This is a genomic window from Lentzea albida (genome assembly GCF_900111005.1).
GTDB classification, from domain to species: domain Bacteria; phylum Actinomycetota; class Actinomycetes; order Mycobacteriales; family Pseudonocardiaceae; genus Lentzea; species Lentzea albida.
The window spans coordinates 169,176-395,791 of sequence record NZ_FOFV01000003.1 but is presented as its reverse complement, the minus strand read 5'-3'; the positions used below and the strand labels follow the sequence as shown (position 1 = coordinate 395,791).

Genomic DNA, 226,616 nt, shown 5'->3' with positions numbered 1-226,616 from the left:
CCGCGGCGGAGTAGTAGGCGTTGGCCCAGCCCGAGTCCCCCAGCCGCCACAGGTACAGCGCGCCGGTCGCGATCAGCAGGACCGCCAGCGCCAGGCGTTCTCGTCTCATGCGGACGAGCCTCGCGGCCTAGCCTGGGTCGGTCGTGTGCCCCTGCTGTGAACGAGCTGTGTGCAGGGTGACGGTGAACGTGGTGTGGCCGGGACGGCTCGCGACGGACACCTCGCCGTCGTGCGCGCCGACCACGGCGGCCACGATCGACAGGCCGAGGCCCGTGCTGCCCGCGGCCCGCGAGCGCGAGGAGTCGCCGCGCGCGAACCGTTCGAACACCTCCAGGCCCTGCGGGACGCCGGGGCCGTCGTCGGTGACGGTGAGGTCGACGCGTCCGTTGTGGACGGACAGGCCGGTGGTGACCGTGGTGCCCGGCGGGGTGTGCGCGCGGGCGTTGGACAGCAGGTTGCCGATGACCTGGTGGAGTCGTTGCACGTCACCGGGAACCGTGACGGGGTCCTCCGGCAGCGCGAGCCTCCAGCTGTGGCCGGGGCCCGCGATCCTGGCGTCGCCGACCACGTCCAGCACGAGCCGGGACAGGTCGACGTCGGCCGTCTCCAGCGGCCTGCCCGCGTCCAGGCGGGCGAGCAGCAGCAGGTCCTCGACCAGCGACGTCATCCGCAACGCCTCGGACTCCACCCGGCCCATCGCGTGGGTGACCTCGGGCGGCAGGTCCGCGCCGGTGCGGCGGGTCAGCTCGGCGTAGCCGCGGATGGCGGCCAGAGGGGTTCGCAGCTCGTGCGAGGCGTCGGCGACGAACTGCCGGACCCGTGTTTCGCTGTCGTGCCGGGCTTTCAGGGCCTCGTCGACGTGGCCGAGCATCGTGTTGAGCGCCAGGCCGACCTTGCCGACCTCGGTGGCCGGATCGGTGTCCTCCTCCGGCACGCGTTCGGCCAGCGCGACCTCGCCCTCGTGCAGCGGGAGCTCGGAGACGCGCGTGGCGGTCTCGGCGACTCGGTCGAGCGGCACGAGCGCGCGCCGGACGATCACTCGTCCCGCCAGCGCCACGGCCGCGACGCCCGCGGCGAGCAGACCCACGAGGATCCAGACCATCTGCCACACGATGTCCGTGACGTTCGAGAGCGGCAGGCCCTTGATCCCCATCCGGTCGGTGGACACGCGGAACTCGCCCGCCTCGCCCAGGTCGACGGTCCGCAGACCCGACGGGGTCGCCGCCAGCACGGCGATCTCGTCGTCGGTGAGCAGCCGCGGCGCCTGCCAGCCGGGCAGCTCGATCGTGCCGTTGATGGTGCCGTCGGGGAAGATCCGCGCGTTGACACCGGGGGGACCGTACTGCTGGCCGGGCGGCCCGGGGCGCAGGGTCGTGACCTCGCGGTCGAGGTTGTTCATCAGGAACGCGTGCAGCGCGAGCACCGACACCCCGCCGATCACCAGGATCAGCGCGGTGAGCAGGACGATCTGGCCCGAGACGAGCTGGGCGCGCAGCGTTCTAGGACGCAGGCTTGAGGACATATCCGGCGCCTCGCATCGTGTGGATCATCGGAGTGCGCCCGGCGTCGATCTTCTTGCGCAGGTACGAGATGTAGAGCTCGACGATGTTGGCCTGACCGCCGAAGTCGTAGCTCCACACGCGGTCCAGGATCTGGGCCTTGCTCAGCACTCGCTTCGGGTTGCGCATCAGGTAGCGCAGCAGCTCGAACTCCGTGGCCGTCAGGTCGATCGACGTGCCGCCGCGCTCGACCTCGCGCGTCTCCTCGTTCAGCGACAGGTCGCCGACGACGAGCCGGGTGCCCGCGTCCGAGTCGGTCACGCCGGTGCGCCGCAGCAGTGCGCGCAGCCGCAACACGACCTCCTCCAACGAGAACGGCTTCGTCACGTAGTCGTCGCCGCCCGCGGTGAGGCCGGCGATGCGGTCCTCCACCGCGTCCTTCGCCGTCAGGAACAGCACGGGCAGGATCGGCGCCTCGGCCCGCATCTTGCGCAGCACCTCGAACCCGTCGAAGTCGGGCAGCATCACGTCGAGCACCACCACGTCCGGGCGGAACTCGCGCGCGGTCCGCACCGCCGTCGCGCCGTCGAGGGCCGTGCGCACGTCCCACTTCTCCATGCGCAGCGCCATCGACATCAGTTCGGCCAGAGTGGACTCGTCGTCGACCACGAGCACTCGCACCGGCTGCCCGTCCGGCCTGCGGAGTTCGGTCTTCATCGCGCGCATGGCTCCCATCGTGAACGCGGATCCTGTGTACCAGCTGTGAGCGATGCCCACAGCTCACGCCTACGGCGTACACAGGTCCGGCACAGCCACCGCCACCACGGTGGCTCCCATGACCGAACAGCAGGCCCCGGAGTGGGGCGCACCCCAGCCGACCGAACCGGCGGCACGCCCGGCGTGGACCGCGAAGAAGACGATGGCGGCCGTGGCCATCGCCGTCGCGATCGCCGGAGCCGGTGGCGTCGCCATCTACGCCGCGAGCGGCACGAACGAGCAGACCGGGGCGATGGGACCTGGTGGCATGGGCGGGGGCATGCCACCGGACGGCATGGGCGGTGGCATGCGCGGTGGCTTCGGCCTCGGCACCGGCGACACGACGCACGGCGAGTTCCAGACCGGTGAGGTCACCGCGATCAGCGACTCGTCCGTGGAGGTGAAGTCGACCGACGGCTACACCAAGACGTACGTGATCGACGCCGACACCGTGGCCGAAGGTGTCGAGAAAGGCGACACCGTGACGGTGATCGCCACCACAGAAGACGGCAAGTCCGTCGCCTCCAGCGTCGTCGAACCTGGTCAGCGCGGCCAGCGGAACGGGCAGGCCCCTCCCACGAGGTGATTTGGGGTCAAGTGTGAGCGGTTATGGTCGGGTGATCGGCCCGACCACAACCGGAGGTGAGCGTGCGCACGTTCACCCTGACGGTGATGGGGTCCACAGACCTGCACGGCAACCTGTTCAACTGGGACTACTACCTCGACCGCGAGTTCGACGACTACGCGCACGACGACGTCGGGATCGCGAAGATCTCGACACTGGTGAACGACGTGCGTGCGGCCGTGGGGCGCCATCGGACGTTGCTGCTCGACGCCGGTGACACCATCCAGGGCACACCGCTCGCCTACTACTACGCGAAGGTCGAGCCGATCACGCGGGGCGCGCACGTGCACCCGATGGCCGCCGCGATGAACGCCATCGGCTACACCGCCGCCGCGCTGGGCAACCACGAGTTCAACTACGGGCTGCCGGTGCTGCGGACGTTCGAACGGCAGCTCGAGTTCCCGCTGCTGGCGGCGAACGCGCTGGACGTGGGGACCGGGCTGCCGGCCTTCGAGCCGTACGTGGTGAAGACGGTGTGGCGCACGGGCGGGCCGCCGTTGCGCGTCGGCATCCTCGGGCTGACGAACCCCGGCATCGCCGTGTGGGACCGGGCGCACGTCGACGGCGTGCTGACGTTCCCGGGCCTCGTGGAGCAGGCGCTGCACTGGGTGCCGGAGATCCGCCGCCGGTCCGACCTCGTGGTCGTGGTCGCGCACTCCGGGGCGGACCTGTCGTCGTCGCTGGGCGACCAGGTGCCGTTCCCGGAGAACTGCTCCGAGCTGCTGGCGGAGACCGTGCCGGGGATCGACGCGATCCTGGTCGGGCACGCGCACGTGGAGATCCCCTCGCGAATCGTCACGAACAAGGTGACCGGGCGGCCGGTGCTGCTGACCGAGCCGCTGTACTGGGGCAAGCGGTTGTCCGTGATGGAGTTCGACCTGCGCCACGACGGGCAGTGGGAACTGGAGGCGTCGCGGTCGTCCGTGCTGTCGTCGGCGACGGTGCGGGAGGACCCGCGGATCGTGCGGTTGCTGCGGCACGACCACGAGCGGGTCGTCTCGTACGTCAACGCGCGGATCGGGACGTGTGCCGCGGCGATGTCGGCGTCCCGCTCGCGGTTCGAGGACACGCCCGCGTTGCGGTTCATCAACCACGTGCAGGCGCTGGAGATCGCGAAGTCGACGTCGCTGCCGGTGGTGTCGTTGTGCGCGCCCTTCAACCGCGCGGCGGCGATCCCGGCGGGCGAGGTGTCCCTCCGCGACGTCGCGGGGCTGTACATCTTCGACAACACGCTGGTGGGCGTGCGGATGACCGGCGGGCAGCTGCGCGACTTCCTGGAGGAGTCGGCGCGGTACTTCCGGCAGGTGAGCGGTCCCGGGCCGTTCTCCGCCGAGCAGGTGTCGGCGGACGTGCCCGACTACAACTTCGACATCGCCCACGGGCTGTCCGCGCCGCTGACGTACGACGTGGACATCGCGCGGCCGGTGGGGTCGCGGATCGTGGGGCTCTCCTACGACGGTGCGCCGGTCTCCGACTCGGCCGAGTTCGCCGTGGCCGTGAACAACTACCGGCAGGCCGGTGGCGGCGACTTCCCGCACATCGCGTCGGCGCCCGTGCTGCACAACCAGCAGCAGGAGATCCGGCAGCTGCTGATCGACTGGGTGAAGGCGGCGGGCGTGCTGGACCCCGCGGCGTTCACCGGGACGGACTGGCGTCTGGTGGCGGAGGGCGAGCCCGTGGTCGTGTCCACGAACGAGTGAATTGAGGCGGCCCGTCCTGGGCGTTTCCGCTCGGGTGGTGGCAGCCGATCAGCCGAATGAGATAGTCCAAGCGCGTGCAGTTGACGCAACGCGTTGCCGTCGGTGCGCTCGTCGTGCCGGCGTTGCTCGCGTCCCTGGGTCTCGCGGCGCACCCCGCTCCGGAGGGCCACCTCGTGCTGGCGGTGCGGTCGTCGGAGATCGTCCTGGCCGGCACCGCGCTGTCCGGCGAGGAGCGCCAGGAGGTCGTGGACGCGGTGCGCGCGCTGACCGCCCTCCGGGTCACGGACGTGATCACCGCCGACGCCGGTGAACGCCTGCCCGTGTCCGCCGCCGTGACCGCGGCGCTGCTCGGCGCGGTGCTGGCCCACGACGTCACCGAGTTCACCGGTGTCGTCCACGGAGGGCGCCTGACCGCGTCGGCGCGCGTCGCGGACCCCGCCCGCGCGGGCTCCCTGAGCGACGCCCTGCGCTCGGCCGCGCCCGGCCTGCGCGTCGACGAGGACTTCACGACCACGAGCTAGGAGCTGTGCGGTGTTCGGGTTCTTCTTCCAGATGTTCCTGCTGTGCGCGGGCGCGTTCCTCGCCGGCGTCCTGCTGACGTGGCTCACCATGCGCTCGCGCGAGACCGCCGCCGCCGAGGCGCAGCCGCTGTCCATCATGGAGGAGGCGGCAGGCCCTGCCCCCGCGATCAAGGCCAACTCGCGCACGATGATGTTCCACACCCCCGAGTCGCCGTACTACAAGCGCATGAAGGGGGACGCGTTCTTCCACTCGCCGGAGGACGCGCGCCGGGCGGGCTACACGATGTGGACGCCGCGCCCGCGGGTGCCGGCGGGGGCCTGAGCCGTCAGCCACGCGTCGAGCGCGAGGTAGTCGGCGTCGGTGAGGCCGTGGCGCGGGTCGACCCGGTGCAGCAGGGCCTGACCGTGGTGGTCCGCCACCCAGGCGCGGTCCGCCTCGCCGATCTCGTCGTCGACCCAGGCGAACGGCCGCGGCCCGGCGAGCGCGACGAGCCCGCGCGTCTTCCAGTGCAGGCCCCGTTCGTGCTCGTCCTCGTCCGGCCAGGTGGCCACCGGCAGGCTCGGCAGGCCGAGCAGGGGTGCCAGGTGCGTGTTGGCCTCGTCCATCCAGGTCGTGGCCCAGATCAGCTCGCACGGCAGGGCCTTCGACCACGGTCCGTGTGCCGGGTCGAGGCGGGCGAGGCCGGGGGTGCCGGGCACGCCGTCGCCGAACGGGAGCAGCGGGCCGTCGACGTCGAGGAAGAGGATCGGGAGACCGGTCACCGCACCACCGTAGGCTTGGGCGCGTGATTGGCGACGTGATCAAGCCCGGCCTCGACGTGCTCTTCTGCGGCATCAACCCCGGGCTCGTGTCGGAGGCGACCGGGCACCACTTCGCGCGGCCCGGAAACCGGTTCTGGCCCGCTCTGCATTTGTCCGGGTTCACGCCGCACCAGTTCGCGCCCTCCGAGCAGGAGAAGCTGCTCGAACTGGGGCTCGGCATCACGAACGTCGTCGCGCGGCCCAGTGCGCGGGCCGACGAATTAACAATTGACGAAATGCGGGAAGGTGCGACCGTTCTCGCGGAAAAGGTCGAGAGGTATTCACCGAAGGTTCTCGCGATCCTCGGTGTGACCGTCTACCGGGCTGCCTTCGGGCGCAAGAAGGCGCAGGTCGGCGCGCAGCAGGACACCGTGGGCGGGGCCCGGTTGTGGATCCTGCCGAATCCGAGCGGGCTGAACGCGCACTGGCAGTTGCCGGCGTTGGCCGAGGAGTTCGGACGGCTCAAAGCGAGCATCTAGAACGAGAACAACACTTCACATTCATGCCCACTGGAAGTGGGCTGGACGGAGTGGGGTCTGGTCTGGTTGCATCCAGATCTGCGTCCGTTCGAGTGCATTCACCCAGAAGTGGAACCTCTGCAGGTCCGGCTGCGTCAAAATCCGACAATGCCGTGCGGAAATTGGTGAATCTTCAACACCGGTGGGGGCGCAGTGGAGGTCAGGATTCTCGGCCCGGTCGAACCGCCGGTGCCGCCGAAGCCCGCGCAGATACTGGCCGTGCTGGCGGTCGAGTGCGGCAAGGTCGTGCCGGTCGAGCGGCTCATCGACCTCATCTGGGGCGAGGAGCCGCCACCGCAGGCGCGCAAGTCGCTGCAGGTCCACATCTCCAGCCTGCGCCGCGCCGGGTTGCCGGTCGAGCACCGGGCGGCGGGGTACGTGCTCAACGCCGAACCCGGGGACGTCGACCTGCACGCGTTCCGCGGGCTGGTGGCCTCCGCCGCCGACGAGGCCGACCTGAAGGTCAGGGCCGACACCCTGGACCGGGCACTGCAGCTCTGGCGCGGCACGCCCGTGGTGTTCGCGCAGACCCTCGACGTGCAACGGCTCGCGGCCGCCGAGGCGTGGGTCGACGCCGAGCTGGCGCTGGGGCGGCACGCCGAGCTGGTCGACCGGCTCGGGGCGTTCGTCGCCGAGTACCCGCTGGCCGAACGGCTGCGCGGGCAGCTCATGACCGCCCTCGCGCGGGCCGGGCGGCGCGCGGACGCCATGCGGGTGTTCCGCGAGACGCGCAAGGTGCTCGTCGACGAGCTGGGGGTCGAGCCCGGCGAGCAGTTGCAGCAGCTCTACCGCGACGTGCTGGAGGGCTCGCGGGACAGCCGGCGCAACTACCTGCCGCGCGACGCGGGCGACTTCACCGGGCGCGACCGGGAGCTGGGCAGGCTCCTCGACAGCGACGGCGGCGTCTGGTGGGTCGAGGGCCCGGCCGGGGTCGGCAAGTCCGCGTTGGCCGTGCACGCGGCGCACCGGCTCGCCGACCGGTACCCGGACGGGCAGCTGTTCGTGGACCTGCACTCGCCGTCCGGGGCGCTGGACGCGTTGCTGCGCGCGATGGACGTGCCGAGCGAACGCATCCCGGAGTCCGCCGAGGAACGCGCGGCGCTGTGGCGGGCCACGGTCAGCGGGCGGCGCGTGGTGATCGTGCTGGACGGCGTCACGAGCGTGTCGCAGGTCCGGCCGCTGCTGCCGGGTAGTCCCGGCTGCCTGACGCTGATCACCAGCCGCAGCAGGCTGTGCGGGCTGGAGGGCGTGCGCCGCATCCCGTTGGACGTGCTGAGCAGCGACGAGGCCGTCACGTTGCTCAAGCGCATCCTCGGGGACGACCGGGTCGCGGCGGAACCCGACCAGGCCCAGGAGGTCGCGCGGCTGTGCGGGTACCTGCCGCTCGCGGTGCGGATCACCGGCGCGCGGCTCGCCGGGCGCGCGCACTGGCCGGTGTCGAAGCTCGTCCGGCGGCTCTCCGACGAACGGTCCCGGCTCGACGAGCTCGTCGCGGACGACCTCGCGGTGCGGGCCGGTCTGGAGCTCACCTACCGGGCGCTCGACGAGAACGTCCGCCGCGCGTACCGGATCTTCGGGTTCCTCGGGCTGCCCGAGGTGCCGAGCTTCCTGTGGGCGCACCTGCTCGACGAGGACGTGCTCGACCAGCTCGTCGACGCCCGGCTGCTCGACGTGATCGGCAGTGCGCGGTACCGGATGCACGAGCTGGTGCGGCTGCACGCCCGTGAACTGGCCGAGGCCGAGGACGCGCGGCAGGAACGCGAGGACGTGGTGCGCAGGGCCGTGGTCGCCGCGCTGTCCACTGTGGACGGCTTGACCGAGCAGCTCTTCCTGGCGGTGCCGCGGATGCAGGACACGCTGGGCGTCGTCACCTCGGCGGCACGACCGACGGACAAGGACGCCTGGTTCGCGCGCGAGGAGCCGTTGCTCACGAGGCTGGTGGAACGCGCCGCGGAACTCGGTCTCGCGGAGATGGCGTCGCAGCTGGCCGAGGTGCTGGTGTTCGCGTGGTTCGGGCTCAGGAACCGTTACGAGGCCTGGGAACGCACGCACACGGCGGCGCTGGAGTCCGTGTGGAGGGCGGGAGACCTGCGCCTGGAGGCGGTGCTGCGGTGCAGCCTCGGGCAGATGCACTACAAGCGCGACAACCTGGTCGAGGCGCGGTCGTGGTTCGAGACGGCGCAGACGTTGTTCGTGAACCTGGGCGACGTGCGCGGTGAGGCCGTCGCGATGAACGGCATCGGCATGGTGTGCCGTGACCTGGGCCAGTACCCGTGCGCGCTGGAGGCGCTGGAGAGGGCCCGCGACCTGTTGGAGGGCACGGATCCCGAGGGCGAGGCGCACGCGCTGTACGGACTCGGCTCCATCCGGCGGGAACTCGGTGACGACGAGGGGGCGTTCGGCACCCTCCGCCTCGCGGAGGCGGTCTACCGCCAGGCCAGCAGCCGTCGTGGCGAGGCGCTGGCGGCCCGGGGAATAGGGCTCGTCCACCGCGCCCGCGGTGAGCTCGACCTCGCCGAGGACCACATCCGCCGCGCCCACGAGATGGTGGAGGGCACCGGCGACGAGCTGCTCGGCTGCTACACCGCCCAGGCCTGGGCGAAGGTGTTGCTGCGCAAAGGTTTGCTGGACCCCGCCGAGGAGCTGATCCAGCAGGCGCTGGACGGGTGCCGCGACGTCGGGGACCGGTTCGGTGAGGCCCTGGTGCGCCGCACGCTGGGGGAGTGGCGACTCGCGGCGGGCGACCACGCCGGCGCGCGGATCGTGCTGACCGACCTGTTGCCGGTGTGGAACGACCTGAGCCTGCCGCTGTGGCGCGCCCGCACGCTCCGGGACCTCGGAGCGGTCCACGCCCGTCTGGGGGACGTCGCGGGCGCGGACCGCTCCTGGGACGAGGCCGCCGTCCTGTTCGCACGACTGGGCACGAGAGAGCAGGGAGAGGTGCACCAGTGGCGTTCGCAGTGGGGCCTCGCGCCCCTCAGGGTCAGCCGGTGATCTTCTTGTACTTCCACGGCGCGTAGCCGCCGCTCTTCAGCGACGAGATGGTCACGGTCTCGTGGTCCATGTCCGTCGCGGTGCTGCCCTCCTCGTAGATCCACGCGGACGTCTTGGCGGAGTTCGCCCACTTCTCGAACAGCTTCACGTGGCCGTTGCGCAGGATCATGTCGCCCGGCTTGAGGTTCGCCCAGGAGATCTTGGTGGCGACCTCGTCCAGGTTGCGCGTGTTGCGGCTGGTCGTGAGCTTCCACGTCATGGAGACGAAGCCCGAGCAGTCCGTGCGGTACTTCTTGCCCTTGTTGATGTCCCACGCGTACGCGGACTGGCTGTACGGAACCTTGCGGTCCCACCAGTCCTTGGCGCGCTTGATGACCTCGGTGCGGCTGATGGAACCGCCGTATCCGGCCGCCGCCTGGACCTGCGAGAGGGAGACCTCCTGCTCGGCAGGACCCTCCGGCGCGGCCTGGGCGATGCCGCTCATGCCGCCGAGCAGCCCCAGCGAGATGGCGGTCGCCGCGAGAGCGTGGCGAATGCGCATGCTTGTTGCTCCGATCGACTTGCAGTTGGTGATGACCGGAACTGTCCACTGAGGCGCCAAAGATCGGCCTAAGGCCGTTTTAGGCCTTCCTTTACCGCTCCTTCCTAGGTTTCCGGCCACCTTGGGCTTAAGGAGAGGGAGCACATGTTCGTTCGCACGATCGCAGCCGTGGTCGCGATGTTCGCCGCTCTGGTCATGGGCGCGTCCGTCGCGTCGGCGGCCCCGGCGAAGTACACGCACGCACAGGCGACCGCACAGCTGCGTGCGGCCGGCATCGCCTGGGACTCGAGTGGCGACTGCAGTGACCGCAACCGGCCGAACTGCACGTCGTTCGAGCAGATCAACCAGACGACCATCGCGGGCGCCAAGACGTTCAAGAGCGCGTCGGGCTGTGCGCTGACCATCACCGGCGGCACGGAGACCGGCCACGCGTCGGGCACCTACTCGCACTGGAACGGCTACAAGGTGGACTACCGGCTGTCCAGCTGCATCACCAACTACATCAAGGGCACGTTCTCGTCCATCGGCGGCAACAAGTGGAAGTCCGGCGCGGGGAACATCTACTACCTCGAGTCGAACCACTGGGACGTCACCTACTACAACTGCGGCGGCTGCTGAGCTGTTGCTGAACCGGGGGTGGGGCCGGTAGTACTGGACGGGTGACCACACTCGGCGCCGTCTACCGGCCCCAGCTCCCTCCCGAGAACCTGCGCTCCGTCGTCCTCGCCGCGGAGGAGTCCGGTGTGGACTCGTTGTGGCTGTGGGAGGACTGCTTCCTCGAGAGCGGCATCGCGTGCGCTTCCGCCGCCCTGGCCTGGACTTCGCGGTTGAAGGTCGGCGTCGGCCTGCTGCCGGTGCCGCTGCGCAACGTCGCGATCACCGCGATGGAGGCCGCGACGCTCGAGCGGCTGTTCCCTGGTCGCGTCACGATCGGTGTCGGGCACGGCGTGCAGGACTGGATGGGTCAGGTCGGCGCGCGCGTGGCGTCCCCGCTGACGTTGCTGCGGGAGTACACCGGCGCGTTGAAGGCGCTGCTGGCCGGCGACCGCGTCACCGTGCAGGGCCGGTACGTGCAGCTCGACGGCGTGGCGCTCGACTGGCCGCCGTCCGCGCCGATGCCGATCTACGTGGGCGGGCTCGGCATGAAGACGCTGGACCTCGCGGGCGAGATCGGCGACGGCACGATCCTCGACGCGTCCGCGGACCTCGCGAGGGTCAAGGCCATCAGCTCGACCCGTGAGCACCCCGTGGTCGTCTACGTCGAGACGGACTCGCGGGACTCCGCGTTCGTCACGGACCTGGTGGCCCAGGTGGCCGAGGCGGGCGCGACCAGCGTGATCCTGCAGCAGTCCGCCACGAGCGAGGACCCCGAAGGGTTCGTGCGTTTCGTGGGATCACTCGATGGGGTGAGCGCGTAGCGCCGGGGATAACGGCGGATTCCTCCTTGCGATGGAGAGGGGCATGGGCCTTTCGTCGCTGATCGGGGAGGTGGGCATGCTCGGTCGCAGAGAACGCGGGACCGCTCAGCCGGACTGGGTCGTCGAACGCGTGGCCGTCGCCGACCACCAGGCGCGGCTCGACCTCCTCCACGACGAGATGAAGGCCCTGATCAAGACCGGTGCGGCCGTGGAGGGTGGCGGGCAGGCCACCTACAACGGATCGGACGCGACCGGGCGCAGGCTGGTCGAGGACTGGTCTGCGCTGATGCTGCGCTCGTACAACTGCGAGGCCGAGAACTGCCTGCAGATGCTGCGAGCCGGCGGCTTGGACGCGGCGAGGAGGCGGCTCGATCGCGCGGCGTCGGCGATCGAGCGCCTCAGCGGGACCGTCGGTCTCCGCCTCTCGCCGCGCTACCAGGCGCTGCGCATCCGCGAGCTGGAGCTCACCGCCGACCACCTGCGGCGCAAGGCCGAAAGCCGCCGCCCCCGCCGGATTGCCTCCTGATCGTCCGTTCGGGTGGGTTTGCCCGATTGGTCTAACGGCTTCGGCATGCTCCGCGATGACGCCGGTACACGTCGTCGCGTCGAAGGGGCCCACCGATGTTCGGCAGCAAGCAGAAGAAGATCGTTTCGCTTGAGCAAGCTGCGGGCGGGCTTCAGCAGCAGGTCAACCAGTTGAGCGGCTACCTGCAGCAGATCGGCGGTCTCGACCACGCCCAGCTGCGTGAGGAGATCGACCGGATGCGAGCCGAACTCGCCGGCCTGCGCCAGGCTCACGCCGGTGAGAGACAGGCACACCAGCAGGCCATGGCGGGTGAGAGGCAGGCTCACGAGCGAACGCTGGCGGCCGAGCGCCAGGCGCAGGACGAGGCGCTGGCGTTGCGGAAGCAGGGGTTCGAGCAGGGACTGACCCGGTTGCGTGCCGAGTTGGAGACCGCGAAGGCGGCGCTCGTGCCGTTCACCGACGAGTTGCTGTTCCAGGAAGCCGGTGTGTTCCGCTACCACCACCCGCTCGAGAACGCCGAGGCGTACAAGCGCGAACTCGATCGCGTGCAGGACGCTATGAAGCAGATGATCCGGGACAAGACGGCGGTCACCGGCAGCAGCAACTTCACCTTCAACGGATCGAGCAGGGAAGGCGCCAAGATGGTCGCCGACTGGTGCAAGCTCATGCTGCGTTCGTACAACGCGGAGGCGGAGAACAGCCTGCGGGTGATGAAGGCGGGGTCTGTCGAGGCGGCCAAGAAACGGCTGGTCCGCGCGGCCGAGGCCATCGAGAAGCTCGGCAAGATGCTCAGCATCACCATCGACGACCGCTACGAGGCGTTGCGCATGCGCGAGCTCGAACTCACGGCGGACTACCTGCAGAAGAAGCAGGAGGAGAAGGAGAGCGAACGCGCCGAGCGCGAGCGGTTGCGCGAGGAGGCCAAGGCCCAGGCCGAGTTCCGCCGCGAGCTCGAGAAGCTCGAAAAGGAGCGCAAGCACCTGGAGAACGTTCGCAAGGCGTTGCTGGACAAGGGGGATCTCGCGGCTGCGGAGGAGCTCCAGTCCGAGTTGGACAAGGTCGTCTCCGGGATTGAGGGTGTCCACCAGCGCGAGGCCAACATCCGTGCCGGCTACGTGTACGTGATCAGCAACCTGGGTGCGTTCGGGCCGAAGATGGTCAAGATCGGCATGACTCGGCGGTTGCACCCGGAGGAGCGCGTGCTCGAACTCGGTGACGCGTCGGTGCCGTTCCGCTATGACACGCACATCCTGCACTACTCGGCCGACGCGGTCTCACTGGAGACCAAACTGCACCAGGAGCTGTCCGACCGCCGGGTCAACCGGGTCAACATGCGCCGCGAGTTCTTCTACGCCACGCCTGAGGACGTGCGCGAACTGCTGAAGAAGCACTCCGGCCAGATGCTCGAGTACGTCCTCGAACCGGAGGCCGCCGAGTACCGGCAGAGCGTGGCTTCCTGATTTGCGGGTATCTCCACTGCATGGCTGAGGTCGCACTGAACGTCGAAGCGCCCGTGGACGCCGTCTGGGCGGTGCTCGCCGACGGCTGGTCGTACGCGGGATGGGTGGTCGGCGCGTCGCACATCCGTGACGTGGACGAGGGCTGGCCGGAGCCGGGCACGCGCATCCACCACAGCGTGGGGCCGTGGCCGCTCGTCATCAGCGACACCACCGAGGTGGTCCGCTGCGAGCCCCGCGAGCTGCTCGAGCTCGATGCGCGGCTGTGGCCGGTCGGGGCCGCGCGGATCACGTTCACGCTGCACGCGCTCGGGGAGTCGCGGACGGAGGTGCGCATGGCCGAGCGGGTGGTGCGCGGGCCGTCGACCCTGATGCCCAAGGTCGTGCAGGACGTCCTGCTGACGCCCCGCAACAAGGAGACCCTGCAGCGCTTGGACGACCTGGCCAAGGGTCGTCAGTAGATCGCCTTCTGCAGGCCCTGCACCACCGTCCGGTAGAGCTCGCCCGCCGCACCCCAGCGGGCGAGCGCCGCCCGTGCCGCGTTCGCGCCCGCCGCGCCGTGCACGCCGCCGCCCGGCCACGCCGACGAGCCCGTCAGGTAGAGGCGGTCGAACGGGGTGTCCGCCCGGCCGAGGCCGGGCACGGGCCGGAAGACGAGCTGCTGGTGGATCGCCGCCGTGCCGCCGTTGACCGAGCCGATGTCGTCGGGGCCGAGCACGGACCGGGCCTGGATGAGCGAGCGGAAGCCGGGTGCGCGTTCCTCGATCATCAGCTCCAGGCGGTCGGCGCGGCGCTTCAGGCGGTCCGGCGTCCAGGCCCCGCCCAGCGGCACGTGGGTGTAGGCCCAGGCGGCCTCGGTGCCGGCCGGGGAACGGGTCGGGTCGGTCGTCGTCATCTGGCCCAGGATCATGAACGGGTTGCGCGGCACCTTGCCGCACGCCAGCTCGTGCGCGACGGTCGCGAGCCCGTTGACGTCGCCGCCGAGGTGGACGGTGCCCGCCTGCGAGGCCTCCGCGTTGCGCCAGGGGATCGGGCCCGACAGCGCCCAGTCGACCTTGATCGTGTCGCCGTCCCACTGGAACCGCTTCAGGTCCTCCGCGAGCTTCGCCGGCAGCGCGTCGCCGCCGATCAGGTCGAGGTAGAGCCGGGGCGCGGGCACGTCGGCGAGCACCGCGCGCCGTGCGCGCACGACGGAGCCGTCTTCCAGACGCACACCCACGGCGACACCGCGCGCGTGCAGCACCTCGGTGACCTTCGAACCGGTCTCGATCCGTCCGCCGAACCGGCGGACCAGCGAGGCGGCCAGCTCTCCCGCGCCGCCGCGGGGGACCGGGTTGCCGACGTCCTGGGCGAGCATCGCGAGCAGCCAGCCGAAGCCCGCGCCGCCGGCCTGGTCCGGGCCGAGGTCCGAGTGCATCGTGTTGCCCGCGAGCAGCACCCGTGCGCCCTCGCCGGAGAAGAGCTCCTCGCCGAGGCGCCGCACGGGCTGGGTCAGCAGGCGCGTCAGCCGCAGCGTGTCGCCCAGGCCCAGCGTGCGCAGCAACGACAGGCCGCCGCGGACGGGCGGGAACGGCCGCAGCAGGCTCTCCAGCACGCTGTCGCGGACCCGCCGCCACTGGGCGAACGCGGCGTGCCACGCCTCGGCGTCCGAGTCGGCGAACGTGCCGACGGACTTCGCGGTGACGTCGACGTCACGGGACAGGAGCGCGACCCGGTCGTCCGGCAGCACGTGGGCCAGCACGGCAGGTGCGTGCTCCCACTGCACGTCCAGGTTCAACGCGCCGATGACCGGCGAGCCGAGACCGAGAGGGTAGAACGCGCTGTAGACGTCGTTCGTGAAGCCCGGAGCGGTGGTCTCGGCCGATGTCACGGCACCGCCCGGTGTGTCGCGCTGCTCCAGGACGAGCACGTCCCAGCCCGCGTCCGCCAGCAGGGTGGCGGCGACCAGTCCGTTCGGACCGGAGCCGATGACGACCGCGTCGACCTCGTTCACGCACGTCCTCCCATTGCCGTCATGACCTCGCGCAGCACATCGCGCGCGTCGTGTTCGGGCCACCATTTCAGATCTTCACGTGCTCGTGTGGTGTTCACGAGCGGCGCCTGGTCGGCCATCCGGACCCATTCCGGGGTCAGGGGCTGCAGTCCGAGGCGCGACGTCGCGCCCGCGAGCGTCTCGATCACGGGGTACGGCACCGGCAACCGGCCGGCGCCCACGCGGCCCGCGATCATCGGTGCCGTCAGCACCGGTTCGGACGCGAGGTTGAAGGCGCCCAACGCCTTGCGCTCCACTATCGCCACGATCGCGCGCGCTACGTCGTCCGCGTGCACGAGTTGCAGGCGCAGGTCGTTCCACAACGGGACCGGCAGGTACGGCAGCAGCCTCGGCGGGAGCAGCGGGCTCATCAGCCAGCGGCGGATCTTCTCGGCGGCGGACGCCTGGGCGATGCCGCACGGCCGGATCACGCTGCACGGCAGCGGGTAGCGGCCGACCAGCTCCTCCAGCCGCACCTTGTGCGCGCTGTAGGTGTTGTCCGCGATGCCCGTCAGCGTCCACGACTCGTCGACCCTCGACCAGCGTTCCGCCGGGGCGTAGGCCGCGACCGAGGAGGCGACGACCAGGTGCCCGACGTCCTCCTTCACGCACGCGGCGAGCACGTGTTCGGTGCCGTCGACGTTGGTCTGGCGATTCGTGGGCTTGATCGCGAACGCCAGGTGCACCACGACGTCGGCACCGCGGAAGGAGTCGCGCAGTGACGACAGGGTCCGCACGTCGACACCGGCGTCGGTGAAGTCCAGGTGGCGGCGCAGCGCGCTGCCGACGTTGCCGGACGCACCGGTGACGACGATTTTCACCCTGTCCGGATACCCGCGATGTGACCGATCACGCGTATCTCATTTCGTTCGGTACCGAAGAGCTAGCACACTCCGTAACCAAGTGGAAGTTACTTGAACCTTACGGCGCTGTGTTCCGTAACACATAAGGGGGCATTATGCGGGCCTCCACCCAATACTGAGCTACCGCTTAGTATGCCTCGATCATTTGGACAAGGACCTCTGCATGCCCCTCCGCCGCGTACTGCCCTCCGCCGCCTTGGCGTTAGCCGTCCTCGTGGCCGGCTGTGGCGCAAAGGAAGACGCGAAGGCCCAGGTCAAGACCGGGCCGGGCGTTACCGACGACACGATCTCGCTCGGCATCCTCACGGACATGACAGGGCCGTTCAAAGCGTCGGCGCTCACCCGCATGAAGGGTTACGAGCTGTACTTGAAGCAGGTCAACGACCGCGGAGGCATCTGCGGTCGCAAGGTCGAGCTCAAGCAGAAGGACCACGCGTACGACGTCCAGAAGGCCCTCGACGCCTACTTCGACCTGGAGCCGCAGGTCCTCGGCCTGCTGGAACTCGCGGGCACGCCGATGACGGCCGCGATCGAGCCCGACATCATGCAGACCCGGACGCTCACCGCGCCCGCGTCCTGGGCCGCGTCGCTGCTCGGCAACCCGCACATGATGATCGTCGGCACCACGTACGACCTCGACGTCATCAACGGACTCGATCACTACAAGCGCCGTGGTGTGATCAAGGACGGCGACACCGTCGGCCACGTGTACGCCCAGGGCAGCTACGGCGACAACGCCGTCGAGGGCAGCCGGTTCGTCGGCACGCAGTGGAACATGAAGATCGCCGAGCAGCCGATCAGCGAGACCACCGCCGACCTCACGCAGCAGATCGCCGCGCTGAAGGCCGCGGGCGCGAAGGCCGTCGTGCTCAGCACCACGCCCGCCCAGACCGCCGCCGCCGTCGGGGTGGCCGCGGCGCTGAAGTGGGAGGTGCCGTTCATGGTCAACGTGGTCGGCTTCGACACCGCGATCCTCGACTCCCCGGTCGGCCCGGCCGTGGAGAAGCAGGTGTCCGTGGTGACGTCGGTGGCGCCGTTCAGCGGCAGCCAGCCCGGCCCGCGCGAGGTCGCTGCGGCGTTCAACAAGTACTACCCCAACGACAAGCCCGCGATCTACGTCGACCACGGCTACACGGTCGCGAAGGTGTTCCTCTCCGTCATCGAGAAGGCCTGCCAGAACGGCGACCTCTCGCGCGACGGCGTGCTGGACGCGTTCCACAACACCAACGGCCTCGACACCCAGGGCCTGACCAGCGCGTTGCACTACTCGCTGGTGGGACGGCCCTCGGCCACCCAGTCCTACGTCACGAAGGTCGACTCGAAGGCGCCCGGCGGTCTCACCACCGTCGAGGAGCTGTTCGAGTCGGAGCTCGTGAAGCTCAAGGGCACGCGCGCCAAGTAGTCGCCAAATGAGAAACGGCCCCTCCGGGTGGAGGGGCCGTTTCTGTTGACTTACTTGCCGAACCCGGCCTTGCGGAGCGCGTCCGCCATCGAGCCGTTCGCCGGCGGCGCGGAGGTGCGCTGCTGGCCGCCGCGCTGCTGCCCACCGCGCTGCTGCGGACGGCCGCCGCGGTCACGGCCACCGCCGCCGCCCTGCTTCGGAGCGGGCTTGCCCGGCTCGTCGGTCAGGCGCAGCGTGAGGCCGATGCGCTTGCGGGCCTCGTCGACCTCCAGCACCTTCACCCGCACCACGTCACCGGACTTCACGACGTCGCGCGGGTCCTTCACGTAGGTGTTGGACAGGGCCGAGATGTGCACGAGACCGTCCTGGTGCACGCCGATGTCGACGAACGCGCCGAACGCGGCCACGTTCGTCACGACGCCCTCCAGCACCATGCCGGGCTTGAGGTCGGCGATCTTCTCGACGCCGTCCGCGAAGGTCGCCGTCTTGAACGCCGGACGCGGGTCGCGGCCCGGCTTCTCGAGCTCCTTCAGGATGTCCGTGACGGTCGGCAGACCGAACTGCTCGTCCACGAACTGCTCGGGCCGGATCTTCGTCAGCACCGCCGTGTTGCCGATCAGCTCGGCACCCGCGGCCTCCTGGATGCGGCGCACGACCGGGTACGCCTCGGGGTGCACCGAGGAGGCGTCGAGCGGCTCGTCGCCCCCGCGGATCTTGAGGAAGCCCGCGCACTGCTCGAACGCCTTCGGGCCCAGGCGCGCGACGTCCATCAACGCCTTGCGGGTCCTGAACGGGCCGTTCGAGTCGCGGTGCAGCACGATGTTCTCCGCGAGACCGGCGGTGATGCCGGAGACGCGGGTCAACAGCGGCACGGACGCGGTGTTGAGGTCGACGCCGACCGCGTTCACGCAGTCCTCGACCACCGCGTCCAGGGACCGCGACAGCTTGGACTCCGCCAGGTCGTGCTGGTACTGGCCGACGCCGATCGACTTCGGGTCGATCTTCACGAGCTCGGCCAGCGGGTCCTGCAGGCGGCGCGCGATCGAGACGGCGCCGCGGATCGACACGTCGAGGCCCGGCAGTTCGGACGAGGCGTAGGCCGACGCCGAGTACACCGACGCGCCCGCCTCCGACACCACGATCTTGGTGAGGCCCAGGTCCGGGTGGCGCTTGATCAGGTCGGCGGCCAGCTTGTCGGTCTCGCGCGAGGCCGTGCCATTGCCGATGGCGATCAGGTCGACGTTGTACTGCTTCGCCCACGCGGCGAGCTTCGCGATCGACTCGTCCCAGCGGTTCGCGGGCACGTGCGGCTGGATGACGCCGTGCGCGACGACCTTGCCGGTCGCGTCGACGACCGCGACCTTCACGCCGGTGCGGTAACCGGGGTCGAGGCCCATCGTGGCGCGCGTGCCGGCCGGGGCGGCCAGCAGCAGGTCGCGCAGGTTCGAGGCGAACACCTTGACGGCCTCGTCCTCGGCGAACGAGCGCAGCCGGCCGCGCAGGTCGATGCCGAGGTGCACGAGGATGCGCGTGCGCCACGCCCAGCGGACGGTGTCGGTGAGCCACTTGTCGCCGGGACGGCCCTGGTCGTCGATGCCGAAGCGGGAGGCGATGCGCGCCTCGAACGTCGAGGGGCCCTCCTCGCGCGGCTCCTCCGGCTCCAGGACGAGGTCGAGGACCTCCTCCTTCTCGCCGCGGAACAGCGCCAGGATGCGGTGCGACGGCAGCTTGGCGAACGGCTCGTCGAACTCGAAGTAGTCGGAGAACTTGGCGCCCTCGGTCTCCTTGCCCTCGCGGACCTTGGAGACGACGCGGCCGCGCGTCCACATCTGCTCGCGCAGCTCGCCGATCAGGTCGCCGTCCTCGCCGAACCGCTCGACCAGGATGGCCCGCGCGCCCTGCAGGGCGGCCGCGGCGTCCGCGACCTCCTTGGCGGGGTCGACGAACTTCGCGGCTTCTTCCTGCGGGTTCAGGCCGGGGTCACCCAGAAGTGCGTCGGCGAGCGGTTCCAGGCCCGCTTCCTTCGCGATCTGGGCCTTGGTGCGGCGCTTCTGCTTGTACGGCAGGTAGAGGTCCTCGAGCCGCGCCTTCGAGTCGGCGGCGAGGATCTGCGCTTCGAGGGCGTCGTTCAGCTTGCCCTGCTCGCGGATGGAGTTGAGGACGGCCGCCCGGCGCTCCTCCAGTTCGCGCAGGTAGCCGAGGCGTTCCTCGAGCGTGCGCAGCTGGGCGTCGTCGAGACCGCCGGTCGCCTCCTTGCGGTAGCGGGCGACGAACGGGACGGTCGCGCCACCGTCGAGCAGTTCGACAGCAGAGCCGACCTGGCCTGCGGCCACGCCGAGCTCGTCAGCGATCTTCTGGTGGATGAGCGTTGTCACAGCGCGCCATTCTGCCCGCTGCCGGATTCGACGTGGCACGGTGTCCTTCATGACCATCGCCGCGGTCGTCCCCTCACTGCTGTCGGGCCTGGGAGTTCCGGGCGCCGACAACACGCTCGGCCTGCCACCGGCCCGGCGTGTCGTCCTGCTGCTCGTCGACGGCCTCGGCCACGAGCTGTTGCGCGCGCACGCCTCGCACGCGCCGTTCCTCGCGGGGCTCCCCGGCCGGGAGATCTCCGCCGGTTTCCCGTCGTCGACGGCCACGAGCCTCGCGTCGGTCGGCACCGGGCTGCTCTCGGGCGAGCACGGCATCGTCGGCTACACGTTCGCGGTCGGTGACGAGGTGCTGAACTCGCTGACCTGGGCGCGGGCGGGCGACCACCGCCACGACCTGCGCAAGGCGCTCGTGCCCGAGGTCGTGCAGCCGCACCCGACGCTGTTCGAACGGGCCGCGGCGGCCGGGGTCGCGGTCAGCGCCGTCGCACCGCTGCTGCACCGCGGCAGCGGACTGACGCGGGCGGTGCTGCGCGGGTCGTGGTTCCGCGGCACGGCCGGGTTCGGCGACCTCGCACTGGGGGCGGTCGCGGCGGTGCGGCAGGACCGCTCGTTCTGCTACGCCTACCACGCCGACCTCGACACGATCGGGCACCTCTACGGGCCGGGTTCCGAGGAGTGGTTGCTGCAACTGGAGTTCGTGGACTCGCTGGCCGCGCGGATCGCGTCGAGGCTGCCCGCCGACTCGCTGCTCGTCGTGACGGCCGACCACGGCATGGTGACCGCGGGCGAGCGGATCGACTTCGACACGGAACCGCTGCTGTGGCAGGGGGTGCGCGTGATCGCCGGTGAGCCGCGGGTGCGTTATCTGCACACCGAGACCGACGAGGTGCTGTCCGTGTGGCGGGAGTTCCTCGGCGACCGGGCCGACGTGCTGACGCGGGAGGAGGCCGTGGAGGCCGGGTGGTTCGGTCCGGTCAGCCCGCTCGCGGCCGACCGGATCGGGGATGTCGTCGTGGCGATGAAGGACTCCGCGGTGCTGCTGCGCAGCCAGGCCGAACCCAGCTGGAACGCCCTGACGGGGTTCCACGGCGCGCGCACCCGCGAGGAGATGGCGATCCCGCTTCTCATCCACTCAGTGACTTCAGTCTAGACCGAACCCAGCCTTCGTCGCTGGTCAGCTCTAGGATTACCGGACGTGACGATCGAACTGCCTGGACCAGTCGCCTTCGTGCTCGGAGGCGGGGGAAGCCTCGGTGCCGCGCAGGTCGGCATGCTGCGCGCGCTGCGGGAGCACGGCGTGCGGCCCGACCTGGTCGTCGGCACGTCGGTCGGGTCGGTCAACGGCTCGCTGCTCGCCCTGGACCCGGACAAGGCGGCGGAACGGCTCGCGGTGCTGTGGGAGGGCATGACGCGGCAGCGGGTGTTCCCCGGCGGGCCGATCGCGCAGCTGAGGTCGTTGCGCACCAACAAGACCTACCTCTTCCCGAACACCGGGCTGGCCTCGGTGCTGGCGGACGGGCTCGACGGGGCGGCGTCCTTCGCCGAGCTGACGCTGCCGTTCGGGGCGGTGTCGGTGAACGGCGTGACCGGTGAGGCCGTGAACATCACCGAGGGCGAGCTGGTCCCCGCGATCCTCGCCAGCGCGGCGATCCCGGGCGTGTACCCGCCGGTGCGCATCGGCGACCAGGTGCTCTACGACGGCGGTGTGCTGGCGAACGTGCCGATCCGCCAGGCCCTCGCGATGGGCGCGAAGTCGTTGGTGGTGCTCGACTGCGCGTTCCCCGGGCACCTGCCGGCCGTGCCGGAGACGCTCGCCGAGACGTTGCTGTTCTGGGCGACGCTGGGCATGCGCAACCAGGCCGTGCTGGAGGTGGAGCTCGCGTCGCAGAGCGCGCCGGTGCTGTACCTGCCCGGTCCGCCCGTGCAGGCCGTGACGCCGCTGGACTTCTCGCACACCGCGGAACTGGTCGAGGCATCCTACCAGGCCTCGACCGCGTTCCTCACGGCGCTGGAGTTCACCGGTGCGGGGCTGTACGGGCACCCGTCACACGGGTAGCGCGAGGCCCGGGACACCACGACTCCGGCATTCCGCGCGTCCCGGCCGAGGGCGTCCACGTGCCGGGGCGTGGTCTGAACAGGTGAACGTTCGCCTCACGGCTAACGACCGCCCTGTTGCTTCTGACTAACCCTGCACACCAGATCGCGCTTGGCGGACGCGGTCGCGGCAGAGGAGTGCGCGCGACATGACGCCAGTGGAGATGGAGCTGTTCAACGCCATCGAACGCCTGGGCCGGGCCGAGTTCGTCGGCGCGGGCCGCGAGGTGGGCGCCGAGTTCCTGTCCGGACAACTGCTGCGTGTGCACGGCACCCGTCCGCGCAAGCTGACCCTGTCCGACGTGGTCGTGGTGGGCGAGCTCGACCTGGAGGCCGGGGAGGTCGGTTTCCCGGTCGAGTTCGAGCGATGCACGTTCGAGTACGCGCCGAACTTCGAGCAGGCGACCGTGGCGGGTCTCTACTTCGCGGACTGCCGGCTGCCAGGACTGCGTGCTTCCCAGGTCCGGCTTCAGGACGGACTGGCGTTGCGCGGGTGCATCATCAACGGGCGCGTGCAGCTCACCGGCGCCCATGTGGCAGGTCAGCTGGACATGGACGACTGCGTGATCGACGGCCCGCGGGACGGTGCGTTCAAGGCGGACGGCCTGAAGGTGGAGCAGGACGTCTACTGCTCAGGGAGATTCGCGGTGAATGGGCTGACGCACATGGTCGGTGCTCACATCGGTGGCCAGTTCATCTGCGAAGGCTCGACCTTCCGAAACCCGGGTGAGGACAGGACGCTGGAGTTGAGCGGTCTCGTTGTGGACGAGCACGTCTTCTGGCGCAACGGGTTCGTGGCCGAGGGCGAGGTGAACCTCATCGGTGCCCGTATCGGCGGCCGGTTCATCTGCGAAGGGGCGCGGTTCCACAGTCCTGGCAGGACGGCGTTGTGCGTGGGCGGGATGGCGGTCGGACAGCAGGTGGAGTTCTCCGGGGGCTGCGTTGTCAACGGAGAGCTGAACATGGTCGGCGGCCACTTCGGCGCCTGGGTGAAGCTCACCGGCGCGGAGTTCTCCAATCCCGGCGGTGTGGCGGTCGACCTCACGCGCTCGGTCACCACGCTCAATCTCGTCCTGCGCAAAGGCACGACCGTGCAAGGTGAACTCCGCATGATCGGAGCAAGGGTCGACGGGCTGGTGGGTGCGCAGGGAGCGCACCTCTCGAACGCGAGCGGCATCGCGCTCAACGCTTCGGGGCTGCAGGTGAACAGTGATCTGGTCTTGGGCGTTCAGGCTGACGTGCGGTTCCACGCTCAGGGCGTCGTGGTGCTCGCCGATGCGCAGGTCGGAGGCAACTTCGACTGCAGCGGTGGGCTGTTCGAGAACGAGGACGGCGACGCGCTGGTCGCTCGTGGGATCAAAGTGGGCATGGACGCGGTCCTGGGCGCGCAGTTCACCGCGCGAGGGCGGGTGGACTTCGCGCGTGCCAGGATCGACGGCAAGCTCGACTTCACCGGTGCCAGGTTGAAGAACGAGGGTGACGCGGTGCGGTGCGACAGCGTGCGTGTCGGTCACGCCGCGGTGTTCGACGATGCGCTTGTCACCGGGTGCGTGCGGATGTGTGATGCGAGGATCGGGTCCGAGATCAGTTTCGTGGGTGCGGTCCTCAAAGGCGTACCGGCGGTCAAGCTCAAGGGCACACAGGTCCGAGGCGTGCTGCGGCTGAGGTTCGCCGAAAGACCCGCCGGTTGGCTGGACCTCCGCCGAGTGCAGGCCGGGTCGCTGGCGGACAGCCAGGGGGACTGGTCCAGGGGCAGTCGTCTCGACGAGTTCGTTTACGGCGCACTGCTCGGCAACTCGATGCCCTTGCACCAGCGCCTGCGGTGGCTGCGGGACGAGGACGACGTTGTCCCGCAGGTCTACCTGCAGCTCTCGTCCGTCTACGCAAAGGCCGGCCTGCACGACAAAGCCACCGATGTGCTGATGGCCAAGGAGGACGCCAAGCGCCGGAAGTTGAAGGGATTCACGGGCCGCCTGCACCGCACGGTGTGGTGGGTGCTCAACCCGACGGTCGGATACGGGTATCGGCCCTTGCGCATCCTCTGGTGTCTGGGCGTGCTCACGGTGGCGGGCGGCCTGATCTTCCACTGGCTCAGGCAAGACAAGCAAAATTTCGCCGTCGCCAGGCCCGTGCTCGATGTCGCCTGGTTCGACCCGTGGCTTTACACGATCGACCTGCTCCTGCCGATCATGAGCCTCGAACACAGCCAGCTGTGGGTGCCGCTGCACGGCGCGAGATGGGCGTCGCTGGCGTTCACCGTCCTCGGCTGGGTGCTCGCGGTCTGCCTCGTCACCGGGATCGGCCGGCTCTTCAAGCGAGACGAGCGTTAACAGGCCAGCACGCGCCCGACGTTGTGCTCCGCGATCGCCCGCATGGCCTCGCGGTGCGGGAAACCGCCGTCCAGCAACCGGAGCGGGCCCTCCACGAGGGACAGGTGCTGGGCGGGGCGGTAGAACGACATCCGGGCCTGGTCGAGGCCCGCGACCGGGCGGTGGTGGGAGCCGAAGCGCAGTTCCAGGAACACGTGTTCCCACTCGACGTCGAAGAACATCGCGCCCTCGATGTCGATCAGCACCGGCCTGCCGTCCGCCACGAGCACGTGGTCGGGGCCCAGTTCGCCGTGGATCAGCGAGTACGTGGTGCGCGGGGCGAGCACGGCGTGTCGTTGGCGCAGCTGGGTTTCCAGGCGGTCCCGTTCGGCGGCGATCCTCGGGACGCGCGCGCAGCAGGCTTCCAGGTGGCCGAGGGCGCGGTGCAGCACGACGTCGGGCACCGCGGGCGCGTCCAAGGGTTGGAGTGCGCTCGGGCGGCCGTAGCGCGGGCTGGTGTGGCGGTGCACGGCGGCGAGGTCGTCCCACAGGCGGTCCAGGACCTCGGTGTCGAGCGACTGTTCCAGGAAATCGCTTCCCAGGTCCTCGACCACGACCACGTCGGGGGTTGTCAGCACCAGCCCCGGCACGGACGCGCCCGACTCGGTGAGCGCGGTGTGGGCCGTGAGGAACAGGTCGCGCCCGCTCGCGTGGCCGAACAACGGGTCGTGGTCGTGTTCCGGCCAGTAGTCCTCGGAGGCGCGCCACACGTACGCGATGCCCGTCGTGCCGTCGTCGAGCGTGAGGCGGTAGACGCCCTTCTTGCTGCCGCCGCTGAGGCGGGTCACGTCGTGCAGTTCACGGCCGTACGCTGACTGCGCGATGCCCGCGAGATCGGCCACCCCCAGATGTGCCACGCTCCGCAACGCTAGTGATCGGCGCGGTGCCAACACTTCCGGGGTGGGCGGACACGTACGGGTATGACAACCGAAGACGACCGCGAGTTGTGGTCGCGGGCCGCCGGGGGCGGTGCGCGGGCCTTCGGGGCGCTGTTCGACCGGCACGCCAAGGCCGTCTACAACCACTGCTTCCGGTTGACCGCCTCGTGGGCCGAGGCCGAGGACCACCTGCAGGCGACGTTCCTGCTGGCCTGGCGCAAGCGCGGCGACGTGCGGCTCGAACGCGATTCAGCGTTGCCGTGGCTGCTCGCCGTGGCGACGAACGTCGTGCGCAACGAGCAGCGCTCGCTGACCCGGCGGCTGCGGAACCTGCGGCGGGTCGGGGAGGAGCGCGCGGTGCCCGACCACGCGGACCTGGTGGCGGAACGGCTCGACGACCAACGGCGGATGAAGGAGCTGCTCGACGCCGTGGCGGAGTTGCCGCGCAACGAACGTGAGGCGCTCGCGCTGTGCGTGTGGTCCGAGGTGTCGTACGCGGACGCGGCGGCGGTGCTCGGCATCACCGAGGGCAGCGTGCGGGCGCGCGTCAGCAAGGCGAAGTCGAAGCTCCAGCAGCACCGCGAGCTCGTGCACACCGAGGAGGTCCGATGACCAGCACGCTCCCACCCCCGCGGGACCTGCCGCCGGGCCGCCACACCCAGATCCGCGCCGAGCTCGAACAGGCGGTCGCGGGTCGCCGGTTGCTCTTCCCGGTCCTCGCCGGGGTTGCCGCGGTCGCCGCCGTGGTCGTCAGCGTCGTGACCCTCCGGCCGGTCGCGCTCCCGCCGGAGCCCGCCGTTCCCGTCACCAGCCCGCCGCCCACGACGTCCGGCCCCGACGTGCCGCGCGCGACGGCCGAGGCGATCGAGAAGGGGTGCATGCACGCCAGCGGGCAGATCGGGAAGGCGGAGCTGCGGCAGCTGTTCGACGAACAGACGCGGTGGGCCCTGCTCCACGACGAGCAGGGGGTGCTGCTGTGCGCTCTCGGCGAAGGGGCCAGGCCGTACACCTCCGATTACGCGCGGCGCGCCGTGCGCCTCCTGCCGGGGCACCTCTCCGTCGACGTCACGACCGCGACCAGCGGCGGCGATCACCGGGGCACGTGGTTCGAGGGCAAGCCCGGCCACCGGACGGTGGCCGGGCGGATCGACCCGGCGGTCGCGCGGGTGTCGGTCACCGCGGACGGCGTGACGGCCGACGCCAAGATCGTCAACGGCACGTACGCCGTCCGCCTGTACCACCCGCCGTCCTGGACGGTCCCGGAAGGCGCACCCGAACCGCTCGTCCGCGCCTACGACGCGAGCGGCGAGGTGCTCGGCACGAGCCAGGACGAGCGGACAGCGTGCTTCTACGACCCGAAGACCCTCGAAATCGTCTACGGTGACCCGCTCCTGAGGGACCAGTGCCGACCGGCGTCGCCCTGGCGGTGACGAACGGCGGCTACCGACCGGTCGGTTCAAGCGACATACTGGTTGGTATGACGACTGTGGCGAACTTCGGCGGCACCAGCCACCACGCTGACCTCGGCGGGCCCGTGCACTGGGTCGACTTCGGCGGACCGGAGGACGGTCCGCGCGTCGTGCTCGTGCACGGGCTCGGCGGGTCGCACCTCAACTGGGTGCTGCTGGCGCCGTTGCTCGCGCGGAGGGCCCGCGTCACGGCCGTCGACCTCGCCGGGCACGGCCTGACGCACCCGGAGGGGCGGCAGACGACCGTCCAGGCCAACACGCGGCTGCTGGGCCGGTTCCTGCGGGAGGTCGTGCGGGAACCGGCGGTCCTCGTCGGCAACTCGATGGGCGGGCTGATCTCGCTCTTCCAGACCGCCCACGACCCCGAGCAGGTGAAGGGACTGGTGCTGGTCGACCCCGCGCTGCCGATGGTGCTGGGCACCCGGCCGGACCCGGCGGTGCTCGCCACGTTCTTCCTGTACTCGGTGCCGGGGCTGGGGGAGCGGTTCCTGGCGAGGTCGAGGACCGCGCCGGCACGAGCGCAGGTCGACCGGCTGCTGAAACTGGTCTGCGCGGACCCGTCGGGCATCCCCGAGGAGCTCAAGCTCGCCAGCGAACACCTGATCGGCGAGCGCGCGAAGGTCGAGGGGCTCGACAAGGCGTTCCTCGAAGCCGCGCGCAGCGTCGTGTCCGCGCTCTCGAAGCGCGGGGCCTACCACGCGGCGATGGCGAAGGTGCGCGTGCCGGTGTTCCTGATGAGCGGTGACCGCGACAGGCTCGTCAACGTCGCCTCCGCCCGGGCCGCGGCCCGCCGGTTCCCGCACTGGCGCTACGACGAGCTGGCGAACGTCGGTCACGTGCCCCAGCTGGAGGTCCCCGAGGTCGTGTCCGAGCGGGTCCTCGAGTGGATGGACGCCAACCGCCTGACCACGTCCGCGAGCTGACCGAACGTGAGCCGCTCCCGCAGCACGGGGGCGGCCCCGGTCAGCACGAAGTGGTCCGCGTGCTGCTCGACGCCCGTCAGCTCGACGCCGCGCGGCAGCTCCGGCACCGCGAACACCCGCGCCGGCAGCCACCTGTGCAGCCGCACGTGCAGCTCGGAGCCGACCAACCGGACGGTCAACGGGAACCAACTGACCGGTTGCAACTCCGGGATGTCCGCGAAGTCCACTTCCACGCGGAACTCGACCGGTGACGCCACCAGCACGGCGGGCGGGTTCACGTGCACGTCGCGGCACACGACGGTGGCGCGGCGGGCACGCCAGCGCGACCACCGCACGTCCTCCAGGTCGACGCGGACGTCGTCGACCTGGCCGAGAGCCAGCCCGAGGGCGCCCAGCCGCGCGTCGAGTCCCACCACGGTCAGGTGCAGGTCGTGCTCGCCCGCCTGGACCGTCAGCGCGTGCCTCAGGCCGTCGGCTCCGGCTTCGTGCGCACGGCACGCGGCTTCGCGGCGGACTTCTTCGCCGCGGAGCTCTCCGCGGCCTCGGCGGCCAGCGCGACCATCTCGTCGAAGCCCGCGCGGATGCCGTCCGCGAGGATCTGGACGTCCGGCACGCCGTCGAAGTCGGCGTTGATGCCGAAGGTGAACCGGTCGAGGTAGGAGAAGATGCCGACGGTGATCCGGATCGTCGAGGCGACCGGCACGTACGGGAACATCTCCACGAGCGGGCGGCCGAGCATGTAGAGCGGCACGCGCGGGCCGGGCACGTTCGTGGTGACGGTCTGCAGGATCTGCTGCGGGAACCGCATCGCGGTCCGCGAGCCCAGCGCCATCAGCGTCGGCGCGGCGAAGTTCGACAGGTTCGTCAGCACGTTCGCGCCCGCGGCCTGACGCGAGCCCTTCAGGTCGTCCATCTGCTCGCGGATCGACGCGAGGCGCTTCACCGGGTCCGCCTCGCCCACGGGCAGGTTGACCAGCACGGCGCTGACGCGGTTGTTCAACTCGTTGTGCTGGTCCGCCTTGCGCATCGACACGGGGACCATGGTGCGCACGACCATGCCCTCGGTCAGCTCGCCGCGCTTCTCCAGCAGGTCGCGGAAACCCCGCGTGATCGCGGTCAGGATGACGTCGTTGACGGTGCCGCCCGCCGCGGTGCGGATCTGCTTGATCTCGGCCAGGCTCGCGCGCGCCCACACCCAGCGGCGGTGCGGCCCGATGGGACCGTTCAACGACGTCGCCGCCCGCGTCACCAGACGCCTCGCCGTGCTGGGAAGAGAACCGAGGACGGACTTGCCGAAGTCCAGGATCTCGCTGAGGGAACGGACGTTGCGCGCGACGGCGGGCAACGCGGACAGGTGCTGCACCGGCGTCACCACGGCGTCGCGGACGCCGTCGACCACCAGGTCGAGCGTCGAGGGCTGCGGCTGCGGCTTCCACTCCTTCGGCTCCGGCAGCACGCTGTCCTGCCGGAAGTCGAGCGTCAGCTGCAGCATGTCCGAACCGGACACTCCGTCGATCATGCAGTGGTGGACCTTGGAGATGATCGCCCAGCGGCCGCCCTCGAGGCCCTCGACGAGCCACGCCTCCCACAGCGGCTTCGAGTCGTCGAGCTTCTGCGCGAAGATCCGGCCGGCGAGGTTGCGCAGCTGGTCCTCCCCGCCCGGCGACGGCACCGCGGTGTGGCGCACGTGGTAGAGGATGTTGAAGTGGTCGTCGTCGACCCAGACCGGACGCCCCACGTGGAACGGCAGCGCCTTCACCTTCTGCCGGTAGCGCGGCACCTGGTCCATGCGCGACAGGAAGAGCCGGATCACGTCGCCGTAGGACGGGGCCGGCCCGTCGAAGACCAGGACGGAACCGACGTGCATCGGCACGTTCTCGTCCTCGATGAAGTAGAAGCTCGCGTCCAAACTGCTCATCCGATCCACTCGAAAAAGACTAGAGGAGCGGTGCGTCTCAATCGACGTCCATGCAGGTGAGAGGCACTGCACAGCTGTGAGGTTGCCGACGCGTTACATCTTCGTGGCGAATCGAGACTCGAAAGTGCTGGCGAAAAGATCGTTCACGAAACATCATGGACTCACCGGGCGACGCGGCCCGGGGCGCCGGCTCGGGGTTGTCGACGTGTGGGGAGGCTCCTATGTCCGCCGTACCTTCGGACGAAGTCTTCGAAGCTCCTGCGACCTCGCCGCTGCACCTCGTCAGAGGCAGCGCTCCCGGCCTGTTCTGGTACCTCACCGAGCCCACCCGCTGCGCGCTCGACGTCGGCGAGTTCGTGGCCACGCGGGCGATGCTGCGCGGCGCGCCGTCCGGTGACGGCCACCCGGTCCTCGTGTTCCCCGGCCTCGGCGCCGCGGACTCGTCCACGGTGATGCTGCGCCGTTTCCTGTCGGGGCTCGGCTACGAGGTCAACCCCTGGGGCCTCGGCCGCAACATCGGGCCGACGCGCAAGGCCGTCGACGGCATGCACGCGTTGGTGAAGAAGGTCTCGGATGCCTACGGCGGGCCGGTGTCGATCGTCGGCTGGTCGCTGGGCGGGATCTTCGCGCGCGAGATGGCGCGCGACCACCCCCACCGCGTCCGCCAGGTGATCACGCTCGGATCGCCTTACAACATGAGCGATCCGGTGCAGTCGCGGGCGATGCCGGCGTTCTCGTTGTTGTCGCGCCTGCACATCCCGAAGGACGAGTTCCCGCCGCTCGAGTCGACGAGGCCGCCGATCCCGGTGCCCGCCACGTCGGTCTACTCCAAAACGGACGGCATCGTCTCGTGGGAGTCGTGCGTCGAGGAACCGGGGCCGCGCAGGGAGAACATCCAGGTGTCGTCCTCACACCTGGGCTACGGCTTCAACTCCAGCGTGCTGTGGGTCGTCGCGGACCGGCTGGCGCAGGCGGAGGGCACGTGGGCGCCCTTCGCCGCTCCTCCCGGTATGGCCCGCCTGTACCCGCGGGCGGCCTGAAACCCTTGGGACGCCCGGAAAGCGGGTGGGACTTCGGTCCCCACCCGCTCACCAGGTGATGGCCTCAGCCGATCAGTCGTCCACCACCTCGCTCAGGCTCGCCGCCACCGCGTCGCCGCCGTGGCCACCGTGGCCGGTGTTGCCGCCGTGGGTGTTGCTGTTGTTGGTCGCGTTGCCGGTGTCGCCCGTGCCCGTCCAGCCGGAGTCGCCCGAGTCCGTGTCGGTCACACACGTCGAGTGCACGCACATGACCATCGCGGAGTTGTCGCCGGTGTCGCCGGAATCGCCGCTGTCGCCCGAGTCGCCGGACGTGGCGATGTTGGTGCTGTCGGCGTCGCCGCCGGCACCGGAGTTCCCGCCGTTGCCGGCCACCGCGGCCGCACTGGCGTCGGACTCGTCGTTCCCGGCGTTCTCGTCGTCGTCCCACTCGGTCGCGGTGGAGCTGTCCGCTGCCGCGTCGGCGTCGCCGCCGTTGCCGCCACTGCCCGTGTTGCCGCCGTGGGTGTTGCTGTTGTTGGCGGCGTCGCCGGTGTCGCCCGTGCCCGTCCAGCCGGAGTCACCCGAGTCGGTGCCCGTCAGGCAGACCGAGTGCACGCACATGACCATGGCGGAGTTGTGCCCGGAGTCGCCGGAGTCACCGCTGTCGCCCGAGTCGCCGGTCGTGGCCTCGTTGGTGCTGTCGGCGTCGCCGCCCTCACCGGAGTTCCCGCCGTCGCCCGCTTCGGCGGCAGCGGCCGAGGAGTCGGAGTCACCGTGGCCGTAGCCGTGGTCCCCGCCCTTGCCCTCGTCCTCGTCGCCTTCCTCGTCCGAGTCCTCGTCCCAGGTGGTCGTGGCCGAGTCCGCCTCGGCCACGGCGTCGCCGCCGTCGCCCCCGCTGCCGGTGTCGCCGCCCTCGGTGTTGCTGTTGTTGGCGGCGTGACCGGTGTCGCCGGTCGACGTGTCCTCGTCGCCGGAGTCGTCGGAATCATCGAAGTAGCCGTGGTCGTCGGAGTCGCCGAAATAGCCGTGGTGGTCGGAGTCCCCGGAGTCGTCGGATTCTTCGACATCGCCGGAGTCGCCGGTGGTGGCGGTGTTGGAGCTGGTGGCGTCGCCGCCGTCACCGGAGTTCCCGCCGAACCCGCCCTCGGCCCACGTCCACACCTGATGGTCGGACCAGTACTCGTTCGTCAGATGTTCTGAGCCACCGAAGTCGTAGGGGTGCAACGCGCTGCTGTCAGCGCCGGCGGAAGGTCCGCCCGCCAGCACGAGGCCTGTGGCCGCGATCGCGGCCAGAAGGCCGGTTGTGACGTTCTTGCGCATGTTCTTCCTCTCTAGACGACTACATCTCGTTCATGCGAGGTGGTTTCGGTGGCTGGAGCCCGTGCGTGCACCACGGCCCGGAGTCACGCCGGCATCCGGTCCGCGGGACGTCGATCTGGGGAAGAGGGCCTGCCACCGCCGCACCGGCGTTCCGAGCACTTCACCTCCCCTGAACGGAACACCTGGTTGCGCCGTCTGGAGTAGCCGCGTTCGAGCCCGAAAAACCTGCGGAACGCGCGCCACCTGAACGAGCGACCGCCGCCATGCCTGCGACGCCCACCGGACGGATGAACCGTCACGCGCAGGGGCGCGGGTCCGCGTAGATCACCAGCGTCTGGCTCGGCTGCTCGGCGAGGTGGAACGCCGTGTACGCGTAGTCGAGGGCGCCCAAGCGCTGGTGGCGCAGGCGTTTGCGCCCTCCGCTCTGCGCCTGCACCTCCTGGTGCGGCCACCAGGCCCGCACCTCCCGGCTCGCCTCGCGCAGCTCCTCGAACAGCCGCGTGAACCGCTCGTCACCGGGGTGCCGCGCGGCGAGCGTGCGCAGCCGGGCGAGCAGGCCGCGCGCCTCCTGCTCCCAGTCGAGGACGACCTCTCGTGCCGTCTCGTCGGTGAACGTCCACCGCGCGAGGTTCGGCGCGGGTGTGCGCAGCACGGGGAAGAGGTCCGCGGCGGCCTCGTTGTGACTGAGGACGTCGTAGGTGGCACCGATGACGTACGCCGGGTTCGGCTGCAGCAGGTGCGGCACGGCGGCGGCTTCGGCCGTCAGCGGTTCGACCTCGGCCTCGGGCGCGGGCGCGTGGCCCGCGAGGTGGAACAGGTGGTCCCTCTCGGGCCGGTCGAGCCCCAGTGCCGCGGCGAGGGAGGTGAGGACCTGGTCGGACGCGCGCACGTCACGGCCCTGTTCGAGGTAGGTGTACCAGGTGGCGCTGATGCCGGCGAGCACCGCGATCTCCTCGCGCCGCAGACCCGGCGTGCGGCGCCGCGCGGTGGTCGGCAGACCGGCCTCGGCGGGCGTGATCCGTTCCCTGCGGCTGCGCAGGAACACACCCAGCTCTCGCCTGCGGTCCGCGGTCATGGCACCTCCGGTACCAGAATAAACTGGCTCTGGATACCAGGCTGAGCCCGTCGCAGGCTGGGGTCATGAGTGGTGAGGGAAAGGTCGTGGCGATCACCGGTGCCAGCAGCGGGATCGGTGAGGCGACCGCGTTGTTGCTGGCGGAACGGGGCGCACGGCTCGTGCTCGGAGCACGTCGTACGGACCGTCTCGAGGACTTGGTGGACAGGATCGAGCGTGCGGGCGGCACGGCGGTGAGCGCGCGTGTGGACGTGACCCGCCGGGAGGACCTGCACGCGTTGGTGGCGTTGGCCCGCGAACGGTTCGGGCGGCTCGACGTGCTGGTCGGCAACGCGGGCGTGGGACCGATCTCGCCGTTGGACGACCTGCGCGTCGACGAGTGGGACGAGATGGTCGACGTGAACATCAAGGGCGTGCTGCACGGGATCGCGGCCGCGCTGCCGGTGTTCCGCGAGCAGCGGGCCGGGCACTTCGTGACCACCTCGTCGACGGCCGCGTTCACCGTCGCGCCCGCGATGGCGGTCTACGCGGGCACGAAGGTGGCGGTGCGGGCGATCTGCGAGGGCCTGCGCCAGGAGGCCGGTCCGACCGTGCGCGTCACCACGGTGTTCCCGGGGTTCGTGCACACCGGTTTCGCGGAGGCCTCGTCGAACCCCGTTGTGCGGGAACGCATCGCGGGCATGAGGGACGAGATCGCGATCTCGCCGGACTCGATCGCCCGCGCCATCGCGTTCGCGATCGAGGAGCCGGCCGAGGTGGACGTGAACGAGGTCGTCGTCCGGCCGGCTGCCCAGAGTTAGGTCAGCGGAAGGAGTTGCGCGTGTAGGTCAGGCTGAAGTCGCCCTTGTTGGAGAAGTACCTGTCGACCAGCAGGGCCGGGTCGGTGGCCATGTAGCCGCGGTAGACCGGGCCGTCGTTCTGGTCGTCCCAGCCCCACGGTGCGTTGGCGGCGTTGTCCTTGCCGTTGTCACCGCGGAAGGTGCCGAACGACGCGAAGGTCTCCGTGTTGTTGCGGCGGGCCCACATGCCGTTGGCGTCCAACGTGTTCACCAGGCGGTAGCCGACGCTGCGGTCGTTGCCGCCCGACGGCACCTCGCCGGTCGCGGACGGCTGGTAGACCACGCCGTCACCGCCGGGGAACTCGGCGCCGTTCCAGCGGAACAGGCCGTGGCCCTTGGCCTCCTGGAACGTGGTGGGGCGGCCGTTCACCAGCAGCAGGGTGCCGTCGATGGTCTCCGCGCCGTTCTGGTACGGCGACCCGGCGGGCACGTAGGAGTAGAAGTCGCTGTGCGCCACCGTGACGGCGGCTTCGAGCCTGCCGTACTGCGAGCCGTCCTTGCGGACCGCGAACAGCGCGCCCTCCAGGTCGTTCTCGTGGGTGCGCTGGCCGAACGGGTCGGGCTGGTCGTCCCAGTCGCGCGGGTGGAAGAAGCCGTAGACGAGGAACCAGTGCGTGCCCGTCTCGACGACGGAGTAGTAGGCGGCACCGGTGAGTTTGCTCGTCTGGGGCTGGTTCTCCCAGTTGTTCAGCGTGTTCCAGTCGCCGTCGAAGTCCACTGTGGACAGGTAGTCGGCGTCCGCGTCGGACGAGTCGGTGTCCTGGTGGTGGACCGGGGCCCAGTGGAACGCCAGGTCGTGGTCGGAGACGGCCGCCTCGGCGGGCGCGGCGAGGGTCGTCGTGAAGAGGGCGACGGCCAGCAGGGAGGCGCGGATCGTTTTCACGCCGCCGGAGGTTAGCTGTAGATGGTGACCGTCAGGCGGGGGTTCGAGCGAAAATCAGTCGACTCGTAGGCGACGCGCGCGAGTGGCATCGAGCCGGCGGCGGCCGTCAGCGTCGTCTCGATCTCGTGCCGCTCGTCCTCGGTCAGGTACGACCAGAACGAGCTGTGCCAGATCACCGTGTACGTGGTGCGGTCCTCCGGCGGCACGAGGTTCTCGCGAAGCCACCGCCCGGCGGGGGAGCGCGCGACCTTCACGCCGACCCTGGCGGCGAGCTCGATGGCGTCGTCGAGGTCCCAGCGCAGCGCGTCGTGCTCGGGCGGGATGAACGACTGCAGGATCATCGCGTGCTTGGGGTCGGCGGGGTCGCGCGGCTGCAGGTCGCAGCCGGCCCGGTCGACGATCCGCAGGTTCGGCGGCTGCGGACCGGCCGCGGCGAGCCGCACCGGCGAGTCCTTGTCGCCCCACTCCCAGCCGAGGCCGAACCAGCGGTAGTGGTCGAGGATCAGGTTCAGCCCCGCGCACGCGCCGAGCTCGAGCAGCCGGACCTTCGGCGCCCCGATCATGGTGAGCCCCCGGAGCAGGAACCCGGCCGTCTTCGGCTGGTGTTGCTGCACCGTGCGGTCGAGCGCCGCGAGGATCTCGCCGGGGTTCTCGATGATCGCGCTGCGCGCGGCGAGCCACGTCAGCAGCGCCGCCGAGTCGGACTCCCCGGCCATCGCCGCCGCGTGCGCGCTGGTGAACCGCTCGGTGAGCTCCGGCGCCCTGCCCGACAGCATCAGCAACCGCACCCCCGCCAGCGCCTGCACCCCGAACAACGGGCTGTGCACGGCGCTGTGCGAGCACAGCAGGTCCGCCACCGGCCCGCCCTTGTCGAGCTCGCTCGCGAGCTCCGACAGGATGCGCGCGGACACCGGCGCGGTGGTGCGCAACCGCGCCGCGAACGTGCGCAACGTGGACGCACCCATTGCAGCCGCGGTCACGGGTCCTCCTGTCTTCGGCCAGAGGACCTTACAAGGGCGCCGGTATCGTCCGACGGGTGAGCGAGTTCCTGGAGTTGTCCGCGGCCGGTCCGGTCGCCACGTTGACGATCAACCGACCGGCCAAGCGCAACGCCATGAGCTACGAGATGTGGTCGGCCCTGCCGGGGCTGCTGGGTCGCGTTTCCGCAGATGAGAACGTGCGGGTGCTCGTCATCCGGGGCGGGGAGCACTTCTCCGCGGGCGCCGACATCGCCGAGTTCTCGACTCTCCGGCGCGGCGCGGAGGGTGCCGCCCACTACGGCGAGGCGGTGCACGCCGGCGAGCGCGCCATCGCCCAGCTGGACAAGCCGACGATCGCCGCGGTCTCCGGTTTCTGCGTCGGGGGCGGCTGCGAGATCGCCCTGGCGTGCGACCTGCGGGTGGCGTCGGTGGACGCCCGCTTCGGCATCACCCCGGCGAAGCTCGGCATCGTCTACAACTTCACGTCCACCAAGGCGCTGGTCGACGCCGTCGGCCCGGCGTGGGCGAAGCAGATCCTGTTCTCGGCCGACCTGATCGACTCGGCCACCGCGTTGCGGATTGGCCTGGTCAACGAGGTGGCTGAGTCGCTGGACGCGCGCGTGAAGGAGCTGTCCGAGCAGATCGCCGGGCGCGCGCAGGTCTCGGTGCGCGGGGCCAAGAAGATCATCAACTCGATCACGGACGGCGGGCACGAGGACGACTTCGTGCGCGCGCTGTACGCGGAGGCCGCCTCCAGCGCCGACTACGCCGAGGGCGTGACGGCGTTCCTGGAGAAGCGGCCTCCGCGGTTCTAGCTAGAACACCTCGGCGGCGATGGTCGTGTCGTCGCCGTGGCCCGTGTGCACCACGGTCTCGCCGGGCAGCGTCAGCAGCTTCTCCCGGATCGACTGCTCGATCGTCGGCCGGTCCGAGAACGACCGGCCGGTCGCGCCCGGCCCGCCCTGGAACAGCGTGTCGCCCGTGAAGACCGCGCCCAGTGACGGCACGTAGAAGCACACGGCGCCGGGCGAGTGGCCCGGCGTGTGCAGCACGTGGATCTCCTCGCCGGCCACGGTCAGCACCTGGCCGTCCTCCAGCGCCTGGTGCGGGAGGACGCCGGTGTGCGTCAGGTTCCACACCACGTGGTCGGCCTGGTGCAGGGCGAGCGGCGCGCCCGTCGCGTGCGCCAGGTCCGGCGCGACGCGGACGTGGTCATCGTGCGCGTGTGTCAGGAGGATCGCCACGACCTTGCGGCCGTTCACGACCTTCAGGATCGCGTCCACGTCGTGCGGGGCGTCGATCACCACGCACTCGGAGTCGTCGCCGATGACCCAGACGTTGTTGTCGACGTCGAAGGTCTCGCCGTCCAGCGAGAACGTGCCGGAGGTGACGGCGTGGTCCACGCGGAGTGCCATCAGAACACCACGACCGATCGCAGCACGTCGCCGTGGTGCATCTTCTCGAACGCGCCCTCGACGCCGTCGAGCGGGATCTCCTCGGTGACGAACGCGTCGAGGTCGAAGCGGCCCTGCTGGTACAGGTCGACGAGCATCGGGAAGTCGCGCGTGGGCAGGCAGTCGCCGTACCACGAGGACTTGAGCGCGCCGCCGCGGCTGAAGAAGTCGATCAGCGGCATCTCCAGCTTCATGTCCGGCGTCGGAACACCCACCAGGACAACGGTTCCGGCGAGGTCGCGGGCGTAGAACGCCTGCTTCCACGTCTCCGGGCGGCCGACCGCGTCGATCACGACGTCCGCGCCGAACGAGTCCGTCAGGTCCTGGATCGCGGTGACGACGTCGTCGACCTCACGCGCGTTGATGGTGTGCGTGGCGCCGAAACCCTTGGCCCACTCCAGCTTCCGCGGGTCCGTGTCGACGGCGATGATCTTCGCGGCACCGGCGAGGCGGGCGCCCGCGATGGCGCCGTCACCGACACCGCCGCAGCCGATCACGGCCACCGAGTCGCCGCGGCCGACGCCGCCGGTGTTCACGGCGGCACCGACACCCGCCATCACACCGCAGCCGAGCAGGCCGACGGCCGCGGCGCGCGCGGACGGGTCGACCTTCGTGCACTGTCCTGAGTGGACGAGCGTCTTCTCCGCGAACGCGCCGATGCCCAGCGCGGGGGAGAGCTTCGTGCCGTCGGTCAGCGTCATCGGCTGCGAGGCGTTGAACGTCGAGAAGCAGTACCACGGCTTGCCCCGGCGACACGCGCGGCACGTGCCGCAGACCGCGCGCCAGTTCAGCACGACGAAGTCGCCGGGCTCCAGGTCCGTGACGCCCTCGCCGACCGACTCCACGACACCCGCGGCCTCGTGGCCCAGCAGGAACGGGAAGTCGTCGTTGATCCCGCCCTCGCGGTAGTGCAGGTCGGTGTGGCAGACGCCGCACGCCTGGACCTTCACCACCGCCTCGCCCGGGCCGGGATCGGGCACCAGGATCGAGGTCAGTTCGACGGGTTGACCTTTGCCCCGGGCGACGATGCCCTTGACCTCTTGCGCCACTGCGACTCCGTCCTCAGTTGATCAGTGTCGTGCCTTCGAACTCGCCGAGTTCTTCCCGGTAGAACTCAATCCCTACACCGTTGGGGTCGCGGATGTACAGGCTGTCCTCGACGCCCCGGTCGGGCCCCAGGTACTCGATCCCGGCCGCGTCCAGCTTGGACTTGATCTCGTCGAACCGCTCCGGCGACGTCGAGAGGGCGAGGTGCTGGACGGCACCGATCGTCTCGGAGAACGCCGGGTGGTCGTGACCCGGGAAGTCGAAGAACCCCAGCAGGTTCTTGCTGCCGAGGTCGAAGAAGAAGTGGCTCGAGCCGTTGTAGTCGCGGTTCTCGACGAGCTCGACCAGCGGGAAGCCGAGGAACTCCTGGTAGAACCGGATGGTCTCCTCGACGTCCTTGCAGATCAGCGCGATGTGGTGCACGCCCTTCGTCGGCGAGCCGCCGCGTTCGGCGAGAGGCTTCACGTACCGTTCGCGCAGCTCATCGCGCTTGGCGCGGATGGCGGCGAGCTCTTCACCCTCTGGCTGTGGCATGCCGCCAGGGTAGTTGATCGTTCAAACGTTCGCAGGCTCAACGCCCGGCCCGCCGCGGGCCGGGCGCTCGTGGAGACCTGTCAGTCTTCCTCGTCGCCGGGCCACTCGCCCGTGAGCTTCTGGAAGCCCTTGGCGCCGCCGCGGTCGATCGCGGCCTTGACCAGGCCGAAGATCGCGCCCTGGATGGCCGCGGCCAGCAGCACCTCGGTCCAGGCGCGGTTGCGCATCGTGGCGCTGGGCGCTTCCTTGTCGCCGGCGATGAGCTTCCAGATCTGGCCGAAGATCGCGGTGGCGAGGAAACCTCCCAGCGCGCCGAACAGCATTCCGAGGGGACGGTAGAGCAGCTTCATCGGTTCCTCCGTGAGATCGCCCAGATCGCGAGGACGAGCGCGATCAACGCCGCGGCGATCGCGCCGGGGTGCCGGCGCGCCTTCTCGACCTGCGCCGCGACGGGGTCGGGCAGCGAGTCGACGGCCTGGTTGGTCGCGGCGGTCATCCGCACGACCGCGTCCTGCGCCTGGCCCTTCACCCGCTCGGCCGTCTCGTGCGCCTGCTCCTTCACGCGGGCGGGCACGTCGACCTTGTGCGCCAACGCTTCCACGGTCTCGCCGAGCTCACGACGGGTGCGCTCGACGTCGCGCTGCAACTGCTCCTTGGGGTCGCTCATCGGTGCGCACTCTCCTTGATCGTCGCGATGTCCCGCTGGACGTTGTCCATCGCCTGCCTCGGGACCGGCGGAGCGGCCTGCTTCACCTGGCCCTTGCCCACGAGCGCGAAAACGCCCGCGAACAGCAGAAGGGCGGCCGCGACGATCAGAGCGGCCGCCCACGGCGGAACTACGAGTGCCAGCAGCAGGATCAGGCCCGCGACGACGCTGAGCCCGCCCCACCACGCGAACACGCCGGCCGCGCCGAACATCCCGGCGCCGACACCGGCGTGCTTGCCCTTGTCCTTCAGCTCGGCGACGGCGAGACGGATCTCATCGCGCGCGAGCCTGCTCACCTGCTCGGACAGCTGGTTCACCAGCTGCGCGGTCGACGTGTCGGTGTTCATGCACGTCGATTACCCACAGGCGGGTTGAGCCAATCAGTCCCGCCGAGCAGTCCTGCCGAGGCGATCAGCCCTGCTGGGCCTGGGCCTCCGCGACCTTCGCGTGGACCTCTTCCATGTTCACGTCGCGCGCCTGCTGGATCAGGTCGTTCAGCGCGGGAGCGGGCAGCGCGCCCGGCTGCGAGAACAGCACGACACCCTCGCGCACGATCATGAGCGTCGGGATGGAACGGATGCCGAACGTGGCCGCGAGCTCCTGCTGCGCCTCCGTGTCGACCTTGCCGAAGACAATGTCCTCGTTGTTGTCCGACGCCGCTTCGTAGGTGGGCCCGAACGCGCGGCACGGCCCGCACCACTCGGCCCAGAAGTCGACCAGGACGATGCCGGAGCCGTCGGAGCCACCGACCACCTCGTCGAAGTTCTCCTTGGTCAGCTCGACCGTCGCCATGTTGGTCCTCCTCGTTTTCTGGGGGCATCCGGACCAACGAACCGGAGCGCGGTGGAATTCCCCAGGTGCGCCCGGTCACGTCGGTGGGAGGGTGCGGGGGCGCCCGCCAGGACGCCGCGATCGCGGCGGCACCCGGACGAGGTGGCGGCCACGAGGCGCTGGCGGCCGCGAGGCGGTGGCGGCACGCCCGCCGACTGTCGTCGCCACCAGCCGCCACACACCGGCCACGCACCTGCCGCCAAGCCACCTGCCACCCTCACCGCCGCCTACTGCCACGCCACTCGCCCCTGCTGCCGCTCGGCACCGCCGCGACGCCGTCTGTCGCCCGCCCCTGCCGTCCGTGCCGCCGCGGCCGCCACCGCCCCTCGCATCTGTCACCTCCCTCGGCCACCTGCCGCCCCTGCCGCGCCACTCGCACCTGCCCCCTGCCCCCTGCCGCCACCCGCCACCTGCTGCCCGCCACCTGCAGCCACACACCCGCCCACCCATCGGCCGCCCCACCGGCAGCCACCTCAACTTTTTGTGGACGCCTTCAACACCCTGTTTGCGCAGCTCCCGCCGCCCACAACCCGCACCACGCCGATCCGCCGGAAATGGTTGGTTCAACTTTTTGTGGACGGCTTCAACTCGGCGTTGTACGGTCCCCGCCATGATGCCGCGCCTGCTCGTGACCTCGCTGCTCGTGTTGGGGCTCGCCGCCTGCGGGTCCACGTCCGACCCCGCCCAGACGTCCACGCCCCCGTCGTCCGACCTCGGGTCGGTCAAGAAGGACGACGCGCTCGCCGCGCTGCTGCCGCCCGAGATCGCCTCGGCCGGCACGTTGAAGGTCGGGTCGAACATCCAGAACCCGCCGAACAACTTCTACGACCAGGACGGCAAGACCCCGATGGGGTCCGAGGTCGACCTGATCAAGGCGATCGCCGCCAAGCTCGGGCTCAAGGCCGAGCACAGCGACATGGCGTTCAGCTCGCTGATCACCAGCCTCGAGACCGGCCGCGTCGACGTGACGATGGCCGCGATGAACGACACCGCCGAGCGCCAGCAGAAGATCGACTTCGTCGACTACTTCACCTCCGGCATCACGATCATGGTGCAGAAGGGGAACCCGCAGGGCGTCAAGAGCCCGGACGACCTGTGCGGCAAGGGCATCGCGGTGAACCTGGGCAGCTCGCAGGAGCAGTTCGGCAAGGAGCAGAGCGAGAAGTGCAAGGCCGCGGGCAAGCCCGAGGTCACGCTCAGCGTCACCGACAGCGACACCGGCAACCAGAACCAGCTGCGCACCGGCCGCGTCGCCGCGATCCTCAACGACCTGCCGACCGCCGTCTACGTCGCGAAGACCGCCGGGGACGGCCAGTACTTCGAGGTCGTGCCGCTCGCGCCGATCAACGGCGGCCCGTACGGCATCGGCGTCGCGAAGAAGAACGCCAAGCTGTCCGAGGCGATCAAGGGCGCGCTGCAGTCGCTGATCGACGACGGCACCTACGAGAAGATCGTCACCACCTGGGACATCAAGCAGGGTGCGATCACGAAGGCCACCATCAATGGCAAGTGACACCCGCATGAACGACGTGCGTGAAGAACTGGTCGTCGTGCCGCTGCGCCACCCCTGGCGGTGGATCAGCGGCGCGGTGGTCGTGCTGGTCATCGCGGGACTGGGCTGGGCGATGTCCGAGGCCCAGATCCAGTGGGAGGACGTGCCGGGGTTCTTCACGCACCCCGTGATGCTCGAAGGCCTGCTCAACACCATCGTGCTCGCCGTCGCCGCGCAGGGCGGCGCGATCGTGCTCGGTGTGGTCGTGGCTCTGATGAGGCTGTCGGCGAACCCCGTCGCGCGGTGGTTCGCGGTCGGTTACATCTGGCTGTTCCGCGGGCTGCCGGTGCTGCTGCAGATCCTGATCTGGTTCAACCTCGCGCTGGTCTTCCAGAACATCAGCATCCCCGGGCTGTTCTCGGTGCCCACCAACGTGGTCATGACGGCGTTCGTCGCGGCGCTGCTCGGCCTGGGGCTCAACGAGAGCGCGTACATGGCGGAGATCGTCCGCGCGGGTCTGAGCAGTGTCGACGAGGGGCAGACCGAGGCGGCCAAGTCGATCGGCATGACGCCGTTGACGACACTGCGGCGCGTGGTGCTGCCGCAGGCGATGCGGGTGATCATCCCGCCGACGGGCAACAACTTCATCAACATGATCAAGGGCACGTCGATGGCGTCGGTGATCGCCTTCACGGAGCTCATCCACGCCGCGAACAACATCTCGTCGCGGAACCTGGAGATCATGGAAACCCTGTTCGCCGCCGCGGCCTGGTACCTCGTGATGGTGTCCCTCGCGTCGATCGGGCAGCACTACCTGGAGCGTGCTTATGGCCCTCGTTGAGGCGGTCGGTGTCCGCAAGTCGTTCGGGCACACCGAGGTGCTCAAGGGCATCGACCTGGAGGTCGAACGCGGCGAGGTCGTGTGCCTGCTCGGCCCGTCGGGCGCGGGCAAGTCGACGTTCCTGCGGTGCGTGAACCACCTGGAGACCATCGACGCCGGCCGCATCTGGGTCGACGGCGTGCCGGTCGGGTTCCGTTCGGCCGGCGGCAAGCTCTACGAGCTGCGCGAACGCGAGGCCGCCCACCAGCGCCGGGACGTCGGGATGGTGTTCCAGCGGTTCAACCTGTTCCCGCACCGCACGGCGCTCGAGAACATCATGGAGGGCCCGGTCCAGGTGCTGGGACGCCGCAAGGCCGAGGTGGGCGCGGAGGCGCTGGCGCTGCTGGAACGGGTGGGGCTGGCCGAGAAGGCCGGTGCGTACCCGGCCCAGTTGTCGGGTGGTCAGCAGCAGCGTGTTGCGATCGCCCGCGCTCTGGCGATGAAGCCCAAGCTGATGCTGTTCGACGAGCCCACGTCCGCGTTGGACCCGGAGCTGGTCGGCGAGGTGCTCGACGTCATGACCTCGCTGGCCCGCGACGGCATGACGATGATCGTGGTGACCCACGAGATCGGCTTCGCCCGCTCGGTCGCCGACCGCGTGGTGTTCCTCGTCGACGGCGCGGTGGTGGAGACCGGCACACCGTCCGACGTGCTGGACAATCCGCAGCAGCCGCGCACGCAACAGTTCCTCGCAAAGGTGCTCTGAGTTGATCGACGCCTCGTACCTCGCCCAGTTCCGCGAGCCGGAGGGGTATCTCGACTTCGCCCGCTTCGGCCCGCCGTCGCTGGCGGTCGTCACGGCCACCTCCCGCCTGCTGGAGCAGGCCTCGCTCGCCGGGCCGTCCACTGTGGACACCCTGATGCGCGAGGAGCAGCGGGTGAAGGCCGCCGTCGCACGCCTCTGCCGCACGGACACCGACCACGTCGCCCTGGTGCCCAACACGTCGATCGGCCTGTTCCAGGCGGCCTTCGGGCTGTCCGGCACCGTCATGTACTCGGCCGCGGAGTTCCCGTCCAACACCTACCCGTGGGTGCGGGCGGGCCTCCCGTCCGTCGTGCTCGACGGCCCGGTGCACCCGGCGGCCGTCGCCGTCGGTCTGACGCCCGAGGTCTCGGCGCTGTCGGTGTCCGCTGTGGACTTCCGCACCGGCTACCGCGCGGACCTCGCGGCGTTGCGCGAGGCGGTGGGCGACCGCCTGCTGGTCGTGGACGGCATCCAGGGCTTCGGCGTGGTCGACGAGCCGTGGGAACTCGCCGACGTGCTCGTGGTCGGCGGCCAGAAGTGGCTGCGCGCGGGCTGGAGCACCGGTTTCGTGGTGCTGTCCGACCGAGCCCTGGAACGCCTCTCCCCGGTGCTGTCGGGCTGGACCGGTGCCGTGGACGCGGGCCTGTTCGACGACTCGGTGCACGCCGCCGCCCCGGACGCCGCCTCCTGGAACATCACGAACCTCTCGCCGATCGTCTCCGGCGCCTTCGCGGAGGCCCTGGAACTCGTCGAACGGGCCGGCGTCCCGGCGTTGGACGCGGCGGTCGCCGAGATCGTCGCCGAGACGGAGGAGATCGTGCTGTCGGCCGGTGGCAAGGTCGTGTCGGCACGAGAACGCCGAGCTGGAATCCTCGCGTTCACGATGCCCGAGGCGGCCTCGGTGGTGGGGGAGGCCCTGAACTCTTTCGGGATCACCGCCACCGTCCGCCCGGAGCACGTCCGCCTGTCCCCGCACGCCACCACCTCGCGCGGCACGTTGGAGCGTCTGCGCGCCGCCCTGAAGTCGTTGTCCGGCCCGGCTTCCTCCCCGATCCCGGCAGCCTTGTCGGCGCTGGTGCCCACCATCGACAGCCTGGCGTCCGCCCTGGGCCCGGACACCGAGGTCGTCGTGCACGACCTGTCCAGGTTGCCCAACTCGATCATCGCCATCGCGGGCTCCCTGACCGGCCGCCAGGTGGGCGGCCCGATGACGGACCTGCTGCTGGGCCTCGTGCGACGGGGCACCACCACCGACATGCCCGGCTACGAGACCTACGCCCCGGACGGCCGCGCGATCTGGTCGTCGACGACCTTCGTCCGCGACGCGGCCGGCGTCGCCGTGGGCTGCCTGTGCGTCAACAAACTCGCGGCCCACGAGGCGTCGGGCCCGGTGGAGTCGTTCCCGCAGGACGTCGACACGCTGCAGCGCTCACTGGTCGAGAAGGCCATCGCCGACGTGGGCGTGCCCGTCGAGCTGATGAAGAAGGTGCACAAGTCGCAGGTCGTCCGGGTGCTGGACGAGGCGGGCTTCTTCCTCATCCGCGACTCTGTCGACCACCTGGCGGGCGTCCTCGAGGTCACCCGCTACACGATCTACAACTACCTCAACGAGAACCGAGGGACCTGAGCAGGCTCTGCCAGGCGGGGACCGAGAACGCGAGCACGTCGCCGCTCGCGTTCTTCGAGTCCCGGACGAGGGCGTCGTGGGAGAGCGAGACTTCGACGCACTCACCTTCCTCGGTGCCGTCGCTGTGGCTGCTCTTGCGCCAGGTGCGGTCCTGAGTCATCGAAGTCCTCTCGCGGTCGGCTGACGTACTCCGCCAGCTTGCTCCGCGATTGTTCCGCACTCAAGGCAACCTCATCCAAGCGGTCGAAGAGGAGTCTGGTCCGCGCGATCGCCCCCGGATCTTGGACGAAGACCTTCGCGAGGTTGGTCTCGCTGAAGACGATCGGCCGGGACTTCTCGTACTCCCACAGCACACAGCCCGTGGCGGCCACCGGCGCATCGGCGGACACGATCCGGATGGTGTGCGTGTCGAACAGCAACCGGGCGTACTGGTCCTCCATGATCGCGCTGCTTCCGACCTGGAGCTGGAGCGCATGCTCATGGATGTAGAACAAGCAAGTCGGCCGATCGTGTCGGCGGAGAATCGTTTGGCGGTCGGTTCGGAACTGGACGAGGGCTGGGATGCGCTCTTCCGTCACGACTCCGGTCATCCGGTAAAGCCCATCGGCGTACTCCGGGATCTGCACCAGGCCCGGTATCGACTGCGGTGAGTAGCTCGTGATCGCCATGGCGGTGGACTCCGCCATCGCGACCGTCCGCAGGTTGCCGGACACCTGCACGATGTACTCGTCGAACGCGTACTGGTAGCGGCGCCGGAAGTCGTTCACGAAGTCGATGTCTTTGCCGCACATGGACAAGTACTGGATCAGATCGATCTCGCTGGCGCGTGCCTTGCCGTGCTCGACGGTGGAAACCTTGCTCGGGTCCCAGCCCAGCTTCTCGGCGAGCTTGTTGCCGCTCAGGCCCGTGCAGGTCTCGCGGAGGCGCCGGAGCTCGTCACCCAGGTCCCGGCTGTACGCGGTGGATGCAGTCATGCACCGACGCTATGGGTTGTATTCACTTCAAGCCGCTGCTCGTTCGGGTGAAAACAAACTCGTACCGGGAAGCTTTCGTGAAACTTTCATCTTCCGCAACCGTCATCTCCGCTTTACCGTTCCAGGTGTGAGAGCGCTCTCAAAGGTGAGATGGCGGCGTGGACTTGCCGCCGTAGCGATTGCCCTGTCGTCATTGGCGACGGTCGAGGCCGCGTACGCGGCCGACGACTACACGCAGAACGTGACCGCGATCGACGCGACTCAGGCCCGGATCAACTTCACGCCGACGACCCCTGCCGCCTACGTCGACGTGCACTACCTGATCTCCGGCCAGGCACAGCAGAACTTCCGCATGACCAACAACGCCGGGACCTGGCAGAAGACCGTCGGGTCGCTGTCGTCCGGCACGGTCGTCGACTACTGGTTCACCTACGAGAAGAGCGGTCCGCAGTACGACACGCCGCACTTCACGTACACCCACCAGGGTGCGGTGCAGCCGGTGGCGACGCCGACCTTCAGCCCGCCCGGTGGCACGTACTCGACCGCGCAGACGGTCACGATCTCGACGTCCACCAGCGGCGCGACGATCCGGTACACCACCGACGGTTCCACGCCCACCGCCAGCAGTCCTGTGTACAGCGGGCCGATCTCGGTGCCCAGCAACAGGACCGTCAACGCGATCGGCATCAAGTCCGGTCAGCCGAACTCGGCGGTCGGCAGCGCGCAGTACGTGATCGGCACGCCGGTCGCGACGCCGACGTTCAGCCCGCCCGGTGGTGCCTACGCGTCCGCGCAGACGGTGACGATCTCGACATCCACGTCCGGCGCGACCATCCGGTACACAGTGGACGGATCGACGCCGACCGCCAGCAGTCCTGTGTACAGCGGGCCGATCTCCGTGCCCAGCAACAGGACCATCAGCGCGATCGGCATCAAGTCGGGGCTCGTGAACTCCGCGGTGGCCAGCGCGACGTACACGATCGGGACGCAGCAGGGGTGTCTGCAGTCCGACAACCCCAACTTCGGGCCGAACACGCGCGTTTTCGACCCGAGCATGTCGGCGACGAGCATCCAGACGCAGCTCGACATCGACTTCAACAACCAGAAGGACACCCTGACCGCGCAGATGGCGCCGCGGCGGGTCGCGCACCTGTTCAAGCCCGGTACGTACAGCGGCATCCACGACGACGTCGGTTACTACACGTCCGTGTCGGGGCTGGGCAAGAACCCCGGTGACGTCGTGATCAACGGTGACATCACCGTGGACGCGTTCAACGAGTCCGACAAGGGTGTGGCGCTGCAGAACTTCTGGCGCTCCGCCGAGAACATGACGGTCGTCCCCAGCAGCGGCACCAACCGCTGGGCCGTCGCGCAGGCCGCTCCGTTCCGGCGCATGGACGTCCGCGGCAACCTGGCGCTCTACCCGGCCAGCTACGGGTTCGCGTCCGGCGGCTACACGGCCGACACCCGCGTGTCCGGTCAGACCGCGTCGGTCTCGCAGCAGCAGTGGTACACGCGCGACTCCAACTACGGCAGCTGGAACGGCGGCGTGTGGAACATGGTGTTCTCCGGAACGCCGGGCGCGCCCGCGACCACGTTCCCGAACCCGCCGTCGACCAACCTGGCGACGACGCCGATCTCGCGCGACGTGCCGTACCTCTACTTCGAGAACGGCAAGTACCGGGTGTTCCTGCCCTCCCTGCGCACCAACGCCTCCGGTGCGTCGTGGGTGAACGGTGGCACGCCGGGCAGTTCGCTGCCGATGAGCGACTTCTACGTCGTGAAGTCCGGTGACACCGCCGCGACGATCAACGCGGCGCTCGGCAACGGCTGCAACCTGTTCTTCACGCCCGGCATCTACAACGTCAACCAGACGATCAACATCACGCGGCCGAACACCGTCGTGCTGGGCATCGGCTACGCGACGATCGTGCCGCAGAACGGCGTCACCGCGATGCAGGTCGCGGACGTCGACGGCGTGCGGATCAAGGGCGTCCTGTTCGACGCCGGCACCACGCTGTCGAACTCGCTGCTGACCGTGGGCCCGGCCGGCTCGTCGGCCTCGCACGCGTCCAACCCGACCACGCTGCAGGACGTGTTCTTCCGCGTCGGCGGCGCGATCGCGGGCAAGGCGACGAACAGCCTGGTGATCAACAGCCACAACACGATCATCGACCACACCTGGATCTGGCGCGCCGACCACGGCAACGCCGGCACCTGGGGCTGGGACGAGGCGATCGGGGACACCGGTCTGGTCGTGAACGGCAACGACGTGCTGGCCACCGGCCTGTTCGTCGAGCACTACCAGAAGTACCAGGTGATCTGGAACGGCGAGCGCGGCCGGACGATCTTCTTCCAGAACGAGATGCCGTACGACGTGCCGAACCAGGCGACCTGGAACAGGCCGAACGGGCAGGCCGGATACGCGGCCTACAAGGTCGGCGACAACGTCACCACGCACGAGGCGTGGGGACTCGGCAGCTACTGCTTCTTCAACGTCAACCCGTCCGTGCGGGCCGAGAACGCGTTCGAGGTGCCCAACCGGTCCGGCGTGAGGTTGCACAACCTGCTGACCGTGTCGCTCAACTACCAGGGAACGATCACCCACGTGGTGAACGACGTGGGCGGGGTGACACCGCCGGGCACCGTGCCGGTGAACGTCGTCAGCTACCCGTAGCACCGCCCTGAGATGCGGCCCGTCACCGAGGTGGCGGGCCGTATTCTCGTTCGGTGAGCAGAACGACGACGATCGACGTCGACGGCCGCTACTTCTGGACGCTCGACGACGTCTTCGCCGTGTGGCTCGAGCACATGATCGAGCAGTTCGAAGCGGGCGCGCCGGACCCGTGGCTGCTGCTGCACGGCCTCGGCACCGCGGCCAGGCAACGCGCCGTCGAGGCCGGTGACGTGCCCCGGGACTTCACCAGGACCGGCGAGGACGTCGTGACGCTCCCGCGCGTGCTGGAGGTCGCGGACGGCTTCCTGGGGCTGCTCGACGGCACGTTCCCCGCCGACCCCCGCAACGGCTGGTGGTTCCTCGGCACCGGGCAGGGCCGGCAGGTGATCGAGCGCAGGTCCTGAGCCTGCCGATTTCGCGTCACGGGCCCCGCATTGCGATGATGCGGGGCATGTCGATAGAGCGCGGTCCCGAGTTCACCGAGTTCTGGGCGGAACGCCACCTGTGCACGATGTCCACCGTTCGTCCGGACGGGACCGTGCAGGTGGTTCCGGTCGGGGTCACGCTCGACCAGGAGACCGGGATCGCGCGGATCATCACCGACGGCGGGTCCTGGAAGGTCAAGCACGCCCGCAAGGCCGGGTACGCGGCGGTGTGCCAGGTGGACGGTCGGCGTTGGTCCACGTTGGAGGGTCCTGCCGTCGTGCGCGACGACGTGGAATCCGTCAGGGACGCCGAGCAGCGGTATGCGGCGCGCTACAAGCAGCCGCGCGTCAACCCGACGCGCGTGGTGATCGAGATCCAGGTCAAGCGTGTCTCCGGCAGCGTCTGACGTCGTGGTCGTCGGCATCGGCGCCGACGGCTGGGACGGGCTTTCTCCCGCGGCTCAACAGGCTGTTTCCAGCTCGCGTGTGCTGATGGGCTCGCAGCGTCAGCTCGACCTCGTGCCGGGGGAGTTCGAGCGGGTCGCGTGGCCGTCGCCGCTGGTACCGGCTTTGCCCGCGTTGTTCGAGAAGTACCGGGACGTGTGCGTTCTGGCGTCGGGTGACCCGATGTTCCACGGAATCGGGACCACTTTGGTCCGGTTGCTGGGGGAACGGGTGCGCGTGGTCCCGCACCCGTCGTCGGTGTCGCTGGCCTGCGCGCGGCTCGGGTGGGCGTTGAACGAGGTCGAGGTCGTGTCGCTGGTGGCGCGCCCGGCCGACCTGCTACGCCCCGTGCTGACGCCGGGACGGCGCGTGCTCGTGCTGGGCGGTGACCCGGCGACTGTCGCGGAGATCGCCGGACCGATCACCGTGCTCGAACAGCTAGGTGGTGCCGCCGAGCGGGTTTACCCTTGGTCTGGGCAGGACGCGGACCCGCTGTGCGTGATCGCGATCGAGTACGGCGGGAGCGCTCTCTCCAGGGTTCCCGGCCTGCCCGATGACGTGTACGACTCCGATGGCCAGCTGACGAAGCGAGAGGTGCGGGCTATTTCGCTGTCGAGATTGGCGCCGCTGCCCGGGCAGCTGCTGTGGGACGTCGGCGCGGGATCGGGTTCCATCGCTATCGAGTGGGCGCGCACGCACCCGACGTGCCGTGCGATCGCCATCGAGCAGTCGGACGAACGCGCAGAGCGAATCCGGGGTAACGCTGCGTCTCTGGGCGTGCCCGGTGTGGAGGTCCACATCGGACGGGCGCCGGAGGCGTTGGAGGGGCTGGAGAAGCCCGACGCGATCTTCATCGGCGGCGGGGTGACCGTGCCCGGCGTGCTGCAGTCCTGCTGGGACGCGCTGGCCGCGGGTGGTCGTTTGGTCGTCAACGCGGTGACGCTCGAGTCCGAGGCCGTGGTGGCGCAGTGGTACGCGCGGCTCGGCGGCGACCTGGTGCGGATCGCGGTGAACCGCGGCTCGTCGGTCGGCAAGTTCACCGGCTGGCGGCCGCACATGCCCGTGACGACGTGGAGCGTGACGAAGTGACCGTGCACTTCATCGGGGCCGGGCCCGGAGCGGCCGACCTGATCACGGTGCGGGGGCGGTCGCTGATCGAGTCGTCGTCCGTCTGCCTCTACGCCGGTGCGCTGGTGCCGGAGGAGCTGCTGGACTTCTGCCCCGCCAGCGCGCGGAAGGTCGACACGGCCGAGCTGACGCTCGACGAGATCGTCGCCGAGCTCGTCGCGGCCTCGGAGCAGGGGCTGGACGTGGCGCGGCTGCACTCCGGCGACCCGTCGGTGTTCAGCGCGATGGCCGAGCAGATGCGCCGGTTGGACGCGCTGGGCATCGACTACGACGTGACGCCCGGGGTACCGGCCTACGCGGCCGCGGCGGCGTCGTTGCAGCGCGAGCTGACGGTGCCCGGCGTCGGGCAGACGGTGATCCTCACGCGGACCTCGCAGCGCGCCACGCCGATGCCCGAGGGCGAGGACCTGGACACGCTGGGACGCAGCCACGCGACCCTCGTGCTGCACCTCGCCGTGCAGCGGATCTCGGACGTGGTGGCGGAGCTGGTGCCGAACTACGGGTGGGACTGCCCGGTCGCGGTCGTCGCGTACGCGTCCCGGGAGGACGAGGTCGTGCTGCGGGGGACGCTGGACGACATCGCCGCGCAGGTCGAGGCCGCCGGGATCAGGCGGACCGCGGTGATCATCGTCGGCCAGGTGCTGGGGGCGACGCAGTTCCCGGACAGCCACCTGTACTCGGCCACGCGCGTTCGATGATCCTGATCCTCGGGGGGACGGGGGAGGCGCGGGAGCTCGCGCGGCGAGTGGTGGCTGAGGTGGGCGCGGAGGTGGGCGCCACCGCACGCCCGGACGCCGCCACCCCGGGCCTGTCCACTTCTGCCGTTCCGCGCGGCCCGGTCGTCTCCTCCCTGGCGGGCAGGGTCAGCAACCCCGCCCTCCCTGCCGGCGAGGTCCGCATCGGCGGCTTCGGCGGGGTGGCCGGGCTCGCGCAGTGGTTGCGCGACAACGATGTCCGGGCCGTCGTCGACGCGACCCACCCCTTCGCCCAGCGGATCACCGCCAACGCCTTCGAGGCCTGCACGCAGGTCGGCGTGCCGTTGCTGGTCCTGCGGCGGCCCGGCTTCACGCCGCAGCCGGGCTGGCACTGGGTGGACGGCGTGGCCGGGGCCGCGCGGGACCTGCCGGGGGAGCGGGTCTTCCTGACGACCGGGCGGCAGGACCTCGCGGAGTTCGCCGGGTGCCCGCAGTGGTTCCTCGCGCGGATGGTCGAGCCGCCGGAACCGCCGCTGCCGCGGCGGATCGAGGTGCTGCTGTCACGCGGACCGTTCACAGTGGACGGTGAGCTGGAGCTGATGCGGTCGCGCGGGATCGACGTGCTCGTCACCAAGGACAGCGGTGGGTCGATGACGTCGGCGAAGCTGGAGGCCGCGCGTCAGCTCGGCGTGCCGGTCGTGGTCGTGCGCCGGCCACCGCTCCCGCCCGTGGACACGGTGGCCGACGTCGACGCCGCCGTCAGGTGGTTGGGTACCGCCGGGGCGTGAAGACGACTCCCGCGCCGGTCACGACCGTCTGCGACGAACCGATGATCAGCAGGCAGCGCATGTCGATCGTGGCCGGGTCGAGGGCGCCGAGCGTGAGCACGCGGATCTCCTCCTCCGGGCCGCCGACGTCGCGTCCGACGACGACCGGGGTCTCCGGGGAGCGGTGCCGGAGCAGCAGGTCGCGCATGTCCGCCACCTGGTGAGTGCGGGCCTTGGACGCCGGGTTGTAGATCGCGATCACCAGGTCGGCCTTGGCGGTGGCCTCCAGGCGTTCGGCGATGACGTCCCACGGCTTGAGCCTGTCGCTCAACGAGATCACCGCGTAGTCGTGGCCGAGCGGCGCGCCCGCCTTGGCCGCCACGGCGTTCGCGGCCGTGACGCCGGGGAGGACCCGGACCGGGACGTCGGCCGTCTCCGCGGCGACCTCCAGCACCGCGGTGGCCATCGCGAACACGCCGGGGTCACCCGACGACACGACGGCGACGCGGGCGCCCTTGCGGGCCAGGTCCAGCGCGAACGCGGCGCGTTCCGACTCGACCTGGTTGTGCGACAGGTGCCGCTTCTGGCCGGGGCGCAGGGGAACCCGGTTGAGGTAGGTGCTGTAGCCGACCAGTTCGTCGGCGGCCTCCAGCTCCTGGCGGGCCTCCGGGGTGAGCCAGTCCCGGGAGCCCGGGCCGAGGCCGACGACCACGACCTCGCCCTTCGGCTTGGCGGGCCTGGACTGGCTCGGCAGCACGGCGATCGAGAAGTACGGCACGGTCTCGGGGTCGACGTCGGCGAGCGGCGACATCTTCTGCCGGCCGGTCGTGGCGCGCTCGACGTACCAGGCGCCGTCGAGCCGTCCGGACGCCTCCAGGGCAGCGCGGACGTTGCCGAAGGTGCGGCCCAGCTTGAGGATCGCGGCGCTGTCGGTGTCGGCGAGGCGGGTCGCGAGCTCGGCGGGCGGCAGCGTGCCGGGCAGGATCGTGAGCACCTCGTCGCGTTCGACGAGCGGGGTGCCGAGCACGGCGCTCGCCCCGCTCACCGACGTGACGCCGGGAACGACCTCCCACTCGTAGCGGTCTTTGAGGCGCTTGTGCATGTGCATGTACGAGCCGTAGAAGAACGGGTCTCCGGCGGCCAGCACGACGACGTCGCGCCCGGCGTCGAGGTGCGCGGCCAGCTTGGCGGCGGCCTCCTCGTAGAAGGTGTCGATCTCGCCCTGGTAGTCGTCCGTGTCCTCGGTGGTGACCGGGTAGACGAGCTGTTCCATGATCTGGCCGTCGCGGAAGTACGGCGCCGCAACGGTCTTCGCGTTGCTGCGGCCGTGGCGGGCGCTGTGGAACGCGATCACGTCGGCGTCGTGGATGAGCCGTGCGGCCTTCACCGTCACGAGTTCCGGGTCGCCGGGACCCACGCCGACGCCGTAGAGCTTGCCCGTCATCACTCTTCCTCGCTCGCGATCGCGTTGATGGCCGCCGCCGTCATGGCACTGCCGCCGCGCCGGCCGCGCACCACGAGGTGCTCCAGATCCGTTGCGGCCAAGGCTTCCTTGGACTCCACCGCCCCGATGAACCCGACGGGGATGCCGAGGACCGCCGCGGGCCGCGGGGCGCCGGCGGCGATCAGGTCGAGGAGGTGGAACAACGCGGTGGGCGCGTTGCCGATCGCGATCACGGCCCCGTCGAACCGGTCCGCGAGCAGTTCCAGAGCCGCGGCGCTGCGCGTGTTGCCGATGCTCTTCGCGAGGTCGGGTGTGCGCGGGTCCTGCAGGTAGCACAGGACTTCGTTGTCCGCGGGCAGCCGCCGGCGGGTCACGCCGGACGAAACCATGGTGGCGTCGCACAGGATCGGCGCGCCGGCGCGGAGTGCCGCGCGGGCGTTCCGGACGACGTTCGGCGAGAACGCGACGTCCTGGGGCAGGTCGGTCATGCCGCACGCGTGGATCATGCGGACGACGACCTTCGCGACGTCGTCGGGGAACCCGGTGAGGTCCGACTCCGCGCGGATGGTGGCGAAGGACTGGCGGTAGATCTCCGCCCCGTCCTTGATGTACTGCGTCAACGGATCTCCTCGTAGCCGTCGCCGGTCGCGACGAACTCGATCACATCGCCGGCGGGACGGCCGCAGCGGCGGGCACAGCCCGACCAGTGGACCGGCCGGCTGTCAGACCTGCTCCCTAGAATTGAAATCGGGGGTACCCGGCCCGGCGCGTGTGTGTGGTGGGCCGTATCGGTGCGTGCGGCGCCGTCGAGCCATGCGTGTACGTCAGCGCGGACGTCCGAGAGCGATTTGGCGCAGCCGGGGCGCCCGGTGCAGGCGCTGACACCGTGCCACGGCGAGTCCGGGTCGGTGATCAGGCCGGACGTGTCGGTGCCGGCGGGCACGACCAGACCGCGCCACGGCGTCAGGCGGAGGGCGACGCCCGGAAGCTGGTGCGCGTCGAGGCGGCCGAGTGGAACGCCTGGGGTCAACGGTGAAGGTGCGACAGGAGTCACAGCAGGGGTGATGCGCGGGGCGTCCGTCGTGCCGAAGTGAGCGGTGATCTTTCGCACACCGTCGTCCACTTCGGACAGGCGCCAGGCCGGGCCGCGCAACCGCTGGAAGAGGCGGGCGGCGGTGAGGACGGCGTCGGCGGGGTCGGTGACGCGCACGCCGGTGTCACGGCCGGCAAGCAGCAGGGCAAAGGTGCCCTCCGAGGCGCTGACCAGGCCGAAGTCCCCGCCCAGCCCGCTCACCGACGCCCCCACCGTGAGCAGGAAACGGCCTGGCAGATCCGCCAGTTCCGGGTCCGCGCACAACGCCGCGTCGATCTCGTCGACCAGCCCCTGGTTGTCCGCCAGCGGCGCCGCGATGATGTTGCGCATCCGTTCGTGCGTGGCCGACGGCAGCAGGCCCGCCGCGGCCAGTCGCGCACCCAGCTCCACGCCGTCCCGCAGGCCTCTGATCTGGAGGTTCGCCCGCGAGGTCAGTTCCACTGAACCGTTTCCGAGCTCGCGCGCCGCCACCCGCACGACGTCCCACTGAGCAGCGGAAAGCGTGCCGCCCGGCACCCGGATGCGCGCCAGCCCGCCGTCGGCCGCGGCGTGCAGCTCGACGGCGCCGGGGCAGGCATCCGGGTGACTACGCATAGGTCGGACTGTAACCCGCCGGTTAGGGTGAGCCCGAACGACGAAGCGCAGGAGGAAGCCGGTGTGAATCCGGCGCGGTCCCGCCACTGTGACCAGCACACCGCTGGGAGTCAGGAACTCTGCTTCGCCAGTCACCCGCAACCTGGGGCGAGGACCCCACGAGGGATGGAGCCCGCGTGATCCTGCTGTTGTCGACCTCCGACACCGACCTGCTGTCGGCGCGTGCGAGCGGTGCCGAGTACCGGCTCGGCAACCCGTCGCGCACCACCGTGGACGACCTCCCCGCGCTGGTGGACGGCGTCGACCTGGTCCTCGTGCGCATCCTCGGCGGTCGCCGGATGTGGGAGGAAGGGCTCGACTGGCTCCTCGCGAGCGGGCTGCCGGTGGTCGTGCTCGGGGGCGAGATGCAGCCCGACGCGGCGCTCATGGAGCTGTCGACGGTGGCAGGTGGCGTGTGCGCGGAGGCGCACCTCTACCTCGCGCACGGCGGCCCGGCGAACCTCACCGAGCTGCACAAGTTCCTCTCCGACACCGTGCTGCTGACCGGCCACGGCTTCGCGGCCCCGGCCGCCACGCCCACGTGGGGTGTGCTGGAGCGGGAGAGCACGCCGGAGACCGGTCCCACGGTCGCCGTGCTCTACTACCGCGCGCACCACGTCGCCGGGAACACGGCGTTCATCCACGCGCTCTGCGACGCGATCGAGGCCAAGGGCGGCAAGCCGCTGCCGGTCTACTGCTCCTCGCTGCGCACCGCCGAACCCGAGCTGCTCGACACGCTCCGGCAGGCCGACGCGCTGGTCGTCACGGTGCTCGCCGCGGGAGGCACGAACCCCGCCAAGGCGTCCGCCGGTGGTGACGACGACGCGTGGGACGTCGGTGCGCTGGCCGCGCTCGACGTGCCGATCCTGCAGGGCCTGTGCCTCACTTCGAGCCGCGACACGTGGGATGAGAACGACGACGGACTGTCTCCTTTGGACACCGCGACGCAGGTCGCGATCCCGGAGTTCGACGGCCGGATCATCACGGTCCCGTTCTCCTTCAAGGAGATCGACGAAGACGGTCTCACCGTCTACGTCGCCGACCCCGAACGGGCGCTGCGCGTCGCGGGCATCGCCGTGCGGCACGGGCGGTTGCGCCACATCCCGGTCGCCGAGCGCAAGGTCGTCGTGATGCTGTCGGCGTACCCGACGAAGCACTCGCGCATCGGCAACGCGGTCGGGCTCGACACGCCCGCGTCGACCGTGCGGCTGCTCAAGGCCATGAAGGAACACGGGTACGACATCGGCGACGAGCTGCCGGGCGTCGACGAGCTCGACGGTGACAAGCTGATCCACGCGCTGATCGCCGCCGGTGGCCAGGACGCCGACTGGCTCACGCAGGAGCAGTTCGAGAGCAACCCGATCCGCATCGCCGCGGCCGACTACCGCGAGTTCCACGAGACGCTGCCGGAGGACTTCCGCGAGTCGATGCGCGAGCACTGGGGCGAGGCGCCCGGCTCGTTGTTCGTCGACTTCTCCAAGTCGCGCGAGGGGGAGATCGTGCTGGCCGCGCTGCGGTCCGGCAACGTCGCGGTGATCGTCCAGCCGCCGCGCGGGTTCGGCGAGAACCCGATCGCGATCTACCACGACCCGGACCTGCCGCCGTCGCACCACTACCTCGCCGCCTACCGGTGGATCGAGTCGAACTTCGGCGCGGACGCCGTGGTGCACGTCGGCAAACACGGCAACCTGGAGTGGTTGCCGGGCAAGACCGTCGGCATGTCGGCGTCCTGCGGCACGGACGCGGCGCTCGGTGACCTGCCGCTGATCTACCCGTTCCTCGTCAACGACCCGGGCGAGGGCACGCAGGCCAAGCGCCGTGCGCACGCCACGCTGGTCGACCACCTCGTGCCGCCGATGGCCCGCGCCGACAGCTACGGCGACATCGCGCGCCTGGAGCAGCTGCTCGACGAGTACGGGAACATCTCCGCGATGGACCCGGCCAAGGTGCCGGCGATCCGCGCGCAGATCTGGACGCTGATCAAGGCCGCGAAGCTCGACCACGACCTGGGTCTCGACGACCGGCCGCACGACGCGGAGTTCGACGAGTTCATCCTGCACGTCGACGGCTGGCTGTGCGAGGTCAAGGACGTCCAGATCCGCGACGGCCTGCACGTCCTCGGCGAGGCGCCCACCGGTTCCGTTCGCGTGAACCTCGTGCTCGCGATGTTGCAGGCGCGGCAGATGTGGGGTGGTCAGGTCGCCGCGCTGCCGGGTCTGCGTGAGGCACTCGGGCTCACGAGCACCGCACGTGAAGACGTGGACGCGATCGAGGAAGAGGCCCGCGCGCTCGTCCAGGCGATGGAGGACGCGGGCTGGGACCGTTCCGCCGCGGCGGGTCTGCACCCCTCGGCGGACGTGCAGAAGATCCTGGAGTTCGCGGCCGTCGAGGTCGTCCCGAGGCTCGCGCGCACCACGGACGAGATGACGAACGTCCTGCACGCGCTGGACGGCGGCTACATCCCGGCCGGCCCGTCGGGTTCTCCGTTGCGCGGCCTGGTGAACGTGCTGCCGACCGGCCGCAACTTCTACTCGGTCGACCCGAAGGCCATCCCGTCGCGGCTCGCGTGGGAGACCGGCCAGGCGATGGCCGACTCGCTGCTGGAGCGCTACCGGTCCGAGAACGACGGCGAGTGGCCGCCCTCGGTCGGCCTGTCGGTCTGGGGCACGTCCGCGATGCGCACGGCGGGCGACGACATCGCCGAGGTGTTCGCGCTCCTCGGCGTCCGGCCGGTGTGGGACGACCAGTCGCGCCGCGTCACCGGGCTGGAAGTCGTGTCGCTGGAGGAACTGGAGCGCCCGCGCATCGACGTCACGGTCCGCATCTCCGGCTTCTTCCGCGACGCCTTCCCGCACGTCGTGTCCATGTTGGACGACGCCGTGCAGCTGGTGGCCGCGCTCGACGAGCCCGCGGAGCAGAACTTCGTGCGCGCGCACATGCTGCGGGACCTGGAAGAGCACGGCGACCAGCGCAGGGCGACGTTGCGCGTCTTCGGTTCGAAGCCGGGCGCGTACGGCGCGGGTGTGCTGCCGTTGATCGACAGCCGCAACTGGCGCGACTCGTCCGACATCGCCGAGGTGTACGCGGTGTGGGGCGGCTACGCCTACGGCCGCGGTGTCGACGGTGTCGAAGCACGCGCGGACATGGAGTCGGCGTACCGGCGGATCGCGGTGGCGGCCAAGAACATCGACACCCGCGAGCACGACATCGCCGACTCCGACGACTACTTCCAGTACCACGGCGGCATGGTCACGATGGTGAAGGCGTTGACGGGCAAGGCGCCCGCCGCGTACGTGGGCGACAGCACGCGCCCGGAGGCCGTGCGCACCCGCACCCTGACCGAGGAGACGTCGCGGATCTTCCGCGCCCGCGTGGTGAACCCGCGCTGGATCGGCGCGATGCGCAACCACGGCTACAAGGGAGCGTTCGAACTGCAGGCGACGGTCGAGTACCTGTTCGGCTACGACGCCACGACCGGTGTCGTCGCGGACTGGATGTACGAGAAGCTCACCGAGAGCTACGTGCTCGACCCGGAGACGCGGAAGTTCCTGCAGACGTCGAACCCCTGGGCGCTGCACGGCATCGCGGAGCGGCTGCTGGAGGCGGCCGAGCGCAAGATGTGGGAGCACCCGGAGGAGTCCACTCTGGACGCGCTGCGGTCGGCCTACCTGGAGACCGAGGGCGAGCTGGAGGACGGCGCCTGACCGAGCCCGGCGGCGGGTCGAGGCGGGCGTCCGCCTCGACCCTCCCGGAGCTCAGGCGGTCCGGACCGGCCCGAACACGTAGGAACCGGCGGCGTCCGGGTCGTCACCGGCCCAGAACTCGGCCCACAGCGTCGTGAACTCGTTGCGCGACAACCTGCCGTCGCCGTCGAGGTCGAGGACGGTGAAGTCGGTGCGGCCCTCGCGGCCGAGCCAGGCCTCGATCATCACCCGGTACTCGTCCTCGGAGACGTAGTCGTCGCCGTCGGAGTCCACGGCGCCGAACATCGCGTCGGCGGTCCCGAGCACCGGCTCGATGTTGCCGGGCAACACGTCGACGACGTTCAGCACGTCGTCCAGCGTCACCCTCTCGGCTCCGCCCGCGGCCAGCTGCAGGGTGTTCCACCAGCCCAGCATCACGGTGGACAGCAGCTCCTCGTCGCTGCCGCGCAGCGACGCCCACCGCCCGGCGAGCAGGCGGAAGTCCTCCTCCGTCAGATATCCGTCGCCGGTGACGTCCATCGCGCCGAACACCAGATCCACCTTGCTGCGCTGAAATTCGCTCGCCATGGGCAGGACGATAGGCCGGACGACCTAACCGGATCATCGGCCGAACGGGTCCGAACTAGTCCACGAACAGAGCATCCGCCAGGTGCAAACGGCCCCCCACGCCCAATTTCCGGTAGATCGCCGAGAGCGTCCCTTCGACGTCGGAGACGGGCATGAGCAGCGTGGACGCGATCTCGTCATCCGAACGGCCGCGTGCCGCCAGTTCCGCCACCTGGTGCTCCACCGGGGTGAGCGCGGTCGGGCCCGTCTGCCGCATCCGCCGAGGCCCGGCGCTCGTCGCCACCAGTTCGGAGTAGGCACGCGCGGCCATCGCCGACGACCCGCACTTCTGTGCGAGGTCCACCGCGTCGCGCAGGCACGTGCGGGCGAAGGCCTTGTCGTCCTGGCGGCGTGCCACCACGCCGAGGTCGACCAACGCGCGCGCCAGTTCCAGGCGGGCGGGGGAGCCGCGCAGCACGCGCACGGCCTCCTCCAGCACCGTTCGCCCGGCCGCGCCCGCCGTCACGCGGCCCTCCGCGCGCAACGCCATGCCCAACGCCCTCGGCGCGCCCCAGACGCGGGCCAGTTCGACCTCCTCCCTGGCGATCGCGCGGGCCCGTTCGCCGTCGCCCAGTGCCGCGTACGCCACGGCCGCGCCCGAACGCCACGCCAGCGGTGCCGGGTTGCGGTACGGCCACGCGGCGCAGTGGCGACCGGCGGCCAGGAACGCTTCCAGGGCCTCGTAGTCGTCGCCCCGCGCGGTCAGCAGCCGTCCGCGCACGGTCAGCACGCCGCCGAACGACCAGGTGCGCCGCGCCTCGTCCGTCGAGGCCTCGGCGATCACGTCGGCGGCCTCGTCCAGGCGTCCCTCCTCCAGCAGGATGTCGCCGAGCAGCGTCGCGTGCCACGTCGAGACCGCGTGCCAGCGGCGGTCCTGCCTGAGGTGGTCGGCGGCCACGGCCAGGTCGGCGTGCGCGGAGGTGAGATCTCCCTTGCGGCGCTGGACGTTCGCGCGCATCACGTTCGTCAGCGCCCGCAACGCCGGGGCCTGCGCGCGGTCCACCTCGTCGAGCACGGCGAGCGCCTCGTCCAGGTTGTCGGCCAGGTTCAGGACCATCGCGGACGTCAGCGACGACAGGACGTCCGACGTGGACACCCGCGCCACGGCCTCGGTGCAGCTGATGTCGCCCACCATGACGTGGTGCAGCACCCCGGCGGGCGTGTCGAGCGAGACCGACGACGGCACGGCCTCGTGCCACGCGAGCCCGTGCACGGCGAGATGTGCCTGCGCCTGCGGGGAATCGCCCAGCACCGACCGGATCTCGGCCGGGGTGCCGTCGGCGTGCAGGGCGTACGACAGCGCCACGGCCGACTCCACGTCGTCCACATCGGACTGGAAGGCCTCGCGCAACCGGGCCGTCGCACCGGGCAGGTTGCCGACCAGTTCGGCGATCCCCAGCATCCGCAGCGCCCGCGACGGGTTCGCCACCGGTTCCCGCAGCGCCCGCCACAGCAGCCGCGCGGCACCGGCCGTGTCGCCGCGGGTCACGGCCTCCTGCGCGGCCCGGTCGAGCACCTCGCCCGCCCACGGCTCCAGGCCGGGCGAGGTCTCCAGCAGGTGGTCGGCGACGACCCGGTCCGCGGCGCCGTGCGCGCGCAGCGACCGCGCTGCCCGGAAGTACAACGCGGCCCGCGCCGGAGCGGACATGTCGTCGAGCACCGCGGGTCCGGCCACGCCGAGCAGTTCGACGGTCCGGACCGCCTCGGCGAGCTCGACCGGACTCAGCCGGGTCAGGTCGGCCAGCACCCCGGGATGGGGCGACGGCCCCAGCACGGCCAGGCAGTGCGCCGTCGTCACGACCGCGACGGGACGGCGGCGCAGCCGGGCGGCCATGATCTCGCCGGCCACCTCCGCGCCGCGCGCGGCCACCCGCCAGGCGGCGCCGGCGGTGGGCGCGACCTCGTCCTCCGCCAGGACGCGGGCCAGGCGCGTCACGGCGAGCGGGTTGCCGCCGGTCGCGTCGAAGCAGGCCTTCGAGAACTCCGGCGCGGCCTCACCGAGCACCGACGAGACGAGGCGGTGCGTCTCGGGATAGGTCAGGACGTCCAGCGCGATGCGGTGGCACGCCGCCATGATCTCGCCGTAGGACGGGTCGTCGCACCGCTCGCCCAGGCCGACCGCCAGCACCACGGCGATGGGCTGGCGCCGCACGCGCAACGCCAGGTACGCGAGCCAGCGCAGTGACGCGGAGTCGGCCCAGTGCGCGTCGTCCACGACGACGAGCAGGTCACCGCGCGCGGCCAGGCCGGCCGCCAGCCGGTAGACGCCGTGCAGCACGGGGAAGTCGGCGGCCGTGGCGGTGAGCTGCAACGCGCTGATCGCCTCGGCGGGCACGAGATCGGTGTCGACCAGGTCGAAGAGCTGGGCGACGATCCCGAACGGCAGGTCGCCCTCCAGCGCGCTGCCGCGGGCCCGCACGACCTGCCCGCCGGCGGCCTCCCAGCGTGCGGCGACGTCGTCGAGCACCGCCGTCTTGCCCGTGCCGGGGGCGCCCTCCACCACCGTGGTCGTGCCCCGCGCCACCTGATCGCTGAATCCGGCGCACCACGCTTTCAGCCGGTTTTCCAAGATCTCTCCACAATCCGCCGCTGAAAGATCAGCAGAATTGATGCTAGGAGAAACAGCTCCACTTGCCCAGGTAAAGCTTCCCGCGCTACGGGCGTCTCAACAGGAGGGGCTGCACGTATGATCCCGCGGGCAACTACTCGAATGGGTAGCGGCAGCCTGGCGGTGGCCTCACTCGCCATCCGAAGGGCCTGGGGGAGGCCGGTCGGGGGGTGGTCACGGTGCGATCACTGTGGTATTGCAGCGCTTGTTCTCCGCCGCCGCGGAGCGAAAGGAAAATGGGTGTCGGGGAATCGGGACGGGGTGTTCCGCGGCCGTGGGGGAGAACGGGAGCTCCTCTGCGGCGTGCTGAACGCGGGCACCGGTGTGGTGCTGGTCGACGGGGCGGCCGGCACCGGCAAGACGCGGCTGCTGGCCGAGATCTCCGCCGTCGCCGCGAGCCGCGGTGTCGAGGTCGTGACCGCGCAGGACGAGCTCGACCTGCCGTTCCTGGTGGCCCGCCTGGCAGAACGCCGCCCGGACGGCCCCGCGCTCGTCGTGCTGGACGATCTCCACCTGGCCGAACCCGGCACCCTGGCCACCCTGCGCGCGCTCCTCTCCGCCGCCGCGCACGAGAAGGTCGTGTGGCTGCTCGCCCGCCGCCGCGAGGGCGCCGACCGGTTGTTCGCCGCCGCCGCGCAACGCGGTGCCACCAGGATCGACCTGCGGCCGCTGGCGGACGACGTGGTCGCGGACCTCGTCACGGACCTCACCGGCGCCGTTCCCGACGACGGCCTGAAAGCGCTTGCTTCCACCGCACAGGGCAATCCCGCCGCCCTGATCGGCCTCCTCGAAGCCCTGCGGGACGACGACCTGGTGGTGGTGAACGACGGGTGCGCTTCGCTCCGCGACGAACCGGCGCTCGCCACCGGGGCGTTGCTGCGCGGCCACGTGAGTGCGTTGAGCGGCAAGGCGAGGCACCTGCTGCAGGTCGCCTCCGTGTTCGGGCCGAGCTTCGAACCCGGTGACGTGGCCGAGATGCTGGCGTCGAGCACCGCGATCCTGTTGCCCGCCCTGGACGAGGTCATCACGGCGGGCGTCGTGACGTCGCTCGACGAGAGGCTGGCGTTCCGCCACGAGCTGCTCTGGCGCCTGGTCGCCGAGTCCGTGCCCCCGCCCGTGCGGCGCGCGCTGCACCGCGAGGCCGGCGAGATGTTGCTGGGCCGCGGCGACAGCGCCGTCGTCGCCGCGAAACACCTGCTGCACGGCGCCCAGCGCGGCGACGCCCGGTCGATCGACGGACTCGTCACGGCCGCGAAAGCCGTGCTGTGGAACGCACCCGAGGCCGCCGCCGAACTCGCGGTGCGCGCGTTGGAGCTGACCGACCAAGCGTCTGCTTCGCTGGTCCACCGCACGGTGATGGCGGTGCGGGCGCTCACCGCGGCGGGCAGGCTCGACGCCGCGCACTCGCTCGCGCGGGAGGCGTTGTCCCGCCAGGTCCCGCCGGACCCCGCGGCGAAGCTCCGGCACTGCGTGGCCACCACGGCGTTGCTGCGCGCCCGGCACGCCGAGTCGGTGGAGATCTCCGAGGCGTTGCTGCGCGAACCCGACCTGGCGCCGGAACTGGCGCCGTGGGTGGAGATCACCAGGCTGATGGCGTTGCTCGGCCATGACCGGGACCGCGCGGAGGAGCTCGCCGAGGCCGTCGTGCACACCCGCCAGGCGGCGCCGGACGACGTGCTGGCCACGGCGCTGGCCGTGCTGGCGGCGATCGCCCGCGACACCGGACGTCCCGGCGCCGCACTGGAACTGGCCCGCGAGGGCGCGCGGTGCGTCACCTCCCACGACCTCAGTGCGTACCCGCAGCTCCTGCTCGCATCCCTGCTCTCGGGCCTGCGGGAGTTCGCCGACGCCGACGGCGTGGTGCGGCGGGTCCGCAGCGGACCGTCCGCCGTGGTGACCCGTCAGGTCATGACGGCGGTCGTGCAGGCCCGGATCCTGTTGCAGGCGGGACGGATCGAGGAGGCCGCCGCCGAGGCGCGCTCGGCTTTGGCGGTGGCGGAGGAGACCGGTCACCAGACGGTGGTGGCGCCCGCGCTGGCGGTGCTCGCGATGGTCGCGGTCCACACCGGCGACCTGCCGGCCGCGGTCGAGCACGTCGCGCGCTACCGCGACCAGGTCCCCGCCGACGCGATCATCTTCTCGGCTGCCTACTACCGGTGGGCCGAGGTGCTGGTCGCCCACGTCGACTCCGGGCTCGAGAAGGCGCTGCCGCTGCTCACCCCGGAACTGGTGGCGTCGGGGCTCTTCGCCGAGGAACCGCGTGCCGCGGGGTGGTTCGTGCGGCGCGCGCTCGAGGCGGGCGACGAGGGACTGGCCAAGGCCGTGGTGGACCGGGTGGAACGGCTGGCGGAGGAGCACCCCGGGTTCGGCGCGGTGACGGCCGCGGCGGTGCACGCGCGAGGACTGCTCGACTCCGACGCGGCGTTGCTCGACCTGGCCGCGCGGGAGCAGTGCGACCCGTGGGCGCGGGCGAACGCGGCCGAGGACCTCGGTGTGCTGCTCACGGACTCACAGCGGGCGGAGTCGGTGAAGGCGCTGGAGAACGCGCTCGCGCTCTACCGGGAGATCGGCGCGTCCCGCGACAGCGCACGGGTGCTGGGCCGGCTGCGCAAGCTCGGCCGGCGCCGCCGTGCCGCCCCCGCGCGACCCGCGTCCGGATGGTCCAGTCTGGACGACACCGAACGGGCCATCGCCAACCTGGTCGCGAAGGGGCAGACCAACCGGCAGATCTCGACGCAGCTGTTCATGTCGCCGCACACCGTGAACTTCCACCTGCGCAAGATCTTCCGGAAGCTCGAGATCAGCTCTCGCGTCGAGCTGGTGATGCGGTCGCGGGACGATCAGTGATCCGCTTGGCCTGACGGCGCAGCTGCAGGATGCGGGCCGCGCCGACGACCGCGACCAGCAGCGCGCCGCCGATCGCGCCGAACAGCAGCGCCACACCCAGGGGAAGGCTGAACTGGCCCCACAGGAAGTGGATCGTCGCGGTGTCGCCGTTCTGCAGGATGAAGACCAGCAGGAAGATCAGCACGACGATCGCCACCAGCACGGCGATCCAGGTGCCGCTGATCCGGGTGGGCCGCAGCTTCTTCGGTGCGGCCGCCGGGGCGGGCGGTGAGGGGGGAACGGTCCGCGGAGCGCTCGGGATCGGTTCCGTGACCGGCGTCTTCGGGGTCTCGTCGCTGGAGGTCGCCACGGGAGAATTATCGGCGACCAGGCGTGATCCCGCGCGCTGGCGAACGGGCTACAACCGGCGCAACCCCGACAGCACGCGCTCGAGCAGAGCCATGTTCGGCTTGTCGCCCGGCTCGTGCACGGCGACCAGGTTCAGCGTGATCAGGTCGCTCAGCAGCACCCGCGTGACGCCGAGCGGGATCTTCATGAGCGCGGAGATCTCGGCGACCGACCGCGGCTGCAGGCACAGCCGCATCATCGCCGCCTGGTCGTTGTTCGCGCGGTGGAGGCGCTCCTCGTCGGTGGAGAGCAGCGTCTCCAGCCGGAGGTCGTGGCGGGCCGTCGTGCGGCCGCCGGTGCGGGCGTAGGGACGGATCAGCGAACTGTCCCTGGCGGGGGTCTGGGGACGTTCTTCTTCTTGCACAGGCCACTCCGGTGGCGGTTCCGGTGGGCGTTGGCGCAACGGTTGCTGACGGGGCAGTTGTTGCGTCTCCGCGCCGTTGAAGTCTCCACTTCTCTCGGCGTGCAGCCGTCTGCGGGTCGCCGGAGACCCGAATCGAGCCCCCGTGTAACCGATTTCCGTCGCTTCCTCGTCGTGCACGTGCTCAAGCTATAACGAAAGCGACCGAATGTGAGTGGATCACGTTGTCTTTTTGTCAGTCAGGTCGAATCTGACTTGGATTGCGGTGCCCTTTGACGTCGTTTGGGTGCGCACGAGGTCCGCCAAACGGTTGACAAGCAACAGACCGCGACCGCCTGGTTCGTTTGCGTGAACAGGGGTGCGGCCGGCCAGAACATCGGTGATGTGCCCGTTGTCGTTGACTTGGCAAACAATACTTCGGCTTTCGGCCCAGACGCGGACCGTGCTCTCGCCCCCGCCGTGCCGCACGCTGTTCGTCGCGAGCTCGGTGACCGCGAGCGCGAAGTCGTCGACCCGGTCCTGCGCGAGCCCGTGCTGCACGGCCTGTTCGCGCGCGAACGCCCGCACCGCCGCCATCGCGCCCGCGCCGACGGACGTGCTCGCCGCGTCGGACGGGATGGTCAGCGGCAGCGAGTGGGCGGCGACGACCACCCGTGCCGGGTGGAAGTGGTCACTGGGGCGGTGGCCGCCCGCGTCGATCACGACCGGGTGGGTCTTCTCGGCGTCGGCCAGGATGTCGTGGGTCAGGGTGGTGGTGCTGTACGGACAAAGGATGCTCAGGTCGCGGCCGCTGAACGCGTAGTTGACCAACGCCTCGTGCAGCGTGCACGCCGGGTACTCGACGTCGGTGCGCAGGTCCCACACCGGTTCGCTGACGATGCGGACGGCCCCGCGGTGCCGGTCGGCGAACGCGCGGAGCTCCGGGATGATCCGGCCGGGGTTGCGGCCGGTGTCCTCCATGTCGATGAAGGTGACGAGGTGGGCGAACCCGCTGAGCGCCTCCCTGAGCAGCTCGAGGTTCCTGCTCGGCACCGCCACGGCGACCGGCTCGGCGCTCACGAGACCTTCCACGACGAACGGGACGGTCCCGTCGATGTAGGACTCCTCGTCGGAGTAGAACAGCGCGGGATGTGCGAACGTCATGTGCCACCTCTCGTCAACGTCCCAGGATCCCCACCCGGAGCGCCGCTCAAACCATCATTTCTTGACCCTGACACCGTGTCAGCCCCTACACAGGAGCAGTCATGTTCACCATCGGAGACTTCGCCCATCTGGGGCGCGTGTCGGTGCGGATGCTGCGCCATTACGACGCGGTCGGGTTGCTCCCGCCGGCACACGTCGACCCGTCCAGCGGCTACCGCTTCTACACCGCCTCCCAGCTGCAACGCCTCAACCGCCTCGTCGCGCTGAAGGACCTCGGCCTGACGCTCGACCAGGTGCGCGTGGTGCTCGACGAAAAGCTTTCCGTCGAACAGCTGCACGGCATGTTGTCGTTGCGGCGGGCCGAGCTGCGGCAGCAGATCCTCGCGGACGAGTCGCGGCTGCGGCGGGTCGAGGCACGTCTCCGGGTCATAGAGAGGGAGGGCGCCATGCCCACCGACGAGATCGTCGTGAAGTCCGTTCCCGCCGTCCGCGTCGCCCGGCTCACCGCCACCGCGCCGTCGTACGAGCCCGAGGACATCGGCCCGGTCATCCAGCCGATGTACCCGGAGCTCTTCGAACGGCTGGGCCGCGCGGGCGTCGCGCCCGCCGGTCACGGCATCGCGACCTACGAGCCCGCCGAGGGCGAGGCGGTCGTCGTGCACGCGGGTGTGACCGTGGCCGTCGACCCGTCCCCGGCCTACGACTTCGAGGTCGTGGACCTGCCGGCGCTGGCCGAGGCCGCGACGATCGTGCACCGCGGCACGATGGACGACGTCGACACGTCGTACCAGGCCGTGGCGGCGTGGATCGAGGCCCACGGGTACAAGCAGAACGGGTTCGCCCGCGAGGTGTACGTCCGCTACGGCGAGGGCGACCCGGCCGACTGGGAGACCGAGCTGCAGCTCGAGATCACCAAGCCGTGAGGGCGATCACGGCGGCCAGCCCGAGCAGGCCGACCGGCAGCGAGGCGACCGAGGCGAGCCCGCCCACCAGGAGCGGGCCGCCCGCGTCGCCGAGCTCGCGGCCCACCTCGGCGCTGCCCATCGTCTGACCGAGGCGTTCCTCCGAAGTGGACTTCGCGAGCGCCGCGAACGCCAGCGGCGTCACGGCTCCCGAGCCCGCTCCGATGAGGACGGCCGCGACGAGCGTGCCGGCGAGCCCGGGAACCACCGCCGCGGCCAGGAAACCCGCCGCCGCCAGGAGCAGACCGACCCGGACGCCCGTGCGCGTGCTGACCCGCCGGGAGTCCAAGGCCTTGCCCACGCGCGGCTGCACCAGGGCGGCGGTGATCGCGAGGAGGCTCACCGCCGCGCCGGTGACGACCGGGCCGTGCGCGGCGGCCTTCACCGGCAGGAACCCGATCGCGGTCGCCAGCGCGGCGGTGGACGCGGCGAGCGCGGCCGTCGGCCTGAGGAAGTCGGTGTGGGACAGGCGCTTCACGAGGTCGCGGACGGTCTGCCGCCGGCGCGGCAGGGGGTCGAGGCGCGGCACGGTCAGGCACCACAGCGCGACGGCCACCGCCAGCGCGGCCATCGTGAGGAACAACAGCTCGAAGTCGCCGAAGTGGATCAGCACCCCGCCGAGCAGCGGCCCGGCCGTGTACCCGATGCCCTTCCACGCGCCGTAACGCCCGAACGCCTTGCCGCGCGCCGACTCCGGGGTCAGCCGCGCCACCATCGCGCTCGCCGCCGGGGAGAACGCCGCCGCGGCCACCCCCTGCCCGAACCGGGCGACGGCGACGTTGTCGACCAGCACGAACGCGCTGGAGGCGAGGGCGAACGCGGCGAGCCCGCCGAGCAGCACGGGACGGGCGCCGACGCGGTCGGCGAGCGTGCCGAACACCGGTTTGAGCAGCACCTCGGCGCCGTCGTAGATCGCGAGCAGGAGGCCGAGGGCCAGCAGGTCCGACTGCAGGAAGCCCAGGCCGGAGGCGACGCCGTGGGCGCCGAACGCCGTGACGAACCCCGCCGCGCACAGCGGCAGGACGGGTCTCACACGTCGTCCCGGTGGATGCGCCGGTGCAGCGACTCCATCCGGTCGTCGAGCTGGGCCGCGATCATCGCCGTCGACATCAGTTCGCCCACGAAGTCGGCCGGCGGGTGGTCGTCGTACTTGTAGAAGAGCTTGTGCTCGAGCGTCGCCCAGAAGTCCATCGCGATGGTGCGCAGCTGCACCTCGACCTTCACGTGCTCGACCCGGTCGGACAGGAACACCGGGATCCGCACGATCAGGTGCAGGCTGCGGTAGCCGTTCGGCTTCGGCTGCGCGATGTAGTCCTTGGTGCGCAGGATCTCGACGTCGTGCTGGCGCGCCAGCATCTCCTTCACGCGGTAGACGTCCGAGACGAACGGGCAGACCACGCGCACACCGGCGACGTCGTCGAGCCAGTCGCCGAACGAGTCGAGGTCGAGCGGAAAGCCCTTGCGGCGCAGCTTCTCCAGGATGCCTTCCGGCTTCTTCACCCGGTTGGAGATGTGCTCGATCGGGTCGTGCTGGTGGACCGAGTCGAACTCCTCGCTCAGGATCCGGAGCTTCGTCATCAGCTCCTCGATCGCGAACTTGTAGACGAGCAGCCGCCGTTCGAGATCGCGGAGCACACCCAGGTCGTCGGCCAGATCGGTCACGCCGTCCAGGGTACTGATCACGTTCACCGGAACCGCGCGACCGCCTCGGGCGCGTACCCGTAGAAGCCAGGAAGACCACCTGTGTGGAGGAACACGACCGGCACGTCGCCGCGCGGGGCGATCTCGCGGAACTTCACCGCGGCCTTGCCCGTGTAGACCGGGTCGAGGACGACGCCCTCGGTCTCGGCGAACAGCTTCAGCACGTCCCACATCTCCGGCGTCGGCACGCCGTAGCCCGGCCCGATCGTGTCGTCGGTGACGGTGACGTGCGCGAGCTTCGGAGCAGGCTCCCCGAGCAGGGCGGCGGCCTCGGTGGCGAGGGCGTGCAGCTCCTGCTCGGCGTCCTGCGCGGTGTGCGACACGCTCGCGGCGTGCACTTTCCCCGGCCAGCCGAGCAGCTCGGTGCCGAGCGCGACGCCCGCCGCGGTGGCGCCGCTGCCGTCCGGCACGACGATGGTGGCGTCGTCGATGCCGCGCTCGTCCAGCTGCCCGACCAGTTCGACGGCCGCGGCGACGTAACCGAGCGCGCCCAGGCCGTTCGAGCCGCCGACGGGCAGGGTGACGGCCTTGTCGTGGTTGATCCGCTCGTAGGCGGCGGCGGTCTCGTCGGCATCGGCGCAGACGTGCACGGTCGCGCCGAACATGTGGTCCAGGACCACGTTGCCGGACCTCTCGTACGCGTCACCCGCCATCGGCACCTTGGCCGTGAGGACGAGTTCGCACTTCAGGCCGAGCTTCGCGCAGGCCGCCGCCGTCTGGCGCCCGTGGTTGGTCTGCAACGCGCCGAACGTGATGATCGTGTCGGCGCCGTCCTCGATCGCCCGGCCGAGCAGGAACTCGAGCTTGCGCAGCTTGTTGCCGCCCGCGCCGAGGCCGTTGACGTCGTCGCGCTTGATCAGGACCGGAGGGCTGCCGAGCGCCGCCGCGAGCCTCGGGGCGTCCTCCAGAGGGGTCGGCCAGCTGCCCAGTGCGACTCGGGGGAACGCGCTCAGGTCCATGGGGCGAGCCTAGTGGCCTCGGTGTCGTCGGGAACCGGGCCGACACCGTGCAGGACGTGGGCGAGGACCTCGATGCCGCGCACGACCCGCGGGCCGGGGCGGTTGAAGTACGACGGTCCGTCGAGGACCCACGTCTCGGGGAGCTCTTCGTCCGGAAGTTCCCGCATGGTGCGTTCGGGCGGGAAGCCGCACGGCATGAGCAGCACCACGTCCGGCTTCGCGTCGTGGACGGCCTGCCAGGTGATCGGCCTCGTGTGCTCGCCCTTCTCCGCGAGCAGCGGGACGCCGCCTGCCTTCGCGATCTGCTCCGGGACCCAGTGCCCGGCCGGCCAGACCGGGTCGAGCCACTCGATCGGGGCGACCCGCGGGCGGGGGAGGTGCCTCGTCCGCCGTTCGACCTCGTCGATTCGGTGCCTGAGGGCGGCGATCTTGTCCGCGCTGTCGACGCCCAAGACGTCGCCGACGGTTTTGAGGCAGTCGAGCACCTCGTCCAAAGTGGAGGGTTCGAGGCTCAGGACCGTGGGACCGGCGTCCATCATCCGGACCGCTTCGGTGACCTTGCGGTAGGAGATCGCGCAGACGTCGCAGAGGTCCTGGGTGAGGACGACGTCCGGCTTCAGGTCGTTGAGCAGGTCCGCGTCGAGCCCGTAGAGCGACGAGCCGCGGTGCACGGTCGTGTTGATCTCCCTGCTGCTGAGGGTGAACTGGTCGACGCCGGTGCTCGTGACGACGGGGACGCTCTCGATCCCCGCGGGCCAGTCGCACTCGTGGGTGCGTCCGACCAGGTGCTGCGCGAGGCCGAGTTCGGCCACGACGTCGGTGGCCGCGGGCAGCAGCGAGACGATCCGCATCAGACCTCCCGGCCGAACTCGGCGTACCGCGTGGAACCGCTCTCCAGGGCGGCGACGGCGAGGGTGAGCCTGCGATGCAGCGACGGGTAGATCCTCGGCGCGGCCTCGTCGAGCGCCAGGTAGGTCACGCCCTCCAGTTCGGGGTCGCACGCCACGGCGCCGTCCACCACACCACCGTCGAACACGAACTGGTGGCAGTCGCGCCACACCCCGTTGCGCGGCGTCCAGTCCACGACCAGCAGACGTCCCAGCGGCACGGTGAGGCCGAGCTCCTCGCGGACCTCGCGCAGCGCCGCGGCCCTCGGCGACTCGTCGTCCTCGGTCATGCCGCCGGGGATGTCCAGCACCGCCTTGTAGGTGGGCACGACGAAGAGGACACGTCCGGCCGAGTCGCGGATCAGCGCGCCGCCCGCGCTCGTCTTGGTGGGACGCCGGGACGCCACCCCGGGGACGTGCTCGCGCTCCGGCGGGCCTTCGGCGAGGACGTCGGCGGCGAACGTGGCGGGGTCACCCGAGTGCAGAGCGGACACGGGGTTGATCATCACACCGGCGGGTGAATCGCGCACGCGCCGTGCACCGGCTTTGCGCTGGTGGTGATTCGGGCGCAGGTGACGGTCTGCGACCAAACGACCCAGGAGTACGCTGGGCGCTGTAACTCCGTGCGATCAATCGCCGATGTCCACGGCAACATCGGTGGAGGTGACGCCAATGGGGGCAAGTGCCGCCCAGCGAAGACATGATGGCAGGTCGGCCCCGTGGTCGGTGGTCGGACTGACCGTCGTGTTCGTCGTGGTGGCCCAGGTCCAGTTCGCCATCGCGGTCGCGGAATCGGTCTGGTGGCCGGCCGTGGTCGGGGTGTTGCTGCTGGGCGCGGCGGTCGTGTTCGTGAAGACGGCGCGCAGGCTGCGTTGGGAAGACAGCGACTCGTACACCGCACCGCCCGAGGTGGCCCAGCCGCTTCCGGCAGAGCACTACGAGAGCCACGTCGACGCCGACGGGAGCCTGGCACGCGCGGTCGGCGAAGTCGTCCACGCGTCACGGCGCTGGCGGGCCTGACCGCCTCGTACCGCGGAGACCGGGTCAGGCGGTGACCCGGTCATGTCGGCGTGTTCGCCGACGATGAGGCCGGTGCTCAGCTCCGGAACGGGTTGGGCAGGTAGGCCCATGCCTTCGTGCCTGGGTCGAGCCGCATCAACGTGAGCGGTTTGGCGGGCAGCGGGTCGTGCAGCAGCGCGTGCCGGTCCGGGGTGTCCGGGACGGTCTTCGCGACGACGTCCCACAGTTCGGCGTCCGGGGCGTCGAGCGTGCCTATCAAGCCGGTCAGCGCGGTGGCGAAGAACGTCGCGAACGTCTTGGCGCGCAACGCCTCCGGGCTCGCGTGCAGGCGGGTGGGCAGGCCTGGGCGCGGGCTGACGCGGATGTCGGCCAGGTCGCGGTAGACCACCCGGCTCGGCCGTCCGTCCACGAGGCCCACCACCAGGTTCTGCTCGTGGGCCTCCAGCGCCACCCCGCGCGCGAGCAGCGTCATCAGCGGTGGCACGGTCAGTTCGGCGAACTCGCGCAGCCACGCGCCCGGGTCGGGGACGTGGTGGGCTCTCAGCGCGGCCAGGGGCAGCAGGGTCTCGCCCTCGCGCGGCACGGGCTTGTCGCGCAGGATCACGCCGAGCCTGCGGTCCGGTTCGCCGTCGGTCAGCACGGCGGCCGAGGCCCGGTTGGCCTGCAGCTCGATGCCTTCGACCGCGGTGCTCAGGAAGTCCGAGACCGTCGTCGCCGTCGCGATCGAGTCGCCGGAGATGTCCCGCACGGCCGAGGTGATCTGGGCGCTCAGCGTCGTCTTGACGTGCCAGTCGCCCGCCGAGAGGGTCCGCAACGCCATCAGCGGGTATGCGGTGAGGGTGCCGGTCGTGGGCACGCCCAGCCGGTCGGCCTGCCACGGGTGGACGGGGAGGAGGATCCGGTCGCCGTCGCGGAGTTCGCCGGGCCAGTCGCCGAACACCACGTGGTCCTTCGCGGGGTGCAGTCCCAGTGCGACGACCGGGCGGTGTTCGGGGCCGTACGCGAGGTGGTCGAGTGCGGTGAAACCGGTGCGGTTGCGGCAGCACGGGTGCAGCGGGTGGCCGTCGACGACGCTCTGCTCGTGCTCCTCCAGCGAGCGGCTGAGGAACGGGGTCGTCAGCGGGCTCGTCGTGCGGGACAGGGCCAGTCCGGCGACGCTGTGGGAGACCTCCGTGACGAGGCTCTCAGAGCGTGGCCAGCGCAGTGCGGTGAGGAGGTCGACCGGGTGGCTGAAGGCTCTCGGATCCACGCTGACCTGCGGCAACGGTTCGACGGCGAGAGCCCGGCGCAGGCGTGCGAGGATCGCCGCACGGGCTCCCGGCAACTCCGCGGTGAACCTTTCGGCGCGATCTTCGTCCAGAGCCGCGGCGAAGGCGGACTCGACCGGTGTCTGCGTCAGAATGATCTGATCCTGGCACATCGCGCGAGGGAAGCGGACACCGGTGGAAGCGATCACTGATCCCGACGGCACCACCTCCACGGCGCTGCTGAACTGCCTGCGCCGCGAGGTGGGGGAGTGGCGGGACGGCGTGCTGCGCCTGCCCCGCACGGGCACGTTGCTGCGCGCGCGGGAGGGCCGCTGGCTGTCGGACCCGGAGGTGTTCACCGGATCGTGGCAAGCGTTGTCCTGGCACGAACTCGCTGTGCTCGTCACGAAGGAGCTGGGCGACCCGCCGGTCGGGTTCCTGGACGAGATCGCGGGCTCCCGGTCGGCCATCGCCGCCGTGCTCGACGCCCGTGCCACCCCGCCCGCCGACCTCTACCAGCGCTCCGAGCAGGCGCTGGTCGCAGGCCACCGCTACCACCCCGCGCCGAAGGGCCGAGGAGGCGTTCCCGCGTCGGAATGGCTGCCGTACGCACCCGAGGTGCACGCGAGCTTCTCGTTGGCACAGCTGGAAGGTGACTTCGTCGACGACGGTGAGGTGCCGTTGCCTCCCGGCGTGCTGCCCGCCCACCCGTGGCAGCTGTCGTTGCTGGGCCTGCGCGGGGAGGCGACCGGCCACGAGGTGTGGCCGACGTCCTCGGTGCGCACGGTCTACGACCCGGCCGAGGACCTGTTCTACAAGTTCAGCCTCGACGTGCAGATCACCAACGACGTGCGCCGCCTGTGGGCGCACGACCTGCGCTGGATCCCGCCGCTCGCGCGCCTGCTGGGACCGGTGTTCGCCGACATCGCCTCGGTCTTCCCGGGCGCGACGTTCCTGATCGACCGCGGCTACCGGACGGCCCCCGACGCCTTCGAGGGCCTCGCCGTCGTGGTGCGGGACGGCATCCGGCAGCACACCCTGCCCGGCGCGACCCCGTTGCTGGCGGCGGGGATCAGCGAGGGTTTCGACGGAAACCCGTTGGACGGCCTGGGTTCCGCCGACACCCTGCGGTGGTTCCGGCAGTACGTCTCGGTCGTCGTCCCCCCGGTGCTGCACGCGTTCTTCGCCCACGGCGTCGTGATGGAGTGCCACCTGCAGAACGTCGTCGTCGGCGTGGACGCCGCGGGCATGCCGGTGCAGGCGATCTACCGCGACCCCGAGGGCATGCGCCTGCTGCCCCGGCACGCCGACCTGCTGTCCTCAGTGGACGGAGAGGGCGGGGCGCGCGGCGTGTCCGAGGCGAAGGGCTGGGAGCGCCTGCGGTACTGCCTCGTCGTCAACCACCTGATCGAGATCGCCGGCGCGGTGCTGGAGCGGCACCCCGGCCTGGACGTGTGGGCCGAGGCGCGCGCTGTCTTCGTGGCGTACGCGGAAGAACACGGCTGCGAGCAGGTCATGTCGTTGCTGGAGGACCGGTTCGTGCCCGCGAAGGCGAACCTGCTGCTGCGGTGGACGCGCGCGGAGGGTGCCGCCGGCCGGTACGTGGACGTCCCGAACCCGTTGTACCGCGGCTGAAGCACCCCCGTCAGAGCAGGCGCTTGATCTCTCCCCTCGCGCGGTAGAAGCCGCCGCTCGCCGACGTGTGGATCTCCGTCACCAGGTAGCGGGCGCCGGGCACGCGGATGTCCTTGGGGAACTGGACGGCACGCGTGCGGTCGTAGCCGTCGGAGATGACGTGCACGCGCAGGCGGCCCGCCTCCTGCACGCACTCCACCACGACGCCGCCGGCCGGGACCGCGCTCGCCACCACGGTCTCCACCTCGGTGGTCGCCTCGACGCGCTGCCAGTGGTCGGCCTTGATGTCGCTGCGCTGCGGCAGGTCGCCCTGCTCGGCCGCGTGGATGGCGGCCGGGCTCGCGTCGATGCACGCCAGCGAGCCGTCCGTGGTGACGATGTAGAGGCGCTCGTCGCGGTACTGCATGGAGAACGCGGAACCGCAGCCGGTGCCGAGCTTCCACAGGCGGGTGCCGTCGGCGGCGAAGCAGTAGACGGACGAGTGGTTGTCGCCCGCGAAGACGTAGTCGCCGCCCGGTGAGGTGGCGCACGAGAACACCGCCGCGTCGCAGCGGTAGCGGCCCGTCTCCGCGCCGGTCGCGCGCGCCAGCCGGTGCACGTACCCGCGGCTCGTGCCCGCGAACACCTCGGCGGGCTCCTGCCAGCCGAACAGCACCGCGCCGACGGTCTCGGCGTGCCAGACGGGATCGCCGCTGCGCGCCGCGTAGTGCGTGACGCCGTCGGAGTGCCCGTGGAACACGCCTTCCGGCGCGCACCGCACCATCCACGCGCTGTCGCCCCTGCTGCGGCGCGACCACTGGAACTCGTCCTCGTGGTCGACGATCGTGATGCCGCCCTGCCGGTCGGACACGCCGAGCACGCCGTCGTCGATGTCGAGCCAGTAGATGTCGACGTCGGTGGCGATCTCGTACGCGACGCGCGGGACCTTGCCGCCCAGGTCGTACACGCGGCCGTCGTCACAGCCCGCGTAGATCCAGAAGTCGTCGGCCACGATGCACTTCACGCCGTCCGGCAGGCCGTAGCGGCCCGTGACCCGGCCGTCGTGGGCGAGCGTGAAGACGTCGCCGTTCTCGTTGCCGACCCAGGCCTCGTCCTCGCCGATGAAGATGCCGAACGCGGGCGCCCCCGAGGCGAACCGCCACAGCACGGGAGCCTGCCGGGCGCTCGACCGCACGCTCGTGATCTCGCGCCGAGTGATCGCCCGCCGCTGCCGCTGCCCCTTGACCGCCGGCGCGTAGCCCTTGCGCACCTTCTCGCCGATCTTCTTCTCGGCGGCGCTCACGGCCTTCGCCTCGTCGGCGAACGTCGACGTGCGCGTGGAGCCCCGCTCACCGATGCGGCCGAACGTGATGCTCACCGTCGTGCCGTCGACGACCACCTCGTAGAACTTGTGCGCACTCCCGGCGGACTCGGACAGCTCCAGGTACGTGGTGGCAGCGGCCACGGTCTTCCCCCTCGTGTTGATCAGCTGGATCGGACCGTAGCAAGCGGGTCCGACAATTCCCGTCGCGTGTGGTCAGGGACCCGGCGGACGCGCTGCGCGCCCGCTCGTGGAAAGCTGGACCGGCGGGACGGAGGTGTGATGACCGAGGCGGAGAGGCCGTCGATCCGCATGCGCGTCCTCGACGCCATCACGGACCCGGCGCTCAAGGAGCTCGACCTCGACAAGGTGCTCGAGGTCCTGCTGGAGCGCTCCCGCGCCCTCTTCGCGGTCGACACCGTCACCGTCCTGCTGGTCGACCGCGGTGGCGAGAGGCTCGTGGCGCGCGCGAGCTCCGGGCTCGACGAGGAGGTCTTCCAGGGGCGTGCGGGTGCCCGTCGGCAAGGGCTTCGCGGGCAGCGTCGCCCAGCGCAGGCAGGCCGTGCAGGTCGAGCACGTCGACGAGTCCACTGTGGTCAACCCGCTGTTGTGGGAGCACGGGCTGCGCGTGCTGCTGGGCGTGCCGGTGATCGCTGAAGGCGAGCTGATCGGCGTCCTGCACGTCGGCAGCACCACGGCCCGCCGCTTCACCGACGAGGAGGTCGAGGCGCTGCAGGTCGTCGCCGACCGCCTGGCCTTCGCGGTCTACGTGGACAGGACGCGGTCCGAGCGCGCCGCCGCCGCGATGCTGCAGGAGAGTCTGCTGCCGTCGAGCCTGCCGAGCGCCGACGGCTGGGAGCTGGCGGCCCGGTACGTCCCCGGCGCGGAGAGCGGCGTCGGCGGCGACTGGTACGACGTGTTCGCACTGCCCGGCGACCGCATCGGCGTGGTGATCGGCGACGTCGTCGGCAGCGGCCTGCGCGCCGCCGTCGTGATGGGACGGTTGAGGAGCGCGTTGCGCGCCTACGCCCTGGAGTACCTCGACCCCGCGCAGGTGCTGGGCAAGCTCGACCGCAAGGCCAGCTACTTCGAGCACAACACCATGGCCACAGTGGCCTACGCGATCATCGACACGACGACCCACCGCATGAGCCTCGCCGTGGCGGGGCACCTGCAGCCGGTCGTCGCCGTGCCGGGGGAGCCCGCCCGGTTCGCGGGCGCCCCCGTCGGGCCGCCCGTCGGGTTCGACCTCGGCACCACCGGTCGTCGCAGCGTCAGCGTCGACGTGCCGCCGGGCAGCCTCGTCGTGCTGTACACGGACGGTCTGGTCGAGCGCCGGGGCCAGGACCTGGACGCCGGCCTGGAACGGCTGCGCGGCGCCGTCGGCCCGATGGAGGCGGAGGCGGCCTGCAGCCGCATCATGGCAACGTTGGTCGGCGACCAGCAGGCGACCGACGACATCGCGCTGGTCGCCATCCGCCACAGCGGCGGAACGTCCTGATCACAAGCCTGTCGGAATTGTCGGTCTCGCGACGTAAGCTCCCCGGCGACGAACTGGGACGCCTCTGGGAGAACTCGCCTTGAGAAAGAAGCTGAGATCGTTGTGCCTGGCCGTGGCCGGGATCGCCGCGACCGCGTCGGTCGTGACCACCGGCGCGGCGGCCGCCGCCGAACCCACCTGCGGGCCGGTGGCGCACATCTTCACCATGCAGGCCGACGGCGACCTGTGGCTCTACGAGCACTCGGCGCCCGCGACCGGCGGGTTCGAGTGGGCAGGCGCGAAGCAGATCGGCTCGGGCTGGGGCGGCAAGACGTTCGCCGGCCCCGACGGCCGCGTCTACAACATCACCACGGGCGGTGAGCTGCGCCGGCTGCGGTACAACGGCACAGGCTGGGACACCTACCCCGGCGGCGGCCAGTACCAGACCATCGGGTGGGGCTGGCAGGCCTACGTCCAGGCGGCGAACCGCGGCAAGATCACCGTGGACGCCGACGGCTCGATCTACACGCTCGAAGGCGACCAGCTGCGGTGGTGGCGCTACGACGAGCAGGCCGGCGCGTGGGCTCCCGGCAGCGGCCGCGTGCTCGACACCGGCTGGGGCGACTTCGACCTGATCGCCGCGAGCGGCAAGGGCGGCCTGCAGGCGCAGGACCCGGCCCACGCCCTGCACCGCTACCGCTACCACGCCGAGACCGAGCAGTTCCTCGTGCGCGACGTCGTCCCCGAGGCCGGCTGGGAACGCTACGGCAACCTCTTCTCGCCCGGTGGCGACCTCTACTACTCGGTGCGGCCCGACAACGGCGAACTGCGCTGGAACCGGTTCACCGACGACCCCGGCTGGCAGAGCGTCCTCGGTTCCACGATCGGCTCGGGCTGGGGCACCGACATCGACGTCACGGCGACCACGAACGACTGCTCGATCACGCTCCCCGGCCCGGCCGGGAGCTAGGTGACGGCCGCACCACGACAGTGACAGACCGACTGGGGGAACGATCGATGAAGAAGAAGCTGAGATCTCTCGTGCTGTCCGCGGCGCTCGCCGCGGGCGCGGTGACGGTCACCACGGCCGTCACCGTGGGCACGGCGTCCGCCGCGGAGTGCGCGGCCACCGCGAACATCTTCACGATGCAGGCGGACGGCGACCTGTGGCTCTACCGGCACGCGAGCCCGTCCGGCGGTGAGTTCAGCTGGGCGGGCGCCCAGCAGGTCGGCTCGGGCTGGGGCGGCAAGACGTTCGCCGGCCCCGACGGCTGGCTGTTCAACATCACGACCGGCGGTGAGCTGCGCCGGCTGCGGTACAACGGCGGCGGCTGGGACATCATGCCCGGCGGGGGCCAGTTCCAGGCGATCGGCTCGGGCTGGCAGGCCTACGTGCAGGCGGCGAACCGCGGCAAGATCACCGCGGACGCCGACGGCTCGATCTACACGCTCGAAGGCGACCGGGTGCGGTGGTGGTCGTTCGACCACGGCGCCGGCGCGTGGGCGCCGGACAGCGGCCGCGTGCTCGACGTGGGCTGGAGCCGGTTCGACCAGATCACCGCGAGCGGCAGCGGTGGCCTGCAGGCGCGCGACGCCTCCGGGGTGCTGCACCGGTTCCGCTACCACCGCGACACCGGGCGGTTCATCGTCCACGACCTGGGCGCGGCGGGCTGGACGAACCACAGCAGGCTGTTCTCCGCGGGCGGCGACGTCTACTACGCGGTGCGTCCCGGCACCGGGGAACTGCTGTGGAACCGGTTCGAGGAGTACGTCGACAACGGGGCGTGGCAGTCCGGGAGCGGTTCGGTGATCGGCACCGACTGGGGCACCGACGTCGACATCACCGCGACCACGAACGGCTGCTCGGTGGCGGACCTGAGCGAGCCGCCGACCTGGGTGCGCGTCACCGACGAGAACAGCGTGCCGCCCGTGGTCGTCACGCCCGCGTCGGGCGGCACGCACCTGGTGGACACGAACTTCGACAACGAGATCATCGACACCCACTCGACGGGACCGCAGTGGGGGACCCGTGTCGTCGCGGGCAGGTACAGCGGCGTCTCGGGCCCGGTGCTCGACGACGAGGCCGGCACCGCGATGATCGGCGCCACCGAGTTCGGGACGGGCGACGTCGAGCTGTTCACGCTCAGGGACGGCCAGTGGCAGGCACCGCTGTCCCTGGGCGGCCGGATGGAGTGGACCCCCGCCGCCGTGCGGAGGTCGGACGGCACGCTGGCGGTGTACGCCATGGGTTCCCTTGGGCCGTACGGCCCGTCACAACGTCAGCTCGTCTACTACACCGAGCAGTTGCCCGGTGGCGAGTTCCTCGCCTGGCGCCAGTTCGGCGACAGGCACACCAAGTACTTCGGTGCACCAGAGGTGGTCAGCGACGGCGACGAGACGACGATCGTCCTCTTCACCTCCGGCCTGGCGGAGTGGTTCCGGCACACGCCCGGCAGCCCGCCCGTGCGCAAGGGCACGCTGAACGGCGGTGGCAGGGTCTCGCTGACCGGTGACGGGCAGGGCGGGATCATCGTCGTCGGGCACCACATGTCGAACGGGAAGCAGGAGATCGGCCTGCTCCGCGAGAAGGCGGACCGGTCGGGCTTCGAGGAGAACTGGGAGCTCGTCGGCGGTGAGATCCCGGCGGGCACGGAGGGCGTGCCGCCGTTCGCCCGGGTGTTGCCGAATGGCTCGGTGGCCGTGACGGTGATCGGCGACTTCCGCCGGCCGCTCGTGACGACGTCGACGGTGTCCGGCGCCCGCGGGTTCCACCCGTGGGCGGCGGTCGCACCGGACCTGGAACACGTCTTCCTCGACGCGCCGAGCCTCGGCCTGACGAGGTCGGGTGACGTCGTGCTCACCGAGCGGCGCGGCGACCAGATCCACCACTGGCGTGCCTCGGTGCCCGGCGACCCGGCGGCACCGCTGCAGTTCACCGGCGGCCGCATCAGCTGACCGTTCGGCACCGCGACGCCCCGGCACCTCGACGAGGTGCCGGGGCGTTTCCCTTTGCCCGAAAAAGCGTTGCCGCATTTCTTCCGCGGCGGTTCTGAGCATCGCCGATTCACCATTCCTATGTAGCTCTTTCGGGTGAATTGCCTGATCAGGAGCGCGCTGGAAGGCCTTCTCCATCGTTGCGCGAAGCCCGAACGTTTCCGTTTCGCCGTGGCCAGTTTTTGTCGCCTTTTCCGCCTAACGCTCGGCGCGGTGTGAGCGATGAGACGTCCGAACGGCGCAGCGGAGGAGGTGCGGGGGAGCACGATGGGCGAGATCAGGACCGGTGTCACCACGCATCCCGGCGTGGTGCGGGACGTCAACGAGGACAACGCGATCGCGGGCAGGCGCGTCTTCGCGGTGGCCGACGGGGTGGGCGGGCACGCGGCGGGCGAGGTCGCCAGCGCGTTGCTCGTCGAGCGGCTGCACGAGCTCGACCGGCTTCCCGCGGCGGGCCCGGAGGACGTCCGCGCGACGCTCGCCGCCGCGGGCCGGTCCCTCGAGGAGGCCGGGCACGCCGGCATGACGACGGTCGCGGGCATCGCGCTCGTCACCGTCTCCGAACGGCCGCACTGGGTCGTGTTCAACGTCGGCGACTCGCGCGTCTACCGGTTCGACGGCACGGTGCTGACGCAGCTCACCGTCGACCACTCCGAGGCGCAGGAACTCGTCGCGGCGGGCCTGCTGACGGCCGACGAGGTCAGGACCTACCCGCGCCGCCACGTCGTCACCCGCGTGCTGGGCAGGGCCGGCATGTCCGACCCGGACCTGTGGCTGTTCCCGCCGCGTGCCGGGGAACGGTTCGTGATCTGCACCGACGGCCTGAGCAACGAGGTCGCGGACACCGAGATCGACGAGGTGCTCCGCTCCCACCCCGACGCACGCGAGGCGGCCGCCGCCCTGGTCGACCGGGCCCTCGCCGCGGGTGCGCGCGACAACGTGACGGCCCTCGTGGCCGACTACGCCGTCGTCGCGGACGCCAGCTGTGACACGGCGCCGCGGAGCCCGCGATGAGCGCCGTCGAGTACGTGCCGGGCACGTGGGTCGCGGTGGTGGGGGAGCGGACGTGGCTCCTGCTGGCCGTGGCGCCCGAGTCCGGTCTGGTGCGCCGCTGCTGGGACCTCGTGCGGACCGACGAGCCCCTCGACGAGGTGCTGGCCGAGATCGTCCACGAGGGGTTCCGCGCGGTCAGCGGGTTCGCGCTCGTCCGGCTGGCACCCGGCGAGGAGCGCGCGGTGGTGCGGGGCGCGGCACGGCTGCAGTTCGCCGACGCCTCCGGTGCGGTCGACGAGATCAACGCGGCGGGCGTCGGCACGTGGGTCGACCGCAACCTCGGTGACGTGGCACGGATGCGCATCGCGACGGGTGCGGCCGGGCCTGCCCTGCCGGTGCGCGGCGGGGTGGTGCTCGCGGGCGAGCTGGCGGTGTCGCTGTCGGACGTGCCGCAGGAAAACTTTGCGGGACAGGAGGAAGCGGTGGAGCTGACGGTCGTGCGGGACGAGCCGCGGACCGCACCGCAGGTTCCCACCGCACCCCCACCCCAGCCCGCACCACCGCTCCAGCCCGCACCCCACCTGTCCGCCGTGCCGCAGCCCCTGCCCATCCCGTCCGCGCCACAGCCCGCACCGCAGCCCACCCAGATCACCGGCGTCATCCAGTCCCTCGACTGGGCGCCCCCGGCACCCGCCGCTCCTCGCCCCGAACCGGTCGCCGTCGTACAGGCCGAGCCGGTCACCGACACGGTGCTGCGGACGAACGTCCTGTCCCCCAACGAAACGCGCATGCTGCACCCCGGCAGCACCAGCGGTCCGCAGCTGGTGCGGGCCAAGAAGTGCCCGGCGGGTCACCTCAGCTCGGACTACGCCGTGCACTGCCGCGTGTGCGAGGTGCCGCTGCCCGAGCAGGACGCCGCCATGCTGCCGATGCCGGTGCTCGGCCTGCTGCGGCTGTCCAACGGAGACACGATCACCCTCGACCGCAACGTCGTCATGGGCCGCGACCCCAGCGGTGACCGCAGGGGCGTCAACCTCGTGCAGGTCGGCCGGGAGAACGACACCGAGATCTCGCGCACGCACGTCGAAGTGCGGCTGGAGGGCTGGGACGTGCTGGTGCGCGACCTCGGTTCGATGAACGGCACCTCCGTCGCCCGCCCGGGCTGCCCGCCGCAGAAGCTCGCCGCGCACATCGAGGAGTTCCTCTACCCCGGCACGCGCGTGGTGCTCGGCGACCAGTTCTCGTTCACCTTCGAGGTGAACGGATGACGGAGAAGCCACCGGAGATCCCGCACTTCGAGTACCGCGGCGACATCGGCGGCGGCGGTTTCGCCATGGTGCACCGCTACTACCACCGCAAGCTCAAGCGCGACGTCGCCGTGAAGGTGCCCAAGGCGACCGGCCTGTCCGACGCGGTGCGGGAGCGGTTCATCGCCGAGGGCGAGTCGATGGCGGAGCTCGGCAACCACCGCAACGTCGTCACCGTCTACGACACGGACACCGCCGCCGACGGCCGCCCGTACCTGGTGATGGAGTACTGCCCCGGTGGCGACCTCGCGAAGCTCTCCGGCCGCACCCCGTTGTCCGTCAAAGAGGTTCTCGACATCGGTGTGCAGGTCGCCGGCGCCATCGAGACCGCGCACGAGCGCCGGATCCTGCACCGCGACATCAAGCCCGCGAACATCCTCATGAACGAGTACGGCAAACCGTGCCTCACTGACTTCGGCATCGCCGGTCGCTTCGCAGAGCAGGACGAGGACGGCCAGGTGATCCTGTCCGTGCCGTGGTCGGCGCCCGAACTGCTCGACAGGTCGGCGGTGGAGCAGGGCGGCGTGCCCGCGGAGGTGTTCTCGCTGGGCGCGACCCTGTGGCACCTCCTGGTGGGCCACTCGCCGTTCATGCCGCGCGGCACCGACAACTCGCTCGCCGCGATCGAGCAGCGGATCGTGTCCGGCTGGCTGCCGACCGGCCTCGCCGCGCCCGCCGACCTGCAACGCCTGCTGGCACGCGCGATGGCGAAGAACCCGGCGGCACGGCCGGGGTCGGTGCGCGAGTTCGCCGTCGGGTTGCAGCGGATCCAGAAGGCGCAGCGGTTCGGCGAGACCGAACTGGTGCTGATGCCCGCCCCCGAGCCGGACGAGCCGGTGGCCGCCGCGTCCTTCGTGGCACCGGAGGCGCCACTGGCACCGCCGACCCGGCAGCGGATGCAGCCGGTGTTCGTGCCGCAGGAGGTGAAGCCGGCGCCGCACACGACAGCACGAGCCGTCGCACCGCCACCGCTGCAACTGCCGCAGGCCCGGCCGGTGCCGCACACCACGGCCCGCCCGCCCGAGCCGCCACGCCCGCTGACCGTCGACGCGCCGCAGACGCAGCTGCGAAAACCGCTACCGGACAACGGTATCCGGCCGTCCAAGCCCTCCACGCGGTCCCTCTGGCCCCTCTACGTCGTCGGTGCCGCCGCCACGGCAGCGATCGTCGGCGTGGGCTTCTTCCTGTTGTCCGGCGAGGACAAGCCCACCGGCCCGGTCACCACGACCATCACCGACGACGTCCCGGACCAGAACGCCGGCGCGGGCGGCGCCCCGCCCGGCAGGCCCGAGATCACCGCGACCCGCCTCGACGGCACCAAGGTCCGGTTCGCGTGGACCTACTCGGCCCAGCAGGCGACCGACACGTTCTCGTGGCGGACCTCCACGCGGACCGGCACCGCGAAGGAGCCCCAGATCGAGGTCGAGGGCGCGAACCCGGTGTGCCTGCAGGTGAAGGTCGTCCGCGCGGACGGCAGCAACGCGACCGCGGAGTGGTCGCAGGAGAGCTGTGGCTAGCTCCCGGAACCCGGTGAGGGGAACAGTGGGATTCTTCAGGAGGCACCGGACCACGCTCGCGTCCGCAACGGTGCTGGTCCTCGCGGCCGCCTCGCTCGTGGCGTACGCGCTGACGTCCACCGGCAACCCGGTGCGGCAGGTCGACCTCAACGACGGCGGTGTCTGGGTCACGAGCGATCGCGACGGGCTGTTCGGCAGGCTCAACAAGCCGGTCGGGTCGCTCGACGCCGCGTTCAACCCTCCCGGCGGGGCGCAGCAGAACTACCAGCTCGACGTGGTCCAGGACGCCGCCGCGGTCGTGGCGAGGGACCGCGCGGGCGGCAAGCTCTACCCGGTGGACGTCGCCCGTTCGGTGACGGTCCAGGACCGCGGGCTGGCGCTGCCGAGCGGTGGTCAGGTCGCGCTCGCGGGCGGCACGCTCGCCGTTCTCGACCCCGCCGCGGGCAAGGTGTGGGCGCTCCGCGTCGACCTGCACGCCGGCGTGAGCGCGCTCGACCAGCTCAGCCAGGAGACGCCGCCGCTCGCCACCCTCGACGCCGCCGACACCGCCGCGCTCGCCGTCGGGCTGGACGGCGTGGTGCACGCCGCGTCCGCCAACGGCCGCACGGTCAAGGTCGTCCCGGCGGAGTCCGGTTTCGGCGAACCCGAGTACGGCAAGCTCGCGAACGCCCCGAAGGCGCCGAGGATCACCGCGGTGGGCGGCGAGACCGTCGTGCTGGACGCGGAGTCCGGCACGCTGTTCCTCCCCGGCGGCCGCACCGCGCAGGCCGGGCGCGAGTCCGTGCTGCAGCAGGCCGGACCGGAGGCGCCCACCGTCGTCGTGGCGTCCCACACCGAGATGAAGGCCTTTCAACTCAACGAGGACGGCGCGGAGACGCTGAACGAGGGCGTGGACGGCGCCCCCGCCGAACCGGTGCGGCTCGGCGAGTGCGTGCACGGCGCGTGGGCCGGCGCGTCGGGCGGCTACTTCCGTTCGTGCGACGGGAAGAAGGCGTCGGCCGGCAACCTGCGGGACGCGAAGGCGTTGGTGCAGCCGGTGTTCCGGGTCAACCGCAGGGCGATCGTGCTGAACGACGTCGCGACCGGCGCGGTCTGGGACCTGAGCAGCCAGCGCAAGGTCGACGACTGGCAGTCGGTGAAGCCGCCGCCCGAGCAGAACCCCAGCGACAAGGACAAGAACGAGAACACCACCGAGTCGGCGAAGGACAAGCCGCCGAAAGCCACCGACGACACCCTGGGCGCACGTCCCGGCCGCACGACGGTGCTGCACGTGCTCGACAACGACTCCGACCCGGCCGGGAACATCCTGTCCGTCACGGCCGTGAGCGACCTCGACCGCAAGGACGTCGGGCTCGCGATCGCGCCGGACGGCCAGACCGTCGAGGTGACACTGCCTGAACAGGCGCAGGACGCGCACTTCAAGTACACAGTGGACGATGGCAAGGGCCTGAACGCCACGGCCGCCGTCACCGTCCAGGTGCGCACCGAGTCGCAGAACGAGCCGCCGGCCGTGCGCAAGGGCGCCGAACCGCACGAGTGGTCCGTCGCCTCGGGCGGCCGGTTGACGTTGCCGGTGCTCGCGGACTGGCGCGACTTCGACGGCGACCCCGTGGTGCTCACCGAGGCCGTCGCCAAGGCGGGTGTCGCGACCACCACCAACACCGGGTTCGTCGAGTACGCGGCGCCGGTCGAGGCCGGTGACCAGCCGATCGACTACAAGGTCACCGACGGCGTCGCCGACGCCGTGGCCGGTGCGGAACGCGTGAAGGTGCTCGATCCGGCCGCGCCCGCCGCGCTGCCTCCCGTCACACGGCCGGACGTGGCCCGCGGGCAGGTCGGCGCCCCGGTCCTGATCCGCCCGCTGGAGAACGACCTCCCCGGCGCCGATCCCGTCGACCCCGCGGCCGAACTGCGGCTCGCCGCGGACGTGGCGCCGATCGCCGGCGCAGCGATCACCACCGACACCAAGACCGGCCTGGTCACGCTCACCGCCACCAAGCCCGGCACGTACCCGCTCGACTACACCGCCGCGTTCGGCAACGCACCGTTCGCGAAGGGCGCCATCCGCGTCGACGTGGCCGCCGCTCCCGCCTCGCCACTGCCGCCGGTCGCCATGCCGGACAACGCCGTGGTGCGCAGCCAGGAGCCGGTCGTCACCGACGTGCTGGCGAACGACTTCAGCCCGGCCGGATCTGTGCTCGGCGTGCAGCACGCGGAAAGCATTGCCGGACAACTGGAAGTGGCCGTCGTGAAGGGACGGTGGCTGCGGATCAACGCCACCGCGCCGACCCTCGCCCGCAACCCGCAGGTCGTCCGCTACACCGTGACGGACGGCGTGACCGGCCCGATCACCGGCGAGGTCACCGTCACCCAGCTCCCGCCGCCCGCCGACGACACCCCGGTGCCGAAGGACGACCGCGCCGCCGCCCGTGCCGGCGACTCGACCACGATCCCGGTGCTGGACAACGACATCTCACCGGCCGGCGCACCGCTCACGTTGCAGTCCAACGTGCAGGGCGCGCCGGGCAACGGCAGGCTGGCCGTCACCGCCCGGGACGGTCGCCAGGACGTCGGCAGCGCCTACGTCTCCGGTGACGTCGTGCGGTACGTGGCGCCGGACAAGACCGACGCGCCGTTCGTCGCGGACATCTCCTATGTGGCCCAGAATCCCGACGGCGACCAAGCCGTCGGCCACGCGCACGTGACGGTGAACCCCGCGCCGACCCCGGCGAACCCGAACCAGCCACCGGCGCCCGAACCCGTCGAGGTGCGGGTCGTCGCGGGCGACCGGGTGACGGTCACCGTGCCGTCGAGCGGCGCGGACCCGGACGGCGACTCGGTCGCGGTCACCGGCATCGCGTCCGCTCCCGCGCTCGGCCGCGTCGTCAGCATCGCCAGCACGACCCTGACGTACGAGGCGTTTCCGACGTCCAACGGCACCGACACGTTCGGGTTCGTGGTCACGGATTCGTACGGCCGCACCGGTGAGTCGCTCGTGCGCGTCGCCGTGGTGCCGCCGGGCGATCCGCAGCCGCCGGTCGCCGTGGACGACGTCGTGACGGCCGCGCCCGGCGCGCGCCTCGCGGTGAACGTGCTGTCCAACGACGTGCAGGCGCCCGGCGACACGGTCACCGTCGAGCCGCTCGGCCCGCGCAACCCGTCGCTGCCGGGGGACGTGAAGGCGACGAACGGCCGGATCGAGCTGACCGCGCCCGACCTCACCGGCAAACCTCTGGTGATCACCTACGGCATCACGAACGGGCTGGGCCAGCCGTCGATCGCGACGCTGACGGTGCGCAGCCGTGACGACTACGCGATCCCGCCGGTCGCGGGCGAGCTGTTCCCCGTGGTGAAGAAGGAGGACAGCACGGTCGAGGTGGATCTCGCGGGCGCGATCGCCGACCCGGACGGGTCCGCGGACGGGTTGGAGGTCACCAAGGTCTTCCACGACCAGGCGAAGGTGTCCGGCCGCAAGGCCACCGTGCCGGTCGGCGACCACCCGCGCACGTTGGTCTACGAGGTCAAGGACAGCTCCGGCGCCACTGCCGCGGGCCTGATCCACGTGCCGTCCAAGGGAACCGGCGCACCCCGCGCCGTCCCGGACAAGCTGATCACCGTGCCCGCCGACGGCTCGGTCTCGGTGCAGATCAAGGACTACGTCGACGTGCCGTCCGGCAAGCAGGCGAAGCTCACGACCACCGACAAGGTGACCGCCGCGCCCGCGACCGGTCTGGAGGCCCGCAACGAGGGCGACACCGGGCTCGTGCTGACCGCGCGCGGCGGCTACACCGGACCGGCCGCGGTCACGTTCCAGGTCACCGACGGCACCTCGCTCACCGACCCGGAGGGCAGGTTCGCGCTGATCACCGTGCCGGTGCAGGTCGGGCCGGACACGCCGGTGCTGCGCTGCCCGGCGTCCGCGCTGACGGTCGTCGAGGGCGGGCTGCCGGTGAAGGTCGACGTCACGTCCGTGTGCCACGTGTGGGTCGCGGACCGCTCGAAGCTCGGCGACGTCCGGTACACCGCGACGTGGCTCGACCAGGTCGACGGCGTGTCGCTGGAGGGCTCCGGTGAACGCGTCCTGACCGTCACGGCGGCGGGTGGCGCGAAACCGGGGTCCACCGGCACGATCGAGGTCGGTGCCGGCGACGGCCCCAAGGGCAAGCTCGCGGTCAAGGTCGCGGCCGCTCCGCCGCCCACCGTGTCACCCGTGACGCTCGACGGCGTGAAGGCCGGTGACACGGCAACGGTCGACCTCGTCTCGTACGTGCGCTCACAGTTGCGTGACCCGAAGGTCTCGGTCGTCTCCGTGACTCAGGCCAGCGGTGCGGCAGCGAGCGCCACGAACTCCGGTTCGTCCGTGAGCATCACACCGAACGGAGACGCGCACGGCGCGATCGACTTCAACGTCGTCGTGACCGACGTGGCCGACACCGCGCGTGACGACCGCAAGGTCACCGGCCGGATCAGGCTGAACGTGCTCGGCGTGCCGGACGCTCCGGGCGTGCCGGTGCCGGGGCGCACGGTGCTGAGCAAGGTCGTCGAGCTGTCGTGGAGCTCGCCGTCGGGCAACGGCGCCCCGATCGACTCCTACGAGGTCGAGTACAACGGCGGCAAGCAGACGTGCGCCGCCTCGCCGTGCACGATCACGGGCCTGTCGAACGGCACGGAGTACAGGTTCACCGTGCGCGCGCACAACCTCGTCGGCTGGGGCAAGCCGAGCGGTTCGTCGGCGGGTGCCCAACCGAACACGGTGCCCGGTGCGGTGTCGGGTCTGACGACGTCGACCCCGCGGGACGGCTCGTTGCAGCTCAACTGGACCGCGGCGCCGAACGAGGGCACACCCGTGCTGCGCCACGAGATCAGCTGGTCCGGCGGCGGCCGCACGACCGCACCGGGCGGCGCGACGACCGTGACCGCCTCCGGCCTCGACAACAACGCCCAGACCATCTTCACCGTGATCGCGGTCAACTCGCAGGGCCCCGGCCCGGCCGTCACCGTGCAGGGCCAGTCCGCGGGCGCCCCGCAGGCTCCCGCAGCACCGACCTTCACCGCCACGAACGCCGCGAACGCGCAAACCCGCGCCGTCACGGTCTCGTGGGGCGCGGTCGGTGCGAACGGCCCAGGCCCCACCACGTACACGCTTACCCGCACGGGCGGCGGCACCAAAACGGTGTGCACCAAGGTGACCGCGACGACGTGCCTGGACGACGGCCTCCAGAACGACGGCACGATCTACAGCTACACGGTCGTCGCCGCCAACGCCGCCGCCGAGGCCGAACCGGCGGGCCACACCTCACCCGCCAGCGCCCCCGCCCAGATGGAGGCGACCGCCACCCCGGACCCGATCACGGGCTTCACCGCCACCCCTACGGGTTCCGACGGCCAGGCGACGCTGAGGTTCGACGCCCCCGCCTCGCACGGCAAGTCGAACACCGTGACGTGCACGTGGTCCGGCGGCTCGTGCGGCACCTGGACCTACCCGACCGGCGGCCAGGCCGGCGCGACGCAGACCGTCAACGGCCTGCCCAACGGCCAGCCGGTGACCATCAGCCTCCAGACGTGCAACGGCAGCGGCGGCGGCGCGTATGCCGGAAACCCCTGCAACAGCGCGGTTTCGGCCGGGGTGACGACGTACGGGCCGATGCGCGACCTGGTGCTGAACACCTCGACCAGCAACACCGTCGTCAACTTCTCCGTGTCGGTGAACCCGAACGGCAAGCCCGCCACCGTTCAGGTGACGACGAGTCGCGGGTTCAACCAGTCGTTCACCACGGGTGTCGGTGGGTGGAGCTGGTCGGGGAGCCAGGACGTTGGCTACTCGGCTCCGACCACGGTGACCGTGACCGTGTCTGATGCGGGAAGGCCAACACTGAGTCAGTCCCAGCAGCAGACCACACCGCCACCGCCGCCACCACCGTCGGTGACTGTCTCGAAGGGCGCCGCATGCCCGACGAGCGGGTGCAACGGCACGGGAGTCTGCACGTCGAACGCGTGTGCCTACATCGTTGTTCGGACGGCCAACTTCTCCGGCAACGTGACCTGCACCTTCGACAGCGACCACGGCCCGGTCGGCTTCGTGAACGAGAACTTCGGTCCGAACGAGACCAGGCAAACGAGGAACTACTACGGATATCCGCGAGAACAGGTCTATGTCACCTGCGGTGGTGTCCGCGGATCAATGGTTTGGTAGTGGAGGAGATGAGCATGTCCGTTACGCCTCAACAGGCCCAGCTGTTCGCGCAGACCTTCGAGCAGATGGTGCTGAACATCTCCCGCGCCATCTCCGGCAAGGAGAACGTGATCCGCCTGGCCCTCACCTGCCTGCTCTCCGACGGCCACCTCCTGCTGGAGGACTACCCCGGCACCGGCAAGACCTCGCTCGCCAAGGCCCTCGCGAACACCGTGCAGGGCAAGGGAACCCGCATCCAGTTCACCCCGGACCTGCTGCCCTCGGACGTCACCGGCGTGCAGATCTACGACCAGCAGCGCGGGGTGTTCCGGTTCCACCCCGGGCCGATCTTCGGGTCGATCGTGCTCGCGGACGAGATCAACCGCGCGTCGCCGAAGACGCAGTCCGCTCTGCTGGAGGTGATGGAGGAGGGGCGGATCACCGTCGACGGCGAGACGCACCCGGTCGGGTCGCCGTTCATGGTGATCGCCACGCAGAACCCCATCGAGCAGGCCGGCACGTACCGGTTGCCGGAGGCGCAGCTCGACAGGTTCCTGATGAAGACCAGCATCGGGTACCCGGACCACAACGCGACCGTGGCGTTGCTGGCGGACGCGGCCACGCGGGACCGGTCGGCGACGGTGCCTGCGGCCATCGCGGCGAACGCCGTGTCGCAGCTGACCGCGCTGGCGGACCAGGTGCACGTCGACCCGGCCGTGCTCTCCTACGTCAGCCGGATCGCGGAGGCGTCGCGGTCGCATCCCGCCGTGCGGCTCGGGGTTTCGGTGCGCGGGTGCCTCGCCTACGTGCGGTGTGTGAAGACGTGGGCGTTGGCGCAGGGGCGGGCCCACGTCGTGCCGGACGACGTCCAGGAGCTCGCGCATCCCGTGCTGGGGCACCGGATCCTGCTGCACCCGGAGGCGCAGTTCGACGGTGCCACCGTGGAGAAGGTGGTCGACTCGCTGTTCGCGGACGTCGAACCGCCTGTCCGGCGGGGTGTCTGAGATGGGGCTCGAGACCGTCTCGCCGTCCGGCCGGCTGCTCGCCGTGGCCTCCGTGGCGGCGTGGGGCCTCGGTGCGGTGCTCGGGTGGGACGAACTGGTGCTGCTCGGTGTGACCGGGGTGCTGTTGCTGGTGCTGGCCAGCGCGATGACCCTGGGGCACGGGTCGGTGCGCGTCGCCGTCGAGATCACCCGACGCCGCCTGCAACCCGATGACTCCACGAGGTGCCTCGTCGAGGTCGAGCACCAGGGACGGCGGTCGTTGTTCGCGCCCGAGGTCGAGTTGCCGATCGGCAGGGACCGGGTCGAGGTGTTCGACCGCGGCCGGGAGGTCGAGATCACCGGCCTTCGGCGCGGGGTGATCGCGGTCGGGCCCGCCACGACGGTCCGGGGTGATCCGCTCGGGCTGCTGCGCAGGACCGTGCCGATGACCGAGGTCGTCGAGGTGTTCGTGCACCCGCTGACGGTGCCGCTGGAGCCGCTCGGCACCGGGTTGCTGCGGGACATGGAAGGCCGCACCACCGACGACATCTCGATGAGCGACCTGGCGTTCCACGCGCTGCGCGAGTACGTGCCGGGCGACGACCGCCGCCACATCCACTGGCGCTCCACGGCGAAGCTCGCTCAGGACGGGCGGTTCCTGGTGCGGCAGTACCTCGACTCACGCCGGGCGCACCTCGTCGTCGTGGTCGACGGGCAGTCCTATTCGGACGATCAAGTCTTCGAAACCGCCCTGTCCGCGGGTGCTTCCGTCGTGAAGCGTGCGGCGGCAGACGAGATCGACACCACCGTCGTCGCGGCCGGGCACGTCTGCGGCAAGGGAAGGGCGCAGCACGTGCTGGACGTGTTCGCCCGCGCCGAACAGGGCGGTCCGGTGCTGGCCGAGGCCGCGACCCGTGCGGTGGCCGCGGCGCCGGACGCCACCCTCGTCGTGCTGATCACGAGCGCGCAGCACAGCTACGCGGACCTGCGCGTGGCGGCGGCCGCGTTCCCGCCCGAGGTGCGCAAGGTCGTGCTGCGGGTGGACCCGTCCGCGCACACCAGGCGGGCGGCGAGCACCGCGTTCTCCGTGCTCACGCTGCGGCAGCTGAACGACCTGCCCGCGCTGTTGTCGGGAGGAACCCTGCAGTGACCGGACTCGTGCCCCGCCGTGACGACCTCGTCGACGCAGCCTTCCTCAGCGCGCTGTTCGTCGTGGCGCTGCTGGGTTTCCGCACCACCTACACCGGCTGGGGCTTCCTGCTGGTCGGCGCCACCGGACTGGCGCTCGGCGTGCTCGCCGGACACGTCGCGTCGGCGTTGCGCCGGCCGATGATCGCCGTCGCGGCGATGACGGTCGCCGTGTTCTTCCTGCTCGGCGGTGTGGTGGCGATGAAGGCCGTGCCGACGCCGGACACGCTGGCCGGGCTCGCCTCCCTCAGCGTGCACGGCTGGAAGCAGCTGCTCACCACGCTCCCGCCGGTCGACGGCACCGGTCCGCTGCTGGTGCTGCCGTACATCCTCGGCCTGCTCTGCGGCGCGGGCGGCTTCACGCTGGCTCGCCGGGTGTCGCTGAGCGCCGCCCCGATCGGCGCGCCGCTGGCCGTGCTGGCCGCGGTCATCCTGCTGGGCACCGGCGAGGCCGCGGGCGTGCTGGGCGCGGTGTTCGCGGCGGTCGCCACGGGCTGGCTGTCCGTCCGCGCGGGCCGTCACCGCACCGGAGCACGTGCGGGCGGTGTCAGGCGAACGCTCACCGCCGTCGCACTGGTGGGCGTCGCGGCCGGGCTGGCGTTCGTGGCCGCCCCCGTCCTGCCGGGCACCGGCAGCGCGCACCGCCTGGTGCTGCGCAACTACGTGGAGCCGCCGTTCGAGGTCGGCGCCTACGCGAGCCCGCTGGTGGGCTTCCGCAAGCACACCAAGGACGCCAACCAGCTCTGGGACCAGACCCTGTTCACCGTGCAGGGCCTTCCGGAGGGCGAACGCGTCCGCATCGCCACGCTCGACGGCTACGACGGACGGGTCTGGGGCGCCACCAACGACCCGGCCGGTGCGACGGACCCGTTGCAGCGCAACAACTTCCAGCGCATCGGCGTGCGCATCCCGGTCCGGAGCACCGGTGCCGCGGCCGACGTGACGATCAGGATCGAGGCCGCCTACGCCACCGCCGACGAGCTCAGCGCGTGGCTGCCGACCGCGGGTCACGCCACGGAGATCGCGTTCACCGGCGAGCGCAAGGACGGCCACACCGAGAACCTGCGCTACAACCTCGCGACGGCGTCCGGCATCGTCGCCGACCGCCTGCGCGAAGGTGACACCTATTCGGTGCGCACGGTCCTCGCCGCGCCGGGCATCCCGGACGACGCCCAGCCGTTCGGCCCGCCGACGGTCCGCACCGGCGAACTGGCGTTCGTGCGCAGCAAGATCTCCCAGTGGACCGGCGGCGCGACGACGCTGGCCGAACGACTGCGCGCGGCCGCCACGTACCTGCGCGACAACGGCGCCTACACCGACGGCGGCCCCGGCGAGACGGAGTACCTGCCCGGTCACAGCACCGGCAGGCTCACGGCGTTCTTCAACTCCAAACGGCCGGCGGGCAACGACGAGCAGTACGCCGCCGCGTTCGCGTTGGTGGCCAACGAACTGGGCATGCCGGCCCGCGTGGTGCTGGGCGCCGTTCCGGCGGGCGGTGTGGTGCGCGGCGAGAACGTCCAGGCGTGGGTGGAGATCCACCTGGCCGACGGCACCTGGGCGGCCATCCCGAACACCGAGTACATGCCGGACCGCTCGAAGCGGCCGGACCACCAGCCGCCGCAGGAGATCGAGAACACCGACGCGTCGGTCGTCCCGCCGCCGAACACGGTGAAGATGCCCAGCTCGCTGGTCGACGCGAGCCGCACCGACGCGTCCGGGGTGGGCTCGGGCGAACTCGGCGGGCCGTGGCTCCCGGCCTGGCTGGTGGAGCTGTTGCTCGACGTCGCCGCGGTGCTGGCACCGGTCGTCGCGGTGGTCGCGCTGATCGTCGGCGGCAAGGCCGTGCGGCGTCATCGCCGCCGCACGAGGGGCAGTACCGCGACGAGGCTGGCCACCGGCTGGCGCGAGCTGGTCGACCACGCCCGCGACCTGGGCGCGAAGGTGCCGAAGGGCCTGACCAGGCGGCAGGAGGCGACCCTGCTGGCACCGTTCGGGATCCACGGTCTGGCCGTGCACGCGGACGACCACGTGTTCGGCCCCGGCACCCCGGACCAGGCCGCCGTGGACGCGTACTGGGCGGCGGTGCGGGAGGCCAGGGGTCGCATGCGGTCCGCGGTGCCGCGCTGGCGGCGGTGGCTCGCGCGGGTCGACGTCCGCACGTTCCTGCCGGTGCGGTGACCGCTCAGACGTGGGTGTGCGAGGCGTCGTCGTGCTGCGCCTCCGCCTTCCGCTCGCGCTTGCGGTCGAGCAGCCACATGACGGGCGACGCGGAGAGTCCGTGCAGCAGGATCGAGCCGATCACGACGAGGCCGATGGTCTGCCACAGCGCGTTCTGCTCGGCGAACTCGCCGTGCTGCAGTGCGTAGACCAGGTAGAACAGCGACCCGACGCCGCGCACGCCGAAGAAGGCGATGACCTTCCGTTCGCGGGGGCCGGTGCTGCCGCGCAGCAGCCCGATCCACCCCGCCAGCGGCCGCACGACCAGCAGCACCACCGCGGCGACGGCGATCTGCTGCCAGCTCACGCCCGCCAGCAGGCCGGTGGCCGCGGCGCCGCCGAGCAGGAACACGATCACCACGGTGAGCATGCGTTCGATCTGCTCGACGTACTGGTGCAGGACCCGGTGATAACCGTGGCGGCGTTCGCCGGACCGGATCGCGCACGCGCACACGAAGACCGCGATGAACCCGTACCCCTCGACGAGTTCGGTGATCCCGTAGGCGAGGAACGTCGCCGCGAGGGCCACGAAGCCCTCCGCGTGCTCGGCCAGCCGGAACTTCTCCGACGGTGCCGAGAAGAACAGCTTGCCCAGCGCCCACCCGATCAGCAGCCCGATGGCGAGCGCGGACGCGAGCCGCCACAGCACGTCCACCGCGAGCCAGTGCCCGAGCCACCCCGACGGCGCCACCCCGGCGATGCTGATCGCGATGGCGGCGTAGGTGAACGGGAACGCGAGCCCGTCGTTGAGCCCCGCCTCCGAGGTGAGCGCGAACCGCGCCTCGTCCTCGTCGGACTCGGGGTTCTCGGCGGGTTCGGCGACCTGCACCTCGCTCGCCAGCACGGGATCAGTGGGCGCCAACGCGGCCGCGAGCAGCACGGACGCCGCTATGCCGAGCCCCAGCACGCTCCACCCGAGCACCGCGACGGCGACCATCGAGAGCGGCATGGTGATCGCGAGCAGCCGCCACGTGCTGGCCCAGCCGTGCAGGCTGACCTGGCGGTTCAGCGCGAGGCCCGCGCCCATCAGCGAGATGATCACGCAGATCTCGGTCAGGTGCAGCAGCACGCCGCTGTGCGCGACGGGGTCGGGGTCGGGCAGCGGGTCGACGACCGTGAACGTCAGCGCGCCCGCGCCGAGGAACACCATCGGCATGGAGATCGGCGCCTTGGAGAGCAGGCGGGGCAGGAGCGCGGCGGCCAGCGTCGCCAGGCCCGCTCCGGCGTAGAGCAGGGGTCCTGGTTCCACCCTCGGCCTTCCGTCGAACTGGTTGAACTGGTTGAACTCTCGACCAGGTACCCGTCCGGGTGAACGACAAACTAGGGTCGGTGACCGTTCAGGAACCGCCTCACCACGGCTTCCGGGTCGGCGGGTGCCTGCGTGGCGAGCCGGTCGACCCGCCGGGCGAAGGACCGCATCATCAGCGGGCCGATCAGCGCGAAGAACGTGTGCCGGGGCGGTTCCACGACGAGGGCGCCCCGACGTTGGTGGTGCAGGATGACCTCGTCCACCTTCTCCAGCAGCTTCTCGGGCTCGGCCAGCACCGCCGCCACCTCCGGGCTGAACTTCGCCTCCCGCATCAGCGTGAGCACGACGCCGCCGCGCGTCTCGTAGAGCCGGGCGTAGTAGCCCACGATCGTGATCAGGTCGGCGGCCACGTCGTCGCCCGGCGCGTCGAGGTCTAGCGCGAACCCGACGAAGTTGCTGCGCACGGCCTGGCGCAGCAGGTTCTCCTTCGAGGTGAACCGCCGGAACAGCGTCGCCTCGTTGATGCCGGCGGCGTCGGCTATCGCGCGGGTGGTCGCGCGTTCGTACCCCTGCTCGGCGATCACGGCCAACACCGCGTCGAACACCGCCTCGTCGGCCACCCGACCTGCCACGCGTCCTCCTCGATCGGCCATCAATGCAAGTAGGCACTTGCATTCAGGAGACCGGAGTGGCTACCGTAATTGCAAGTGACCGCTTGCAATTAGCCTACCTAAGGACAGGGCCCATGGCCGACACCAGCCTCCCCGCTCGCTCCGTTCTCGCGCCGACCACCGGTGAGGCCGTCGTCGGCCTGCTCGGCGCGGCGGTGGTCTCGATCGCGGTCAACGCGCTGATCGCGCTGGTCGCGGGCACGTTCATCCCCGAAGGCACCGAACGCATGGGCCTCGCCCTGGCCGAGTACGCGCCCGCCACGGTGATCGGGATCCTGCTCGGCACGCTCGGCTGGTACCTCGTGCGCCGCTTCGCCGCGAACCCGCGGAAGCTGCTGCGCGTGCTGGTGCCCGCGGTCGTCGTGGTCTCGTGGATCCCGGACCTGGGCATCCTCGCGGGCGGCGCGTCGATCGTGAACTCGATCGCGTTGATCCTCATGCACGTCGTCGTGGCCGCGGCCGCCGTGCCCACGCTCGCGCGCGTGTTGCCTCTCGGCGCCAAGTGACGCCTCAGGTCGAGGCGCGCAGCACCAGGTCCGTCGGCAGGATCAGCGACGTCGGCTGCTCCCCGTTCAGCAGCCGGACGAGCATCCGCGTCATCTCGCGGCCCATCGCCTCGATCGGCTGGCGGACCGTGGTCAGCGCGGGTTGCGTGTTCCGCGCGGTGACGACGTCGTTGAACCCGACGACCGCCACGTCCTCCGGGACGCGCTTCCCGTTCTCCCGCAACACGTCCAGCGCACCGATGGCCATCGCGTCGGACGCCACGAACACCGCGTCCAGGTCCGGGTGGTCGTCCAGCAGGAGCTTCATCCCGGCCGCGCCGCTGGCCTCGCTGAAGTCGCCGTGCGCCACCCGCTGGTCGCTCAGGCCCGCGAGCACCATCGCCTCGCGGTAGCCCATGAACCGGCCGTGACCCGCGTGGGTGTCCAGTTCGCCGGTGATCGTGGCGATGTTGTGGCGGCCCGCGGCGATCAGGTGCTCCACGGCCGCGCGGGCACCGCCCCGGTTGTCCGCGTCCACGTACCACTGGGGCGTGCGGTCGAGGGAGCGGCCGCCGTGGACGGTCGGGAGGCCGCTCTCCTCGGCCATCTTGGACAGCGGGTCGTTCTCCTTGAGCGCCAGCAGCATCACGCCGTCGGCGCTGCGCGACTGGAGGATCTTCGCGAACCGGGCGCGGCCCCGTTCGGAGGCGGCGAGGACCAGCATCAGCTGCAGGTCCGTCTCCTCGAGCACCGCGTTGACGCCGGTGATCACCTCGGCGAAGAAGAGGTTCGCGAACAACGCCGGGTCGTCGCTCGAGATCGCGAGCACGACCGCGCCGCGCCGCTGGGTCGCGAGGGAGCGGGCCGCGGTGTTCGGCACGTACCCGAGCTCCGAGATGGCCTTCTCCACCGCGCGGCGCGACTTGTCGCTGACGTGGCGGGCGTTGTTGATGACGCGCGACACCGTGCCCGTCGAGACACCGGCACGCTGCGCCACCTCCTCCAGGGTGGGCGGTCGCGTGGTCATGAACGCAGCCTATCAACGTTGTAAGCGCTCACAGGCCGCCCCGCCGGATCACGTCGGCGTACCAGCGGGCGCTGTCCTTGAGCGTGCGCCGCTGGGTGGAGTGGTCGACGTGCACGAGCCCGAACCGCTGGGCGTAGCCGAAGGACCACTCGAAGTTGTCCAGCAACGACCAGGCGAAGTAGCCCTTCAACGGAACTCCGCGCGAGACGGCCTCCGCGCACGCCCGCACGTGCCCGTCCAGGTACGCGACCCGGCCGGCGTCGTGCACCTCGTCGTCGAACGCGGCACCGTTCTCGGTGACGTACAACGGGATCGCGGGGTGGTCGCGTTCCAGTCGCACCAGCAGGTCGAGCAGGCCGCGGGCGTCGATCTCCCAGCCGATGGACGTGCGCGCCCGGCCGCCGTCGAGGTGCACGACGTGCTCCGAGCCGACGTAAGCCGACGGGCGAGGTTCCGTGCCGTGGCCGACGAGCATGGGGGAGTAGTAGTTCACGCCGAGGAAGTCGATCGGCGCGGCGATGGTCTTGAGGTCGTCCTCCTGCACGAAACCGAAGTCCGTCACGTGTTTCAGGTCGCGCACCACGTCGTCCGGGTACTCGGCCAACAGCACCGGGTCCAGGAAGAGCCGGTTCTGCAGGCCGTCGATGCGGCGGGCCGCGTCGAGGTCCTCCGCGGACGACGAGCCCGGCGTGACGGGGGACAGGTTCAGCGTGACGCCGACCCGTGAGCCCGGCACAGCCCGTGCCGCGAGTCCGTGGGCGAGCAACAAGTGGTGGGTCGCGCGGATCGACGCGGCCGGGTCCTGGCGGCCGGGCGCGTGCCGTCCGGTGGCGTACCCGAGGAACGCGGAGCACCACGGTTCGTTCAGCGTTGTCCAGTGCGTCACTCGATCGGACAGCGCCTCGTGCGTGATCTGCGCGTACTCGGCGAACCGCAGCGCGGTGTCGCGTTCCGGCCACCCGCCGGCGTCCTCCAGCGGTTGCGGGAGGTCCCAGTGGTAGAGCGTCGGCCACGGCTGGATCCCGTTGTCCAGCAGCGTGTCCACGAGCCGGGAGTAGAAGTCGAGGCCGCGCCGGTTGACGGCGCCGGAGCCGAGCGGCTGCACCCGTGGCCAGGCGATCGAGAACCGGTACGCGCCGAGCCCGAGCGACCGCATGATCGCGACGTCCTCGGGGTAGCGGTGGTAGTGGTCGACGGCGATGGCGCCGGTGTCGCCGTTGTCGACCTTGCCCGGCGTCGCGCAGAAGGTGTCCCAGATGGACGGTCCGCGGCCGTCCTCGGTCGCGGCGCCCTCGATCTGGTAGCTGGAAGTGGCCGCGCCCCAGAGGAAATCCGGTTCGAACGTCGTCATGCCTTGACCGCCCCTTCCATGATGCCGCCGATGATCTGGCGACCGAACGCGAGGAACACGAGCAGCAGCGGAACGGTGGCGACCAGCGCTCCGGTGAACATGAGCGTGTAGTCGGTGTAGTAGGTGGTGGAGAGCTGGGACAGCGAGAACTGCACGGTCGGGTTGTCGGCTTCGAGCACCGCCAACGGCCAGAGGAACTCGTTCCAGGTGCCCATGAACGTGGTCAGCGCGAGCACTGCGGCACCGGGGCGCAACGCGGGCAGCACGATCGACCAGAAGATCCGGAACGTGCTGCAGCCGTCGATGCGCGCGGCCTCGATCAGCTCGTCCGGCACGGCCTGCTCGGCGTACTGGCGCATGAGGAACACGCCGAACGCGGACACCAGCGCCGGCACGATGATCGCTTCCATCCGGTTCTGCCAGCCCAGCTCGACCATGATCATGTACAGCGGGATGATGCCCATCTGCACGGGGATCATCATGGTGGCGAGGATGACGAGCAGCAGTCCGTTGCGGCCGCGGAACTTCAGCTTGGCGAACGCGAACCCGGCCAGCGACGAGAAGAACACGACGGACACGGTGACGACCGCCGAGGTCAGCAGCGAGTTCCACATGCCCAGCAGGAAGTTCGCGTCCTCGGCGGCGAACAGCCTGCCGACGTTGTCCCAGAGGTTCGGGCCGGGCGCGAGCGGTGGCGGCCAGTCGCCGACGACGTCGTTGGACCGGGTGGCGACGACGAAGAGCCAGTAGAGCGGGAACGCCGACAGCGCGATGCCCACGAGGAGCGTGGCGTGCAGCAGAGGCTGGGTCTTGCGCATCAGCGGGACCTCCGCGTGATCAGGAAGTTGACGACGCCGAGCACCGTGATCAGCAGGAAGATCATCCACGCGACGGCCGAGCCGTAGCCGTAGTCGAAGTCCCGGAACGCCTTCTCGAACATGTACATCGACACCGTCTGGAACTGGCGCAGGCTGCCGCCGGAGATCGCGAAGCTTCCCTGGCCGAAGATCAGCGGCTCGGTGAAGAGCTGCATGCCCGCGATGGTGGACATGATGACGGTGAAGACGATGGCGGGCCGGATGTTCGGGACGGTGATGCTCCAGAACTGCCGGACCTTGCCCGCACCGTCCACGGTGGCCGCCTCGTAGAGGTCGCGGGGGATCGCCTGCATCGCCGCGAGGTAGATCAAGGCGTTGTAACCGGTCCACCGCCAGTTGACCATCGTGGCGATCGCGCTCCACGACGACCACTTGTCGGCTCGCCAGTCGACCGCGTCGACGTTCACCAGGCCCAGCAGGCCGTTCACCATGCCGGCGTCGCGGTCGAAGACCTGGCTGAACACGATGCCGACGGCGGCGACGGAGGTGACGATCGGCAGCAGCACGCCCATACGCAGGAACGTGACCCCGCGCAGCCTCTGGTTGAGCAGGCTCGCGAGCACCAGTGCCATCAGCAGCTGCGGCACGGTGGCGAGCACGAGCATGCCCAGGGTGTTGTAGACCGAGTTCCAGAAGTCCGGGTCGCCGAACAGCGTGACGTAGTTGTCGAGGCCGACGAACTCGCCCGCGCCGGTGATGGTCCAGTCGTGCAGCGACACGTAGGCCGTGTACACCAGCGGGAACAGGCCGAACACCGCGAAGATCACGAAGAACGGCACGATGAACAGGTACGGGGACCACCTGACCTCGACGCGCGAGATCCGGTCGCGCCACCCGGACCGCGGCCGCCGGGGTGGTGGTGTGCTCCCGGCGGCCGCGGTGCTCGCGACCGGCCTCGGCCTCAGATCCGCCTCCATCACTTGGCGAGGCGCTTCGCGTCGTCGACGGCCTTGGCCCAGGCCTCGTCGGGCTGGAGCTTGCCCTGCTCCACGGCGAGCAGCGCGTTGCCGACGCGGTCGCCGATGGCGTTGTTGTCCGGGCCGAGGTAGACGGGCTTCAGGGCCTTGACGCTCTCCCCGAAGATCTTCCCGACGGGCGCGTCGTTGAAGTACGGGTTCTTGAAGTCCTGCACGACCGGGTCGTCGATGGCCTGCGGGGACGACGGGAAGTTGTTCTTCGCCTTGAACGCGGCGGTCTGGCCCTTCGCGCTGGTCAGGAACTTGACAAGCTCGGCCGCTTCCTTCTGGTGCGTGCTCTGCGTCGGCACCGCGAGGAACGAACCGCCGCGCACGGCGCCGTTGCCGGGCACGCGGGTGACGTCCCACCTGCCCTTGTTCTCCGGTCCGGCCTGCTTCTCGATCGTGCCGAGCATCCAGGACGGGCAGGGGATCGTGGCGAAAGTGCCGTTCTTGAAGCCCGCGTTCCACTGTGGACTCCACTGCTCGATGCCGGCGGACAGGCCGGCCTCGACCATCTCGACCGACTTGTTCCACGTGTCCCTGACCGCGGTGTTCGAGTCGATGACGAGCTTGTTCGTGGCGTCGTAGTAGGTGTGGTCACCGGACTGCATCAGCATGTTCAGGTAGACGCTGCCGGTCGAGTCGTAGAAGCCGACGTCGGGCTTCTTCGCCTTGAACCTCTTACCGGTCTCCAGGTACTTCTCCCAGGTGGGCCAGAGCTCGCCGACCTCCTCGCGGTCGGTCGGCAGGCCTGCCGCCTCGAACAGGTCCTTGCGGTAGCACATGCCCTGCGCGCCGACGTCCGTGCCGAGGCCGATCACCTTGCTGCCGTCCGATGTGGACGCCTGCTGCCACTTCCACGGCAGGAAGCCGGCCGAGAGGTCCTTGGCGCCGTGGTCGAGCAGGTTCACGAACTGGTCGGGCTTCGCCATGAACTGCGAGAGGATGCCCTCCTCGATCGCCACGACGTCGCCCGCGCCCTTGCCGGTGGCGAGCCACTGCTGGAGCTTCGGCGTGTAGTCGCCGAGCTTGCCGATGTTCTCCTCCTTGATCTTGATGCCGGGGTGGCTCGCCTCGTACTCCCGGTACAGCTCGTCGTAGCCGAACTGGCTGAACGTCTTGACGACCAGCGTGACGTCCCCGGACGCCGAGCCGGCGGCACCGCCACCGCACGCGGACACGGCCACCAGCGAGCCCAGCAGAGTTGTGGCGAGCAGGGCGCGCCTTGTTCGAACACCCATCGAAGAACCTCCAGTCGGCGGATGGTCCGCAAGCGCTAACACACGAAAGTGATCGCTTCAGCGGCCCCTGGAACACCGTTCACCTGCTGCGACGCTGCGGCTTGTGCCGGTGTGCGCTCGTCCGGATCGGGAGAAACTGTGAGCGCTTACAGGACTGTAACCACGAGTTCATCGGGATGGGAAGAGGTAGTCCCGGTCACATTTCGATGAAGCGGGGTCGTTGACACCTGGGGTCGGGTGGGTGAACATTCGCTCCGACGCTGCGGTCGCGCCGGGAGACAGTCGACCTCGAGAGGCCCCCGGTATGTCCGTGAAGAACCGGCTGGTGGCAACCGGCCTTCCGCTCGTGCTGCTCGCCGTGCTCGCGACGCCCGCGACCGCGGCCGAGCCCTACGAACGCGTGCTCAACGGCAAGTTCGACAGCGTGAAAACGCCTTGGTGGAGCAGTGGAATCGCTCCTTCCGCAGTGGCGGACGGCAAGCTGTGCGCGCAGATCCCCGGCGGCACGGCGAACCCCTGGACCGCGATGATCGGCCAGAACGACATCCCGCTCGAGGCCGGCCAGCCGTACACGCTGCGCTTCACCGCGACCGCCTCCCGGGACGTCACGGTGCGGGCGGCGGTCGCTCTCGGCGTCGCGCCGAACACCACCGTGCTGAACAGGCCGGCCGCGCTCACCAGTGCTCCCAGGTCGTTCGAGTTCACCGGTACGTCCACTGTGGCCACCCGCACCGGCGGTCAGGTCGCGATCCAGGCCGGCGGCGCGTCCGCGGAGCCCTACACGCTGTGCCTCGACGACGTGTCGCTGACCGGCGGCATCATCCCGCCCGGCGGCGGCTGGGACTACGGCTCACCGGTCCGCACGAACCAGTACGCGTACCCGACGCACGGCACCAAGCGCGCCTCGATCGTCAGCAGCTCCACGACTCCGCTCGACTGGCAGCTGAAGGACGCCGCCGGAATGGTCGTCAAGAGCGGGAAGACGCAGGTCAAGGGACGCGACGCGATGACGCGCGACGATGTGCACATCGCCGACTTCTCGTCCTACCGCCAGGCTGGAAGCGGTTACAGCCTGACCGTCGGCGGCCAGGGCAGCTACCCGTTCGACATCACCGACAAGCCCTACGACCAGCTGCGACGGGACTCGCTGGCGTACTTCTACCACAACCGCAGCGGCATCCCGATCGAGGCGAAGTACGTCGGTGACGCCTACGCGCGCGCTGCGGGCCATGCGGGCGTCGCGCCCAACAAGGGCGACGTCTCGGTGCCGTGCCTGCCGGGGGAGTGCGACTACTCGCTCGACGTGAGCGGCGGCTGGTACGACGCGGGCGACCACGGCAAGTACGTGGTGAACGGCGCGTTGGCCGCGTGGCAGCTGATGGACACCTACGAGCGTTCGCTCTACACGTTCGACATCGAGGGCATCCGCGACGGACTCCTCTCGATCCCGGAGCAGGGCAACCAGCGCCCGGACGTGCTCGACGAGGCGCGCTGGGAGGTCGAGTTCCTGCTCAAGATGCAGGTCCCGGCCGGAAAGCCGTTCGCGGGCATGGCCCACCACAAGATCCACGACCTGGCCTGGACCGCGCACCCGATGCTGCCGGCCAACGACCCGCAGCCGCGCTACCTGCACGCCCCGTCGACCGCCGCCACGCTGAACCTCGCCGCCGCCGGCGCCCAGTGCGCCCGCGTCTACAAGATCTGGGACCGCGCGTTCTCCGACAGGTGCCTGGCCGCGGCCGAGACGGCGTGGAAAGCAGCCCTCGCCACCCCGGCGAAGTACGCGCCGGACGAGGACAGCGTGGGCGGTGGCGCCTACGACGACACCAACGTCACCGACGAGTTCTCGTGGGCCGCGGCCGAGCTCTACGCGACGACCGGCAAGCGCGAGTACCTGAGCAGGATCACCACGAAGCTGACTTCGGCCGGGTTCTCCTGGAAGGACACCGGCGGGCTGGCCGACCTCACGATCCTGCGCCTGCCGCTGAAGTTCCCGCTCGACCGCGTGCTCGCCGCCCGGTCCCGCGTCATCGGTGTCGCCGACGGCCACCTGGACGACCTGAGGTCGCAGGGCTACCCGAACCCGTCCAAGCCCGCCGACGGCCAGTACGCCTGGGGTTCGACGAGCGCCACGCTCACCGCGTCGATGATCATGGCGATGGCCTACGACACCACGCTGAACCGCAAGTACAGCGACGCGGTGCTGGAGTCGATGGACTACCTGCTCGGCCGCAACGGCCTCAACCAGTCGTTCATCAGCGGCTACGGCGAGAAGGCCAGCAGGAACCAGCACCACCGGCACTGGGCGAACCAGGTCGACGCCAAGCTCCCCACCCCACCCGCCGGTGCGCTCGCCGGCGGCCCGAACTCGGGCCTGCAGGACCCGGTGGCCCAGCAGAACCTGCCGGGCTGTGCCCCCGCGAAGTGCTACATCGACGAGCTGGGTTCCTGGTCCACCAACGAGGTCGCCATCAACTGGAACTCCGCGCTCGCCTGGGTCGCGGCGTTCGCCGACACGCGCTGACGCGCTCTCCCGTAGGAAAGTCCCCGTCCGAAAGGAGATCCACAGTGCGGTGGATCGTCCGTTCCACGACCGTCGCCTGCGCGGTCGCGCTGCTGGCACCCACTTCCCCTGCCGCGGCAGCCAGTCCGATCAGCCTGACGAGCGGCTTCTACGTCAACCCGAACTCCGCGCCCGCCACCTGGGCGCGGAACAACCCGGGCGACTCCAGGTCCGCGCGGATCCAGTCCTCCATCGGCTCCAAGCCGATCGCGCGCTGGTTCGGCAACGACGCGAACATCGGCTCGACCGTGGCCAATTACGCGGGCGCGGCCGACGGGCAGGACAGGTTGCCCGTGCTCGTCGCGTACAACATCCCCAACCGGGACGCCTGCGGTGGCCACTCGGGAGGCGGCGCGGGCAGCGCGGCCGCCTACCGGACCTGGATCTCGGGCTTCGCGGCCGGGATCGGGACCAAACCCGCGGTCGTGGTCGTCGAACCGGACGCGCTCGCCGCGTACGGCTGCCTCGACCAGGCGAAGCGCGACGAGATGGCCGGGTTGCTCCGGTACGCCACCGAGCAGCTGAAAGCCAAGGCGCCCAACACCTACGCCTACCTCGACGCGGGCAACGCCGGCTGGGGCACCCCGTCGACGATGGCGTACCGGCTGAACGAGGCCGGCGTGGCGAACATACGCGGGTTCTCCGTCAACGTGTCCAACTACTATACGACCAGCCAGTCGGCGACCTACGCGAACTCGATCAACGGCTTCCTGGGCACCGCGCGGCCGTTCGTGATCGACACCAGCCGCAACGCCAACGGGCGCAACTCCGACCCGGACGGCTGGTGCAACCCGGCGGGCGCCAGGCTCGGCGTCACCGCCCAGACGGGCGGTGGTGCCGAAATGCTGTTGTGGGTCAAGACACCCGGCGTGTCCGACGGCCCGTGCGGCATCGCCCCGACCACACCGGCCGGGACCTTCGACCCGGATCTCGCCGTCCGGCTGATCACCGGGACCTGAGGGGGAGCACCGGCCCGTGCGCGGGCCGGTGCTCGCCGAAGATGAGGTCCCAGTCGAGCTCGGGCTCGGGGACCGGGCGCGGTTCGGGCAGGTGGTGGTGCGTCGGGACGATCGACCCGTTGAGGAACTGCCACACCTCGTCGCCCACGCGGTGCCGCTCCACGACGGCGGCCTTCCTCGGCTGGGGGATGCCGGTCGGGATCGTCGCCACGAAACGGATCCCGCGGAACCCCTCGGCGTCGGTGGCCTCCAGCGTGCCCTGGTGCCGTCCCGCGATGCGGCGGGCGATGGCGAGCCCGAGGCCCGCACCACCCGCGGCACGGGTGCGGGCCTCGTCGAGCCGGGTGAACCGGTCGAAGACGCGTTCCCGGTCCCCCTCGGGAATCCCGGGGCCGTCGTCGATGACCTCGAGCGTCGCGGACGACCCGCCGCGCAGGCGCACGACGACCTCGGTGCCCGCGTGGCGTTCGGCGTTGTCGAGCAGGTTGCCGAGCAGCCGGGACAGCTGCGCGTGCCGTCCGGGCACGAGCACGTGGTCCTCGGCGTCGAGCGTGACCATCGCCCGTCGGGAGACCTCGCGGCGCACGACGGCGCTGAGGTCGACGGTGTCCTGCCGGTCCAGCGCGTCGGCGTCCAGCCTGGTCAGCAGCAACAGGTCGGTGGTCAGCTCCTGCAGCCGTTCGGCGTCTTCCAGCGCCATCTTCACGACGGTCGGCCAGTCCGCCATGTCGGGGTGCGACAACGCGATCTCGAGCTCGGCCCGCAGCGCGGCGAGGGGGCTGCGCAGCTCGTGCGAGGCGTCCGCGACGAACCGGCGGGTGTCCTCGACGGCGTGGTGCACCCGGTCGAGCGTCTCGTTCAGCGTCGCGCCCAGCCGGGCGATCTCGTTGTCCGAGGACGGCACGGGGACGCGCCGGGTGAGGTTGTGCTCGTTGATCTCGGCCACCTCGGCGCGCATCGCCTCCACCGGCCGCAGCACCCGCCCGACCGCGGTCAGCACCGTGACCGACACCAGCGTGGTGACCAGCACGAACACCCCGAGCAGGCCCAGCGCCGCGGTGTTCAGCTCCGCCTGCGCCTGCGCGGTGATCGTCCGTGCCGCCTCCTCCGGGGGCCGCGGCCCCGCCCCGACCACCTCGTACCCGAACTCGCCGAACGGCGACAGCGTCAGCTCCGGGCGCACCTCGGTGGTCGCGTACTGGACCACCACGTCCGGCGCGGTGAGCAGTTTCCGCTCGTCCAGGACGACGCACTTGCTGCCGGCGCACACGTAGTGCACGCGCGAGCTGTTCTCGGCCTGGGTGGTGATCTGCTGCCGTTGCGACCCCAGCATCAGGAACCCGGCCAGGCCGACCAGCACTGCCGTCGCCACCGTGGCCAGCACGGTCACCTTGACCTGCAACGACCTCACCGGTCCACCAACCTGTAACCGACACCGCGCACGGTGGTGATGCTCCGCCGGTCGAACGGCGCGTCGATCTTGCGCCGCAACGCGCTGACGTAGACCTCGACGAGGTTCGGGTCGGGGTCCTGCGCCGAGTCCCACACGCCGTCGATGATCTCCGACTTCGTGACGACCTCCCCGGCGTGCCGCAGCAGGAAGCTCAGCACCGAGAACTCCTTGGCCTTCAGGTCGATCCGCGTGGTCCCGCGGTGGCACTCGCGGCTGACCGGGTCGAGCACCAGGTCACCGGCCCTCAGCAGCACCGGCTGGGCGTTGCGCGACCGCCGCCCGAGCGCTCTGAGCCGCGCGACCAGCACGACGTAGGAGAACGGCTTGGTCAGGTAGTCGTCCGCGCCGGTGTCGAGGCCCTCTGCCTCGTCGAACTCGCCGTCCTTCGCGGTGAGCATGAGGATCGGCGTCCAGATCCCGGCGTCCCGCAGCTCCTTGCAGACCCGGTAGCCGTTGAGGCCGGGCAGCATGATGTCCAGGACGATCACGTCGTACGGGTGCTCCCGCGCCCGCCACAGCCCGTCGGTGCCGGTGCGCTCCACGTCGACCGCGAAGCCCTCGGCGGTCAGGCCGCGGGTGAGCAGGTCGGCGAGGCGGGGGTCATCTTCCACGACGAGCACGCGCATGAGGGCAGCGTGCCGCATCACCCGTGATCGAGTCCTGAAATCCGTTTCAGGATCCTTCAGCATCACTTCAGGTTCACCCTGACAGGCTCTGCGTCGTGGAGCCGGGGGGATCCACGGCCGGGGGAGAAGGTGGCGGCGAGGTCGAGGGGGAGCAGCGCCGCCGCCTTCTGAAACACACCGACCGGCTCGGTTCGTTCCGCGACCCGGAACGACCTCTCCCGCACCGCACGCGGGTCGGCCCGGCCACCGCGACGCAGCTCGCGCGGCACGGCGCCCTGGTCGTCCTGGCGGTGCGGGACGTCCGGGCCGGTCAACGGGCGGCCGGGGCGATCAGGAACGTGGTGCCCCGCGCCGATTTGCAGGTGCGGGAACTCGACCTGGCGTGCCTGGAGCCGGTGCGCGGGTTCGCCGGCGACGTGACGTCCTCGCTCGGCACGGTCGACCTGCTGGTGAACAACGCCGTCACCGCCGACCTCGGCCCGGCGCGCGCGACCGCGGACGGGTTCGAGCTCCACATCGGCACGAACTTCCTCGGCCACTTCGCCCTCACCGGCCTGCTCCCCGGCGCGCTGAGCCGGGCGGGGCGAGGGTCGTCAACCTCAGCTCCACCGCGCATCGCGGTGTGCACCTCGACGTCGACGACCTCATGTCCGAACGGACGGCGGCTGTGGAACGCGGCCGAGGCGCTCACGGGAGTGCGCTACCTCTGACGCCGTTCCCGCTGTCAGGTCACGGGAAACTTCAAACACTCGAACGGAGCAGTTCCGCGACTGAACGGTCCACTTGCGACGGTTCCGTCCGGGCGGTGCGTGATCGTCCTATGAGGACAAATGGTGACGGACCTCCGCTGCTGCCGTGTGAGATCTCGGTAAAAGCACGAATTCGTTTGTGTGCAAGCCAGGTTGCACGCCGCAACCCCGCCTTCAGTCGAATTTTCTTCTTTCCCTTCGGTGCATCCGCCCTGGTCCGTGCGCTGTTTCGCTTGTCCGCGCGGGAAGTCGGGCCGCGTCGGACGCTCGTCCGGTGTTGACAGAGCCGACTCGGCGATCAACCATGGAAGCGCTCTCATAACCGGTCTGTACCAGTTCTCGGAGCGCGGGCGCCGGCCTTCCCTGAAGCAGGGCCGGGGCCTGATGACGGAAAAACCCTGCACAAGGAGTTGTATGCGCACTCGAACAAAGTGGTTGAGCGCGCTCGCCGCACTGGCGGCGACTGCATCGGCGGTCATCGCGACCGCACCTGCCCAGGCGATCGGGCCGGAACTGCTGCCGCTCACCGTCACCAACAACAGCGGCCGTTCCGAGGCCGTGCACCTGTACGTGCTGGGCACGGACATCCGCAGCGGGCGTCTGGGGTACGTCAACCAGGCGGGGGCTTTCACGCCGTGGTCGCCGGGCGGCAACCCGCCCACCCCGGCACCGGACGTGTCGATCGCCGGCCCTGGTCAGGGCGGCACGACCACGCTGCAGGTGCCGCGGTTCATCTCGGGCCGTGTCTACATGTCGTTCGGGGAGAAGCTGAAGTTCTTCCTGACGCCGGACGGCCTGGTGCAGCCGGCACCGTGGGCTGGTGGCGATCCGAACAGCGGCATCCTGTTCGACTGGAGCGAGTTCACCTACAACGACGCGGGTCTGTGGCTCAACAGCTCGCAGGTGGACATGTTCGCGGTGCCGCACGCGGTGACCGTGACGGGCGCGAGCGGTGCCACGAAGAAGACCGGTGAGCTGAAGTCCGGCGGTCGTGACGCGGTGATCAACGGCATCCGCGGCCAGGCCGGGTGGGGCGGGTCGGTCGTGTCCCGTTCGGACGGCACGGTGCTGCGGGTGCTGGCGCCGGGCAAGGCGGCGGACGTCGGCAACTTCGACCGCAACTACCTCGACCCGTACATCACCGAGGCCTGGGACGCCTACGCGGGCAAGACGCTGACGGTGCAGCCGTTCGGTGACCGTCCGGACGTGAAGTACTTCGGCCGCACCTCAGGCGCCACCATGAACTTCACGGACTCCACCGGAAAGCAGGTGGCTTCCTTCGCGAAGCCGTCCACGGCCAACGTCTGGGGCTGTGACGGCGCGTTGCAGGCGCCCAACGACCAGGTGGTCGGCCCGATCGCCCGCACGCTGTGCGCCGCGCTGCACCGCTCGACGCTGGGACGCATCGACACCCAGCCCGGTGGTGGCCCGGCGGACTTCTACCAGGGCGCGATCACCAACCACTACTCCCGGCTGGTGCACCAGAACATGGTGGACGGCAAGGCGTACGGGTTCGCGTTCGACGACGTGCAGGCCCAGGAGTCCCTGGTGCACGACGGCGACCCGCGCTCGGCGGGGATCGTCCTGACCCCGTTCGGCGGCGCTGCCCCGGCCTCCGCGGCGAGCGGGGCCGTCAGCGACTCGAGTGGCGAGGTCGTTCCGAACTGGAACTTCGCCCTGGCCTGAGCCCACGGCTGAAGCCCTTGACGAACGGCGCTGCGGACCACGTCCGCAGCGCCGTTCTGGCGTGGAACTGTGATCCAGGACGTAGATAGAACGATCGGTCTTGACTGCGGAGGACGGCAGGGGCTTTACTGGGCAAGGTAGAACGTTCTGTCTCTTTGAGAACGTCGGACCGCCGAAGCCTCCTGTCTCCGAGTAAGGACTCGTCATGCGCAGCAAACTCCTCCGCAAGGCCTTGATCGTCGGAGTGAGCGCACTCTCCGTGCTCGCCCTGTCCGTGCCCGCGACGGCCACCACGCCCGACCGCCCCGGCGGTTCGGCCAAGCCGACCGTCGTGCTCGTCCACGGGGCGTGGGCGGACTCGTCGAGCTGGGCGCCCGTCGTCGAGCGGCTGACGCGCGACGGTTATCCGGTGAGAGCCATCGCGAACCCGCTCCAGGGCCTCACCGGTGACAGCGCCTACCTCGCCGGCTACCTCGCGACGATCGAGGGACCGAAGATCCTGGTCGGGCACTCGTACGGCGGCGCCGTGATCACCAACGCGGCCACGACCGCCCCCGGCGTCAAGGCGCTCGTCTACGTCGCGGGCTTCATCCCCGCCCAGGGCGAGACGATCGGCGAGCTCGCCTCGCGGTCGGCTTCGCCCCTGCCGCTGCTCGCCACCCAGGTCCCCGGCGGCACCGAGGTCGTCATCGACCCCGCCCACTTCCGCGACAGGTTCGCGGGTGACCTCGACCGGACCACCGCCACCACCCTCGCCGTCGCCCAGCGGCCGGCGAACACCAACGCGGTCACGGACGCCAGCGGCGCCGAGGGCTTCCGCACCATTCCCTCGTTCGCCTTGGTGACGCGCAAGGACCGCGCCATCGACCCGTCGGTGCAGCGGTTCATGGCCACCAGGGCCAACGCGAAGATCACCGAGGTGGACGCCTCGCACGCCGTGATGCTCAGCCGTCCGGACGTGGTCACGAAGCTGATCGAGTCCGCCGCGCGGTGACCTCGTGAACCCGGCGGGGTGCGGTGGTTCCGGCCACCGCACCCCGCCGGTCACTCGACATCCACGTCAGATCACAGGGGTGGCGGGAAACTTGAAGCGCGCGGTTTCTCCCGCGAAGGTGTACGGGGAGTCATCACGAATCCGTGGTGCGCTAACGCTTTCGAGCCGGGCGTAGTGCTCGGGTGTGAGCTCGAGTGAAAGCGAGGCGATGTAGTCGTCGAGCTGCTCCGTCGTGCGCGGTCCGATGATCGGGACGATCGCGGTGGTGGCGCGCTCGGCGCGGGCGAGGACCCAGGCGGACGCGATGCGCCCCGGCTTCTCCCCGACCTCGTCGGCGATCTCGAGCACGACGTCCAGAACCGACTTCTGGTGTCCGGTGTCCTCGGTCGGCACCCCCAGGGCGGTGTAGCGGCCCTCTTCCCCGCGGCGGTACTTCCCGGTCAGCCGGCCGCCGGCGAGCGGGTAGTAGGCGCACACGCCGAGACCGAACGCTTCGGCGGCCGGCAGCATCTCGTGCTCGATGTCGCGGTTCAGGAGGTTCAACGGCTCCTGCACGCCGACCAGGTCGAGGCTCCTGCTCGCTCCCACCGCCACCCGCCAGGCCGGGAAGTTCGAGAGACCGCCGTGGAGGATCTTGCCCGCGCGCCGCAGGTCCTCGAAGGTCGAGAGGATCTCGTCGATCGGGGTGACGCCGTCGGGGAGGTGGACCCAGAGAAGGTCGATGTAGTCGGTCCTCAGGCGACGCAGGCTGGCTTCGACGGAGAGCAGGGCGGCACGGCGGCTGTTGCCGGTGCGATGCACCGAATGCGGCATGCGCGTGTACTTGGTGCCCAGCACGAAGTCCTCACGCCGGCCCTCGATGAGCTCGCCCAGGACGCTTTCCGATTCCCCGGCCCCGTATCCGTCCGACGTGTCCAGGAAAGTGCCGCCGGCGTCGGCGAAGGCGTTCAGGACGATCCGGGCCTCGTCCGGGGTGCTGCGGGCGTTCGGCCCGGTGCCGAACCCGGCTGTGCCGAGAGCCAGTTCGGACACCCGCAGTCCGGTCCGACGGCCGAAGGTCTGGTATCGCATCGCGGATCACGCCCCGGCCGCGGGCAACGGCGTCGCCGAGAACAGGCCCTCCGGATCCCACTTCGCCTTGACCTGCTGGAGGCGGGAGAGGTTCTCCCCGTACAGGTGCGCGATCTGCTCGGTCGCCTCCGGCCCGAGGTTGTTGACGTAGCCGCCGGGGAACGACTGGTCCGCCAGCGCCTCCGACGCCGCGTCGGCCCACGCGCGAACACGATCGCCCGCGTCCTCGCCCTCCCAGATCCCGATGATCTCGATCATGAGGTGCGGCTCGCGCCGGTCGAAGGCGGTGGCGTCCGGAGCGACCCTCGTGGAAGCGCCGTGGAAGTGGTGCAGCACGAGAGCGGAGAACGGCGTCGGAATCCTGTCGCCGAACTCCGCGAGGGAGTCGATGAGCTCGTCGCTGATGGAGGGGACGTTGCGCGTCCGCATCACGACGTTGCGGCCATCGGGGAACATCGCGTCCAGCGAGGCGATCACCGCGGCCTGGGGCGCGGCCGCGAGCCGGCCCACCGCCAAGTCGCCCAGCCTTGTCAGCGCCATGGCCGGACCCTCCGGATCGAGCCCGGCCTCGACATCACCCGACCAGGTGGGGATGACGGCCAGACCGGGCGAGCCGTCCGGACCGACGATCACCGCGGTCTGGATCGTCAGGCTGTCTGGGCAGTTCTCCATGGCCTCGCGCACACCCTCGAGCACCTGACGGGCCTGGTGCCACGGGTACAGCAACAGCCCGGACACCACCTGGGGCACGGCGTGCAGCCGCACGGTCATCGACGTGACGACCCCGAAGTTGCCGCCACCACCGCGAAGCGCCCACAGCAGGCCCTCGTCAGCGTCCACAACGGACCCGTCCGCGGTGACCACCTCGGCGCCGAGCAGGTTGTCCGCGGCAAGGCCGGCCACACCGTTCAGCGGCCCGTAGCCACCGCCGAGGGTGAGACCGGACACCCCCACCGTCCCCACCGTGCCGGTCGCCGCCACCAGGCCGTGCTCGCCGGCTGCGGCCAGCAGGTCGTTGACGGCGGCACCCCCACCCACCTCGGCCGTCCGGGCCCGCGGGTCCACCCGCACGGAGTTCAGCGGCCTGATGTCCAGCGTCAGACCGCCCTCGGCCAAGGCGAATCCCGCGTGGTTGTGACCCCGTCCACGCACCGACAGCGGCAACCCGAACTCACGAGCGGTCCGCACGCCGATCACCACGTCATCGGTGGACGTGCAGGTCAGCACGATGGCGGGACGCTGTTCCGCGGCACCGTTCCACAAAGCGATGCCGCGGGCGTACTCCGGCCCGGACACGTGCACCTGGTGGGCGGGCAGACGATCGATCAACGCGGCTCGGGCGGACACGACCGCCTGGTCGTGGTCGAAGCCGTCACCAGGCATGAGTTTCTCCTCTGCATTGTATGTAACGATCACTATACTCAGAAGAGGGTGAGGTCCGCTCCGCCTCCGACCACGATTTCCTGGCCCGTGACGTAGGCGGCCCCGTCCGAAGCGAGGAACGCGACCGTCTCGGCGATCTCGGTCATGCGGCCGAGGCGGCCGAGGGGGACGTGGTCGGCCTGGTGCCGCTTGATCCGCGAGATGTCCTCTTCGGACACACCGGATCTACGCAGGAGGGGTGTGTCGACGGCGCCGGGGCTGACCGCGTTGACGCGGATGCGGCGTGGGGCGAGTTCGACCGCCAGCGAGGGCACCATGGTGAGCAGGGCACCGCGGCTGCCGGCTGCGACGCTCGCGCCGGGGATGCCGCGGGTCGCGGCGATCCCGACGGTGATGACGACCGAGGCGCCTTCGGCGAGCAGGGGCTCCATCTTCTGCAGGGTGAAGAACTGCCCCTTCGTGTTGATGTCGAAGAGCTCGTCGTAGCTCCGTTCGTCGACGGCGTCGAGAGGGGCGGCACGGAACACGCCGGCGTTCAGGAAGAGCAGGTCGACCTGACCGAACCGGGTGCGCACCTCGTCGACGAGCCGGTCGGTGTCCGGCAACGACCGGGAGTCCGCGCGCACCGCGACGACCCCCTCGGGAAGATTCGGTGCGATGGCGGCCACCGAGGTGTCGGTGCTGCCGGTGACGACGACCCGGTAGCCACGTCCGGCGAGCAGTTCCGCGGTGGCGAGGCCGATGCCGCTGGTACCGCCGGTGATCACTGCGTTGGGCATGGGGTTCCTTCAGACTGCCTGTGGGACAACGGCTCAGAGCTGGGTGTAGCCACCGTCCACCGCCAGTTCGACCCCGGTGGTGTACGTGGCGTCGAAGGCCAGGAACGCCGCCGCCGCGGCGATCTCCACGGGAGTGCCGAGGCGCCGCAACGGGTTCTCCGCCACCCGCTGCGCGATGAACTCCGCGGCGGCCTCCGGGCTCATCTCCTTCTCGAGCACCCCGGTGTCGACCGGTCCGGGGCTGATGGCGTTGACCCGGATCTCCCGGCCGGTCAGTTCGGCGGCGAAGCCGCGGGCCAGGGAACGCAGCGCCGCCTTGCTCGCCGCGTAGGCACTGGTGGTGGGGATGCCCATGACGCTCGCGGCCGAAGTCGTGAGGACGACACCGGCCCCCTTGTTCAACAGAGGGGCGAGCTTCTGCACCGTGAAGAAGGCACCTTTGACATTGATGTCGAACACTTCGTCGTAGGCCTTCTCGGTCATCTCTTCCAGCAACGCGGTGCGGGTGACACCGGCGTTCACGAAGAGCGCGTCGAGCGAACCGAGTTCCGCTGAGACCTGTTCGGCGAGTGAGTCCAGGTCCTCCAGCGAGGCCACGTCGCCCCGCGCGGTCAGCGCGTTCGGTCCGAGCCTCTCCCGGGCGGCGTCGAGTCGTTCCCGGGAGCGGCCGGTGATCACGACCCGTGCGCCGCGCTCCACCAGGAACTCGGCGATCCCGAACCCGAGTCCGCTGGCTCCGCCGGTGACGACCGCGTTCTTTCCGGTGTACACACCCATCCTGGCATCTCCTGCGCTTGTTCTTCGACGTGCTGCAACGGTTCCAAGGTCTGGTCCACTGTGCACGGTCAGCGGCCACGGGTTTCGATCTTCATGTCTCCGTGGGACACCATGCGGATGTGGTCGCTCGCAAGCAGGTCGTGCGGGTCGCCGAGCCTGATCGCGCTGACCTCGTCGAGCCGGGCGAACTGGTCGTCGGTCAGCTCGACCTGCAAGGCGTCGAGGTTGCCCCGCAACTGGTCCGGAGTGCGCGCCCCGATGATCGGCGCCGCGACACCGGGGTTCCGCAGCACCCACGCCAGCGCGACCTGCGCCGGGGTGCGTTCGTGCTCGGCGGCGATGTCCCGCACGACGTCGGCGATGCCGAGCGTCCGCTCGGTCACCATGCCCAGGGTCGCGTTGAAGCTCTTGCGGTTGCTCTCGCCGGGTTCGGCGCTCGCCGGGGTGAGGTCGGCGCGGCTGTACTTGCCCGACAGGATACCGCCGCCCAGCGGCGAGAACGGGGTCACACCCAGTCCCATCGCCCGGGACATGGGGATGAGGTCGCGTTCCGCGTCCCGGTTGATGAGGCTGTACTCGACCTGCAGTGCGATCAACGGCGTCCAGCCGCGCAGGTCGGCGATGGTCTGCATGCGCGAGATCTCCCACGCGGGGGCGCTGGACATCGCCACGTAGAGGACCTTGCCCTGGCGGACCACGTCGTCCAGGCCGCGGAGGATCTCGTCGGCCGGTGTCGTGAAGTCCCAGACGTGCAGGTGCAGCAGGTCGATGTGGTCGGTGCCGAGTTGCCGCAGGCTGGCCTCCACCGACGCGAACAGGTTCTTGCGGTGGGGCCCGCCCGAGTTCGGGTCGCCGGGAGTGCGCAGGGTGGAGTACTTCGTGGCCAGGACCAGGCTTTCGCGCCGGCCGCGGCTGAACTCGCCCACCAGCCGTTCGGAGCTCCCGTTGGTGTAGGTGGGAGCGGTGTCGATGAAGTTGCCGCCGTTCTCGACGTACGTGTCGAACAGAACGCGCGCGTTGTCCCGCTCGACGCCCCAGCCCCACTCGGTGCCGAACGTCGCCGTGCCGAGCGCCAGCGGGGAGACGCGGAGTCCTGACCGCCCCAGCAGTCGGTAGGTGTCAAGGCTGAGTGGCATCGAGGTTCTCCGGTTCCTTAAGTACAACGACTGTGTACTTAAGCTAGCCCGGCGGGCCGTGGCGCCGCAAGTTAAGTACTCCGACCATTACCCGGCTCGTACACTGGTGGCATGGCCGAGCTGGAGATGGGCCCGTCGAGCCGACGACGGGGCAGAGGCGCGCGAGAGCGCATCCTGGAGACGTCGGAGCGCCTGTTCCGCGGCCAGGGGATCGGCGGCACCGGCATGGACCAGCTCTCCGCCGAGGCGCAGGTGTCGAAGCGCACCGTGTACCAGCACTTCGGGAGCAAGAACGAGCTCGTCGCCGAGTACTTGCGCCGGCACGACCCCGACACGATGCCCGAGGTCTTCGACCGCGACGACCTGTCTCCCCGTGAGCGGCTGCTCGCCGCGTTCGACAGGCCGCGAACGGTGCCGCCGGCCGAAGTGACGCCGCTGTGCCCCTTCATCGCGGCCGCCGTCGAGATCGCCGACCCGGACGATCCCGGGCGCAGGTGTGCGCGCGACTACAAGATGTCGGTCGCGGCCCGTTTCACCGAGACCGCTCGCCAGGCCGGCGCCGCCGATCCCGAACAACTCGGTGAACAGCTGGCCTTGCTGCTGGACGGCGCGTCGGCGCGCACCAGGGCGCTCGGCACCGAGACCCTCCCGACCGCGCAGGCCATCGCGACGATCCTCATCGACAACGCCCTGCGCGGTGCGGAGCCGGAGGCCGCCGGCGCCTGAGCCCTGTTTTTAACGGTCGTCTCAGGTCCGCTCGATAGGAAGTAGCCACCACCGGCCCGCACCGGACGGTGGCCGGACCGCGCGACCCTGGAAGGCAGCCGCTCATGATCTCCGTGCTCGTGGTGGACGCCCAGCCGCTGCAGCGCTTCGGGTTTCGCGTGCTGCTGGAGAGCACGCCCGACACCGAGGTCGTCGGCGAGGCCGCGAACGGCGCCGAGGCCGTTCGGCGGGCCTCCGAGCTGCGTCCCGACGTGGTGCTGATGGACACCCGCAGGCCGGGCGTCGACGGGATCGAGGCCACCCGGCGCATCGTCGCCGCTGGAGGGCGTTCGCGTGTTCTCGTGCTGACGACGTCCGATGTGGACCGGTACGCGTTCGCCGTGTTGCGGGCCGGGGCCAGCGGTTTCCTGCTCGAGGACACCCGCCCCGAGGAGCTGCTCGCCGGCATCCGGGCCGTCGCCGCCGGGGACGCGGTGATCGCGCCGGCGCTGACCCGGCGGTTGCTCGACGCGGTCGCCGACCGGCTCGACGACGACCTCGGCGGGCCGGGGCGGGAGGATCCCCGGCTGGACTCCCTGACCGGCCGCGAGCGCGAGATCCTCGTCGCCATCGGCCACGGCCTCACCAACGGCGAGATCGCGCACCGGTTCACGCTCTCGGAGTCGACGGTGAAGACCCACGTCGGGCGGGTCCTCGCCAAGATCGGCGCACGGGACCGGATCCAGGCCGTCATCCTCGCCTACGACCTGAGGCTCACCCGGCCGGTCCAGCGCTGTTGACCGCCACAACTCCGAAGATCAGGCGAGCACCACCTGCCCCTCGACGACCGTGACCGGGATCTTGACCAGCGGTGCGGGTGCCGGCCCTCCGGTCACCTGTCCGTTCTCGTCGTAGGTGGCACCGTGGCAGGGGCACCGGAATCCGGGACCGACGTACGACACCGGGCAGCCCTGATGACTGCAGGCGGCGTTGTACGCCAGGAACGTGTCCGGCGCCGGGCGCAGGAGGTGGGCGGGCATCCCGTTCGGCGTCGTGAAGCTCTTCGACGAACCGACGGCGACGTCGTCGACCGCGGCGATCACGTAGCCCGCCGGCTTCGCGGCCGAACGGGCAGGACGCCGGGCGAGCGCCAGCACGCTGCCCGCGGTGACTCCGGCAACGGCCGCCGCCCCCGCGATCAGACCGCTCAGCAGCACGGTGCGCCGCCCGGCGTCGTCCTGCGCCTTCGCGCGCAGCCGGGCGCCCAGTGACAACACCCCGGCGTCGCCCGCGATCAGCAACGGGGTCCAGGCGAACACGAACACGATGTCGGCCCCGAAGTAGTAAGGCCGAGTCGTCCAGCTCACCGCCAGGAAGAAGCTGAGCGAGAGCAGCACACCGCCGAGCGCGGCGAGCCGGGTGACCAGGCCGAGCAGGGTCGCGAGGCCGACCGCGACCTCCCCGAAGGCGATCGCCAGCCCGGCGACGGTCGCGTGGTCGGCGGCCAGCGAGACCAGCGGGCCGATCGGGGAGGTCGCGGCGGCGTTCACCATCTGCGCGTGGACACCGAGTGCGGAAGCGTCGTCCAGGTAGTGCGTGTCGAACAGCTTGGAGACACCGGCGTAGACGAAGGTGCCGCCGAGAAAAGCGCGCAGCGGCAGCAGTGCGTGTTCGTCCCTCACGTCAGGACTTGTGGGGGGAGACCGTCATGATGCCCGTGCACATCTCGTCGCTGGTGCCGTCGCCCCACACCACGTAGCGCGGCGGCAGCTTGCTCAACTGCGGCAACTGTTTGCGCAGTCCCGCGTCGTGCGTGCACGTCACCCGCAACGTGTCGCCCGGACCGATCTCCACCGGCGACGGCAGCTTCAGCAGCCGCTGGTTGTCGAAGTCGAACTGCGGCACGTCCAGCACGACCTTCGCGTTCGGCTTGCCGGGGTTGAGCTCGACCTTGATGGCCCGCCCGAGCATGTGCATGTGGCCGAAACCGGCGAACAACGTCATCGGCGCCTCCACCTTGTGGTCACAGGTCTGGGTGTCGCCGGGCTTCGGCGTGCCGCCCTGGTTGCACTCCTGCACCTGCATGTCCGCCATCTCGCCGGTCTCCGCCCCGAACCGCTTGGTCACGTCCGCGATCGAGGCGTTCCGGTCGCAGAGCGGACCCGACTCGCCGGCGGCGCAGGGCAGGTCGGTCGGCGCGCTGAGCGGCCACGTCTCGAGTTCCCGGGTCTGCGGCGTGCCGTCCTTCAGCCGCAGCCGCACCGCCGAGCGGTCCGACCCCGCCGGTTTGCCGTCGGTCGCGAGCAGGTTGTAGTGGATCTGCAGGACGATCAGGCTGCCCGGCTCCAGCTTGTAGCCGACGTCCTGGTCGAGCAGCGTCTCCGCGGAGCCCGGCGCCCAGGTGTCCACCCACGCCGCGTCCCCGTCGTCCTCCTCGGCGCCCTCCACACCGGTTCCGCCGAAGCACTGCCAGCCGAGGCCGGAGGTCTTCGCGTCCTGCTCGCGCACCGCCGCCACGCCCTCCGGCGGCACCGCGTACACGATGGCGTGGTGGGCGATCGCGACGTTCTCCGGCGTGAACTGGGTGCCGGTCAGGAACTCCGGCTTCGTCAGGCCCGGATCGATCACCTGGCAGCGGTAGTCGTCCGTGCCGCCCTCCGGCGACGTGGGCGTGTAGGCCTGGGCCATCTTCACGTCGACGAACCGCTCGCCGGCGCGCAGCGGCTGCGTCGGGGCCGGCGGCTTGCCCGCGTGCCCGTGGTGCGGTCCGGGCGGGACGGGCGCCGCACCGCCGCCGGTGTTCGACCCGCAGGCGACGACGGTGAACGCCGTCGCCAGTGCCACGGTGGCCGCGCCAATCCTCCACAGTGGACTGTTAGGTTTCCTCATGGCCTGAACGCTAGGGCTGATTCCGCCGCGTTTCGTCGTACCGCGGTCGTCACTTCCGGCGGTGGCCGGTACGACGGTACTACTCCACGAAGTCCTCTTAGGACTGAATAGCGGTCCTGAGCACCGCATTAACGGTCTTCTCATCTTCGCTCGGTAGGAAGTGGGCGCCAGACAGGCGAAGTGACACGGACGCAGGAGGCTCGTGAATGACAGTCAACGCAACGCGGTTGACCGGCCGGTGGGTGCCGTGGTTGGTGATCGGCCTGTGGGTGGTGCTGACGGTCTTCATGGTGCCGTTGAGCGGAAAGCTGAGTTCGGTCACCACCGACAAGGCCGTGGACACCCTGCCGGCCGGCGCCGAGTCCACCAAGGTCGCCGCGCTGGAGGACAGCCTCCCCGGCGGGGAGGACAACACGTTCGTCTTCGTCTACCACCGCGATAGCGGCGTGACCGACGCCGACCGCGCGGTGGTCGAGCGCCACTACGACACCCTGGTCAAGCGGTACCCGCCCAAGGCGGCGGCCCCGGAGGACGAGGGTCCGCTGACGAGCCCTTCCGCCGACGGCAAGGCGATGATGTTCACCCTCGACGTCAGCACGTCCCACGGCGGACCGGAGGCCGTCGTCGGCCCGTTGCGCGACGCCGCGAAGGACCGCCCCGCCGGCCTCCAGCTCGAGGTGACGGGCCCGGCCGCGGTCGACGGCGACATGGACGCCGTCTTCGACGGCATCGACCTGCAGGTCCTGCTCACCACCATCGTCGTCGTCACGCTGCTGCTCATCATCACCTACCGCAGCCCGGTGTTGTGGCTCATCCCGCTGGTGGCCGTGGGCGCGGCGGCACTGACCTCGATGGCGACGGTCTACCTGCTCGTCAAGGGCTTCGGCATCGTCGTCAACGACCAGAACTCGGCGCTGCTGACCATCTTGGTGTTCGGCGTCGGCACGGACTACGCGCTGCTGCTCATAGCCCGCTACCGGGAAGCGTTGCACCACCACGAGAACGTCCGGGTCGCGATGATCCACGCGCTGCGCGGCGCGGCACCGGCCATCATCGCGTCCGCGGCCACCGTGGTCGCCGGCCTGCTCTGCCTGCTCGTCGCGGACCTCAACAGCACCAGGGGATTGGGCCCTGTCGGCGCGGCCGGCATCCTGTGCGCGTTGGTGGCCATGCTGACGTTGTTCCCCGCGCTGCTCGTGGTGCTCGGCAGGCGGATCTTCTGGCCGGCCGTCCCGCGGGTCGGCACGTCCGCGGAGGAGAAGCCGGGGCTGTGGGTGCGGCTCGGCGCCGCCATCGACCGCCGCCGATGGGTGGCGGCGCTCGGCTCGCTCGGTGTCCTGGCCGTGTTCACGCTGGGGCTGACGGGCAACACCGGCGCCCTGCGGGAGCAGGACCAGTTCGTGTCCGCGCCGGAGTCGGTCACCGGCTTCGCCGTGCTGCGCCAGCACTTCCCGGAGCTCGGCGGCCAGCCGATGACGGTCTTCACCCGGCCGGGGCAGCAGGAGCAGGTGCTCGACGTCGTCCAGCGCACTCCCGGTGTCGCGGTGGCCGTCCCGGGGGAGACCCGCGGTGGCTGGACCGACATCTCGGTGTTCCCGACGGACGCGCCGGACACCGTCGCGGAGTACGACACGATCAAGCGGGTGCGCACCGCCGTGCACGCGGTGAACGGTGCGGAGGCGATCGTCGGCGGGCCGAGTGCGGAGCACCTCGACACCGAGCTGACCACCGACCGCGACGAGAAGCTGGTGATCCCGCTGGTGCTCCTCGTCGTCCTGATCGTCCTCGGGCTGCTGCTGCGAGCGGTCGTGGCCCCGCTGGTCCTGATGGCCACCGTGGTCGTCTCGTTCGCGGCGGCCTTCGGCGGCAGCGTGTTCGTCTTCGACAAGGTCCTCGGGTTCAAGGGCGTCGACTACTCGGTGCCGTTGCTGGCGTTCCTGTTCCTGGTGGCGCTGGGCGTGGACTACAACATCTTCCTGGCCAGCCGGGCACGGGAGGAGGCACTGCGTCTGGGCACCCGCGACGGCATGCTCAAAGCGCTGTCCGCCACCGGTGGTGTGATCACGTCGGCGGGCCTGGTCCTGGCGGCCACGTTCGGCGTCCTCGTCTCGCTCCCGCTGGTGATGCTGATCGAGGTCGGGTTCCTGGTCGCCTTCGGCGTGCTGCTCGACGCCCTGCTGGTGCGATCGGTCCTGGTGCCCGCCCTCACCCTGCTGATCGGACGGCGGATGTGGTGGCCGAGCAGGCTGTCCCGGCCGGTCGAGCAGCCGGACGGCCCACGGCCGCTCGCCGACGACGCGGAGCCCGCGCTGCAACGGTGAGCGCGGTGAAGAGGTCCGGGACGGGGAACAACGCCCGTCCCGGATCTTCTCTCGTCACCGAACAGCCGGAAGGTCGACCCGCAGCAGCGCGCCACCGCGTGCGGAACGGGCGACGGTGGCCCGGCCGCCGTGGGCGTCGACGACCCGCTGCACGATCGACAGCCCCAGCCCGGATCCCGGCAACGCCCTGGCGCTGTCGGCGCGGTAGAACCGGTCGAACACCCTCGGTGCGTCGGCGGCGTCGATGCCCGGCCCGGCGTCGTCGACCTCGAGCACCGCCGACGCGCCACTGGCGCGGAGCCGGACCTCGATCGGCTGGCCCGCGGGGGACCACTTGCCGGCGTTGTCGATGAGGTTGAGCACCGCCCGCCGGAGCGCGGCGGGACGCCCGCTCACCCACACGGAGTCCACGTCGAGCGCGACCTCGACGTCGGGCATGCGGGAGCACGCCTGCGCCGAGGCGGCCACCACCACGTCGGCGAGGTCGAGCAGTTCGGTGTTCTCGTCGCTGACGTCACCGCGCGCCAGGTCGGTCAGCTCGGCGGCGAGGGTGCTCAACTCGGTCACCTGGGCGCCGAGGTCGTGCAGCAGCCGGGTCCGGCTCTCCGAGGGCAGCGCGCTGTCCAGGGTGCCGCGCCGGTCGAGCCGGATCAGCAGCTCGATGTTGAGGCGCAGACTCGTGAGCGGCGTCTTGAGCTCGTGGGCGGTGTCCTCGGCGAGCAGCCGCTGGGCCAGCCGGGAGTCCCGCAGCGCCGCGAGCATGTCGTTGATCGACCGGATCAGCTGCCGGATCTCCCCACCGCCCTCGTCCGGGATGTCGGCGTCGAGGTCCCGCGTGCGCGCGACGCGGACCGCGGCGGCGGTCAGCCGGTCGATCGGTGCCAGCCCGGCCCGCGCCACGGCCCGTCCGACGAGGGCGCCGCAAGCCACGCAGAGCAGCCCGATCAACAGCATGCCCAGCCCGAACCGGTTGATCGGGCTGTCGTCGGCGACGCGGGCCACCTGGACCGCGCCGCCACCGGCCCGCAGCGTGTAGACGAAGAAGCCGTCGTCGTCGCTGTCGCCCGACTCCATCAGATCCGCCGCCACGCCCTGCACCACCCGCCCGGCGTCCGCGCTGACCGGGGGCAACGCGGGCTGGCCGTCCGGCGTCCGGGTCGAGCCGTCGGGCAGGACGACCCGCACCAGCCGGCCGGCTCCGGGATACGGCGGCAGCTCGACCTGCGCCAGACCGGCGCGTTCCGCGTTCGCCGCCAGGACACGGGAATCAGCGCGCAGCTGGTCCTCCGCGGTGGCCCGCAGCTCCCAGTCCAGCAGCTCGCTGGCCACCTGGAACGACAGGAACACGCTGGCCGCGATGGCCGTCGCCGCGATCACCGTCAGCCTGGTCCGCAGGGACCGCCGGCGCCACCAGCGCGTCAGCCTCACGGAGGGGTCTCCCGCAACGTGTACCCCAGACCGCGCCGCGTGTAGAGCAACCGGGGCTCACCCCCGGCCTCCATCTTGCGGCGCAGGTAGCTCACGTACACCTGGAGGTTGTTGGACGTGACGCTCATGTCGAAGCCCCAGATGGCCCCGAACAGCTCGCCTCGGGTCAGCACCCTGGTCGCGTTGCGCACGAGCACCTCCAGCAGGAAGAACTCGGTCCGCGTCAGGTGCAGCGGCCGCTCACCCCGCCACGCCTCGAACCGGTCGGGATCGACCCGGAGATCGGCGAACCTCAGCATCTGCGACTCGTCACCACCCGCCGCCCAGCGGCGCAGCAGTGCCCGGACCCGAGCCAGCAACTCCTCGGTGGCGAACGGCTTGGGCAGGTAGTCGTCAGCGCCCGCGTCCAGCCCCGCGACCCGGTCGGAGACCTGATCCCGGGCGGTCAGCATCAGCACCGGCAGATCCCGCCCCGCCGCCCGCAACCGCCGGCAGGTCTCCACCCCGCCGAGACGGGGCATCATCACGTCGAGGATCAGCAGATCCGGCTCGTCGCCCTCGACCCCGTCGAGCACGGCCAGACCGTTGGCGACGGTGCTGGTGTCGTACCCCTCCACCTGGAGCACCCGCTCCAGCGACTCGCGGATGGCCGCCTCGTCGTCCGCGATCATGATCCGCACGCGGCCTGCCCTCCAGTCGGTGCTGTGGCCGCTCATCGTCCCCGACCAACCTGAGACCAGGGTTAGAGCGTCACCGTCGGGCCGGGTCGACCGGTGTGGGCCGCGGTGGTCCCTCCCGGTCGACAAGTGTCGTCGGACCGGCTCACAGGTCGCGACCGATGTCCACTTCTGCACCTGGTCAGCCTTGACGACAATGACGAAACGCACCCGCGTGCGCGGCGAACGAGGAGTGTCGATGACAACCACGATCGGAAAATCCGCCACGCCGGCGGTGCTCGGGAGTCGGCAGGTGCCGCTGCTCTCGGACGAGCAGGTCGGGCACATCCGCCACGTCGACAACCTCTCGCGGCTCCCGCGCGGGGACTGGCGGCACATGGCGGGACCGGTGCCGTTCCAGGAGGACTTCAGCTCCTACCGCTACCAGCTGGGGTACATGAGCCTCGCGATGGCGCTCGCCCACTACCACCGCCTGCCCGCCGCGCCCGCCGTCTTCCAGGGCCAGCTCGACCGGCTCATCAGGAAGATGCTGGAGCCCGACGCGTGGAGCTACTGGCGCGACACCAGCACCCAGGGCGGGTTCGGGCCCTTCGACCTGCCGCGGCTGCCGAGCCGGACCGACCCGGTCGCGGTGGACAACATCATGTACAGCGCTTACCTGCAGGTCATGACGCTCATGTACACGATGCTGTTCGACGACCGCACCTACGAACAGCCGGGCTCGCTCACGTTCAGCATGCGGCCCGTCCTGTGGGGCAAGGACCGCCACGAGAGCTTCGAGTACGACCAGCGCACGTTGAACGAGCGCATCTACTGGAACATGGTCGAGAACGGCTACCTCGGCGTCGCCTGCGAGCCGTACTGCGTGTTCCAGATCTGCAACCAGGTCCCGATCCTCGGTTTCCGGCTGCACGACCACATCTACGGCGGGAAGACCGCCGAGGAGGTCACCACCGGTTACCTCGCGGCGTGGGAGAGGTTCGGCGGCAGCGTCAACGCCAACGGTCACTTCCACAGCTACGTCGTGCAGCAGAACGAGGTGCTGCCGAACGACGTGCTCGTCGATCGCGACCTCGCCTGGACCGACGGCTGGCTCGGCATGCTCATGAACATGTGGCGCCCCGAGCTCGTCCGGACCACCTACGGGACCTCGATCGAACAGTGGCTCGACCGGGCCGACGACGGTCTGATCTCCGTCCGCGACCTCTCCCGGATCCCCGGAACCGACGTGTACGCGGGACTCGGCACCCTCGGCGAGATGGGCTGGCTGGCCGCCTGGGCGTCGGAGATGGGCGACCAGGAGGTCGTCGACGGGCTCCTCGCCCACGCGGACAGGTACATGAACCCGCAGTGGGAGAACGGCGGGCTGCACTACCCGCGGCGCGACGAGACCTATGACGAGAACGGCAAGTTCGTCCTGATGCCGCCCGTGGTCAGCAACGCCACGTTCCCCTACGCGCGCCTCAACGTGGCCGACGGACTGCGCACGCTGTTCGAACGTCCGTGGACCGATCGGGAGCGGTCCAGGCCCGCGCTCACGGAGATCGGCGACTCGGTCGACATTCGGCGCGCCTGGTACCACGAGGACGTTCGTCACCTCCAGCTGACCGCGAGTCCGCGGCACGGCTTGTCCAGCACCACAACGGATCTGGCGCTGTCACGGGTGTGGGACCGGGGAGAGTGGACGCTGGCGGTCGACGGCGTCGTCGTGGCGAACGGCGACGACACCACGGTGACCCCGAACGGGAACGGGCACCGGCTCCACCTCAGGCGCACCGGCGACGAGCTGCGGCTGACGCTGGACGTGGGCGGCCACACCGACGTCGACATGTACTGGAGCAACGCATGAACCCCAACGTCGTCCCCCGCTACGAGCTGCTCGACCACCACGGCAACTCCGTCACCGAACAGCACTTCACCGGCCGGTACCAGCTGGTGTTCTTCGGCTTCACCCACTGCCGGGTGGTCTGCCCGACGGCGTTGACGAAGCTGAGCACCGTGCTCGACGACCTCGGGCCGCTGGCCGACCGGATCCAGCCGCTGTACGTCTCAGTCGATCCGGACCGGGACACCCCCGAGGTCATGCGTGCCTTCCTGGAAGCGGACCACCCCCGCTTCCTGGGACTGACCGGCGGCACGGAGGCGACCGAGGCCGCGCGCACCGCGTTCCGCGTCTTCGCGACCCGCAAGGCCGACCCGGACGATCCCGACGGCTACGCGGTACCGCACACCGCTGTCACCTACCTGCTCGACACCGATGCCACGTACCTCGCGCACTTCCCGGACGTGCTCGAGGCCACCGAGATCGCGGACCGGATCCGGGAGCTCTGCGGTACGTCCGCCACCTGACACCGCTACTCGGACACTCCGACAGAGCCGCGGACCTTCGACCGGTCATGGGACCGCCGCTGTACTTCGCTGCCTGCCGGCGTCGGTTCAGCGAAGCCCGGAGTGGGGCGTGGGCTCCAGCCGGACGGTGGATTCGGCTCCGTTGAGGAGAGCCGACACCGTGTCGATGACGACCGCGCAGCGGGGATGGCTGTGAACGGCGTCCAGGACTCGCTCGCGGTCCTCGGCGTCTTCGAAACGCCGGATCCAGACGAAGGTGTCGTCGGTCGCGGAGAAGGAACCGACGACGGTCATGCCCGACTCCTGGTGCAACGGGATGACGGTCTCGTCCATGTACCGCGCCAGTTCGGCGCCGAGTCCGGCGCGGGCGTGTTCTGTGCGGATCTCGTAGAACATCGAGTTCTCCTCGGTGTCAGGACGGTGCCGGGCAGCGTTGGGCGGCGAGCGCGTAGACGTCTGGGGATCCCTCCCAGGGGCAGGTGCGCTGCACGGCCCAGCGGGTGATCAGCCAGCGCTCGCCCGCCTTGTGCAGCGCCAGCCGCCAGTACCCGCGCATCGTGCAGTGGTCGACGACGCCGGGGTCTGCCGTGACGTGGTGGTGGGCCACCACGTGCACACGGCACCAGGCTTCCCCGGCCGACAGCCGCACCTTTGGGTTCGAGGTGGCGTGATGGGTGCAGTCGAAGCCTTGGAGGGTGTTGCGGGCCAACGTGACCAGTTCGGCGGCAGGCAGCGTGGCCGGTGGTTCGCCGAAGTGGTGGGTGGACAGGTCCAGCAGCACCTCGTCGGAGAACAGCTGCCGCAGTGCGTCCCAATCCTTGTCGTCCTGGGCGTGGGCGAGTCCCGTGACGACGTTCGCGATCGCCGCCCTGTCGAGCAGTTCTTCCAGTGTGCTCACGCCGGCGCCTCCTCGCGTTCGATCAGCGGCAGCACCAGGCGGCTCGGATGCGCCGGTCCGTGGTGGACGCGGTTGACGGCGACGACCGGGGTGTCCTCGGTGGCGATGACACCACCGGTGTTGGTGTTGCGGTCGTAGCGGGGGAAGTTGCTGCTGGAGACTTCGAGCCGGATGCGGTGTCCCGGCAGGAAGACGTTCGAGGTGACGCCCACGTCGATGGTCAGCTCGTACACCGTGCCGGGTTCCACGAGCTCCGGTTCGGTGAGGGAGTTGCGGTAACGGGCGCGCTGGATGCCCTCGCACAGCAGGATCGCCCTGCCGTCGGGGTGCACGTCGACGAGTTTGGCGGTGAAGTCGGTGTCCGGGGCGGAGCTCGAGACGTGCAGCACCAGGGAGACGTGCCCGGTGACCTCGACCGGCCGGTCGAGTACGGGGGTGGTGAAGCACAGCACGTCGTCCCTCGCCTCGACCGCGGTCTGGTCGGCCGGACCGGGCCGGGCGGCGAGCGTGGTGCCGCCCAGCGTGGGAACCGGCCGGTGCGGGTCGTAGAGGAACGTGTCGACCGCCTCCTCGCGCACCACCTCGCGGGTCAGGCCACCGTCACCCGCGGCCGTGTTCGCGCGGCCCGCCCCGGCCAGGAAGAAGTCGGTGCAACGGGTGTCGGGCAGCGGCCAGTCCTGCTCGTCGCGCCACCGGTCGACGCCCATGACGAAGATCCGGACGCGGTGTGCGTCGGCGGGGGTGTCGGTGTGGCCGCGGACCCAGCGGTCGAAGAACCGCAGGTGCTCATCCGTGACGTCAGCGGCTTTGATGCTGCCCGCGCGGCCGAAAGACCGGTCGGGGAACGTGCCGAGGTCGGCGCCGTCCGGGTGTGCCCAGGGACCGATGACGAGTCGCTGGCCGTCGCGGGCCGCGGCACTGCCACCGTGCCGGCGCATCATCGTGTACGACCGCACTGTCTCACCGATGAACACGTCGTACCAGCCGCCGATCTGCAACGCCGGGACGGTGATACCGGCGTGGTGCTCGATCGGGGCCACCTCCCGCCAGAACGCGTCGCGTTCGGGGTGGCCGAGCACGTCACCGAGCCACGGGAGGGTGCGCGTCACCGCGTCCCGTCCGGTGAGCGGCAGGGGGTCGTGCAGCAGACGTGGATCGTCCACACCGGACAGCAGCACCGATGCGTCGGTGGGGTCGCCCCGGCCTTCGGCGAGATCGCGCTGGAGGTTGCGCAGCGCGGAGAGCGTGCTCCACGTGAGCACGATGTCCTGGGACAACGCGCCGCCGGGGGAGTACCACGGCGCCCGGTACAGGTCTGCGGAGCTCATCACGGGTGCGATCGCACGCAGCGCGGGTGTGTCGCGTGCGGCCGTGAGCCACTGCGTGAACCCCATGTAGGACCCGCCCCACATGCCGACGTCGCCGTCACACCACGGCTGCTCCGCGAGCCAGGTCAGGGTGTCGGCACCGTCACGGCCCTCGTGCACGCCCGGCACGAACGTCCCGGGCGAGCGGGACGTTCCGCGGACGTCCTGCGCCACCACCGCGTATCCGGCCGCGACGAACGCGAACACGTCCGGGAGCTTGGGGTTGCCGAAGGTTCCGGCGTCGTCCTTGCCGTAGGGCGTGCGGATCAGCAGCACCGGGAACGGTCCTGGACCGTCGGGCCGCCACACGTTCGTGGCGAGCGTGATGCCGTCGCGCATCGGTACGGCGACGTCCACGTCGACCGTGAAGCTCATGCCCGCACCCGCTTCTGCTCGGAGTGCCGGGGCGTGGTCATCCAGTGGCTGAACGCGGCGTAGTGGTGTGCGAACTCCTGCGGCGTGGGCGAGTGCTCGACGGCGGCCGACAGCTCCGCGACGCGTTCGTAGCGCGGGATCCGGTCGGCCTGGTAGGCCTGCAGCGCGGCGGGCACGTCCGCTGCCGGGTGGAGCAGGTGGCCGAGCAGGGCGGCGTCCTCGATGCCCAGTGTCGCCCCGGCGGTGATGTGCGGTGACATGGCGTGCGCCGCGTCCCCGGCCAGGGCGACGCGCGCGGAGACCCAGTGCGGCAGCGGTGGTACGAGCATGATCTGGTTGTGCAGGATCAGCTCCTCCGGCGTCGCCGCGATCAGTCGTGCCAGGACCTCGTCCGGGCCTTCCTCCAGGTGGCGGGCGCGTTCCAGGGCCTGCTGGGTGCGGGTACCGGTCAGCGGCGGTGACCTGAACTGGTTCACCAGCCAGTAGACGTTGCCGTCGTGGGTCTTGACGTATCCGCCGCGGCACCCGCCGGTGCCCAGGACGAGTCGGTTCCCCGGCACCGCGATGTCGCCGGCCGGCACGACCGCGCGCCAGACCTGGTGACCGCGGTGCTCCTGGGCCGGGGTTCCCGGGACCAGTTGTTCCCGCACCGCCGAGTACGCCCCGTCCGCGCCGATGAGGACGTCCGCTTCCTCGGCGCTGCCGTCGGTCAGCCGGACGGTGACACCGCCGGGGTGTTCCGCGTACTCGCGGAAGCCCGTGCCGAGACGGATGTTCTCGCGTCCCACCGCGTCGGCGAGCAGGTCGTTCAGCTTCGCGCGGTGCACCAGGAGGTACCGGTGGTCCTCGGCACCGAAACCCGGCGTCTCGAGCAGCCGCCCCGCGGGGTCGTGGAAGTACATCTCGCTGGGCTTGCCGACGGCCCGCACCTCCTCGCCGATCCCGAGCTCGTCTAACACCGCCAGCGCGTTGGCCCACAGTCCGAGCCCGGCTCCGGCCGCGCGGATCTCCGGCGCCTGCTCGCAGACCACCACGTCCAGCCCGGCACGGCGCAGGGCGATTCCCGTCGTCAGCCCGACGATGCCGGCACCGATCACCACAGCCCGCGTCACGGTCGTTCCCCCGTCATGTGCTTGTCCTCCAAGGAGTTCCTCTTGACTCCGACGGTAGGAGCGGCGCCGGATTAACGCCAGTGCAACTATGGCAAGCAAAGATTTCGGATGTGATAATCGGCTGGTGGACTACATCGATCTGAACCTGATCGAGGCGCTGGACGCGTTGCTCGCCGAGAACAGCGTCACCAAGGCAGCGGCCCGCCTGCACACCTCGGCGCCCGCCATGAGCCGGGCGCTGGCGCGGCTGCGGCGGACCTTCGACGACCCGTTGCTCGTACGGGCCGGACGGGATCTCGTGCCCACACCCCGCGCGCTGGAACTGCGAGGCGAGGTGCACGCGATCGCCTCCCGGGCCCGAGCGCTCTTCGCCCCTTCCGCGACCGCCGATCCGCGGACCGCCGTGCGCGTGTTCGACCTCCAGGTCACCGACATGCTGTCGACGACGTTCATCCCGTCGCTCATCGACGACCTGCGGGAGCAGGCACCCGGGATCTCACTGCGGCTGCGGCCGGAGAACCTCGAGGACACCCCGGCGTTGCGGGAAGGCCTGGTGGACCTGGAGATCGGCAGCATCCGCCCCGGCGACTCGGAGATCCACTCCGAGTCGCTCGTGACCGAGACGCTGATCGGCGCGGTACGGCCGGACCACCCGCTGGCGAAGGTGGAGGAGGTGACCGCGCAACGGTTCGCCGAGTCCGATCACATCGTGGTGTCGCGACGCGGCCGGGCACACGGTCCGATCGACGAGCGACTGGCGGAGCTCGGCCTGAGCCGGCGCGTGGCGGCCGTGGTGCCCACCTTCGCCAGCGCGCTGTTCCTCGCCTCGGAGACCGACGTCGTCTGCATCGCCCCGGCCAGGCTGGCGCGGCGGATGCTCGACACCCTGGGGCTGTGCACGTTCCCGATCCCCGTCGCACTGCCGTCCGTGACGGTCGGAATGGCGTGGCACCCGCGCAACCACCACGACCGCACGCACCAGTTGCTGCGCGAGCGCACCCGGCACATCATGGCCGCGGCGGCCGGGGGAGTCAGTCGGTGACCGCGTCCGGTGCGGCGGCGTCTCCCTTGTGCCGCAAGCGGCGCACCGCCTCGATGAACCCGGTGACCACGAACGCGAGCCCGACGCCGACGGCGATCGCCAACAGGGTGTTCTCCTGGAACAGAACGCCGCCGAGATAGCCGGTCAGTGCTGTGTAAGCACTCCAGGACGCGGTGGCGAACGCGACGAACAGCACGTACTTGCGCAGCGGGAAACCGACGAGCCCGGTGGACAACGTCGCCAGGTAGCGGCCGACAGGGATGAACCGCGTGGTCACCAGGACGAAGCCACCGCGAGCATCGAGCTCGCGGGCGAACCAGTCGTGCGCGGCGCGGCGTTTGGTGCCTGGAGGCAGCCGCTGGAGCAGGCGCGCTCCGAACAGCCGGCCGGCCGAGTAGGGGACCATGTCGCCGAGGAACGCCCCGAGCGTCGTGGCGGCGATGACGAGCACGATGTCGGTCTGTCCGGTCGCGGCATGGACACCGGCGACGATCACCACCGGTTCGCTGGGGATCAGCGGGAGGAAGGAGTCCAGAAAGGACACCGCGATCAGCACGGCGTACAACCAGGGCGAGGAGATGAGCGACTCGGCGAGCCGCAACCAGTCGATCACGAGAGGTCCTTTCGGAGGTGGTCGCGAGGTCCGACGACGACCTCCGGGGACACGGCGCGCGACACGCAGGCCACGACGCTGGTGAGGCGTTCGTCCTCGGTCAGCACGGAGTCGTGGTGCTCGACCTCGCCGGAGAGGAGCGCGAGGCGGCAGGTGCCGCACACCCCGGCCTCGCACGACGACTCGACGGGAATGCCGTCGCGGCGCAACGCGTCGAGGAGCGACAGGTGCGCTGGAACGTCTACCTCGCGTCCGTCGGGAGCCCAGACGGCCTTGAACGGCGCGGAGATCGAGGTGTGGTCGGCCGCGAAGGGTTCCATGTGGATCCGGCTCGCGCGCCAGTGAGCTGTCAGTGTCCGCACGGCCTGCATGAGCGGTGCGGGACCACAGCAGTAGACGCGGACGTCGTCGTCGGGTTCGGCGAGGTGGGGCCACAGGTCGAACAGGCCGTGCTCGTCGCTGTGGTGCACTGTGTCGTCGGAGCCGCCGAACTCCCGCAGGAACGGCGTATCGCCGGCCGACCGCGTCAGGTACAGCACTCGCACACCGCTGCGGCCCTGGGCGCGCAACCGCCGCACCATGGCCCGGACCGGGGTGATGCCGATCCCGCCCGCGATGAACAGGTACTTCGGCGACGGGTGCAGCGGGAACCTGTTGACGGGCGCGGACACCGGGAGTTCGGTTCCCACTGCCACGTCGTCGTGCATGCTGGCGGAGCCACCCCTGCCGCCGGGGTCGCGGCGCACGCACACGACGTACTCCCGGGGCCGCGCACCGCCTGGTTCGACGAGGCTGTAGCTGCGCTTGTGACCGGCGGGAGTGGTGATGACGACGTGCGCGCCGGGTTCGTACGCGGGCAGTGCCGCTCCCCGAGGATCCGTCAGCGCGAAACGCCGGACGGTCGGCGTCAGGTCAGCCGACCCGCTGACCCGCAGGCGCAGCTCAGACAACGACCTCAGCGCCCTTCTCCACGGTTCCAGCGGTGAGGACCTCGACGTAGATCCCCATGAGCTGGTGGCCGTACGTCCGGTTGAGCAAGGTCACCACCGGCAGGTCCCGACGGCCCGCTCCAGGACCGACCTCGGTCGCGGCACACCGCTTGGTCTGGTGCACGGCCCGCACGCGCACACCTCCCAGGTCGAACTCCTCGCCGATCATGTCCAGTTCGGACCACGCGGGCAGCCCGTCGACGAGGACGTTGGCGCGGAACCGCTTCGGATCGACCGCCGCACCCGTGCGCGCCTCCAGGTCGCGGACCGAGGCCAGGTTGACCACCGAGACCCAGTTCATCGAGTCGTCGCCGGCGACGCTCGCGTCGGTGAAGCGCCTGCCCGGTTCCCGGGCGAGCACCGGCAGGACGCCCGCGGGCAGGTCGAGCACGCGAGCGAAGAACCGCAGCGCCGTGGCGATGCCTTCCTCCGTGCCGAGATCCGCTTCGAGCACCTCGTGCCCGGCCACCCGTGTGACGAGGACGTCGGTCTCGACGTCGAAGGAGGTGTCGAGTCCGGAAAGGCGGTGGTCCGAGACCAAGGCGAAGAACTCCTGTTTCGACAGCCCCTTCCGCGTGCCAGGGCGATATCCACCGTCCGGCCGGGCGAACGCGAACGTCCGGTCGTGTGGAATCCCTCCGCCCGGTTCCAGCACGGCCTGGTCCAGCGGTTGTGCGCTGAGGCCCTTGACCGGGTAGCGGAACAGTTCCCGCACCACGCCCGCGGTCCTCACCGCGACTCCGTCGTGGAGGTGGAGGGCAGCGGGAATGCAGCCGGAAATGGACTGTGAAACACGAGGATCTCACTTTTCTGTCGCCGCTCGGAAATGGCGATCGCCATGATCTCTTTCGAAACTAAGGGGATATCAATGCGACGACAAGTGCGTTCTGCGCAATGATGCGTTCACCCCGGCGCAATCGGGCCGGATCAGTGGGCGCGGACCTGGTCGCCACCTGGCCGGAACAGCCGACCGCGGCGCGGTACGGCGCACCGGGCAGCGGCGTGCCGGCGTGCAGGGCGGCGGCCACGTCGTGCGCCACCTCTTCCTCCGGTGTCAGGTCCACCGGTCGTTGCCCGGCGACCAATGCGGCGATGACGTGACCGGGAAGCCCGATCGCGGCCGCCACCCTGCTGTGCGAGTACAGCTCGTACGCCGCGCCGTGCCGCAATCCGATCGCGAGGGCCGCCACCTCGCGCACGCGAGGCGTGAGCACACCGCCGCTCGCCGCGAACCACTGTGCAGCAGCGGGCCCGCCCAGGAGGTGCCTCGCGAGCTCGTCGAGCTCCCGCCGCTCACCGATCATGGCCCTGGCCCAGGCGCAGGCACGCGGCCTCGGGTACCTGGGCTGGTCGTGGAGCGGCAACAGCAGCGACGTCGGCTACCTCGACATGGTCAGGCTCGTTCAACCCGGCAAGCCTCACGAGCTGGGGTCAACGATTCCTCAACGGTGCCAACGGCGTTCGGCGTCCTCCGCGCGGTCGGCAACGGCGCGTTCGCCTCGATCGGCACGACGAGCTCCGCCAGCTTCACCGACAGCGGACTGACCGCGTCCACCACCTACCGCTACCAGGTGCGGGCGAAGGACGCCGCCGGCAACGTCTCACAGAACTCGGGGACGGCTTCCGTGACGACCAGCGCCGGTGGAGGAGGAACCGGAGCCTGCAAGGTCGGCTACTCCGCCCAGAACTGGGGCGGCGGCAACGGTTTCACCGCGACCATCACGATCACCAACACGGGCACGAGCACGGTGAACGGCTGGACTCTGGCATTCGACTACGCCAACGGTCAGCGGGTCACGCCGCCCGGCTGGGGTGCGACGGTGGCCCAGTCCGGTTCCACCGTCACCGCGACCAACCTGTCCTGGAACGGCACGCTCGCGCCGAACGCGTCGGCGAACATCGGCTTCAACGCCACACAGCAGGGGACCAATCCGGCGCCTCAGGCGTTCACGCTCAACGGAAGTGCTTGCACGATCGGCTGAACACCGCGCTGAGCGCTGGCGAAAACGGGAAACGGTGAAGCTCAGACCTGACTGACAGGCTCGATGTCGGCGAGATCTGCGATGAAGTCGAGCAGCAAGGCCGTGAACTGTTCCGTTGCCTCCCGGTGAGGAGCATGCCCGGTGGCCGGGATGACCTGGACCTCGTCGCGCCACAGTGCGGGGAAGTCCAGCCTCCGCAGGTAGTCGAAACTGACGAGCTGTTCCTCGGCTCCGTGCAGGACGGCCACCGGCTGGCGCAGTGCCGAGACGATCGCGAGCTCGTCGGAGAAGTGGCCGGCACCGGCACTGGCGCCGAGCCCGGTGCGGGCCGCGCCGTCGGTGGCGAGGATGTCGGCGACGAACTCCTCGAGATCCACCGCGGACCCCGGCGCGGTGAAGCTCGCGGCGGCCAGCTCGGCTTCTGGCCGGCTCACGTGCTCGGTGAACAGCGCCCCCATCGCCGGGTGGGGCAGGAACGCCTCGGCCATCTGGGCCGGTGTGGCGATGGGAGGCGTGCCGAAGATGACGAAGCCGCGTGCGTGGGGGAGCCGGGGTGCGGCCTCCAGCAGGAGCTGTCCGCCCAGGCTCCAGCCCACGAACACCGCGTCGGCGACACCGAGCTCCTCGACGAAGCCCGTGAGCATCGCCGCGTAGCCCGGCAACGAGTAGTCGGTGTGGTCCTGTGCCGGTTCGGAACCGCCATGACCCGGCAGGTCCAGGGCGAGGCATCGGAACTGCCTGCCGAAAGCACTGTTCAGGACCGGCGACCAGGTCTTGGCCGAGGAGGAGTTGCCGTGGATGAACACCACCGGACAGTCGTCTTCATGTCCGGGATCGAAGGCGCTTTCGAAATAAGTGATTCGCCGACCGTTGACCTTCACGCTCAAATGATTCACCAGAGGTTTTTCCGTTCTGCGTAGGAGGCGGTGTCGAGTCGACGAAATTCGGGCAGAATTTATCGCGGTGTCGTGTGGGGGCTCAAGTGAGCCGTGGTTAAGTTCCGATTTACCGGGACGCAACTGTCGTCGATGCGGAAAACTCGCGGCGCCTCGTGCTGGGCGATGTTCCCGTGGGCGCATCTCGTGACGGAACTCCAGGAGTATCTCAAGTTACGCTCGATGCATGGTGGTCGATGAGCTCGCGGCTTCGTTGCTGTACCAGGTGATGGCTCTGGCCGGAGAGGTCGAGGGTCGGATGCACAGCGGTCTGGAGCGGTTGGAGCTCACCGGACCGACGGCGAACCTGCTGTGGATCCTCGACCCGGACGCCGAGCCGCAGCCGTTGCGCAAGCTGGCTGCCCTCATGCGGTGCGACCCCTCCAACATCAGTCTGCTCAGCGCGCAACTGGAGGAGCGCAGGCTCGCCGAGCGGCGCCCGCATCCCCGGGACGGACGTGTTCGAACGCTGGTGCTGACCGCGGAAGGCCGAGATGTGCGAGAGCGGCTTCTCGCCATCGTTGCCAGGCAATCCCCCTTCGCTCGCCTCGACGACGAGGAGCAGTCGCGCCTGCGGTCCCTGCTCGCCAAGGCACTCGCCGACCTGTAGCGGAAACTCGTTGAGAAGTTCCTTGAGATTCTCATGTATCTTTCGGGTATGACCACTGCGACAGGCGCGAGACGGGTACGACTGACCTCCACGGGAGGTCCCGAGGTGCTCCAGGTGGAGACCGTGCCGGTGCCGGAACCGGGCCCCGGACAGGTCCTGATCGTCACGGAGGCCGCAGGAGTGGCGTTCCAAGACATCTCGACCCGCAGGGGCCTCACGCCCGGCGCCCTCCCGGAGGTCCAAGGGTTCGACGTCGTCGGGCGCGTGGCGCGGGTCGGCGCCGGCGTCACGGAGTTCACCGCCGGCCAACGCGTCGGCGCTCTGATCGGCGCCGGCGGCTACGCGACGCACGTGCTGGCGCCGGCGCTGCGAACCGCCCCGCTGCCCGAGGGGCCTCCCGCCGAGCAGCTCGACGCGCTGATGCTCAACTACCTCACGGCCTGGCAGATGTTCCACCGGGTGGCCAGGCCGCTGTCCGGCGAGGCCGTCCTGGTGCTCGGGGCCGCCGGCGGCGTGGGATCGGCGTTGAGCCAGATCGCCAGGTCGGCAGGGGTCGAGGTCTACGGCACGTCCAGCCCGGGCAGACGTGGCAGGGTCGAGGCAGGCGGCGCCACGTGGGTCGCGGACCAGTCCGCGGTGCCGGTGCCGGTAGCGGCCGTGTTCGACCCGGTGGGCGGCCCTTCGCTGGCGCACTCCAGGCGTGTTGCGAAGCCGTCAGGTGTGGTCGTGTCGTACGGGTTCAGCTTCGCCACCGGAGCCGGCTACTCTAAGGCCGGTGCCATGGCACGCACCGTCGGAGCTCTCCTGCGGGCAAAGCTCACGCCGGGGCCTCGTGTGGTCGTGCACACCGTGGCGCGTGCGGTCGACCAGGATCCCGCCGGGTTCCGGGCAGACATCGCGGCTCTGGTCGAGCAACTGGTAGCCGGCGCCATCGAGCCCGAGGTCGTCACCCTGCCGCTGGAGCAGGCCGCCGAAGCCCACCGCCGCCTGGAGAACCGCGAGGTCGAAGGCAAACTGGTCCTGATTCCCTGACCGTTGCCTGCGCTCCCGGCCGCGGGCCGGCCGAGAAACGAAGCGATGTGCGGAACTCTCGCGATGATATGCCGACGACGCGCCGAAAAGCAGTGCTGAAACCACCGCATGCGCCACTCGATGAGCACTCGGTCAGGTCCATTCTGGACGCGAGCCCGAGGCCACCCCACGCGGGTCAGCTAGCGGCAGCGATCTCAGGCGAGCCGCAGACGTCGGGGTGGTGCTGGTGCACAGGGCGTCGATCCGCCGTCTCGTTCTTCGTCTGGCAGCCGAGAACCCGTCGTGGGGGTATCGACGCATCCATGGCGAGCTCGCGCCCTTGGGCGTGGGGATCGCCGCTTCCGCGGTGGGAGATCCTCAAGACTGCCGACATCGACCCGGCCGCCGCGGCGCACGACCGTCACATGGCCAGTTGGTCAGCTGGTAGCCAGGCGAGCGCCATTCCCGCAGCCGTTCGTGGTGGAACTGGAACACCGGCCCTTCTTGACGTTGTGCGTCCTCCAGGTGCCGAACGGGCTGGGCCTTTGGCTGTGCTGTCAATGAGGACCGGTGTATTCCAGCTCTTGGCCCACGCCCATGGGCCGTAACCCGAGCACCGCACCGTCGGTGTCCATTGCGATGACTCCGCCCCATTCCGCCTCGGCTTCTTGGCGCCGGTCCGCCCATACAGCCTGCACGCTGGGAAGCGCCGACTGGTAGCCCTGGAAATCCTTCTCCGCGAGCAGCTGCCGTAGCCCGACCAGCACTCCCGAGAAAGCTTCCATCCGCCGCGAGCCGAACCGGAAGACGTGGTCGGTGCCGATGAACCGCATGCCGCCGAGCACGACGCCGGTGTCGAAGACCGTGTCGGTGCCGGGAAGCGCGTACTCGGATCCGACACGGGTCTGCTGACGGGGAGTCAACAGCTCTCGCGCGCTCTTTCTGTCTCCCACGAACGTGAGCAAGCTGGCGGCGGACGTCCGAGCGAGCACGCGTGAGAACCACTCCGAACGTTCCGGAGGAATGTAGAACCCCGGCCGTGTGTCGTCGGAGCCATCCGACGCCTTGACGGGAATGCCTGCGAAATCGTGGAGCTCCTCGATCGGCCCGTTTAGCGACAGGGCGCGTTCTCCTGGGACTGCAAGCACGCCGTCGCCGTCTGGATCGAGGATGAGCATCTCAATGCCGCCGCTGCCGGCCAGCGCAGTGGCCATCATCAGACTCGGTGGCGGTGCGGCGCTCCCGTCACCACCTCCCACGACCACCGCGTGGACCTGCGAGGACGCTTTGGCCAGCTGTTCGTGTTGCGCCACCGCCTTGCCGTGCGATCCCTTGCACTCCACGGTGACGAGGCGCGCCGGTTGATCTTCCTTGAGGCCGACGAGGAAGTAGTCAGGCCGCAGCAGGGTGTTCTCACGCGACCTGACCTCGGCGCCTCTGAGCGCCCACCCGGCTTCAAGCGCGACGTCGGCGTCGACGATCTGAAATTGGTGGTCAGGATGTCTCCGCTGGACGATGCGTGGTGAGGCGGCCAGGGCGAACGCAATCCCCAGGTCCTCGGCGGCGTGTCAGCGCCTGGATGTGGCAAAGCCCCTGGTGGCAGAGATTTCGACCAAGATCGCTCGGCGACCACCAGGGGCTTCTTGTGTTGTCCTATCGTGCCACGCTACGGTCCCAGCGAACGCGCTAACGCACAGCTCACTATCTAACGCATCCTGCGCAAATTCCGCTGCTTCCCCGCCGCGCGGGATGAAAACGGCTCAAGGAATGGTGAGCCGGGGTCGATCGGGCTAAAGCGCTCATTCCGCATTTTGGGCACTCTGTCAGAGTCGCTGGATGTCGTACTGACGTGTACCGAACTCGCAGGGCGGGACGTCATACCTGCCGCTGCGGGTCACCACCCACCCGTTGGGAATCCACCGACCACCATTCGTCCCGCACACATTGGTCTTGCGGGTGTGGCTGGCGTACAGGGGCTCGATGGTGAAGGCGACCTGGGTGCCGCTCACTGCGCAGCGTCCCCTGTCCAGGCTCACGCGGGTGACGAAGTAGCGGCCCGAGTTCACCGCCTTGTCCGCCGAGGTGTTGCCGCAGACCTCGGCGGAACCCCGGCGCGTGATCGGTTCGATGACCAGGGACATCGTGCCCAGCTCACAAGGAGGCCTGTCGTAGCTCGAGTTGCCGGTGACGAACCAGGTAGACGGCACGAAGCGCTCGGCTCGAGTGCCGCAGACCTTGAGTCGCGTCTGGCCCTTCGTGATCGGCTGCAGAGTGAAAGCCGCGGAATTGCCCGTGGTGGGGCAGCGGCCCCGATCACTCCTGACCTCGACGACGACGTAGCGACCGGTCGCCACCGCCCGGTCGGCCGAGTCGTTCCCGCACACGACCGTGGTGGCGGCGGTGGCGGGCATCGCGAGGGCGGCCAACCCGCTTGCGGTCGCGGCGAGCACGAGCAGGACGGAGGCGCTCTTGCTCACCACATTGCGAATGGATTTCACCATTACGTTTCCCTTCTCAGCCGCGCGTGGAGGTCACGTTGCGGGTCATCGGCACGCCACCGACCGAAGCGCGGACGGTTCCTTCCATGACTTCGGCCCGGCTCTGCGTGCTGTCCTCCCACTCGACCTCGAGCACGTAGTAGTTGGAAATCGAACCGGTCCGGGTGTCGCGGCTGGTGATCAGCGGATAACAGGTCCGCCGGTCGATGACCCAGTTGCCCCTCGCGCTGGCGGAGCCGGTCGTCTCGAACACGACGCCGTTCGCCGAGAGGGTCATGGTGGACCGGTAGATCACGCGACCGGACGCATTGGTCACCACATTGCCGTAGCCGCCGACGAACTTGCCGAACTGATCCGTCGGGCAGGCCGCGTGCGCGGCTCCCGCAGTGGCCACCGTCGCCAAGCCCGCGATCGCGGTGGAGGCGAGGAAGAGGGCGAACCCCCGCTGGAAATCGAACATGGCAAAGCCTTCCTGTGGATGGGCGACGGCATTGACGTGCGACCCGCGCGAACGGGGAATAACGCCGTTCGGCGAGGCGTCGTGTGAGGGCAGACGATCGCCTGGTGAAACGCAGAGGGCCTGTAGGGATCAGCGGCAATAGGCGGACGCGGAGGCACGCGCACCCTGACGGTTACCCGACGCGGTGAAGTACGTCGTCCTGCGGTTGGTGGGGGAACCACAGGAAACCGAGTTACTGGACTCATGGGCCGCGATCGAGGCGTCCAGAGCCGCCCAGGCGTTTCGGTAGGCTTCGGTGCCGTTCGTGCCGTAGCCGACACCGGAGAAGGAAACGTAGCCGGCGGCCTGCGCGTTCGATGCGGAGAACGACAACGCGCAGATCGCGGCTCCCGCGAGGACAACGGCTCTGATGCTGTGCTTCACAGCAGCTCCTTTCAGGGTGGGAAAAGGGATCACCTGGACGTGCAACGGGCGGTCAGGATGGCGTAGACCTCGATCACGTAGGCCGTGTTCCGCTGGGTGTAGGTGGTGCCGGCCTCGACACAGCCCGAAACGGTGCTCTCGTAGCGGTCGTAGGTCCGCATGTTCTGCAGTGCACGGGCACGAGCCGTGAACTGGGCCGGCCCCACCGATTCACCGAGCCCGGTCGTCGCCCTGCCGGAGAACCTGAGCTCCACGATGCTCGTTACGGCGGAGGCCTGAGCTGGAGCGATCTCGGTGGAGGCGGCAGCCACCCCTGGCGGGGCGAGCAGGGCAAGCGCGGTGACAGCCGCCGCAAGCTTGATCGGCATCGGGTCTCCCTGGGATTCGACTGATCATGGCCGGAAGGGCGGCGAGGCGGGTCCGGTCTGGTGGAACCATCCTCCGAGGAAGGCGTGTCCCCGCTCCATCGGCGTTCCGCTCAATCTCCGGAGACGGAAATGGGGCGAACGCACAACATGCGCCTGGACCGCAGACGGAGTCGGCAGGACGGCTGGATGCTCTCTCCGGGTGTGTGCGATGTGGACGACGCACTCCGTCTTCTGCCTTGGAGTGAGCGAATGGCTACCATCCGTGCAGGCAGAAGGGCGGGAGGCGGGTTGGGGACCGAGATCAGAATTCTGGGTGGCCTGCACCTCGTTCGTGGAGACAACCCGGTGACGCTCACAGGTGCCAGGCAGCGGGCGATGCTCGGATACCTGACCCTTCACCCGGGAAAGGCGATCTCCGTGGATCGCCTGATCCACGTCGTATGGGGAGACACGCCGCCTAGACACGCGCGACACTCGGTGCACCAACGGATCCACGAGCTGCGTCGCAAGTTGAGCGCAAGCGGTGCGGAAAGCACAGACGTCCGCTGGGAACCCGGGTCAGGCGGGTACCGCCTGGTCGTCGATCCCTCCTCGCTCGATGCGGCCGTGTTCCGCGCACGCGCAGCTGCAGCGCTGGACATGGCCGGACGTTCCGCTCTCACCGCCGCTGTCTCCGAGATGCGCCACGCGCTGGCTCTGTGGCGAGGCCGCGTGTTGGAGGGAGTGCCGAGCCTGACCGGGCTTTCTGAGATCGAGGCCCTGGAGAACGAACGGCTGGAGGCACTCGACCACCTTTGGGAGTGGGAACTCCGGCTGGGACGGCACGCGGCCGTCCTGCCTGAGATCGGCTCGTTGGTCAGAGCAGAGCCGTTGCGCGAGCAAACGTTCGGCCTGCTGCTCATGGCGCTCGAAGGCTGTGGGCGGCGCACCGAGGCACTGAGCGCCTACGCGGACTTTCGCTCGACGGTGCGGGCGGAACTCGGAGCTGAACCCGGTCGGTGGCTGCAGGAGATCCACCGAGCATTGCTGCAGGATCCCGAACCAGTACCTCCGGCGGCGGGCGATACCGGTCTTGCCGTCGACCGCGACGGCACAGCGTTCACGGGGCGTCGCACGGAACTGTCTCTGCTCCTCCAAATTGCCGAGAACGTCGTGAGTTCGGGCAGCGCTCATCTGTTGACCGTCCTTGGCGAGCCGGGGATCGGCAAGACCAGCCTGGTGCGCGAGGTGCTGACACTGGTGCGCACGCAGGTGAAGCCGGTGTGGACAGCGCGATGTGCCGAGGAGCAGCCCGCGAGTGCGTTCACCCCGCTTGCGGAGATGGTGGCCGGGGAGGCGCAGATCCTGGTCTCGGACACACCGGAGCAGGCCACGGCGAAGCTGGCCGACTTCCTGCCCGGGATAGACCCGGCGCCCAGGGCGTTGCTGGCCGGCACCCTGGGGATCACACGCACGACCGGCCTGGAAGCGAAGGACGTGCGCCACGCGTGGGACCTGGTGTTCAGGGACAAGACTCGGGAACCTCTCGTCCTGGTCGTGGAGGACGTGCACTGGGCGCGCGAGGAACTGTTGACCTTCTTGGAGGATCTAGCGCTCGACCTGGCCGCCAGACCGCTCCTCATCGTCTGCACCAGCAGACTGGATCTGCTGACAAGACACGCGAACTGGCCGACCGGAACTCCGGGGACGACCGTGCTGACCCTGGGGGCGCTCGACGACGTGTCCGCGTGGACGATCACGACCGGTCTCCTTCCCGACGCGAGCCAGGAGCAAAGGGAACGTGTGGTCGTCGGTGCCGGTGGCAATCCGCTTTTCCTGCAGCAACTCGCCAACGCGGCCCATCTGGACCAGGGCGGCCTGGACGCGGTGCCCCCCACCCTCGAGAAGGTGATCAACGCGAGGTGGAACGCACTTCCCGCGGACGACCTGATCGTTCTCCGTGCCGCCGCTGTCGTGGGAGACGTCGTGTGGGCCGGTGCGATCGACGCCGTCGGAGCCGCCCTGTGCGGCTCAGGTGCGCCGCTGCCGAATGTCCCCGCCGCGGTGCGCCGCCTGTGCAGACTGGGGTTCCTCCGACGTTCACGAAGCTCGATCGTCAAGGAGGAGCAGGAGTTCCACTTCACCCACGCCGCACTGCGCGCCATCGGCTACGAGGGCATCGAAGGACCTGCCAGAGCCGCCGGTCACCTCAGGGCTGCGGCGTGGTGGCAGGAACTCCCGCACGGCAGAGGCATCGCCCTCGGCGAGGCCGCCAACCACTACCAGCGTGCGATCGAAGCGCTGGGCTCCTGCCTGGAGGAAGGAGTACGGCTGAGGGCGATGAACGCCCTGCACACCGCGGCGGAGTTCGCCATGGAACAGGGCGATTACGCCACCGCCGTCGACAGGCTGACCACAGCACTCACGCTCGCCGAGGCGGGCAGCGCCGACAGGGGCCGCCTGCTCCTCGATCTCGGAGAGTCCCTCCACCACAGCGCCGCGGAAGGCGCGAGCGAACTGGAGGAGGCCGGTCGGCTGCTGGCACGGTGGGGCCGGCCCGCCCCGGCGGCCAAGGCGAACCTGTTCCGCGGGTGGGCGGCCTGGACACGGGGAGACGGCACGCTGGCGGAACGTTTCGTGAGACGCGCGGTGACCGAAGCACTCGGCCTGCCCGTCTCCGAGACCGCTACCAGGGTGCTGTCCGTCGGTTCGGCCCTCTTGGCCATCATGGGCCACCACGCGGAGGCGACCATCGCCGCCGACTGCGTGGCCGAGTCCTCACAAGGAAGCGAAGACCACCGCTTGCTGGGCAACCGCGGAATCGTGCGGCTGTTCGCGGGTTCACCCGATGCGATTTACGACTTCCGGGCGGCCGTGGCGTCGGCGCGGAGGAACGGTTTCACCGTCCGCCCGTCGTCGTGGATCAACATGATCTCCTACCACACGACCTTCGGTGACCTGCCCGCGGCGACGCAGGTCTTCCGCGAAGCGGAGGCGACATCCGGGTACCGGTACACCTCGGTCGACTGCCGGTGGCTGTGGTCGATCGGGATCCGGCTCCGCTTCTGGTCAGGCGAACTGGACCTGCTGGAGATCGCGGACTTCGTCCCGCAGGGCAACCAGGTCGACTCGGAGGTGATCATCGTGCGCGCCAGGATGCGAGCCCTGGAAGGCGACTGGGTCGCGGCTGCCGAGGACGCCGGGCTCGCCGTGCAGATCGCGGAGCGGACCGGCTCGACAACCTCGGTCTTCACCGCGCGCTGCGTTCGAGCGGCTTTCAGCCCGGACGTCGACCCTGTCCGTGGACTGCTCACCTCGGACCGCCCGGTGACGTATCCGGCCGAGGTGGGTGTACTGCTTCCGATGGTTCTGATCCGGGCCGGTTCACCGGAAGCCCTGGCAGACTTCGGCTTCGTGCCGTCGCCGTGGCTTTCCGCCGCCGAAGCGTGCATCGCCGGCGACCACCGGAGGGCGGTACGGCGCTACCGCGACATCGGCTCCGCGCCCGATGCCCGGTGGGCCATCGACCCGACCACGTGGTGCGCGGCCGGGTGAGGGCCGCACACCACCTGGTCGGGCCCGGGCTACTTCAGTAAGCGCGGAAGTAGCACTTCAGACCGCTGGGAACGCCGACCCACCCCCTGCCGACCACGGCGTCGTTGGCCCCTCCGCCGCCCACCTGGCGGTTGCGGACCAGGAACTCGTACTTGCTGTATTCGGCAACGGCCCACAGCCGTCCGCCGCGCGGACCGAACGTGTGCGAGCACCCGCTCGAGGTGGTGATCGACTTCGCCAGGCTGGAATTGAGGCCGAACGTGCTCGACAGCGAGTCCTTGATGAAGGTGACGTTCACCGAAGCAGAGACCCCGGCGGTCACGCTGTAGGTCTCACTGCGTCCACACGAGACAGTGCCCGCGCCGGAGGCGGAGGCGGAACAGAGCGGTCGCGCGTTGGACACCGTGTAGAACCCGGTGAAACGGGTGTTGGACACATAGCATCCCCAGGGGCGGCACAGGTCGGACGAACTCGCCGCCGCCGACGTCATCTCGGACGAACCCGCCTGCGCCGGTGCTGACATCACCGCCAAGGCAGCGAATGCCGCGAGGAACGTCGCGACGATGCGCAAGAGCGTTCCGCCGATACTGAGGTAAATCTTCATCGTTTCTCCTCGATTACGACGTGAAGGCAACACGAAGCCGCTCGAACTGGGACCTGTCGAAGATTCCAGTACCACTACCGTAGGTCGAAGAGAAAAAGCCACCAATGGGCGCGAGCACCACCACCTCAACAGTAGGACTGTTCAAAAGCACAACACGTCCGCAGCCCGGAGGACCCACCTGTGCGCGTGGCCGGCACACACGGCGTCTCGGTCACCGTGCCTGCTGCCCGGTACCCCGCTGGCCGCTCATTCGGCGCAGAGTGAACGCGCTGCTCAACAACTGAACGCCTCGGACCGACGTGGGGTTGAGGCCCGTCGTTCTGTGGATCTGGCGGAGCCGGTAGTCGAGGGTGTTGCGATGGACGTGGAGTGCCCGCGCAGCGAGTTGTTTGTCCATGTCATTGGCATAGAAAACGTCCAGGGTGGTCAGAAGATCCGGACCCAGCTCGTCGAGAACGCGAGTCAACGCCGACCGCTCGGCGCTCCTGTGCAGTATTCGTTCCAGCACAACGTCGTCCGTTCCCACCACGGTGCGCGGGTCACGCGCGGCGGCGGCCAGGTCATGAGCAGCGATCGCATCGACGCAGGCGAGAGCGACCCCTGCTCGGTCTGGTGCCTCACCGACAGCACAGGTGCCGTAAGCGATCGCCGGCTCGTGCTTGCGCAGCCTGTCGAGAAGATTCTGCGCGACGGAGAACGGGTCTCCGTCGCGGGTCGGAAGCACCAGCACGAGGTAGTCGGCGTGAATGGTGCCCACCACGTCCTGAGTGGCGGTCAGGAATCTGTGCAATGCGGACAGGACCTCAGAGTGGTCGAGCGCTACAGGAGTCAACACCACCACGGCATAGGGTTCTGACGAGAAACCCAGGATATCGGCGCTGATCGTGTCCACACGACCGTCAAGCCAGGATCGGCACAACGCGGTCTTCAGCTCCGCGACATGGCCGTGTTCCCCGAGCCCGAGTTCGTAGCCGTCGAGCAGGAGGCCTGTCAAATCCGACCCCTGAGCCCGCAGGGATTCGGTGACCGCGCGCACAGTGGAGATGTCCCGCAGGTCCGTGCTGCCCCACAACACCTGGAACATCGCCTTCTCCAGGGCACCGATGGAGGAGAACAGTTGAGCACGTGGAATGCGATGACGCCCTTTGCGTCTACCCGGTTCAACGATGATGCGCAGCTCATCTCGGTCCGGAACTGTGCCATCGGCGGCCCAGCCGAGCTGCTGTCTGAAAAGCTGGTGCATGACATCACGAGTCATGCGCCACGCAGAACCGCGAGAATGATAGAGGGTGGGAACGACCTCGGTCAGTGCCTCCATGATGGATTTCAGGAGAACATCACCGAGCCTGTCGAGCCGCCGGATGGCATCGGGGTCGACTTCGTTGAACGGAACGTGGGTCGAGGCCGACATCTGTTGTCCCAGGGATCGAATCGGACAAGGATCAGCCCAACATGGCGTAGCCCGCTCACGATCCACTCACGAAATCGGCTGAAGGGGACATCTCGTCACCGGAGGCCAGATCACCGACGGAGAGCCACACAGGCGCCGTCTCGATTGGCGGGTAGCTTCGGTGTGCGAGACGCGGTACTCGTGTGCCAGATCACCACCGGGCGAACGTCCCAGGCGAACGACAACCGCCTCGATCCGACGGAGCCTCGATGACGTCCATCCTCGCTGGCCGCTACTCGGCGCACCGCCGTGAACCGTGCCTGTACGGCCCCGGAAAACCCACTTCGAGACATCCTGAACCGCGGCGGATCCGTAGACAGCAGTGCCGTCTCCCGCTCGGTGGCATCATCTGAACGAGATTGTCGCGCCGAGCTGCTCTCGGGTTCGATGCCGCCGCGCAGAAGGTCGTCGGCGCGTGGCTGCGGCTGGTCGAGTTCGTGCCGCTGGATCTGCATTCGCGACTGTCGCAGACGCTCGAACAGTTCTCAAGACGTGCCCCAGCCCTCGCTGTTGGAGGCGATGAACCGCCCGAGCCGCCCTCGCCGAAACCGAGGTGCGGGAGTGCGCCTTTCGGCCAAGCCGCACGCGAATTCATCGAGCACGCCTGCCCAAGCTAGGCCGATCGGGTGTTGTTCTCTGCTGTGGGTTTGGTATCTCGCGGCCCTGAGTACCAAGGGGCGTACGGGGACCGGGGGGTCCCTGTCTGGGGATGTATTTCACTGAGGGGAACAAGACTTGTCACGCACTTCACCAGTGCGCCGCTTCATGCTGCGCGCTTTGTCCGTGAGTGTGGCCGTCGCTCTGACCGCCGCGGTTCCTGCTGTCCTCCCGACGTCCACTGCATCGGCGGCATCTGCGGTCGAGCAGGCGTGGACGCCGGGCGCGGCGAATCGGACCGTGGTGGGAGGGGCGCCGCCTGCGAGCCGGGCCCGGCCGGCAACGAATCAGCCCGGTGTGGCCGGGGTCCAAAGCTGGTCACCGTGTCGATCCAGCGACTGGGGGGTGTTGCCGGACTACCCGATCGAACGGTTCCAGGTCAGTGATCGCCTCCAGTTCGGTGTGAACCTTTCCGACGGCAACCTCTGGATCGACCACCGCGACCTCACGATCCGCGGCACCGGAATCGACCTGACCCTGCGGCACTCCTTCGGCTACGACTACAAGTGGCACATCAACGCCGGCCAGGACATGGCGCTGGACATGCGGTTCACCAACCAGGTGCACATGCCCGTGGACGGCGGCGGCTGCGTGTTGTTCCTCCGCAATGCCGACGGCACCTTCGGCACCGCGAGCAACGGTGTCGCGGCGACGTTGACGGAGAACGCGGACGGCTCCTACACCGCGAAGTTCGTCAAGACCGGTGAAACCTGGGCGTTCAACTCCGACGGTTGGCCGCTCAACCGCAAGGACCGCAACGGCAACGCGATCACCTATCACTACCAGTCCGACGGGACGCTGGCCTCGTTGACCGACTCGCAGGGCAGGGTCACCACGTTCCAGTCCAGTGGCGGCAACATCACGCGCATCACCGACCCCAGTGGCACGGTCGTGGGCAACTACTCCTTCGACTCCGAGGGCCGGCTCACGCAGCTGAGCGACCGCGACGGCAAGACGGTGAAGTTCGGCTACAACGCTGACGGTAGCCGGATCACGTCGCTGGTCGACCAGGCCAACCGCACGTGGGGCCTCACCTACACCGACTACAGACTCACCAAGGTGAGCACGCCGACGCGAACGGGTTCGGCGGACACCCTGTTCGACTACGTCAAACCCCTCGTCGAGACGACGCAGACGGATCCGAACAAGAACAAGACCGTTTACAAGTTCGACGACAGGTCCCGGCAGATTTCGGCCACCGACGCGCTCGGCAACACCCGGTCCAAGACCTGGACCGCCAACAGCGATGTCCAGAGCACGACGGACGGGCGGGAGAACTCCACCACCGCGGCGTACGACACCCTGAACAACCTGATCTCCACCACGCTGCCCACCGGCGCCGCCACCGTCGCGGCGTACACGAGCACCGCGCACCCGAACCTGCCGACGTCGGTCAAGGACCCGGCGGGCAACGAGGTGACGAGGGAGTACGACACGGCGGGCAACCTCACCAAGCTCCGCTCCACGCCGCTGGCCGCCGACCTGGAGGTTCGCACCTACACCGGTCCCAAGGCGCTGCTGGACACTGTGCGCAACGCCAACGGCCAGGTGACCAGGTTCGGCTACGACCAGGCCGGAAACCCGACCAGCGTGACGCCACCCGCGCCTATGGGCGCGACCCGCTACACCTACGACTCGTTGTCGCGCATCACGAGCGTGACCGACGGCAACAACAAGCGCATCGACTACGCCTACGACAAGCTCGACCGCATCGTCTCGGTGAGCCACAACGGCACCGTCCTGCAGACGAACACCTACGACGCGCTGGGCAACCTCAGCACGCGTTCCCACGGCGGTGTGACGAGCCGGTTCGACTACGACGCCCGTCCCACCGGCAGCCAGGTCATCTCGGCGGTGCGCACGCAGGGCGCGTCAACCGAGACGGTGTCCTACGGCTACGACAAGGCGGGCAACCTCACGTCGTTGAAGGACCCCGCGGGCACGGCGACCTACGGCTATGACGCCGCGAACCGCCTGACGTCACTGGTGGATCCGTTCGGGCAGACCACGACGTTCGGCTACGACTCCGCGGACAACCGAACCTCCACGACGTTCCCCGGCGCGGGCACGCAGACCAACACCTACGACAACGCCAACAGGCTGACCGGCCTGACGGTGAAGAACACCGCAGGCGCCGAGCTTCTCAAGGCCGCGTACAGCTTCACCACCCCCGCTGGTGCCGACAGCGACAAGATGCAGTCGAAGACGATCGCCGGCACGACCACGGCGTACACCTACGACTCGCTGCGGCACCTGAGCAAAGCCGGCGCCACGACGTTCACGGTGGACAAGGCCGACAACATCACCAACCTCGGCGGCACCGCGCACGTCGTCAACGGCGCGGACCAACTCACCTCCGTGGGCGCTCTGAGCCTCAGCTACGACGCGGCCGGCAACATCACCGGCGGCACCAACCCGTCCGGGTCCTTCGAGTACTCGCCGACCAACCAGATGGTGCGCGGAGTCACCGACGGCGCACAGACCTTCTCCGCCTCCTACGACACCATCGACCAGACCCAGCCGCGCACCATCACCGAGAAGGTCGGCGGTGTCTCGACCACGCACACGTTCACGCACACCGCACTGGGCACGAGCACGGTCAACGTCGACAACACGCGGATCAGCGTCGCCCGTGACCCGGACGGCAAGCTCGTGACCGAGAAGGCGGGAACGACCCGCTACAACCTGATCACCGACCACCAGGGCAGCGTCCTGGCCCTGCTCGACACCACGGGCACGCTGGCCGCCACCTACACGTACAACCCCTACGGCGGTGCGACCGGCACGGGCGCGGCAGCGGGCACGAACCCGTTCCGCTTCGTCGGTGGTTACACCCTCAAGGGCGGGCTGACGCTGTTCGGCTACCGGTTCTACAACTCTTCGTGGGGCCGCTTCACCGCGCCGGACCCGACCCACCAGGAACGCAACGCGTACGCCTACGGCAAGTCCGACCCGATCAACAACATCGACCCGACCGGGGCCTACACCCAGTCGGAGTTCGAGAGCGACCTCAGCGTCATCTCCAGCTTCGCGGGGATCGGCACGGCGATCGGCGCTGGAGGCGGTGTCCTCGGTTGCGTCTTCGGCCCGGTCGGCTGCGCCACCGGTGCCGGCGTCGGGGCGGGAGTCGGTGCTGGGCTCGGTGCGGTCGCCGGAATCAGCTACGTGATCAGCAAGCGGAACCAGTGACGAACGGAGATCATCTCAACATGAAGGCGTCGAGTCGACGGAACCGCGTGTTCGCAGTGCTCGGTTTCCTGTTGGCAGCGGTGCTCGCAGGTGTGGCGGGCGCTTACCTGGAAGAGGCGACCGGCCAGATCTGGGTGCGTTTCCTGCCGCTGGTCGTGGTCGTCGTCGTGGCCATGATCGCGATGTTCCGGTCGGGACTGATTCCACCGAAGAAGTGATCTGACAACTCGTGGAGGTGGGCCGAACTCGGAGTTCGGCCCACACCTCCACCTGTTCGTCAAGACCGCTCAGGACTTTGGCGCGGGCGCTTGCTCTGCCCTGGCGGCGGCGGTACGAGCATCCGCGTCACCTTGCCGCAGGCGGACGCCGCAGCGTCGGCGCTCAGCGAATGATTGGTCGCTCGAGATCACGCCGTGCGCGAACGTTAGTGGCGCGTAGCATCGCAGACACGCGCAGCAGCGTGGAGCACAACATTGGCGTCCGAGGTCTAGCAGCCTGCCGGCGGCGCACGGCGAAAGGCCATCATGGCCACGCACGGCGAACGCGACGACCCCGCAGACTTGCGTCCCGCGAACGTGCCACGCGCCGCAGAAGTTGTCGTGTCCCGGCAGCAGGAAACGCCGATCGCGGTGCTCTCCAGCGAGATCGACCTCGACACCGGGCACGACGTGCGCGCATAACGGCACGCGTTGCGCGAGTACGCGCGGCATTGCAACCAGCACCGCACCCACCGGACTCTCACCGCGGCAGCACCCCTGCGAGCCCGCCCCAACCCCTCGGACCTGACCAGATCGAACTTCTCACGGTACTCCGACGGGACCGACTCGGCGGCATCCTCCACGAGTAACGGCATGCGGCTTGACCTGCGTGGATGTAATTTTCGGCACGCACAACGCACAGGGTGGTCCTGGATGTTGAGGGACCAGGAAGAAGTGCGGTGATCACTTAGGTATCGCAAATGTGTTCAGGAGCCGTGCTCCCAATTTGCTCACAGCGCAACGTCTGGCTAGGTAAAACACACTGTGGGCGATACTGGGATCGAACCAGTGACCTCCTCGGTGTGAACGGATCCGGGCGGGTTCCAGATGGTCTTGCTTGTCTTGGCATTGATGTCCTGAACTGCCTGAATGATGTGATCGCGTCTCAGGGTTCGCCTGAGCTCTCGCATGTGTCTGGTTGTCTCGGCTACCGTACTTGCTACCGGTTTTCGTGGATGTCGTGCGCGGCGGACGCGCCTATTGGTCTGGTGCAGGCTTTGAGCATGTCGCCGTGGCGGGGAGGCGGGACGTCGGAGTGGGTGCTTTGGTGTTCAGCTTCCGAGGCGTTCGCCGAAAGGTGGTCGAGCCGTCTTCCTGTGCATATTCAAGTGGTGGTCGTTCGAAATAATGCTCCGTGGATCTGATGGTGTCGGTTATGGGGCTGGTCTTTTTGTTTGATCCATCGGTGTGTTCAGTCCGGGGATTTTGGGTTTTCTGTCTGGGAAGTTCGGTCTGCTGTGCGGTGGTACTTTATGGTGCAACTATTCGGAGTGAGAGCTGGGTCTCTGCTGCCGCAGGGGTCGCAATGGGCGCCTACAGCCTTGATCTCGCCGACATGTGCTCCGGCTCAGTTGTTTCATCTACGTCGTTGGGATCGGCGGCACGGACAAGTCTGTGAAGACCACGGCGACGTTCGGTGATGGCGAGTACGAAGTCAGCCAGCTTCCCTGAGCGGATGCTTTCGCATCTCAGGAGCAGGAATCCAGGGCGCTGCTGGTCAGAGCTTGCCTGTCGTCCGGTGGTGCCGGGTTGCTCGGGGTTTCGCGGATCGTGTGGGCCTCAGCAGCGCTGAGAGTGCGGGAACAGCGGAACGGTGCGGAACCGGTCGAGGCCATGCCAGCGCCACCGGGCTGCCACGAAGGAACGCGACGACGCACGGCGTGTACAAGCCGGATCTGGATCGGTGTCAAGAGTGTGACTTCACTCGATGGTGTTGCTGCTTCGCGATTGGAGTCCGTGTGCGGAACCTCGTAGAGTCGCGATTTCCCACTGCTCTTCGGCGCGATGCGGGTCACCTCTCGGTAGGCCTCGTCGGTGTGGGGCGTGCCCTGTCCATTCGGCTGGGCCGCGCCCCGGAACGAAGCCGGGCAGGCCGAGACTGAGGAGTTCTGTGCTGGAACGAGATCAGCCGCGATCAGTTGTCTCCCTCGACACCGGAGATCCCGGGGCGAAGGCGAGGGCTGACGAACTGCTGCTGCAGGTGGCGCGCGGTGACGAGACCGCGTTCGGGCAGTTGTACGACGCGGTGTCGGGTGCGGTGTTCGGGCTTGTTCGGCGGGTGCTGCGGGATCAAGCGCAGTCGGAGGAGGTGTTCCAGGAGGTCATGCTCGAGGTGTGGCGGACCGCGAGCCGGTTCGATCCCGAGCGGGGCAAGGCGATGACCTGGATCCTGACGATGACGCATCGGCGTGCGGTGGACCGGGTGCGCTCGGCGCAGGCGGCGGCCGACCGCGACCAGCGGGTCGCTGTGCTGGGCGCCACGACGCCGTTCGACGAGGTGGTCGAACAGGTCACCGAACGTCTCGAGCAGCGCAAGGTCAGGCGGTGCCTGGGCTTTCTGACCGAGCTGCAGCGCGAGTCCGTGCAGCTGGCCTACTACCAGGGGTACAGCTATCCGGAGGTGGCGAGCCTGCTCGACGTTCCCCTGGGCACGGTGAAGACCCGGATGCGCGATGGCCTGATCCGGTTGCGCGACTGCCTGGGGGTGACGGTGTGAGCGCGACTGTGGATCCGCACACGCTGGTGGGCGCCTATGCGGTGAACGCGTTGAGCGACACCGAACGGGCCGAGTTCGAGGCGCATCTGCATGGTTGTTCGTCGTGCGCCGAGGAGGCCGCCGAGCTGCTGGCCACCACGGCCGTGCTGGGGACGGTGGCCGAGATCGCACCGCCGGAGCACCTGCGCGCGCAGGTGCTGGCCGATGCCGCTGCCACCCGCCAGCTGCCTCCGAAGGTGTCTGTCCACGTGCAGCCGACAGCCGCGTTGCCGGTGCGCAACCGGTGGTTGGTCCGCGCCAGCGTGCTCGCGGCGGCGGCCAGCGTGCTGGTGGCCGTGGTCGTCGGTGTCCAGGGGCTGCAGGACCGTCGTGAGCTCGACGACCTGAAGCAGTCGGCCGCCGGCTACAGCCAGGTCTCGGACCTGCTGAGTGCTCCTGACGCGAAGGTTCTGAGCGAGCCCGGCGCCGGCGGGGGCAAGGCCACGGTGGTGATCTCGCCGAGCCGCAGCAAGGCCGTCTTCCTCGCGAACGGGTTGCCGCCTCTGGCCGCGGACCGCGACTACCAGTTGTGGGTGGTGGGAACCGGTGACCCGCGTCCGGCCGGGTTGCTGCGGGGAGAACCCCTGGTCGCCGACGGGCTTGCCGACGCGCGGGCGTTCGCGTTGACCGTCGAACCGAGTGGCGGCTCGCCTGCTCCCACGACGAAGCCCGTTCTCGCGATCGCGGTGGCCTGAGTCGCGGAGGCCGGCGGTCGGTGTCGCGGAAACGCTGACAGCAGGGGAGGTGGGCGATGTCGATCGTCTACTGTGGATTGAAGGTGGCCCGTTCCGGCTTTGTGCTGGTCATGAGCGTTCTGCGGGAAGTCGCGTAACGGATCGGTAACCGCACCCATCCGTTCCCGTGAGGGCGGCGAATCACGAGCAGCAAGTCTCCCGTTCACCTCCTTGGAGATGTCTCGTCATGAACAAGACCGTCCGCAACACCGTTCTCGCCGTCGGCACGGCCGCTCTCGCCCTGTTCGGTGCGGCGTGCGGCTCGGGTGACATGGCCAGCAGCGGCTCCTCGTCCACCGCCGCCGCGCCCACGACGACCGCGTCGTCGTCGGCGATGGCCGATCCCGCCGCGAACCTGGTCGGTCCCGGTTGTGCCGACTACGCGAAGCAGGTCCCGTCCGGTGCCGGCTCCGTCTCGGGCATGGCCGCTGACCCGGTCGCGGTCGCCGCGAGCAACAACCCGCTGCTCACGACGCTGGTCAGCGCGGTGTCCGGCAAGCTGAACCCGAAGGTCAACCTGGTGTCGACGCTGAACGGTGCCGAGTTCACGGTCTTCGCGCCGGTGGACTCCGCGTTCGCGAAGATCGACCCGGCGACGATCGAGACGCTCAAGACCGACGACGCGCTGCTGACCAAGATCCTGACCTACCACGTCGTGCCCGGCCAGATCACCCCGGACAAGATCGCCGGCGACCAGAAGACCGTGCAGACCGGCACCGTCAAGGTCACCGGCTCGGGCAACGCCATCAAGGTCAACGACGCCAACGTGATCTGCGGTGGCGTGAAGACCGCCAACGCCACCGTGTACCTCATCGACTCGGTGCTGATGCCCGCCTGACATCTCCAGGGGTGGCAGTACCGAGAACTCCGGGAACCGCACTGTGTCGCGGTTCCCGGAGTTTTCACGTGCGGGGGTCTTGACCCGAGAATCGCAAGTGGACGGTCACCGCGCCTTCGAAGGCGAACAGCGCGTGGTTCTCCGGTTCACGGATGAGAGCGACGATCAGGGTGCCGGGGTTCAGGGGCCGGACCGCTCGGGTGATCAGGAATGCGTCGAGGTCGTCCGGCACCGCGATGACGATCCGGTCGGCGGCGGCGAAGTCGATGTCCGGCACTGTGAGCCGGGCGTCCGGTTGTGAGTTCGGGACCGAACTGACGGTATTGCGCCCGGTGTCGCCGTACCCGATGACGAGGAATTGATCGGGCACGCATCAGGGTTCGGCGCGTAGATCGAACCGGATCGGCCGTGCGCTCAGCGCAGGGAGAGAGTGAGGACCGGAGAACCTGTCGGCCCCGGTGATCCTCCCGCGGGCTCGATGGTGAGGACCGCCTCGTCGACTCCGTTGATTCCCTGAACCAGCATCGACGTCGTACCACCGCTGGGAAGCTTGGTTCCGGCCGAACGCGGGCCGTGGTCGTCCACGAGCCACAGTTGGTAGGTGCGGCCGGGCGGCGGAGCGAGCAGGCCGTCGGCGAGGAAGAGCATCTCGTTCCGGTTGCCCGACAGCGCCGCGCTTCCCGCTGGATCTCCCGAGCTGACCAGGCGCAGGTCCGGTGCTGCGAGCAGATCGCCGATCGGGGTGTGCTCGGGGGCTGCCACCGGTGAGGTGGATGCCGAGGTCAGTGCGCCGTGCACGCCAGCCACGGCACCGGCCACCAGGCAGGCGGCGGTGACGAGCGCAGCGGCGAGCTGGAGGCCTTGACGCCGCGAGGAGACGATGACGCGCTCCGACCTGGGCGGCACCTGCCGCACGAACCTGATCGCGTTCACCACCTGCGGCCGGAGAAGTCGCGGTTGGAGGTGGTCCACCGCGTTCCCGAGCAGAGCGGCGGTCTCCCGCAACCCTGTCACCTCGTCGGCGCAGGCTCGACAGTCGTCCAGGTGTGTTTCGAACGCCGTGCGCTCGAAGTCCGGCAGCGCGTCGAGCGCGTGTGCACCGGTCGCCAGGTGCGGGTTGATCGCACGTGGCGTTCCCGGTTTCACGCGGGTACTTCGGTGCGGTCCGGTGAACGGATTGCCGCGTTGCGGGAGCTTGTTCCCGGATCTGCGAGATCACGGCCACCGGTCCGAAGTGGACGGTGTGGATGGCGCTGACGCCTGAAGGCCGCCCCGGAGCGCGGTCGGGGCGGCCTTCAGAGGGTGTGTCAGAGGCTCAGGTCGAGGTCGCTGAGCACGCCGCCGAGGTTGACGTCGCCGAGTCCACCGGAGATGTCGCCGATGTCGCCGACATGACCGACGCCGGTCACGTCGCCGAGGTTGCCCACGTTGGATGCGACGTCGGTGACGTTCCTCGGCACCGTCACCGGGTCGCCGATGGCTGCACTCACCGCCGTGGTGGCCACGGCGGTGAGTGGACCAGGCCGGAGCCCTCGCGGTGGTGCTGCCGGACAGTCCCACCGCGCTCGCCGCGTTGACCTGCGTCCACGTGGGGGAGCTGACGGTGGCGAGGTCGTTGCTCGCCAAGGCCGTCGAGGACGACGGCGGCAGGGGGCTGCACGCTGACCGTCATCAGCTGTTGCTCGCCTGCGTGGAACTCCTCGGCGGTGACACCGGGGCGGCACAGCTGCTCTCACGTCCGCACGTCGCCAGGGAGCCGCGAGGCCCTGCTCGCCGCGGCCCTGGAGTTCGGCGTTGTCGTTCGCCCGTGCGCTCTCGATGGCCGCGCACTGCTGGAGAGGGGCAGGCTCGGGGGACGTGGACCATGCCCGCGTCGAGGCGGCGGCGCGGGAACTGCACGCCCACGGCATGCGCGCGGACGCGGCCAGACTCGCCGGGCACGCGGCCATGCACACCACCGACCGCAAAGCGATGACCCGGCTGCTCGACATCGCCCGCCAGTTCCACTGCGGCGGTGGGCAGAGCAGTGGTGGTGCCGCGGTCCTGAGCGAACGCGAGCAGGAGGTGGCCGCGCTGGTCCGGGACGGGCTCACCCACCGCGAGGTGGGCGACGCGCTGTTCATCTCTGCCAAGACCGTCGAGCACCACGTAACCCGCATCCGCGACAAACCCGGTGCGAAGAACCGGCACGAACTCGAACGCGCCTTGGAGGACGTCGACCTGTCTTGGGGAGATCACCCGATCAAGTGGTGTGGGTCTCGGTGTCGATCCGGCTTCGGGACTTCGTGCGGATGTCGTGTGCGCGGATCCGCCAGATGCGGTTCAGCCGGTTCGGGACGGCGCCACGCACGTCCCTGTGCGTCCACAATGGATCTGGACGCACAGGGACAGGGCGTCGTCCTGCAGGGCGAGCTTCGACTTGGCGTCGCTCCGCGGCGGTGAGTTCGGCCGCCGCCCAATCTGCCGGGGAGTTCGCCCCGAACCACTGGTGTGAAGGCAATGCGATCCATCCTCATCGGTCTCGTGTCCGTGGCCGCGGCCCTGGCGGCAGGCCACCTCGTGGCCGGACTGGTGAGTCCGCTGGCCTCGCCGTTCCTCGCGGTCGGCAACACCGCGATCGACCTGACACCGCACCCGGTCAAGGACTTCGCGATCCGCACCTTCGGTGAGAACGACAAGGTCGTGCTCCTCGCGGGCATGGCGGTCGTGCTCGCGGGGCTCGGCGTGGTGGCGGGCTTGCTGTCGCGGCGCAGCCCGTGGCCCGGCACCGCGCTCGCAGGTCTGCTGGGACTGCTCGGCATCGCCGCCGTGCTGGCGCGGCCGACGACGACCGGATGGGCAGTGGTCGCGCCGCTGGCAAGCCTCGTGGTCGGCGTGGTCGCGTTCCGCTGGCTGTGGTCGCAGGCGCCCGCGGAGGCGCCCGGCAGGCGGAGGTTCCTGCTGTCGACGGCAGCGGTCGCCGCGGGAGCCGCGGTGGCGGGGGTGGGCGGTCAGTTCCTCGCGGGCCGGGTGGACGTCGAGGCCTCGCGGCGCGGGATCACGTTGCGGCCGGGGCGCAAGGCGCCGGAGATCCCGTTCGACGCGGACTTCTCGCGTGAGGGCACGCCGACGTTCCTCACGCCGAACGAGAAGTTCTACCGGGTCGACACCGCGCTCACCGTGCCGCGCCTGCGGGCGGAGGACTGGCGGATGCGCGTGCACGGCATGGTGGACGACGAGATGGTGCTGACCTACGACGACCTGCTGCGCCGTCCGCTGGTGGAGAAGACCATCACGCTCGTGTGCGTGTCGAACGAGGTCGGCGGCCCGTACATCTCGACGTCGAACTTCATCGGCGTGGACCTGGCGGACCTGCTGCGCGACGCGGGCGTGCAGTCCGGTGCCGACCAGCTCGCAACCCGCAGCGTCGACGGCTGGACGTGCGGAACGCCGGTCTCGTCGATCATGGCCCCGGGCTCGAACGCGATGCTGGCCATCGGGATGAACGGCGAACCGCTGCCGCTGGAGCGCGGTTTCCCGGTCCGCATGGTCGTGCCCGGCCTCTACGGCTACGTCTCGGCGACGAAGTGGCTGGTGGACATGGAGCTCACCACCTTCGACGCGTTCGACCCGTACTGGGCGCAGCGCGGCTGGGCGAAGAAGGCACCGGTCAAGGTGATGTCGCGGATCGACCGGCCGAAGTCGTTCGAACGGGCGCCGGCGGGCCGGTTCGTCGCGGCGGGCATCGCGTGGGCCCAGCACCTCGGCATAGACAAGGTGGAGGTCCGGGTCGACGGCGGCCCGTGGCAGCAGGCGACCCTGAGCAAGGAGGTCAACGTCGACACCTGGCGGATGTGGCGGATCGAGCTCGACGTGGCGCCGGGCAACCACACCGTCGAGTGCCGCGCCACCGACCGCAACGGCCTCACCCAGACCAACGACCGCGCCGCCCCCATCCCGGACGGCGCCACCGGCTGGCACTCGATGGTCTTCACCGCCGTCGCCTAGTGCCGCCCGGCTGCCTGTTCCCGCAGCACCGCGAGAGCCTGGTCGGCATGGGCGTCGAACTTCAGCTCGCTCTTGATCACTTCGAGGATCTGGCGGTCGGTGTCGATGACGAAGGTGCGCCTGCGGGTGTGCAGGGGCAGGAAGCGCCGCCAGGCACCGAACTGCTTCGCGACAGCACCATCCACATCGGACAGAAGAGGGTAGTCGAAGCCGTGGGCGCGGGAGAACTCGCTCTGCTTGCTCACGGCGTCCGGACTGATCCCGATCCGGTGTGCCCCGAACTCGCGGAACTGCCCGGCGAGATCGCGGAAGTGGCAGCTCTCCTGGGTGCAGCCGCCGGACAGCGCCGCCGGGTAGAAGAACAGCACGACCGGGCCGGTGGTCAGGAACTCCGACAGGGTGCGAGGTGTACCCGTGTCGTCGGGCAGGGTGAAGTCGGGGCAGGTGTCTCCGCGTTTCATGCTGGTGGTTCGGGCCGGTTGCCGACGCGGATTGGTGTTCGCGAGCGCCCTCGCCGGCTCAGGACGGGGAAACGTGGAGGACAGCGCGACCGCACCCGTCTCGTCGCGGACGACGAAGCCCGCCGCGCTCGCGCGCAGGACCGAACTGTTCAGGTTGCACCGCATGAGGTTCTCGCCCGTGCCGATGAACGACCCCGCGGACACCTCGTCGCCGCCGTCGCTGATGACGGCGAGCCGGTAGGTCTGTCCGGAGGGTGCCAGACGCCCAGCGGAAGCCGGGCACCGTCACGCGAGAGCAGTTCGTGCCGTTCCACCGCACGCGCCGAGGAAGCCGGTCAGGTCGAACAACGTGGCAAGCGGGGACGGGCGGGCACCCAGTGCGAGGGCTTGCCCCCACTGCGCTCCCGCCACGCAGACCCGGACCCCCGCGGTGACCGCCGCCGCCACCGCGAAGACCAGGTTCCCGTTGACCACGACCGCCACCGCCGCCAGCGCGAACGCCGCTACCGCGAGTGGGGGAGGGGGCCAACGACACCGCTGTGAGCACCGCGACCAGGACGATGACGGTCTGCAGCAAGCCGATCAGCCTCTCCGGGTGCGTCCATCGCAGAGCTGCGGTGTGCTGCGGCCCGAACGGTCGTGGTTCGTCGCCGCGGAACCTGTGGATTGGTCGTCGCGCCGAGATCGTCCCGAGACCGCCTCCGTGATGCCAGAGCTTGGCAACAGTTCGATCGGGTGAACCGGGCAAACCCGCACTTCATCGGTGGCGAATGAACGGCGTCCTGTCCGCGTGGCGGATGTCGCTCCGGACAGGCGCGGATCCGAAGGGATGGAGCATGTCAGCACCCCCTCCCGCACGTCGTCGACGACGTGTGGCGGTAAGTCTGATCGCGGTCGGGAGCACGTTGTTCGCGGCAGGTCTGATCGGTGGTTCGGGATCGGCCGGGGCGTCGAGCCACCGAGAAGCGCCGTTGATCGCGGGCGACCCCGCGGTGGACAACACCGACGTGTACGCGTTCGTGAGCCCGGACAAGCCGGACACGGTCACGCTGGTGGCGAACTGGTCGCCGTTCCAGGAGCCCAACGGCGGGCCGAACTTCTACCCGTGGGCGACCGATGCCCGCTACGACATCAACATCGACAACGACGGTGACGCCAAGGCGGACCTGACCTACCGGTGGACGTTCCGCACCGAGGACCGCCGGGGCAAGTCGACGTTCCTGTACAACAACGGGCCGGTCACGTCGCTGGACGACGAGAACCTGCTGTTCCGGCAGACCTACACGCTGGAGCTGATCGACCGCGACGGCCGTGAGCGCAAGCTGATCCGCTCGGGCAAGGTCGCGCCGTCCAACACCGGACCGGCGTCGATGCCGGACTACGGCGCGTTGACCGCTCAGGCGATCACCGACGTCCCCGGCGGCGGCAAGAGCTTCGTCGGCCAGTCCGACGACGCGTTCTTCCTCGACCTGCGGGTGTTCGACCTGCTCTACGGCGGCAACCTGTCCGAGGTCGGTCAGGACACGCTGCGCGGCTACAACGTCAACACCATCGCGTTGCAGGTCCCGAAGTCGCAGCTGGCGCTCAAGGGTGACGCGACCCGCAACCCGGTCATCGGCGTGTGGAGCGACACCGAGCGGCAGTCGATGGTGCTCACTCCCGGCGAGTCACGACCGGTGGGCCCGTTCGTCCAGGTCTCCCGCCTGGGCAACCCGCTGGTCAACGAGGTCGTCGTGCCGGCAGGGCTGAAGGACAGGTTCAACTCCCTCACGCCCGACCAGGACGGCAGAACGCCCGAGCTGGTCAACCGGGTCACCGATCCGGAGGTGCCCAAGCTGATCCAGGCCATCTACGGCCTGCCGGCACCGGCGACGCCGCGCAACGACCTCGTGGAGATCTTCCTGACCGGCATCACCACCAAGGCGGGCGGGCCGATCAAGGCGGACCTGAACTCACAGCTCAACAACGCCGACGTGAACCCGAAGAAGTTCACACCGTCGGAGCAGCTGCGGCTCAACACCTCGATCCCGCCGGCGGCGTCGCCCAACCGGCTGGGCGTGCTCGCCGGTGACCTGCAGGGCTTCCCCAACGGACGCCGGCTCGCCGACGACGTGCTCGACATCGGGGTGCAGGCACTGCAGGGCGCCGCGGTGAGCGGCATCGTGCCCGCGCTCGCGGCGGGGGACAAGGTCAATGCCAACGACAAGGCGTTCGGCACCTCGTTCCCGTACGTGGCGCTGCCCCACAACACCGCGGTCAACTCCGGCGCTGCCGGAGCTGTGCCGCCCGCGGGCGGTAGCGGTGGCGGTGGCGGTCTGCCGGCCGGGCTGATCCTCAACGGCGTCCTCGCGGCGCTGCTGATCGGTTCGGGCGTGTGGCTGCTGAGCCGTCGTCCACTTCGGACCGCGGTTCCCGCAGTCGCATGACAGCCGTGCCGGGGAACGGACCCGTTCGTTCCCCGGCACGTCCGGTGACCTGACTCGGCAGCAACCCACGGAGCGCGCCATGAACCGCCGCAAGATCATCGCAGCGCTGGCCATCGCCGCCGGCGCCGCGTTGCTCGCCACGACCGCGACGGCGCTCAGCCGCGGTGACGACCCCGTTCCCACAGCCGCGGGCGCCGCCGTGGCTCGCAGCGACGTGCAACGCGCCATCAGCGCCGCCCAGGAGCGGCTGCGGCGCGTGCCCGGTGACGCCGCCACGTGGGCGTCGCTCGGCTCGGCCTACGTCGAGCAGGCCCGCATCACCGGTGATCCCACCTACTACGGCAAGGCACAGGGCGCGCTCGAGACCTCTCTGCGGCACAAGCCGGACGGCAACGGACCCGCCCACATGGGTCTCGGTGCCCTCGCCAACGCCCGCCACGACTTCGCCGCTGCCCGCGACCAGGCCGAACTCGCCCGTGCCGCGCTGCCCGACACCGCCGAGGTCTACGGCGTGCTCGCCGACGCCCTCACCCAGCTCGGCAAGTCCGACGAAGCACGAGCCGCCGTGCAGCGGATGCTCGACCTCGAACCCGGCGTGCCTGCGTTCACCCGCGCCGCCTACGACTTCGAACAACGCGGCGACGTCGACGCCGCGCGCCAAGCGCTCACCCGTGCGCTCGACGCCTCCTCGTCACCCTCTGACACCTTGTTCTGCCGCTACCGCCTCGGCGAGCTGGCCTTCGACAACGGTGATCTCGACGAGGCCTCCTCGCAGTACGAGCAGGGCCTGCTCGTCGACCCCCTCGACCCCGCACTGCTGCAGGGGCGGGCCAAGATCGCCGCGGCCCGAGGAGATCTGGGCACCGCGATCACCGGCTACGCCGAGATCGTCGCCCGCGTGCCGTCACCGCAGTACCTGCACGAGTACGCGCTCCTGCTCCGCGCGTCGGGCCGCACCGACGACGCCGCGCGTCAGTTCGACCTGCTCGCCCAGCAGGAGCGCCTGCTGGCCGCCGCGGGCAGCATCGACGACCTGGCCGCGTCGGTCGTCGCCGCTGATCGGGGTGATTCCGCCACCTCGCTGGCCGCCGCCGAACGGGAGTGGAACCGCCGGCAGCACCCGCTGGTCGCGGACGCGCTCGCCTGGGCGCTGCACCTCACCGGTCGTGATGCCGAGGCACTGCCCTTCGCCGAGCGCGCCGCCGCGACCGGCTGGCGCAACGCCACCTTCGCCTACCACCGCGGCATGATCCTGCGTGCGCTCGGTCGCACCGCGGAGGCCAGGAGCGCGCTCGACTCCGCGGTGCGCACCAACCCGCACTTCTCACCCGTGGACGGCCCGGCCGCCCGCGCCGCCCTGGACGGACTGCGATGAGGGCGGCCGCGGTCCTCGTCCTGGCTGGGCTGGCCCTGCTGGCCGCTCCGGCGAGCGCTAGCGCCCACCCATTGGGCAACTTCACGATCAACCACCACCACGCCATCACCGTCCACCCCGACCGGGTCGACGTCGTCTCGGTCATCGACCTCGCCGAGATCCCCACCCTGCAGGAGCAGCCCGCGCGCACGAGCGACTACGCGGACCGGGAGTGCGGTGCCGTGCGCGACGGTCTCCAGCTGACGGTCGACGGCGTCCGCAAGGCGGTGTCCCCGCGATCGGCGTCGGTCGAGTACCCGTCCGGCGAGGCCGGGCTGCCCACCACCCGCCTCACCTGCCTGTCCACCGCGCCCGCGGACCTCGGGTCCGCCGCCACCGTCGACGTGCGGGACACCTACCGGCCGGGCCGCGTCGGCTGGCACGAGATGACCGCCACCGGCGACGGCATCGCACTGCTGGACCCGCCCGTACCGGCGACCAGCGCCAGCGACGAGCTCCGCGCCTATCCCGACGACCTGCTGGCCGACCCGCTCGACGTCCGGGCGGTGAGCCTGCGCGTCGAACCCGGCACCACCGCGGCCTCGGGCGTCGGCGTGGCCCAGGGCGGCACCACCTTGCTCGGCACGGCCACCCGCGCCTTCACCGACCTCGCCGGCGAACAGGACCTCACGCCGTTGGTCGGGGTGCTCGCCGTGCTGTTGTCGCTGCTGCTCGGCGCCTCGCACGCCGCGTTGCCCGGCCACGGCAAGACCGTCATCGCCGCCTACCTGGCAGGCCGGGACGGCACCGCTCGTGACGCGGTCGTCGTCGGTGCCACCGTCACCCTCACCCACACCGTCGGGGTGCTGCTCATCGGTCTGGTGATCAGCGCTTCCAGCGCGTTGGCCGGTGAATCGCTGCTGCGCGTGCTCGGCGTCGCCAGCGGCGTGCTCGTCACCGCCATCGGGGTGTTCCTGCTCCGCTCGGCACTGCAGCGCCAACCCGTACCCGTCGGCCACGGCCACGGCCACGGCCACGGCCACGGGCACGGCCACGGGCACGGGCACCGCGTTGGTCGTGGCGGCCTGATCGGGATGGGCGTGGCAGGGGGACTCGTGCCCAGCCCCTCGGCGCTGGTGGTGCTGCTGGGGGCGATCGCCCTGGGGCGGACCTGGTTCGGCGTCCTGCTCGTGCTCGGTTATGGCATCGGCATGGCCACCACGCTCACGCTCGTGGGACTGCTCCTGGTCCGTCTGCGTGACCGGCTGGCCGCCGTCGAGCGCTTCCGCGACCGGTTCACCGCCCTGCCCGCGATCACCGCCGGGCTCGTTCTCGTCGTGGGCCTCGGGCTGACCGCTCGAGCGCTGTTCGGATAGGAGACGCGATGCGCGTTCCGCTCTTGCTCATGTGCTGCACGACCTTCTTGGTCGCATGTACGGGAACCCCCGATCCCGGCCCCGTCTTCGACAACGAGAACGGCGCGGACCTCACCTGCCTACGCCACCAGTCTCAGCCGCCAGGTTCGCGCTACACCGACGAGTCGATGCGCGGCACCGGCGAAACTCTGGCACTCCTGCGTTACTACACCGCGCACGGCCGCAAACCCTTCTGCGACGGTCAAAGTCCCAACGGCAACGACAAGCAGTGGGCCCACCTCTACGTCACCCTCGGCGCCGACCGCGCCAACGTCACCGCCTTGCTCGGCTGAGACAGGGAGGCACAACGGTGGAACCGCCCGAGACCCAGGCACACAGGATCGAGCAGCGCATGCCTGATGCGCGGTTGAAGAAGACGGATGAACACGCAAGACAGACCAGCACGGCCGGGCGACCCCGCGAGAACGGCGGGAGTGGTCGTGGTCGAGCAGGACGGAATGCTGGCTGTGCTGGTCTCCTGTGAGGTCAGTACACACACCGCAGACGACCTGCGCGGGGTGCTGCTCGGCTTCCTGGACGGGCGGAGAGAGGCGCTGCTGGTCGACGTCACCCGTGTGACGTGGTTCGATCCGGCCGGAGTCGCGCTGCTCCTCGATGTTCACCGAGCCGCCAGTGTGTGTGTGTGTGTGTGTGTGTGGCACCAGGATGGCTGTCGTGGGAAGCGACACGCTCACCGCCCGCGCGGCGCTGCTCGCCGGCATCAGCGAGGACATCGTGTTACACCCCAGCAGATCCGCGGCGATCAAGGCTCTAACCGCGCCGCGAAGCGAAGACCTTCCTCGTGTCGTGCCGAAATCCCGTCCCTGCTGCGTGACGATCGACCGGTTCGTCCAGAGGGGCCGCGGCCACTCGTCCTCTGCGGCCTCACAGCCCGCTCCGGGTGAGGTCACATCCGGCTGCACCGTGCGGGCGCGGGCGAAGCGAGGATGAGGTGAGCGCGGGTGACACAGGACAGGTGAACGATGGCGTGGCGGACCTCGTCGGTCGATCTGAAAACTTATGGCCTCCTGCTGCTGAAACAGAAGGTGATGCCGAGTGCGACCTGTGCTCGGACACGGGCTCGATGATCTGGACACAGCCGCAACCTGATGGAGAGGGCGGCTTCGAGCTGCTCGAGATGAGTCACCCGCGCGTCAACGGGTGCTCCGGCTGGTTCAAGATGTCCGCCGCTGAGGGCGCTGGTCTGGTGGACCCTTCCGGAACGAGCGAGACCGGGCACGTCGCGCAGGCGAACGCCGAGCATCGCACGGACTGGTTCTGTGGCTCAACCTCACGCTCGGCTTCGGCGCGGTGGCCTGCACCGTCGAGCGTGTGATGCGCATGCGCTACCACTGGTTGCTCGACAGCGGCGCCGGCACCTGACATCGCACCTGGTGGACAGTTCGGTTCACCGTCGCTCGGGGTTCTAAGTGGTTCGTCCCTGGAAACGCCTGCACCTCCTGGACGCGACGCTCGGTGCGCTTGCCGGGAGACCAGGTCCAGCCGCAGTCCGTGGCGGTCTTGTCGCGGTGATCAGCGCTTGCAGCGACAACACCCCACTACCGAACAACGACCTCCGTCCGATGGCCGCCACTTCGCGGCCAGGTGTGTGGCGGTTCGCTCCGAGGTGTCCGGCTCGCGGGTTGCCCGGCGAGCTATCTGTCGATCGCGTCCCCTTAACAGTGGCTGACCGCGGCAACTTCGCAGTTCTTTACACTCGACCCACCCACCTACAGGGGCGAAATATCGTTTTGTGCCAGGAAACTCGTGATGCGCGTGGTGTGTCGCGCGGGGCAGCGTCGACACGTCCGGACTCCCGGTTCCCGGCATCGAGAACACAAATGCCGGCTCCACGGTCAGGGCCGGGCAAAGAGTTCTCCGCGGTTTGGGGTCTGCAGCAGGTGCTGGCCGGTTCGGGCCTCGGAAACGCACCCGCCTCCAGCGGCGGCGGCCGGCTCCGCGATCATTGAGGACCTCGAACGCAACGTCGCGAAGACAGTGATTGGTCTGCTGTAGATGCTCTGGATGACGGAGCTGGACTGACGAGCAACGAGGCGGGTCTGCTACCACTTTTACTACCAGGGCTGCGCGATCCGTGGACGTTCACGCTTGAGTTCTCGAGTCTGCGCAGTTCAGAGGCTTCCGCTGCAGTTATGATGCCGAGAACGAGGTTCGTGACCTCTTCGGTAGCGGCGAATGGGGCACGGGCTGGAGGGGTGACAAGTCGCTGACCTGCGGGTTCGATGTCCACAGACCTGAGGCTGGCAGGGTAGTTCTATCCTACGCAACGCAAACGGCCCGCCGATGGAATCCATCGACAGGCCGTCTGACTAGGTAAAACACACTGTGGGCGATACTGGGATCGAACCAGTGACCTCTTCGGTGTGAACGAAGCGCTCTCCCGCTGAGCTAAACGCCCGTGTTCTGTTGTCTTGCTGTCCCGCTCTCGCGGTGTGGCCATAGCCTACAACATCATCAACGAGAACCAAAAATCGGGCTCTGCAACCAGCTCCACTCGAGCCCGAACCAGCCTCCGACCAGGGCGAACACGTTGAGGAAGTAGCAGGTGACGAGGACGATGGCGCAGACGCCCGCCATCACGAGGCCCCGGACCCAGGACGGCTGGCGCTTGAGCCACTCGACCCAGCGGTCGTAGTAGCGCTTCGCGAACTTGAGGACTCGGCCCGCCCACTCGAACTCCGTCGCGAGGATGGCGAGGCCCGCGAAGACGACCAGCCAGCCCGGGCCGGGGTACGGGATCATGATGATGCCCGCGATCAGCACGAGGCCGCCGATCACGCCCACGCCGATGCGGTACGCCATGTTGAGGGCCGGGTTCCTGTGGAACCAGTGCCGCCAGCCCTTGTGCTCCTCGGGCTTCACGTCTGGCTTCGTCATGTGTCGATCATCCTGTTTGGAATCAGGCGGGTGCAACCTGGCCGCCCGCCAGCACCTCGGAAGGTTGCTGAGGGGCCTGGCGGCCTGGTTCGAGCGACACCGCGAACGTCGTGTGCTTGTGCGCGTCGGACGACCAGGGCAGCAGTTGCGGGTCGGTCGTTCCGGCTCGTACGTCGAACACCGCCAACGGTACCGGCGCTTTGGTGCTCGCACCCCAAACTACGTAAACGTGACCCGAGTCGTTCGGTTTCAGGTTCGTCGGCATCACGGCGCCGGTGGTGGGGTTCGAGAAGACGACCGCCACCTCGTCGCCCGAGCCGGTGCGCAGGACCGCCCTGTTGGTGGCCGGGTCGGCGGCCAGGGAGAGGGCCCTGTTCAGGTCGTTCGTCCTTGCTTCTGCCGCCGTGACCTCGCCCGAGAGCTGGTTCACGCGCACGCCGAGGTAGCCGCCTCCTGCCAGGACGGCCAGGGCTGCCGCGGCGGCGAGCAGCACGCGGCCGGTGCGGCGGCGGTGTCGTGGGCGCAGCGGGATCGGGGCCGCGTGGCGCGGGGTGTGCGGTGCTGCCGGCGTCGCTGGCGCTTCCTGGGGGATGTGCTCGATCTGCTCCATCAACCTCGCGCGCAGGTGTGCCGGCGGTTGTTCCTGGCGGACTGCGCCACCAATGCCCGCGAGAACCTCTTCGGTCGCCTGCACCGTGCGCTGGCACGTCGCGCAGGTCGGCAGGTGGTCGCGGACCAGTGCTTCCTCGTCGGGCTCCAAGGAGTGCATCGCCCAGCCGACGGCGAGCTCCTCCTGAGCGCACAGGTCGCCGTTCACCGGTGAGCTCCTGTCGTTTCGCCGGTCTCCCCGGCCCACAAGTTCCCCAACGTGCCTCTCAGACGTCTGATCGCCGCGAACGTGCGCGACTTCACAGTGCCCAGTGGTACGCCTGTCAGTTTCGCCACTTCGCACTGCGTGTAGCCACCGAGATAGGCGAGCGCTATGACCTGGCGCTGCTCTTCGGGCAGCGTGTGGAGCGCCGCTCTGACCTCCGCGCTCACCACGCTCACCAACGCGTCGTGGTCGGAGCCCTGCACGGGCGGGGAGGCGTCGTCGGTGAGGGGAACAGTCCGGCGGCGCTGGGTGTTCTCCTTACGTACGGCGTCGACCGCGCGGTGGTGCACCAGGGTCATCAACCAGGTGCCGAAGCTCCCGCGGGCGGGGTCGAACCTGGCGGGGTGCCGCCAGAGCGCGAGGAAGGCCTCCTGGACGACGTCCTCGGCCAGTTCGGGGTCCACGCAGATGCGCCTGGCCAGCGAATACGCTGGCGTGCCGTACCTGTCGTACAGCTCTCCGAACGCCGTCCGATCGCCCTGTGCGAGTCTTTGCACGAGCTCGAAATCGGTCGGCCGGCCGTCGCGTCTAGCGACGGGTGGGCCGGGCGTGTCAGCCACCAGAGATGTCCTCACGTCCAACATTCGCGCAACAGCCGGTACCGGGTTCAGGTTAGACCCAGCAAGATGGGAGTCGCTGAACGCGGGCTAACGAGTGAGGAGGGCACGGAACGCGTGCAAACCGTCGCGTTACGCAGTCAAGCTGACCCGATGGGGTGATCTGCGCCCGTTCCGCGAGCGTTCCTCGCCACATGCACGTCACAACTGAGGTGCTCGGTCGTTTCATTGACCGGGAAGGGAGAAGAGGGTAACGACGATGCGCAACGATCACGTGACGCTCCGCTCGACAGCGGTCTTCGACCTGCTGGCACCGAGGACCCCCGCGGTCCCGGTTCAGGTGGAGCTGCGATACGACACAAAGGACCCGTACGCGGTCGTCGCCGCGTTCCGCACCGGCCGCGCCGGTTGGGTCGAGTGGGTCTACGCCCGCGACCTGCTCGCAGACGGTCTCATCGCCGACGCAGGCGATGGTGACGTCCGGATCCGCCCCGCCGCCGACGACCCCGAGGTCGTCGTGATCGAGCTGAGCTCTCCGTCCGGGCACGCCATGTTCGAGGCTTCCGCCCAGGAGCTCGCCGACTTCCTCGACCGCACCTATGACGTCGTGGTGCCGGGCAACGAGCACCTCTGGGTCAACGTCGACGAGGCGCTCACGCACCTCATCTCGAACGATCTGAGCTGAATAAACCGAGGTAGGGGGCCCGCGAAGGTGATGCGGGCACCCCCGGTGAAACCCGCTTGAACCCCTCGTATAAGCTTTGTTTCAACATCACGAAGTCAGTGATGTACGCGGATGTAGCGCAGTTGGTAGCGCATCACCTTGCCAAGGTGAGGGTCGCGAGTTCGAGTCTCGTCATCCGCTCTGTGGTTCCCCGGTGTGTTCACCGTGGATCCATGCTCCTGGCGGAGTGGCCGAGTGGCTTAGGCAAGGGCCTGCAAAGCCCTGTACACGGGTTCGATTCCCGTCTCCGCCTCGGACGATTAGCTCAGCGGGAGAGCACTACCTTGACACGGTAGGGGTCACAGGTTCAATCCCTGTATCGTCCACTCGGAACGCCAGCGGGGCCAGGTGAACAGCGCACCTGGCCCCGCTGGCGTTTCCGCACGTGTGCGGGCCTGCCAGAACCGTTCAAGATCAGCCGATTTGGAACTTCGGGGGACCGTCGGATAAAGTTCCTCTCGCACCACGGGAAACCGGGAGCAACGCGGATGTAGCGCAGTTGGTAGCGCATCACCTTGCCAAGGTGAGGGTCGCGAGTTCGAGTCTCGTCATCCGCTCGGACGATTAGCTCAGCGGGAGAGCACTACCTTGACACGGTAGGGGTCACAGGTTCAATCCCTGTATCGTCCACTCAGGACAGGAAGCCCTCGATCGAACTCGATCGGGGGCTTCCTGCTGTTCCGGGTCCGGCAGCGCCGGCCACCCAGTTCCTGTCCATTTATTGGTCGGAACGGCTGAAAATGCCCACTTTTTTGTCTTTTATCGAACGGGTCGCGCACCTACCGTTGTGCGCTGTGTCCTACAAGTACGATTTCTTCATCAGTTACTGCCGATACGGCAGTGTGCAGCGATGGTTGCTCAACCACTTCCTGAACAAGCTCAAGGAATGCCTGGCTGATCAGTACGCACCGACTCCGACGGTGTACGTCGACCGCACGATGGAGCGCGCCGTGCACTGGCCGTCGGACCTGCAGGACGCCCTGCGGCGCAGCAAGATCATGATCCAGCTCCTGACGCCGCAGTACTACGAGTCGCGCTGGTGCATGGCCGAGCAGAAGAGCATGCGTGCCCGGGAGGAGATGCTCGGCGTCGCGAGCCTCGACGTCTCCCAGGGACTGATCTACCCGATCCTCTACTCCGACTCCGAGAACTTTCCACCCGAGGAGAAGGAAAGGGCTTGGGTCGATTTCAAGGACGTCGCGCACCCGGATCCGGTGTACCAGCAAAGCCGGAAATACCTCCGGTTCCACACGAAGGTGAACGATCTCGCTGCTGATCTCGTGCGGCTCGCGAAATCGGCGCCCCCTTGGCAGCCCGACTGGCCCGACGTCGACCCGCCGGAACCCCCTCTCCTGCCGCCGCCCCAGATGCCGAGGTTCTGATCATGGCCGGGACCGTCATCACCTTCTACTCGTACAAGGGCGGCGTCGGACGCAGTTTCACGATGGCCAACATCGCCGTGTTGCTCGCGCGCTGGGGTTATCGGGTCCTCACGATCGACTGGGACCTGGAAGCGCCCGGCCTGCACCACTACTTCGCACCGGTGCTGGCGGAATCGCCGAAAGGCGGCGTGATCGACCTCGCGCACGATTTCCTCGACGGCGCGGCGGAACCCTCCGATCACGTCCTGAAAGCGGAGGTCGGGGGCACCGGCACGCTCGAGCTGCTGGCCGCGGGGAAGATGGACCGCTCCTACATGCGCCGGATGCAGGACATCGGCTGGGAGAAGCTGTACGAGCGGGGGTTCGCGAGGTTCCTCGAGCAGTGCCGCGAGCGCTGGACCGCCGAGCACGACTTCGTGCTGATCGACAGCAGGACCGGCATCTCCGACATCGCGGGGATCTGCACCGCCCACCTGCCCGACCGGCTGGTCGTCGTCTTCACCGCCAACGACCAGAACCTCGACGACGTCGTCGACATCACCCGCCGCGCCGACGCCGCGCGGGACCGCATGCCCTACGACCGCCCCCGGCACACCGTGCTCCCCGTGCTGTCCAGACTGGACAACCGGGTCGAGTACGAGCGCGCGGACAAGTGGCAGCGCAAGTGCGCCGAGGTGGTCGCCCCGCTGTTCGAGAACTGGCTCGTCAAGAGCGTCCCCGAAGACCTGATGCTGCGGCACCTCACGGTCCCGTACGTCTCCTACTGGAGTTTCGGCGAGCAGCTGCCGGTGCTGGACGAGCTGGTGCCGTCCCCCGACCAGATCTCGTACGCGCTGGAGACCATCGCCGCGGTCGTCGCGCAGGGGTACGACCGGACCGACGTGCTGGAGGACAACCGCGACGCCTACGTGGCGGCCGCGCGCAACCACCACCGCGACTACGACCTCGACCTGCTGGTGTCCAGTCCTCGCACGCTGCTGAAGGTCACCGAGGAGCTCATCACCGAGCTGAACGCGCTCGGCGTGCGGGCCGGCCGTTCGGTGTCCGGTGACCCGGGGATCCTCGAGAAGACGAGTGAGCCCGCCGAGCACCTGTGCCTCCTCGTGGACGAGGAGCCGAGCCGGTGGCAGATCACCGAGGCGGAGCGCTTCCTGCGGCACGCCATCGGGCCGGAGGGCGGGCAACGGCAGCTGTTCTGCGTGCTGTCGGAGAACACGGACCAGGACCAGCTGCCGGGGTTCCTGCGCAACCTGCGGCACCTGGAGCTCGGCCTGCGCCCGGAACTGGTCGCGCGGCAGCTCCAGGCCCTCATCCAGGGGAACTCCGACCAGGAACCCCACCACGAGGCGCTGCTCGCGGCCGCGACCGCGTTGCGCGGTCTGCCCGACGAGATGCCCTACGCGGGCCGGTTCGCGCTCGTCCAGGAATCCGTCCGCGGCATGACCGCGGCGCTCGACAGCGGCGCGTTGGAGCTGCTGCTCGACCACTCGGCTGATCTCGCGCTGATCAGCAAGGCGCACGGCAACGGCGCCCGGACCCCGATGCCCTCCGGACTGCGAGTGGCTGTGGGAGAGCTGCTCGCCCGGATCGATCGACGACTGAACGCGTTCACCGACTGAGAGAGGCGGCGTGATGCCGGAGAAGTACGGGCCCAGCGCACGAGCGGCACTGCTGCGGCTGATGCTGGAGAACCGGGCGATCCCGAACCCGGAGCTGGTGGCCGAGTTCAAGATCAGGCTTGAGCCCAAGGAAAGGGAACGGCTCAACTCCGACGGGCTTCTGGAGACGTCGAAGGTGGCGAGGCGGCTGGTGCACGAGATCACCGCCAAGGGACGGGACTGGTGCCGGTCCGACCTGCGTGGAGGCGGATCCCCGACGCGGTCGGGGCCGCTGGCTCGGGTACATGCCGACATCCTGCAGCTCGTGCTGCGATTCCTCGACGAGCGAGGACTCCTCGCGGAGGCATTCAGCGCCCGCGACCTGGAGTCGCTGATCCGGTCCGTCTACGAGGAGCTGGCCGAAGAGCCGCAGGACTGGATCCGGCTCGCCCGCATCCGGCCCCGGCTGAACGGCGCGGACAGGGGCGAGGTCGACGAGACCCTCGTGAAGATGATGAAGACCGGGACCGTCCACCTGGCTCCTGAGTCCAACACCAAGGTGCTCACCGCCGAGGATCACGCGTCGGCGTTGCGGGTCGGCAGTGAGGACCTGCACCTCGTGGCGATGGAGGAGTCGTGACCGCGCAACTGCGGGAGGCACTGGCGGCGCTGCGGTTCAACTCCGCCGAGACCCCCGACGACGTCTGGCGCACCTCACCGTCCCACGTGGACGGTCTGCACACTCGGGCCGAACACCGCATCCGGACGGCGATCGCGGACGCCAGGGACAGCACCGGGTCCAACCCCATCGGGCTCGTCCTGCAGGGGCGCAAGGGGGTTGGCAAGACGCACCTGCTCGGCACCGTGCGCAGCATGGTGCAGGAGACCGGTGGCTATTTCTTCCTCATCGAGGTCAGCTCGGCGGCGATGTTCTGGGACGACGTCGCCGACGCCATGCGCAGCGAGCTGCTCAGGACCGATGACGGTGGTCAACTGCAGCTCATCGTGCTGTTGCGGGAGTTGTGCCGTGGCGCGGATCTGCCGGAGAACGTCAGCAAGGCCATCGTGCGCGAGGCGACGTTGATGCCCGAGCACCTGAACGCCCTGGTCGACGGGCTGCAGAAGGTCGATGCGCGGATCGCCAGCGAGTGCGACGAGGTGATCCGGGCACTGGTCCTGTACGCGTCCCGGCGGCACTCGTCGATCGGCCGGAACTATCTCGAAGGTCTGGAGGAAGAGAAGGGCGAGCGCGCCGAGTGGGGACTGTCGGCCAAGACGAAGCCGGCACACCAGGTGGTGCGGGACATCTCACGGGTGCTCGCGATGACCGGTCCCTCCGTGGTGGCGATCGATCAGCTGGACACCGTCGTCAACAAGACCCAGGACGCGATCGAGGACGAGCTCGACCCGGAGGAGGCACGTGAGCTCGCGCTCATCTCGGACGGGCTGATGCAGTTGCGGGAGGTCACCCGGCGAACGGTGACGGTCGTGGCCTGCCTGCCCACCACCTGGGTCAAGCTGCGCAAGGCGGCCAGCGACACCGTCGGTGACCGGTTCACGAAGACGCCTGTGCTGGGTGCTATCGACGATCCCGCGATCGGGAGGGCACTGGTCGAGAAGTGGCTGGGGGTGATCTACAAGGCCAAGGGGATCACTCCTCCTCACCCGACCTGGCCGGTGGCCGCGGAAGCGTTCGGCGACGGCTGGCAGACCGAGACGCCGCGCGCGCTGCTCAAGCGCATCCACTTGCATGCGGAAGAGTGCTTGCACGGTGAGATTCGGGAGCTTCGGTCGTTCCAGGAGCCGGAACAGGAAGAGGCGCCCGCGCCGGTGGTGCTGGCCGTGCCGAAGGCAGGTCCCGCACAGGACTACCTCGCGGAGCTCGACGCCAAGTTCGCTCGGTTGCGGGAGAAGGCCGCCGGTGCGGCTGCCGAGGTGCGGTCGCAGAACGAGGACGACGTGATGCCGGCGTTGTTGCTGGCGGGGTTGCGCTCGTGGGTCACGGAGATCGGCAACGACGACCTGGCCTGGTATCCCGAGCCCGAGGCCAAGGACAAGAGCCTGCACGCGAGTCTGCGGCACACCGTGGACGAGGAGCGGGACGTCGAGGAGCGCTGGGTCTTCCGGCTCATCGCCAGCAGTCACGGGAACAAGGTGCTGCGGAAGTTCCGCAACGCGCGTGCCGCGGCCGAGGACGGGCGTGGGCGGCACCTCGTCCTGATTCGCAAGGGTTCCGACGGTTGGACCGGCGCGAAGACGAAGGGTGAGGTCGCCGAGTTCGTGCAGCGCGGTGGCAAGAGCGTCGACGTGTCGGATGACGACCTGCGCACGTTCATCGCGCTCAAGGAGATGTGGGCGTCGCAGTCGCACCAGTTGCTGGCGTGGCTCGTAGCGCGGAAACCTGCCAGCAGCAGCACGTTCCTGCGGAAGATCCTGCCTGATCCGGCGCGGGGCGGGAGTCGGCACCAGGAGACGCGTCCTCCGCCGGAGCAGGTGAGGCCTCCGCAGGCGAAAGTCGAGGAACCGGTGTCCGGGTCGGGCGACGGGGAGATCGTGCTCGGGATGGACGGGGAGATCCGGATCGCGCTCGAGTCGTTGCGCAAGCACGCGATCGTGTTCGCCGGGTCCGGTAGCGGGAAGACCGTGTTGCTGCGGCGGATCGTCGAAGAGTGTGCGCTGCAAGGGGTTTCGGCGATCGTGCTGGATCCCAACAACGACCTGGCGCGGCTCGGGGACGCGTGGCCCGAGCCGCCGGCGGACTGGTTGCCCGGGGATCGGGAGGCTGCTGCCGCGTACTTCGCCGGGACCGAGGTGGTCGTGTGGACGCCTGGGCGGGCCGGCGGGCGGCCGTTGAGCTTCCACCCGTTGCCCGACTTCGCTGAGGTTCGGGGGGACGAGGACGAGTTCAGCGCTGCTGTCGAGGCTGCTGTGGCTCGGTTGTTGCCTCATGCGCGGATCGCCAACGGGACCAAGTTCGCTGTGCGTGGGCGGGCTGTGCTCAAGGAGGCGTTGAAGTACTACGCGCGCAAGGACAGGCGGGACCTGAACGGGTTCGTGGACCTGCTGGCCGAGTTGCCGGACGGGGTCAGCAACCTGGTCTCCGCGACGGCCACCGCTGCTGATCTGGCGGAGACGTTGCGGGCCGCGATGGTCAACGACCCCTTGCTCGCGGGTGATGGGGAGGCCACGGATCCCGGGGTGTTGTTCCAGCCTTCGGCTGGGAAGAAGGCCCGGGTTTCGGTGATCAGTTTCGTCGGGTTGCCGTCCGACGAGCAGCGGCAGGGGTTCATCAGCCAGTTGCAGCTGGAGGTGTTCGCCTGGATCAAGCGGAACCCCGCTGTGGACCGGCCGCTGGGTGGGCTGATGGTGATGGACGAGGCGCAGACGATCGCGCCTTCCGGGCAGGCCACGGCCAGTACGCAGACGACGATCCTGCTGGCGTCGCAGGCGCGCAAGTACGGGCTTGGGTTGCTGCTGGCCACTCAGGCGCCGAAGGGCGTGCACAACCAGGTGACCGGTAACGCCACGACGCAGTTCTTCGGGCGGTTGAACAGTCCTGCCCAGATCGCCGCGGCCACGGAGATGGCGCGGGCGAAGGGGAGTTCGGTCGCGGACATCTCGCGGTTGGAACGCGGGCAGTTCTACGTCACCGGTGACACACTCGGGTTCCGGCGGATGCTGGCTCCGCTGTGCCTGAGTCATCATCCGCCCAGCCCGTTGCGGCTGGAGGAGGTCGTCGAGCGGGCCAGGCGATGAGAAAGGGCGGTGTCCCCGAAAGGGGGGCACCGCCCTTCTTCACGTCACGCCGTCGCGGTCAGCATGTCCTCGATCCGTTGCCACAGCGTGGAGAACAGGTCGGGGGAGTCGCCGACGACGACGAAGTTCACGATCTCGTCGTCGCGCACTTCGAGGGCGTAGACGGCGTCGTTCTCACGTTCGACGCGCACCGCGACCGTGGTGCCGCCCAAGTGCAACGTGCCGGCGAGGCCGCGTCTCGCGAGTGCGGGAGGGGCGGCGGCGAACTGCTCGGCGAGGGCGCGCAGCGGTGACTGCTGGACGGGCGCCGGTTCGGGGGCCTCCGGTTCCGGGGTCTCCTGCTGCTTCAGCGCTGCCGCCAGGTCGGCGACGGGGACGCGGTGCTGGCCCGCGGTCTCGGCCGCCTCGATGCGCGCGACCAGGCTGTTGACGAGGTACTCGTCCGCCCGCAGGTACCTCACGTCCGACGACGCGGGCGGCTCGCCGGTGAGCACCGGCAGCACGTGCTCGTGGTCGCTCACGATCTCGTCCACAGTGGACACGAACGGCACGAGGTAGCGCACCTCCGCCTGCGGCAGGTCGTTGCTCTCCAACACGGTCAGGCCGCGCTGACGGCACGCCTCCACCACCTCTTCGGCGACGGTGCGCTGGTCCTCGGCGAACGACACGGCGATGTCGTAGGTCGCGGATTCGGTCACTCCAACCTCCTTGTTGACGACCGGCCGGCGGCCGGGTGCGCGCAGTGTCCACGGCGGGTGTTGACCAGAAGTGGATGAGGAGTGGACGTGTTGACCACCTCGGTGGGCAACGGGAAACACCTGGTTCCACGCTTTTCGAAGACGAATGCTCGAAGGGAGCCCGGAACAGCCGGGCGAAATTCGGAAAACAATTCCGACTCCCTTCGGAGGATTCGCCATGTCCAAAATCGTGTCCACATTCGTCGCGGGTGCCGCCACCCTGCTGACCGCGCTCGCCGTCGCCGCCTCCCTTTCCGGTGGTGTGGCGGCGAACGCCGACGACAACCCGCCGCCGCCTCCCACGACGACGACCACGGAGACCCAGGACGGGAACGGCAACCCGTGGCACGGATGAGCTGACGCAAATGCGCCCCGGCCATTTCTTCGAATGGTCGGGGCGATTGCGCGGGAACACGCTGGATGATGTACTCGGGTGACGTCGGAGCGGGAGGCAATCGTGTCCGAGAGTTTTGGTGAGTTGCTGCGCGCGCACCGCGTCGCGGCGGGACTGTCGATGGGCCAGCTGGCCAAGCTGATCCATTACAGCAAGGGTTATGTCAGCAAGATCGAGAACGACCTCAAGCCGCCCACCCCGACGGTGGCGCGCCTGTGCGACGGCGTGCTGGACGTCGGCGGCCGGCTGGTCGAGGCCGCCGCGCAGGCACCGTCCTCACGCGACGCGAGGGGGTTGGGCCGGCGCCAGGTGCTGGTGGCGGGGACGATGCTCGGCGTCGGCGCGCTCACGGGCGGGGCGCGGCCGGTGCCGGACGAGCAGGTGATCGTCGGGATGCGGACGTCGTTCGAACAGTTGCGGGGCCTGGGTCTGCGCACCAGCCCGCAGGTGGTGCTCGAACCGTTGCAGGCGCTGCAGCACACGGTGCACGGTCTGGCGCGGGAGAACTCCGGGACGGTCGGCACGCGGCTCCTCCTGCTCGCCGCGCGCATCGCCGAGTACACCGGCTGGATGTGCCAGGAGGCGGGCGACGAGCAGGGCGCGCTGTGGTGGACCCGGCACGCGTCCGAACTCTCCCGTGCCGCGGGAGATCCGGACATCGCGAGCTACGCGTTCGCGCGGGAGGCGGGCCTCGCGCTCTACCGCCAGGACGCGTCCGCCACGATCAACCTCGCCCAGCAGGCGCAGTGGATCGGCCGGGCGGGCTCGCGCGTCCTGGCCCTGGCCGCGCGGCGTGAGGCGCAGGGCCACGCGCTCGCGGGCGACCGGGCCGCCGCGGAACGCGCGTTCGACCGCGCCGCGAGCCAGATGGAGTCCGCGCCGCCGGACGGCCCGTACCCGGTGCTCGGGTCGAGCGCACCCGACCCGCTCGAACTGGCCAGGGGCTGGGCGCTGTCCGACCTCGGGCTCAACACCGAGGCCGCCGCGGTGCTGGACCGGCAGCTCGGTCTGGTGCCGGCCCCGTCCCGCCGCACCCTGGCGCGGTTCCGCACCCGGCGTTCACTGGCTCTCGCACTTTCGGGCGAGGTCGACGAGAGCTGCCGCACGCTCGCCGCGGCCCTGGACGACGCGGCGCACGTCGACTCCGCGACCGTGCGGACCGATCTGCGGCAGCTCGCCAGGACCCTCGGCCGGTGGCACAACCACGGTGCCGTGCGCGAGATCTACCCGGACCTGAAGCGGCAGCTCACTCACCGCTGACCGCAAGCGCACGTCAGCGCCGCCCGTTTCCGCCGCACCTCCTCGGCCTCCGGCTGGCCCAGCTCGCGGTACACGGTCTCGGCCGCGTCCCAGTGCGCGGCCGCTTCCGCGTGCCTGCCCATCGCGTGCAACGTTCGCGCGGCGCCGAACTGGCCGCGCGACTCCTGCCTGCGGTTGCCGGTGTCCGTGGCCACGCCCAGCAACGACTTGTAGAGGCGCAGCGCCGCGCCGAGGTTGCCGCGGTCCTCCTCCGTGGCGGCCCGGTCGCGGACGAGGCTCGCCTGGAGTTCGACGTCGGTCAGTCCGGCGGCCGTCTTCTCCGCCAGGTCGTGATGGTGCAGCGCCTCGGGGAACCGGCCGGCGAGCCGGTGGGCGTCGGCGATGTTGGACAACGCGTAGGCGGCCACGCACCTGTCGTCGATCTCGACCGCGATCTCGTGCGCCTCCAGGTGGTGGGGGATGGCGTCGTCGAGCGACCCGAGGTTCTGCAGGTTCGCGCCGAGGTTGTTCAGCGCGTGGGCGAGTCCCTGGCGGTGCCCGATCCGCCGCATGATCACCACGGCGGCTTCGTTCTGCCGCACCGCGGCCTCGTACCTGCCGTGCTGCTCGTGGATGTAGCCGAGCGCGCTCAGCGCGTGCCCCTGGCCGCGCAGGTCCCCGCACCTCTCGTACTTCGCCAGTGCGGCCTCGAAGTGCCCCACCGCCTGGTCGTGCGCACCGAGCTGCATCGCGGGCACCGCGATCGCGCACAGCGCCGCCGCCTCGCCGGGGTCGTCGCCGAGGCGGGTCCAGCTCACCAACGCCTGCTCGGCGAGGTCGAGTGCCTCCGCGTGCCGGCCGAGCCGGTCGTTCGCGGTGGAGAGCCGCAACAGCACGTGCGCCCGGCCGTGGTCGTCCTCCGGCCGCACGGAACCGACCGCGTCGATCCAGTCGTCGAACCTGTTGGCGGTGTTGAAGTAGCGCCAGATCAACGAGGCCAGCTGCCAGGCGCGGTCCGTGTCCGCCCGCCTGATCGCGGCCATCAGGTTGTCACGTTCGGCGGTGATCCAGCTCAGCGCCGCTTCCTCGTGTTCGAACCGCAGGGCCAGCGGGCTTTCCCGTTCGACGGCGGGAAGAGCGGTGCGGTCGAACGGGTACGCGACGTCCACGGCGTCCGCCAGGGTCACGAGGTAGAAGTCGAGCAGTCGCTCCAGCGCGCCCTCGGTCGCGGGTTCCAGCGCGGCGAACTCCTTGATGGAGTCCAGCATCTGGTAGCGCTCCGGCGCGACCTCCTCCAGCAGGCAGACCTCGTGCAGGTCGTGCAGCAGCACGCGGGTGGCAGCGATGTCACGGCCGATGAGCGCGGCCGCGCCGCGGAGGTCCACGTCGGGGCCCGGCAGCCGTCCGAAGAGGCGGAAGACCTGTTGCTGGTGGGCGTCGAGCTGGCGGTAGGAGGCGTGGATCGCGGCGCCGTTCTCCTGCCACGCCCCGCTTTCGTCGAGCTGGCCGAGCAGGTAGTCGAGCGACCACCTGTCGTGCTTGCGCAGCATGGCCGCCGCGACCGTGATCGACACCGGCAGGTAGCCGCACCGCGCGACGAGCCCCGCCACGTCCGCGGACCTCCCGCGCACGCGCGACGACCCGGTGAGCCGCTGGAACAACGCGGACGCGTCCTCGGCCGGCATCGGGGCCAGCCGCACGTGCTCGGAGATGTCCGGCTCGCCCATCCTGCGGCTCGTGATGACGGCGAAGCAGTCGCGGTTCTCCGGCAGCAACGGCCGGATCTGCTCGGGTGAGACCGCGTTGTCCAGCACCACCAGCGTTTTCGTGCCGTAGAGGTGGGTCTGGTACAGGGTCGCCTTGCGCCCCACCGTGTCGGGGATCTGCTCGGCCGGCACGCCGAGCTCGGTCAGCAGCTGGGTCAGCGCCTCCGAGACCGACAACGGCGTCACGCCGGGGGTGAAACCGTTGAGCCGCACCAGGAGCTGGCCGTCCGGGAACCGGTGGCGCAGCTGGTGCGCGGCCTCGACGGCCAGACCCGTCTTGCCGACCCCGGGCGGGCCGCTGATCCACACGGCGCGCCGCTCGTCCGAGCCCGACGCGGCCGCGGCGATCGTGGCGAGTTCCTCGGCCCGTCCCGTGAACCCGCCGGGACGCGACGGTAGCGAGCTGCCCGGTTCGCCCCGCCGGGCGCGTTCCGCGAGGTTGCGCAGCACGGTTCCCGGTTCGAGGCCCAGGTCGCCGAGTGACTTGGAGGCGACGTCGAACGCCCTGATGGCGCCCACCCGGTCACTGCCGGCGATCAGCGCCCGCATCAGCAGTTCGGCGTACTTCTGGTTCTCCGGGGAGGTGCGCACGGCGCGGCGCATGCGGTCGCGGGCGGAGCGGTGGTCACCGGAGAGCAGTTCCAGTTCGGCCAGGTCGCCGAGCATGTCGAGGTAGGTCTCGTCGGGCAGGATCACGTCCGCGCCGCCGACCCTGTCGATGTCGATGTCCTCGAGGAAGTCGCCGCGCCACAGCGCCACCGCCTCGCGCAGCAGGTCGATGGCCCGCCGCTGGTCGTTGTCCTGCAGGGCCAGGGCGGCTTCGGAGCGCAACCGGTCGAAGCGCAGCACGTCGATGGCGTCCTCGTCGATGCGCAGCATGTACCCGGTGGGCGTCCGCTCGATCTCCGCGTCGGACCCGTCGAACGACTTGCGCAACTTGTTGATGTACCCGCGCACCAGCGTCCGGCGCTCCGGGTTGCCCTGCCACACGATCTCGGTGATGCGTTCGGGTGACACGGGCTTGTTCGCGTTCAACAGCAGTACGACGAGGATGAAGCGTTGTTGCTGGTCCCCCAACGGAACGGCGGTGTGGTCGTGCCACGCCTCCAGCGGTCCCAGCATCCGAAATTCCACGCCGCCTCCCGATCTGAAGCTTCCGTCTTGGGGGGAATGTCGCGCAAGGCGCCGTCTGCGTGTCACCGAATCAGCTTTTTGTCCACGTTTGATCAACGCGATCCGGTAACGGTGCACGTCATGGAGCGTGATGTGTTGCCGTGCTACGTGGTGTGCGACGTGTCGTTCTCGATGGCCGGCCACATCGACGAGGTCAACGCCGGGATGCGCGAGTTCCGCGGTGTGGTGCACGCGGATCGCCGGACCGGTGCCCAGATCCGGCTCTGCGTGGTCGTCTTCGCCGAACAGTCGCAGGTCGTGCAGCCGCTCGCCCCCGCGCTCGACCCGGTGGAGGTGATTCGACCCCGGCAGGAATCGGGCTCCGACTTCGGGTCCGCGTTCCGCCTCGTGCGCGGCGTCATCGAGCGGGACGTGCGGAGCCTGAAGGCGCAGCGGCTGCGGGTGCGGCGGCCGGTGCTGTTCTTCGTCTCGGACGGCAGGGCCACCGATCCCGCCTGGCCCGCCGCGCTGGAACGCCTCAACGCCACGACGTCGTGCCCGGAGATGATCGCGTTCGGGCTGGGAGCCGTCGACCAGCCCGCGCTCGACCGCATCGGCCGTTCGCGGGTCTTCCTCGGCGGCGACGGCGTCCGGCTGGGCACCGCACTGGCCTCGTCGGTCGCACGGACGGTGCTGCGACCGGACCACGTGTGACCTATCCACGGCGTGTCCACTTCTCGTCCACACGCCCGACGCAACCTGCCTTCGCCGCACGTGAGCGAGCACGGGAGGAGAACGGGGATGACGACGTCGAGCCTGGTCCGGGAGCTGAAGACGCTGCGCAAGGGACGGGGTGTGCACGCGGGACGGATCGTCGACAAGATCGGCCCGGCGCTGGCCGCGGCGTGCGGGATCACCAGCGCCGACGGGCCGGTCGCCGCCAAGCAGAAGCTGGTCACCCGGCTGACCGAGCTGGTCGAGCAGCTTCCGGAGGACCTGCACCTCGCCGCGCGGGTGGCGTTCGGGCTGATCTCCGACGTACGGCACCCGCTCTACCAGGAGCGCGTCGCCTGGCTCGCGACGACGATCGACCGCGACGCCCGGACCGTGCGCCGCCGCGTGGACGAGGCCGTGGAGCAGCTGGCGGACCTCGCCGCGACCACCACGCGCCGCGACGCCGGCGGCTGGCACACCGCGGAACTGGCCGTGGCCGTGACGCTCGACCAGGAGCAGCCGGAGGTGCTGGAGCGCTACCAGGTCGTCGCGAACCAGGACGGCGTGGTCTCGTTCGACTTCGCCGCCGTGTTCCCCGTGCACCGGCGGGACGTGCAGGCGCACCTGCTCTACGGCGGCACGCTGCAGGACCGCGGCCTCCTCGACCGGCCCGGGTTCCGGCTGGTGCCGGCGGAGCCGCTGGTGCGCGGCGACACCCTCGACTTCGCGGTCCGCTACCGGATCTCGCACCGCGACGCCATGCGCCCGTGCGTGCTGCACGTGCCGGAACGGCCGTGCGAGGTGTTCGACCTGCGCGTGCGGTTCGAGCACGACCGCAAGCGGTTCGTGCGGGCGTTCGACGGGGTGATGGTGCAGCGGTCCGAGGTCGAGCCGAGCGGGATGCCGCAGGCGGTGGACCGGGCCGGGGAGATCCACCTGCGGTTCCGGCGGCTGCTGCCGGGGTTGCTGTACGGGGTGAGGTGGGGCGGGGCGGCGACGTGCTCGGTGCGCCGGGCGTCATGAACGGCGCGGTTCGTACCAGGTCTCGCCGGCCGGTTCGCCCGCCATGTTCCACGCCCAGACTCGGGTCGGCGTGATCCGGCAGTAGACGCCGGGACCCACGAGGCCCGTGCGTTCCTCCGGGTCGTCCGCGGTGCCGTAGACGCGGATGGCCCGCGCGACGAACGGGGAGAACGAGATCAGGTCGTCGACCACGAGCGAGACCTTGCGGCGGCCGGCGGTGATGTTGCGGAACTTGCGGGTGTTCCGCACCTGGTCGCCGGCGCCGCCGACCCAGAGGTGCGTGCCGTCGTGCTCGAAGGCCAGCGGCACGACGTCCGGCCAGCCGTCCTCGTTGATCGTGGCGAGGCGGCAGAGGGGTTGTTCGCGCAGGTAGGCGATCTCTTCGTCGGTGAACATGCTCCTCATACGAACAGAGGAGCGCGGTTTCGACCACCGGATGGGCGTGCTCGAGGTCAGGCTGGTGACCTTCGCCGATTGTCGGCCCGGGTCGGAGCACGGTCGCCAGTTGAGACGGCCGGAGGTGCAACGGTGTCGAGCTCGCCTGGGCCACGACGTGGCAGCACCGGCGAACACGCCGCGCCGGGAGGCGTTCGTCCACAAGCGACGGCACCTGACCACCGCACTGATCCACGTCGATCCCGCCACCGGGATCGGGGCGCGACACCTGGACGAAGCTCGGAAAGCATTCAGTCGCAACCCCTGAGGCGCCCAGAATTCACGCTAGGAGTCGAGAAGGTCTCAACCGGCGCGGCTGGCTTGACAACGAAAGCATCCCGAGCCAAAGCTCCGCTGGTGCTGAAGCGAGGGAACGTCACCACGAAGATGATTGGTGTCGGCGCGTTGGTGCTGGCGATGGCCGCTTGTGGCGCCCCGCCCGCCAAGGAGACGCCGGCCGGTGCCGCCGGGACCGCGAAGTCCGCGAGCGAGTTCGGCGGCATGGACAAGCTGGTCGAGGCGGCCAAGGCCGAGGGCAAGCTCAACGTCATCGCGCTGCCGCCGGACTGGGCCAACTACGGCGAGATCATCAAGGCCTTCGAGGCCAAGTACGGCATCAAGGTCGACTCCGCGCAGCCCGACGCGAGCAGCCAGGAGGAGATCAACGCCGCCAAGCAGCTCAAGGGCAACGACCGCGCGCCCGACGTGTTCGACCTCGGGCTCAACGTGGCGCTCGCCAACAAGGACCTGTTCGCCCCCTACAAGGTCAGCACGTGGGACGACATCGCCGCGGAGCTCAAGGACGCGGACGGCGCCTACTACGGTGACTACGGCGGCTTCATGTCGATCGGCTACGACGCCGCGAAGGTGCCCGCGCCGACGAGCGTGAAGGACCTGCTCAAGCCCGAGTACAAGGGCAAGGTCGCGCTGAACGGCGACCCGACGCAGGCCGGTGCCGCGTTCTCCGGTGTCGTGATGGCGGCGCTGGGCAACGGTGGTTCCGCCGACGACATCGCGCCCGGTGTCGAGTTCTTCAAGCAGCTCAAGGCCGCCGGCAACTTCCAGCCCGTCGACCCGTCGCCCGCGACGATCGAGTCCGGCCAGACGCCCGTCGTGATCGACTGGGACTACACCAACGCCGCCCAGACCGAGAAGCTCAAGGGCAAGCTCGACTGGAAGGTCGTCGTGCCGTCCGAGGCGCAGATCGGCGGTTACTACAACCAGGCCATCAGCAAGGACGCGCCGCACCCCGCGGCCGCGCGCCTGTGGCAGGAGTTCCTCTACTCCGACGAGGGCCAGAACCTCTACCTCAAGGGCATGTCCCGCCCGGTGCGCCTCGACAAGATGGGCGACAAGGCGGACAAGGCGGCGAAGGAGAAGCTGCCGAAGACCGACGGCAAGCAGGTGTTCCAGACGCAGGCCCAGGCCGACAAGGCCAAGGCCGTCCTGACCGCGACCTGGGCCCAGGCCATCGGATGACCGCGGTCGCTCCCGTAGCGACGACGCCCGGCGGCTCCACCCCGAAGAAGGGTGGGGCCGCCGGTCGGCCATCTGCGGCCGCCTGGCTCGTCGCGGTGCCGTTCCTCGCCTTCGTCGGCACCTTCCTCGTCTACCCCACGGTGCTCGTGCTGTTCGGCGCCTTCCAGGACTCGAACGGCGCCTTCACGCTCGACAACCTCACGACGTTGTTCACGGGTGTCGTCTTCGACGCGTTCGTGCGCAGCATCGAGCTCTCCGCGCTCACGGCGCTCATCGGCGCGGTCTTCGGGGCGCTGCTCACGTGGGCGATCGCGGTCGGCAACCCCGACGGGATGCTGCGCCGGGTCGTCGTCGCGGGCAGCGGTGTGCTCGCCCAGTTCGGTGGCGTGCCGCTGGCGTTCGCGTTCCTCGCCACGGTCGGTTTCGAAGGTCTCGTCACGAAGTTCCTGCGTGACAACGTTGGCATCGACCTGTTCGCGGGCAGCGCGTGGTTGTTCGACCTGCCTGGTCTGACGCTCGTCTACACGTTCTTCCAGATCCCGTTGATGGTCATCGTGTTCCTGCCCGCGCTGGACGGTCTGCGACCGCAGTGGCGCGAGGCGAACGCGAGTCTCGGCGGCACGAGCTGGACCTACTGGCGCCACGTCGGCGGTCCGATCCTCACGCCGCCGTTCCTCGGCGCGCTGCTCCTGTTGTTCGCCAACGCCTTCAGCGCCTACGCCACGGCCGCGGCCCTCGTCTCACAGGGCAGCCCGATCGTGCCGCTGCAGATCCGCGGGTTCCTCACCGGCGAGGTCGTGCTGGGTCAGGAGAACCTCGGCAAGGCGCTCGGCCTCGGCATGGTGGTCGTGGTCAGCATCGCCATGGGCGTGAACGTGCTGCTGCAGAAGAGGGTGGCCAAGTGGGTTCGCTAGTGAAGCAGCGCGTCCTGCGCACGATCATCCTGCTGGTCCTCGGCGTCTACTTCGTCCTGCCGCTGATCGCGATGGCCGAGTTCTCCACGCGCGGCAGGGAAGGCAGCCGCAGCCTGGAGTCGTGGACGTCCATCGTCGACGACGACGGGCTGATGGAAGCGCTCGTCAACTCGCTGTTGTTGTCGGTCACGTCCGCCGTGCTGATGCTGGTGCTGCTCGTGCCGACGATGGCGTGGATCCGGCTCAGGCTTCCCCAGCTGCAACGGCTCGTCGAGTTCCTGTGCCTGCTGCCGCTGGCGATCCCCGCGATCGTGCTGGTGGTCGGCATGGCACCGCTCTACGCGTGGGTGAACTACTTCCTCGGCGACTCACCGCTGACGCTGACGTTCGCCTACACGGTCCTGGTGCTGCCGTTCGCCTACCGCGCGGTCGACGCCGGACTGTCCGCGATCGACCTGAAGACGCTGGCCGAGGCCGCGCGCAGCCTGGGCGCGTCGTGGTTCACGGTGCTGTGGAAGGTCGTCGTGCCGAACATCCGCGTGGCGCTGATCGGTGCCTCGCTGCTGTCGGTCGCCTTGGTGCTCGGTGAGTTCACCATCGCGTCGCTGCTCAACTTCGACACGTTGCAGGTGCAGGTCAACCTCCTGGGCAAGCGCAACGCGGGCGTGTCCATCGCGGTGTCGTTGCTGTGCCTGATCTTCGCGTTCGTCCTTCTGTTCGCACTTTCTTATGTCGGCCAGCGGCGCCGTCAGACCGTGGTCGAGGAGTGAAGATGGGTCACCTGGAACTCAAGGGGCTGCGCAAGACGTTCGGCGGCAACACCGCGCTGGACGGTCTGGACCTGGAACTGGCCGAGGGCGAACTGGTGTCGCTGCTCGGCCCGTCCGGCTGCGGCAAGACGACGGCGCTGCGCATCGTCGCGGGCTTCGAGACCGCCGACTCGGGCACGGTCACCGTGGGCGGCAAGGACATCACGAAGGTTCCCGCGAACAAGCGGGACATGGGCATGGTCTTCCAGGCCTACAGCCTCTTCCCGAACATGACCGCGGCGCAGAACGTGGCGTTCGGCCTGAAGATGCGCAAGGCCGACGCGAAGAAGGCCGGCGAACTGCTCGAGCTCGTCGGTCTCGCGCACCTCGGTGGCCGCTACCCGCACCAGATGTCGGGCGGGCAGCAGCAGCGCATCGCACTGGCGCGGGCGTTGGCGATCCAGCCGCGCGTGCTGCTGCTGGACGAACCGCTGTCCGCGCTGGACGCCAAGGTCCGCGTCACCCTGCGCGACGAGATCCGGCGCATCCAGACGGAGCTCGGCATGACGACGCTGTTCGTCACGCACGACCAGGAGGAGGCGCTCGCCGTCTCCGACCGCGTCGGTGTGATGTCGCACGGACGGCTGGAGCAGCTCGACACCCCGTCCGTGGTCTACCGCGAGCCGAAGACGGCGTTCGTGGCGCAGTTCGTCGGCGTCACGAACTCGGTCGAGGCCAAGGCCGAGGGCCAGACCGTGGTGATCAACGGCGTGACGCTGCCGGTGTCCCACGACCAGCCCTCGGGCAGCGACGTGCGGCTGATCGTGCGTCCCGAGGACATCGGCGTTTCCGCGCACGACGGCGACGCCGGTGGCAAGATCGTGGGCGACGTGCTGACCCAGTCGTTCCTCGGGCCGGTCACGCGGATCTCGGTGAGGGTGGGGGAGCAGGTGCTGAGGATCGACCAGCCCTCCAACACGGCCTCCGCGTACCAGCCCGGCACGCGGGTCGCTCTCGACCTCAGCGAATCAAGGATCATGGTGGTAGCGGGATGATCAGGAAGCTCCTCGCGCGCGACACGGCGGAGGCCCACCGGGTCGCGACGCCGTTGGAGCTGTTGTTCGACCTGAGCTTCGTGGTGGCGGTCGCCCAGGCCGCCGCCTCGTTGCACCACGCCGTCTCCGAGAACCACGCCGGGGCCGGCGTCGTGGCGTTCTGCATGGCGTTCTTCGCGCTGTGGCTGCCGTGGCTCAACTTCACCTGGTTCGCCAGCGCGTTCGACAACGACGACACGCTGTACCGCGTCATCACGATGGTGCAGATCGCCGGTGTCCTCGTGGTCGCGGCGGGCATCCCGGCCGTCTTCGAGCACCAGGACTACCGGATCGTCGTCGGCGGGTACGTCGTGATCCGGCTCGCGATGGTCGCGCACTGGCTGCGCGCGTCGCGGGACAACCCCGAGCACAAGACCTGCACCCGCCGGTACGCGGCAGGCATCACGTTCATGCAGGTGCTCTGGGTGCTGTGGGTGCTGGTCGCGCCGCCCGCGCTGCAGATCCCGCTGTGGGTGCTCTTCATGATCGGTGAGCTGCTGGTGCCGGCCTGGGCGGAGCGTTCCGGCGCCACGACCTGGCACCCGCACCACATCGCCGAGCGGCACGGCCTGTTCACGCTGATCGTGCTCGGCGAGTCGATCCTCGCGGCCACCCTCGCGTTCCAGAAGGGCTTCGACAGCGGCGTCAACCTGATCTCGCTGGCGGCCGCCTCGCTGGTCATCGTGTTCTCGGTGTGGTGGATCTACTTCGAGGCGCCGGCGACCCTGCACAACCTCAGGAAGGCGTTCCTCTGGGGCTACGCGCACCTGTTCATCCTCGGCTCGATCGCCGCGCTCGGCGCCGGCCTGGCCGCCTCGGTGGACTACGACCTGCACATCTCGCACGCGCCCGGGACGACGGTGGCCGCGTTCACCACCGTGCCGCTGGCCGTGTTCTTCCTGTGCGTCTGGTACGTGCAGGACTGCCCCGGGCAGGACGGACTCCGCAAGTACCTGCTGCCCGCCGGGGCGGTCGCGGTGCTGGCGGCGACGTTCGGACCGGCGCCGATCCACGTGACCGCGGGGATCACGCTGGTGCTGGTGGTGGCGACCAGGCTCACGACCGGGGAACCGCAGCGCGTCGACGTGTGAGGCACTTTCGCGTCTTCTCCTCGTTCTGACACGAGGAGTGAAATGATCGTCACCATGACCGGTGTCCGTGAACTCCGCCTGGTCGTCACCGCCGACGACTACGACGAAGCCCTGCGTTTCTACCGAGACGTGCTGGGGCTCGAGCAACGGGCGGCGTTCGCGTCCGACGGCGGGCGGGTCACGATCCTCGAGGCGGGCCGGGCCACGCTCGAGATCACCGACCCGCCGCACGCCGAGTTCATCGACTCCGTCGAGGTCGGCAAGCGCGTCGCCGGGCACATCAGGGTGGCGTTCGAGGTGACGGACTCCGAGGGGACGACCCGCAGGCTCGAAGCCGCCGGGGCCGAGGTCGTCGCCGAGCCGACGCGCACGCCGTGGAACTCGCTGAACGCGCGGCTGCGAGCGCCTGCCGGGTTGCAGCTGACGTTGTTCCAGGAGCTGGGCGAATAGATGACGATCTCCGCTGCCGGGTACCGCGACCTCGCGAACCGGGACGTGCTGGCGTGTGCCGTGGTGACGGTCGCCGCGAAGCTGCCGATGTCGATGACGCCGCTGATGATGGTGTTCCTGACGCGTGGCCTGCCCGGCGGGTACGTGCTGGCCGCGTCGCTGGTCGCCGTCTACGTGCTGGGCGAGGTGCTCGGCGCGGCGCTGCTCGGGCTCTTCCTCGACCCGTCGCGGATGCGCGGGCAGCTGTCGATCGGGCTGGTGGTCGGGGCGGCGGCGTTCACGACGCTCGCGCTGACGCAGAACGTGACGGTGCTGGCTATCGCGGCGTTCGTCGCGGGGGCCGGGCCGTCGACGACGCCGGGTGGGCTGCGGGCGATGCTGCTCGGCCTGGTGCCGGACGCCCTGGTGCCCAAGGCGATGGGCTTCGACGCCATGATCACGCAGGTGGTGTGGGCGGTGGCGCCCGCGCTCGTCACGGTGCTGGCGCTGAGCGTCGACCACCGGGCGCCCGTCGTGGTGTCCGTGTCGTTGATCGTCGTGGCGGCGTGGCTCGTGTTCATCCTGCCGCGCGGGCACGTGACCTCCCGGTCCGGCACGGCGAAACCCCGTGTCGTCGCGTCGGCCTGGCCGATCTACCTGGTGAGCGCGGCCGCGCTGGCGCAGCTGGCGGTCGCGGAGCTGGTGCTGCCCGCGTTGCTGGAGCACCGCGGGATCGGGATCGGCTGGATCGGACCGCTGCTCATGGGTTTCGCGGCGTGCAGCGCGCTGGGCGCGGTGCTGTACGGGCTGCGGCCGTGGCCGGGGACGTTCCGCACGCAGGGGCTGGTGCTGCTCGTCGTCACGGCGACGTGCGTCGGCGCGCTGGCGTTGTTCCCGAACCTGCCGGGCATCGCGGGCGCGTTGCTCGCCGCCGGGTTGTTCCAGTCCGGTGTGCTGGTGACGCGCAGCCTGGCGTTGCGCGAACGGCTTCCGATCGGCGCTCACGCGGCCGGGTTCTCGATGATGTACGCGGTGACGGGCGCGGGCTACGGGCTCACGGCCGTCGTCGCCGCGTGGGCGATGGACGCCGGCAACCCGGTGTGGGCCGTCTTCGGCGGTGTGGCGGTCACCCTGGTCCTGACAGCAGTCAGCGCGGCTGCCGAACGACGGCAGCCGCGCTGATCTGGGTGGGAAACCACTACCCGCGGTAGAAGTTGCCCTGGGTCTGCACGTTCAGCTCGTTCGTGCGGAAGAGCTTCGCGACGAACGTGCGCGGGTCGCGCATGTCGATGACGTCGAAGCCGCGACCCATCTCCGAGGAGTAGATGTAGCCGTTGTACCAGTAGGTGGACCAGGTGCCACCACCGGCGAGGTTCGGCATCGGGCCGCGCTCGAAGAAGCCGATCTCACGCGGCTTGGACGAGTTGGTGAAGTCCCACACCGAGATGCCGCCCTGGTACCAGGACTGCACCATGATGTCCTTGCCGGGCACCGGGATCAGCGATCCGTTGTGCGCGACGCAGTTCTCCGAGTCGGTCTGCATGCGCGGGATCTTGTAGTACGACTTGAAGACCAGCTTGCGGTTCTTGCCCTTGCCCACGATGTCGTAGATGCCGTTGGCACCGCGGTTCGGGCCGATCTTCTCGTTGCACGTCGCGGCGCCACCGCCACCGAGCTCGTCGGTGAAGACGACCTTGGTGCCGCTGTTGTTGAACGTCGCGGAGTGCCAGAACGCGAAGTGCGCGTCGTCCTGGACCCGGTTGATCTCGACCAGGTTCTCCCGGTCGGAGATGTCCCACAGCACGCCGTCACCCATGCACGCGCCGGCTGCGAGGTCGAGCTGCGGGTAGACGGTGATGTCGTGGCAGCCCGAGGTGGCCGAGGTGTAGCCGGTCTCGATGGTGCCGGGCTGGCCGGGGTTGCCGCCGTCCGGGAAGAGGACCGGGGCCTTGAGCAGCGAGGCCGCGGCCGGGTTCTTCACCGGCACCTTGACGATCGAGATCTTGTCGTGCGGCGGCTGGCAGTCCGGGAACGTGGCGTTCGGCGAGTAGGAAGAGACGTAGAGGTACACGTCCTTCTTGTTCTTGCTCGGCACCATCGTGTGGGTGTGCGAACCGCAGGCGGTCTCGACGGCGGCGACGTACTTCGGCGCGGCCTTGTCGCTGATGTCGAAGACCTTGATGCCCTCCCACGACTCCTTGATCGTCGCGGGCTGGGAGACGCTGCTGCACGAGTTGTCGCTGCGCGACGAGTCGGTCGACAGGAACAGCAGGTTCCCGTACACCGAGATGTCGTTCTGCGAGCCCGGGCAGAGGACCTGCGACTTGATCGTCGGCTTCTTCGGGTTGCGGACGTCGTAGATGACGAAGCCGTCGTAGTTGCCGACGAACGCGTAGTTGTCCTGGAACGCGATGTCGGTCTGCGTCGAGCTCAGCGGAGCCTGCTTGTCCAGGTGGGCGACCGGGACCATGTTGCGGCTGCGGCTGATCTCGTCGACACCGGGGAGGCCGGTGGCCCCGTCCGCCCGCGCCTCGAGCTGGGCCTCGGTGAGGCCCTTGCCGTCAGCGGGGAGATCGGGCTCGGCGTACGCGGGCGCGGTCACCGTCGACAGCGTCAGCGCGAGCGCCCCCAGAACCGCCAACGGCGCTCTGCGACGCCGGGCCGTTGCGCTTGAAGACACAGCTTTACCCCCTCAGTACGGGTTGGTGAGGGGGAGTATGACCCTTTCGCCTTGCTAAAGGCCAGCGTCTTTCGGAGGGTATTGTCCGGAGCATGCGTTCTGGGGTTCTCGTCATCGTCGCGGCATCCGCCCTGCTGGCAGGCTGTACGTCGGAGCCGCCCGCCGCACCCGTCATCGCGCCGGACACCCCCGGCGGCACGGCGTCCGTGGTCGCGCCCGGCGACGTGAGCGCCAGGGTCACGCCGCCGCCCAACGACGCCGACCGCGAGTACGTGGCGATGATGATCGCCCACCACGAGCAGGCGCTCGCGATGACGCGGTTCGCCCCCGACCGCGCGGAGAACGAGACGGTGAAGGGCCTGGCCGACCGCATCCGGTTCAGCCAGGAGCCCGAGATCGGCGCCATGAAGCAGTGGCAGCGCACCTTCAACGCCATCGGCACGCACGGCGACCACTCGTCGATGCCGGGCATGGCGACGCAGGACCAGCTGAACGCCCTGGGTGCCGCGCGCGGCAAGGACTTCGACCGGATGTTCCTGGAGCTGATGATCAAGCACCACGAGGGTGCGATCAAGATGGCGACGGACGTGCGCGCCGCCGGGTCCAACGTCCAGGTCGAGGAGATGGCCGACGACGTGGTCGCCACCCAGGACGACGAGATCAAGCGGATGAGGAAGCTGCTCGCCGAGCTCTGACGGGGCTCGCTACTGCTCGACGCGCTGCCGGGGCTCGCTACTGCTCGACGCGCTGCCGGGGCAGGACCAGGTCCTCGGCGTGTTCGAAGGTCTCGACGGCGTTGCCCGTGACGTGCCGGGCGATGCCGCGGTTGCGCTTGTGCGCCTCGCGGAACGAGTCGGAGGCCACCCAGTCGCGGAAGTGCTCCTCGGTCTCGAACTCGTTGACCGACACGTACGGCTGGTCGTCCTTCGTCGGCTTGAGCAGCGTGCTGCGCAGGAGGCCGGGAACGCCGGGCAGGTAGGTGCGCATGTTGTCGCGGAAGTGGGCCTCGAACTCCTCCGCCCTCTCGGCGGGCACGAACAGCCGGTTCGTGGCGATGAACATGGAGCCCTCCTTGATTCCGACGCTCTGTCGGGAACTATTCCAACTCCCCGTCGGGAAATCAAGCGCGATACGATCCCGATGTGCCGAGGATCAGCGCAGACACCGTCGCGGAGCACCGCGCCAACCGGTTGCGCGCCCTGCTGGACGCCGGGCGGGAGATCGTGTCCTCCGAGGGGGCGGAGGCGCTGACGCTCGCGTCGCTCGCCAGACGCGTCGGGCTGTCGCGGCCGAGCCTCTACGAGTACTTCCGCTCGCGTGAGGAACTGGTCGCCGCGATCGTGTCGGACGCGCTGCCGGAGTGGGCGGACAAGCTGGAGGACGCGGTCAACAGCGCCTCTTCCGTGCCGGAGAAGATCGAGGCGTACCTGCGCACCGAGCTCGCGATCATCACCGACGGCAGCCACGGGGCGGTGGTCGCGTTGTCCGCGCACGCGCTGCCGGACTCGTCGCGCGAGCAGATCCGGGCCGAGCACGAACGGTTGTTGGCGCCGCTCGTCGGGGTGTTCAAGACCGCCGGCGTGGAGCGCGCGGCGTTGCGGGCGATGCTGGTGCACGCGATGGTCGAGGCGACGTCGCGGATGATCACGCCGGGCCGCAACGAGCACAACGAGGCGGTCATCGCGACGTTGCTCGACCAGGTGGTGCACGGGCTGGACAAGCCCATCGGCTGAGCGCCGCCGCGGATGACCGGTGGCATCAACCGATCGGTTGATCCCGGTCGGACTCGTCGTTCGATGATCTCCGCGCCCCGGTCGCCGAGGCTGGTGGCATGGCGATCATCGAAGTGCGCGACCTCGGGAAGAGGTACGGGCCCCGCGTGGCGGTGGACTCCGTGTCGTTCGAGGTGGCCGAGGGGGAGATCTTCGGCGTGCTGGGGCCCAACGGGGCCGGCAAGACGACGACGGTCGAGTGCGTGTCGGGGCTGCGGAAGCCCGACTCCGGGAGCGTCGCGGTGCTGGGGGAGCGGCCTGCCGACGTGCGGGCGTCGATCGGTGTGCAGCTGCAGGCTTCCGAACTGCCGGAACGGATGCGGGTCGGCGAGGCGCTGGCGTTGTTCTCGTCGTTCTACCCGTCGCCAGCCGACTGGTCCGCGCGGCTGGGGCTCACCTCGCACCTGAAGGCGGAGTTCGGGCAGCTGTCCGGCGGCTTGAAGCAACGACTGGCGATCGCGCTGGCACTGGTCGGCTCGCCTCGCGTCGCCGTCCTCGACGAGCTGACGACGGGGCTCGATCCGCAGGCGCGGCGCGACACGTGGTCGGTGATCGAGGACGTGCGGGCGGCCGGCGTGACGATCCTGCTGGTCACGCACTTCATGGAGGAGGCCGAACGGCTCTGCGACCGGGTGGCGGTGTTCCGCGCGGGGCGGATCGTCGCGCTCGACACGCCTTCCGCTCTGGTGTCGCGTGTGGACGGTGCGACGCGGGTGCGGTTCGTGCCGTCGGAGCCGCTGGACGTGGCGTTGCTGGAGGCGTTGCCCGAAGTCACGTCGGTGTCCGCGGTGGGGGAGCAGCTCGTGGTCAGCGGGTCGGAGAACCTGCTGCACGCCGTGACGTCCCTGCTCGCGCGGCGGCAGGTCGTGGCGCGGCAGCTCCGCGTCGACCAGGTCTCGCTGGACGACGCCTACGTCGAACTCACCGGGGGTCGTGATGGTGCGGATCGTTGAGATCGAGGCGCGCTTGTTCCTGCGCGACCGGCTGAACTCGTTGTTCGCGGTGCTGTTCCCGTCGGTGCTGCTGCTGGTGCTGGGCGCGATTCCGGGGTTGCGGGAGCCCTTGCCGGAGCTCGGCGGTCAGCGGTTCATCGACACCTACATGTCCGCGCTGGTGGTGTTCACGCTGGCGTTCATCGGGTTGCAGCGCGTGCCGACCGTGGTGGCGTCGTACCGGGAGAAGGGCGTGCTGCGGCGGCTGTCGACGACACCCATGCACCCGGCGCGGCTGCTGGCCGGTCAGATGGTGGTCAACTTCGCCGCGGTGATCTTGTCGGTGCTGCTCCTTGTAGTCGTGGGGTACGTCGTTTTCGGCGTCGACCTGCCTCACCACCCCCTCGGCCTGGCGTGTGCCGTGGTGCTGGGAGGCGCGGGCACGTTCGCGCTGGGCCTGGTGATCGCCGCCCTGGCCCCGAACGCGCGGGCGGCCGGTGGCTGGGCGACGGTGGTGTTCATGCTGCTGATGTTCCTCGGTGGCGTGTACCTGCCGCGGTTCATGCTGCCCACGGCGATCCAGACGATCGGTTCGTACGCGCCTCCGGGTGTGGAGGCGCTGCAGCAGGCGTGGCTCGGCACCGCGCCGGACTGGAGGCATCTCGCGATCATGGGACTGGTGGGCCTCGTGGCGGGTACCGTCGCGGCCAGGACGTTCCGCTGGGAGTAGCTCGTGGACATGGCCGCGTTGGACAGGTGGGAGCGCAGGCTCGTCACGATCGCCCACGTGATCCCGTACTTCGTGCTGGTCGTGACGACGGTGCTGTACTCGATCTTCACCGCGCAGTCCGCACCGGAGCGCTGGTTCACCTACGGCGTCGTGGCGTTCGGCTTCGTGTGGATGATGTGGTGGTTCACGCTGCATCCCGCGTGGCACCGGCGCACGGACCTCATGGCGGTGTTCATCGCCGGCATGGTGGTGTTCTACGCGGTGCTCGGCATGCGCGAGCACTGGTTCGGCGCGGTGTCGTACGCGGTCTACGTCTACGCGAGCGAGGTCCTGCGCGGCCGTTGGATGTTCTTCGTCGTGGCGCTGACGGCAGGCCTGGCGACGCTGTCGTTGTTCGGCGGCTACCCGTCCGACGCCCCGGCGGCGTTCTGGTTGCTGATGCTCGTGTTCGTGGTGGTGGCGTGCACCTTCACGTACGTGGGCCACGTGACGACCGAACAGTCCCGGATGCGCAAGGAACTGCTGGAGGAGAACGAGGGCCTCCACGCCCAGTTGCTGGTGCAGGCGCACGAGGCGGGCGTGCAGGACGAACGCCACCGCATGGCGGGCGAGATCCACGACACGCTGGCCCAGGGCCTGGCGGGCATCATCACGCAACTGTCCGCGGCGTCCACTTCGGACTGGGAGCGCCGCGTCGCCGTGGCCACCGACCTGGCGCGGTCGAACCTGGCCGAGGCCCGCCGCTCCGTGCACGCCCTGCGCCCACCGGCGCTTGACTCGGCGGCGCTGCACGAGGCACTCGACGACGTCGCCTCGGGCTGGTCGAGGCACAACGGCGTCCCGGTCTCGGTCACGCTGACCGGAGCCGTGCGCGAGATGCACCCGGAGGTGGAGGTCGCGCTGCTGCGCACCGCCCAGGAGGCGCTGGCGAACGTGGCGAAGCACGCCTCGGCGTCGCGGGTGGGACTGACGCTGTCCTACATGGAGGACGTGGTGACGCTGGACGTGCGGGACGACGGGGTGGGCTTCGACCTGGCGCGGCCGTCCGACGGGTTCGGGTTGCCCGCGATGAGGCATCGGGTGCACCGGCTGTCGGGGGCGTTGTTCGTGGAGTCGGAGCCCGGGGCGGGGACGGCGATCTCGGCGCGGGTGCCCGCGTGAGGTGGGAGGGGCTTGGCTGGGGAGGGGCGGCCGGCGTGTGGAGTGAGGTGGCGTTTCGGGCGGCACCTGGTGTGGCGTCCGGCGGCCGGCCCGGCTGGTGAGCGGTGGGAGCGTGTGTGGACCAGGGGAGTGATGGCGTGAGTGGCGTGGTGTGCGGTGGGAGAGTGGCGGCGTGATCCGGCTCGTGATCGTCGACGACCACCCGGTCGTCCGCGACGGCCTGCGCGGCATGCTGTCCACCGGCGACTTCGAGGTCGTCGGCGAGGCCGCGTCCGGGGACGAGGCCGTCGCCGTGGTCACGGCCGTCTCGCCGGACGTGGTCCTGATGGACCTGCGCATGCCCGGTTCGGACGGCGTGTCCGCGATCGAACGGCTGCGCGGCCACCCGTGCCGCGTTCTGGTGCTCACCACGTACGACACCGACCGCGACGTGTTGCCCGCCATCAAGGCGGGCGCCACCGGGTACCTGTTGAAGGACACGCCGCGCGACGAGTTGCAGCGCGCGATCCGTGCGGCGCACTCGGGGGAGGCGGTGTTGTCGCCCGCGGTGGCCACGCGGTTGCTGGGGCAGGTGCGGGAACCTGCCTCGGAACCGTTGTCGGCCCGGGAGGTCGACGTGCTCGCGCTGGTGGCGAAGGGGACGACGAACCGGGCGGTGGCGGCGGCGCTCTTCATCAGCGAGGCGACGGTGAAGACGCACCTGCTGCACGTCTACGCGAAGCTGGGTGTGTCGGACCGGGCGGCGGCCGTCGCGGTGGCGTACGAGCGCGGGCTGCTCAAGCCGGGCGGTCGGTGAACCCGCGACCCCTCGACCCCGGGTGCGGGTTCACAGCTCGCGTCAGGCGCTCAGCGGCAGCAGCCAGCGCAGCTCGAACTCGAGGGCCTTGAAGAACGCGTCGGAGTACTCCCGCAGGTCGGGGTTCCGCAGGTGGCCGAGCAGGTCCGAGCCGTTCGACCAGCGCTCGTAGAACACGAAGACGCGCGGGTCGTCGAGTTCGGAGTGGACGACGTACTGCTCGCACCCCTTCTCCGCGTGCACCACGGGGATGGCCTCCTTCGCCAGCCGGTGGATGTGGTCGGGCTCGAAGCCCGGCCGCAGGCGGCCGACGGCGACGACGCTGACCGGCTCGGTCGAGGACAGGAACTCGGCAGGCGCCAGAGCGCCGTTGTCGGTGTTGCTCAAGACTTCTTCCTCCCAGAACGGCGTGGCTCCAGCGCCACGCAGGTCACTTCTGCTGTCCGCGCACGTTCGCCAGCATCCCGGCGGCCAGGTCGAGCATCTGGTCGACGTCGTCGGCGAGGAACATCAGGTCCACCAGGACGTGCCGGACCTCGGACTCCGCCTCCACGCGCCTGATCAGCTCGGCCACCTCCCGCACGACGGTGGCGGAGCGGACGGACGGGTAGATGCGCAGGATCACGTCCAACTCGTCCGGATCACGGCCGGCTTCGGCCGCCATGCCGCGGATCACCGCCCAGGGTTCGTTCACCGCCGCCTGGATGTCCGTGGCACGAGGCGGTACCAACGCCGGTAGCCAGCCGTCGGCGCGGCTCGCGACTCGTCGCATGGACGCGGGCGCGAACGCCGCCAGGTAGACCGGCGGGCGGCGCACCGGCTTCAGGGCGGCGCGGGTGGCGGGCAGTGTCCAGTGTTCGCCCCGGTACTCGGCGGGATCGGCGGTCCACAACTGGTCGAGCACGTCGAGGGTCTCGTCCAGGCGGGAGCCGCGCTCGGACATCGGCACGTTGACCGCCTCGAACTCGTCCGGCGACCAGCCGACCCCGAAGCCCGGCACCAGGCGTCCCCCGCTGAGCACGTCGAGCGAGGTGAGCATGCGACCGAGCAGCGCGGGCGGGTACCACGGCACGTTGAGGACGTTGCTGCCGACCAGCACTCGCTCCGTGGCCGTGGCGGCCACGCTCAGCAGCACGAACGGGTCCAGGACCGCGCGGAACTCGTCCGGGAACCTCTCGCCGCCGTTGTGGCCGATGGCGGGGTCGACCGGCGACAGCAACCGGTCGATCACCCAGAGGCTGTCCGCTCCCAGCTGTTCCACTTCGCGCGCGTACCTCGCCACCTGCGGCGCCTGCCAGGCGACACCCCCGGCTTGCGGCAGCGTGAATCCGATCTTCACATCACTCCCTGGGATCGACGCGGAACCTGATAGCGGCCTCCTGCGGGGGCGTCCACTTCGGACGGTCATCCGCACGAGGCCGCGATTGGCCTGAGGTCAGCGGTTCACCGAGTCGCGCACGTAGTCGCGCAACGTGCGCGGCGCGTGCCCGAGCAGCTTCGTCATGGTGTCCACCTCGGCCGGGTCGGTCGGGATGGCCGCCGAGCCGAGCAGCTCGAAGCTGCGGATCCAGTCCACGAGTTTCTGGCCGGACAGCCTCTTCGCGAACGCCTCACGCCACTGCGGGTCGTCCCCGGTGTAGCGGACCTCGCGACCGAGCTCCTCGGCCCAGATCCGCGCCGACTGCTCGCCGTTCAACGACTCCGGCCCGAGGAGCTGGTAGGAGCCGGGCGCGAAGCTGACGTCGGTGAGCGCGTTCGTGATCACCTCGGCCGCGTCGCGCAGGTCGATCCGGTTGACGCCGCCGGGGTGCAGCGGCGTCGGGAAGACGCCGACCTCGATGTCGGCGCGGAAGACCTCGTCGTTCTGGTCGAAGTTGGTGAGGCTGAACATCGCGGGCCGGGTGTCGGTGCTCGCGAGGAACGCGGCCAGCCGCAGCTTGCCGACGTACGCGGGGATCGCGCGCCCGGCCGCCTCACGCGCGTCGTCGTCCTCGATGTGGAAGCCGCCGAACGCCAGGCGGGCGCCCGCCCGCTGCGCCTCCTCGCCGAAGACCGTCGCGATGTCGATCTCGTTGGTCTCGTGCGGCGACACGTAGAACGCCGAGTCGACGCCTCGCAGCGCGATCTTCACGGCCTCGCGGTCGGCCAGGTCACCTTCGACGAGTTCGACCGTGTCGGGCAGGTTCGCCCGCTCCTTGTTGCGCACCAACGCGCGCACATCCACACCTCGGCGCACGGCCTCGTCCAGCACCAGCCCACCCACGGTGCCCGTCGCTCCGATGATCAGCGTCTTGGTCATGGTCCCCTCCGTTGACTCAAAGTCAGTGACTCTTAATCAATGGATACAGCTTCACTGACTTCGAGTCAATGAACTGTTAGCGTGGAGGCATGACCCGCGCCGCCAACGCCGCTGCCACCAGGGAGAAAGTCCTGGCCGCGGCACGAGAGCTGTTCATCACGTCGAAGTACGACGACGTCAAGGCAGCAGACATCGCACGCGCGGCCGGTGTCGCGCACGGCCTGGTGTTCCACCACTTCGGCAGCAAGCAGGGGCTCTACAGCGAGGTGCTGTGCGCCATCGGCCGCGAGGTGCTGGACCTGCACGTCAGCAACCCGGACGTGCCGCTGGGCGAACGGATCCGCCGCTCCCACGCGGCCCACCTGTCCTACCTCGTGGCACATCGCGAACTGGCGTTGAACCTGTTGCTGCAGCCCTGGGGCGCGGAGGAGCCGTTCGACGCGGTGCGGGACGACGGCAACCGGAAGCTGTGCGAGAACCTCGGCCTGGACTTCGACCGGCCGGCGGTGCGGGCCGTGCTGAGGATGTACACGACAGCGGCCGACCAGCTGGCGCGCGACTACTTGCTGAGCGAGCACCCGTTCGACGAGAACGTGGTCGTCGAGATGCTCATGACCGTGCTCGCGGGAGCGTTGCGAGCGGCGCGGGTCGCCGACCCGTCACTGGAGGTGGACCGGGTGGTCGAGGAGCTGGCGCGGCCGTAGCCGTGCCGGCCCGATCCGCGCGGGCGGCCGTGCGGGAACGCTGGACGATCCCCCGCGGCGGACCCGGTGCGTGCACCGGGTCCGCCGCCTGCGGCAACTCCCCCTTGCCTGTGGCACCCCCCGATGCCACTTCCCTCACCCCTCGCGATGAAGGAACTCCCGCCAGTCCCCCAGATACGAGATGTCCTGGATGTCACCCGATCGGAGCAACGGGTCGACCATCGCGTCCCGCAGGACGGTGGCCAGGGCGGCGCTGCCGTCCTCCAGTTCGATGACACCGATCTCCAGTTCGGCGGGCTCCGCGGGGACCAGGTGGTCCCGCAGGACCTTCAGCGGCAGGTCGTAGAGCTCACCCACGACCGAGGCCGAGCCCGACTCGTGCATCGCGGGGAACTTCCCCCGCACCGAGAAGTAGCGGTACCTGGCCGCACTGCGGGCCCGGCACACCATCGGCGTGCCCTGCAGTTGCGCGTGCAGCGGTCCGCCCCGCATGCCGCCGCCGTTGAGGAAGATCAGTGCCATGGCTCTCCAGGGTTCGGTGGATGGGCGTGGACAGCGAGGACAGGGGGAGGCCGGACCCGTCGTGGCGCACGGCCACGAGCTCGGCCGCGATCGACACGGCCGTTTCGGCGGCGCTGCGGCCGCCCAGGTCGAGACCGATGGGGGAACGCAGTCGCGCCAGTGACGCCTCCGGCACACCCTCGGAACGCAGGAGCGACAGCCGTTCGGCGTGGGTGCGACGGGAGCCCAGCGCGCCGACGAACGCCAGCGGGCGGGACAGGGCCTCGACGAGGACCGGGACGTCGAACTTCGGGTCGTGGGTCAGCACCACGACGGCGGTGGACGGGTCGGTGCGGGTGGACGCGAGGTAGCGGTGCGGCCAGTCGACGACGACGGAGTGTGCGGCGGGAAAGCGTTCGGAGGTGGCGAAAACGGGGCGTGCGTCGCACACGGTCACGTGGTAGCCGAGGAAACGGCCCATCTCGGCGACGGCGGCGGCGTGGTCGATGGCGCCGAACACCAGCAGGCGCGGTGGCGGCAGCCACGAGTCGGTGAACACGCGGCCCTCGGCCTCGAAGCGCACCGAGAGCGGGAATCCCTCCAGAGAGGCTGAGAGGGCCGCGCGCAACGGGAGAGAATCGCGCTGCACCAGCACGTCCAGCGAACCGCCGCAGGTGAGGCCGACCGCGAACGCCGTGTCGTCGGAGTAGCCGAACGACGCCAGAGCGGGGACACCGCTGGCAAGCACCTCGCACGCCAGGTCGTACACCTCACCCTCGACGCAGCCGCCGGACACGCTGCCGATCACCTCGCCGGAGGGGCCGACGGCCATCGCGGCGCCGACCGGGCGGGGCGCACTGCCGCGCACGGCCACCACCGAGGCGACCGCGAACCGGTCCCACGACAGCAAAGTCGAAGCCAGGTCGCGCATCGAACCCTCCCGAGGAAGGGGGCCCGGCCGGGTGGCCGCCCGGCCGGGCCCCGCGGATCACTTGCCGCTGATCAGGTCGACGCCGAAGTACACGGCGAACATCAGCGCTAGGCCGGTCATCAGCCAGCCGGGCCAGCGGCCCTTGCAGATGCGCAGCACGACGTAGGACACGAGGCCCGCGCCGATGCCGTTGGTGATCGAGTAGGTGAACGGGATGATGGACACGGTCAGGAACACGGGGATCGTGAAGTCCGTGTCCTGCCAGGGGATCCGGCGGATCTGGGTCATCATCAGGCCGCCGATCACCACCAGCGCCGGTGCCGCCGCCTGCGCGGGCACGACCGTCGCGAGCGGCGTGAAGAGCAGTGCCACCAGGAACAGTCCACCGGTCACCACCGAGGCCAGGCCGGTCCGGGCGCCTTCGCCAACGCCCGCGGCCGATTCCAGGAACACGGTGTTCGGGGCGGACCCCGTGACGCCACCGGCGATCGCGCCGGCGCCGTCGACCATGAGGATCCTGCCCATCCCCTCGACCTTGCCGTCCTTCTTCAGCCCCGCCTCGTCGGCGACCGACGTGATCGTGCCCATGGCGTCGAAGAACCCGGAGAGCACCAGCGTGAACAGGAAGATCGTCGCCGCGATCACGCCCGCCGACACGAAGCCGCCGAACAGGTCCACGCGTCCGAACAACCCGAAGTCCGGCGAGCTCACCACGGACGAGGGCAGCGACGGCGTCACGAGACCCCAGCCCTGCACGTCGAACACGGCGTTCACCACGATCGCGACGACGGTCGCCACCACGATGCTGATCAGCACGGCACCGGGCACGCCCCGCGCCAGCAGCACGATCATCAGCAGCAGACCGAGGCAGAAGACCGCGATCGGCCACCCGCTGAGGTGCCCGTCGACGCCCATGCGCACCGGCACGGTCGATCCCGCCGCGTCCGGCGTGCGGGTCACGAAGCCGGCGGAGACGAGTCCCACCAGGGCGATGTAGAGCCCGATGCCCACGGTGATAGCGATCTTCAACGGCTCCGGGATCGCGTTGATGATCCGCTCGCGGACTCCGGAGGCGGCCATGACCACGATGCAGACGCCTTCGAGCACCACGAGACCGAAGGCCTGCGCCCACGTCATCTCCGGCGCCATCTGGAACGCCACCACGCCGTTCACGCCGAGACCCGCCGCTATCGCGAGAGGTGCGTTGCCGACGAGTCCCATGAGGACGGTCATCACGCCGGCGGCCAGCGCCGTCGCTGTGGTGATCTCGGCGACGGTGAGCTTGGCGCCGGTGATGTCCGCGGACGCGCCGAGGATCAACGGGTTCAGCAGCACGATGTACGACATCGCGACGAACGTCGTGATGCCCCCGCGCACCTCACGGCCCAAAGAGCTGCCACGTTCGGTGATGCGGAAGAACTGGTCGAGGGCCGACGTCGGTTGTCGGCTCCGTAACTGGGTCATGGAGGACGGCCTTTCCCATGCCGGTGGGCGCGTTCCAACGCCGGAACGCGTTTAAGCGATGCGAGCTCCGGTCAGCACTGTGTTCGGTTTTGGGAGGCTTGTGGCCTAGTAGTCGATTCGAGTCGCGAGCGACATCCACGCTGTGAACGGGGCGTTGTCCTCGCCGGTGGAGATCTGGTGCACGGGCAGTGCCCAGTCATCGCGCGACTTGCTGAACAGCTCGTAGAACTCCCGGTCGTCGAACCCGGCCGCCGCCGCGTCGTGGCGGTCGGCGGCGTAGACGACCCTGTCGACCCGCGCCCACAGCGCGGCGGACAGGCACAGGGGACACGGCTCGCACGACGAGATGAGCGTGCAGCCGGTCAGTTTGAAGTCACCGAGGGCCTGGCAGGCCGCGCGGATCGCGACGACCTCGGCGTGGGCGGTGGGGTCGAGCGACGGCGTCACCTGGTTCACACCGGTGGCGATCACCTCGCCGTCGCGGACGATCATCGCGCCGAACGGGCCCCCTCCCGAGGCCACGTTCCGGGTGGCGAGGTCGATGGTGGCGAGCAGATGTGCGTTCACAGCAGGAAGCTCCAGAAACTCAGGTACCGGTGAGGTGTTCCGGGCGGACCGGGACGCGGGTGAGCGCCAGGCCGGTCGCCGCGCGGATCGCCGCCACGATCGCCGGGGTCGACGAAATGGTGGGCGGTTCGCCGACGCCGCGGATCCCGTACGGGGCGTGGGGGTCGGCGAGCTCGAGCACGTCGATGCTCATCGGCGGCATGTCGAGCACGGTGGGGATGAGGTAGTCGGTGAAGGACGGGTTGCGCACCTTGCCGCCGGAGGTCTGGATCTCCTCCATCACCGCGAGGCCGAGGCCCTGGGCGGAACCGCCCTGGATCTGGCCCACCACGGCCTGCGGGTTCAGCGCGCGGCCCACGTCCTGGGCGCAGTCCAGCGACACCACGCGCACCAGGCCGAGGTCGACGTCCACGTCGACGACGGCGCGGTGGGCGGCGAACCCGTACTGCACGTGCGCGTTGCCCTGCCCGGTCTCGGGGTCGATGGGCTCGGTCGCGCGGTGACGCCACTCGGTGACCTCGTCGATGACCTCGTCACCGATGTCCGTGCGACCGTCCAGACGCGCCTTCACCAGCGCGCAGGCGGCCTTCACGGCGCCACCGGTCACGTACGTCTGGCGCGAGGCCGAGGTCGAACCGCCGTTGCCGATCGTGGTGTCCATCGGCAGCACGGTGACGCGCTCGATGCCGAGTTCGGTGCGCACGATCTGCTGCATGATCGTCACCAGGCCCTGGCCGACCTCGCACGCGGCGGTGTGCACGGCGGCGGCCAGTTCGCCGTTGACCATCGAGACCCGGACGCGGGCGGTCGAGTAGTCGTCGTAGCCCTCGGAGAAGCAGATGTTCTTGATGCCGACCGCGTACCCGACACCCCGCACCACGCCTTCGCCGTGCGTGGTGTTCGAGACGCCACCGGGCAGTTCCCGGATGTCGGTGGACGTGCCGGCGGGCAACGGCTTGTCCTGCACCAGCTTCAGCAGCTGGGCGACGGGCGCGGCCGAGTCCACGACCTGGCCGGTCGGCATCACCGAGCCCTCGGTCATCGCGTTGCGGATCCGCACGTCGACCGGCGACATGCCCAGCGCCTCGGCCAGCTTGTCCATTTGGGACTCGTAGGCGAAACCCGCTTGCACAGCACCGAATCCGCGCATCGCGCCGCACGGCGGGTTGTTCGTGTAGACGCCGTACGCGTCGACCGTGACGTTGTCGACCTCGTACGGACCAACGCCCAGCGTCGCCGCGTTGGCCACCACAGCGGGCGTGGACGACGCGTACGCGCCACCGTCGAGGTACATCTTCGTCCGGACGTAGACGAGCTTGCCCGTGTGGTCGGCGCCGTGCTCGTAGTACAGCACGGCCGGGTGCCGGTGCACGTGCCCGTAGAACGACTCTTCGCGGTTGTAGACCATCTTCACGGGCTTGCCGGTGTGCAGTGCCAGCAGGCAGGCGTGGACCTGCATGGACAGGTCTTCGCGGCCACCGAACGCGCCGCCGACACCGGACAGCGTGAGCCGCACCTGCTCCTGCGGCAGCCCCAGCGCCGCCGCGATCTGGTCGCGGTCGACGTGCAGCCACTGCGTCGCGATGTAGAGGTCCACCGACCCGTCGGTGGCGGGCACCGCGAGCCCGGACTCCGGCCCGAGGAACGCCTGGTCCTGCATGCCGACCTCGTACCGCCCGGTCACCACGACGTCGGCCGTGACATCCTGCGAACCGCGGCGGATCGGCACGTGCCGGACCAGGTTCCCGCCGGGGTGCAACGGGGTGTCGTCGGCCGCCGTCTCCATGTCCACCACGGGTTCCAGCACGTCGTAGCTCACGACGATCTTCTTCATCGCCCGCAGCGCGGTCTCCGGGTGGTCGGCGCCGACGAGCGCGACCGGCTCGCCCTGGTAGCGCACGACGTCCACGGCCAGCACCGGCTGGTCCTTGTGCTCCAGCCCGTACAGGTTGCGGCCGGGCACGTCCGAGTGGGTCAGCACCGCGTACACGCCCGGCACCTTCAACGCCTCGGTGATGTCCACCGACGTGATGCGGGCGTACGGGTGCGGTGACCGCAGGGTCGCGCCCCAGATCATGTCCTCGTGCCACAGGTCGGACGCGTAGGCGAACTCACCGCGCACCTTCAGGTTGCCGTCCGGGCGCTGCGGTGACGTCCCGATGCCACCCGACACCGCGGACGTGAGCTCGGCGGGAGTGAGGGTCATCGCGCAGCCTCCTGGAGCTTGGCGCTGGCGGCGGAGAGGTCCCGCGCCAGGTCGTCGGTGGACGCGGTGAGCAGGACCCCGTCCCGCACCACGACCTCACCGCCCACGATCAACAGCTTCAACGGCGGGGGAGTGCCCAGCACGAGTGCCGCCACCGGGTCCGCGATCCCCGCGTAGTTCATCCCGGACAGGTCCCACACGGCGAGGTCGGCGACCTTGCCTGGCTCGATCGAGCCGAGCGAGTCCGCGCGGCCCAGCACCTGCGCGCCGCCCATCGTGCCCATCCACAACGCCTTGCGGGCGTCCAGCGCACCCGGACCGCCGCGCTGCCGTGCCTGGTAGAGCGCCGACCGCAGCTCGACGACCAGGCCACCGTCCTCATTGGACGCGGCACCGTCGACGCCGAGTCCCACGGGCGCGCCGGCGTCGAGCAGGTCGCGGACCGGCGCGATCCCGGTGCCCAGCCGCCCGTTGGACGTGGGGCAGTGCGCGGACCCGGTCCGGGTCGCTCCCAGCCTCTTCACCGCGCCGGAGTTCAGGTGCACGGTGTGCGCGAGCCACACGTCCGGGCCCAGCCAGCCGAGCTGCTCGGCGTACTCGGTCGGCGTGCAGCCGTTCTCCGCGAGGCACTGCTCCTCCTCGTCGAGGGTCTCGGCGAGGTGCGTGTGCAGCCGGACGCCGTGCCGGCGGGCGAGCGAGGCGGCCCCGGTCATCAGCTCCTTCGACACCGAGAACGGTGAGCACGGCCCGACGGCCACGCGCACCAGGGCGTCGTCCGCGGTCGAGTGGTGGTCGCCGATGGCCTGCTCGGTCGCGACCAGCGCGGCCTCGGTGTCCTCGACCAGGTTGTCCGGCGGGAGGCCACCGGAAGACTCGCCGCGGTCCATCGACCCGCGGATCGCCTCCAGCCGGATGCCGATCCGCCGCCCCGCCGACACCAGCGCGTCGAACACGTCGCCGCCGCCGGACGGGAAGACGTAGTGGTGGTCGGCGGCCAGCGTGCACCCCGTCAGCGCCAGCCGGGCAAGACCGGCGGACGCCGCCGCGTGCGTCACGGTGTCGTCCAGCCCGCGCCACACCGGGTACAGCGTCGTGAGCCACTCGAACAGCGTGGCGTCGGTCGCGAGGCCGCGCGTCGCCCACTGGTAGAGGTGGTGGTGGGTGTTGATCAGCCCCGGCGTGACCAGGCACGACGACGCGTCGACGTACGTGTGCGACTCGGAGGGCCGGGGTGCGGGACCCGAACTGACGGAGGAGATCCGCCCGTTCTCGATCACGACGTGCCCGGACGCGTGCTCGCTCCCGGCCTGGTCCACGGTGGACACCGCGCAGCGGTCGAGGACGATCATCGGCGCGACGCCGCCAGTCGCACGGCGTCCAGGATCTTCTCGTACCCGGTGCAACGGCACAGGTTCCCGGCGAGCGCCTCGCGGATCTCCGGGTCCGACGGGTTCGGCACGCGGTCCAGCAGGTCGTGCGCCTGCACGACCAGACCGGGAGTGCAGAAACCGCACTGCACCGCGCCCGCCTCGACGAACGCCTCCTGCACGGGGTCCAGCGCGTCCCCGTCGGCGAGCCCCTCGACCGTGCGCACCTCGCGGTCCTGCGCCTGCCCGGCCGCGACCAGGCACGCGCACACCGGCACGTCGTCCAGGTACACCGTGCACGACCCGCACTCGCCCTGCTCGCAGGCGTTCTTCGAGCCGGGCAGCCCGAGCCGCTCGCGCAGCACGAACAGCAGCGACTCGCCCTCCCACACGTCGTCGGCCTGGCGCTGCTCGCCGTTGACCGTCACGTTCACGCGCATGCCCGCTCCCCGTCCAGAAGTTCCTGCCAGGCCCAGCCCAGCGTCCTGCGTGCCATCACTGCCAAGGCGTGCTTGCGGTAGGCGGCCGACCCGCGCACGTCGTCGATCGGCGACGCGGCCCGCGACACCAGCTCGCCGAACTCGCGCTTCACCGAGTCGAGCAACGGCGCCGGGTTGCGGAAGTCCAGCGCCGAGGCCAGGAACTCCTCGGCCTCGGTGGCCCGCCGCGGCGTCGGGGCGGCCGACCCGACCGCCGCACCGACGCGGTTCTCCTGCGGGAACAGCGAGATCCCGAACGAGCACACCGCGATCACCATGGCGTTGCGCGTGCCGACCTTCGAGAACTGCTGTGGCCCCTTGGCAGGAGTGAGGTGGACCGCCACGATCAGTTCGTCCTGCTCCAGCGCGTTCCGCTTCACCCCCAGGTAGAACTCGGCGGCGGGGATCATCCGCGTGCCGCGCGTGGAGGCCACCTCGATGACCGCGTCCGACGCCAGCAGCACCGGGTGGGTGTCCCCCGCGGGGGAGGCGGCGCCGAGGTTGCCGCCGACCGTGCCGCGGTTGCGGATCTGCGGCGACCCGACCGTGCGGGAGGCCATGGCGAGACCCGGCAACTGCTCGCCCAGCTCGGTGATGATCCGCGCGTACGGCACGCCCGCGCCGATCCGCAGCCCGTCCGACCACTGCCGCAGCTCCGGAACGCGCGTCAGGTCGAGCAGGGCGGAGGGCCTGCGGTGGTCGTAGTTCAGCTCCACCATGACGTCCGTGCCGCCGGCGATCGGCACGGCGTCCGGCCTCGAAGCCTTCAGCTCCAACGCCTCGGCGAGCGTTTCCGGTCGAAGGAAGTCCATCGTCAGCTACCTCGGTAGGTGGAGTAGGCGAACGGCGAGAGCAGCAGCGGCACGTGGTAGTGCTGCGCCGGATCGGAGTAGTCGAACGTGAGCACGACCTCGGGGAAGAACGGTGCCGCCTCGGCCGTGTCGAACACCAGCCGGTACACCCCGGCTTCGAGGCCCTCACCCCATCCGGTGATCCGGCCGTCGGTGTTCGTCTCGGCGTTCGCCACCTCGGTCCCGTCGCGGCGCTGCAGCGACACGGCGATGCCCGCGAACGGCCTGCCTCGCGCCGCGTCCAGCACGTGCGTGGAGATCGTCACTCGCCCTCCCATCTGGTTGTGAGCCAGTACACAGAGACACGGCTGTGTTCCTCTACGGCAGAAGTACATGAATCGCCACGCCCCTGCATGACGAGGATTTGTGCTTTCCTACAAACACGAATGGACGAAAGTGACCTGTCATGTTGCTGCTGCGGACGTTGCTGCAGATGCCGGAACTGCGCCTGAGCCTGCACACCGGTGAGGACCAGCTCGACCGCACGGTCACGCGCGTGTACGGAACGGAGCTGCCCGACCCCAGCCGGTACCTGTCCGGCGGGGAGCTCGTGCTGTCCGGCCTGCTCTGGCACCACGGCCCGCAGGACTCCGAGACGTTCGTCCGCTCGCTCGCCTCGGCCCGCGTCGCCGGGCTGGCCGCGTCGGAGACCGAGGACCGCGCGCTGCCCACCGACCTGGTCGACGCCTGCGTTCGCCACCACGTGCCGTTGCTCGAAGTGCCCGTCGACCTCTCGTTCGCGACGATCACCGAACGCGTCTCGATGGAACTGGTCGGGCTCTCGCGCCACCGCCGTCTGCTCAACGTCGTCGCGGAGGGCTCCGGCCTGCCCGCACTGCTGCTCGCCGGCAGCCACGAGCTGGGCGCGTCGTGCTGGGTGCTGTCCACGGCCGGCCGGGTCGTCGCGGGCGGTGAGCTGCCCGACCGCATCGGGCTGGTGAAGGAGTTCCTGCAGGCCGACCGGCTGCCGAAGACGGTCAGGGGCGTCACGCTCGTGCCGGTGTCCGAGCGCGGCGGCAACCGGCTCACCAGCTGGGTCCTCGTCGTCGGCGGCCCGGTGCAGCAGGAGGCCGCCGCCGAGCTCGCGTCCCTGGTCGGACTGGAACGCCTCCGGGAAGCGCAGGGCCGCCAGATCGAGAACCGCACGGCCGCGCCCCTGGTCTCCGCCGTGCTGAACGGCTCGGCCGACCTGGAGTCGCGGCTCGCGGCCGCCGGTCTGGAGAGCGCCCGGCTGCGGGTGATCAGCGCGGTGACCTCCGACCAGCGCACCGACCTCGCCGCCGCAGTGCTGGAGGAGGCCCTGCCGCAGGCTCTCGTGACCCCGGTCGGCGACACCGTCTACGCGATCGGTAAGGCCGGCGACTCGATGCCCGACGACCTCCGCGAGGCGATGCGCGTGATGGAACCGGGCCTCGGCTCGTCCCGCGTGCTCGTCGGCATCAGCTCACCGGTCACGTCCCGGGGCCTGCGCGGTGCGGCGGAGGAGGCCACGCACGCGCGTCGGCTGGGCGAGCGCCGTGGCGGGCGCACGTGTGTGGTGGCGGGCGAGGAGATCGCACTGCACCAACTGCTGCTCGCGGGCGTTCCGGAGGAGTTGCGCACGTCGTTGCGTCGCCGGCTCCTCGGGCCGGTGCTGGACTACGACGCCGAGCACGGCTCGGACCTCGTGGGCACGTTGAAGGTCTTCCTGGACTGCTCCGGCTCGTGGACGGCGGCGGCCGCCAAGCTGCACGTCCACGTCAACACGTTGCGGTACCGGGTCGGTCGCGTGGAGGAGTTGCTCGGTACGGACCTCGCGGAGTTCGAGGCGCGCGTGGACCTCTTCCTCGCGTTGCAGGCGGGGTAGCTTGGCACCGTGTCCGAACATCGGCCGATCGAACAAATCGCGGCCGACCTTCGTCGCGTGCGGCGGGCACGGGCGTGCTTCGAGCCCGGTGCGTCGGCCGCCAAGAAGATCGGTGCTCGTCAGGCCTACGACGCGCTGCTCGTGCAGGCCTGCACGGCCCTGGGCGTCGAGCACCGGTTGCGCGCCCTGCCCGAGGGGATGGACCGCGAGGTCGAGCGGATCAGGGTCGAGGAGTGCCTTCGGCATCAGGGCTTGTCACTCTGATGGCTGATACCGCTTGGGCCTTCAGGCTGATGCCGGATCACCCCCGCGCTTCCTACCGTTCGGGGCATGAAGACCGCCGCCTTACTCGTGGGCCTGCTGCTGGCCGGAACAGCCGGTTGCGCGGCAGCGCCCAACATCCGCGTGGTGGTCGAGGGAACGGGCACGACCGACCGGCTCACCTACACGTTCCCCGGCGAGGAGGAACGCACCCTGCGCAACCCCGAGCTGCCGTTCGAGCGCATGGGCAAGCGCAAGGGCAGGGTCGTCGTCCGGCTCGAGGGCGTGCACGGCGAGCTCACGTGCAAGATCATCGTCAACGGCCGGCAGGTGCGGTCCTCGACGTCGAGGACCGGGGCCGCGCTCACGTGCGATCACTCGATGGCCGTCTGATGAAAGACGGGGAAAGCCCGTAACTTCGAGGTTTCGGGGAGGTGCGGGATGAGGGACGTTCTGGTGGCCGGCGCGACCGGGGGCATCAGGGGGCGCGACGACGTGCCGCCGCGGTTCCGCCCGCCCGCGCCGCCGCGGCACTTCGTCGGCAGGGACGCCGAGCTGGCGGGCATCCGGGCCGGGGTGACGGTGCTGCACGGCGCGAGTGGTGCGGGGAAGACCGCGCTGGCGTTGAAGTGGTTGCGGGACAGAGGTTCCGGGGCTCAGCTGTACGTCGACCTGGCGGCGCACGACCTGGGGCGCGTGCTGCGGGCGTTCGGGCTCGACGCCGATCCCGCCGACAAGCAGGCGGTCTTCCGCGGCCTCGTCACGCGCCGGCAGTTCACCCTGTTGCTGGACAACGCGGACTCCGCCGAGCAGGTGACGCCGCTGCTGCCCGCGTCGGGCACCGTGCTCGTCACGAGCCGGTCGAGGCTCGCTCTCCCGGGAGCACGGGAGATCGCCGTGGGACCGCTGCCCGACGACGGGCGGCTCGGGCCGTTGCTCGATCTGTCCTATGTGGAGCTCGGTGAACGGCAGGCGCGGCTCTACCGGTTGTGCGCGTGGGAACCCGGCGCGTTCGGCGTGCCCGTGGCGGCGGCGATCGCGGGCGAACCGGAGTGCGACGTGGAAGACGCGCTGGACGACCTGGTGGAGAAGTCGTTGCTGACCGAGGTCGGAGACGACGCGTTCCGGTTCCACGACCTCGTGCGTGCCCATGCGCGCGCGATGCGCTATCAATAGCTTCGCGCGTTTAACGCAACACGTCACGGTGAACGAACTTCCTTGCCAGTAAAGGGTTGTCCACACCGCCCGTCCCTTTCGGGGATCCGAATTGGTCCTATCCTTCGCGTCATGCCGAAGGATTTCCGGGCCACGACGCTCGAACGCGCCATCGGGCGGCAGCTGGCCGGGTGGCGCGCCGAGCGCGAGCTGAGCCTCACCGAGGCGGGCCAGCGCGTGGGCTTCAGCAGCGCCAAGCTGTCCATGATGGAGAACGCGGTGCAGCCGTCGGCGCCGGTCGACGTCATGGCGCTCGGGTACGTCTACAAGGTGCCGGTCGTGGAGTGGCAGGCCGTCGTCGCACGGGCGCAGCACGCGGAACGGGCGCGCAAGGGCGCCGGGCACCCGGTGAACTTCGACCCGGCGGCGGACTTCGCGAACCTGGTGTTCGAGGCGACGGTGCTGCGGGCGTTCACGCTCGACCTCGTCCCTGCGGTGTTCCAGCTCCCCGGTTACACCGACGCCGTGATGCAGACCGACGACCCGGTGCGCACGGCACGGCTCGCGATGGTGCGGGAGGCGTGGGCCACGCGCCTGCGGGACAAGGACCCGCTGACGGTGCAGGCGGTGTTCCCGGAGGCGGTGCTGCGGCAGGTGGTCGGCGGGCCGCGGGTGATGAAGGCGCAGCTGCTGCACCTGATGGAGGTGAGCGAGCACGAGACGGTGAGCGTGCGGGTGGTGCCGCGCGGCGCGGGCGCGTACCCGGCGATGGGGTCGCCGTTCACGCTGCTCGGGTTCGCGCACCGGCAGCACGACGACGTGGCGTACCTCGAGACGTTCGTGAAGGGCGAGTACGTCGAGGAGCCGGGGATGACCGAGCAGTGCGCGCAGCGGTTCGCCGGGCTGCGGGAGGTGGCGCTGGGGGAGGGCGAGTCGCTGGAACTCGTCGCCGAGGCCGCGGCCGAGCTGTGACGCGCCGCTGACCTGTGGAGATGTCGGAATCCTGAGAAAACTCCTGTTCGGCCGTCCTCTGGACGAGGATCGGGGACGCACCCAATCCGATTAGGAGGCGGCATGTACCGCAGATTCGGTGTCCTGCTCGTGGCGGTCCTGGGCGTCTCGCTCACCGCCGCGGCGCCGGCCACCGCAGGCGCGTCAGAGCAGTCCCGCGGCAAGCAGTTCCCGACGGAGTTCTCCCTGCCCAACGGGTGGCAGCCGGAAGGCATCGCGATCAGCGGCACGACGGCCTACTTCGGGTCGCGGGCCGACGGGTCGATCTACGCGGCGGACCTGCGCACCGGCACCGGCGAGGTGCTGGCCACCGGGCCGGGGACGCCGTCGCTCGGCCTGAAGGTCGACGACCGCAAGCGGCTGTGGGTCGCGGGTGGGACGGGCGGCGACGCACGGGTCTACGACACGCGTTCCGGGAAGCTGCTGGCGAAGTTCCAGTTCGCGACCGCGGACACGTTCGTCAACGACGTGGTGCTGACCGAGAAGTCGGCGTGGTTCACCGACTCGCGCAAGGCGGTGCTCTACGAGGTGCCGCTGAGCCTCAAGCCGCACCGCACGCTCGCGGTGACGGGTGATCTCGTCGTCACCCCCGGCGCCACGAACCTGAACGGGATCGTCACCGGGCTCGACGGCGGTCTGATCGTCGTGCAGAGCAACACCGGGAAGTTGTTCAGGATCGATCCCCGGAGTGGTGAATCGACCGAGATCAATTTGAACGGTCAAACACTCACCAATGGCGACGGCCTGTTGCGTGAGGGGCGTCAGTTGTACGTGGTGCAAAACAGGCTGAACAAAGTCGCGCGCTACACGTTGAGCCGTGACGGCGCGACGCTCGCGGCGGAACGCACGGATGCCCGCTTCGACGTGCCGACGACGGTCGCGGCGTTCGGCAAGCGCCTCTACCTGCCGAATGCCCGGTTCAGCACGCCTCCCACGCCGGAGACGACGTACACCGTCGTGGCGGTGGAGCGCCCCTAGGAAAACAGACGGTCGAACTAGCCCGTACGGGGGTTCTTGCCTTGTGAGAACCCCTGTACCGGGTGTTGCTCCTCTCACTCGACTGGGTAGCCTGCCCCGTAACCTGAAACCACCCAAAGGAGTTACTCAGGTAACCCGCAGCGCTAGCCGTGGGACACAGGAGAGACCGAGAGCGCTGTGAGCGAGAAGAGCGGTTACACACCGACCAACTACCGGACCATTCGGTCGCGGCTGGCCGGTGTCGTGGTCGTTCCCAGCGTGGTCCTGCTGGTCATGTGGGCCGTTTTCTCCTCTTACACCCTTTTCGACGGTTTCTACATGCGGTCGGTCGCGGCCGGGGTGAAGGGCGCGGCGATCCCGTCCGTCGAGGCGCTCGCCGGGCTGCAGAAGGAACGGCAGCAGAGCCTCGAGGTCCTCGGCAACGTCCAGGGCGTCGACAGGGGCGGGCTCAAGCGCCAGCACGCCGTCACCGACGAGGCCGTCCGGAAGATGAGGGCCGCGTTCACCGAGTTCTCCGACAGCGTGCCGCAGGACATCAACGACCGGATCAACGCCCTCAACACCGCGCTGGACGAGCTGCCCCAGCAACGCGCCCGGATCGACTCGGGGTCCGCGAACGCGCAGGCGGTCTACGACTTCTACAACAGCCTGCTCGACTCGGGCGTCGCGCTGCTGTCGCGGCAGGCGCGCCTCGTGCCCGACGCGGAGGCGAGCCAGGCGAACGTCCAGGCCGTGACGATCTTCCAGGCCTCCGACTGGCTCTCCCGCGGTGCCACGATCGGGTCGCGCGGGCTGCTCAACGGCTCGTTCGCCGCACCGGAACGCGTCGAGTTCGCCCGGCTGATCGGCGCGTACCACTCGAGCCTCGACTCCTCGATCCCGTTCGCGCTGGAGCAGCCGCGCTCGCAGTACGACGCGCTGCGCGGCAGCACGGAGTACCGGACGCTGCTCGACCTCGAGGGCCGGATCATCACGGCCGACGCGGGCGTCACCGACGTGCAGTGGCGGGGCGTGGCCAGTCCCGTGCACGACAACCTCGTCGGGCTCGCCGTCACGCAGGCCCGCAACGCCGCCGACCTGGGCGTCGACAAGGCCGACAGCCGGGTCGCCGCGGTGCTGATCGGCAGCCTGATCGCGTTGCTCGCCGTCGTCGTGGGCATCGTGCTGGCGTTGCGCATCTCGAACCGGCTGGTGTCGCGGGCGCTGGTCACGCGGCTGACGTCGTTGCGGGAGGACACGCTGCGGCTCGCCCAGGAACGGCTGCCGCACATCGTGGCGCGCCTGCGCGGCGGCGAGCAGGTGGACGTCCACCGGGACATGCCGCCGCTCGACTACGGCAACGACGAGATCGGCCAGGTCGCGGACGCGTTCAACGCCGCCCAGTACACGGCGGTCGCGGCGGCGGTGAAGGAGACGCAGGCGCGCGAGGGCGTGAACCGGGTCTTCCTCGACATCGCCCACCGCAACCAGGGGCTCGTGCACCGGCAGCTCAAGATCCTCGACAAGCTGGAACGCGAGGAGGAGCACCCCGAGCAGCTCGACTCGCTCTTCCAGCTCGACCACCTGGCGACCCGCGCCCGCCGCAACGCGGAGAACCTGATCATCCTCGCCGGCGAGCAGCCCGGCAGGCAGTGGCGCAAGCCGGTGCGCCTGAGCGACGTCATCCGCTCCGCCGTCGCCGAGACCGAGCAGTACGTCCGGGTCAGGGTGAACCCGGTGCCCGACCGCGCGCTGGTCGGCGTGGCCGTCGCCGACACCATCCACCTGCTCGCGGAGCTCGTCGACAACGCCACGGCGTTCTCGTCCCCGCGCTCCGAGGTCGTCATCCACTCCAGTGCCGCGCCGCACGGGATCGTCATCGAGATCGAGGACCACGGCCTCGGCCTGACGCAGGAGGAACGCCTCCAGGCCAACGCGAAGCTCTCCAACCCGCCGGACTTCGAGACGATGGCGTTCCGGGGCGAGTCCCGCCTCGGCCTGTTCGTCGTCGCGAGGCTCGCCGCGCGGCGGGGCATCAAGGTGGAGCTGCGCGACTCGCCCTACGGCGGCACAGTGGCGTTGTGCGTCCTGCCGCCCGCCATCGTCGCCCCGCACAACACCGCGGGCGACATCACCGAGACCACTCAGATGCCGGTGCGGTCGTTCCACGACGCGTACCACGGGCACACCGAGGACCACCCGAGCTTCCCCGTGAAGGTGAATCCCGAAGTGCAGGAGGCACTGAACGCGGGGCTGAACGCGCTCGTAGAACCTGACATGAGCGCTGTTGCCCCTGTGGACGAACCAACCCCCGCGGCACCTCAGGCGATGGACGGGAAGGCACCCCTTCCCCGCAGGAAGAAGCGGCAGAACCTCGCGCCGCAGCTCATGCAGTCCTCGGAGGAGCCGTCGCACGCCGAGCCGGTGACCGGCGAACGGGCGGCCGAGCGGACCCGTGACGGACTCGCCGCGTTCCAGCGCGGCACCCGTGACGCCCGGCTGTCCGACGACTGGAGATCAGAAGGAGCCCCCTCGTCATGAAGGACAACACCAGCCAGCACGGCGAACTGAACTGGTTGCTGGAGGACCTCATCCAGCGCGTGGTCGGAGCCCGCCACGCGGTCGTGCTGTCGGCGGACGGACTCCTGCTCGGCCGCTCGGCCGGGCTGTCGCGCGACGACTCGGAGCACCTGTCCGCCATGGCGTCCGCGTTCCAGTCACTCGCCCGGGGGACCGGCCGCCATTTCGGTGGTGGTGCTGTTCGGCAGACCATCGTGGAGATGGAGCATGCTTATCTTTTCGTGACCGCTGCGGGCCACGGCGCGTGCCTGGCCGTGCTGGGTGAGGAGGACGCGGACATGGGCATGATCGCGTACGAGATGAACATGCTGGTCAAGCGAGTCGGCACGTACCTCTCCTCGGCTCCTCGCGCCGAGACCGCGACTGTCCCTTCGGCGCGTGAGTCGCGCTGATGACCGGGCGCGACGACTGGTGGTACGACGAGGCCGCGGGCCCGCTGGTGCGGCCGTACGCGATGGTGCGCGGCCGCACCCGGCCGAACGCGCCTGATCTGCACCTCGTGACGCAGGTCCGGGCGTCCTCGTTTGCGTCCGACCAGACGTCGCTGACGGTCGAACATCGCGAGATCATGGCCCTGTGCGCACGCCCGCTCTCGGTCGCCGAGGTCGCCGCCTACCTCGACGTCCCGCTCGTCGTGGTGAAGGTCCTGCTCTCGGACCTCATCGAGCGCGGTGACGTGCTCGTGCAGACCTCCACTCCCAAGATTCCTGACAGGGACCTCCTGCAGGCCGTACTGGATGGTGTTCGTGGGATCTGACGCCCAGCTGACCGTGCCGACCGCGGTCAAGATCGTCATCGCGGGCGGGTTCGGCACCGGCAAGACCACCATGGTCGCGTCGGTGTCCGAGATCCCGCCGCTGCGGACCGAGGAACTGCTCACCGAGGCCGGTGTGCACGTCGACGACCTCGCCGGCATCGAGGGCAAGGACACCACCACCGTCGCCCTCGACTTCGGCCGCATCACCATCAACACCAAGGTGGTGCTGTACCTGTTCGGCACGCCCGGCCAGAACAGGTTCTGGTTCATGTGGGACGAACTGGCGACCGGCGCGATCGGCGCGGTCGTGCTCGTCGACACGCGCCGGCTCGACTCGTCGTTCCCGTCGATCGACTTCTTCGAGCACCGCGGCATCCCGTTCGTCGTGGCCGTGAACTGCTTCGACGGGTCGCAGGCGTACACGGTGGACGAGGTGCGGCACGCCTTGGACATCGACGAGGCGATCCCGGTGGTGCTGTGCGACGCGCGGGACCGCGAGTCGTCGAAGTCGGTGCTGGTGGCGTTGATCCAGCACTCGATGAACCGGCTGGCGGCGGTCTAGAGCCGGGTACGGCGGTAGACCGGGTCCGGATCACCGAACTCCAGCAGGTTCTCGTCGAGGCCGTTGGAGACGGTGATCCGGTCGCCGGGGAACACGAAGCTGACGGGCGTCATGCCGGAGGCGCCGGGACCCGCGTACTCCAGCAGTTCGACCGAGTCGAGGCGCTGGCCGTGGAGGGCGGCTGCCTCGGCACGAGCGTCGTCGCGCCACGCGAGGTGGAAGATCCCACTGGTCCAGGTCCGTTGCCTCGCCGGCGAGATGGTGTTCCAGGTGACGGAGAGGTCCGCGAACTTCTGGTGGCTGATTTCGACCTGCTCGTGGCCGAAGTCCAGCAGGACGGGGGCGTCGGCGAACCACTCGTCGTCGTCGAGGTCCCAGAGCAGCCAGACGTGTCGCAGCGTGTGCCCGGTCAGCGCCCGGAGTCGTGCGTCGGCGATGTCGGAAGTGCCCAAGAGCCACTGCGGCTCGTAGCCGTCGATGTCGAAGTAGGACACCCCGAGGATTGTCCACGAACGCGAAAGGTCCCCCGGACCGTTCTGAGGGACCCTTCGCGAAACCCTATTTCGCGTAGTTGTGGAAACCGCGGCCCGACTTCTTGCCGAGCAGCCCCGCGTCCACCATGCGCAGCAGCAGCGGCGGCGGGGAGTACAGCGGCTCCTTGAACTCGTCGTACATCGACTCGGCGATGGCCTTGGTGGTGTCGAGGCCGATCAGGTCGGTGAGGCGCAGCGGACCCATCGGGTGCGCGCAGCCGAGCACCATGCCGTTGTCGATGTCGTCGGCCGAGGCGAAGCCGGACTCCAGCATGCGGATCGACGAGAGCAGGTAGGGGATCAGCAGCGCGTTGACCACGAAGCCGGCGCGGTCCTGCGAGCGGATGACCTCCTTGTGCAGGGTGCCGGTCACGAACGCCTCGGCGCGGTCCTGCGTGGTGGCGCCGGTCAGCAGCGACGGCACGATCTCGACCAGCTTCAGCACCGGCACCGGGTTGAAGAAGTGCACGCCGATGACCTGCTCGGGCCGGTTGGTGGCCATGCCGAGCTTCATGATCGGGATGGACGACGTGTTGGACGCGAAGATGGCGTCCTCGTCCTTCACGACCTTGTCGAGCGACGCGAAGATCTCGGTCTTGACCTGCTCGTTCTCGGCGACCGCCTCGACCACGAACTGGCGGTCGGCGAACTCGCCGATGTCGGTGGTGAACCGGATGCGCGCGATGGCGGCGTCCCGGTCCTCCTCGCTGAGCTTGCCCGACTTGACGCCCCTGGCGAGCGAGGTGGCGATCCGCCCCTGCGCCGCCTCGGCCGCACCCGCGTTGACCTCGACGACGATGACGTCGAGACCGGCGCGTGCGCTCACCTCGGCGATACCGGACCCCATGAGACCGGAACCGACGACTCCCACACGTTGAATGTCACTCACGTGCCCGATCCTGCCACGAGTGCCTCGAAACCAGGTCGCGGAGCGTCTCCTGCACGGTGTGGGCGTAGTCGCCGACCGGGCGGTGGCCCAGGGCCACGGCGGCGGACGTGTCCAGGACGAAGCCGCGGTGCCACGGGTGCAGGCCCGCTTCGGAGTGGTCCAGGAGGATCTCCGTCCACACGTGGCCGAGCGAGGCCGCGATGATCCGGGAGATCTCGAGGCCGTTCGGGGCGTCGGGGTCGGCGGCGTTCAGCACGCGCGCGCCGGGGTGGTCCGCGACCGTCTCGGCCAACGCCGCCAGGTTCGCCGCGGCGGTCGGGTGGTCGACGCCCTCACCGCGTGCGGCGAGCACGACCACCTTGTTGCCCGCGAGGATCCGTTCGACGAAGTACTGCTCCAGCGGGCGCTTGTTGCCGGGACCGTGCACTTTGGACGGTCGTAGCACGGTGACCGGCAGTCCGCTGTCGAGCAGCGTCCGTTCCGCCGCTACCTTGTTCGGGCCGTATCCCTCGCGGGTGAACGGATCCGACTCCTGCGGTGCGAGCGTCGGCTGGTCCTCGGTGACCGGACCGTCGAACCGGGGTGGCTCGGGGGAGTTCGCGTGCCGTCCCCGCGAGTCCGCGTACACGGCCTTGGCGGAGATCATCACGGTCGAGACGGCCTTGCGCGCCAACGGCAGCAGCGTCCGCGCGTCCTGGGCCGAGTAGCAGAGGGTGTCGACGAGGAGGTCGGCGCCGTCGCCCATCGCGGCGGCCAGCGCCTCGGGATCGCCGCGGTCGACCTCGCGGCCCGGCGCGTCGACGGTCCAGCCCGCCTGCCTCAGACGCCGAGCGGCGGCACGGCCGATGAGGCCCGTGCCGCCGAGGATCAACGCTCGTCTGCTCATCCGAGCATCAGATCAGAGACCGAGGCCGAGGCCTTCGGTCAGGCCGCCGACGCCGTCGAGCACGTCGAGGTCCGTGACACCGCCCAGCACGTCGCCGCCCAGCACGGTGCCGACGGTGCCGTCGACGACGCCGTGGACGGTGTCGTGCACGTCGCCGACCGGCGCGACGTCCGGGACGACCTCGTGGACGGTCTCGGTGACGGTCGTGACGTCGAGGGAGACGACGTCGGTCACGCCGGTGACGGTGCCGAGGACGCCGTCGACGTCCGCCACACCGGTCACGGTGCCGAGCACGTCGCCGGTGCCGGCGAGACCCGTCACACCGGACAGGTCGGTCACACCGCCGAGGTCAGTCACACCGCCGAGGTCCGCGACACCGCCCAGACCGGCAACGTCGCCGAGGCCGGGCACGACGCCGGTGACGCCGTCGAGGGTGTGCGACACGTCGCCGAGGCCGGACAGGTCGCCGACCAGGCCGTTGACGTCCGCGAGGCCGCCGACGTCCGCGATCGAGGCGGCGTCGAGCACCAGCGGGAGGATCTCCTGCACGTCACCGGGGGTGATGTCGCCGAGGCCGCAGGAGCCGAGGACGCCCTCCGGGTCGAGGTTGAACGCCGACAGCGCCGCCGGGTCGTTCAGGAGGTTGAGGGCGAACTCCTGCAGCGTCGCCGGCTGGGCCTCCTGCGGCACGGCCGCCGGGGTGGCCTGGGCGGGCGCGGCGGGCTGAACGGGCTGCTGCGGGGTGGCCGGCTGGATGTCCTGCTGCATCATGGGAGTGGAGCTCCTACGGCGGGTCGGGGGAAGGTTCCCGGGAACCGTAGTGAGATCAACATTCCCCTGGCATCGGGTGCGCGCCCTAGATCTCGGGCGGCCGAACTCCTTAGGGGCCGTCCGTCACCCGTTAGGGGGACGTCACCCCGCGTTAGGGGCGGGCGGCGGCACGGACCGTGTCGCCGCCCGTCCGCTCAGTCGAGCTCGGCCTCCGCCTTCGCGATCGCCGCGAACTCCTCCTCCGGAGCGTTCGCCACGAGGTGGTGCCGGCTGTAGAACCAGTAGTACGCCACGGCGATCACCACGATGCCCGCCGTGACCGCGGCGGCGATCTCGTCCACGAAAAACGTCGCGATGACAGCGGCCACGGCCAGGACCAGCGCCACGCTCGTGGTCACCACACCGCCAGGAGTCCGGTACGGGCGAGGCAGGTCGGGCGCCGTCTTCCGCAACACGATGTGCGACACCATCATCAGCACGTACGACAACGCGGCACCGAACACCGCGATGTTGATGAGCCGGGCGCCACCGGTCACGGGGTCGATCGTCTTCATCGTGGTCGCCAGGACGAAGCCGATCGTGCCGGGCACGATCAACGCCAGGTACGGGGTCTTGCGCTTGCCGGTCTTCGACAACCACCGCGGCAGGTATCCCGCCCGCGACAACGCGAACAGCTGCCGCGAGTACGCGTAGATGATCGAGAAGAACGACGCCACCAGACCGGCCAGCCCGACGTAGTTCACGAGCTGCGCCAGGAACGTGTCGCCGCCGTAGGCCGCGCGAACGGCTTCGGGCAACGGGTTGCCGGACGCCTCCAGCACCTTCGAACCCGCACCGCCGGGAGCGACGAGCAGGATGGCCGCCGCGAACACCAGCAGCACCACCATCGCGCCGATGATGCCGCGGGGCATGTCCCGCTTGGGATCGCGCGCTTCCTCGGCGGCCAGGGGCACGCCTTCCACCGCGAGGAAGAACCAGATCGCGAACACCACCGCGCCCCACGCGCCCGTCACGCCCATCGGCAGGAACGAGCCGTCACCGATGTCGAACAGCTTGGAGGAGTCGAACTTCGGGACCATGCCCACCACGAACGCGACCAGGGCCACCACGGCGACACCGGTGATCACGAACATCACCCGCAGCGCCTCGCCCACGCCGTACAGGTGGATGCCGACGAACACGATGTAGCACGCGAGGTACACGGGCCACGTCGCGTCGAGCAGACCGAGAGCCTTCACGTAGTCGCCGATGAACACCGAGATCGCCGCGGGAGCGATGGCGTACTCGATGAGGATCGCGATACCCGTTGCGTACCCGCCCAACGGGCCGAGCGCGCGCCTCGCGAAGCCGTAGCCGGCGCCCGCCACGGGCAGTGCCGACGCCAGTTCCGCCAGACCGAACACCATGCACGTGTACATCGTCGCCATCAGGATCGTGGCGATCAGCAACCCGCCCCAGCCACCCTGGGCGAGGCCGAAGTTCCACCCGGCGAAGTCGCCGGAGATCACGTACGAGACTCCCAGCCCGGCCAGCAGGACCCACCCCGCCGCGCCTCTCTTGAGCTGTCGGTGCTCCAGGTAGTCGCTGCTCACCTTCTCGTACTCGACGTGCTTGGCCATATGGACTCCTAATAGTCCTTTAAGCGGTGGTTGAGGGTGGCGCTCGTCACCCGGTGGTGTCAAGATGATGCGGCCAATGGCTCGCAGGCATACCTTTGGAGGAACGCGGAGATGCTGACCGTCGAGGAGTTGCGCGAGGCCGTGGACACCGGTGAGATCGACACCGTCCTGGTCGCGATCGTGGACATGCAGGGCCGCCTGCAGGGCAAGCGGTGCGCTGCGCGGTACTTCCTCGACGAGGTCCTCGGGCACTCCGCGGAGGGCTGCAACTACCTCCTCGCCGTCGACGTCGAGATGAACCCGGTCACCGGCTTCGCGATGTCGAGCTGGGAACGCGGGTACGGCGACTTCGTCATGAAGCCGGACGTCGAGACGCTGCGCCGGGTGCCGTGGCAGGAGGGCACCGCGCTGATCATGTGCGACGTCGTCTGGGAGAACGGCGACCCCGTCGTCGCCTCGCCGCGGCAGGTCCTGCGCAAGCAGCTCGACCGGCTCGCGGCGCTCGGCCTCGAGGCGTACGTCGGCACCGAGCTCGAGTTCATCGTCTTCGACGACACCTACGAGCGGGCCTGGAACGCGGGCTACCGCGACCTCACACCGTCCAACCAGTACAACGTCGACTACTCGTTGCTCGGCACCGCGCGCGTGGAACCGTTGCTGCGCGCCATCCGCAACGGCATGACAGGCGCCGGCATGGTCGTCGAGTCGGCCAAGGGCGAGTGCAACCCCGGCCAGCACGAGATCGCCTTCCGCTACACGACGGCGCTGCGCACGTGCGACCAGCACGCGATCTACAAGAACGGTTCCAAGGAGATCGCCTCGCAGCAGGGCAAGTCGCTCACGTTCATGGCGAAGTACAACGAACGCGAGGGCAACTCCTGCCACATCCACCTCTCCCTGCGGTCCAAGGACGGCGAGCCGGTCTTCGCCGAGGGCCACGGCATGTCGAAGCTGATGAAGCACTTCCTCGCCGGTCAGCTGGCCGCGCTGCGGGAGCTCACCTACTTCCTCGCCCCGAACATCAACTCCTACAAGCGCTACGTGCAGGGCTCGTTCGCGCCGACCGCCGTCGCGTGGGGACGCGACAACCGCACGTGCGCGCTGCGGGTCGTGGGCCACGGGCAGTCCTTGAGGTTCGAGAACCGGGTACCCGGCGGGGACGTGAACCCGTACCTGGCGGTGGCGGCGCTGATCGCGGCCGGTCTGCACGGCGTCGAGCAGGAGCTGGAACTGGAGGACGAGTTCGTCGGCAACGCCTACGCGTCCGACCGGCCGACGGTGCCGACGACGCTGCGCGAGGCGGCGGAGTTGTTGTCCGCCAGCGAGATCGCGCGATCGGCGTTCGGGCAGGACGTCGTCGACCACTACCTGAACGCGGCGAAGGTCGAACTGGCCGCGTTCGACGCGGCGGTCACGGACTGGGAGAAGGTACGCGGGTTTGAGCGCCTCTAAGCCACTCATCGGCATCAGCACGTACCTGGAGCGCACGCGCTTCGGGCACTGGGACGTGGAGGCCGCGGTGCTCTACCGCGGCTACCTCGACTGCGTGGTGCAGGCGGGCGGCAACCCCGTCATGCTGCCGCCGGTCGGCGCGTGGAACGCCGAGACCATCGCGTTCCTGGACGCCCTGGTGATCGCGGGCGGTGCCGACATCGACCCCGGGACCTACGGGGCCGAGCCCGACGAGCGGACCGGCGACCCGAACCCCGCCCGCGACGAGGCCGAGTTCGCGCTGGTCGAGGCCGCGCTGAAGCTCGACCTGCCGCTGCTCGGGGTGTGCCGGGGCATGCAGGTCCTCAACGTGGCGCTGGGCGGCACGCTGCACCAGCACGTCGAGGGCCACAACCCGGCGCCCGCGGTGTTCGAGCACACCGAGATCACCGTCGCGGAAGGCACCGCGCTGCACCGGATCCTCGGCGGCCGGACGACCGTTCAGTGCCACCACCACCAGTCGCTGGACCGGATCGCGGACGGGCTCCGGGTCACCGCGCAGGCCCCCGACGGCACGGTCGAGGCCGTGGAACTGGAAGGCGCGCGGTTCGTCGTCGGCGTGCAGTCGCACCCGGAGCAGGACATCGAAGACCTCAGGCTGTTCGAAGCGCTCGTGGACGTCGCAAGGAGCAAAGCGTCGTGACCTTTGACGTGATCAACCCGGCCACCGAGAAAGTCGTGCGGTCCGTACCGCACACCTCCCTCGAGGAGACGGACGCGGCGATCGCCCGCGCGCAGAAGGCGTTCGAGAGCTG

General features: G+C 69.9%; 214 protein-coding genes, 6 tRNA genes, 1 pseudogene and 1 riboswitch (2 of these 222 cut by a window edge). Of the genes and pseudogenes, 117 read left to right on the top strand and 104 right to left on the bottom strand.

The window, feature by feature from the left end; all coding sequences use genetic code 11:
• The 3 genes in view from BMY74_RS10880 to BMY74_RS10870 are tightly spaced (at most 18 nt apart) and all read right to left on the bottom strand, a layout consistent with a single transcriptional unit that may run on beyond the window.
• Positions 1-109: the 5' end (the start) of an ArnT family glycosyltransferase gene (locus BMY74_RS10880; protein ID WP_089913661.1), read on the bottom strand. Its footprint begins 1,613 nt before the window's first position; 109 of the gene's 1,722 nt are visible here — the first part of the coding sequence; the start codon lies at positions 107-109; its stop codon lies off the left edge, out of view.
• Between the two features lie 18 nt (positions 110-127).
• Positions 128-1,522 (bottom strand): sensor histidine kinase, encoded by a 1,395-nt coding sequence (locus tag BMY74_RS10875; RefSeq protein ID WP_089913658.1) that lies wholly within the window; start codon positions 1,520-1,522, stop codon positions 128-130.
• Positions 1,500-2,225: a response regulator transcription factor gene (locus BMY74_RS10870; protein ID WP_281244966.1), complete on the bottom strand. Its 726-nt coding sequence runs from the start codon at positions 2,223-2,225 to the stop codon at positions 1,500-1,502. The genes BMY74_RS10875 and BMY74_RS10870 overlap by 23 nt, the downstream gene beginning before the upstream one ends.
• A 109-nt stretch (positions 2,226-2,334) precedes the next feature.
• On the opposite strand from BMY74_RS10870, the gene BMY74_RS10865 reads away from it, so the two are divergent.
• From BMY74_RS10865 to BMY74_RS10850, 4 genes are all read left to right on the top strand, one after another.
• Positions 2,335-2,841: a hypothetical protein gene (locus BMY74_RS10865; RefSeq protein ID WP_089913652.1), complete on the top strand. Its 507-nt coding sequence runs from the start codon at positions 2,335-2,337 to the stop codon at positions 2,839-2,841.
• Positions 2,842-2,903: 62 nt separating this feature from the next.
• On the top strand, positions 2,904-4,580 hold the full coding sequence (locus tag BMY74_RS10860; RefSeq protein ID WP_245786030.1) for a bifunctional metallophosphatase/5'-nucleotidase: 1,677 nt from the start codon (positions 2,904-2,906) through the stop codon (positions 4,578-4,580).
• 74 nt (positions 4,581-4,654) lie between these two features.
• Complete coding sequence (locus BMY74_RS10855; RefSeq protein WP_089913648.1) at positions 4,655-5,101, top strand: hypothetical protein; 447 nt, start codon at positions 4,655-4,657, stop codon at positions 5,099-5,101.
• Positions 5,102-5,111: 10 nt separating this feature from the next.
• A complete protein-coding gene (locus tag BMY74_RS10850; RefSeq protein ID WP_089913645.1) occupies positions 5,112-5,423 on the top strand; it encodes a sunset domain-containing protein in 312 nt (103 codons plus the stop codon).
• Here BMY74_RS10850 and BMY74_RS10845 read toward each other — a convergent pair.
• Positions 5,378-5,863 carry an HAD domain-containing protein gene (locus tag BMY74_RS10845; RefSeq protein ID WP_089913642.1) on the bottom strand — a complete coding sequence of 162 codons (486 nt, stop codon included), beginning with the start codon at positions 5,861-5,863 and terminating at the stop codon, positions 5,378-5,380. The two genes, BMY74_RS10850 and BMY74_RS10845, sit on opposite strands and share 46 nt — an antisense overlap.
• 23 nt (positions 5,864-5,886) lie before the next feature.
• On the opposite strand from BMY74_RS10845, the gene mug reads away from it, so the two are divergent.
• Complete coding sequence (mug, locus tag BMY74_RS10840; protein ID WP_218159595.1) at positions 5,887-6,381, top strand: G/U mismatch-specific DNA glycosylase; 495 nt, start codon at positions 5,887-5,889, stop codon at positions 6,379-6,381.
• 192 nt (positions 6,382-6,573) lie between these two features.
• Positions 6,574-9,414 (top strand): AfsR/SARP family transcriptional regulator, encoded by a 2,841-nt coding sequence (locus BMY74_RS10835; protein WP_089913638.1) that lies wholly within the window; start codon positions 6,574-6,576, stop codon positions 9,412-9,414.
• Here BMY74_RS10835 and BMY74_RS10830 read toward each other — a convergent pair.
• Positions 9,404-9,955: an NlpC/P60 family protein gene (locus BMY74_RS10830; RefSeq protein ID WP_089913635.1), complete on the bottom strand. Its 552-nt coding sequence runs from the start codon at positions 9,953-9,955 to the stop codon at positions 9,404-9,406. The genes BMY74_RS10835 and BMY74_RS10830 overlap by 11 nt on opposite strands.
• Before the next feature lie 144 nt (positions 9,956-10,099).
• On the opposite strand from BMY74_RS10830, the gene BMY74_RS10825 reads away from it, so the two are divergent.
• The 5 genes from BMY74_RS10825 (at position 10,100) to BMY74_RS10805 (ending at position 13,817) form a co-directional block, all read left to right on the top strand.
• Positions 10,100-10,573, top strand: a complete 474-nt coding sequence (locus tag BMY74_RS10825; RefSeq protein ID WP_089913632.1) for a hypothetical protein — start codon at positions 10,100-10,102, stop codon at positions 10,571-10,573.
• A 41-nt stretch (positions 10,574-10,614) separates the two neighbouring features.
• Positions 10,615-11,373, top strand: coding sequence for an LLM class flavin-dependent oxidoreductase (locus tag BMY74_RS10820; protein WP_089913629.1), 759 nt, complete (start codon positions 10,615-10,617; stop codon positions 11,371-11,373).
• Positions 11,374-11,416: 43 nt separating this feature from the next.
• The gene (locus BMY74_RS10815) at positions 11,417-11,899 is read left to right on the top strand and encodes an SNIPE associated domain-containing protein (RefSeq protein ID WP_177229683.1); all 483 of its coding nucleotides are present in this window, start codon (positions 11,417-11,419) and stop codon (positions 11,897-11,899) included.
• A gap of 95 nt (positions 11,900-11,994) precedes the next feature.
• The gene (locus BMY74_RS10810; protein ID WP_089913622.1) at positions 11,995-13,359 is read left to right on the top strand and encodes an SNIPE associated domain-containing protein; all 1,365 of its coding nucleotides are present in this window, start codon (positions 11,995-11,997) and stop codon (positions 13,357-13,359) included.
• A 20-nt stretch (positions 13,360-13,379) separates the two neighbouring features.
• Positions 13,380-13,817 (top strand): SRPBCC family protein, encoded by a 438-nt coding sequence (locus BMY74_RS10805; RefSeq protein WP_089913619.1) that lies wholly within the window; start codon positions 13,380-13,382, stop codon positions 13,815-13,817.
• Here BMY74_RS10805 and BMY74_RS10800 read toward each other — a convergent pair.
• Both BMY74_RS10800 and BMY74_RS10795 read right to left on the bottom strand, forming a co-directional pair.
• Entirely contained in the window at positions 13,811-15,349 is a 1,539-nt protein-coding gene (locus BMY74_RS10800) for a phytoene desaturase family protein (protein ID WP_245786029.1), read from the bottom strand. The genes BMY74_RS10805 and BMY74_RS10800 overlap by 7 nt on opposite strands.
• Complete coding sequence (locus BMY74_RS10795) at positions 15,346-16,209, bottom strand: NAD-dependent epimerase/dehydratase family protein (protein WP_089913614.1); 864 nt, start codon at positions 16,207-16,209, stop codon at positions 15,346-15,348. Before BMY74_RS10795 ends, BMY74_RS10800 begins: the two co-directional genes overlap by 4 nt.
• A gap of 205 nt (positions 16,210-16,414) precedes the next feature.
• Between BMY74_RS10795 and BMY74_RS10790 the strand changes: the two genes are divergently transcribed.
• Positions 16,415-17,653, top strand: a complete 1,239-nt coding sequence (locus BMY74_RS10790) for an ABC transporter substrate-binding protein (protein ID WP_143091529.1) — start codon at positions 16,415-16,417, stop codon at positions 17,651-17,653.
• 50 nt (positions 17,654-17,703) lie between these two features.
• Here BMY74_RS10790 and BMY74_RS10785 read toward each other — a convergent pair whose 3' ends face one another.
• Entirely contained in the window at positions 17,704-20,028 is a 2,325-nt protein-coding gene (locus BMY74_RS10785) for a Tex family protein (RefSeq protein ID WP_245786028.1), read from the bottom strand.
• Between the two features lie 49 nt (positions 20,029-20,077).
• Here BMY74_RS10785 and BMY74_RS10780 point away from each other — a divergent pair, with 49 nt between their 5' ends.
• The 3 genes from BMY74_RS10780 to BMY74_RS10770 all read left to right on the top strand — a co-directional run bounded on the left by BMY74_RS10780 (position 20,078) and on the right by BMY74_RS10770 (position 24,449).
• Entirely contained in the window at positions 20,078-21,175 is a 1,098-nt protein-coding gene (locus tag BMY74_RS10780; protein WP_089913605.1) for an alkaline phosphatase family protein, read from the top strand.
• Positions 21,176-21,220: 45 nt separating this feature from the next.
• Entirely contained in the window at positions 21,221-22,081 is an 861-nt protein-coding gene (locus tag BMY74_RS10775) for a patatin-like phospholipase family protein (RefSeq protein ID WP_245786027.1), read from the top strand.
• 187 nt (positions 22,082-22,268) lie between these two features.
• Positions 22,269-24,449, top strand: coding sequence for a hypothetical protein (locus tag BMY74_RS10770; protein ID WP_143091528.1), 2,181 nt, complete (start codon positions 22,269-22,271; stop codon positions 24,447-24,449).
• Here BMY74_RS10770 and BMY74_RS10765 read toward each other — a convergent pair.
• Entirely contained in the window at positions 24,446-25,345 is a 900-nt protein-coding gene (locus BMY74_RS10765) for a phosphotransferase (protein ID WP_245786026.1), read from the bottom strand. The two genes, BMY74_RS10770 and BMY74_RS10765, sit on opposite strands and share 4 nt — an antisense overlap.
• Positions 25,346-25,408: 63 nt before the next feature.
• Here BMY74_RS10765 and BMY74_RS10760 point away from each other — a divergent pair, with 63 nt between their 5' ends.
• Genes BMY74_RS10760 through BMY74_RS10750 form a run of 3 tightly spaced genes read left to right on the top strand, consistent with a single transcriptional unit; the run spans position 25,409 to position 27,758 of the window.
• On the top strand, positions 25,409-25,978 hold the full coding sequence (locus tag BMY74_RS10760; protein WP_089913599.1) for an RNA polymerase sigma factor: 570 nt from the start codon (positions 25,409-25,411) through the stop codon (positions 25,976-25,978).
• Positions 25,975-26,796 carry a hypothetical protein gene (locus tag BMY74_RS10755; RefSeq protein WP_089913596.1) on the top strand — a complete coding sequence of 274 codons (822 nt, stop codon included), beginning with the start codon at positions 25,975-25,977 and terminating at the stop codon, positions 26,794-26,796. The genes BMY74_RS10760 and BMY74_RS10755 overlap by 4 nt, the downstream gene beginning before the upstream one ends.
• Positions 26,797-26,843: 47 nt before the next feature.
• Entirely contained in the window at positions 26,844-27,758 is a 915-nt protein-coding gene (locus tag BMY74_RS10750; RefSeq protein WP_089914281.1) for an alpha/beta fold hydrolase, read from the top strand.
• On the opposite strand, the gene BMY74_RS10745 is transcribed toward BMY74_RS10750, so the two are convergent.
• Entirely contained in the window at positions 27,668-28,174 is a 507-nt protein-coding gene (locus tag BMY74_RS10745; protein WP_143091527.1) for a hypothetical protein, read from the bottom strand. The genes BMY74_RS10750 and BMY74_RS10745 overlap by 91 nt on opposite strands.
• Before the next feature lie 47 nt (positions 28,175-28,221).
• Positions 28,222-29,676 (bottom strand): WS/DGAT/MGAT family O-acyltransferase, encoded by a 1,455-nt coding sequence (locus BMY74_RS10740; protein WP_245786025.1) that lies wholly within the window; start codon positions 29,674-29,676, stop codon positions 28,222-28,224.
• A 221-nt stretch (positions 29,677-29,897) separates the two neighbouring features.
• On the opposite strand from BMY74_RS10740, the gene BMY74_RS10735 reads away from it, so the two are divergent.
• On the top strand, positions 29,898-30,716 hold the full coding sequence (locus BMY74_RS10735; protein ID WP_143091526.1) for an esterase/lipase family protein: 819 nt from the start codon (positions 29,898-29,900) through the stop codon (positions 30,714-30,716).
• Positions 30,717-30,788: 72 nt separating this feature from the next.
• Here the strand turns inward: BMY74_RS10735 and BMY74_RS10730 are convergent, their stop codons facing one another.
• The gene (locus BMY74_RS10730) at positions 30,789-32,015 is read right to left on the bottom strand and encodes a hypothetical protein (protein WP_089913587.1); all 1,227 of its coding nucleotides are present in this window, start codon (positions 32,013-32,015) and stop codon (positions 30,789-30,791) included.
• 295 nt (positions 32,016-32,310) lie between these two features.
• Positions 32,311-33,090, bottom strand: a complete 780-nt coding sequence (locus BMY74_RS10725; RefSeq protein WP_089913583.1) for a helix-turn-helix transcriptional regulator — start codon at positions 33,088-33,090, stop codon at positions 32,311-32,313.
• A gap of 65 nt (positions 33,091-33,155) precedes the next feature.
• Between BMY74_RS10725 and BMY74_RS10720 the strand changes: the two genes are divergently transcribed.
• Positions 33,156-33,890: an SDR family oxidoreductase gene (locus BMY74_RS10720; protein ID WP_089913579.1), complete on the top strand. Its 735-nt coding sequence runs from the start codon at positions 33,156-33,158 to the stop codon at positions 33,888-33,890.
• A gap of 1 nt (position 33,891) precedes the next feature.
• Here BMY74_RS10720 and BMY74_RS10715 read toward each other — a convergent pair whose 3' ends face one another.
• On the bottom strand, positions 33,892-34,812 hold the full coding sequence (locus tag BMY74_RS10715; RefSeq protein ID WP_089913575.1) for a hypothetical protein: 921 nt from the start codon (positions 34,810-34,812) through the stop codon (positions 33,892-33,894).
• Positions 34,813-34,823: 11 nt separating this feature from the next.
• The gene (locus tag BMY74_RS10710) at positions 34,824-35,792 is read right to left on the bottom strand and encodes a DUF2332 family protein (RefSeq protein ID WP_143091525.1); all 969 of its coding nucleotides are present in this window, start codon (positions 35,790-35,792) and stop codon (positions 34,824-34,826) included.
• A 56-nt stretch (positions 35,793-35,848) separates the two neighbouring features.
• On the opposite strand from BMY74_RS10710, the gene BMY74_RS10705 reads away from it, so the two are divergent.
• Positions 35,849-36,607 carry an enoyl-CoA hydratase/isomerase family protein gene (locus tag BMY74_RS10705; RefSeq protein WP_089913570.1) on the top strand — a complete coding sequence of 253 codons (759 nt, stop codon included), beginning with the start codon at positions 35,849-35,851 and terminating at the stop codon, positions 36,605-36,607.
• On the opposite strand, the gene BMY74_RS10700 is transcribed toward BMY74_RS10705, so the two are convergent.
• From BMY74_RS10700 to trxA, 7 genes are all read right to left on the bottom strand, one after another.
• Positions 36,608-37,207, bottom strand: coding sequence for an MBL fold metallo-hydrolase (locus tag BMY74_RS10700; protein ID WP_089913567.1), 600 nt, complete (start codon positions 37,205-37,207; stop codon positions 36,608-36,610).
• Entirely contained in the window at positions 37,207-38,295 is a 1,089-nt protein-coding gene (locus BMY74_RS10695) for an S-(hydroxymethyl)mycothiol dehydrogenase (protein WP_089913565.1), read from the bottom strand. Before BMY74_RS10695 ends, BMY74_RS10700 begins: the two co-directional genes overlap by 1 nt.
• A 13-nt stretch (positions 38,296-38,308) precedes the next feature.
• Positions 38,309-38,827, bottom strand: coding sequence for a VOC family protein (locus tag BMY74_RS10690; RefSeq protein ID WP_089913562.1), 519 nt, complete (start codon positions 38,825-38,827; stop codon positions 38,309-38,311).
• A gap of 80 nt (positions 38,828-38,907) precedes the next feature.
• Complete coding sequence (locus BMY74_RS10685; RefSeq protein WP_089913559.1) at positions 38,908-39,177, bottom strand: DUF4235 domain-containing protein; 270 nt, start codon at positions 39,175-39,177, stop codon at positions 38,908-38,910.
• Positions 39,174-39,494 carry a DUF3618 domain-containing protein gene (locus BMY74_RS10680; protein WP_089913556.1) on the bottom strand — a complete coding sequence of 107 codons (321 nt, stop codon included), beginning with the start codon at positions 39,492-39,494 and terminating at the stop codon, positions 39,174-39,176. The genes BMY74_RS10685 and BMY74_RS10680 overlap by 4 nt, the downstream gene beginning before the upstream one ends.
• The gene (locus tag BMY74_RS10675; protein WP_089913552.1) at positions 39,491-39,880 is read right to left on the bottom strand and encodes a phage holin family protein; all 390 of its coding nucleotides are present in this window, start codon (positions 39,878-39,880) and stop codon (positions 39,491-39,493) included. Before BMY74_RS10675 ends, BMY74_RS10680 begins: the two co-directional genes overlap by 4 nt.
• A 64-nt stretch (positions 39,881-39,944) precedes the next feature.
• Entirely contained in the window at positions 39,945-40,325 is a 381-nt protein-coding gene (gene trxA / locus BMY74_RS10670) for a thioredoxin (protein WP_089913549.1), read from the bottom strand.
• Positions 40,326-40,974: 649 nt separating this feature from the next.
• Here trxA and BMY74_RS10665 point away from each other — a divergent pair.
• From BMY74_RS10665 to BMY74_RS10650, 4 genes are read left to right on the top strand one after another with little or no spacing between them, the layout of a single operon-like run.
• Positions 40,975-41,877: an ABC transporter substrate-binding protein gene (locus tag BMY74_RS10665; RefSeq protein ID WP_089913546.1), complete on the top strand. Its 903-nt coding sequence runs from the start codon at positions 40,975-40,977 to the stop codon at positions 41,875-41,877.
• A gap of 7 nt (positions 41,878-41,884) precedes the next feature.
• Positions 41,885-42,697 (top strand): amino acid ABC transporter permease, encoded by an 813-nt coding sequence (locus BMY74_RS10660; protein WP_089913543.1) that lies wholly within the window; start codon positions 41,885-41,887, stop codon positions 42,695-42,697.
• Positions 42,684-43,442, top strand: coding sequence for an amino acid ABC transporter ATP-binding protein (locus tag BMY74_RS10655; RefSeq protein WP_177229682.1), 759 nt, complete (start codon positions 42,684-42,686; stop codon positions 43,440-43,442). The genes BMY74_RS10660 and BMY74_RS10655 overlap by 14 nt, the downstream gene beginning before the upstream one ends.
• 1 nt (position 43,443) lies before the next feature.
• Positions 43,444-45,108: an aminotransferase class V-fold PLP-dependent enzyme gene (locus BMY74_RS10650; RefSeq protein WP_089913537.1), complete on the top strand. Its 1,665-nt coding sequence runs from the start codon at positions 43,444-43,446 to the stop codon at positions 45,106-45,108.
• Here BMY74_RS10650 and BMY74_RS10645 read toward each other — a convergent pair.
• Positions 45,086-45,268, bottom strand: a complete 183-nt coding sequence (locus tag BMY74_RS10645) for a DUF397 domain-containing protein (RefSeq protein ID WP_089913533.1) — start codon at positions 45,266-45,268, stop codon at positions 45,086-45,088. The two genes, BMY74_RS10650 and BMY74_RS10645, sit on opposite strands and share 23 nt — an antisense overlap.
• On the bottom strand, positions 45,210-46,082 hold the full coding sequence (locus BMY74_RS10640; protein WP_089913530.1) for a helix-turn-helix domain-containing protein: 873 nt from the start codon (positions 46,080-46,082) through the stop codon (positions 45,210-45,212). The genes BMY74_RS10645 and BMY74_RS10640 overlap by 59 nt, the downstream gene beginning before the upstream one ends.
• 193 nt (positions 46,083-46,275) lie before the next feature.
• On the opposite strand from BMY74_RS10640, the gene BMY74_RS10635 reads away from it, so the two are divergent.
• Genes BMY74_RS10635 through BMY74_RS10610 form a run of 6 tightly spaced genes read left to right on the top strand, consistent with a single transcriptional unit; the run spans position 46,276 to position 52,239 of the window.
• Positions 46,276-48,759, top strand: a complete 2,484-nt coding sequence (locus BMY74_RS10635) for a chitobiase/beta-hexosaminidase C-terminal domain-containing protein (RefSeq protein WP_177229681.1) — start codon at positions 46,276-46,278, stop codon at positions 48,757-48,759.
• Between the two features lie 53 nt (positions 48,760-48,812).
• Positions 48,813-49,163 (top strand): hypothetical protein, encoded by a 351-nt coding sequence (locus BMY74_RS10630; RefSeq protein WP_089913524.1) that lies wholly within the window; start codon positions 48,813-48,815, stop codon positions 49,161-49,163.
• Positions 49,164-49,210: 47 nt separating this feature from the next.
• The gene (locus tag BMY74_RS10625) at positions 49,211-49,591 is read left to right on the top strand and encodes a PPOX class F420-dependent oxidoreductase (protein ID WP_425434828.1); all 381 of its coding nucleotides are present in this window, start codon (positions 49,211-49,213) and stop codon (positions 49,589-49,591) included.
• Between the two features lie 4 nt (positions 49,592-49,595).
• A complete protein-coding gene (gene cbiE, locus BMY74_RS10620; protein WP_245786024.1) occupies positions 49,596-50,717 on the top strand; it encodes a precorrin-6y C5,15-methyltransferase (decarboxylating) subunit CbiE in 1,122 nt (373 codons plus the stop codon).
• The gene (gene cobM, locus BMY74_RS10615) at positions 50,714-51,454 is read left to right on the top strand and encodes a precorrin-4 C(11)-methyltransferase (RefSeq protein ID WP_089913519.1); all 741 of its coding nucleotides are present in this window, start codon (positions 50,714-50,716) and stop codon (positions 51,452-51,454) included. Before cbiE ends, cobM begins: the two co-directional genes overlap by 4 nt.
• Positions 51,451-52,239: a cobalt-precorrin-6A reductase gene (locus BMY74_RS10610; protein WP_089913516.1), complete on the top strand. Its 789-nt coding sequence runs from the start codon at positions 51,451-51,453 to the stop codon at positions 52,237-52,239. Before cobM ends, BMY74_RS10610 begins: the two co-directional genes overlap by 4 nt.
• Here BMY74_RS10610 and BMY74_RS10605 read toward each other — a convergent pair.
• The 3 genes from BMY74_RS10605 to BMY74_RS10595 are packed head-to-tail and all read right to left on the bottom strand — an operon-like array spanning position 52,211 to position 55,349.
• Positions 52,211-53,662 (bottom strand): precorrin-2 C(20)-methyltransferase, encoded by a 1,452-nt coding sequence (locus BMY74_RS10605; protein WP_089913514.1) that lies wholly within the window; start codon positions 53,660-53,662, stop codon positions 52,211-52,213. The genes BMY74_RS10610 and BMY74_RS10605 overlap by 29 nt on opposite strands.
• Positions 53,662-54,282: a precorrin-8X methylmutase gene (locus tag BMY74_RS10600; protein ID WP_089913511.1), complete on the bottom strand. Its 621-nt coding sequence runs from the start codon at positions 54,280-54,282 to the stop codon at positions 53,662-53,664. The genes BMY74_RS10605 and BMY74_RS10600 overlap by 1 nt, the downstream gene beginning before the upstream one ends.
• The gene (locus BMY74_RS10595; RefSeq protein WP_089913509.1) at positions 54,279-55,349 is read right to left on the bottom strand and encodes a hypothetical protein; all 1,071 of its coding nucleotides are present in this window, start codon (positions 55,347-55,349) and stop codon (positions 54,279-54,281) included. The genes BMY74_RS10600 and BMY74_RS10595 overlap by 4 nt, the downstream gene beginning before the upstream one ends.
• An 8-nt stretch (positions 55,350-55,357) precedes the next feature.
• A riboswitch (cobalamin riboswitch) is annotated at positions 55,358-55,490 on the top strand.
• A gap of 35 nt (positions 55,491-55,525) precedes the next feature.
• Between BMY74_RS10595 and cobN the strand changes: the two genes are divergently transcribed.
• The gene (gene cobN, locus BMY74_RS10590; RefSeq protein WP_089913506.1) at positions 55,526-59,092 is read left to right on the top strand and encodes a cobaltochelatase subunit CobN; all 3,567 of its coding nucleotides are present in this window, start codon (positions 55,526-55,528) and stop codon (positions 59,090-59,092) included.
• A 51-nt stretch (positions 59,093-59,143) separates the two neighbouring features.
• Here cobN and BMY74_RS10585 read toward each other — a convergent pair whose 3' ends face one another.
• Both BMY74_RS10585 and BMY74_RS10580 read right to left on the bottom strand, forming a co-directional pair.
• Positions 59,144-59,659, bottom strand: coding sequence for an EF-hand domain-containing protein (locus BMY74_RS10585; protein ID WP_089913504.1), 516 nt, complete (start codon positions 59,657-59,659; stop codon positions 59,144-59,146).
• Between the two features lie 55 nt (positions 59,660-59,714).
• A complete protein-coding gene (locus BMY74_RS10580) occupies positions 59,715-62,267 on the bottom strand; it encodes an AAA family ATPase (protein WP_089913502.1) in 2,553 nt (850 codons plus the stop codon).
• Positions 62,268-62,546: 279 nt separating this feature from the next.
• Here BMY74_RS10580 and BMY74_RS10575 point away from each other — a divergent pair, with 279 nt between their 5' ends.
• Positions 62,547-65,153 (top strand): helix-turn-helix transcriptional regulator, encoded by a 2,607-nt coding sequence (locus tag BMY74_RS10575; protein WP_143091524.1) that lies wholly within the window; start codon positions 62,547-62,549, stop codon positions 65,151-65,153.
• On the opposite strand, the gene BMY74_RS10570 is transcribed toward BMY74_RS10575, so the two are convergent.
• The 3 genes from BMY74_RS10570 to BMY74_RS10560 form a co-directional block, all read right to left on the bottom strand.
• Positions 65,107-65,502, bottom strand: a complete 396-nt coding sequence (locus BMY74_RS10570) for a LapA family protein (protein WP_425434827.1) — start codon at positions 65,500-65,502, stop codon at positions 65,107-65,109. The two genes, BMY74_RS10575 and BMY74_RS10570, sit on opposite strands and share 47 nt — an antisense overlap.
• Before the next feature lie 48 nt (positions 65,503-65,550).
• Positions 65,551-65,904, bottom strand: coding sequence for a DUF742 domain-containing protein (locus BMY74_RS10565; RefSeq protein ID WP_177229680.1), 354 nt, complete (start codon positions 65,902-65,904; stop codon positions 65,551-65,553).
• A 216-nt stretch (positions 65,905-66,120) separates the two neighbouring features.
• Positions 66,121-67,044, bottom strand: a complete 924-nt coding sequence (locus BMY74_RS10560; protein WP_089913493.1) for a sensor histidine kinase — start codon at positions 67,042-67,044, stop codon at positions 66,121-66,123.
• Positions 67,045-67,145: 101 nt separating this feature from the next.
• Between BMY74_RS10560 and BMY74_RS10555 the strand changes: the two genes are divergently transcribed.
• Positions 67,146-67,967: a MerR family transcriptional regulator gene (locus tag BMY74_RS10555; RefSeq protein WP_089913490.1), complete on the top strand. Its 822-nt coding sequence runs from the start codon at positions 67,146-67,148 to the stop codon at positions 67,965-67,967.
• On the opposite strand, the gene BMY74_RS10550 is transcribed toward BMY74_RS10555, so the two are convergent.
• From BMY74_RS10550 to BMY74_RS10530, 5 genes are read right to left on the bottom strand one after another with little or no spacing between them, the layout of a single operon-like run.
• A complete protein-coding gene (locus BMY74_RS10550) occupies positions 67,954-69,039 on the bottom strand; it encodes an MFS transporter (protein ID WP_089913488.1) in 1,086 nt (361 codons plus the stop codon). The two genes, BMY74_RS10555 and BMY74_RS10550, sit on opposite strands and share 14 nt — an antisense overlap.
• Positions 69,036-69,668, bottom strand: coding sequence for a GTP pyrophosphokinase (locus tag BMY74_RS10545; protein ID WP_245786023.1), 633 nt, complete (start codon positions 69,666-69,668; stop codon positions 69,036-69,038). The genes BMY74_RS10550 and BMY74_RS10545 overlap by 4 nt, the downstream gene beginning before the upstream one ends.
• Positions 69,669-69,691: 23 nt before the next feature.
• Positions 69,692-70,666 carry a D-cysteine desulfhydrase family protein gene (locus BMY74_RS10540; RefSeq protein ID WP_089913486.1) on the bottom strand — a complete coding sequence of 325 codons (975 nt, stop codon included), beginning with the start codon at positions 70,664-70,666 and terminating at the stop codon, positions 69,692-69,694.
• Positions 70,657-71,517: an ABC transporter substrate-binding protein gene (locus tag BMY74_RS10535; RefSeq protein ID WP_089913483.1), complete on the bottom strand. Its 861-nt coding sequence runs from the start codon at positions 71,515-71,517 to the stop codon at positions 70,657-70,659. The genes BMY74_RS10540 and BMY74_RS10535 overlap by 10 nt, the downstream gene beginning before the upstream one ends.
• Complete coding sequence (locus BMY74_RS10530; protein ID WP_245786022.1) at positions 71,517-72,047, bottom strand: NUDIX domain-containing protein; 531 nt, start codon at positions 72,045-72,047, stop codon at positions 71,517-71,519. The genes BMY74_RS10535 and BMY74_RS10530 overlap by 1 nt, the downstream gene beginning before the upstream one ends.
• Before the next feature lie 178 nt (positions 72,048-72,225).
• Between BMY74_RS10530 and BMY74_RS10525 the strand changes: the two genes are divergently transcribed.
• Entirely contained in the window at positions 72,226-72,573 is a 348-nt protein-coding gene (locus BMY74_RS10525) for a hypothetical protein (protein WP_143091523.1), read from the top strand.
• A 76-nt stretch (positions 72,574-72,649) separates the two neighbouring features.
• Here BMY74_RS10525 and BMY74_RS10520 read toward each other — a convergent pair whose 3' ends face one another.
• A complete protein-coding gene (locus tag BMY74_RS10520) occupies positions 72,650-73,993 on the bottom strand; it encodes an IucA/IucC family protein (protein WP_089914268.1) in 1,344 nt (447 codons plus the stop codon).
• A 22-nt stretch (positions 73,994-74,015) separates the two neighbouring features.
• On the opposite strand from BMY74_RS10520, the gene BMY74_RS10515 reads away from it, so the two are divergent.
• Positions 74,016-75,455: an IucA/IucC family protein gene (locus tag BMY74_RS10515; RefSeq protein ID WP_089913477.1), complete on the top strand. Its 1,440-nt coding sequence runs from the start codon at positions 74,016-74,018 to the stop codon at positions 75,453-75,455.
• Positions 75,456-75,465: 10 nt separating this feature from the next.
• Here BMY74_RS10515 and BMY74_RS10510 read toward each other — a convergent pair whose 3' ends face one another.
• Positions 75,466-76,899, bottom strand: coding sequence for a WGR domain-containing protein (locus tag BMY74_RS10510; RefSeq protein ID WP_089913474.1), 1,434 nt, complete (start codon positions 76,897-76,899; stop codon positions 75,466-75,468).
• A gap of 361 nt (positions 76,900-77,260) precedes the next feature.
• Here BMY74_RS10510 and BMY74_RS10505 point away from each other — a divergent pair, with 361 nt between their 5' ends.
• The 10 genes from BMY74_RS10505 (at position 77,261) to BMY74_RS10460 (ending at position 95,567) form a co-directional block, all read left to right on the top strand.
• Positions 77,261-78,256 carry a PP2C family protein-serine/threonine phosphatase gene (locus tag BMY74_RS10505; RefSeq protein ID WP_245786021.1) on the top strand — a complete coding sequence of 332 codons (996 nt, stop codon included), beginning with the start codon at positions 77,261-77,263 and terminating at the stop codon, positions 78,254-78,256.
• A gap of 79 nt (positions 78,257-78,335) precedes the next feature.
• The gene (locus BMY74_RS10500; RefSeq protein ID WP_143091522.1) at positions 78,336-79,205 is read left to right on the top strand and encodes a tachylectin-related carbohydrate-binding protein; all 870 of its coding nucleotides are present in this window, start codon (positions 78,336-78,338) and stop codon (positions 79,203-79,205) included.
• 47 nt (positions 79,206-79,252) lie between these two features.
• On the top strand, positions 79,253-81,190 hold the full coding sequence (locus BMY74_RS10495) for a tachylectin-related carbohydrate-binding protein (protein ID WP_089913471.1): 1,938 nt from the start codon (positions 79,253-79,255) through the stop codon (positions 81,188-81,190).
• Between the two features lie 261 nt (positions 81,191-81,451).
• Positions 81,452-82,243, top strand: a complete 792-nt coding sequence (locus BMY74_RS10490; protein WP_245786020.1) for a PP2C family protein-serine/threonine phosphatase — start codon at positions 81,452-81,454, stop codon at positions 82,241-82,243.
• Positions 82,240-83,490, top strand: a complete 1,251-nt coding sequence (locus BMY74_RS46635; RefSeq protein ID WP_089913465.1) for an FHA domain-containing protein — start codon at positions 82,240-82,242, stop codon at positions 83,488-83,490. Before BMY74_RS10490 ends, BMY74_RS46635 begins: the two co-directional genes overlap by 4 nt.
• The gene (locus BMY74_RS10480; RefSeq protein ID WP_089913462.1) at positions 83,487-85,046 is read left to right on the top strand and encodes a serine/threonine-protein kinase; all 1,560 of its coding nucleotides are present in this window, start codon (positions 83,487-83,489) and stop codon (positions 85,044-85,046) included. Before BMY74_RS46635 ends, BMY74_RS10480 begins: the two co-directional genes overlap by 4 nt.
• Positions 85,047-85,071: 25 nt before the next feature.
• Positions 85,072-91,239, top strand: coding sequence for an Ig-like domain-containing protein (locus BMY74_RS10475; protein WP_089913458.1), 6,168 nt, complete (start codon positions 85,072-85,074; stop codon positions 91,237-91,239).
• Positions 91,240-91,253: 14 nt separating this feature from the next.
• Entirely contained in the window at positions 91,254-92,222 is a 969-nt protein-coding gene (locus BMY74_RS10470) for an AAA family ATPase (RefSeq protein ID WP_089914261.1), read from the top strand.
• 1 nt (position 92,223) lies between these two features.
• The gene (locus tag BMY74_RS46085) at positions 92,224-93,351 is read left to right on the top strand and encodes a DUF58 domain-containing protein (protein ID WP_089913455.1); all 1,128 of its coding nucleotides are present in this window, start codon (positions 92,224-92,226) and stop codon (positions 93,349-93,351) included.
• Positions 93,348-95,567 (top strand): transglutaminase TgpA family protein, encoded by a 2,220-nt coding sequence (locus BMY74_RS10460; protein WP_089913452.1) that lies wholly within the window; start codon positions 93,348-93,350, stop codon positions 95,565-95,567. Before BMY74_RS46085 ends, BMY74_RS10460 begins: the two co-directional genes overlap by 4 nt.
• Positions 95,568-95,571: 4 nt before the next feature.
• On the opposite strand, the gene BMY74_RS10455 is transcribed toward BMY74_RS10460, so the two are convergent.
• A complete protein-coding gene (locus BMY74_RS10455; protein WP_218159593.1) occupies positions 95,572-96,855 on the bottom strand; it encodes a cation:proton antiporter in 1,284 nt (427 codons plus the stop codon).
• 71 nt (positions 96,856-96,926) lie between these two features.
• Positions 96,927-97,487 (bottom strand): TetR/AcrR family transcriptional regulator, encoded by a 561-nt coding sequence (locus BMY74_RS10450; RefSeq protein WP_177229679.1) that lies wholly within the window; start codon positions 97,485-97,487, stop codon positions 96,927-96,929.
• 113 nt (positions 97,488-97,600) lie between these two features.
• Between BMY74_RS10450 and BMY74_RS10445 the strand changes: the two genes are divergently transcribed.
• Complete coding sequence (locus BMY74_RS10445) at positions 97,601-98,032, top strand: DUF6069 family protein (protein ID WP_089913446.1); 432 nt, start codon at positions 97,601-97,603, stop codon at positions 98,030-98,032.
• A 4-nt stretch (positions 98,033-98,036) separates the two neighbouring features.
• Here BMY74_RS10445 and BMY74_RS10440 read toward each other — a convergent pair whose 3' ends face one another.
• From BMY74_RS10440 to BMY74_RS10420, 5 genes are read right to left on the bottom strand one after another with little or no spacing between them, the layout of a single operon-like run.
• Positions 98,037-99,038 carry a LacI family DNA-binding transcriptional regulator gene (locus BMY74_RS10440; protein ID WP_177229678.1) on the bottom strand — a complete coding sequence of 334 codons (1,002 nt, stop codon included), beginning with the start codon at positions 99,036-99,038 and terminating at the stop codon, positions 98,037-98,039.
• 28 nt (positions 99,039-99,066) lie between these two features.
• On the bottom strand, positions 99,067-100,389 hold the full coding sequence (locus BMY74_RS10435; RefSeq protein WP_089913443.1) for a GH1 family beta-glucosidase: 1,323 nt from the start codon (positions 100,387-100,389) through the stop codon (positions 99,067-99,069).
• Entirely contained in the window at positions 100,386-101,207 is an 822-nt protein-coding gene (locus tag BMY74_RS10430; RefSeq protein WP_089913441.1) for a carbohydrate ABC transporter permease, read from the bottom strand. The genes BMY74_RS10435 and BMY74_RS10430 overlap by 4 nt, the downstream gene beginning before the upstream one ends.
• Positions 101,207-102,184, bottom strand: coding sequence for a carbohydrate ABC transporter permease (locus BMY74_RS10425; RefSeq protein ID WP_089913438.1), 978 nt, complete (start codon positions 102,182-102,184; stop codon positions 101,207-101,209). The genes BMY74_RS10430 and BMY74_RS10425 overlap by 1 nt, the downstream gene beginning before the upstream one ends.
• Positions 102,184-103,467, bottom strand: a complete 1,284-nt coding sequence (locus tag BMY74_RS10420) for an ABC transporter substrate-binding protein (RefSeq protein WP_089913435.1) — start codon at positions 103,465-103,467, stop codon at positions 102,184-102,186. Before BMY74_RS10420 ends, BMY74_RS10425 begins: the two co-directional genes overlap by 1 nt.
• A 325-nt stretch (positions 103,468-103,792) precedes the next feature.
• Here BMY74_RS10420 and BMY74_RS10415 point away from each other — a divergent pair, with 325 nt between their 5' ends.
• Together BMY74_RS10415 and BMY74_RS10410 are read left to right on the top strand one after the other, a co-directional pair.
• Complete coding sequence (locus BMY74_RS10415) at positions 103,793-105,991, top strand: glycoside hydrolase family 9 protein (RefSeq protein ID WP_218159592.1); 2,199 nt, start codon at positions 103,793-103,795, stop codon at positions 105,989-105,991.
• 44 nt (positions 105,992-106,035) lie between these two features.
• Complete coding sequence (locus BMY74_RS10410) at positions 106,036-106,989, top strand: glycoside hydrolase family 6 protein (protein ID WP_245786019.1); 954 nt, start codon at positions 106,036-106,038, stop codon at positions 106,987-106,989.
• On the opposite strand, the gene BMY74_RS10405 is transcribed toward BMY74_RS10410, so the two are convergent.
• Both BMY74_RS10405 and BMY74_RS10400 read right to left on the bottom strand, forming a co-directional pair.
• The gene (locus BMY74_RS10405) at positions 106,976-108,400 is read right to left on the bottom strand and encodes a sensor histidine kinase (protein ID WP_089913429.1); all 1,425 of its coding nucleotides are present in this window, start codon (positions 108,398-108,400) and stop codon (positions 106,976-106,978) included. The two genes, BMY74_RS10410 and BMY74_RS10405, sit on opposite strands and share 14 nt — an antisense overlap.
• Positions 108,397-109,068 carry a response regulator transcription factor gene (locus tag BMY74_RS10400; RefSeq protein ID WP_089914249.1) on the bottom strand — a complete coding sequence of 224 codons (672 nt, stop codon included), beginning with the start codon at positions 109,066-109,068 and terminating at the stop codon, positions 108,397-108,399. The genes BMY74_RS10405 and BMY74_RS10400 overlap by 4 nt, the downstream gene beginning before the upstream one ends.
• A 95-nt stretch (positions 109,069-109,163) precedes the next feature.
• Between BMY74_RS10400 and BMY74_RS45690 the strand changes: the two genes are divergently transcribed.
• The 3 genes from BMY74_RS45690 to BMY74_RS10385 all read left to right on the top strand — a co-directional run bounded on the left by BMY74_RS45690 (position 109,164) and on the right by BMY74_RS10385 (position 112,497).
• On the top strand, positions 109,164-109,778 hold the full coding sequence (locus tag BMY74_RS45690) for an SDR family NAD(P)-dependent oxidoreductase (protein ID WP_218159591.1): 615 nt from the start codon (positions 109,164-109,166) through the stop codon (positions 109,776-109,778).
• Between the two features lie 453 nt (positions 109,779-110,231).
• Positions 110,232-111,503: a glycoside hydrolase family 64 protein gene (locus BMY74_RS10390; protein WP_143091521.1), complete on the top strand. Its 1,272-nt coding sequence runs from the start codon at positions 110,232-110,234 to the stop codon at positions 111,501-111,503.
• 205 nt (positions 111,504-111,708) lie between these two features.
• Complete coding sequence (locus BMY74_RS10385) at positions 111,709-112,497, top strand: alpha/beta fold hydrolase (protein ID WP_089913426.1); 789 nt, start codon at positions 111,709-111,711, stop codon at positions 112,495-112,497.
• 66 nt (positions 112,498-112,563) lie between these two features.
• Here the strand turns inward: BMY74_RS10385 and BMY74_RS10380 are convergent, their stop codons facing one another.
• The 5 genes from BMY74_RS10380 to BMY74_RS10360 all read right to left on the bottom strand — a co-directional run bounded on the left by BMY74_RS10380 (position 112,564) and on the right by BMY74_RS10360 (position 117,643).
• A complete protein-coding gene (locus BMY74_RS10380) occupies positions 112,564-113,568 on the bottom strand; it encodes an aldo/keto reductase (RefSeq protein ID WP_089913424.1) in 1,005 nt (334 codons plus the stop codon).
• Between the two features lie 6 nt (positions 113,569-113,574).
• Complete coding sequence (locus tag BMY74_RS10375) at positions 113,575-114,951, bottom strand: FAD-binding oxidoreductase (protein WP_089913420.1); 1,377 nt, start codon at positions 114,949-114,951, stop codon at positions 113,575-113,577.
• Between the two features lie 38 nt (positions 114,952-114,989).
• Positions 114,990-115,730, bottom strand: coding sequence for an SDR family oxidoreductase (locus tag BMY74_RS10370; protein ID WP_089913415.1), 741 nt, complete (start codon positions 115,728-115,730; stop codon positions 114,990-114,992).
• A gap of 33 nt (positions 115,731-115,763) precedes the next feature.
• Positions 115,764-116,507: an SDR family oxidoreductase gene (locus BMY74_RS10365; protein WP_089913412.1), complete on the bottom strand. Its 744-nt coding sequence runs from the start codon at positions 116,505-116,507 to the stop codon at positions 115,764-115,766.
• Positions 116,508-116,575: 68 nt separating this feature from the next.
• The gene (locus BMY74_RS10360) at positions 116,576-117,643 is read right to left on the bottom strand and encodes an aldo/keto reductase (RefSeq protein ID WP_089913408.1); all 1,068 of its coding nucleotides are present in this window, start codon (positions 117,641-117,643) and stop codon (positions 116,576-116,578) included.
• Positions 117,644-117,754: 111 nt separating this feature from the next.
• Here BMY74_RS10360 and BMY74_RS10355 point away from each other — a divergent pair, with 111 nt between their 5' ends.
• Both BMY74_RS10355 and BMY74_RS10350 read left to right on the top strand, forming a co-directional pair.
• Positions 117,755-118,369, top strand: a complete 615-nt coding sequence (locus tag BMY74_RS10355) for a TetR/AcrR family transcriptional regulator (RefSeq protein WP_089913405.1) — start codon at positions 117,755-117,757, stop codon at positions 118,367-118,369.
• Positions 118,370-118,473: 104 nt separating this feature from the next.
• Complete coding sequence (locus BMY74_RS10350; RefSeq protein ID WP_089913401.1) at positions 118,474-119,148, top strand: response regulator; 675 nt, start codon at positions 118,474-118,476, stop codon at positions 119,146-119,148.
• 18 nt (positions 119,149-119,166) lie between these two features.
• Here the strand turns inward: BMY74_RS10350 and BMY74_RS10345 are convergent, their stop codons facing one another.
• Positions 119,167-120,030: a Rieske 2Fe-2S domain-containing protein gene (locus tag BMY74_RS10345; protein WP_089913398.1), complete on the bottom strand. Its 864-nt coding sequence runs from the start codon at positions 120,028-120,030 to the stop codon at positions 119,167-119,169.
• Between the two features lies 1 nt (position 120,031).
• Positions 120,032-121,237, bottom strand: coding sequence for a monooxygenase (locus tag BMY74_RS10340; RefSeq protein WP_089913394.1), 1,206 nt, complete (start codon positions 121,235-121,237; stop codon positions 120,032-120,034).
• Positions 121,238-121,443: 206 nt separating this feature from the next.
• On the opposite strand from BMY74_RS10340, the gene BMY74_RS10335 reads away from it, so the two are divergent.
• On the top strand, positions 121,444-123,558 hold the full coding sequence (locus BMY74_RS10335) for an MMPL family transporter (protein WP_089913391.1): 2,115 nt from the start codon (positions 121,444-121,446) through the stop codon (positions 123,556-123,558).
• Positions 123,559-123,612: 54 nt separating this feature from the next.
• Here BMY74_RS10335 and BMY74_RS10330 read toward each other — a convergent pair whose 3' ends face one another.
• The gene (locus BMY74_RS10330) at positions 123,613-124,986 is read right to left on the bottom strand and encodes a HAMP domain-containing sensor histidine kinase (protein WP_089913389.1); all 1,374 of its coding nucleotides are present in this window, start codon (positions 124,984-124,986) and stop codon (positions 123,613-123,615) included.
• Complete coding sequence (locus BMY74_RS10325) at positions 124,983-125,666, bottom strand: response regulator transcription factor (RefSeq protein ID WP_089913386.1); 684 nt, start codon at positions 125,664-125,666, stop codon at positions 124,983-124,985. Before BMY74_RS10325 ends, BMY74_RS10330 begins: the two co-directional genes overlap by 4 nt.
• Before the next feature lie 235 nt (positions 125,667-125,901).
• On the opposite strand from BMY74_RS10325, the gene BMY74_RS10320 reads away from it, so the two are divergent.
• Both BMY74_RS10320 and BMY74_RS10315 read left to right on the top strand, forming a co-directional pair.
• The gene (locus BMY74_RS10320; RefSeq protein ID WP_143091520.1) at positions 125,902-127,512 is read left to right on the top strand and encodes a linalool dehydratase/isomerase domain-containing protein; all 1,611 of its coding nucleotides are present in this window, start codon (positions 125,902-125,904) and stop codon (positions 127,510-127,512) included.
• Positions 127,509-128,012 carry an SCO family protein gene (locus BMY74_RS10315; RefSeq protein WP_089913379.1) on the top strand — a complete coding sequence of 168 codons (504 nt, stop codon included), beginning with the start codon at positions 127,509-127,511 and terminating at the stop codon, positions 128,010-128,012. Before BMY74_RS10320 ends, BMY74_RS10315 begins: the two co-directional genes overlap by 4 nt.
• 87 nt (positions 128,013-128,099) lie before the next feature.
• On the opposite strand, the gene BMY74_RS10310 is transcribed toward BMY74_RS10315, so the two are convergent.
• The 4 genes from BMY74_RS10310 to BMY74_RS10295 are packed head-to-tail and all read right to left on the bottom strand — an operon-like array spanning position 128,100 to position 131,764.
• A complete protein-coding gene (locus BMY74_RS10310) occupies positions 128,100-128,408 on the bottom strand; it encodes an NIPSNAP family protein (protein ID WP_089913376.1) in 309 nt (102 codons plus the stop codon).
• Between the two features lie 16 nt (positions 128,409-128,424).
• Positions 128,425-128,910, bottom strand: coding sequence for a nuclear transport factor 2 family protein (locus tag BMY74_RS10305; protein WP_089913373.1), 486 nt, complete (start codon positions 128,908-128,910; stop codon positions 128,425-128,427).
• A complete protein-coding gene (locus tag BMY74_RS10300) occupies positions 128,907-130,652 on the bottom strand; it encodes a CocE/NonD family hydrolase (protein ID WP_089913370.1) in 1,746 nt (581 codons plus the stop codon). Before BMY74_RS10300 ends, BMY74_RS10305 begins: the two co-directional genes overlap by 4 nt.
• Positions 130,649-131,764 carry an FAD-dependent oxidoreductase gene (locus BMY74_RS10295; protein WP_245786018.1) on the bottom strand — a complete coding sequence of 372 codons (1,116 nt, stop codon included), beginning with the start codon at positions 131,762-131,764 and terminating at the stop codon, positions 130,649-130,651. The genes BMY74_RS10300 and BMY74_RS10295 overlap by 4 nt, the downstream gene beginning before the upstream one ends.
• 124 nt (positions 131,765-131,888) lie before the next feature.
• Here BMY74_RS10295 and BMY74_RS10290 point away from each other — a divergent pair, with 124 nt between their 5' ends.
• Positions 131,889-132,806, top strand: coding sequence for a LysR family transcriptional regulator (locus tag BMY74_RS10290; RefSeq protein ID WP_089913363.1), 918 nt, complete (start codon positions 131,889-131,891; stop codon positions 132,804-132,806).
• Here BMY74_RS10290 and BMY74_RS10285 read toward each other — a convergent pair.
• The 4 genes from BMY74_RS10285 to BMY74_RS10270 form a co-directional block, all read right to left on the bottom strand.
• Positions 132,796-133,419, bottom strand: coding sequence for a DedA family protein (locus BMY74_RS10285; protein ID WP_177229676.1), 624 nt, complete (start codon positions 133,417-133,419; stop codon positions 132,796-132,798). The two genes, BMY74_RS10290 and BMY74_RS10285, sit on opposite strands and share 11 nt — an antisense overlap.
• Entirely contained in the window at positions 133,416-134,369 is a 954-nt protein-coding gene (locus tag BMY74_RS10280; RefSeq protein ID WP_089913357.1) for a PDR/VanB family oxidoreductase, read from the bottom strand. The genes BMY74_RS10285 and BMY74_RS10280 overlap by 4 nt, the downstream gene beginning before the upstream one ends.
• A complete protein-coding gene (locus BMY74_RS10275; protein ID WP_089913354.1) occupies positions 134,362-135,141 on the bottom strand; it encodes an MOSC domain-containing protein in 780 nt (259 codons plus the stop codon). The genes BMY74_RS10280 and BMY74_RS10275 overlap by 8 nt, the downstream gene beginning before the upstream one ends.
• A gap of 121 nt (positions 135,142-135,262) precedes the next feature.
• Positions 135,263-135,712: a carboxymuconolactone decarboxylase family protein gene (locus BMY74_RS10270; protein WP_089913351.1), complete on the bottom strand. Its 450-nt coding sequence runs from the start codon at positions 135,710-135,712 to the stop codon at positions 135,263-135,265.
• A 144-nt stretch (positions 135,713-135,856) separates the two neighbouring features.
• On the opposite strand from BMY74_RS10270, the gene BMY74_RS10265 reads away from it, so the two are divergent.
• Positions 135,857-136,390 carry a cellulose binding domain-containing protein gene (locus BMY74_RS10265; RefSeq protein ID WP_245786017.1) on the top strand — a complete coding sequence of 178 codons (534 nt, stop codon included), beginning with the start codon at positions 135,857-135,859 and terminating at the stop codon, positions 136,388-136,390.
• Between the two features lie 41 nt (positions 136,391-136,431).
• Here the strand turns inward: BMY74_RS10265 and BMY74_RS10260 are convergent, their stop codons facing one another.
• Positions 136,432-137,199: an alpha/beta fold hydrolase gene (locus BMY74_RS10260; protein WP_177229675.1), complete on the bottom strand. Its 768-nt coding sequence runs from the start codon at positions 137,197-137,199 to the stop codon at positions 136,432-136,434.
• 313 nt (positions 137,200-137,512) lie between these two features.
• Between BMY74_RS10260 and BMY74_RS10255 the strand changes: the two genes are divergently transcribed.
• Entirely contained in the window at positions 137,513-137,935 is a 423-nt protein-coding gene (locus BMY74_RS10255; protein ID WP_089913345.1) for a MarR family winged helix-turn-helix transcriptional regulator, read from the top strand.
• A gap of 48 nt (positions 137,936-137,983) precedes the next feature.
• The gene (locus BMY74_RS10250) at positions 137,984-138,967 is read left to right on the top strand and encodes a zinc-binding dehydrogenase (protein ID WP_177229674.1); all 984 of its coding nucleotides are present in this window, start codon (positions 137,984-137,986) and stop codon (positions 138,965-138,967) included.
• Positions 138,968-139,503: 536 nt separating this feature from the next.
• Here the strand turns inward: BMY74_RS10250 and BMY74_RS10245 are convergent.
• Positions 139,504-140,160 (bottom strand): hypothetical protein, encoded by a 657-nt coding sequence (locus tag BMY74_RS10245; protein WP_143091519.1) that lies wholly within the window; start codon positions 140,158-140,160, stop codon positions 139,504-139,506.
• Positions 140,161-140,214: 54 nt separating this feature from the next.
• On the opposite strand from BMY74_RS10245, the gene BMY74_RS10240 reads away from it, so the two are divergent.
• Positions 140,215-140,472 (top strand): hypothetical protein, encoded by a 258-nt coding sequence (locus BMY74_RS10240; protein WP_089913335.1) that lies wholly within the window; start codon positions 140,215-140,217, stop codon positions 140,470-140,472.
• 297 nt (positions 140,473-140,769) lie between these two features.
• On the opposite strand, the gene BMY74_RS10235 is transcribed toward BMY74_RS10240, so the two are convergent.
• The 4 genes from BMY74_RS10235 to BMY74_RS10225 form a co-directional block, all read right to left on the bottom strand.
• Positions 140,770-141,447: a hypothetical protein gene (locus tag BMY74_RS10235; RefSeq protein WP_143091518.1), complete on the bottom strand. Its 678-nt coding sequence runs from the start codon at positions 141,445-141,447 to the stop codon at positions 140,770-140,772.
• Between the two features lie 13 nt (positions 141,448-141,460).
• Positions 141,461-141,904: a hypothetical protein gene (locus tag BMY74_RS10230; RefSeq protein ID WP_089913327.1), complete on the bottom strand. Its 444-nt coding sequence runs from the start codon at positions 141,902-141,904 to the stop codon at positions 141,461-141,463.
• A gap of 129 nt (positions 141,905-142,033) precedes the next feature.
• Positions 142,034-142,327, bottom strand: coding sequence for a hypothetical protein (locus BMY74_RS44130; protein ID WP_143091517.1), 294 nt, complete (start codon positions 142,325-142,327; stop codon positions 142,034-142,036).
• Positions 142,328-142,356: 29 nt separating this feature from the next.
• Positions 142,357-142,695 (bottom strand): hypothetical protein, encoded by a 339-nt coding sequence (locus BMY74_RS10225; RefSeq protein WP_089913323.1) that lies wholly within the window; start codon positions 142,693-142,695, stop codon positions 142,357-142,359.
• 147 nt (positions 142,696-142,842) lie between these two features.
• On the opposite strand from BMY74_RS10225, the gene BMY74_RS10220 reads away from it, so the two are divergent.
• On the top strand, positions 142,843-146,229 hold the full coding sequence (locus BMY74_RS10220; protein ID WP_177229673.1) for an ATP-binding protein: 3,387 nt from the start codon (positions 142,843-142,845) through the stop codon (positions 146,227-146,229).
• A 34-nt stretch (positions 146,230-146,263) separates the two neighbouring features.
• Here the strand turns inward: BMY74_RS10220 and BMY74_RS10215 are convergent, their stop codons facing one another.
• Both BMY74_RS10215 and BMY74_RS10210 read right to left on the bottom strand, forming a co-directional pair.
• Positions 146,264-146,866 carry a hypothetical protein gene (locus BMY74_RS10215; RefSeq protein WP_143091515.1) on the bottom strand — a complete coding sequence of 201 codons (603 nt, stop codon included), beginning with the start codon at positions 146,864-146,866 and terminating at the stop codon, positions 146,264-146,266.
• Between the two features lie 178 nt (positions 146,867-147,044).
• A complete protein-coding gene (locus tag BMY74_RS10210) occupies positions 147,045-148,244 on the bottom strand; it encodes a PucR family transcriptional regulator (protein WP_089913314.1) in 1,200 nt (399 codons plus the stop codon).
• Between the two features lie 1,098 nt (positions 148,245-149,342).
• Here BMY74_RS10210 and BMY74_RS10205 point away from each other — a divergent pair.
• The 6 genes from BMY74_RS10205 (at position 149,343) to BMY74_RS10185 (ending at position 156,494) form a co-directional block, all read left to right on the top strand.
• Positions 149,343-152,129, top strand: a complete 2,787-nt coding sequence (locus BMY74_RS10205; protein ID WP_177229672.1) for an RHS repeat-associated core domain-containing protein — start codon at positions 149,343-149,345, stop codon at positions 152,127-152,129.
• Positions 152,130-152,176: 47 nt separating this feature from the next.
• Positions 152,177-152,347, top strand: a complete 171-nt coding sequence (locus BMY74_RS44945; RefSeq protein WP_177229671.1) for a hypothetical protein — start codon at positions 152,177-152,179, stop codon at positions 152,345-152,347.
• 306 nt (positions 152,348-152,653) lie between these two features.
• Positions 152,654-152,809, top strand: coding sequence for a hypothetical protein (locus BMY74_RS44940; RefSeq protein ID WP_177229670.1), 156 nt, complete (start codon positions 152,654-152,656; stop codon positions 152,807-152,809).
• 1,468 nt (positions 152,810-154,277) lie between these two features.
• On the top strand, positions 154,278-154,883 hold the full coding sequence (locus BMY74_RS10195; RefSeq protein WP_281244964.1) for a sigma-70 family RNA polymerase sigma factor: 606 nt from the start codon (positions 154,278-154,280) through the stop codon (positions 154,881-154,883).
• Positions 154,880-155,617: an anti-sigma factor gene (locus BMY74_RS47125; protein WP_177229669.1), complete on the top strand. Its 738-nt coding sequence runs from the start codon at positions 154,880-154,882 to the stop codon at positions 155,615-155,617. Before BMY74_RS10195 ends, BMY74_RS47125 begins: the two co-directional genes overlap by 4 nt.
• Positions 155,618-155,843: 226 nt before the next feature.
• Positions 155,844-156,494: a fasciclin domain-containing protein gene (locus BMY74_RS10185; protein ID WP_089913299.1), complete on the top strand. Its 651-nt coding sequence runs from the start codon at positions 155,844-155,846 to the stop codon at positions 156,492-156,494.
• A gap of 64 nt (positions 156,495-156,558) precedes the next feature.
• On the opposite strand, the gene BMY74_RS10180 is transcribed toward BMY74_RS10185, so the two are convergent.
• From BMY74_RS10180 to BMY74_RS10170, 3 genes are all read right to left on the bottom strand, one after another.
• Positions 156,559-156,771: a Rossmann-fold NAD(P)-binding domain-containing protein gene (locus BMY74_RS10180; protein ID WP_089913296.1), complete on the bottom strand. Its 213-nt coding sequence runs from the start codon at positions 156,769-156,771 to the stop codon at positions 156,559-156,561.
• Between the two features lie 137 nt (positions 156,772-156,908).
• On the bottom strand, positions 156,909-157,640 hold the full coding sequence (locus tag BMY74_RS10175; protein WP_089913293.1) for an anti-sigma factor: 732 nt from the start codon (positions 157,638-157,640) through the stop codon (positions 156,909-156,911).
• A 161-nt stretch (positions 157,641-157,801) separates the two neighbouring features.
• Entirely contained in the window at positions 157,802-157,999 is a 198-nt protein-coding gene (locus BMY74_RS10170; RefSeq protein ID WP_089913289.1) for a hypothetical protein, read from the bottom strand.
• 352 nt (positions 158,000-158,351) lie between these two features.
• Here BMY74_RS10170 and BMY74_RS10165 point away from each other — a divergent pair, with 352 nt between their 5' ends.
• Complete coding sequence (locus BMY74_RS10165) at positions 158,352-158,936, top strand: helix-turn-helix transcriptional regulator (RefSeq protein WP_177229668.1); 585 nt, start codon at positions 158,352-158,354, stop codon at positions 158,934-158,936.
• A 57-nt stretch (positions 158,937-158,993) separates the two neighbouring features.
• On the top strand, positions 158,994-160,481 hold the full coding sequence (locus BMY74_RS10160) for a molybdopterin-dependent oxidoreductase (protein ID WP_089913287.1): 1,488 nt from the start codon (positions 158,994-158,996) through the stop codon (positions 160,479-160,481).
• On the opposite strand, the gene BMY74_RS10155 is transcribed toward BMY74_RS10160, so the two are convergent.
• Positions 160,478-160,942, bottom strand: a complete 465-nt coding sequence (locus BMY74_RS10155; protein WP_089913284.1) for a peroxiredoxin — start codon at positions 160,940-160,942, stop codon at positions 160,478-160,480. The genes BMY74_RS10160 and BMY74_RS10155 overlap by 4 nt on opposite strands.
• Before the next feature lie 73 nt (positions 160,943-161,015).
• Here BMY74_RS10155 and BMY74_RS44935 point away from each other — a divergent pair, with 73 nt between their 5' ends.
• The gene (locus tag BMY74_RS44935) at positions 161,016-161,183 is read left to right on the top strand and encodes a hypothetical protein (protein WP_177229667.1); all 168 of its coding nucleotides are present in this window, start codon (positions 161,016-161,018) and stop codon (positions 161,181-161,183) included.
• 44 nt (positions 161,184-161,227) lie between these two features.
• Here the strand turns inward: BMY74_RS44935 and BMY74_RS44930 are convergent, their stop codons facing one another.
• The gene (locus BMY74_RS44930; protein WP_177229666.1) at positions 161,228-161,416 is read right to left on the bottom strand and encodes a hypothetical protein; all 189 of its coding nucleotides are present in this window, start codon (positions 161,414-161,416) and stop codon (positions 161,228-161,230) included.
• A 398-nt stretch (positions 161,417-161,814) separates the two neighbouring features.
• Here BMY74_RS44930 and BMY74_RS10145 point away from each other — a divergent pair, with 398 nt between their 5' ends.
• From BMY74_RS10145 to BMY74_RS10130, 4 genes are all read left to right on the top strand, one after another.
• The gene (locus tag BMY74_RS10145) at positions 161,815-163,368 is read left to right on the top strand and encodes a DUF4331 domain-containing protein (RefSeq protein ID WP_245786016.1); all 1,554 of its coding nucleotides are present in this window, start codon (positions 161,815-161,817) and stop codon (positions 163,366-163,368) included.
• 79 nt (positions 163,369-163,447) lie between these two features.
• A complete protein-coding gene (locus tag BMY74_RS10140; RefSeq protein ID WP_089913278.1) occupies positions 163,448-164,743 on the top strand; it encodes a tetratricopeptide repeat protein in 1,296 nt (431 codons plus the stop codon).
• The gene (locus BMY74_RS10135; protein WP_177229665.1) at positions 164,740-166,098 is read left to right on the top strand and encodes a High-affinity nickel-transporter; all 1,359 of its coding nucleotides are present in this window, start codon (positions 164,740-164,742) and stop codon (positions 166,096-166,098) included. The genes BMY74_RS10140 and BMY74_RS10135 overlap by 4 nt, the downstream gene beginning before the upstream one ends.
• An 8-nt stretch (positions 166,099-166,106) precedes the next feature.
• Complete coding sequence (locus BMY74_RS10130) at positions 166,107-166,430, top strand: hypothetical protein (protein ID WP_089913275.1); 324 nt, start codon at positions 166,107-166,109, stop codon at positions 166,428-166,430.
• A 2,054-nt stretch (positions 166,431-168,484) separates the two neighbouring features.
• On the opposite strand, the gene BMY74_RS10125 is transcribed toward BMY74_RS10130, so the two are convergent.
• The 4 genes from BMY74_RS10125 to BMY74_RS10110 form a co-directional block, all read right to left on the bottom strand.
• Positions 168,485-168,556 (bottom strand) — tRNA-Val (locus BMY74_RS10125).
• A gap of 56 nt (positions 168,557-168,612) precedes the next feature.
• Positions 168,613-169,035 (bottom strand): TIGR02611 family protein, encoded by a 423-nt coding sequence (locus BMY74_RS10120; protein WP_089913272.1) that lies wholly within the window; start codon positions 169,033-169,035, stop codon positions 168,613-168,615.
• A 22-nt stretch (positions 169,036-169,057) separates the two neighbouring features.
• Complete coding sequence (locus tag BMY74_RS10115) at positions 169,058-169,852, bottom strand: anti-sigma factor (protein ID WP_089913269.1); 795 nt, start codon at positions 169,850-169,852, stop codon at positions 169,058-169,060.
• Positions 169,849-170,469: an RNA polymerase sigma factor gene (locus BMY74_RS10110; RefSeq protein WP_245786015.1), complete on the bottom strand. Its 621-nt coding sequence runs from the start codon at positions 170,467-170,469 to the stop codon at positions 169,849-169,851. The genes BMY74_RS10115 and BMY74_RS10110 overlap by 4 nt, the downstream gene beginning before the upstream one ends.
• Positions 170,470-170,725: 256 nt before the next feature.
• Here BMY74_RS10110 and BMY74_RS10105 point away from each other — a divergent pair, with 256 nt between their 5' ends.
• The 10 genes from BMY74_RS10105 to BMY74_RS10060 all read left to right on the top strand — a co-directional run bounded on the left by BMY74_RS10105 (position 170,726) and on the right by BMY74_RS10060 (position 177,926).
• Entirely contained in the window at positions 170,726-171,151 is a 426-nt protein-coding gene (locus BMY74_RS10105; RefSeq protein WP_030477975.1) for an SsgA family sporulation/cell division regulator, read from the top strand.
• 107 nt (positions 171,152-171,258) lie between these two features.
• A tRNA-Gly gene (locus BMY74_RS10100) sits at positions 171,259-171,331 on the top strand.
• Positions 171,332-171,371: 40 nt separating this feature from the next.
• Positions 171,372-171,443: transfer RNA gene (locus BMY74_RS10095), tRNA-Cys, on the top strand.
• Position 171,444: 1 nt separating this feature from the next.
• A tRNA-Val gene (locus BMY74_RS10090) sits at positions 171,445-171,516 on the top strand.
• Positions 171,517-171,674: 158 nt separating this feature from the next.
• Positions 171,675-171,747: transfer RNA gene (locus BMY74_RS10085), tRNA-Gly, on the top strand.
• Position 171,748: 1 nt separating this feature from the next.
• Positions 171,749-171,820: transfer RNA gene (locus tag BMY74_RS10080), tRNA-Val, on the top strand.
• Between the two features lie 164 nt (positions 171,821-171,984).
• The gene (locus tag BMY74_RS10075) at positions 171,985-172,572 is read left to right on the top strand and encodes a TIR domain-containing protein (protein WP_245786014.1); all 588 of its coding nucleotides are present in this window, start codon (positions 171,985-171,987) and stop codon (positions 172,570-172,572) included.
• A 2-nt stretch (positions 172,573-172,574) separates the two neighbouring features.
• The gene (locus BMY74_RS10070) at positions 172,575-174,191 is read left to right on the top strand and encodes a tyrosine-protein kinase family protein (RefSeq protein WP_089913261.1); all 1,617 of its coding nucleotides are present in this window, start codon (positions 172,575-172,577) and stop codon (positions 174,189-174,191) included.
• A 13-nt stretch (positions 174,192-174,204) separates the two neighbouring features.
• On the top strand, positions 174,205-174,810 hold the full coding sequence (locus BMY74_RS10065) for a hypothetical protein (RefSeq protein WP_089914238.1): 606 nt from the start codon (positions 174,205-174,207) through the stop codon (positions 174,808-174,810).
• Positions 174,807-177,926: an ATP-binding protein gene (locus BMY74_RS10060; protein WP_089913258.1), complete on the top strand. Its 3,120-nt coding sequence runs from the start codon at positions 174,807-174,809 to the stop codon at positions 177,924-177,926. The genes BMY74_RS10065 and BMY74_RS10060 overlap by 4 nt, the downstream gene beginning before the upstream one ends.
• A gap of 44 nt (positions 177,927-177,970) precedes the next feature.
• Here the strand turns inward: BMY74_RS10060 and BMY74_RS10055 are convergent, their stop codons facing one another.
• The gene (locus BMY74_RS10055) at positions 177,971-178,624 is read right to left on the bottom strand and encodes a hypothetical protein (RefSeq protein ID WP_089913255.1); all 654 of its coding nucleotides are present in this window, start codon (positions 178,622-178,624) and stop codon (positions 177,971-177,973) included.
• A 217-nt stretch (positions 178,625-178,841) separates the two neighbouring features.
• Between BMY74_RS10055 and BMY74_RS44925 the strand changes: the two genes are divergently transcribed.
• Complete coding sequence (locus tag BMY74_RS44925; RefSeq protein ID WP_177229664.1) at positions 178,842-179,018, top strand: hypothetical protein; 177 nt, start codon at positions 178,842-178,844, stop codon at positions 179,016-179,018.
• A 102-nt stretch (positions 179,019-179,120) separates the two neighbouring features.
• Positions 179,121-180,317 carry a helix-turn-helix domain-containing protein gene (locus tag BMY74_RS10050; RefSeq protein ID WP_089914235.1) on the top strand — a complete coding sequence of 399 codons (1,197 nt, stop codon included), beginning with the start codon at positions 179,121-179,123 and terminating at the stop codon, positions 180,315-180,317.
• On the opposite strand, the gene BMY74_RS10045 is transcribed toward BMY74_RS10050, so the two are convergent.
• The gene (locus BMY74_RS10045) at positions 180,308-183,196 is read right to left on the bottom strand and encodes an AfsR/SARP family transcriptional regulator (protein WP_245786013.1); all 2,889 of its coding nucleotides are present in this window, start codon (positions 183,194-183,196) and stop codon (positions 180,308-180,310) included. The genes BMY74_RS10050 and BMY74_RS10045 overlap by 10 nt on opposite strands.
• Before the next feature lie 120 nt (positions 183,197-183,316).
• Here BMY74_RS10045 and BMY74_RS10040 point away from each other — a divergent pair, with 120 nt between their 5' ends.
• Both BMY74_RS10040 and BMY74_RS10035 read left to right on the top strand, forming a co-directional pair.
• Positions 183,317-183,889: a vWA domain-containing protein gene (locus tag BMY74_RS10040; RefSeq protein ID WP_089914232.1), complete on the top strand. Its 573-nt coding sequence runs from the start codon at positions 183,317-183,319 to the stop codon at positions 183,887-183,889.
• An 87-nt stretch (positions 183,890-183,976) separates the two neighbouring features.
• Positions 183,977-184,912 (top strand): hypothetical protein, encoded by a 936-nt coding sequence (locus tag BMY74_RS10035; protein WP_089913249.1) that lies wholly within the window; start codon positions 183,977-183,979, stop codon positions 184,910-184,912.
• Here the strand turns inward: BMY74_RS10035 and BMY74_RS10030 are convergent.
• A complete protein-coding gene (locus tag BMY74_RS10030; protein WP_089914229.1) occupies positions 184,907-185,308 on the bottom strand; it encodes a PPOX class F420-dependent oxidoreductase in 402 nt (133 codons plus the stop codon). The genes BMY74_RS10035 and BMY74_RS10030 overlap by 6 nt on opposite strands.
• Before the next feature lie 396 nt (positions 185,309-185,704).
• On the opposite strand from BMY74_RS10030, the gene BMY74_RS10025 reads away from it, so the two are divergent.
• From BMY74_RS10025 to BMY74_RS09995, 7 genes are read left to right on the top strand one after another with little or no spacing between them, the layout of a single operon-like run.
• Positions 185,705-186,826, top strand: coding sequence for an ABC transporter substrate-binding protein (locus BMY74_RS10025; protein WP_245786012.1), 1,122 nt, complete (start codon positions 185,705-185,707; stop codon positions 186,824-186,826).
• Complete coding sequence (locus BMY74_RS10020; protein WP_245786011.1) at positions 186,823-187,740, top strand: ABC transporter permease; 918 nt, start codon at positions 186,823-186,825, stop codon at positions 187,738-187,740. Before BMY74_RS10025 ends, BMY74_RS10020 begins: the two co-directional genes overlap by 4 nt.
• Complete coding sequence (locus BMY74_RS10015) at positions 187,728-188,510, top strand: ABC transporter permease (RefSeq protein ID WP_245786010.1); 783 nt, start codon at positions 187,728-187,730, stop codon at positions 188,508-188,510. The genes BMY74_RS10020 and BMY74_RS10015 overlap by 13 nt, the downstream gene beginning before the upstream one ends.
• A 2-nt stretch (positions 188,511-188,512) precedes the next feature.
• Entirely contained in the window at positions 188,513-189,544 is a 1,032-nt protein-coding gene (locus BMY74_RS10010) for an ABC transporter ATP-binding protein (protein WP_089913247.1), read from the top strand.
• Positions 189,541-190,674: a low temperature requirement protein A gene (locus tag BMY74_RS10005; RefSeq protein WP_089913245.1), complete on the top strand. Its 1,134-nt coding sequence runs from the start codon at positions 189,541-189,543 to the stop codon at positions 190,672-190,674. Before BMY74_RS10010 ends, BMY74_RS10005 begins: the two co-directional genes overlap by 4 nt.
• A gap of 42 nt (positions 190,675-190,716) precedes the next feature.
• Positions 190,717-191,124: a VOC family protein gene (locus BMY74_RS10000; RefSeq protein ID WP_218159589.1), complete on the top strand. Its 408-nt coding sequence runs from the start codon at positions 190,717-190,719 to the stop codon at positions 191,122-191,124.
• Positions 191,125-192,285 (top strand): MFS transporter, encoded by a 1,161-nt coding sequence (locus BMY74_RS09995; protein WP_089913242.1) that lies wholly within the window; start codon positions 191,125-191,127, stop codon positions 192,283-192,285.
• Between the two features lie 16 nt (positions 192,286-192,301).
• On the opposite strand, the gene BMY74_RS09990 is transcribed toward BMY74_RS09995, so the two are convergent.
• The gene (locus BMY74_RS09990) at positions 192,302-193,744 is read right to left on the bottom strand and encodes an LVIVD repeat-containing protein (RefSeq protein ID WP_425434826.1); all 1,443 of its coding nucleotides are present in this window, start codon (positions 193,742-193,744) and stop codon (positions 192,302-192,304) included.
• 131 nt (positions 193,745-193,875) lie between these two features.
• On the opposite strand from BMY74_RS09990, the gene BMY74_RS09985 reads away from it, so the two are divergent.
• Positions 193,876-194,478 (top strand): DUF305 domain-containing protein, encoded by a 603-nt coding sequence (locus tag BMY74_RS09985; RefSeq protein WP_089913237.1) that lies wholly within the window; start codon positions 193,876-193,878, stop codon positions 194,476-194,478.
• Between the two features lie 37 nt (positions 194,479-194,515).
• On the opposite strand, the gene BMY74_RS09980 is transcribed toward BMY74_RS09985, so the two are convergent.
• Positions 194,516-194,845 (bottom strand): antibiotic biosynthesis monooxygenase family protein, encoded by a 330-nt coding sequence (locus tag BMY74_RS09980; RefSeq protein ID WP_089913234.1) that lies wholly within the window; start codon positions 194,843-194,845, stop codon positions 194,516-194,518.
• 80 nt (positions 194,846-194,925) lie between these two features.
• Between BMY74_RS09980 and BMY74_RS09975 the strand changes: the two genes are divergently transcribed.
• The 5 genes from BMY74_RS09975 (at position 194,926) to BMY74_RS09955 (ending at position 199,174) form a co-directional block, all read left to right on the top strand.
• Entirely contained in the window at positions 194,926-195,516 is a 591-nt protein-coding gene (locus BMY74_RS09975; protein WP_089913231.1) for a TetR/AcrR family transcriptional regulator, read from the top strand.
• A gap of 98 nt (positions 195,517-195,614) precedes the next feature.
• Complete coding sequence (locus tag BMY74_RS09970) at positions 195,615-196,508, top strand: ABC transporter ATP-binding protein (RefSeq protein ID WP_089913227.1); 894 nt, start codon at positions 195,615-195,617, stop codon at positions 196,506-196,508.
• Positions 196,492-197,217, top strand: a complete 726-nt coding sequence (locus BMY74_RS09965) for an ABC transporter permease (RefSeq protein ID WP_089913224.1) — start codon at positions 196,492-196,494, stop codon at positions 197,215-197,217. Before BMY74_RS09970 ends, BMY74_RS09965 begins: the two co-directional genes overlap by 17 nt.
• Positions 197,218-197,226: 9 nt before the next feature.
• The gene (locus BMY74_RS09960) at positions 197,227-198,378 is read left to right on the top strand and encodes a sensor histidine kinase (RefSeq protein ID WP_089914217.1); all 1,152 of its coding nucleotides are present in this window, start codon (positions 197,227-197,229) and stop codon (positions 198,376-198,378) included.
• Positions 198,379-198,550: 172 nt separating this feature from the next.
• A complete protein-coding gene (locus BMY74_RS09955) occupies positions 198,551-199,174 on the top strand; it encodes a response regulator (protein WP_089914214.1) in 624 nt (207 codons plus the stop codon).
• Between the two features lie 42 nt (positions 199,175-199,216).
• Here the strand turns inward: BMY74_RS09955 and BMY74_RS09950 are convergent, their stop codons facing one another.
• The 3 genes from BMY74_RS09950 to BMY74_RS09940 form a co-directional block, all read right to left on the bottom strand.
• On the bottom strand, positions 199,217-199,561 hold the full coding sequence (locus tag BMY74_RS09950) for a putative quinol monooxygenase (RefSeq protein WP_177229663.1): 345 nt from the start codon (positions 199,559-199,561) through the stop codon (positions 199,217-199,219).
• Positions 199,562-199,604: 43 nt separating this feature from the next.
• Positions 199,605-200,513: a TIGR03619 family F420-dependent LLM class oxidoreductase gene (locus BMY74_RS09945; RefSeq protein WP_089913218.1), complete on the bottom strand. Its 909-nt coding sequence runs from the start codon at positions 200,511-200,513 to the stop codon at positions 199,605-199,607.
• Between the two features lie 96 nt (positions 200,514-200,609).
• Positions 200,610-201,473, bottom strand: coding sequence for an SDR family oxidoreductase (locus tag BMY74_RS09940; RefSeq protein ID WP_089913215.1), 864 nt, complete (start codon positions 201,471-201,473; stop codon positions 200,610-200,612).
• 89 nt (positions 201,474-201,562) lie between these two features.
• Here BMY74_RS09940 and BMY74_RS09935 point away from each other — a divergent pair, with 89 nt between their 5' ends.
• Complete coding sequence (locus BMY74_RS09935) at positions 201,563-202,177, top strand: TetR/AcrR family transcriptional regulator (RefSeq protein WP_089913213.1); 615 nt, start codon at positions 201,563-201,565, stop codon at positions 202,175-202,177.
• 135 nt (positions 202,178-202,312) lie between these two features.
• On the opposite strand, the gene BMY74_RS09930 is transcribed toward BMY74_RS09935, so the two are convergent.
• From BMY74_RS09930 to uraH, 9 genes and pseudogenes are all read right to left on the bottom strand, one after another.
• The gene (locus BMY74_RS09930; RefSeq protein WP_425434825.1) at positions 202,313-202,669 is read right to left on the bottom strand and encodes an allophanate hydrolase-related protein; all 357 of its coding nucleotides are present in this window, start codon (positions 202,667-202,669) and stop codon (positions 202,313-202,315) included.
• A 43-nt stretch (positions 202,670-202,712) separates the two neighbouring features.
• Positions 202,713-203,609: pseudogene (locus BMY74_RS09925) on the bottom strand (XdhC family protein); the annotation flags it as partial.
• Positions 203,610-203,666: 57 nt separating this feature from the next.
• Positions 203,667-205,073: an NCS2 family permease gene (locus BMY74_RS09920; RefSeq protein ID WP_089913205.1), complete on the bottom strand. Its 1,407-nt coding sequence runs from the start codon at positions 205,071-205,073 to the stop codon at positions 203,667-203,669.
• 105 nt (positions 205,074-205,178) lie between these two features.
• Positions 205,179-205,640 carry a nucleoside deaminase gene (locus tag BMY74_RS09915; protein WP_177229662.1) on the bottom strand — a complete coding sequence of 154 codons (462 nt, stop codon included), beginning with the start codon at positions 205,638-205,640 and terminating at the stop codon, positions 205,179-205,181.
• Positions 205,641-205,659: 19 nt separating this feature from the next.
• The gene (locus BMY74_RS09910) at positions 205,660-207,846 is read right to left on the bottom strand and encodes a molybdopterin cofactor-binding domain-containing protein (protein ID WP_089913200.1); all 2,187 of its coding nucleotides are present in this window, start codon (positions 207,844-207,846) and stop codon (positions 205,660-205,662) included.
• The gene (locus BMY74_RS09905) at positions 207,843-209,195 is read right to left on the bottom strand and encodes an 8-oxoguanine deaminase (protein ID WP_089913197.1); all 1,353 of its coding nucleotides are present in this window, start codon (positions 209,193-209,195) and stop codon (positions 207,843-207,845) included. The genes BMY74_RS09910 and BMY74_RS09905 overlap by 4 nt, the downstream gene beginning before the upstream one ends.
• A complete protein-coding gene (locus BMY74_RS09900; protein WP_089913194.1) occupies positions 209,192-209,653 on the bottom strand; it encodes a (2Fe-2S)-binding protein in 462 nt (153 codons plus the stop codon). The genes BMY74_RS09905 and BMY74_RS09900 overlap by 4 nt, the downstream gene beginning before the upstream one ends.
• A complete protein-coding gene (locus tag BMY74_RS09895; protein WP_089913191.1) occupies positions 209,644-210,504 on the bottom strand; it encodes an FAD binding domain-containing protein in 861 nt (286 codons plus the stop codon). Before BMY74_RS09895 ends, BMY74_RS09900 begins: the two co-directional genes overlap by 10 nt.
• Before the next feature lie 2 nt (positions 210,505-210,506).
• Complete coding sequence (uraH, locus tag BMY74_RS09890; protein ID WP_036015170.1) at positions 210,507-210,821, bottom strand: hydroxyisourate hydrolase; 315 nt, start codon at positions 210,819-210,821, stop codon at positions 210,507-210,509.
• 128 nt (positions 210,822-210,949) lie between these two features.
• Between uraH and BMY74_RS09885 the strand changes: the two genes are divergently transcribed.
• From BMY74_RS09885 to BMY74_RS09840, 10 genes are all read left to right on the top strand, one after another.
• Complete coding sequence (locus BMY74_RS09885) at positions 210,950-212,389, top strand: PucR family transcriptional regulator (RefSeq protein ID WP_089913188.1); 1,440 nt, start codon at positions 210,950-210,952, stop codon at positions 212,387-212,389.
• 9 nt (positions 212,390-212,398) lie between these two features.
• Complete coding sequence (locus BMY74_RS09880) at positions 212,399-212,653, top strand: hypothetical protein (RefSeq protein WP_143091512.1); 255 nt, start codon at positions 212,399-212,401, stop codon at positions 212,651-212,653.
• Between the two features lie 66 nt (positions 212,654-212,719).
• The gene (locus BMY74_RS09875) at positions 212,720-213,043 is read left to right on the top strand and encodes a hypothetical protein (protein ID WP_143091511.1); all 324 of its coding nucleotides are present in this window, start codon (positions 212,720-212,722) and stop codon (positions 213,041-213,043) included.
• A 48-nt stretch (positions 213,044-213,091) separates the two neighbouring features.
• Positions 213,092-213,826, top strand: coding sequence for a hypothetical protein (locus BMY74_RS09870; protein ID WP_089913180.1), 735 nt, complete (start codon positions 213,092-213,094; stop codon positions 213,824-213,826).
• Positions 213,827-213,937: 111 nt separating this feature from the next.
• Positions 213,938-214,777, top strand: coding sequence for a helix-turn-helix domain-containing protein (locus tag BMY74_RS09865; RefSeq protein WP_089913177.1), 840 nt, complete (start codon positions 213,938-213,940; stop codon positions 214,775-214,777).
• A 102-nt stretch (positions 214,778-214,879) separates the two neighbouring features.
• Entirely contained in the window at positions 214,880-215,794 is a 915-nt protein-coding gene (locus BMY74_RS09860; protein WP_089913175.1) for an NHL repeat-containing protein, read from the top strand.
• Between the two features lie 177 nt (positions 215,795-215,971).
• Positions 215,972-218,314, top strand: a complete 2,343-nt coding sequence (locus tag BMY74_RS09855) for a sensor histidine kinase (RefSeq protein ID WP_342716667.1) — start codon at positions 215,972-215,974, stop codon at positions 218,312-218,314.
• Positions 218,311-218,745: a roadblock/LC7 domain-containing protein gene (locus tag BMY74_RS09850; protein WP_089913172.1), complete on the top strand. Its 435-nt coding sequence runs from the start codon at positions 218,311-218,313 to the stop codon at positions 218,743-218,745. Before BMY74_RS09855 ends, BMY74_RS09850 begins: the two co-directional genes overlap by 4 nt.
• Positions 218,745-219,110, top strand: a complete 366-nt coding sequence (locus BMY74_RS09845) for a DUF742 domain-containing protein (protein WP_089913169.1) — start codon at positions 218,745-218,747, stop codon at positions 219,108-219,110. The genes BMY74_RS09850 and BMY74_RS09845 overlap by 1 nt, the downstream gene beginning before the upstream one ends.
• Entirely contained in the window at positions 219,091-219,672 is a 582-nt protein-coding gene (locus BMY74_RS09840; protein ID WP_089913166.1) for a GTP-binding protein, read from the top strand. Before BMY74_RS09845 ends, BMY74_RS09840 begins: the two co-directional genes overlap by 20 nt.
• Here the strand turns inward: BMY74_RS09840 and BMY74_RS09835 are convergent.
• The 5 genes from BMY74_RS09835 to eat all read right to left on the bottom strand — a co-directional run bounded on the left by BMY74_RS09835 (position 219,669) and on the right by eat (position 224,370).
• Positions 219,669-220,166, bottom strand: a complete 498-nt coding sequence (locus BMY74_RS09835) for a hypothetical protein (protein ID WP_089913163.1) — start codon at positions 220,164-220,166, stop codon at positions 219,669-219,671. The genes BMY74_RS09840 and BMY74_RS09835 overlap by 4 nt on opposite strands.
• A gap of 64 nt (positions 220,167-220,230) precedes the next feature.
• Complete coding sequence (locus BMY74_RS09830) at positions 220,231-221,094, bottom strand: 3-hydroxybutyryl-CoA dehydrogenase (RefSeq protein WP_089913160.1); 864 nt, start codon at positions 221,092-221,094, stop codon at positions 220,231-220,233.
• Positions 221,087-221,980, bottom strand: a complete 894-nt coding sequence (locus BMY74_RS09825) for an NAD-dependent epimerase/dehydratase family protein (RefSeq protein ID WP_089913157.1) — start codon at positions 221,978-221,980, stop codon at positions 221,087-221,089. Before BMY74_RS09825 ends, BMY74_RS09830 begins: the two co-directional genes overlap by 8 nt.
• A 12-nt stretch (positions 221,981-221,992) precedes the next feature.
• Positions 221,993-222,751, bottom strand: a complete 759-nt coding sequence (locus BMY74_RS09820) for an IniB N-terminal domain-containing protein (RefSeq protein ID WP_089913154.1) — start codon at positions 222,749-222,751, stop codon at positions 221,993-221,995.
• A gap of 194 nt (positions 222,752-222,945) precedes the next feature.
• Positions 222,946-224,370, bottom strand: coding sequence for an ethanolamine permease (gene eat / locus BMY74_RS09815; RefSeq protein WP_089913150.1), 1,425 nt, complete (start codon positions 224,368-224,370; stop codon positions 222,946-222,948).
• Between the two features lie 111 nt (positions 224,371-224,481).
• On the opposite strand from eat, the gene BMY74_RS09810 reads away from it, so the two are divergent.
• The 3 genes in view from BMY74_RS09810 to BMY74_RS09800 are tightly spaced (each overlapping or abutting the next) and all read left to right on the top strand, a layout consistent with a single transcriptional unit that may run on beyond the window.
• The gene (locus BMY74_RS09810) at positions 224,482-225,822 is read left to right on the top strand and encodes a glutamine synthetase family protein (protein WP_089913146.1); all 1,341 of its coding nucleotides are present in this window, start codon (positions 224,482-224,484) and stop codon (positions 225,820-225,822) included.
• Positions 225,809-226,504 carry a gamma-glutamyl-gamma-aminobutyrate hydrolase family protein gene (locus tag BMY74_RS09805; protein ID WP_218159588.1) on the top strand — a complete coding sequence of 232 codons (696 nt, stop codon included), beginning with the start codon at positions 225,809-225,811 and terminating at the stop codon, positions 226,502-226,504. Before BMY74_RS09810 ends, BMY74_RS09805 begins: the two co-directional genes overlap by 14 nt.
• A protein-coding gene (locus BMY74_RS09800) for an aldehyde dehydrogenase family protein (RefSeq protein WP_089913143.1) crosses the window boundary here: on the top strand, positions 226,501-226,616 show its beginning. The gene runs 1,237 nt beyond the window's last position; the window shows 116 of its 1,353 coding nt (coding positions 1-116); the start codon lies at positions 226,501-226,503; its stop codon lies off the right edge, out of view. The genes BMY74_RS09805 and BMY74_RS09800 overlap by 4 nt, the downstream gene beginning before the upstream one ends.

What these genes read in the sequence shown, in the direction of transcription:
- BMY74_RS09850 (WP_089913172.1), top strand. Translation starts at nt 218,311, where the DNA reads ATGAAGGACAACACCAGCCAGCACGGCGAACTGAACTGGTTGCTGGAG.
- BMY74_RS09935 (WP_089913213.1), top strand. Translation starts at nt 201,563, where the DNA reads ATGACCCGCGCCGCCAACGCCGCTGCCACCAGGGAGAAAGTCCTGGCC.
- BMY74_RS10810 (WP_089913622.1), top strand. Translation starts at nt 11,995, where the DNA reads ATGTTCGGCAGCAAGCAGAAGAAGATCGTTTCGCTTGAGCAAGCTGCG.
- BMY74_RS10735 (WP_143091526.1), top strand. Translation starts at nt 29,898, where the DNA reads ATGTCCGCCGTACCTTCGGACGAAGTCTTCGAAGCTCCTGCGACCTCG.
- BMY74_RS10870 (WP_281244966.1), bottom strand. Translation starts at nt 2,225, where the DNA reads ATGCGCGCGATGAAGACCGAACTCCGCAGGCCGGACGGGCAGCCGGTG.
- BMY74_RS09940 (WP_089913215.1), bottom strand. Translation starts at nt 201,473, where the DNA reads ATGACCAAGACGCTGATCATCGGAGCGACGGGCACCGTGGGTGGGCTG.
- BMY74_RS09865 (WP_089913177.1), top strand. Translation starts at nt 213,938, where the DNA reads ATGCCGAAGGATTTCCGGGCCACGACGCTCGAACGCGCCATCGGGCGG.
- BMY74_RS10130 (WP_089913275.1), top strand. Translation starts at nt 166,107, where the DNA reads ATGCGCGTTCCGCTCTTGCTCATGTGCTGCACGACCTTCTTGGTCGCA.
- BMY74_RS10520 (WP_089914268.1), bottom strand. Translation starts at nt 73,993, where the DNA reads ATGTGCCAGGATCAGATCATTCTGACGCAGACACCGGTCGAGTCCGCC.
- BMY74_RS10825 (WP_089913632.1), top strand. Translation starts at nt 10,100, where the DNA reads ATGTTCGTTCGCACGATCGCAGCCGTGGTCGCGATGTTCGCCGCTCTG.
- BMY74_RS10135 (WP_177229665.1), top strand. Translation starts at nt 164,740, where the DNA reads ATGAGGGCGGCCGCGGTCCTCGTCCTGGCTGGGCTGGCCCTGCTGGCC.
- BMY74_RS10535 (WP_089913483.1), bottom strand. Translation starts at nt 71,517, where the DNA reads ATGCGGATCGTCTCGCTGCTGCCCGCGGCCACCGACGTCGTGGCCGAA.
- BMY74_RS10035 (WP_089913249.1), top strand. Translation starts at nt 183,977, where the DNA reads ATGACGACGTCGAGCCTGGTCCGGGAGCTGAAGACGCTGCGCAAGGGA.
- BMY74_RS10430 (WP_089913441.1), bottom strand. Translation starts at nt 101,207, where the DNA reads ATGCGCAAGACCCAGCCTCTGCTGCACGCCACGCTCCTCGTGGGCATC.
- BMY74_RS09895 (WP_089913191.1), bottom strand. Translation starts at nt 210,504, where the DNA reads ATGGACTTCCTTCGACCGGAAACGCTCGCCGAGGCGTTGGAGCTGAAG.
- BMY74_RS10585 (WP_089913504.1), bottom strand. Translation starts at nt 59,659, where the DNA reads ATGGCGAGCGAATTTCAGCGCAGCAAGGTGGATCTGGTGTTCGGCGCG.
- BMY74_RS10070 (WP_089913261.1), top strand. Translation starts at nt 172,575, where the DNA reads ATGGCCGGGACCGTCATCACCTTCTACTCGTACAAGGGCGGCGTCGGA.
- BMY74_RS10730 (WP_089913587.1), bottom strand. Translation starts at nt 32,015, where the DNA reads ATGCGCAAGAACGTCACAACCGGCCTTCTGGCCGCGATCGCGGCCACA.
- BMY74_RS09905 (WP_089913197.1), bottom strand. Translation starts at nt 209,195, where the DNA reads ATGATCGTCCTCGACCGCTGCGCGGTGTCCACCGTGGACCAGGCCGGG.
- BMY74_RS10360 (WP_089913408.1), bottom strand. Translation starts at nt 117,643, where the DNA reads ATGCCACTCAGCCTTGACACCTACCGACTGCTGGGGCGGTCAGGACTC.
- BMY74_RS10815 (WP_177229683.1), top strand. Translation starts at nt 11,417, where the DNA reads ATGGGCCTTTCGTCGCTGATCGGGGAGGTGGGCATGCTCGGTCGCAGA.
- BMY74_RS10495 (WP_089913471.1), top strand. Translation starts at nt 79,253, where the DNA reads ATGAAGAAGAAGCTGAGATCTCTCGTGCTGTCCGCGGCGCTCGCCGCG.
- BMY74_RS10375 (WP_089913420.1), bottom strand. Translation starts at nt 114,951, where the DNA reads ATGCCTGGTGACGGCTTCGACCACGACCAGGCGGTCGTGTCCGCCCGA.
- BMY74_RS09970 (WP_089913227.1), top strand. Translation starts at nt 195,615, where the DNA reads ATGGCGATCATCGAAGTGCGCGACCTCGGGAAGAGGTACGGGCCCCGC.
- BMY74_RS44940 (WP_177229670.1), top strand. Translation starts at nt 152,654, where the DNA reads ATGGCCACGCACGGCGAACGCGACGACCCCGCAGACTTGCGTCCCGCG.
- BMY74_RS10660 (WP_089913543.1), top strand. Translation starts at nt 41,885, where the DNA reads ATGAACGACGTGCGTGAAGAACTGGTCGTCGTGCCGCTGCGCCACCCC.
- BMY74_RS10160 (WP_089913287.1), top strand. Translation starts at nt 158,994, where the DNA reads ATGCGATCCATCCTCATCGGTCTCGTGTCCGTGGCCGCGGCCCTGGCG.
- BMY74_RS10255 (WP_089913345.1), top strand. Translation starts at nt 137,513, where the DNA reads ATGGTGGTCGATGAGCTCGCGGCTTCGTTGCTGTACCAGGTGATGGCT.
- BMY74_RS09845 (WP_089913169.1), top strand. Translation starts at nt 218,745, where the DNA reads ATGACCGGGCGCGACGACTGGTGGTACGACGAGGCCGCGGGCCCGCTG.
- BMY74_RS10865 (WP_089913652.1), top strand. Translation starts at nt 2,335, where the DNA reads ATGACCGAACAGCAGGCCCCGGAGTGGGGCGCACCCCAGCCGACCGAA.
- BMY74_RS10480 (WP_089913462.1), top strand. Translation starts at nt 83,487, where the DNA reads ATGACGGAGAAGCCACCGGAGATCCCGCACTTCGAGTACCGCGGCGAC.
- BMY74_RS09930 (WP_425434825.1), bottom strand. Translation starts at nt 202,669, where the DNA reads ATGCGGGGCGGACCGCTGCACGCGCAACTGCAGGGCACGCCGATGGTG.
- BMY74_RS10300 (WP_089913370.1), bottom strand. Translation starts at nt 130,652, where the DNA reads ATGAGCTTCACGGTCGACGTGGACGTCGCCGTACCGATGCGCGACGGC.
- BMY74_RS10040 (WP_089914232.1), top strand. Translation starts at nt 183,317, where the DNA reads ATGGAGCGTGATGTGTTGCCGTGCTACGTGGTGTGCGACGTGTCGTTC.
- BMY74_RS10540 (WP_089913486.1), bottom strand. Translation starts at nt 70,666, where the DNA reads ATGGACCTGAGCGCGTTCCCCCGAGTCGCACTGGGCAGCTGGCCGACC.
- BMY74_RS09825 (WP_089913157.1), bottom strand. Translation starts at nt 221,980, where the DNA reads ATGAGCAGACGAGCGTTGATCCTCGGCGGCACGGGCCTCATCGGCCGT.
- BMY74_RS10105 (WP_030477975.1), top strand. Translation starts at nt 170,726, where the DNA reads ATGCGCAACGATCACGTGACGCTCCGCTCGACAGCGGTCTTCGACCTG.
- BMY74_RS10680 (WP_089913556.1), bottom strand. Translation starts at nt 39,494, where the DNA reads ATGAGCGACCCCAAGGAGCAGTTGCAGCGCGACGTCGAGCGCACCCGT.
- BMY74_RS09960 (WP_089914217.1), top strand. Translation starts at nt 197,227, where the DNA reads ATGGCCGCGTTGGACAGGTGGGAGCGCAGGCTCGTCACGATCGCCCAC.
- BMY74_RS10595 (WP_089913509.1), bottom strand. Translation starts at nt 55,349, where the DNA reads ATGCGTAGTCACCCGGATGCCTGCCCCGGCGCCGTCGAGCTGCACGCC.
- BMY74_RS10185 (WP_089913299.1), top strand. Translation starts at nt 155,844, where the DNA reads ATGAACAAGACCGTCCGCAACACCGTTCTCGCCGTCGGCACGGCCGCT.
- BMY74_RS10390 (WP_143091521.1), top strand. Translation starts at nt 110,232, where the DNA reads ATGCGCACTCGAACAAAGTGGTTGAGCGCGCTCGCCGCACTGGCGGCG.
- BMY74_RS44925 (WP_177229664.1), top strand. Translation starts at nt 178,842, where the DNA reads ATGTCCAAAATCGTGTCCACATTCGTCGCGGGTGCCGCCACCCTGCTG.
- BMY74_RS10725 (WP_089913583.1), bottom strand. Translation starts at nt 33,090, where the DNA reads ATGACCGCGGACCGCAGGCGAGAGCTGGGTGTGTTCCTGCGCAGCCGC.
- BMY74_RS10425 (WP_089913438.1), bottom strand. Translation starts at nt 102,184, where the DNA reads ATGGAGGCGGATCTGAGGCCGAGGCCGGTCGCGAGCACCGCGGCCGCC.
- BMY74_RS10790 (WP_143091529.1), top strand. Translation starts at nt 16,415, where the DNA reads ATGCCCCTCCGCCGCGTACTGCCCTCCGCCGCCTTGGCGTTAGCCGTC.
- BMY74_RS09980 (WP_089913234.1), bottom strand. Translation starts at nt 194,845, where the DNA reads ATGTTCATCGCCACGAACCGGCTGTTCGTGCCCGCCGAGAGGGCGGAG.
- BMY74_RS09870 (WP_089913180.1), top strand. Translation starts at nt 213,092, where the DNA reads ATGAGGGACGTTCTGGTGGCCGGCGCGACCGGGGGCATCAGGGGGCGC.
- BMY74_RS10065 (WP_089914238.1), top strand. Translation starts at nt 174,205, where the DNA reads ATGCCGGAGAAGTACGGGCCCAGCGCACGAGCGGCACTGCTGCGGCTG.
- BMY74_RS46085 (WP_089913455.1), top strand. Translation starts at nt 92,224, where the DNA reads ATGGGGCTCGAGACCGTCTCGCCGTCCGGCCGGCTGCTCGCCGTGGCC.
- BMY74_RS10555 (WP_089913490.1), top strand. Translation starts at nt 67,146, where the DNA reads ATGTTCACCATCGGAGACTTCGCCCATCTGGGGCGCGTGTCGGTGCGG.
- BMY74_RS10155 (WP_089913284.1), bottom strand. Translation starts at nt 160,942, where the DNA reads ATGAAACGCGGAGACACCTGCCCCGACTTCACCCTGCCCGACGACACG.
- BMY74_RS10805 (WP_089913619.1), top strand. Translation starts at nt 13,380, where the DNA reads ATGGCTGAGGTCGCACTGAACGTCGAAGCGCCCGTGGACGCCGTCTGG.
- BMY74_RS10875 (WP_089913658.1), bottom strand. Translation starts at nt 1,522, where the DNA reads ATGTCCTCAAGCCTGCGTCCTAGAACGCTGCGCGCCCAGCTCGTCTCG.
- BMY74_RS10385 (WP_089913426.1), top strand. Translation starts at nt 111,709, where the DNA reads ATGCGCAGCAAACTCCTCCGCAAGGCCTTGATCGTCGGAGTGAGCGCA.
- BMY74_RS10310 (WP_089913376.1), bottom strand. Translation starts at nt 128,408, where the DNA reads ATGTTCTACGAGATCCGCACAGAACACGCCCGCGCCGGACTCGGCGCC.
- BMY74_RS10770 (WP_143091528.1), top strand. Translation starts at nt 22,269, where the DNA reads ATGACGCCAGTGGAGATGGAGCTGTTCAACGCCATCGAACGCCTGGGC.
- BMY74_RS10645 (WP_089913533.1), bottom strand. Translation starts at nt 45,268, where the DNA reads ATGACTCAGGACCGCACCTGGCGCAAGAGCAGCCACAGCGACGGCACC.
- BMY74_RS10350 (WP_089913401.1), top strand. Translation starts at nt 118,474, where the DNA reads ATGATCTCCGTGCTCGTGGTGGACGCCCAGCCGCTGCAGCGCTTCGGG.
- BMY74_RS10525 (WP_143091523.1), top strand. Translation starts at nt 72,226, where the DNA reads ATGGGGGCAAGTGCCGCCCAGCGAAGACATGATGGCAGGTCGGCCCCG.
- BMY74_RS10400 (WP_089914249.1), bottom strand. Translation starts at nt 109,068, where the DNA reads ATGCGCGTGCTCGTCGTGGAAGATGACCCCCGCCTCGCCGACCTGCTC.
- BMY74_RS09840 (WP_089913166.1), top strand. Translation starts at nt 219,091, where the DNA reads ATGGTGTTCGTGGGATCTGACGCCCAGCTGACCGTGCCGACCGCGGTC.
- BMY74_RS10685 (WP_089913559.1), bottom strand. Translation starts at nt 39,177, where the DNA reads ATGAAGCTGCTCTACCGTCCCCTCGGAATGCTGTTCGGCGCGCTGGGA.
- eat (WP_089913150.1), bottom strand. Translation starts at nt 224,370, where the DNA reads ATGGCCAAGCACGTCGAGTACGAGAAGGTGAGCAGCGACTACCTGGAG.
- BMY74_RS10005 (WP_089913245.1), top strand. Translation starts at nt 189,541, where the DNA reads ATGATCAGGAAGCTCCTCGCGCGCGACACGGCGGAGGCCCACCGGGTC.
- BMY74_RS10470 (WP_089914261.1), top strand. Translation starts at nt 91,254, where the DNA reads ATGTCCGTTACGCCTCAACAGGCCCAGCTGTTCGCGCAGACCTTCGAG.
- BMY74_RS10560 (WP_089913493.1), bottom strand. Translation starts at nt 67,044, where the DNA reads ATGACGTTCGCACATCCCGCGCTGTTCTACTCCGACGAGGAGTCCTAC.
- BMY74_RS09985 (WP_089913237.1), top strand. Translation starts at nt 193,876, where the DNA reads ATGCGTTCTGGGGTTCTCGTCATCGTCGCGGCATCCGCCCTGCTGGCA.
- BMY74_RS09900 (WP_089913194.1), bottom strand. Translation starts at nt 209,653, where the DNA reads ATGCGCGTGAACGTGACGGTCAACGGCGAGCAGCGCCAGGCCGACGAC.
- BMY74_RS10780 (WP_089913605.1), top strand. Translation starts at nt 20,078, where the DNA reads ATGACCATCGCCGCGGTCGTCCCCTCACTGCTGTCGGGCCTGGGAGTT.
- BMY74_RS10625 (WP_425434828.1), top strand. Translation starts at nt 49,211, where the DNA reads ATGTCGATAGAGCGCGGTCCCGAGTTCACCGAGTTCTGGGCGGAACGC.
- BMY74_RS10220 (WP_177229673.1), top strand. Translation starts at nt 142,843, where the DNA reads ATGCGCCTGGACCGCAGACGGAGTCGGCAGGACGGCTGGATGCTCTCT.
- BMY74_RS10320 (WP_143091520.1), top strand. Translation starts at nt 125,902, where the DNA reads ATGACAACCACGATCGGAAAATCCGCCACGCCGGCGGTGCTCGGGAGT.
- BMY74_RS10700 (WP_089913567.1), bottom strand. Translation starts at nt 37,207, where the DNA reads ATGGCACTCCGCGTGGACCACGCCGTCACCTCCGGCACGTTCTCGCTG.
- BMY74_RS10610 (WP_089913516.1), top strand. Translation starts at nt 51,451, where the DNA reads ATGATCCTGATCCTCGGGGGGACGGGGGAGGCGCGGGAGCTCGCGCGG.
- BMY74_RS09965 (WP_089913224.1), top strand. Translation starts at nt 196,492, where the DNA reads ATGGTGCGGATCGTTGAGATCGAGGCGCGCTTGTTCCTGCGCGACCGG.
- BMY74_RS09875 (WP_143091511.1), top strand. Translation starts at nt 212,720, where the DNA reads ATGAAGACCGCCGCCTTACTCGTGGGCCTGCTGCTGGCCGGAACAGCC.
- BMY74_RS10270 (WP_089913351.1), bottom strand. Translation starts at nt 135,712, where the DNA reads ATGATCGGTGAGCGGCGGGAGCTCGACGAGCTCGCGAGGCACCTCCTG.
- BMY74_RS10120 (WP_089913272.1), bottom strand. Translation starts at nt 169,035, where the DNA reads ATGACGAAGCCAGACGTGAAGCCCGAGGAGCACAAGGGCTGGCGGCAC.
- BMY74_RS09860 (WP_089913175.1), top strand. Translation starts at nt 214,880, where the DNA reads ATGTACCGCAGATTCGGTGTCCTGCTCGTGGCGGTCCTGGGCGTCTCG.
- BMY74_RS10750 (WP_089914281.1), top strand. Translation starts at nt 26,844, where the DNA reads ATGACGACTGTGGCGAACTTCGGCGGCACCAGCCACCACGCTGACCTC.
- BMY74_RS10380 (WP_089913424.1), bottom strand. Translation starts at nt 113,568, where the DNA reads ATGCGATACCAGACCTTCGGCCGTCGGACCGGACTGCGGGTGTCCGAA.
- BMY74_RS10315 (WP_089913379.1), top strand. Translation starts at nt 127,509, where the DNA reads ATGAACCCCAACGTCGTCCCCCGCTACGAGCTGCTCGACCACCACGGC.
- BMY74_RS10760 (WP_089913599.1), top strand. Translation starts at nt 25,409, where the DNA reads ATGACAACCGAAGACGACCGCGAGTTGTGGTCGCGGGCCGCCGGGGGC.
- BMY74_RS10435 (WP_089913443.1), bottom strand. Translation starts at nt 100,389, where the DNA reads ATGACGACGTTCGAACCGGATTTCCTCTGGGGCGCGGCCACTTCCAGC.
- BMY74_RS10665 (WP_089913546.1), top strand. Translation starts at nt 40,975, where the DNA reads ATGATGCCGCGCCTGCTCGTGACCTCGCTGCTCGTGTTGGGGCTCGCC.
- BMY74_RS10440 (WP_177229678.1), bottom strand. Translation starts at nt 99,038, where the DNA reads ATGACCACGCGACCGCCCACCCTGGAGGAGGTGGCGCAGCGTGCCGGT.
- BMY74_RS09885 (WP_089913188.1), top strand. Translation starts at nt 210,950, where the DNA reads ATGTTGCTGCTGCGGACGTTGCTGCAGATGCCGGAACTGCGCCTGAGC.
- BMY74_RS10235 (WP_143091518.1), bottom strand. Translation starts at nt 141,447, where the DNA reads ATGGTGAAATCCATTCGCAATGTGGTGAGCAAGAGCGCCTCCGTCCTG.
- uraH (WP_036015170.1), bottom strand. Translation starts at nt 210,821, where the DNA reads ATGGGAGGGCGAGTGACGATCTCCACGCACGTGCTGGACGCGGCGCGA.
- BMY74_RS10010 (WP_089913247.1), top strand. Translation starts at nt 188,513, where the DNA reads ATGGGTCACCTGGAACTCAAGGGGCTGCGCAAGACGTTCGGCGGCAAC.
- BMY74_RS10640 (WP_089913530.1), bottom strand. Translation starts at nt 46,082, where the DNA reads ATGACTGCATCCACCGCGTACAGCCGGGACCTGGGTGACGAGCTCCGG.
- BMY74_RS10490 (WP_245786020.1), top strand. Translation starts at nt 81,452, where the DNA reads ATGAGACGTCCGAACGGCGCAGCGGAGGAGGTGCGGGGGAGCACGATG.
- BMY74_RS10365 (WP_089913412.1), bottom strand. Translation starts at nt 116,507, where the DNA reads ATGGGTGTGTACACCGGAAAGAACGCGGTCGTCACCGGCGGAGCCAGC.
- BMY74_RS10225 (WP_089913323.1), bottom strand. Translation starts at nt 142,695, where the DNA reads ATGCCGATCAAGCTTGCGGCGGCTGTCACCGCGCTTGCCCTGCTCGCC.
- BMY74_RS10370 (WP_089913415.1), bottom strand. Translation starts at nt 115,730, where the DNA reads ATGCCCAACGCAGTGATCACCGGCGGTACCAGCGGCATCGGCCTCGCC.
- BMY74_RS09910 (WP_089913200.1), bottom strand. Translation starts at nt 207,846, where the DNA reads ATGACCCTCACTCCCGCCGAGCTCACGTCCGCGGTGTCGGGTGGCATC.
- BMY74_RS10210 (WP_089913314.1), bottom strand. Translation starts at nt 148,244, where the DNA reads ATGTCGGCCTCGACCCACGTTCCGTTCAACGAAGTCGACCCCGATGCC.
- BMY74_RS10355 (WP_089913405.1), top strand. Translation starts at nt 117,755, where the DNA reads ATGGCCGAGCTGGAGATGGGCCCGTCGAGCCGACGACGGGGCAGAGGC.
- BMY74_RS10340 (WP_089913394.1), bottom strand. Translation starts at nt 121,237, where the DNA reads ATGAGGAAACCTAACAGTCCACTGTGGAGGATTGGCGCGGCCACCGTG.
- trxA (WP_089913549.1), bottom strand. Translation starts at nt 40,325, where the DNA reads ATGGCGACGGTCGAGCTGACCAAGGAGAACTTCGACGAGGTGGTCGGT.
- BMY74_RS09995 (WP_089913242.1), top strand. Translation starts at nt 191,125, where the DNA reads ATGACGATCTCCGCTGCCGGGTACCGCGACCTCGCGAACCGGGACGTG.
- BMY74_RS10230 (WP_089913327.1), bottom strand. Translation starts at nt 141,904, where the DNA reads ATGTTCGATTTCCAGCGGGGGTTCGCCCTCTTCCTCGCCTCCACCGCG.
- BMY74_RS09920 (WP_089913205.1), bottom strand. Translation starts at nt 205,073, where the DNA reads ATGACCCAGTTACGGAGCCGACAACCGACGTCGGCCCTCGACCAGTTC.
- BMY74_RS10420 (WP_089913435.1), bottom strand. Translation starts at nt 103,467, where the DNA reads ATGGGTGTTCGAACAAGGCGCGCCCTGCTCGCCACAACTCTGCTGGGC.
- BMY74_RS10245 (WP_143091519.1), bottom strand. Translation starts at nt 140,160, where the DNA reads ATGGCCACTGCGCTGGCCGGCAGCGGCGGCATTGAGATGCTCATCCTC.
- BMY74_RS10690 (WP_089913562.1), bottom strand. Translation starts at nt 38,827, where the DNA reads ATGCCACAGCCAGAGGGTGAAGAGCTCGCCGCCATCCGCGCCAAGCGC.
- BMY74_RS10020 (WP_245786011.1), top strand. Translation starts at nt 186,823, where the DNA reads ATGACCGCGGTCGCTCCCGTAGCGACGACGCCCGGCGGCTCCACCCCG.
- BMY74_RS10605 (WP_089913514.1), bottom strand. Translation starts at nt 53,662, where the DNA reads ATGACGGGCAAGCTCTACGGCGTCGGCGTGGGTCCCGGCGACCCGGAA.
- BMY74_RS10030 (WP_089914229.1), bottom strand. Translation starts at nt 185,308, where the DNA reads ATGTTCACCGACGAAGAGATCGCCTACCTGCGCGAACAACCCCTCTGC.
- BMY74_RS09820 (WP_089913154.1), bottom strand. Translation starts at nt 222,751, where the DNA reads ATGATGCAGCAGGACATCCAGCCGGCCACCCCGCAGCAGCCCGTTCAG.
- BMY74_RS10140 (WP_089913278.1), top strand. Translation starts at nt 163,448, where the DNA reads ATGAACCGCCGCAAGATCATCGCAGCGCTGGCCATCGCCGCCGGCGCC.
- BMY74_RS10830 (WP_089913635.1), bottom strand. Translation starts at nt 9,955, where the DNA reads ATGCGCATTCGCCACGCTCTCGCGGCGACCGCCATCTCGCTGGGGCTG.
- BMY74_RS46635 (WP_089913465.1), top strand. Translation starts at nt 82,240, where the DNA reads ATGAGCGCCGTCGAGTACGTGCCGGGCACGTGGGTCGCGGTGGTGGGG.
- BMY74_RS10250 (WP_177229674.1), top strand. Translation starts at nt 137,984, where the DNA reads ATGACCACTGCGACAGGCGCGAGACGGGTACGACTGACCTCCACGGGA.
- BMY74_RS10445 (WP_089913446.1), top strand. Translation starts at nt 97,601, where the DNA reads ATGGCCGACACCAGCCTCCCCGCTCGCTCCGTTCTCGCGCCGACCACC.
- BMY74_RS10675 (WP_089913552.1), bottom strand. Translation starts at nt 39,880, where the DNA reads ATGAACACCGACACGTCGACCGCGCAGCTGGTGAACCAGCTGTCCGAG.
- BMY74_RS10720 (WP_089913579.1), top strand. Translation starts at nt 33,156, where the DNA reads ATGAGTGGTGAGGGAAAGGTCGTGGCGATCACCGGTGCCAGCAGCGGG.
- BMY74_RS10335 (WP_089913391.1), top strand. Translation starts at nt 121,444, where the DNA reads ATGACAGTCAACGCAACGCGGTTGACCGGCCGGTGGGTGCCGTGGTTG.
- BMY74_RS10755 (WP_089913596.1), top strand. Translation starts at nt 25,975, where the DNA reads ATGACCAGCACGCTCCCACCCCCGCGGGACCTGCCGCCGGGCCGCCAC.
- BMY74_RS10655 (WP_177229682.1), top strand. Translation starts at nt 42,684, where the DNA reads ATGGCCCTCGTTGAGGCGGTCGGTGTCCGCAAGTCGTTCGGGCACACC.
- BMY74_RS10740 (WP_245786025.1), bottom strand. Translation starts at nt 29,676, where the DNA reads ATGAGCAGTTTGGACGCGAGCTTCTACTTCATCGAGGACGAGAACGTG.
- BMY74_RS10000 (WP_218159589.1), top strand. Translation starts at nt 190,717, where the DNA reads ATGATCGTCACCATGACCGGTGTCCGTGAACTCCGCCTGGTCGTCACC.
- BMY74_RS09810 (WP_089913146.1), top strand. Translation starts at nt 224,482, where the DNA reads ATGCTGACCGTCGAGGAGTTGCGCGAGGCCGTGGACACCGGTGAGATC.